The 230,686-nt window shown below is 47.9% G+C and carries 210 protein-coding genes, 9 tRNA genes and 1 other RNA gene (1 of these 220 only partly in view); 80 read left to right on the forward strand and 140 right to left on the reverse strand.

Going from position 1 to position 230,686, the window contains the following annotated elements; genetic code table 11:
• Positions 1–32: 32 nt before the first annotated feature.
• From ACR9Y8_RS11340 to ACR9Y8_RS11350, 3 genes are all read right to left on the reverse strand, one after another.
• Positions 33–449: a hypothetical protein gene (locus ACR9Y8_RS11340; protein ID WP_481213379.1), complete on the reverse strand. Its 417-nt coding sequence runs from the start codon at positions 447–449 to the stop codon at positions 33–35.
• Between the two features lie 116 nt (positions 450–565).
• A complete protein-coding gene (locus tag ACR9Y8_RS11345; protein ID WP_481213380.1) occupies positions 566–1,696 on the reverse strand; it encodes a FecR family protein in 1,131 nt (376 codons plus the stop codon).
• Between the two features lie 50 nt (positions 1,697–1,746).
• Complete coding sequence (locus ACR9Y8_RS11350) at positions 1,747–2,295, reverse strand: RNA polymerase sigma factor (protein ID WP_481213381.1); 549 nt, start codon at positions 2,293–2,295, stop codon at positions 1,747–1,749.
• A 579-nt stretch (positions 2,296–2,874) separates the two neighbouring features.
• Here ACR9Y8_RS11350 and ACR9Y8_RS11355 point away from each other — a divergent pair.
• The 8 genes from ACR9Y8_RS11355 (at position 2,875) to ACR9Y8_RS11390 (ending at position 12,426) form a co-directional block, all read left to right on the forward strand.
• Complete coding sequence (locus tag ACR9Y8_RS11355) at positions 2,875–6,189, forward strand: SusC/RagA family TonB-linked outer membrane protein (protein WP_481213382.1); 3,315 nt, start codon at positions 2,875–2,877, stop codon at positions 6,187–6,189.
• A gap of 24 nt (positions 6,190–6,213) precedes the next feature.
• Positions 6,214–7,584 carry a RagB/SusD family nutrient uptake outer membrane protein gene (locus tag ACR9Y8_RS11360; protein WP_481213383.1) on the forward strand — a complete coding sequence of 457 codons (1,371 nt, stop codon included), beginning with the start codon at positions 6,214–6,216 and terminating at the stop codon, positions 7,582–7,584.
• 89 nt (positions 7,585–7,673) lie between these two features.
• Positions 7,674–8,207: a hypothetical protein gene (locus tag ACR9Y8_RS11365; protein WP_481213384.1), complete on the forward strand. Its 534-nt coding sequence runs from the start codon at positions 7,674–7,676 to the stop codon at positions 8,205–8,207.
• A gap of 50 nt (positions 8,208–8,257) precedes the next feature.
• Complete coding sequence (locus ACR9Y8_RS11370) at positions 8,258–8,716, forward strand: thioredoxin family protein (RefSeq protein WP_481213385.1); 459 nt, start codon at positions 8,258–8,260, stop codon at positions 8,714–8,716.
• 91 nt (positions 8,717–8,807) lie between these two features.
• On the forward strand, positions 8,808–9,314 hold the full coding sequence (locus tag ACR9Y8_RS11375; protein WP_481213386.1) for a hypothetical protein: 507 nt from the start codon (positions 8,808–8,810) through the stop codon (positions 9,312–9,314).
• A gap of 339 nt (positions 9,315–9,653) precedes the next feature.
• A complete protein-coding gene (locus ACR9Y8_RS11380; RefSeq protein ID WP_481213387.1) occupies positions 9,654–10,658 on the forward strand; it encodes a TolB family protein in 1,005 nt (334 codons plus the stop codon).
• Between the two features lie 1,105 nt (positions 10,659–11,763).
• Positions 11,764–11,934, forward strand: a complete 171-nt coding sequence (locus ACR9Y8_RS11385; RefSeq protein ID WP_481213388.1) for an alpha/beta hydrolase family protein — start codon at positions 11,764–11,766, stop codon at positions 11,932–11,934.
• A gap of 69 nt (positions 11,935–12,003) precedes the next feature.
• The gene (locus ACR9Y8_RS11390) at positions 12,004–12,426 is read left to right on the forward strand and encodes an alpha/beta hydrolase family protein (RefSeq protein ID WP_481216223.1); all 423 of its coding nucleotides are present in this window, start codon (positions 12,004–12,006) and stop codon (positions 12,424–12,426) included.
• Positions 12,427–13,902: 1,476 nt separating this feature from the next.
• On the opposite strand, the gene ACR9Y8_RS11395 is transcribed toward ACR9Y8_RS11390, so the two are convergent.
• The 3 genes from ACR9Y8_RS11395 to ACR9Y8_RS11405 all read right to left on the reverse strand — a co-directional run bounded on the left by ACR9Y8_RS11395 (position 13,903) and on the right by ACR9Y8_RS11405 (position 15,380).
• Positions 13,903–14,262 (reverse strand): TlpA family protein disulfide reductase, encoded by a 360-nt coding sequence (locus tag ACR9Y8_RS11395; RefSeq protein ID WP_481213389.1) that lies wholly within the window; start codon positions 14,260–14,262, stop codon positions 13,903–13,905.
• Positions 14,263–14,447: 185 nt separating this feature from the next.
• Positions 14,448–14,888 (reverse strand): MauE/DoxX family redox-associated membrane protein, encoded by a 441-nt coding sequence (locus ACR9Y8_RS11400; RefSeq protein ID WP_481213390.1) that lies wholly within the window; start codon positions 14,886–14,888, stop codon positions 14,448–14,450.
• A 267-nt stretch (positions 14,889–15,155) separates the two neighbouring features.
• Positions 15,156–15,380, reverse strand: coding sequence for a hypothetical protein (locus ACR9Y8_RS11405; RefSeq protein WP_481213391.1), 225 nt, complete (start codon positions 15,378–15,380; stop codon positions 15,156–15,158).
• 682 nt (positions 15,381–16,062) lie between these two features.
• Between ACR9Y8_RS11405 and ACR9Y8_RS11410 the strand changes: the two genes are divergently transcribed.
• Positions 16,063–16,503 (forward strand): hypothetical protein, encoded by a 441-nt coding sequence (locus ACR9Y8_RS11410; protein ID WP_481213392.1) that lies wholly within the window; start codon positions 16,063–16,065, stop codon positions 16,501–16,503.
• Positions 16,504–16,619: 116 nt separating this feature from the next.
• Here ACR9Y8_RS11410 and ACR9Y8_RS11415 read toward each other — a convergent pair.
• Positions 16,620–16,690: transfer RNA gene (locus ACR9Y8_RS11415), tRNA-Gln, on the reverse strand.
• A 110-nt stretch (positions 16,691–16,800) separates the two neighbouring features.
• Between ACR9Y8_RS11415 and ACR9Y8_RS11420 the strand changes: the two genes are divergently transcribed.
• The 7 genes from ACR9Y8_RS11420 to ACR9Y8_RS11450 all read left to right on the forward strand — a co-directional run bounded on the left by ACR9Y8_RS11420 (position 16,801) and on the right by ACR9Y8_RS11450 (position 25,358).
• The gene (locus ACR9Y8_RS11420; RefSeq protein ID WP_481213393.1) at positions 16,801–17,976 is read left to right on the forward strand and encodes a sensor histidine kinase; all 1,176 of its coding nucleotides are present in this window, start codon (positions 16,801–16,803) and stop codon (positions 17,974–17,976) included.
• A gap of 14 nt (positions 17,977–17,990) precedes the next feature.
• On the forward strand, positions 17,991–18,389 hold the full coding sequence (locus ACR9Y8_RS11425; protein WP_481213394.1) for a response regulator: 399 nt from the start codon (positions 17,991–17,993) through the stop codon (positions 18,387–18,389).
• 12 nt (positions 18,390–18,401) lie between these two features.
• A complete protein-coding gene (locus ACR9Y8_RS11430; RefSeq protein WP_481213395.1) occupies positions 18,402–19,727 on the forward strand; it encodes a GntP family permease in 1,326 nt (441 codons plus the stop codon).
• A 170-nt stretch (positions 19,728–19,897) separates the two neighbouring features.
• A complete protein-coding gene (locus ACR9Y8_RS11435; protein ID WP_481213396.1) occupies positions 19,898–21,655 on the forward strand; it encodes an ABC transporter ATP-binding protein in 1,758 nt (585 codons plus the stop codon).
• Entirely contained in the window at positions 21,636–23,399 is a 1,764-nt protein-coding gene (locus ACR9Y8_RS11440; protein WP_481213397.1) for an ABC transporter ATP-binding protein, read from the forward strand. Before ACR9Y8_RS11435 ends, ACR9Y8_RS11440 begins: the two co-directional genes overlap by 20 nt.
• An 81-nt stretch (positions 23,400–23,480) precedes the next feature.
• On the forward strand, positions 23,481–25,064 hold the full coding sequence (locus ACR9Y8_RS11445) for a sensor histidine kinase (RefSeq protein ID WP_481213398.1): 1,584 nt from the start codon (positions 23,481–23,483) through the stop codon (positions 25,062–25,064).
• A 126-nt stretch (positions 25,065–25,190) separates the two neighbouring features.
• On the forward strand, positions 25,191–25,358 hold the full coding sequence (locus tag ACR9Y8_RS11450; RefSeq protein ID WP_481213399.1) for a hypothetical protein: 168 nt from the start codon (positions 25,191–25,193) through the stop codon (positions 25,356–25,358).
• Between the two features lie 6 nt (positions 25,359–25,364).
• On the opposite strand, the gene ACR9Y8_RS11455 is transcribed toward ACR9Y8_RS11450, so the two are convergent.
• The 4 genes from ACR9Y8_RS11455 to ACR9Y8_RS11470 form a co-directional block, all read right to left on the reverse strand.
• Entirely contained in the window at positions 25,365–26,219 is an 855-nt protein-coding gene (locus tag ACR9Y8_RS11455; RefSeq protein WP_481213400.1) for an AraC family transcriptional regulator, read from the reverse strand.
• 101 nt (positions 26,220–26,320) lie between these two features.
• Positions 26,321–27,313: an alpha/beta hydrolase gene (locus tag ACR9Y8_RS11460; protein ID WP_481213401.1), complete on the reverse strand. Its 993-nt coding sequence runs from the start codon at positions 27,311–27,313 to the stop codon at positions 26,321–26,323.
• Between the two features lie 227 nt (positions 27,314–27,540).
• On the reverse strand, positions 27,541–28,089 hold the full coding sequence (locus tag ACR9Y8_RS11465) for a carboxymuconolactone decarboxylase family protein (protein WP_481213402.1): 549 nt from the start codon (positions 28,087–28,089) through the stop codon (positions 27,541–27,543).
• 107 nt (positions 28,090–28,196) lie between these two features.
• Positions 28,197–29,045 (reverse strand): AraC family transcriptional regulator, encoded by an 849-nt coding sequence (locus tag ACR9Y8_RS11470; protein WP_481213403.1) that lies wholly within the window; start codon positions 29,043–29,045, stop codon positions 28,197–28,199.
• Positions 29,046–29,267: 222 nt separating this feature from the next.
• Between ACR9Y8_RS11470 and ACR9Y8_RS11475 the strand changes: the two genes are divergently transcribed.
• The 4 genes from ACR9Y8_RS11475 to ACR9Y8_RS11490 all read left to right on the forward strand — a co-directional run bounded on the left by ACR9Y8_RS11475 (position 29,268) and on the right by ACR9Y8_RS11490 (position 36,162).
• Positions 29,268–31,472, forward strand: coding sequence for an outer membrane protein assembly factor BamB family protein (locus ACR9Y8_RS11475; RefSeq protein WP_481213404.1), 2,205 nt, complete (start codon positions 29,268–29,270; stop codon positions 31,470–31,472).
• Between the two features lie 207 nt (positions 31,473–31,679).
• Positions 31,680–32,813, forward strand: coding sequence for an acetate/propionate family kinase (locus ACR9Y8_RS11480; protein ID WP_481213405.1), 1,134 nt, complete (start codon positions 31,680–31,682; stop codon positions 32,811–32,813).
• Between the two features lie 10 nt (positions 32,814–32,823).
• A complete protein-coding gene (locus ACR9Y8_RS11485; protein WP_481213406.1) occupies positions 32,824–35,184 on the forward strand; it encodes a phosphoketolase family protein in 2,361 nt (786 codons plus the stop codon).
• A 117-nt stretch (positions 35,185–35,301) separates the two neighbouring features.
• Complete coding sequence (locus ACR9Y8_RS11490; protein ID WP_481213407.1) at positions 35,302–36,162, forward strand: oxidoreductase; 861 nt, start codon at positions 35,302–35,304, stop codon at positions 36,160–36,162.
• Between the two features lie 59 nt (positions 36,163–36,221).
• Here ACR9Y8_RS11490 and ACR9Y8_RS11495 read toward each other — a convergent pair whose 3' ends face one another.
• The 3 genes from ACR9Y8_RS11495 to ACR9Y8_RS11505 all read right to left on the reverse strand — a co-directional run bounded on the left by ACR9Y8_RS11495 (position 36,222) and on the right by ACR9Y8_RS11505 (position 39,553).
• Positions 36,222–37,025 carry a helix-turn-helix domain-containing protein gene (locus ACR9Y8_RS11495; RefSeq protein ID WP_481213408.1) on the reverse strand — a complete coding sequence of 268 codons (804 nt, stop codon included), beginning with the start codon at positions 37,023–37,025 and terminating at the stop codon, positions 36,222–36,224.
• A gap of 23 nt (positions 37,026–37,048) precedes the next feature.
• Positions 37,049–38,959 carry a PAS domain-containing protein gene (locus tag ACR9Y8_RS11500; protein WP_481213409.1) on the reverse strand — a complete coding sequence of 637 codons (1,911 nt, stop codon included), beginning with the start codon at positions 38,957–38,959 and terminating at the stop codon, positions 37,049–37,051.
• Between the two features lie 93 nt (positions 38,960–39,052).
• Entirely contained in the window at positions 39,053–39,553 is a 501-nt protein-coding gene (locus ACR9Y8_RS11505; protein WP_481213410.1) for a hypothetical protein, read from the reverse strand.
• Between the two features lie 205 nt (positions 39,554–39,758).
• Here ACR9Y8_RS11505 and ACR9Y8_RS11510 point away from each other — a divergent pair, with 205 nt between their 5' ends.
• From ACR9Y8_RS11510 to ACR9Y8_RS11525, 4 genes are read left to right on the forward strand one after another with little or no spacing between them, the layout of a single operon-like run.
• A complete protein-coding gene (locus tag ACR9Y8_RS11510; protein ID WP_481213411.1) occupies positions 39,759–40,439 on the forward strand; it encodes an aspartyl/asparaginyl beta-hydroxylase domain-containing protein in 681 nt (226 codons plus the stop codon).
• Entirely contained in the window at positions 40,439–41,389 is a 951-nt protein-coding gene (locus tag ACR9Y8_RS11515) for a hypothetical protein (protein ID WP_481213412.1), read from the forward strand. Before ACR9Y8_RS11510 ends, ACR9Y8_RS11515 begins: the two co-directional genes overlap by 1 nt.
• A complete protein-coding gene (locus tag ACR9Y8_RS11520; RefSeq protein WP_481213413.1) occupies positions 41,389–41,829 on the forward strand; it encodes a DUF6000 family protein in 441 nt (146 codons plus the stop codon). Before ACR9Y8_RS11515 ends, ACR9Y8_RS11520 begins: the two co-directional genes overlap by 1 nt.
• A complete protein-coding gene (locus ACR9Y8_RS11525) occupies positions 41,738–42,082 on the forward strand; it encodes a DUF6000 family protein (RefSeq protein WP_481213414.1) in 345 nt (114 codons plus the stop codon). The genes ACR9Y8_RS11520 and ACR9Y8_RS11525 overlap by 92 nt, the downstream gene beginning before the upstream one ends.
• Here ACR9Y8_RS11525 and ACR9Y8_RS11530 read toward each other — a convergent pair.
• Both ACR9Y8_RS11530 and ACR9Y8_RS11535 read right to left on the reverse strand, forming a co-directional pair.
• Positions 42,031–42,306: a phosphodiester glycosidase family protein gene (locus ACR9Y8_RS11530; RefSeq protein ID WP_481213415.1), complete on the reverse strand. Its 276-nt coding sequence runs from the start codon at positions 42,304–42,306 to the stop codon at positions 42,031–42,033. The genes ACR9Y8_RS11525 and ACR9Y8_RS11530 overlap by 52 nt on opposite strands.
• A 34-nt stretch (positions 42,307–42,340) precedes the next feature.
• On the reverse strand, positions 42,341–42,760 hold the full coding sequence (locus tag ACR9Y8_RS11535) for a hypothetical protein (RefSeq protein ID WP_481213416.1): 420 nt from the start codon (positions 42,758–42,760) through the stop codon (positions 42,341–42,343).
• 161 nt (positions 42,761–42,921) lie between these two features.
• Between ACR9Y8_RS11535 and ACR9Y8_RS11540 the strand changes: the two genes are divergently transcribed.
• The 5 genes from ACR9Y8_RS11540 (at position 42,922) to ACR9Y8_RS11560 (ending at position 49,042) form a co-directional block, all read left to right on the forward strand.
• Positions 42,922–43,467, forward strand: coding sequence for a hypothetical protein (locus ACR9Y8_RS11540; RefSeq protein ID WP_481213417.1), 546 nt, complete (start codon positions 42,922–42,924; stop codon positions 43,465–43,467).
• A 195-nt stretch (positions 43,468–43,662) separates the two neighbouring features.
• On the forward strand, positions 43,663–45,783 hold the full coding sequence (locus tag ACR9Y8_RS11545; RefSeq protein WP_481213418.1) for a type IA DNA topoisomerase: 2,121 nt from the start codon (positions 43,663–43,665) through the stop codon (positions 45,781–45,783).
• Positions 45,784–46,088: 305 nt separating this feature from the next.
• A complete protein-coding gene (locus tag ACR9Y8_RS11550; protein ID WP_481213419.1) occupies positions 46,089–46,934 on the forward strand; it encodes a helix-turn-helix domain-containing protein in 846 nt (281 codons plus the stop codon).
• A 79-nt stretch (positions 46,935–47,013) separates the two neighbouring features.
• Positions 47,014–47,994 carry an aldo/keto reductase gene (locus ACR9Y8_RS11555; protein ID WP_481213420.1) on the forward strand — a complete coding sequence of 327 codons (981 nt, stop codon included), beginning with the start codon at positions 47,014–47,016 and terminating at the stop codon, positions 47,992–47,994.
• 142 nt (positions 47,995–48,136) lie between these two features.
• Positions 48,137–49,042, forward strand: a complete 906-nt coding sequence (locus tag ACR9Y8_RS11560; RefSeq protein ID WP_481213421.1) for a DMT family transporter — start codon at positions 48,137–48,139, stop codon at positions 49,040–49,042.
• Between the two features lie 31 nt (positions 49,043–49,073).
• Here the strand turns inward: ACR9Y8_RS11560 and ACR9Y8_RS11565 are convergent, their stop codons facing one another.
• The gene (locus ACR9Y8_RS11565; protein ID WP_481213422.1) at positions 49,074–49,523 is read right to left on the reverse strand and encodes a VOC family protein; all 450 of its coding nucleotides are present in this window, start codon (positions 49,521–49,523) and stop codon (positions 49,074–49,076) included.
• 637 nt (positions 49,524–50,160) lie between these two features.
• Between ACR9Y8_RS11565 and ACR9Y8_RS11570 the strand changes: the two genes are divergently transcribed.
• Complete coding sequence (locus tag ACR9Y8_RS11570) at positions 50,161–50,322, forward strand: histidine kinase (RefSeq protein WP_481213423.1); 162 nt, start codon at positions 50,161–50,163, stop codon at positions 50,320–50,322.
• Between the two features lie 178 nt (positions 50,323–50,500).
• Here ACR9Y8_RS11570 and ACR9Y8_RS11575 read toward each other — a convergent pair.
• The 3 genes from ACR9Y8_RS11575 to ACR9Y8_RS11585 all read right to left on the reverse strand — a co-directional run bounded on the left by ACR9Y8_RS11575 (position 50,501) and on the right by ACR9Y8_RS11585 (position 52,299).
• Positions 50,501–50,571: transfer RNA gene (locus ACR9Y8_RS11575), tRNA-Gln, on the reverse strand.
• A gap of 83 nt (positions 50,572–50,654) precedes the next feature.
• The gene (locus ACR9Y8_RS11580) at positions 50,655–51,686 is read right to left on the reverse strand and encodes a glycosyltransferase family 9 protein (RefSeq protein ID WP_481213424.1); all 1,032 of its coding nucleotides are present in this window, start codon (positions 51,684–51,686) and stop codon (positions 50,655–50,657) included.
• Between the two features lie 7 nt (positions 51,687–51,693).
• On the reverse strand, positions 51,694–52,299 hold the full coding sequence (locus ACR9Y8_RS11585; RefSeq protein WP_481213425.1) for a DUF4254 domain-containing protein: 606 nt from the start codon (positions 52,297–52,299) through the stop codon (positions 51,694–51,696).
• A gap of 125 nt (positions 52,300–52,424) precedes the next feature.
• On the opposite strand from ACR9Y8_RS11585, the gene ACR9Y8_RS11590 reads away from it, so the two are divergent.
• Both ACR9Y8_RS11590 and ACR9Y8_RS11595 read left to right on the forward strand, forming a co-directional pair.
• A complete protein-coding gene (locus ACR9Y8_RS11590) occupies positions 52,425–52,958 on the forward strand; it encodes an RNA polymerase sigma-70 factor (RefSeq protein WP_481213426.1) in 534 nt (177 codons plus the stop codon).
• 7 nt (positions 52,959–52,965) lie between these two features.
• Positions 52,966–54,369 carry a S41 family peptidase gene (locus ACR9Y8_RS11595; RefSeq protein ID WP_481213427.1) on the forward strand — a complete coding sequence of 468 codons (1,404 nt, stop codon included), beginning with the start codon at positions 52,966–52,968 and terminating at the stop codon, positions 54,367–54,369.
• A 157-nt stretch (positions 54,370–54,526) separates the two neighbouring features.
• Here ACR9Y8_RS11595 and ACR9Y8_RS11600 read toward each other — a convergent pair whose 3' ends face one another.
• The 16 genes from ACR9Y8_RS11600 to rplK all read right to left on the reverse strand — a co-directional run bounded on the left by ACR9Y8_RS11600 (position 54,527) and on the right by rplK (position 77,505).
• The gene (locus ACR9Y8_RS11600) at positions 54,527–55,126 is read right to left on the reverse strand and encodes a hypothetical protein (protein WP_481213428.1); all 600 of its coding nucleotides are present in this window, start codon (positions 55,124–55,126) and stop codon (positions 54,527–54,529) included.
• Positions 55,127–55,197: 71 nt separating this feature from the next.
• Positions 55,198–55,938 (reverse strand): hypothetical protein, encoded by a 741-nt coding sequence (locus tag ACR9Y8_RS11605; RefSeq protein ID WP_481213429.1) that lies wholly within the window; start codon positions 55,936–55,938, stop codon positions 55,198–55,200.
• An 89-nt stretch (positions 55,939–56,027) separates the two neighbouring features.
• Complete coding sequence (locus tag ACR9Y8_RS11610; protein WP_481213430.1) at positions 56,028–57,470, reverse strand: hypothetical protein; 1,443 nt, start codon at positions 57,468–57,470, stop codon at positions 56,028–56,030.
• A 64-nt stretch (positions 57,471–57,534) separates the two neighbouring features.
• Entirely contained in the window at positions 57,535–60,732 is a 3,198-nt protein-coding gene (locus ACR9Y8_RS11615) for a TonB-dependent receptor (protein ID WP_481213431.1), read from the reverse strand.
• A 147-nt stretch (positions 60,733–60,879) separates the two neighbouring features.
• Positions 60,880–61,836, reverse strand: a complete 957-nt coding sequence (locus ACR9Y8_RS11620) for a FecR family protein (RefSeq protein ID WP_481213432.1) — start codon at positions 61,834–61,836, stop codon at positions 60,880–60,882.
• Between the two features lie 685 nt (positions 61,837–62,521).
• Positions 62,522–63,448, reverse strand: coding sequence for a hypothetical protein (locus ACR9Y8_RS11625; protein ID WP_481213433.1), 927 nt, complete (start codon positions 63,446–63,448; stop codon positions 62,522–62,524).
• A 248-nt stretch (positions 63,449–63,696) separates the two neighbouring features.
• Positions 63,697–65,103, reverse strand: a complete 1,407-nt coding sequence (locus ACR9Y8_RS11630) for an APC family permease (RefSeq protein WP_481213434.1) — start codon at positions 65,101–65,103, stop codon at positions 63,697–63,699.
• A gap of 101 nt (positions 65,104–65,204) precedes the next feature.
• Positions 65,205–65,822 carry an OmpH/Skp family outer membrane protein gene (locus ACR9Y8_RS11635; protein WP_481213435.1) on the reverse strand — a complete coding sequence of 206 codons (618 nt, stop codon included), beginning with the start codon at positions 65,820–65,822 and terminating at the stop codon, positions 65,205–65,207.
• Positions 65,823–65,965: 143 nt separating this feature from the next.
• Positions 65,966–66,682: a DUF4397 domain-containing protein gene (locus ACR9Y8_RS11640; RefSeq protein WP_481213436.1), complete on the reverse strand. Its 717-nt coding sequence runs from the start codon at positions 66,680–66,682 to the stop codon at positions 65,966–65,968.
• Between the two features lie 127 nt (positions 66,683–66,809).
• Complete coding sequence (gene rpoC / locus ACR9Y8_RS11645; RefSeq protein ID WP_481213437.1) at positions 66,810–71,108, reverse strand: DNA-directed RNA polymerase subunit beta'; 4,299 nt, start codon at positions 71,106–71,108, stop codon at positions 66,810–66,812.
• Between the two features lie 115 nt (positions 71,109–71,223).
• Entirely contained in the window at positions 71,224–72,435 is a 1,212-nt protein-coding gene (locus ACR9Y8_RS11650; RefSeq protein ID WP_481216224.1) for a DNA-directed RNA polymerase subunit beta, read from the reverse strand.
• On the reverse strand, positions 72,381–75,032 hold the full coding sequence (gene rpoB / locus ACR9Y8_RS11655) for a DNA-directed RNA polymerase subunit beta (RefSeq protein ID WP_481213438.1): 2,652 nt from the start codon (positions 75,030–75,032) through the stop codon (positions 72,381–72,383). The genes ACR9Y8_RS11650 and rpoB overlap by 55 nt, the downstream gene beginning before the upstream one ends.
• Before the next feature lie 198 nt (positions 75,033–75,230).
• Complete coding sequence (gene rplL / locus ACR9Y8_RS11660) at positions 75,231–75,608, reverse strand: 50S ribosomal protein L7/L12 (RefSeq protein WP_481213439.1); 378 nt, start codon at positions 75,606–75,608, stop codon at positions 75,231–75,233.
• A 155-nt stretch (positions 75,609–75,763) separates the two neighbouring features.
• Entirely contained in the window at positions 75,764–76,279 is a 516-nt protein-coding gene (gene rplJ / locus ACR9Y8_RS11665) for a 50S ribosomal protein L10 (RefSeq protein ID WP_481213440.1), read from the reverse strand.
• A 42-nt stretch (positions 76,280–76,321) separates the two neighbouring features.
• Entirely contained in the window at positions 76,322–77,014 is a 693-nt protein-coding gene (gene rplA, locus ACR9Y8_RS11670; RefSeq protein ID WP_481213441.1) for a 50S ribosomal protein L1, read from the reverse strand.
• A 47-nt stretch (positions 77,015–77,061) separates the two neighbouring features.
• Positions 77,062–77,505, reverse strand: coding sequence for a 50S ribosomal protein L11 (rplK, locus tag ACR9Y8_RS11675; protein WP_481213442.1), 444 nt, complete (start codon positions 77,503–77,505; stop codon positions 77,062–77,064).
• Positions 77,506–77,879: 374 nt separating this feature from the next.
• Here rplK and ACR9Y8_RS11680 point away from each other — a divergent pair, with 374 nt between their 5' ends.
• Positions 77,880–78,455, forward strand: a complete 576-nt coding sequence (locus ACR9Y8_RS11680; protein WP_481213443.1) for a DUF1579 domain-containing protein — start codon at positions 77,880–77,882, stop codon at positions 78,453–78,455.
• Positions 78,456–78,556: 101 nt separating this feature from the next.
• On the opposite strand, the gene ACR9Y8_RS11685 is transcribed toward ACR9Y8_RS11680, so the two are convergent.
• From ACR9Y8_RS11685 to rpsU, 13 genes are all read right to left on the reverse strand, one after another.
• Complete coding sequence (locus ACR9Y8_RS11685; protein ID WP_481213444.1) at positions 78,557–82,051, reverse strand: hypothetical protein; 3,495 nt, start codon at positions 82,049–82,051, stop codon at positions 78,557–78,559.
• A gap of 200 nt (positions 82,052–82,251) precedes the next feature.
• On the reverse strand, positions 82,252–82,827 hold the full coding sequence (gene nusG, locus ACR9Y8_RS11690; RefSeq protein WP_481213445.1) for a transcription termination/antitermination protein NusG: 576 nt from the start codon (positions 82,825–82,827) through the stop codon (positions 82,252–82,254).
• 2 nt (positions 82,828–82,829) lie between these two features.
• A complete protein-coding gene (gene secE / locus ACR9Y8_RS11695; protein ID WP_481213446.1) occupies positions 82,830–83,021 on the reverse strand; it encodes a preprotein translocase subunit SecE in 192 nt (63 codons plus the stop codon).
• A gap of 77 nt (positions 83,022–83,098) precedes the next feature.
• Positions 83,099–83,169: transfer RNA gene (locus tag ACR9Y8_RS11700), tRNA-Trp, on the reverse strand.
• 112 nt (positions 83,170–83,281) lie between these two features.
• Complete coding sequence (gene tuf / locus ACR9Y8_RS11705) at positions 83,282–84,469, reverse strand: elongation factor Tu (RefSeq protein WP_481213447.1); 1,188 nt, start codon at positions 84,467–84,469, stop codon at positions 83,282–83,284.
• A 70-nt stretch (positions 84,470–84,539) separates the two neighbouring features.
• Positions 84,540–84,621: transfer RNA gene (locus tag ACR9Y8_RS11710), tRNA-OTHER, on the reverse strand.
• A 53-nt stretch (positions 84,622–84,674) separates the two neighbouring features.
• Positions 84,675–84,749 (reverse strand) — tRNA-Thr (locus ACR9Y8_RS11715).
• A gap of 97 nt (positions 84,750–84,846) precedes the next feature.
• Positions 84,847–84,919: transfer RNA gene (locus tag ACR9Y8_RS11720), tRNA-Gly, on the reverse strand.
• A 98-nt stretch (positions 84,920–85,017) separates the two neighbouring features.
• Positions 85,018–85,103 (reverse strand) — tRNA-Tyr (locus ACR9Y8_RS11725).
• Positions 85,104–85,177: 74 nt separating this feature from the next.
• Positions 85,178–85,251: transfer RNA gene (locus ACR9Y8_RS11730), tRNA-Thr, on the reverse strand.
• Between the two features lie 231 nt (positions 85,252–85,482).
• Positions 85,483–85,782: an HPF/RaiA family ribosome-associated protein gene (locus ACR9Y8_RS11735; protein ID WP_145713195.1), complete on the reverse strand. Its 300-nt coding sequence runs from the start codon at positions 85,780–85,782 to the stop codon at positions 85,483–85,485.
• A 337-nt stretch (positions 85,783–86,119) separates the two neighbouring features.
• Complete coding sequence (locus tag ACR9Y8_RS11740) at positions 86,120–87,064, reverse strand: tyrosine-type recombinase/integrase (protein ID WP_481213448.1); 945 nt, start codon at positions 87,062–87,064, stop codon at positions 86,120–86,122.
• A 78-nt stretch (positions 87,065–87,142) separates the two neighbouring features.
• Positions 87,143–87,340: a 30S ribosomal protein S21 gene (gene rpsU, locus ACR9Y8_RS11745; protein ID WP_481213449.1), complete on the reverse strand. Its 198-nt coding sequence runs from the start codon at positions 87,338–87,340 to the stop codon at positions 87,143–87,145.
• Positions 87,341–87,410: 70 nt separating this feature from the next.
• On the opposite strand from rpsU, the gene ACR9Y8_RS11750 reads away from it, so the two are divergent.
• From ACR9Y8_RS11750 to ACR9Y8_RS11760, 3 genes are all read left to right on the forward strand, one after another.
• Complete coding sequence (locus ACR9Y8_RS11750) at positions 87,411–88,091, forward strand: riboflavin synthase (protein WP_481213450.1); 681 nt, start codon at positions 87,411–87,413, stop codon at positions 88,089–88,091.
• A gap of 138 nt (positions 88,092–88,229) precedes the next feature.
• Positions 88,230–89,222 carry an NAD(P)H-dependent flavin oxidoreductase gene (locus tag ACR9Y8_RS11755; RefSeq protein ID WP_481213451.1) on the forward strand — a complete coding sequence of 331 codons (993 nt, stop codon included), beginning with the start codon at positions 88,230–88,232 and terminating at the stop codon, positions 89,220–89,222.
• 33 nt (positions 89,223–89,255) lie between these two features.
• Positions 89,256–89,969: a hypothetical protein gene (locus tag ACR9Y8_RS11760; RefSeq protein ID WP_481213452.1), complete on the forward strand. Its 714-nt coding sequence runs from the start codon at positions 89,256–89,258 to the stop codon at positions 89,967–89,969.
• Here the strand turns inward: ACR9Y8_RS11760 and ACR9Y8_RS11765 are convergent.
• From ACR9Y8_RS11765 to ACR9Y8_RS11785, 5 genes are read right to left on the reverse strand one after another with little or no spacing between them, the layout of a single operon-like run.
• On the reverse strand, positions 89,966–91,309 hold the full coding sequence (locus tag ACR9Y8_RS11765) for a DUF58 domain-containing protein (protein WP_481213453.1): 1,344 nt from the start codon (positions 91,307–91,309) through the stop codon (positions 89,966–89,968). The genes ACR9Y8_RS11760 and ACR9Y8_RS11765 overlap by 4 nt on opposite strands.
• Positions 91,309–92,235: an AAA family ATPase gene (locus ACR9Y8_RS11770; protein WP_481213454.1), complete on the reverse strand. Its 927-nt coding sequence runs from the start codon at positions 92,233–92,235 to the stop codon at positions 91,309–91,311. The genes ACR9Y8_RS11765 and ACR9Y8_RS11770 overlap by 1 nt, the downstream gene beginning before the upstream one ends.
• A gap of 53 nt (positions 92,236–92,288) precedes the next feature.
• A complete protein-coding gene (locus ACR9Y8_RS11775) occupies positions 92,289–93,509 on the reverse strand; it encodes a DUF4350 domain-containing protein (RefSeq protein WP_481213455.1) in 1,221 nt (406 codons plus the stop codon).
• Complete coding sequence (locus ACR9Y8_RS11780; protein WP_481213456.1) at positions 93,506–94,360, reverse strand: DUF4129 domain-containing protein; 855 nt, start codon at positions 94,358–94,360, stop codon at positions 93,506–93,508. The genes ACR9Y8_RS11775 and ACR9Y8_RS11780 overlap by 4 nt, the downstream gene beginning before the upstream one ends.
• A 4-nt stretch (positions 94,361–94,364) precedes the next feature.
• Positions 94,365–95,369, reverse strand: a complete 1,005-nt coding sequence (locus ACR9Y8_RS11785; RefSeq protein WP_481213457.1) for a stage II sporulation protein M — start codon at positions 95,367–95,369, stop codon at positions 94,365–94,367.
• Between the two features lie 37 nt (positions 95,370–95,406).
• Between ACR9Y8_RS11785 and ACR9Y8_RS11790 the strand changes: the two genes are divergently transcribed.
• Positions 95,407–96,129 carry an RDD family protein gene (locus ACR9Y8_RS11790; protein WP_481213458.1) on the forward strand — a complete coding sequence of 241 codons (723 nt, stop codon included), beginning with the start codon at positions 95,407–95,409 and terminating at the stop codon, positions 96,127–96,129.
• Between the two features lie 15 nt (positions 96,130–96,144).
• On the opposite strand, the gene ACR9Y8_RS11795 is transcribed toward ACR9Y8_RS11790, so the two are convergent.
• Positions 96,145–96,603: an RDD family protein gene (locus ACR9Y8_RS11795; protein ID WP_481213459.1), complete on the reverse strand. Its 459-nt coding sequence runs from the start codon at positions 96,601–96,603 to the stop codon at positions 96,145–96,147.
• A 115-nt stretch (positions 96,604–96,718) separates the two neighbouring features.
• The gene (locus ACR9Y8_RS11800; RefSeq protein ID WP_481213460.1) at positions 96,719–97,138 is read right to left on the reverse strand and encodes a DUF5684 domain-containing protein; all 420 of its coding nucleotides are present in this window, start codon (positions 97,136–97,138) and stop codon (positions 96,719–96,721) included.
• A gap of 201 nt (positions 97,139–97,339) precedes the next feature.
• On the opposite strand from ACR9Y8_RS11800, the gene ffs reads away from it, so the two are divergent.
• The 6 genes from ffs to ACR9Y8_RS11830 all read left to right on the forward strand — a co-directional run bounded on the left by ffs (position 97,340) and on the right by ACR9Y8_RS11830 (position 103,174).
• Positions 97,340–97,439: signal recognition particle sRNA small type (ffs, locus tag ACR9Y8_RS11805), an RNA gene on the forward strand.
• A 190-nt stretch (positions 97,440–97,629) separates the two neighbouring features.
• Positions 97,630–98,283 (forward strand): fructose-6-phosphate aldolase, encoded by a 654-nt coding sequence (gene fsa / locus ACR9Y8_RS11810; RefSeq protein WP_481213461.1) that lies wholly within the window; start codon positions 97,630–97,632, stop codon positions 98,281–98,283.
• Positions 98,284–98,397: 114 nt separating this feature from the next.
• The gene (glpK, locus tag ACR9Y8_RS11815) at positions 98,398–99,900 is read left to right on the forward strand and encodes a glycerol kinase GlpK (RefSeq protein ID WP_481213462.1); all 1,503 of its coding nucleotides are present in this window, start codon (positions 98,398–98,400) and stop codon (positions 99,898–99,900) included.
• 89 nt (positions 99,901–99,989) lie between these two features.
• Positions 99,990–100,697 carry an MIP/aquaporin family protein gene (locus ACR9Y8_RS11820; RefSeq protein ID WP_481213463.1) on the forward strand — a complete coding sequence of 236 codons (708 nt, stop codon included), beginning with the start codon at positions 99,990–99,992 and terminating at the stop codon, positions 100,695–100,697.
• An 84-nt stretch (positions 100,698–100,781) separates the two neighbouring features.
• Positions 100,782–101,675, forward strand: coding sequence for a class I SAM-dependent methyltransferase (locus ACR9Y8_RS11825; RefSeq protein WP_481213464.1), 894 nt, complete (start codon positions 100,782–100,784; stop codon positions 101,673–101,675).
• 161 nt (positions 101,676–101,836) lie between these two features.
• Complete coding sequence (locus ACR9Y8_RS11830) at positions 101,837–103,174, forward strand: NAD(P)/FAD-dependent oxidoreductase (protein WP_481213465.1); 1,338 nt, start codon at positions 101,837–101,839, stop codon at positions 103,172–103,174.
• Between the two features lie 90 nt (positions 103,175–103,264).
• On the opposite strand, the gene ACR9Y8_RS11835 is transcribed toward ACR9Y8_RS11830, so the two are convergent.
• Positions 103,265–104,557 carry a type IX secretion system plug protein gene (locus ACR9Y8_RS11835; protein WP_481213466.1) on the reverse strand — a complete coding sequence of 431 codons (1,293 nt, stop codon included), beginning with the start codon at positions 104,555–104,557 and terminating at the stop codon, positions 103,265–103,267.
• Positions 104,558–104,619: 62 nt separating this feature from the next.
• Here ACR9Y8_RS11835 and ACR9Y8_RS11840 point away from each other — a divergent pair, with 62 nt between their 5' ends.
• Positions 104,620–105,852, forward strand: a complete 1,233-nt coding sequence (locus ACR9Y8_RS11840; protein ID WP_481213467.1) for an ABC transporter permease — start codon at positions 104,620–104,622, stop codon at positions 105,850–105,852.
• A gap of 80 nt (positions 105,853–105,932) precedes the next feature.
• On the opposite strand, the gene ACR9Y8_RS11845 is transcribed toward ACR9Y8_RS11840, so the two are convergent.
• Positions 105,933–106,670, reverse strand: a complete 738-nt coding sequence (locus ACR9Y8_RS11845; protein WP_481213468.1) for a TrmH family RNA methyltransferase — start codon at positions 106,668–106,670, stop codon at positions 105,933–105,935.
• Between the two features lie 44 nt (positions 106,671–106,714).
• Between ACR9Y8_RS11845 and tamL the strand changes: the two genes are divergently transcribed.
• Positions 106,715–109,150: a translocation and assembly module lipoprotein TamL gene (gene tamL / locus ACR9Y8_RS11850; protein ID WP_481213469.1), complete on the forward strand. Its 2,436-nt coding sequence runs from the start codon at positions 106,715–106,717 to the stop codon at positions 109,148–109,150.
• Here the strand turns inward: tamL and truB are convergent.
• Positions 109,138–109,830, reverse strand: coding sequence for a tRNA pseudouridine(55) synthase TruB (gene truB, locus ACR9Y8_RS11855; protein ID WP_481213470.1), 693 nt, complete (start codon positions 109,828–109,830; stop codon positions 109,138–109,140). The two genes, tamL and truB, sit on opposite strands and share 13 nt — an antisense overlap.
• A gap of 119 nt (positions 109,831–109,949) precedes the next feature.
• Between truB and ACR9Y8_RS11860 the strand changes: the two genes are divergently transcribed.
• Complete coding sequence (locus tag ACR9Y8_RS11860) at positions 109,950–110,744, forward strand: class I SAM-dependent methyltransferase (RefSeq protein ID WP_481213471.1); 795 nt, start codon at positions 109,950–109,952, stop codon at positions 110,742–110,744.
• Here the strand turns inward: ACR9Y8_RS11860 and ACR9Y8_RS11865 are convergent, their stop codons facing one another.
• The 3 genes from ACR9Y8_RS11865 to ACR9Y8_RS11875 form a co-directional block, all read right to left on the reverse strand.
• Positions 110,745–111,482, reverse strand: a complete 738-nt coding sequence (locus ACR9Y8_RS11865) for a shikimate dehydrogenase family protein (RefSeq protein ID WP_481213472.1) — start codon at positions 111,480–111,482, stop codon at positions 110,745–110,747.
• Positions 111,483–111,542: 60 nt separating this feature from the next.
• The gene (locus ACR9Y8_RS11870; protein ID WP_481213473.1) at positions 111,543–112,307 is read right to left on the reverse strand and encodes a phosphosulfolactate synthase; all 765 of its coding nucleotides are present in this window, start codon (positions 112,305–112,307) and stop codon (positions 111,543–111,545) included.
• A 217-nt stretch (positions 112,308–112,524) separates the two neighbouring features.
• On the reverse strand, positions 112,525–113,946 hold the full coding sequence (locus ACR9Y8_RS11875) for a tetratricopeptide repeat protein (protein ID WP_481213474.1): 1,422 nt from the start codon (positions 113,944–113,946) through the stop codon (positions 112,525–112,527).
• 151 nt (positions 113,947–114,097) lie between these two features.
• On the opposite strand from ACR9Y8_RS11875, the gene ACR9Y8_RS11880 reads away from it, so the two are divergent.
• Positions 114,098–114,472: a hypothetical protein gene (locus tag ACR9Y8_RS11880; protein ID WP_481213475.1), complete on the forward strand. Its 375-nt coding sequence runs from the start codon at positions 114,098–114,100 to the stop codon at positions 114,470–114,472.
• Positions 114,473–114,598: 126 nt separating this feature from the next.
• Here ACR9Y8_RS11880 and ACR9Y8_RS11885 read toward each other — a convergent pair whose 3' ends face one another.
• From ACR9Y8_RS11885 to pafA, 3 genes are all read right to left on the reverse strand, one after another.
• Positions 114,599–115,264, reverse strand: a complete 666-nt coding sequence (locus ACR9Y8_RS11885; protein ID WP_481213476.1) for a hypothetical protein — start codon at positions 115,262–115,264, stop codon at positions 114,599–114,601.
• Between the two features lie 39 nt (positions 115,265–115,303).
• Complete coding sequence (locus ACR9Y8_RS11890; RefSeq protein ID WP_481213477.1) at positions 115,304–116,101, reverse strand: enoyl-CoA hydratase/isomerase family protein; 798 nt, start codon at positions 116,099–116,101, stop codon at positions 115,304–115,306.
• 258 nt (positions 116,102–116,359) lie between these two features.
• On the reverse strand, positions 116,360–118,030 hold the full coding sequence (gene pafA, locus ACR9Y8_RS11895; protein ID WP_481213478.1) for an alkaline phosphatase PafA: 1,671 nt from the start codon (positions 118,028–118,030) through the stop codon (positions 116,360–116,362).
• A 213-nt stretch (positions 118,031–118,243) separates the two neighbouring features.
• Between pafA and ACR9Y8_RS11900 the strand changes: the two genes are divergently transcribed.
• Positions 118,244–119,485 (forward strand): aminotransferase class I/II-fold pyridoxal phosphate-dependent enzyme, encoded by a 1,242-nt coding sequence (locus ACR9Y8_RS11900; protein WP_481213479.1) that lies wholly within the window; start codon positions 118,244–118,246, stop codon positions 119,483–119,485.
• A 698-nt stretch (positions 119,486–120,183) separates the two neighbouring features.
• On the opposite strand, the gene purL is transcribed toward ACR9Y8_RS11900, so the two are convergent.
• Positions 120,184–122,439 carry a phosphoribosylformylglycinamidine synthase subunit PurL gene (purL, locus tag ACR9Y8_RS11905; RefSeq protein WP_481213480.1) on the reverse strand — a complete coding sequence of 752 codons (2,256 nt, stop codon included), beginning with the start codon at positions 122,437–122,439 and terminating at the stop codon, positions 120,184–120,186.
• Between the two features lie 441 nt (positions 122,440–122,880).
• Here purL and ACR9Y8_RS11910 point away from each other — a divergent pair, with 441 nt between their 5' ends.
• From ACR9Y8_RS11910 to ACR9Y8_RS11920, 3 genes are all read left to right on the forward strand, one after another.
• Positions 122,881–125,076 carry a glutamine synthetase III family protein gene (locus ACR9Y8_RS11910; RefSeq protein WP_481213481.1) on the forward strand — a complete coding sequence of 732 codons (2,196 nt, stop codon included), beginning with the start codon at positions 122,881–122,883 and terminating at the stop codon, positions 125,074–125,076.
• A gap of 131 nt (positions 125,077–125,207) precedes the next feature.
• Positions 125,208–125,627 carry a hypothetical protein gene (locus ACR9Y8_RS11915; protein WP_481213482.1) on the forward strand — a complete coding sequence of 140 codons (420 nt, stop codon included), beginning with the start codon at positions 125,208–125,210 and terminating at the stop codon, positions 125,625–125,627.
• Positions 125,628–125,755: 128 nt separating this feature from the next.
• Entirely contained in the window at positions 125,756–127,498 is a 1,743-nt protein-coding gene (locus ACR9Y8_RS11920; RefSeq protein ID WP_481213483.1) for a family 43 glycosylhydrolase, read from the forward strand.
• A gap of 49 nt (positions 127,499–127,547) precedes the next feature.
• Here the strand turns inward: ACR9Y8_RS11920 and accC are convergent, their stop codons facing one another.
• From accC to efp, 3 genes are read right to left on the reverse strand one after another with little or no spacing between them, the layout of a single operon-like run.
• A complete protein-coding gene (gene accC / locus ACR9Y8_RS11925; protein ID WP_481213484.1) occupies positions 127,548–128,885 on the reverse strand; it encodes an acetyl-CoA carboxylase biotin carboxylase subunit in 1,338 nt (445 codons plus the stop codon).
• Positions 128,886–128,893: 8 nt separating this feature from the next.
• On the reverse strand, positions 128,894–129,370 hold the full coding sequence (gene accB, locus ACR9Y8_RS11930; protein ID WP_481213485.1) for an acetyl-CoA carboxylase biotin carboxyl carrier protein: 477 nt from the start codon (positions 129,368–129,370) through the stop codon (positions 128,894–128,896).
• Positions 129,371–129,422: 52 nt separating this feature from the next.
• Positions 129,423–129,989, reverse strand: coding sequence for an elongation factor P (gene efp / locus ACR9Y8_RS11935; RefSeq protein WP_481213486.1), 567 nt, complete (start codon positions 129,987–129,989; stop codon positions 129,423–129,425).
• A 277-nt stretch (positions 129,990–130,266) separates the two neighbouring features.
• On the opposite strand from efp, the gene ACR9Y8_RS11940 reads away from it, so the two are divergent.
• The 3 genes from ACR9Y8_RS11940 (at position 130,267) to ACR9Y8_RS11950 (ending at position 132,406) form a co-directional block, all read left to right on the forward strand.
• Positions 130,267–130,764 (forward strand): peroxiredoxin family protein, encoded by a 498-nt coding sequence (locus ACR9Y8_RS11940; protein ID WP_481213487.1) that lies wholly within the window; start codon positions 130,267–130,269, stop codon positions 130,762–130,764.
• A 64-nt stretch (positions 130,765–130,828) separates the two neighbouring features.
• Complete coding sequence (gene mdh, locus ACR9Y8_RS11945; RefSeq protein ID WP_481213488.1) at positions 130,829–131,767, forward strand: malate dehydrogenase; 939 nt, start codon at positions 130,829–130,831, stop codon at positions 131,765–131,767.
• A gap of 177 nt (positions 131,768–131,944) precedes the next feature.
• The gene (locus ACR9Y8_RS11950) at positions 131,945–132,406 is read left to right on the forward strand and encodes a MarR family winged helix-turn-helix transcriptional regulator (RefSeq protein WP_481213489.1); all 462 of its coding nucleotides are present in this window, start codon (positions 131,945–131,947) and stop codon (positions 132,404–132,406) included.
• Positions 132,407–132,411: 5 nt separating this feature from the next.
• On the opposite strand, the gene ACR9Y8_RS11955 is transcribed toward ACR9Y8_RS11950, so the two are convergent.
• The 3 genes from ACR9Y8_RS11955 to ACR9Y8_RS11965 form a co-directional block, all read right to left on the reverse strand.
• Complete coding sequence (locus ACR9Y8_RS11955) at positions 132,412–133,647, reverse strand: MFS transporter (protein WP_481213490.1); 1,236 nt, start codon at positions 133,645–133,647, stop codon at positions 132,412–132,414.
• A 26-nt stretch (positions 133,648–133,673) separates the two neighbouring features.
• The gene (locus tag ACR9Y8_RS11960) at positions 133,674–134,360 is read right to left on the reverse strand and encodes a DedA family protein (RefSeq protein ID WP_481213491.1); all 687 of its coding nucleotides are present in this window, start codon (positions 134,358–134,360) and stop codon (positions 133,674–133,676) included.
• A gap of 72 nt (positions 134,361–134,432) precedes the next feature.
• Complete coding sequence (locus ACR9Y8_RS11965) at positions 134,433–135,692, reverse strand: dicarboxylate/amino acid:cation symporter (protein ID WP_481213492.1); 1,260 nt, start codon at positions 135,690–135,692, stop codon at positions 134,433–134,435.
• 195 nt (positions 135,693–135,887) lie between these two features.
• Here ACR9Y8_RS11965 and ACR9Y8_RS11970 point away from each other — a divergent pair, with 195 nt between their 5' ends.
• Complete coding sequence (locus ACR9Y8_RS11970; RefSeq protein ID WP_481213493.1) at positions 135,888–137,405, forward strand: amino acid permease; 1,518 nt, start codon at positions 135,888–135,890, stop codon at positions 137,403–137,405.
• Positions 137,406–137,522: 117 nt separating this feature from the next.
• Positions 137,523–138,233: a YebC/PmpR family DNA-binding transcriptional regulator gene (locus tag ACR9Y8_RS11975; protein WP_481213494.1), complete on the forward strand. Its 711-nt coding sequence runs from the start codon at positions 137,523–137,525 to the stop codon at positions 138,231–138,233.
• A 103-nt stretch (positions 138,234–138,336) separates the two neighbouring features.
• Here ACR9Y8_RS11975 and ACR9Y8_RS11980 read toward each other — a convergent pair whose 3' ends face one another.
• From ACR9Y8_RS11980 to ACR9Y8_RS11990, 3 genes are all read right to left on the reverse strand, one after another.
• Positions 138,337–139,050 (reverse strand): response regulator transcription factor, encoded by a 714-nt coding sequence (locus ACR9Y8_RS11980; protein ID WP_481213495.1) that lies wholly within the window; start codon positions 139,048–139,050, stop codon positions 138,337–138,339.
• 302 nt (positions 139,051–139,352) lie between these two features.
• A complete protein-coding gene (locus tag ACR9Y8_RS11985) occupies positions 139,353–140,309 on the reverse strand; it encodes a D-2-hydroxyacid dehydrogenase (protein ID WP_481213496.1) in 957 nt (318 codons plus the stop codon).
• A gap of 243 nt (positions 140,310–140,552) precedes the next feature.
• Entirely contained in the window at positions 140,553–142,952 is a 2,400-nt protein-coding gene (locus tag ACR9Y8_RS11990; RefSeq protein WP_481213497.1) for an alpha-ketoacid dehydrogenase subunit alpha/beta, read from the reverse strand.
• A 210-nt stretch (positions 142,953–143,162) separates the two neighbouring features.
• Here ACR9Y8_RS11990 and ACR9Y8_RS11995 point away from each other — a divergent pair, with 210 nt between their 5' ends.
• The gene (locus ACR9Y8_RS11995) at positions 143,163–143,573 is read left to right on the forward strand and encodes a DUF1573 domain-containing protein (protein WP_481213498.1); all 411 of its coding nucleotides are present in this window, start codon (positions 143,163–143,165) and stop codon (positions 143,571–143,573) included.
• A 156-nt stretch (positions 143,574–143,729) separates the two neighbouring features.
• The gene (locus ACR9Y8_RS12000; protein WP_481213499.1) at positions 143,730–144,968 is read left to right on the forward strand and encodes a pyridoxal phosphate-dependent aminotransferase; all 1,239 of its coding nucleotides are present in this window, start codon (positions 143,730–143,732) and stop codon (positions 144,966–144,968) included.
• 727 nt (positions 144,969–145,695) lie between these two features.
• Here the strand turns inward: ACR9Y8_RS12000 and carA are convergent.
• The 33 genes from carA to ACR9Y8_RS12165 form a co-directional block, all read right to left on the reverse strand.
• A complete protein-coding gene (carA, locus tag ACR9Y8_RS12005) occupies positions 145,696–146,808 on the reverse strand; it encodes a glutamine-hydrolyzing carbamoyl-phosphate synthase small subunit (protein WP_481213500.1) in 1,113 nt (370 codons plus the stop codon).
• A gap of 138 nt (positions 146,809–146,946) precedes the next feature.
• Entirely contained in the window at positions 146,947–147,771 is an 825-nt protein-coding gene (locus tag ACR9Y8_RS12010; RefSeq protein ID WP_481213501.1) for a hypothetical protein, read from the reverse strand.
• 137 nt (positions 147,772–147,908) lie between these two features.
• Complete coding sequence (gene rplQ, locus ACR9Y8_RS12015; protein WP_481213502.1) at positions 147,909–148,403, reverse strand: 50S ribosomal protein L17; 495 nt, start codon at positions 148,401–148,403, stop codon at positions 147,909–147,911.
• 116 nt (positions 148,404–148,519) lie between these two features.
• Positions 148,520–149,515 (reverse strand): DNA-directed RNA polymerase subunit alpha, encoded by a 996-nt coding sequence (locus ACR9Y8_RS12020; protein ID WP_298741907.1) that lies wholly within the window; start codon positions 149,513–149,515, stop codon positions 148,520–148,522.
• Positions 149,516–149,538: 23 nt separating this feature from the next.
• On the reverse strand, positions 149,539–150,144 hold the full coding sequence (rpsD, locus tag ACR9Y8_RS12025) for a 30S ribosomal protein S4 (protein WP_481213503.1): 606 nt from the start codon (positions 150,142–150,144) through the stop codon (positions 149,539–149,541).
• Positions 150,145–150,297: 153 nt separating this feature from the next.
• A complete protein-coding gene (gene rpsK / locus ACR9Y8_RS12030; RefSeq protein WP_481213504.1) occupies positions 150,298–150,699 on the reverse strand; it encodes a 30S ribosomal protein S11 in 402 nt (133 codons plus the stop codon).
• Positions 150,700–150,791: 92 nt separating this feature from the next.
• Entirely contained in the window at positions 150,792–151,172 is a 381-nt protein-coding gene (gene rpsM, locus ACR9Y8_RS12035) for a 30S ribosomal protein S13 (RefSeq protein WP_481213505.1), read from the reverse strand.
• A gap of 40 nt (positions 151,173–151,212) precedes the next feature.
• The gene (gene rpmJ / locus ACR9Y8_RS12040; RefSeq protein ID WP_072360626.1) at positions 151,213–151,329 is read right to left on the reverse strand and encodes a 50S ribosomal protein L36; all 117 of its coding nucleotides are present in this window, start codon (positions 151,327–151,329) and stop codon (positions 151,213–151,215) included.
• 20 nt (positions 151,330–151,349) lie between these two features.
• Positions 151,350–151,568 carry a translation initiation factor IF-1 gene (gene infA, locus ACR9Y8_RS12045; RefSeq protein WP_012789309.1) on the reverse strand — a complete coding sequence of 73 codons (219 nt, stop codon included), beginning with the start codon at positions 151,566–151,568 and terminating at the stop codon, positions 151,350–151,352.
• A gap of 166 nt (positions 151,569–151,734) precedes the next feature.
• Positions 151,735–152,535, reverse strand: a complete 801-nt coding sequence (gene map / locus ACR9Y8_RS12050) for a type I methionyl aminopeptidase (protein ID WP_481213506.1) — start codon at positions 152,533–152,535, stop codon at positions 151,735–151,737.
• Positions 152,536–152,635: 100 nt separating this feature from the next.
• Positions 152,636–153,979: a preprotein translocase subunit SecY gene (secY, locus tag ACR9Y8_RS12055; RefSeq protein ID WP_481213507.1), complete on the reverse strand. Its 1,344-nt coding sequence runs from the start codon at positions 153,977–153,979 to the stop codon at positions 152,636–152,638.
• A 78-nt stretch (positions 153,980–154,057) separates the two neighbouring features.
• Positions 154,058–154,504, reverse strand: a complete 447-nt coding sequence (rplO, locus tag ACR9Y8_RS12060; RefSeq protein ID WP_481213508.1) for a 50S ribosomal protein L15 — start codon at positions 154,502–154,504, stop codon at positions 154,058–154,060.
• Positions 154,505–154,614: 110 nt separating this feature from the next.
• Positions 154,615–154,800, reverse strand: a complete 186-nt coding sequence (gene rpmD / locus ACR9Y8_RS12065) for a 50S ribosomal protein L30 (RefSeq protein ID WP_298741893.1) — start codon at positions 154,798–154,800, stop codon at positions 154,615–154,617.
• Positions 154,801–154,834: 34 nt separating this feature from the next.
• The gene (gene rpsE, locus ACR9Y8_RS12070) at positions 154,835–155,353 is read right to left on the reverse strand and encodes a 30S ribosomal protein S5 (RefSeq protein WP_298741890.1); all 519 of its coding nucleotides are present in this window, start codon (positions 155,351–155,353) and stop codon (positions 154,835–154,837) included.
• Between the two features lie 41 nt (positions 155,354–155,394).
• Positions 155,395–155,748: a 50S ribosomal protein L18 gene (rplR, locus tag ACR9Y8_RS12075; RefSeq protein ID WP_481213509.1), complete on the reverse strand. Its 354-nt coding sequence runs from the start codon at positions 155,746–155,748 to the stop codon at positions 155,395–155,397.
• A 103-nt stretch (positions 155,749–155,851) separates the two neighbouring features.
• Complete coding sequence (gene rplF / locus ACR9Y8_RS12080; RefSeq protein ID WP_298741886.1) at positions 155,852–156,406, reverse strand: 50S ribosomal protein L6; 555 nt, start codon at positions 156,404–156,406, stop codon at positions 155,852–155,854.
• Positions 156,407–156,496: 90 nt separating this feature from the next.
• Positions 156,497–156,895, reverse strand: a complete 399-nt coding sequence (rpsH, locus tag ACR9Y8_RS12085) for a 30S ribosomal protein S8 (RefSeq protein ID WP_298741884.1) — start codon at positions 156,893–156,895, stop codon at positions 156,497–156,499.
• A gap of 137 nt (positions 156,896–157,032) precedes the next feature.
• Complete coding sequence (gene rpsN / locus ACR9Y8_RS12090; RefSeq protein ID WP_298741882.1) at positions 157,033–157,302, reverse strand: 30S ribosomal protein S14; 270 nt, start codon at positions 157,300–157,302, stop codon at positions 157,033–157,035.
• Positions 157,303–157,324: 22 nt separating this feature from the next.
• Entirely contained in the window at positions 157,325–157,894 is a 570-nt protein-coding gene (gene rplE, locus ACR9Y8_RS12095) for a 50S ribosomal protein L5 (protein ID WP_481213510.1), read from the reverse strand.
• Positions 157,894–158,232, reverse strand: a complete 339-nt coding sequence (gene rplX / locus ACR9Y8_RS12100; RefSeq protein WP_029464389.1) for a 50S ribosomal protein L24 — start codon at positions 158,230–158,232, stop codon at positions 157,894–157,896. The genes rplE and rplX overlap by 1 nt, the downstream gene beginning before the upstream one ends.
• Positions 158,233–158,351: 119 nt before the next feature.
• Entirely contained in the window at positions 158,352–158,720 is a 369-nt protein-coding gene (gene rplN / locus ACR9Y8_RS12105; protein WP_089918397.1) for a 50S ribosomal protein L14, read from the reverse strand.
• A gap of 77 nt (positions 158,721–158,797) precedes the next feature.
• The gene (rpsQ, locus tag ACR9Y8_RS12110; RefSeq protein ID WP_029464391.1) at positions 158,798–159,058 is read right to left on the reverse strand and encodes a 30S ribosomal protein S17; all 261 of its coding nucleotides are present in this window, start codon (positions 159,056–159,058) and stop codon (positions 158,798–158,800) included.
• A gap of 106 nt (positions 159,059–159,164) precedes the next feature.
• A complete protein-coding gene (gene rpmC / locus ACR9Y8_RS12115; protein ID WP_029464392.1) occupies positions 159,165–159,365 on the reverse strand; it encodes a 50S ribosomal protein L29 in 201 nt (66 codons plus the stop codon).
• 51 nt (positions 159,366–159,416) lie between these two features.
• Positions 159,417–159,836 carry a 50S ribosomal protein L16 gene (gene rplP, locus ACR9Y8_RS12120; protein WP_298741870.1) on the reverse strand — a complete coding sequence of 140 codons (420 nt, stop codon included), beginning with the start codon at positions 159,834–159,836 and terminating at the stop codon, positions 159,417–159,419.
• 40 nt (positions 159,837–159,876) lie between these two features.
• Positions 159,877–160,674, reverse strand: a complete 798-nt coding sequence (rpsC, locus tag ACR9Y8_RS12125) for a 30S ribosomal protein S3 (protein WP_481213511.1) — start codon at positions 160,672–160,674, stop codon at positions 159,877–159,879.
• A 35-nt stretch (positions 160,675–160,709) separates the two neighbouring features.
• On the reverse strand, positions 160,710–161,069 hold the full coding sequence (gene rplV / locus ACR9Y8_RS12130; protein ID WP_481213512.1) for a 50S ribosomal protein L22: 360 nt from the start codon (positions 161,067–161,069) through the stop codon (positions 160,710–160,712).
• A gap of 75 nt (positions 161,070–161,144) precedes the next feature.
• On the reverse strand, positions 161,145–161,411 hold the full coding sequence (gene rpsS, locus ACR9Y8_RS12135) for a 30S ribosomal protein S19 (protein ID WP_481213513.1): 267 nt from the start codon (positions 161,409–161,411) through the stop codon (positions 161,145–161,147).
• A gap of 28 nt (positions 161,412–161,439) precedes the next feature.
• Positions 161,440–162,273: a 50S ribosomal protein L2 gene (gene rplB / locus ACR9Y8_RS12140; protein WP_481213514.1), complete on the reverse strand. Its 834-nt coding sequence runs from the start codon at positions 162,271–162,273 to the stop codon at positions 161,440–161,442.
• An 85-nt stretch (positions 162,274–162,358) separates the two neighbouring features.
• Positions 162,359–162,658 (reverse strand): 50S ribosomal protein L23, encoded by a 300-nt coding sequence (rplW, locus tag ACR9Y8_RS12145; RefSeq protein ID WP_481213515.1) that lies wholly within the window; start codon positions 162,656–162,658, stop codon positions 162,359–162,361.
• Positions 162,659–162,714: 56 nt separating this feature from the next.
• Positions 162,715–163,359 carry a 50S ribosomal protein L4 gene (rplD, locus tag ACR9Y8_RS12150; RefSeq protein WP_481213516.1) on the reverse strand — a complete coding sequence of 215 codons (645 nt, stop codon included), beginning with the start codon at positions 163,357–163,359 and terminating at the stop codon, positions 162,715–162,717.
• 1 nt (position 163,360) lies between these two features.
• The gene (gene rplC, locus ACR9Y8_RS12155) at positions 163,361–163,978 is read right to left on the reverse strand and encodes a 50S ribosomal protein L3 (protein ID WP_481213517.1); all 618 of its coding nucleotides are present in this window, start codon (positions 163,976–163,978) and stop codon (positions 163,361–163,363) included.
• A gap of 277 nt (positions 163,979–164,255) precedes the next feature.
• The gene (gene rpsJ, locus ACR9Y8_RS12160; RefSeq protein ID WP_012789286.1) at positions 164,256–164,561 is read right to left on the reverse strand and encodes a 30S ribosomal protein S10; all 306 of its coding nucleotides are present in this window, start codon (positions 164,559–164,561) and stop codon (positions 164,256–164,258) included.
• Between the two features lie 531 nt (positions 164,562–165,092).
• Positions 165,093–165,698, reverse strand: coding sequence for an outer membrane beta-barrel protein (locus ACR9Y8_RS12165; RefSeq protein WP_481213518.1), 606 nt, complete (start codon positions 165,696–165,698; stop codon positions 165,093–165,095).
• Between the two features lie 138 nt (positions 165,699–165,836).
• Here ACR9Y8_RS12165 and ACR9Y8_RS12170 point away from each other — a divergent pair, with 138 nt between their 5' ends.
• Entirely contained in the window at positions 165,837–166,949 is a 1,113-nt protein-coding gene (locus tag ACR9Y8_RS12170) for a PQQ-dependent sugar dehydrogenase (protein WP_481213519.1), read from the forward strand.
• A gap of 75 nt (positions 166,950–167,024) precedes the next feature.
• On the opposite strand, the gene fusA is transcribed toward ACR9Y8_RS12170, so the two are convergent.
• Positions 167,025–169,172 (reverse strand): elongation factor G, encoded by a 2,148-nt coding sequence (fusA, locus tag ACR9Y8_RS12175; protein WP_481213520.1) that lies wholly within the window; start codon positions 169,170–169,172, stop codon positions 167,025–167,027.
• Between the two features lie 505 nt (positions 169,173–169,677).
• Between fusA and ACR9Y8_RS12180 the strand changes: the two genes are divergently transcribed.
• Genes ACR9Y8_RS12180 through ACR9Y8_RS12195 form a run of 4 tightly spaced genes read left to right on the forward strand, consistent with a single transcriptional unit; the run spans position 169,678 to position 174,723 of the window.
• Positions 169,678–170,178: a T9SS type A sorting domain-containing protein gene (locus tag ACR9Y8_RS12180; RefSeq protein ID WP_481213521.1), complete on the forward strand. Its 501-nt coding sequence runs from the start codon at positions 169,678–169,680 to the stop codon at positions 170,176–170,178.
• 10 nt (positions 170,179–170,188) lie between these two features.
• Entirely contained in the window at positions 170,189–171,337 is a 1,149-nt protein-coding gene (porV, locus tag ACR9Y8_RS12185; RefSeq protein WP_481213522.1) for a type IX secretion system outer membrane channel protein PorV, read from the forward strand.
• A 23-nt stretch (positions 171,338–171,360) separates the two neighbouring features.
• Positions 171,361–171,720: a hypothetical protein gene (locus tag ACR9Y8_RS12190; protein ID WP_481213523.1), complete on the forward strand. Its 360-nt coding sequence runs from the start codon at positions 171,361–171,363 to the stop codon at positions 171,718–171,720.
• A 12-nt stretch (positions 171,721–171,732) separates the two neighbouring features.
• Positions 171,733–174,723, forward strand: a complete 2,991-nt coding sequence (locus ACR9Y8_RS12195; RefSeq protein WP_481213524.1) for a beta strand repeat-containing protein — start codon at positions 171,733–171,735, stop codon at positions 174,721–174,723.
• A 202-nt stretch (positions 174,724–174,925) separates the two neighbouring features.
• On the opposite strand, the gene rpsG is transcribed toward ACR9Y8_RS12195, so the two are convergent.
• The 3 genes from rpsG to ACR9Y8_RS12210 all read right to left on the reverse strand — a co-directional run bounded on the left by rpsG (position 174,926) and on the right by ACR9Y8_RS12210 (position 176,220).
• Positions 174,926–175,393, reverse strand: coding sequence for a 30S ribosomal protein S7 (rpsG, locus tag ACR9Y8_RS12200; protein WP_481213525.1), 468 nt, complete (start codon positions 175,391–175,393; stop codon positions 174,926–174,928).
• 31 nt (positions 175,394–175,424) lie between these two features.
• On the reverse strand, positions 175,425–175,805 hold the full coding sequence (rpsL, locus tag ACR9Y8_RS12205; RefSeq protein ID WP_089918361.1) for a 30S ribosomal protein S12: 381 nt from the start codon (positions 175,803–175,805) through the stop codon (positions 175,425–175,427).
• 130 nt (positions 175,806–175,935) lie between these two features.
• The gene (locus tag ACR9Y8_RS12210; protein WP_481213526.1) at positions 175,936–176,220 is read right to left on the reverse strand and encodes a hypothetical protein; all 285 of its coding nucleotides are present in this window, start codon (positions 176,218–176,220) and stop codon (positions 175,936–175,938) included.
• Between the two features lie 119 nt (positions 176,221–176,339).
• Here ACR9Y8_RS12210 and ACR9Y8_RS12215 point away from each other — a divergent pair, with 119 nt between their 5' ends.
• On the forward strand, positions 176,340–177,950 hold the full coding sequence (locus ACR9Y8_RS12215; protein ID WP_481213527.1) for an FAD-dependent oxidoreductase: 1,611 nt from the start codon (positions 176,340–176,342) through the stop codon (positions 177,948–177,950).
• A 176-nt stretch (positions 177,951–178,126) separates the two neighbouring features.
• Here the strand turns inward: ACR9Y8_RS12215 and ACR9Y8_RS12220 are convergent, their stop codons facing one another.
• Positions 178,127–179,236 carry a branched-chain amino acid aminotransferase gene (locus ACR9Y8_RS12220; protein ID WP_481213528.1) on the reverse strand — a complete coding sequence of 370 codons (1,110 nt, stop codon included), beginning with the start codon at positions 179,234–179,236 and terminating at the stop codon, positions 178,127–178,129.
• A gap of 90 nt (positions 179,237–179,326) precedes the next feature.
• Here ACR9Y8_RS12220 and ACR9Y8_RS12225 point away from each other — a divergent pair, with 90 nt between their 5' ends.
• Genes ACR9Y8_RS12225 through ACR9Y8_RS12240 form a run of 4 tightly spaced genes read left to right on the forward strand, consistent with a single transcriptional unit; the run spans position 179,327 to position 181,470 of the window.
• Positions 179,327–179,821, forward strand: a complete 495-nt coding sequence (locus ACR9Y8_RS12225) for a hypothetical protein (RefSeq protein ID WP_481213529.1) — start codon at positions 179,327–179,329, stop codon at positions 179,819–179,821.
• Between the two features lie 3 nt (positions 179,822–179,824).
• Positions 179,825–180,412 carry an RdgB/HAM1 family non-canonical purine NTP pyrophosphatase gene (gene rdgB, locus ACR9Y8_RS12230; protein ID WP_481213530.1) on the forward strand — a complete coding sequence of 196 codons (588 nt, stop codon included), beginning with the start codon at positions 179,825–179,827 and terminating at the stop codon, positions 180,410–180,412.
• 34 nt (positions 180,413–180,446) lie between these two features.
• The gene (locus tag ACR9Y8_RS12235) at positions 180,447–180,875 is read left to right on the forward strand and encodes an acyl-CoA thioesterase (RefSeq protein WP_481213531.1); all 429 of its coding nucleotides are present in this window, start codon (positions 180,447–180,449) and stop codon (positions 180,873–180,875) included.
• Between the two features lie 19 nt (positions 180,876–180,894).
• Positions 180,895–181,470 (forward strand): nitroreductase family protein, encoded by a 576-nt coding sequence (locus ACR9Y8_RS12240; RefSeq protein WP_481213532.1) that lies wholly within the window; start codon positions 180,895–180,897, stop codon positions 181,468–181,470.
• Here ACR9Y8_RS12240 and ACR9Y8_RS12245 read toward each other — a convergent pair whose 3' ends face one another.
• A complete protein-coding gene (locus ACR9Y8_RS12245; RefSeq protein WP_481213533.1) occupies positions 181,471–182,352 on the reverse strand; it encodes a glycerophosphodiester phosphodiesterase in 882 nt (293 codons plus the stop codon).
• A 372-nt stretch (positions 182,353–182,724) separates the two neighbouring features.
• On the opposite strand from ACR9Y8_RS12245, the gene ACR9Y8_RS12250 reads away from it, so the two are divergent.
• Complete coding sequence (locus ACR9Y8_RS12250) at positions 182,725–185,259, forward strand: mechanosensitive ion channel family protein (protein WP_481213534.1); 2,535 nt, start codon at positions 182,725–182,727, stop codon at positions 185,257–185,259.
• Between the two features lie 99 nt (positions 185,260–185,358).
• On the opposite strand, the gene ACR9Y8_RS12255 is transcribed toward ACR9Y8_RS12250, so the two are convergent.
• Positions 185,359–185,574, reverse strand: coding sequence for a dodecin family protein (locus tag ACR9Y8_RS12255; protein WP_481213535.1), 216 nt, complete (start codon positions 185,572–185,574; stop codon positions 185,359–185,361).
• Positions 185,575–185,748: 174 nt separating this feature from the next.
• Here ACR9Y8_RS12255 and ACR9Y8_RS12260 point away from each other — a divergent pair, with 174 nt between their 5' ends.
• Positions 185,749–186,702 (forward strand): bifunctional helix-turn-helix transcriptional regulator/GNAT family N-acetyltransferase, encoded by a 954-nt coding sequence (locus ACR9Y8_RS12260; protein WP_481213536.1) that lies wholly within the window; start codon positions 185,749–185,751, stop codon positions 186,700–186,702.
• A 78-nt stretch (positions 186,703–186,780) separates the two neighbouring features.
• A complete protein-coding gene (locus tag ACR9Y8_RS12265) occupies positions 186,781–187,557 on the forward strand; it encodes a MerR family transcriptional regulator (RefSeq protein WP_481213537.1) in 777 nt (258 codons plus the stop codon).
• A 48-nt stretch (positions 187,558–187,605) separates the two neighbouring features.
• Here ACR9Y8_RS12265 and ACR9Y8_RS12270 read toward each other — a convergent pair whose 3' ends face one another.
• On the reverse strand, positions 187,606–188,604 hold the full coding sequence (locus tag ACR9Y8_RS12270) for a terpene synthase family protein (RefSeq protein ID WP_481213538.1): 999 nt from the start codon (positions 188,602–188,604) through the stop codon (positions 187,606–187,608).
• A gap of 89 nt (positions 188,605–188,693) precedes the next feature.
• Here ACR9Y8_RS12270 and ACR9Y8_RS12275 point away from each other — a divergent pair, with 89 nt between their 5' ends.
• Together ACR9Y8_RS12275 and ACR9Y8_RS12280 are read left to right on the forward strand one after the other, a co-directional pair.
• The gene (locus tag ACR9Y8_RS12275) at positions 188,694–189,254 is read left to right on the forward strand and encodes a methyltransferase family protein (protein ID WP_481213539.1); all 561 of its coding nucleotides are present in this window, start codon (positions 188,694–188,696) and stop codon (positions 189,252–189,254) included.
• 99 nt (positions 189,255–189,353) lie between these two features.
• Positions 189,354–189,427, forward strand: a tRNA-Met gene (locus tag ACR9Y8_RS12280).
• A gap of 75 nt (positions 189,428–189,502) precedes the next feature.
• On the opposite strand, the gene ACR9Y8_RS12285 is transcribed toward ACR9Y8_RS12280, so the two are convergent.
• Positions 189,503–189,775 (reverse strand): hypothetical protein, encoded by a 273-nt coding sequence (locus ACR9Y8_RS12285; protein ID WP_481213540.1) that lies wholly within the window; start codon positions 189,773–189,775, stop codon positions 189,503–189,505.
• Positions 189,776–190,523: 748 nt separating this feature from the next.
• Between ACR9Y8_RS12285 and ACR9Y8_RS12290 the strand changes: the two genes are divergently transcribed.
• Positions 190,524–190,811 carry a S24 family peptidase gene (locus ACR9Y8_RS12290; RefSeq protein WP_481213541.1) on the forward strand — a complete coding sequence of 96 codons (288 nt, stop codon included), beginning with the start codon at positions 190,524–190,526 and terminating at the stop codon, positions 190,809–190,811.
• Here ACR9Y8_RS12290 and ACR9Y8_RS12295 read toward each other — a convergent pair.
• The 9 genes from ACR9Y8_RS12295 to ACR9Y8_RS12335 form a co-directional block, all read right to left on the reverse strand.
• The gene (locus tag ACR9Y8_RS12295) at positions 190,799–191,242 is read right to left on the reverse strand and encodes a hypothetical protein (RefSeq protein ID WP_481213542.1); all 444 of its coding nucleotides are present in this window, start codon (positions 191,240–191,242) and stop codon (positions 190,799–190,801) included. The genes ACR9Y8_RS12290 and ACR9Y8_RS12295 overlap by 13 nt on opposite strands.
• Positions 191,243–191,270: 28 nt before the next feature.
• Positions 191,271–192,251, reverse strand: coding sequence for a transglutaminase domain-containing protein (locus ACR9Y8_RS12300; RefSeq protein ID WP_481213543.1), 981 nt, complete (start codon positions 192,249–192,251; stop codon positions 191,271–191,273).
• A 38-nt stretch (positions 192,252–192,289) separates the two neighbouring features.
• Positions 192,290–194,890, reverse strand: coding sequence for a TonB-dependent receptor domain-containing protein (locus ACR9Y8_RS12305; RefSeq protein ID WP_481213544.1), 2,601 nt, complete (start codon positions 194,888–194,890; stop codon positions 192,290–192,292).
• Positions 194,890–196,305: a hypothetical protein gene (locus tag ACR9Y8_RS12310; RefSeq protein ID WP_481213545.1), complete on the reverse strand. Its 1,416-nt coding sequence runs from the start codon at positions 196,303–196,305 to the stop codon at positions 194,890–194,892. The genes ACR9Y8_RS12305 and ACR9Y8_RS12310 overlap by 1 nt, the downstream gene beginning before the upstream one ends.
• A 24-nt stretch (positions 196,306–196,329) precedes the next feature.
• Positions 196,330–198,771, reverse strand: a complete 2,442-nt coding sequence (locus ACR9Y8_RS12315; protein ID WP_481213546.1) for a bifunctional YncE family protein/alkaline phosphatase family protein — start codon at positions 198,769–198,771, stop codon at positions 196,330–196,332.
• A gap of 101 nt (positions 198,772–198,872) precedes the next feature.
• Positions 198,873–200,084: a CehA/McbA family metallohydrolase gene (locus tag ACR9Y8_RS12320; RefSeq protein WP_481213547.1), complete on the reverse strand. Its 1,212-nt coding sequence runs from the start codon at positions 200,082–200,084 to the stop codon at positions 198,873–198,875.
• 84 nt (positions 200,085–200,168) lie between these two features.
• Entirely contained in the window at positions 200,169–202,877 is a 2,709-nt protein-coding gene (locus ACR9Y8_RS12325) for a DUF5060 domain-containing protein (protein WP_481213548.1), read from the reverse strand.
• Positions 202,878–203,060: 183 nt separating this feature from the next.
• Positions 203,061–204,578: a hypothetical protein gene (locus ACR9Y8_RS12330; protein ID WP_481213549.1), complete on the reverse strand. Its 1,518-nt coding sequence runs from the start codon at positions 204,576–204,578 to the stop codon at positions 203,061–203,063.
• Between the two features lie 61 nt (positions 204,579–204,639).
• On the reverse strand, positions 204,640–206,766 hold the full coding sequence (locus ACR9Y8_RS12335) for a family 43 glycosylhydrolase (RefSeq protein WP_481213550.1): 2,127 nt from the start codon (positions 206,764–206,766) through the stop codon (positions 204,640–204,642).
• A 175-nt stretch (positions 206,767–206,941) separates the two neighbouring features.
• On the opposite strand from ACR9Y8_RS12335, the gene ACR9Y8_RS12340 reads away from it, so the two are divergent.
• A complete protein-coding gene (locus ACR9Y8_RS12340; RefSeq protein WP_481213551.1) occupies positions 206,942–207,466 on the forward strand; it encodes a GNAT family N-acetyltransferase in 525 nt (174 codons plus the stop codon).
• Between the two features lie 2 nt (positions 207,467–207,468).
• Here the strand turns inward: ACR9Y8_RS12340 and ACR9Y8_RS12345 are convergent, their stop codons facing one another.
• From ACR9Y8_RS12345 to ACR9Y8_RS12385, 9 genes are all read right to left on the reverse strand, one after another.
• On the reverse strand, positions 207,469–207,684 hold the full coding sequence (locus ACR9Y8_RS12345; protein WP_481213552.1) for a hypothetical protein: 216 nt from the start codon (positions 207,682–207,684) through the stop codon (positions 207,469–207,471).
• Positions 207,685–207,740: 56 nt separating this feature from the next.
• Positions 207,741–210,287: a sodium:solute symporter family protein gene (locus ACR9Y8_RS12350; protein WP_481213553.1), complete on the reverse strand. Its 2,547-nt coding sequence runs from the start codon at positions 210,285–210,287 to the stop codon at positions 207,741–207,743.
• Positions 210,288–210,298: 11 nt separating this feature from the next.
• A complete protein-coding gene (locus ACR9Y8_RS12355) occupies positions 210,299–211,225 on the reverse strand; it encodes a dihydrodipicolinate synthase family protein (RefSeq protein WP_481213554.1) in 927 nt (308 codons plus the stop codon).
• A gap of 31 nt (positions 211,226–211,256) precedes the next feature.
• Positions 211,257–212,381 (reverse strand): sialidase family protein, encoded by a 1,125-nt coding sequence (locus tag ACR9Y8_RS12360; RefSeq protein WP_481213555.1) that lies wholly within the window; start codon positions 212,379–212,381, stop codon positions 211,257–211,259.
• A gap of 9 nt (positions 212,382–212,390) precedes the next feature.
• Positions 212,391–212,756, reverse strand: a complete 366-nt coding sequence (locus tag ACR9Y8_RS12365) for a dihydrodipicolinate synthase family protein (RefSeq protein ID WP_481213556.1) — start codon at positions 212,754–212,756, stop codon at positions 212,391–212,393.
• 6 nt (positions 212,757–212,762) lie between these two features.
• Positions 212,763–213,941, reverse strand: coding sequence for a sialidase family protein (locus ACR9Y8_RS12370; RefSeq protein WP_481213557.1), 1,179 nt, complete (start codon positions 213,939–213,941; stop codon positions 212,763–212,765).
• Between the two features lie 17 nt (positions 213,942–213,958).
• Entirely contained in the window at positions 213,959–215,425 is a 1,467-nt protein-coding gene (locus tag ACR9Y8_RS12375) for a RagB/SusD family nutrient uptake outer membrane protein (protein ID WP_481213558.1), read from the reverse strand.
• 21 nt (positions 215,426–215,446) lie between these two features.
• Positions 215,447–218,719 carry a SusC/RagA family TonB-linked outer membrane protein gene (locus tag ACR9Y8_RS12380; RefSeq protein WP_481213559.1) on the reverse strand — a complete coding sequence of 1,091 codons (3,273 nt, stop codon included), beginning with the start codon at positions 218,717–218,719 and terminating at the stop codon, positions 215,447–215,449.
• Between the two features lie 188 nt (positions 218,720–218,907).
• A complete protein-coding gene (locus ACR9Y8_RS12385; protein WP_481213560.1) occupies positions 218,908–219,630 on the reverse strand; it encodes a FadR/GntR family transcriptional regulator in 723 nt (240 codons plus the stop codon).
• A 119-nt stretch (positions 219,631–219,749) separates the two neighbouring features.
• On the opposite strand from ACR9Y8_RS12385, the gene ACR9Y8_RS12390 reads away from it, so the two are divergent.
• Positions 219,750–220,952 carry an exo-beta-N-acetylmuramidase NamZ family protein gene (locus ACR9Y8_RS12390; protein ID WP_481213561.1) on the forward strand — a complete coding sequence of 401 codons (1,203 nt, stop codon included), beginning with the start codon at positions 219,750–219,752 and terminating at the stop codon, positions 220,950–220,952.
• A 523-nt stretch (positions 220,953–221,475) separates the two neighbouring features.
• Here the strand turns inward: ACR9Y8_RS12390 and ACR9Y8_RS12395 are convergent.
• Positions 221,476–222,951: a M28 family metallopeptidase gene (locus tag ACR9Y8_RS12395; RefSeq protein ID WP_481213562.1), complete on the reverse strand. Its 1,476-nt coding sequence runs from the start codon at positions 222,949–222,951 to the stop codon at positions 221,476–221,478.
• A gap of 163 nt (positions 222,952–223,114) precedes the next feature.
• Here ACR9Y8_RS12395 and ACR9Y8_RS12400 point away from each other — a divergent pair, with 163 nt between their 5' ends.
• Both ACR9Y8_RS12400 and ACR9Y8_RS12405 read left to right on the forward strand, forming a co-directional pair.
• The gene (locus ACR9Y8_RS12400) at positions 223,115–224,806 is read left to right on the forward strand and encodes a GH39 family glycosyl hydrolase (RefSeq protein ID WP_481213563.1); all 1,692 of its coding nucleotides are present in this window, start codon (positions 223,115–223,117) and stop codon (positions 224,804–224,806) included.
• Between the two features lie 29 nt (positions 224,807–224,835).
• A complete protein-coding gene (locus ACR9Y8_RS12405) occupies positions 224,836–225,693 on the forward strand; it encodes a DMT family transporter (RefSeq protein WP_481213564.1) in 858 nt (285 codons plus the stop codon).
• A 15-nt stretch (positions 225,694–225,708) separates the two neighbouring features.
• Here ACR9Y8_RS12405 and ACR9Y8_RS12410 read toward each other — a convergent pair whose 3' ends face one another.
• The 4 genes from ACR9Y8_RS12410 to ACR9Y8_RS12425 all read right to left on the reverse strand — a co-directional run bounded on the left by ACR9Y8_RS12410 (position 225,709) and on the right by ACR9Y8_RS12425 (position 229,495).
• Positions 225,709–227,055, reverse strand: coding sequence for a glycoside hydrolase family 88/105 protein (locus ACR9Y8_RS12410; RefSeq protein WP_481213565.1), 1,347 nt, complete (start codon positions 227,053–227,055; stop codon positions 225,709–225,711).
• 149 nt (positions 227,056–227,204) lie between these two features.
• On the reverse strand, positions 227,205–227,747 hold the full coding sequence (locus ACR9Y8_RS12415; RefSeq protein ID WP_481213566.1) for a YciE/YciF ferroxidase family protein: 543 nt from the start codon (positions 227,745–227,747) through the stop codon (positions 227,205–227,207).
• Between the two features lie 219 nt (positions 227,748–227,966).
• A complete protein-coding gene (locus ACR9Y8_RS12420; RefSeq protein ID WP_481213567.1) occupies positions 227,967–228,857 on the reverse strand; it encodes an alpha/beta fold hydrolase in 891 nt (296 codons plus the stop codon).
• A 53-nt stretch (positions 228,858–228,910) separates the two neighbouring features.
• Positions 228,911–229,495 (reverse strand): TetR/AcrR family transcriptional regulator, encoded by a 585-nt coding sequence (locus ACR9Y8_RS12425; RefSeq protein ID WP_481213568.1) that lies wholly within the window; start codon positions 229,493–229,495, stop codon positions 228,911–228,913.
• Positions 229,496–229,697: 202 nt separating this feature from the next.
• Between ACR9Y8_RS12425 and ACR9Y8_RS12430 the strand changes: the two genes are divergently transcribed.
• Both ACR9Y8_RS12430 and ACR9Y8_RS12435 read left to right on the forward strand, forming a co-directional pair.
• Positions 229,698–230,186: a YbhB/YbcL family Raf kinase inhibitor-like protein gene (locus tag ACR9Y8_RS12430; RefSeq protein ID WP_481213569.1), complete on the forward strand. Its 489-nt coding sequence runs from the start codon at positions 229,698–229,700 to the stop codon at positions 230,184–230,186.
• A gap of 77 nt (positions 230,187–230,263) precedes the next feature.
• Positions 230,264–230,686 carry the 5' end (the start) of a cytochrome c oxidase subunit I gene (locus ACR9Y8_RS12435; protein ID WP_481213570.1) on the forward strand. It continues 1,395 nt past the right edge of the window, so only the first 423 of its 1,818 coding nucleotides appear in the window; its start codon is at positions 230,264–230,266; its stop codon lies off the right edge, out of view.

The raw sequence follows: 230,686 nt of genomic DNA on the forward strand, positions 1-230,686 counted from the left end.
GGAAAGGGGGATTTTTAGTATCCCCGTTTCCCTTAGTTCTTTCTTATGTGGTATTCGTCCCATTCGGTACAGACGCGGAGGAAATCTGCTGTGGGGATCTTCATGTAGACGGAGCAGGCGTTTTCTATGCTTGTTTCGTCGCGCAGGGCGCTGCCTTCCCAGGAGAGCCCGTTGGAGATGTGGACCTGGCGTTTATCTTCTTTGTCAAAAAAGTACACATAGTCTTGCCGGGGAAGGACTTTCCCCCAGTGGTATGCCCAGTCATCCGGCAGTTCGGGATGTGGTTTACCATCTTTTAAAGCCAGGAGTTTGTCCAGTATCTCGCGGCCCATGTCGCCAGGGGCGCCATATTCTCTGAAGAAGTGGTATAAGAGGTGATCGGCCTGGGCGTTCCAGCCGCCCGGGCGTTTATGCGTGGCGAAGAAAATTTCGTAGTCGGTAAGCGTCATTCCACAATGATAAGAAGATGATACGGATGAAACAAAAAAAGCAGGTAACTGGAAAGAAACCTGCGAAAGGAGTTTTCAAACAAAATCTAAACCTATTATGGGTTGGTTGGCAATAATCAACGGAAGTGCAGCACACCGTCCTTGAAGTAATAATCAAGTTCGGTAGCGTTCTTAAAGAGCTCCAATTGTTTCTCCAGTGATTTGTTTCTGTCCAGCTCACCGGAAAAGCGTTTGCCAGCGGTTTGCCGGCTATCCATTACCACGGCTATACCAAACCACCTGGGGAGCACGCGGCAGATCTCATCCAGGGAGATATCCTGGAATTTGAAGATGCCTTTTCTCCAGGAGAGGATATCATCCTCGTCAAAGGGATGCGTTTTTATAGCTGCGCCTTCTGTATAGACAGCTTCGTAACCGGGTTTGATGACACGGGACTGTTCGGGCGCCTGCAGCTTAACGGAGCCTGCAACAAGGGCGATCTTCACGAGGCCGGAGTCGTAGGTATTCACGTTAAATTCTGTGCCGAGGACCTGGATGCGGGTATTCCCGAGATTGATCAGGAAAGGCTTGTCTGCATGGGCAGCGACTTTGACATACGCTTCGCCATTGATCGTTATTTCCCTGTTATCGCCGAAGGCAAACGGGAATTGAACGGTAGTGGCGGAGTTGAGCCATATTTCGGAGCCGTCGGCCAGCTGCAGCATATAATCTTTGCCGATGGGGACGGTGAGGGTAGCTAAGGCGCCGGTGCTTTTGCTTCCCTTGGGGGTATAGCGTAATACCTTATTGGCGTTTTGCAGCGTGGCGCCAGCAACGGCTACCTGGCCCTGTGTGGTGGAGAGGTCTATTGTGTTCCCTCCTGGCAGGGTGAGGCGGATACCGTTTGCGGGCGTATTTACGGCTGCTATCTGAGGTTTCATCCTGGCGGAAGGAACCAATAAATAGGTGAGCGTAGCCAGTGCCACGAGGCCGATGGCTGCGATGCTGAGTGTTCTGCGCAGGTTGCGGGTACGGCGTGTTCTTTCTATGCGATCCCAGACGTTTACCAGGGCGATGTGTTCATCGAAAGCCTGTTGTACATCGGGTGCGTTCATGGTTTCATAATGCTGCTGCCTTGCCTTCCAGTACTCAAAAGCTTCCTCGTCCCGGGAAAGGAGTTCATTCAGATAGTCCTCTTCTTCCCGGGTAATAATGCCAGCGACCTGCTGACTTGTTAACTGATCTATTATGGCTGGATCAAACTTCATTTAGCACGACTAATAATATAATACGGGCGAGCAGCTAAAACATACTGCTGTTAGTATTGATTTTTTACACTTTTTCTCAAAATGGCAAGACCTTCACTGACATAGTTGCGGACGGTCTGGAGTTTCATACCGGTAATCCGGATGATTTCTTTATAGCTGAGGCCGTCCATATAATACATTTTTATGACCTGGCGTGTTTTGGGGGCATTGATCTGATCGATGGCTTTGTGGATCTTTTCGGCGAGTTCGCTGTTTCCGTTATTGTCTGGTAAGGAAGTTTGTTCTTCTTTTTCCAGGTATTTTATGTTGAGTTTAAGGGAGGTTTGTCTTTTTTCGTTGCGGTCTTTACATGCGTTGCTCATCATGGTGAAGAGGAGGTAGCGGAGGGAGAGCTCTGGTTTGAGGGTAGCGCGTATTTTCCAGAGTTTGAAGAAGACTTCCTGGACAACGTCTTGTGCTTCCTGGGCGTTGCCGTTGCAGCGCGATATAGCGGCGAGGAATATCCAGCGGCTGTATTTATGAAACAGTTCGTTGAAGGCGGGCTCGTGGCCTTTTATCAGGTCCATTACCAGCAATATGTCATCCCGTACATTCTGCATGTGATTCTTAGACTACCTGTAAAAACTGTGTAGAGGGAAAAGCAACCGGTTGGTGGTTGTTTCAATGTCGTGGGCCGGTAATAGAATATGGTTACTTACTGAGCAAAATGCACAATAATTTATTACAAACGTTTTGCTTAGTAAATATAACTTATTTAGGTGGGAAATCAAAAAATATGGTGGCGGGGATTGCTGTGTAGTGGGCTGTCTCCGCTGGTTTAAAGTTAATCCATTGTTAACTAAATAGCATCCCTCTTTTGTGGCATTTTCTGTGCGCAAAAAATTTAAAAAAAACTTCATTTTGGACAGTATGAACGGAAAAGTTATCCGTATAATATATAAAGTATGCTTTATGGTGATATACCAGAAGCGAGGATAAAAATAATCATGGGAATGATAAATACATAATGAAGGGGGACTTCTTTTTTTAGTAATAAATGTGAATGTTAAAATAAATCAACCGAAATACGATCATTGTATGAGTTGCCTGTGATCCAGCCGGGTATTTCTGCCCGTGAGATCAGAAAAAACGACCATGCATAAACGAAAATTTATACGCTTACATTAAAATCAGCATCTATGGGACAGTCATGGACCAACAGGGTGCGCAGAGTGGGCATTCTGTGCGCCGTTAATTTATCCTTATATCTAAATTGTTTCGCGGGCGTGGATCAGGGAGAGAAGAAAGTTACGTTGAATGTGGTGGAAGAGAGTTGTGTGAAAGTGTTTAAGCAGATAGAGAAGCAGACGAAGATGAGTTTTTTCTATTCGACGAGTGATATCAGGTTGCCGGGGAAGGTGAGTATTAATGTGATGAATGCGGCATTGGATGAGGTGATGGGGAGGATTTTGGAGGGGACGGGATTGGAATGGGTGTATACGGATAATATAATAACGATTAGAAAAAAAAAGGGGGCGGAAGGAGGAGGAAATGGTATGGGAGCAGTGGCGGATTCGAATATTAATACGATAACGGTGACGGGGAAGGTGACGCAGGCGGATGGGACGGGGATACCGGGGGCGACGGTGAGGGTGAAGAGGACGGGGGATGGAGTGACGACGGATGGAGAGGGAAATTTTGTTCTAACCTCTGCAAGGGAGAATGACTTCCTCCTTATCAGCTCTATTGGATATGAAACGAGAGAAATTCCAGTTAAGAGAAAGACGATTCTTATACAACTGAACCTGGCGATACTGAGCATTGAAGAAACTGTTGTAAAAGGCTACTACACTACAACAAAGCAACTAAATACCGGCAATGTAACTACAATCACAAGCAAAGAAATAGAACTACAACCAATCTCAAATCCACTGGCCGCTTTACAAGGGCGTGTACCAGGCATGTTCATAACACAAAACACAGGAATTCCAGGTGGTAGCTATAACGTTCAAATACGTGGTCAGAACAGTGTTAACAATGGCAATGATCCCCTGTACATCATTGACGGTGTTCCATACACATCTCAACTCCTATCAAATCTCTCGGAAAATGTATTACAGACGGCCACAGGTAGTATTTCGGGCGGCAGTCCCCTCAGCTACATTAACCCAACGGATATTGAAAGCATTTCAGTACTGAAGGATGCTGATGCTACGTCAATTTATGGCTCCAGAGGGGCAAATGGTGTTGTCCTAATCAGTACCAAAAAAGGACATGAAGGAAAACCCAAGCTCTCAATCAATCTTGCTTCAGGTATAGCACGCGTGGGGCGAAAAATTCAACTCTTAAATACACCCGAATATCTATCTATGCGGAAAGAAGCCTTCAAAAATGATCAAGTTGCACCTTCCATTGAAAATGCCCCAGATCTCTTAGCTTGGGATACACTAAAGTACACTGATTGGCAGCGAGAATTAATAGGTAAGACAGCAAAAATCATGAATATGACAGCCACATTATCCGGCGGCAGCTCATCTATCCAATATCTATTAAGTGGCGACTTCCGTAGAGAAACTACTGTCTTTCCGAGTGATTTCTCAAACCAGAAAGGCTCAGGTCACTTTAGCTTTAATACGGGTTCCATAAACAAAAAACTAAAGTTGTCATTTACCGGAAACTATCTTTTGGATGACAATAACTTGCCAATAACAGATCCAACTGATCTTATATACACATCACCCAATGCTCCAAACCCATATAATGAAGACGGGACTTTAAATTGGGCAAACTCCACGTGGCCGTTCGCAACAAATCCAGTTTCGCTACTACTAAAGAAGTATAAATCCGAAACAACAAACTTTATTAGCAATATGAACCTTAGCTATGAAATATTAGATGGGTTGGAAATAAAAAGTAGTTTGGGATACACTGAGCTCCGAACGAAGGAGACAGCGACAACTCCCATTTCCTCAGGGGATCCTTTGTATACTATAAGCGGATATTCATCCTTCACCGACAACGATATACGTTCATGGATAATTGAACCACAAATTTCATATCAACGTGGCACAAAACTGGGCGTATTTGAACTGTTATTAGGAACGACCTTTCAACAAAACAGCTCCAAAGGCCAAATATTGAATGGTAGCGGGTACAGTAATGATCTCCTACTGGAAAATATTCAGGCAGCACCAACCATTTCTGTCAGTTCTTTAACATCCCGTATATACAAGTACAATGCAGTTTATGGGAGAGTAAGCTACAACTGGAATGGAAAGTATATTTTAAACCTAACTGGAAGAAGGGATGGTAGTAGCCGCTTCGGCAAAAACAACAGATTTGCAACATTTGCAAGTGCCGGGGCCGCATGGTTGTTTAGTGAAGAAAACTTTATAAAAAGAACTCTCCCATTCTTAAGTTATGGTAAAATAAGATCAAGTTATGGTACCACAGGCAACGATCAAATTGGCGACTATAGCTTTTACGATCTCTACACCCCTTATCAGTCCTCATATCAATCAGTTGTCGGATTATATCCATATCGGCTTAACAATCCTAACCTTGAATGGGAGGAGACCAGGAAATGGGAAATAGCATTAGAAATGGGCTTCCTTAAAAACAAATTAAACTTTAACCTCTCATACTATAAAAATCGCTCATCGAACCAGTTACTTTCAAGTCCGCTCCCAACACAGACGGGTTTTAGGTCAATTTCATCAAATTTACCGGCAGTGGTTCAAAACACTGGATGGGAAGCATATGCGACAACAAATGTAAATATCAACAATTTTACCTGGATTAGTTCGCTGAACTTAACTGTAGCAAAAAATGAACTCATATCCTTTCCGGGAATCGAAAATACCGCGTATCAAAATTCCCTTTCCATCGGCCACCCTTTGTCTTCAAGAAAAGTATTTATATTAAAAGGAGTCGACGAAAACACCGGCATATATCAATTCCTAGACAGTAAAGGCAATCTAACTACAACCCCCGCTTTTGTAACTGACCAAAATAGTATTATAAATGCGCGTCCCAAGTTCTACGGAGGACTACGAAACTCATTGACATATCAAAACTTCCAATTCGATTTCCTATTCCAATTCGTAAAACAGCTTGGATTGAACCCCGATTTCAATGGAGCACAACCGGGAACATTTGGTTTAAACAAAACAAAGGACGTGTTGGGCAGATGGCGTACACCCGGAGATAAATTCCCAACGCAAATGGTCACTCAAAGCTATGCGAGCCCGGCTGCAACCACCTATTTCTACGCGTTACAAAGTGACAAGATATACACAGACGCCTCGTACATTAGATTAAAAAATCTTTCTATTTCCTATACCCTTTCGTCCTCCTTTATAAAACAAATCGGATTACAATCTTTTAGAATTAGTGTACAGGGGCAAAACATACTAACATTAACGAAATACAAAGGCCTTGATCCCGAAAACTCAAACATCAGAAACATTCCACCACTACGAGTTATTATGTTTGGGGTTCAAGCTACTCTATAGTTAAATACTCTAAAAAAGGCTTTTATGAAATCAAGACACTTAATTGTAATAGCGCAAATTTTTATACTCACATATACGTCTTGCACTAGTTTTGTCGATGTAAAGCCACCTACGACAGAACTTGTTGGTACGACAGTATACAGTAATAACGCAAGCGCAGCGGCCGCAGTAACCGGAATATATCAATCGATGATTAACCTTGGACACCCAATTGGCGGCGGGATTAACGGTATTTCAGCTTTGCTGGGACTTGCCGCCGACGAATTCACGCTTTATCCCAATCAGTACCAAGCTCTATCACAAACCTATAGCAATGCAATCTTAAGTTCAACGGAAATCCCACTCTGGGAAAAACTATACAATACGATTTACCAATGCAATTCCGCGCTAGAAGGGCTACTAAAGAGTAACGGCATTTCGCCAAAGCTCAAGCAACAGCTTATAGGGGAAACAAAGTTTATCAGATCATACTGTTATTTTTATCTAGTGAACATCTTTGGTGATGTACCACTTGTCCTCATGTCAGACTACAATGTTAATAAAACACTGCCTAGAACGCCATCGAATGGTGTATTAAGTCAGGCAATAGTAGATCTGAAAGACGCTTATTCATTGTTAACGGATGAATATCTTAATGCTAATGGCACCATCACGGACTCAAGGACACGTCCAAATAAAGCGGCAGCAAACGCCCTATTGGCAAGAATATACTTAAATCAGATGAAATGGGACAGTGCTATAGTACAATCATCATTAGTCCTAAACAACAGTAAATACAGTTTACAAAGTAATCTTGCCAATGTGTTTATACACGACAACTCAGAAGCAATATGGTCGTTAGAACCTCCCAATACAGGTTTCAACACTCCCGATGCTGTATTCATCGAAGGATACATTTATGGTGGTGCACCCACGGGATATGCACCATTCTACCTTCGAGACAATTTCGTAAATTCCTTTGAAAAAGAGGATTCGCGGGTTAAATCGTGGACTATCAGCAGCATACAGGGCAATACAAAATACACGTTTCCTTATAAATACAAATTACAATATACTGGGCAACCTCCAGAAGAATACCCAGTTTTATTTCGCTTGGCAGAACAATATTTAATTAGAGCCGAAGCAAGAATCCATACTGGAGATATTACAGGTGCACAATTAGATCTAAATAAAGTCAAAGAAAGAGCAGGTGTAGAAGCCATTAACACATCTGATAGAAAATTACTGCTAGATGCATTGGGTGAAGAAATTAGACACGAACTATTTACGGAATATGGACAACGGTGGTTATACCTAAAAAGATCCGGTAAAATTGATTCGATAATGCAGACAGTTTCAAAGGAAAAAGGAGGAAGCTGGGAAAAACAGACATCCTGTTTCCCATACCTCTCTTAGAAATCCAATCTAATCCATCATTAAAACAGAATTTAGGCTACTGACAACAGTAGCTACTTACTCATAGCAGATAATTAAAAACTACCAAAATGACAAAGAAAAGTATATTTCGCGGTCAAAGCGCCACCAAAGTCTCAGGTATCATGAAATTATTATCTTTCTCGCTTTTTTTAATCTCCTCATCTATCTTTTGGAGTTCTAATACTAACACAAACTATACCGGTAGCTGGCTCTTAAATATAAATAAAAGCGAATTTGGCAATGTCCCTTACCATGCCGCTGTCAAAGCATTTGATATTCGGCAATCTGAAGATTCCATTTCAATAAAAAGAATAACTATTGATAATGAAGGGAAGGAAGCTGTCTCAGAGGAAACTATTAGTCTTGATGGAAAACCATGTACAAGCCAGTTAAAGGATGGAAGACGGAAAATATCAACAATCAACTGGGACAGCAACAATGAAGAGCTGACAACAATAAGTACCTATAGTACTTCTAGTGATCCAAACCAAATAGACTATAAACTGGTTCAACAATGGAGGTTAAAAAATAACAATAAAGAACTTATGGTTATACTAACATCACCCAGCTATACAATAGGTCTAATATATGACAAACAGTAAACTTACGACTTTACTTATGCCTATTTAATTAAAACCACTATTTATAAGTTATGCAAACAAGGATTACAATTATTTTAGTAACTACTCTATTAATCTTTGTAGAGATAAGCCAATCCAAAGCACAGGGTATCATTTTTAGTCATAAAAAGGACTGGGATGAAATAGTATCAAAAGCTCAAAAAGAGGATAAACTTATCTTTATAGATTGTTACGCAACATGGTGTGTCCCTTGCAAGAAAATGGAAAGCGAAGTCTTCTCCTCAGATTTAGTCGGCAAGAGTGTCAACAGCAAATTTGTCTCTATAAGGCTACAAATGGACACGTCGAAGGCAGATAATCACGAGATAGTTTCCCAATATGATTTAGCCAAGAACATTCTCAGTGTTTACAAAGTGAACTCGTATCCAACGTACTTATTCTTCAGTCCAAATGGTAATCTAGTACATAAAGGATTAGGTTATTTAAATCAAAATAGGTTTTTGGAAACTCGTAAACCAGGCTATCGATGAGAAAACACAGTACTACCCGCTTATAGAAGATTATGAAAAAGGGAACAAAGACTATACAACAATACCGTATCTATTGAAAATTGCCGAGACATTGAACGAACATGATATCTACCGAAGATTGTCCATTGACTATATAAATAATTACCTTTTAAAGGATACCAGCAACTTCATATACACCCCAAACAACATTGAACTAATAAAGAAAGGTACTATTGGGTCATTTGAAAAGGGATTCAGTTTTTTTCTCAACAAAGCAAAATTGCTAGATAGTGCCATGAGCAATCCAGATTATGCGGAAGAATGGGTAAGTTACATTATTACGAAGGAAGAAATAGACCCTCAAATTGCCGCAGCTTCACTGCTTATGAAAGCACCAGAGTGGGGGCTAATAAAAAATCAAATAGCGGATAAATATAATTACTACTATGGTGAAAGGACAACATTACTTGCCCAAATGAAATGGGAATTAGCACACAAGAAGTATAGGGACTACACCAACAATATCATAAATTTTGTTAATAAGTATGGCACAACAATGAGCAACCTGGGATTGAAATGGATATGCGTGGGAGATATATCAATACAGCAACAATCATGAAGAACTGAAATCGGCAATTAGCTGGCTGGGGGACAGTTTTATTAACTGAAAAAGATAGTACCGATTCGCTTCCTTCTTACCTAAGAACAACGTACTGGTTGTCTCCTGTATAGATTGGGTGATAGCGAAAAGGCAATTAAAGCTCATTGAGAGAATCAATTTCCCTTGCTGATAAATTTGATAACAAGTATTTCACCGAAAACGAAGTACATGTTCTTGAAAAAATGAGAAAAAGAGAGTCAATATGGCCCGCAGAGCAATAGCGATTTTTTGTAACTGCTATTATATTTCAGTACCTAATTTTAATTTGATATTTATTTGACAAACCTGTTAGATCGCATGCCTCCAAGTATTAATCAAGTGGCCAAATTAACGCTGACCTCTATTTTGTCTTTCATAACAACCTATACATACGCTCAAAAGCCACCAGTAGACAGTTCTCTTTGCAATAATTTTTCCGAAATTATTGCAAAGCAAATATCGAACGACGGCCAATATGTAGTATATGTCACAGACAAAAAGAATAAAGGAGCAGTACTTACAGTCAAATCGACCAATACCGAGTACTCAAATGACATTAGCCTTACATCGCCGTTTATCAACCCAATAATCTCTGAAGACAGCAAGTGGCTGGCATTTCAAAAATCAAAAGATAGTATATATGTACTTAACTTAAAAGACAAAAAGAAACAAATTATAGCAAACGGTAACTCTGCCAAACTGTTGCCGTCAAAAAGCGATACAAAAATAGTATATCTAACAAATACAAGCGATTTAGTAATCCATACTATATCAACACAATCAAAAAAAATATTTACAAATTCAAAACAATACGCGATAAATAGCACTGGCGATAAACTTCTTATATGCCAAAACGCCGTACCAGATGGATCCAAAATGGAGCAGCTTATCCTGGTAAATACCTTAACATATCAACAAACAATAATATGGAAAGGAAGCAGCAGTTCCGGATACTCATTCTCAGAACTCGGGGACAAAATTGCTTTTTTTGAAGAAGAAGGTAAGGACAGTGTCGCAATATGGTGTCTAGACAGTAACTCAAAAATGGCGACGAGGATTGTTGATAAGAATACTATTGGTTTCCTTTCAAATTTAATTATATCAAAATCAACTTTAAAGTTCAGTCCAAAAGGAAATAAAATCTTCTTTTGTCTAAAAAAACCCACAATCGATCTTCCAGTAAACAATAACTTCTCAAGTGTTGATATTTGGAACTTTAAGGACAAGACTTTACAAGAGGAACAAATTAATAGAAAATCATATGGCATAATTAAAGAAATGCTGTCAGTATACAACCTAAAAGAAAAAAAGCTACAGTTTTAAAAAAACAACTGATGATTACATATCATCATTCAACCATGGTGGTAATGACAATTTTATTTTAGTATCAGTAGAGGCTTGACTGTAATGAGGTAATTAATAGCTTAAGCAATCTCTGTATAGTAAACACAGATAATGGAAGCAGAGAATGCCAGGAATTGTTGTATTTTGCAAATAATACAAACTTTTCTCCCGATGGTAAATATCTACTTTGGTATGATCAAAGTAAGAAGGCTTTATCTTCACATTGAATCTTGAAAACAAATGAATAGTAGATATTACCAGGAAACTGCCATTCCCTGTGTTTGATGAACAATGGGACGCCCCAACAGCAGCTCAGCCATACCGATCAGTACCTGTGTGGCTGAAAAACGACGAAGCAGTTTTGATTTTCGATAGATATGATATTTGGCAAGTAGATCCGCAAGGATAGATGCCTCCGATAAATATAACGTAGCGGCTACGGTAGACGAAATAAAATAATTCTTCGATATTTATATTCAAACGAATATGGTATAAATGAGCCTCCGATTGACAAGAGCTCCACATTAATCTTGCCGGCTTTTAGCCGTACTGACAAGAGAAACGGGTTTTATAAAACAATAATTGGTACTCATTCAGATGCAAAACAATTAACGCTATCCCCTGATATTTACTATTTCCCAGAAAATTTCTCGGTATGCTCAGCTTTTCCAACGTTCTTTGTAAGAAAGTCAAAATTTGCCAATTACTATCTATTAACGAAAGAAAATGCTGAAGAATTTCCAAAATCTAGTCGTAACAAAGGATTTCAAAGAATTCACGCAAATTAGTAACATAGATGATCATAAAGAGTATAACTGGCTAACAAGTAGTCTCTTTAAGTGGAAAACATTGGGAGGGCAGTTCAGCTTCCGGTATCTTATACAGACCGTCTGACTTCGACCAACAGAAGAAATACCCGCTAATATTTAGTATATATGAACGACAGTCCGACGGTTCGAATAAATTGATACGTCCTGAGTTATTTACAGGTCCCATAAACGTACCCTTTCTTGTTAGCCAAGGTTATTTAGTTCTTTCTGCCCCGATATTTACTATGACCCTGGAAATACAGGCATGAGTATCTATGATTTTGCGACTCTCAGCTGCAGATTCACTCGGCAAAATTCCGTGGATTGATTCTGACAGAATGGGCATTCAAGGTCATAGCTTCGGCGGCTATGAAGTTAACTATCTTGTCACAAAAACTTCGATATTTGCAGCAGCGTGCTCTGCGGCGGGGGTACAGATCTTATAAGTCGTGCAGGATCCTTGAATGGACGAAGGGCTGGATGGGAGACAAGATGTTGAGTACGCTCAAACGAGAATGGCAGTTTCCCTATGGGACGATCTGAAAAGATATATTGATAATTCTCCACTTTTCGGAGGACCGTCTGTCACAACTCCGTTGCTAATTATGCATAACAAAAAAGACGGAAGAGTACCATGGACTCAAGGCGTAGAGTTCTTCACTGCACTCCGAAGCCTGGCAAAGCCGGTATGGATGTTACAATATGATAATGGAGACCATGGGTTGATTTATAGCGACATTGACAAATTCGATTACACTATTAGAGTAAATCAATTTTTTGACCATTATCTCAAAGGAAAAGTTGCACCAAAATGGATGACCAAAGGGCTGCCGGCTAATTTAAAGCAAGTAGAAAATGGGTTAGAACTCGACTCTAGTGACTTTTGTCATAAAAACTGTAAAATTTGCAATAAGACAACTGACACCTCAACATTGTAGCAATTCAACGTATATGTCTCATTATTACTATTACCAGATTACTATGATTGCCTTATACCGTAAAAACGGTTTCATATATATTCATAAATTACATGAATAAATATTGCGTAAGTCATCGTACCAAAATGGTCCGGTGATCTTACGTTGTCCTCTCAATCATTTCTGAAAACGGTAGTTATTATATACGGATGACACGGATCACTAGGTTGGGCACCGACACGGCGCTCCTTGATCGTTCCATCAAACAGACCACCTGGATTTATTGTCTGAATCCCACTGGATTTATTATACCTCAAAGGATGTCCAGGAGGGGGGATCTGGCAAGTCTGGGTTTGAGGTTGGCAGAAAAGGAGATTGGGATTGCTCCTAGTAACGGCCAATGCGCTACCAACAATTGCAAAAGCTGCGATTGCAGAAAATGTAAATCTCGAAGCTTTCATCTTATTAAATTTGATTTAACAATATAGCCTACTCGTTTGAAGGTTTTCGGCTTCCCCTTATTAATTATTGGGAGCATCAGCATAAGACGAAGCAGGTTGGTATACTCTGCGCCCTATCATAAAGCTGGGTTTATGAAGTTCTCTGTTGGTCTTTATGTGCCTTTAAGAGTAAACATTAAGAGCCACAAGATCCATTTGGACCCTGTGGCTCTTTAGCATTAACCCTCTCAGTCATTTCTGAAAACGGTAGTTGTTGTATACGGATGGCACGGATCAGTAGGTTGAGTACCGCAGGCTGCCGCTCCAATGGTTCCATCAAACAGACCACTGGATTTGTTGCCGAATCCCAGTTGTTTTATTATACCTCAACGGATGTCCAGGAGGCGGAATTTGACAGGTCTGGCTTTGAGGTTGACAGTAAAGGAGATTCGGATTGCTCCTAGTAACGGCCAATGCGCTACCAACAACTGCAAACACTGCAATTGCAGAAAATGCTAATCTTGAAGCTTTCATTTTACTAAAATTTGAATTAACAAATGCTGCCTACTCTTTTGAAGGTTTTCGGCTTGTCCTTATTAATAATTGTCAGGGTGATCAGATCTACAATCTAATACGATATATCAGTTAATCATATATATACACAATCGGAGCGGTATAAGGATGACACATGTCGGTTGGCAAAGAACCGCAAGGCGCATTTATAACTCCTTCGTATAAATTTCCGGGATCGCTTACTGGAACGCCAACACTTTTGTGATAACGTAATCCTGGAGGCGGCAACCTACATGTATTCGTAGAGACATTACAATACAATAGGTTGGGTGTACCTATTTTAAAAGCAAGTGAAGTAATAATGATAGCTACTACTGCCATAACAGAAACTATAAGCTTTTTCCTCTCATTTGATTAAATTTTACTATACATTATTCGCTCCAACATAGTCTTGTCATTCATTTGATGCGGCTGTTTTCTTGAGGCCTCTAATTCTATAGAAGTCGATGAATTCGAACAAAATGCAACGTCATTATTGTCTGATTCAGTTATCATTTATACAACTCTTAACAACCTGACTTAATTTTGTTGACGAAATTTTTCCAACATATGCAGATAAAAGCACTTTATTCCTATCAAATACCGCTGTGAATGGCACTCCGGGAATTTTAAAGCTGCTAACGACGACATATCCGGTATCAATACCTACTATCAGATTATTATAATTATTGAGTTTAAATTCATCTGAAAAATTTTTTACGGAGGGAACATCTGCCGAGGTTAACAAAAGAATTTGCTCATCTTTAAAATAATTAATATTGCTCAAAATATCACTTAATTGCAGCTCTACAATACGGGCAAGTGGGGCTATAGTAGAACAAAATTGTGTTTCTGTGAGGATCAAGATTCGACGAACTAATATGCGTCAAACCATTCTGCATTAAAATTTCGAATACCGGCAATGGCTTACCCTCCAATCCAGTTGCATACGGTCGATTCTCGGTATGCGCACAGGACATCATTATAACAGGAAACAGAATGATCAACATCAGCCTTTTAAGTTCATGTTGTTTTAACATATTGCCTTCCCTAGACATTAATCTTTTTGTATCTCTTTTCATCTCTAAGTTTATTATAATACCACAATGATAGAATACCTAATACAATAAAGACAGAATTAAAAATCAAATGTCCGCCCCACGATAGTTCTTGTAATATTCCACCACATGAGCATGGGAGATCATCATAATAAGTCATCATATATACGATATATAACGTGAACACAGACATCAATCCTGTTACAATCCTCAACCCAATAGTCCTATATTGCGGGATAAATATTAACAGGGCAATTACCGTTTCTACGAGAGGCAACAACCAGACAACAATACCCGAAAACGGCTTCAATAAAGGCATCATAGCCATTTGTTCTTTTGTGACATTATAATCGAGAAGTTTTGATATTGCTGTATATAACAGCATACAAACATACAGCAATGAAATAGCTTCTGAAATAAACTTACGGCTCATAAATTTTACTTGTTGAGATATAAACAAACCAGTTCTGGCCGCCCCCTCCCTTTCCGGAAGCAGGCCTATCCTAAAACAAATTGATATTGACTACGAAGCTGTCATTTGAGTTGTAATGCATAATGCCAAGTTATAGTAAACATTAGCATTGTTTTTTTTTGTCATTATAAGAAATAGAAGTCTACTAGGATCTCGCAGCTACAAATCGACAATTCTATCTATCCCGTAGGGTATGACAGAGCTCTATAAGTAGTAAAACACAGCGAATTATGTTACATCTCCTGCAGTTAAATCTGATAAAGCCTGCATAACCAACTCTTTTATCATATCACCTAAAACAAACCCAGTTTCCAGGCTACTTCCTTTAAACCTTCTCATTTCATTGATGGAATTATACATCTCAGGCGTAATCTCTCCTTTTGCCAGTGAGATTAAAGGAGACCTTTCCTCATCAGGCAATAGAAGTGGAACAGATGTTATTGGATCTGCCATGGTTATTTATTTAAATAGTTATTCTGAGTCGCCGGTACTCAACAAACTGAATGAACAGCATTGAAACCGGCAATGTCTTCAAAGCACTAAGCCGCTGCTGGCTTGTGTTATTTTTGAGGGTATTGATGTACCATAGTCAGTAAAGAGATTGTTTGTGGTTAAGGGTTATGTCAATACAAATGCTGCGATATGGATAGTATTGTAAATTCCGTTTTTCATATCTGAGTTGGTATTTACTTCCTTTAATTCGTTTCACTTCAACAAATGTCAGGTAAAGAATTCAAATGGTTGTTATCATTTGGGATAAATTTTATGGTCATTTCGGACCATCTTCCGCAAAATGGCCTCATATCATGTTTTATTTCCTGTATATCTTCTTATTGTACTGATCCAATACATCCCAAATCCAGGATTCGTTGTTAGCAAATGAACATTTTTTTACTATTCTGAATTGCGAAATAAAATCTTGTACAGGGCTGCACGATGATCTTCAATGATCTTGGCGGCGGAATTCAAAATGATTTACACAGATATTGTATCCTCCCCGTACAGCCATTGGCTGATCAATATGCCTAAGCTGCCTTCTTCTACCTGGAGATGAAAATTTTTATAATTTAGAGCCACACTATTCATCTATGACGAAAACCACACACCCCGTTTTTGTTAAAGGCATCATTCCTCGATGATCGGTGTTTTCATCCTGTCTGTCTTCCTTTACCTGAGAGCAGATAAAGACAAAACCTCCTTCGATAAAATAAGCGGACAGCTTATCTATCTTGAACACTCATATAAAGACTTTCCTAACCGGAATAAAAACAAGTACCGATACCTCGCCCTTAACAATTATCCAAAAGTCTTTGAGGTTTTCGTGGGCAAGGACGCAGGCGACTTTAAACCAAAATTTGAGCAAATAGACCTGCTTAAAAAGGGGGATGAGGTTACCATTTATTTTGATGACCGTGCGGACCATATCAACCGCTTAGCGTATTTTATCGACAGAGGTAACCAGCCCATATTTATAAAAGGCTCCTGGGAGAAAAATGCTGCCTATTTCCTGGCAGGGCTGGCCATTAGCGTGCTGGTATTACTGGTCGCACTAAAACGCCGGGGAAAAATAGCGTGATATAGACGTGGCCGTCCTGATACCGGTGGCATTCTTTACCTGCCATCAGCACAATGTGTTAACCTGAGGCTGAATAAAAAAACCGGAACCTGCTAAAGCAAATTCCGGTTTTCCTGTTGCCCGACCTGGATTCGAACCAAGACAAACAGAGTCAGAGTCTGTCGTACTACCGTTATACTATCGGGCATTTTCCCATTTCGGGACCGCAAATGTAGAATATTTTTCAAAAAAACCCAATAAATCTTTTTAATTTCCACTAAATGCGAGTGTGGTAGAATAATTGATATATGAACCTATATGAAACAGGAGAATCTACAGGACATCCAAAGCATCAGCACCTATGAGCGATACCGGCTACTGGTAGAACAGGTTAAAGACTACGCAATTTTCATGCTCGACGGAAAAGGTCACGTCATCAGCTGGAACGAAGGGGCAAAAAGAATTAAAGGATACACGGCAGACGAAATTATCGGCAAACACTTCTCCACCTTCTACCCACAGGAGGACAAAGACAATGGCAAACCCCAGATGGAGCTGCGGGTGGTAAGGGAAGTAGGAAAATTCGAAGACGAAGGCTGGAGGGTCAGAAAAGATGGTACCCAGTTCTGGGCCAACGTGGTGATCACCGCCGTTTATAACGACCAGCAACAGCTGATCGGGTTCTCCAAAGTGACGAGAGACCTTACCGAAAGAAAGCAAGCCGAACAGGCCCTGGCAGAAAGCGAAGAACGGTACAGGCTGCTGGCTGCCCAATTGAACAAAACCGTACAGGACCTGGCCGCTGCCAACGAAGAGCTGGAACAGTTCAATTCCATCGTTTCGCACGACCTGCAGGAGCCCCTGCGCACCACCTACAGCTACCTCCTGCTCATACAGCAACATATCCAGCGCACAGACACCCCTCCTGAAATAGCGCACTACATACAACGGGCTATATACTCCAGCATCCGGATGCGGGAGCTGATCATCAGCCTGTTAAATTACGCCATCCTGACCACAGAAGAACAGGCCTTCACCCTGGTGTCTACCAATGAGATCATAGGAGAAACCCTCCTGAACCTGAAACAAAGCATAGAGGAAACAGCTGCCGACATCAAGGTAACACTGGACGTTCCCTTTGTAAAAGGCAATAAACTACGGCTGGTACAGGTGCTGCAAAACCTGGTGGGCAACGCCCTGAAATTCAAAGGCGAGAGAAATCCCAAATTGGTGATCCAGTGCAAGGAAGAAGCCGGGTACTATAAATTCTCCGTAAGGGATAACGGTATCGGCATCTCCGCAGAGCATGCACCCAAAGTATTCGAAGTATTCAAACGTCTGCACACCGGTAACCAATACCCGGGCATGGGTATAGGATTATCCATATCCAAAAAGATCGTCGAAAACCATTCCGGTAAGATATGGCTGGAATCCGCTCCAGGAAGAGGCTCCATTTTTTACTTCACCATTGATAAAAACCTGCCCGTTAAATAGTTATTTTTGCATACATGGAGAAATTAAACATAATGCTGGTGGAAAATGACGAAGATGAGCAACTCTTCATGAAAGAAGGGTTCCTGTCAACTAACCTATTCAATATCATTGCTGTAGCCAGCAGCGGCGATGAAGCCTATGATGTCATCACCGGAGCACAACATCAATTACCCGACCTGATCATCAGCGATCTGAACATGCCCGGCAAAACCGGGCTGGATCTGCTGCAGGACATCAAAAAAGACCCAAAACTATTACACATTCCCGTTATCATCATTTCCACATCTTTTACCAGCACCATTATCAATAAATGCTTGTCATCCGGCGCACACGCTTTTCACACCAAACCACACAGCTTTGTGGAGTATGATAAGTTTGCAGAAAAAATATACCAGGATTGGCAGGCCATCTAGAAAACCTTGCTAATGACCATTGATCTCCTCCAGGTACTGATTGCCCTGCTGGCCGGCATCGCCGCCATCATCCTGCTAACGGCTAAATACCGTGTACACGCGTTCTTTGCACTCTTCCTGGCCTGCTTTATAACAGGCCTCATGGCGCAGCTTTCCATAGCAGATATCATTACTGCTATCAAAGAAGGTTTCGGCAATATCATGCGCTCACTGGGTTTTATCATCGTGCTGGGCACCACCCTGGGAGTATTATTGGAACACACGGGCAGCACCCGCGTAATGGCCTCCTCCATCCTCAAAGTGGTAGGCGAACGCTATGCAGCCATCGCCATGAGCATCACCGGTTTTATAGTGGGACTGCCCATTTTTTGCGATTCGGGCTACATTGTGCTGAGCGGGTTAAACCAGTCCCTCGCCAGGCGCACCGGCATTTCAGTAGTGATCATGTCTGTATCCCTGGCCACCGGCCTGTATTCCGTACACTGCCTGATCCCTCCGCATCCGGGCGCCACAGCCGCCGCAGGGGTCATTGGCGCGGATTTCGGGAAACTGATCCTGACAGGTATCCTGGTAGCGATACCCGCCGCCATCACCGGCAGCTGGTGGGCACACTATGCGGGTAAAAAGATACCCACAGTGGCCGCCGAACAAACCCACACCCTTGCAGAAGGCCCTACCCCACCCGTGTGGATGGCCTTTATGCCCGTAATAGTACCTATTATATTGATCGCCATCGGCGCTTTCACCAATATAGAAACGGCCGGTGGCAGCGCCATGGGCATTTTTCATATACTGGGAGATCCCATCGTGGCACTGTCTATCGGCGTCCTGTTAGCCTTCGCTGGCAGCCGGCAATGGAACCGGAAAACCACCAGCGCCCTCTTAACGGAATCAGCGGAGAAAGCAGGCGGGATCCTGGTGATCATCGGCGCAGGCGGCGCCTTCGGGGCAGTACTGGCCGCCACCAAAGTAGGACAACACGTAAGCGCTGCATTGCCCCTGGGCAGCTTCGGGATCGTATTTCCCTTTCTGCTCACCGCCCTGCTGAAAACAGCACAGGGCTCTTCTACCGTGGCTATTATTACGGCCGCCTCTATTATTCAACCGCTGCTGCCCGCCCTGGGGCTAGACAGCAGCACAGGCAGACTGTTATGTATATTAGCCCTGGGCGCCGGATCAATGACCATCTCGCACGCCAATGACGCCTACTTCTGGGTGATCAGCAAATTCTCCGGCCTGGAAATGCGGACCATGCTCAAAGTGTATTCTATGGCCACCCTTTGGATGGGATTGGTCAGCCTGGCTACCGTGTATATCTTATCCCTGTTCCTGCTGTAGATAAATAACACCATCTTTCAACACAAACTTTACCTGTTCCAGCTCCAGGTAATTTTTGCCGTGTGGAAAAGGCCTACATCTTTCTTATTAAAAAAATTTCTACCTTTTCAAAATATTGACCCGTTATATTCGTCTACTGTAGAAGTACCCTCATATTCTCACAAATCACTATGGAAAAGGCCAACAAATCAAACCATGCACCCGGCAATAAGCCTCCTAAACTGACCTCGCTGATAAAACCTTACCGCAGGCAGATACTGTTGCTTATACTGCTGGCCCTCGTCAGCAACGGGTTAAACCTGGTACTGCCCAAGATCATTGCGCACAGCATTGATGCCTATGGCCGGGGAGAATTACAGTTTCAACCGGTGATCCTTTATTTCTCCGGTGCAGCGCTGCTGATCTTTATCTTCACCTACCTGCAGAACATCGTGCAGGCCTTTGCATCTGAACGGGTAGCCAGGGACCTGCGCACACGGCTGGCCAATAAGATTTCCGAACAAAGTTATGCGGGTATCCAGGAGGCCAATCCCTCCAGGCTGCTCACCAACCTGACGGGTGATGTGGATACGATCAAGCTCTTTGTGGCACAGGCCATTTCCTCTATCGCCGCATCCATGATCCTGATCGTAGGCGCCAGTATATTGCTGTTCACTGTCAAATGGCAGCTGGCGCTGGCCGTGATGGCGATCATCCCCCTGATAGGCGGTACCTTCTTCCTGGTGCTCGGCAAAATGAAAATGTGGTTCGGAAAGATCCGTGAAGTGATAGACTGGCTTAATAAGGTGATCACAGAAAGCATCCTGGGCGCTGCCCTGATCCGCGTGCTGAACGCACAGCAGATGGAATACGAAAAATTTGTAACGGCTAATACCCAGGCCAGGGACATCGGCCTTACCATGATACGGCTTTACGCCATGCTGCTGCCCCTGATCATGCTGATCGCCAATATGGCCGTGGTGACCATCCTGGCGCTGGGCGGACATTATGTGATCAATGGCAGCATGACCCTGGGCGACCTCGCCGCTTTTAATGCGTACCTCACCATCCTGATCTTCCCGGTGATCCTGATAGGGGTGATGAGTAACGTGATCGCACAATCCAGCGCAGCGTATGCAAGAGTTGAGAAAGTATTATCCATGCCCGAACCCGCAGAGGAAGGCACCATAGAAGGCACGCTGCGTGGAGATATTGAAGTGCGGGATCTGAGCCTGCAATTTGATGGAAAGCCGGTGCTGAAAAATATATCCTTCTCCGTTAAAGCAGGATCGAAAACCGCCATCATCGGTCCCACTGCTGCAGGGAAAACACAATTGCTGAATTTACTCACGCACCTGGGAAAACCTAACAGCGGCAGCATTCTCTATGACAATCGCGATATAGCCGCCTATAAACGACATACCCTGCATAGCCAGGTAGGCATCGTTTTCCAGGACAGCATTATCTTCAATATGAGCCTTCGGGAGAATATTGCCTTTAATGACGAGGTAACGGAAGAAGCCATGAACCGCGCGATCACCACCGCTGCATTGTCTGATTTCGTGGCGTCTCTGCCAGAGGAGCTGGACACCGTTGTTTCTGAGCGGGGCACCAGCCTGTCCGGCGGACAAAAGCAGCGTATCATGCTGGCCCGCGCACTGGCCATAGAGCCGAAAGTATTATTGCTGGATGATTTCACCGCCCGTGTAGACAATCAGACAGAACAACAGATCCTGGACAACCTGGCCCGCTACTATCCTGAGCTGACATTGGTGTCCGTTACACAAAAGATAGCTTCCATTGAACAATACGACCAGATCATCCTCCTGATGGAAGGAGAGATCATTGCAACAGGCACCCACCAGGTGCTGATGCAAACCTGCCCTGAATATGTACAGATCTATCAATCACAACGCAGCACCAGTCACTATGAATTACAATCTAAATAATACCGCCAACCCGGCGCAGAAAACCAGCACCCTTGCTGCGCTGAAGAAACTGTTCCAGTTCCTGGCTGCAGAACAAAAAACCCTGGTGATGGCTTTCATCACCATCCTGATCAGCTCGGGGTTGAACCTGACAGGTCCGGTGATCACGGCTTATACCATAGACCACTTTATACAGGATCATCAATATAACAAGGTATTACTGGCCTGCGGTGCGCTGCTGACCATCTACCTCACTGCCTTCGGCGCCAATTACCTGCAGGCAAGGCTGATGGGCAACATCGGGCAGCGAATGCTGTTCAATCTCCGCAATGCGGTATTCAGCAAACTAACGGAATTGCCCGTGGCTTTCTTTAACCAGAACAAAGCAGGCGACCTTATCTCGCGTATCAATAATGATACGGAAAAAGTGAACCAGTTCTTTTCGCAATACCTGATGCAGTTTATCAGCAACATCTTTATGATGACAGGCGCGGGCATCTTTTTGCTGTCACTGCACCCCAGCCTGGGCGCAGCGGCCCTGACGCCTGCACTGGTGCTGTTCATCTTTACGCGAGCCGTTTCGCCCTGGGTACGCCGCAAGAACGCAGCCAACATGAAAAGCACGGGCAGCATGAGCGCAGAGATCCAGGAAAGCCTGAATAATTTTAAAGTGATCCTCGCCTTTAACCGCCGTGACTATTTCAGGAAACGTTTTGAGGAAGTGAACCGCCAGAACTACGCTACCGCTACTGCCGCAGGCATCGCCAACAGTACTTTTATGCCGGTGTTCGGCTTTTGCTCTCAACTGGCGCAGCTGATCGTGCTTACTTATGGCATCTACCTGATAGCCGGCGGTCATCTCACCATCGGTTTGCTGATCAGTTACCTGGCCTATGTGAACAGCTTCTATACGCCGATCCGCCAGCTCTCTGTCCTGTGGGCCAACTTCCAGGTGGCATTAGCGGGTTGGGACAGGATCTCGCAGATACTGACTCTGCAATCAGACCTGCCGGTGATACCCGCTACGGGCAATGGCAATGGTACAGATTCTGTGATGGAGTTCAAACAGGTGCAGTTCCGCTACCCGGACAGTAAACCTGTGCTGCATAATGTAAACTTCAACCTGGAACGCGGTAAAACCTATGCATTGGTGGGCCCTACCGGTGGCGGCAAAACGACGACAGCCTCGCTGATAGCACGGCTATACGATCCTACAGAAGGGCAAGTATTGCTGGAAGGCCGCGACATCCGCTCTTACGATGCGGCAGAACGCAGCAGCAAAATCGGTTTCATCCTGCAGGAACCGTTCCTGTTCACCGGTACAGTAAAAGATAATATCCTCTACGGTAACCCGCAGTATGCGGAATATAGCAATGAACAATTGCTGACAGTGATCCGCGAAGCCAGCCTGGAAAGTCTGCTCAGCAGGTTTGAACAGGGACTGGAAACAAAAGTGACAACCACCGGAGATGCTGTAAGCCTGGGACAAAAACAGCTGATTGCATTTATCAGGGCGGTGTTACGCCGTCCGAAGCTGCTGATCCTGGATGAGGCGACCGCTAATATAGATACCATTACAGAACAGCTGCTGGAAAAGATATTGCAACAGCTGCCTGCAGATACTACAAGAGTGATCATTGCCCACAGGCTCAATACTATTGAGAATGCGGATGAGATCTATTTTGTAAATGCAGGTGAAGTGACCAGGGCAGGATCATTGGATCATGCGGTGAATATGCTGCTGCATGAGAAGCGGGCGAGTTAAGACTTGCAGGAGGGCGTATTTCCAAATCCGGTAAAATACCTTTAAATTTGGTAAAACGCCCCTCATTAGCCGGCAATGGGAATGTCAAAAGAAAAAAAGGAACTGGACTTCCGTAGCGTATTCGAGGCCAGCCCCGCATTACACCTTCTACTGTCCTGCGACCTCATCATTGTGGCCGTCACAGAAGCATACCTTAACGCGACCATGACCAAACGGGAGCAGATCATCGGCAAACATATATTCAGCATCTTCCCCGATAACCCCGATGACGCCACGGCCACCGGCGTACGTAATCTCCATGCCTCCCTGAACAGGGTGCTGGCAGAAAAGCGGCCCGATACCATGCCCTTGCAGAAATACGATGTGCAACGTCCCGAGTCCAAAGGCGGAGGCTTCGAAGAAAAGTACTGGAGCCCCCTGAATACCCCCGTACTGAATGCGGCTGGAGAAGTGGAATACATCATTCACCAGGTGGAAGATGTAACAGCCATGGTGCAGCAGGAAAAGAAACGCGCCGCTCAATCGGAACTGTTTGACTCCCTGCAGGCTTCCGAAAGAAAGTACCTGAAGTATTTCCAGGAAAATGAAGAGCGGTTCCGGCTCCTGGTTGAAAATGTGAAAGATTACGCCATCTATATGTTGGACCCTAAAGGCCGCGTAATGACCTGGAACAAAGGAGCGGAGCGGCTAAAAGGCTACACCGCTGATGAAGTGCTGGGACGGTATAACAGCATCTTCTTTACAGAGGAAGATGTAGAGCGGGATATCCCGGATCATGACCTGCGCATGGTGCAGGAATTCGGCTACTATGAAAGCGAAGGATGGCGGGTGCGCAAAGACGGATCAAAACTCTGGGCAAATGTTATTTTAACGGCGGTACATGATAATGAAGGAAACCTGAGAGGATATGCCAAATTCTGCCAGGATGTGACCGACCGTAAAAAGGCGGAAGACGACATCCGCGCGGCACTCCGGAAAGAAATAGAGCTGGGAGAGATCAAATCGCGGTTTATTTCCCTGGCATCCCACGAGTTCCGCACTCCCCTCGGTGCTATCCTATCCTCAGCCTTCCTGCTGGAAAAGTACCAGGAAGAGCATCCCGACGAGCGTACCCTCAAACACCTGGACCGTATTAAATCCAATGTCAATAACCTGATCCAGATCCTGAACGACTTCCTCTCACTCAGCAAGCTGGAAGAAGGAAAGATAGATTGCGTGCATGAACAGCTGGACCTCCTCCGCTTCTCTGAAGAGATTATCCAGAACCTGCAGGAAAGCGCTAAAAAGGGACAGACCATCCAGCTGGAAGTAAACGGCAAACCCGAAACAGTGTATACAGACGGCAAAATATTGAAGAATGTGCTGAACAACCTGCTCTCCAATGCCATCAAATACTCCGGCGAGGATAGCAATATAGATTTCAGCATACATTACCTGAGAGACCGCATTACCCTGGTGATCCAGGATCATGGCATCGGCATACCGGAAAAAGACCAGGAACATCTCTTCGAAAGGTTCTACCGGGCCTCCAATACCGCCCATACCTCGGGCACCGGCCTTGGGCTTAGCATTGTCAAAAACTATCTCGCCCTGATGAATGGCCAGCTGGAATTCTACAGCAAGGTAAATGAAGGCACCACCTTTATGGTTCACCTTCCAAAATAGGGGCAATGCCTTAGCTTACTCATTCATTCTGAACACATTTCATATACACCATTATTTCTCTATCGCTACTGACATAAGGCTGTCACCAGCCCATTGTTATTTTGTATCAGCGAAAAGAAGTAATATATGACAACGGATAAGCAAACAAAAACACGGGAACTGGTACTGTGGTGCGGCGGCGATGAACCGGGCGTATGGACGGTAGAAAAATATGAGCCGGAGGATGAGATACCCGAAGAAGGCGGTCTTACCCAGGATGACCTGATAGACGTACTTTCATTGTACCTGTTTTAAAACCCGCTACAGATGCTGGCCTCTCCTGAATTCAGCCGGTGTAAAACCGGTGTTCTTCTTGAAGAACAGGTTGAAATTGGGCTGCTCGGAAAAACCGACGCTATAGGCCACGTCCTGCAGAGACCAATCCGTTTGGCGCAGCAGTATCTTACTGGCTTCCAGCAAACGGTTACGTATATGCGTGCTGACATTCTGCCCGGTATGCTTCTTCAGCAGGGCGTTCAGGTGATTGGGATGAAGGGAAAGACTGGCCGCAAACTCTTTGGCCGTTTTGATACGAATAGGAGAAGTATAGTTAATATGAGTAGTTTCTTCTTCGAGCAACTGGAAAAACTCATGCACATGCCTGAACTCCTCAGAAACACTGTCTGGCTCAGGAAAATGCGCCACCCTGGCGCTAGCCACCATCAGCAATTGCAGGTAAGCCTGCATGGCATCGTCCCGGAGCTGGTTGCCCGATAACTCCTCTTCCTGCATATGAGCAAAGAGATCCGTCATCTGCTGCACGGCTCCCACCCCTAAACGGATCACGCTTTTTTTCTTCTCTGTAAATAACCCGTACTTATCTATCGTAGCCTTTAACTGCGGGTGTTCGTTGATGAAAGTCTTTTTAAAGAGACAGTAATAACCGCCTGAAACATCCGCGAGATTCTTCCAGGAGATAATGTCATTAGGATGAATGAACAGGATGGTGGGCTCTTCGATGTAATAAGTGTTCAGGCCCATGGTGAACACCCCTACTCCCTTTGTTACCAGCAGCACCTTATAAAACTCCCGGCGGTTGGGGGATAAATAATTACGACACTCGTGATGTTCCCGGTTAAATACCCTGATGGTCCAGTCTTCTACGTTATCACGCAAAACAGGTATTAAATCGGGAAGATCACGAAGTGTATCAATGGTTTTAATGTCCAAAGTAGTAGCGCCCATGTTGCTGGAAATTGTGCAACAAAGATAAGTAATCAGGCCAGGTACTTCTTCAGTTCAGCTGCTGCATGCACAAATAGTGAACGGGTTGCAGGCAGTTCTGCCAGCGCATTGAGCAAACCGAAGTCGTGGATCATACCGTTGTAACGGATGCTGGTCACTTTCACACCGGCTTCATCCAGTTTGCGGCCGTATGCTTCACCTTCATCACGCAGGATATCGTTCTCTGCTACCTGGATCAAAGTGGGAGGTAAGCCTTTCAACTGCTCTGTAGTGGCTTGCAGCGGTGAATGGTAGATCTCTTTACGCTTAGCAGCATCTGTAGTGTACTGGTCAAACATCCATTTCATGAGCGAAGCGGTTAGGAAGCGGTCTTCTCCAAACTGTTTCCATGATTCACGTTCAGGGTTGTAGTCTGTCACCGGCCACATCATTATTTGCAGCTTGATATCCGGACCGCCTTTAGCTTTTGCCATCAGGGCAGTTACTGCCGTCATGTTACCGCCTACGCTGTTACCTACTACGGCCAGTTTTTTTCCGTCTACATTGATCTCGCTACCGTTCTCTGCCACCCATTTGGTAGCGGCATATATTTCATTGATGGCCTGGGGGTACTGTGCTTCGGGAGATGGCGTATAGTTTACGAACACGCCCGCTGCACCGGAAAGTACTACCAGGTCTCTTACCATGCGTTTGTGGGTGGGATAATCGCCCAGGATCCAGCCGCCACCGTGTATAAAGATGAAGACAGGCAGTGTACCGGTAGCACCTGCGGGGCGTACAATATTCAGCTTAACGGTGTAACCGTCTGCAGTGATGGTCTTTTCAGATTCTTCAATACCGGAGAGGTCAACTTTAACAGCAGCCTGCGCGCCTACGAGTACGTTGCGGGCGTCTTCTTTGGACAAACTTTCTACAGGTGCGCCGCCTGTATTCAACAGTTTGAGGAAAGCCTTGGTGCCGGAGTCAAGGTGGGGATCTTCTGACCAATTTACAACGGTGCTGGGTTTTAATGTGGCTGTACTCATGATTAAAAATTTTAAAGGGTGATGCTTAGTGCATATCGAGTTGCAAGATGCTTATGTAATCTACGCCGAACAATGTATATGTGAGGGAATTAATTGTATAAATTATCGGAGGCTAGTGGTCAGTCGTAAGTCGTCAGTCGTAAGTCGTCAGTCGTTAGTGATCTAAGCGAAGATATAAACAATTCGTGCAATCACTAACGACTTACGACTAATGACTTACGACTTTATTATGCTTTAACAGTTTCCAAAGCAGGAACAGCAGGAAAATCAACCGGTATCTTAGTGGCTCCGAACAGGTAGTTCGTAAAGGTCTTATCAGCAATGACCGTGATCACGTCTACCAGGTTCTCGTCGGTATAACCGGCGGCATAGAAGGCATCCAGCAATGCGGCATCGGGTTTACCTTTTGTTTCCACGAAATTGATGGACAATTTCGCCAGGATATCGTATTTGCTGTCGAAAGAAACGGCGCCGCTGCGGATCTCCAGGATCTGTTCGTCGTTAAATCCATTCAGTTTGGCGATGGCGGTGTGAGCAGCGGTACAGTATTCACAACCATTAGCCTGGCTTACTGCCAGATTGATCACTTCTTTTTCTTTTGCCTTCAGGGAAGTTTTTGCATTCGCGAGGGCGAGATAAGTAGCGAGGCCGTTTTCAGACAGCGCCATGGTGGCATAGAGGTTAGGCACTTTGCCGAGTTTCTTGCTCAGGGTGTCGAAGATCTGCTGGTTAGCGGCTGATACGGTTTCTCTGGTGGGTACTGTGATCGTTTTCATTTTATATCGTTTTTTATTTTTTCGCTGTCGTTATTGACGATGTAAAATTGCAACGATTTTAGTCCCCTGAGAATAGACAGATTTCCCGAAGAGTTGGCGTTTTTTCCCTAAGCCCTGGTTTGGAGTGTTTTTTTGAAGTCGGAAGGGCTCATCTCCGTCTGGTTCTTAAAGAAGCGGCTAAAGTGGGCGGCATCCTCAAAACCCAGGTCCAGCGCTATTTCTTTGGCTGATTTGTCTGTATAATGAAAGAGGCGCTTGGCTTCCAGGACCAGCCGGTCCTGGATCACCTGCAGGGGCGAACGCTCATTGTACAAGGCAAAGAGATTAGACAGCGTTTTGGGCGATTTATTCAGCTGGTTGGCATAGTACTGCACCTGGTGCTGTTGCTTATAGTGATCCTCTACCAGCAGGTTAAAATGACGGATAATATCCAGTTTTCCGTTATTCAGCTTTGTCTGGTCTACATGCTGTTTCTTGCCCAGGCGGGTGATCTTGATGATCAGCCTTACGAGGAGGGCCCGTAGCATAGTGGCCTGGATCTCGTCCGCATCCTGCAGCTCGTCTTTGAACATTTCCAGGAGCAGCTCCATTTTATGCTGGTCTTGCTCATCCAGGCCGATAAACAGCGCCCCGGAGGAGAAGATGAAGCCCACGCAGCTCACTTCCTTGTCGTGGTCTATAATGCAATAAAAATCCCGGTTAAATTGCCAGGCCACGATATCTTCCGGCTTTTCAAAGCGGAAGGACTGGTTGATCAGCAGGGGCAGGATACTGTTGGCCGGGAACTGATAGCTCACTTCATCGATCACTACCTGCTGTTCCGGCCCGGTATTCCAGGCAATGGTGAGGTATTTGTTGTGTTGGTCGCGGGTAAAGAACTGCCGGTCGAATGCCGCTTCCTTTTCTACCAGTAATAATTCGCCGCCGGTGGCCGGGTCTTTGAAAAATAATTTCATTTTCTAGTGCTTAATGCTGAAAGCTCAATGCCGAATGCCATTGCCGTAAGCCTGTAGCTTTCGGAGTCGAGCGCAATTTAGCTAATATTATTTTCCCTCTCTTCTCCTTGTGTTCTCCTTGTCTTCTCCTTGTGTTCTCCTTGCAATATCGTGGCCCCAGGCGATTTTGTTAAAATACTATCACAGGATCATTATATTTATCCTCTTGAAATGTCACCACGTATGAAGCTACTATTTGCCGGTTGCGCCTTGTTCTTATGCATGACAGCCTGCCGGAACCACGTTAAAGGGCCCGATTACAGCGGATGGAAAACCTATGCAGGATCAAAGGATGGTATCCGCTATTCTTCCAACGACCAGCTTAACACCGGCAATGTGGCCGGCTTACAGGTAGCCTGGACCTACAGCTCGCAGGACAAAGACACCGGCAATCATTCCCAGAACCAGTGTAACCCCATTATGGTAGACGGCGTTTTGTACGGCGTTACGCCCCGGGTGAAACTATTTGCCCTGGACGCCGCCACCGGCGCCCTGAAATGGCTGTTTGACCCTGCCACCCTTGAACCAGATACCGTGGAACAAGACCCTTTCGCCTTCTTTAAAGTAAGCAGGGGCGTGATGTACTGGCAGAATGAAGAGGGTACGGATAAAAGGATCCTGTACAGCGCAGGCGCGAAATTATACGCTATCAACGCTGCCAATGGACAAGCTATAAAAAGCTTTGGCGACAAGGGCGCTATTTTGCTGGATATGGATCTTGACCGGGATACTGCTACCTATAATAAATTTATCGCCGCTACCACCCCCGGCATCATCTATAAAGACCTTATTATCACTGGTATGCGGGTAGCTGAATCGGCCGACGCGGCGCCCGGCCATATCAGGGCTTTTGATGTACGAACCGGTAAACGGGCCTGGATCTTCCACACCATTCCACAGCCAGGAGAAATAGGCTATGATACCTGGGAGGATAAGGAGGCCTGGAAGAAATTTGGCGGCGCCAACAGCTGGGCAGGCATGTCGCTCGATGAGGAAAGAGGCATCCTGTATGTGCCCACCGGCTCTATCGGCGGTGATTTTTACGGCGGCATACGAAAAGGGCAGAACCTCTTCGGCAATTCACTGATTGCGCTGGATGCCGCCACGGGTAAATATCGCTGGCATTACCAGTTCATTCACCACGACCTCTGGGACCGCGACCTGGCTGCTAATCCCAACCTGGTGACCATAGAGCGGGACGGTAAAAAGATCGATGCAGTAGCACAGATCACCAAGCACGGGTACATTTTTGTATTTGACCGTACCAATGGCCAACCCGTGTTCCCGATCAGGGAAATGCCCGTACCCGCTTCTGACCTGCCGGGGGAGAAGCCCTGGCCTACACAGCCCATTCCCGAACTGCCGGAACCTTTTGCAAGGCAGCATTTTGATTCCAGCCAGGTATGGGGCCTCACGCCGGAAAAGCAAAGCGCGTTGATGGAGAAGTTCCGCCAGGTAAAATATAACCCCCCTTTCACTCCTCCCAGCAAATCGGGCGTATGGATCTTTCCCGGCTTTGATGGCGGCGGAGAATGGGGCGGTTCTGCAGTAGATCCTGAAACCGGGATCCTCTACGTGAACAGCTGTGAGCTGCCCTGGTCATTAACCATGATAGATGTACCTGCAAACAATGATCATGATCTTTCCATTAAAGGCGTGGGTAAGACAGTATACGGCAAATATTGCATGTCGTGCCATGGTACAGAACTAAAGGGCAATGGCAGCTCCTACCCTTCGCTGGTTGAATTGCATAAAAAATATACACCTGAACAGGTACAGGATATTATTGAGCATGGCAAGAATATGATGCCTGCCTTCACACAGTTAGAGCCGAACGAAAAACAGGCCCTGCTGGCCTTCCTGATGCACCTGGAAGATAAAGAGCCGGCTGCTAAGGCAGTGAGCAGTATGCAACGGGCAGCAGGCAGTAATGAAAAGAAGAGTATACTGGATGAAGTGCCTTATACCATGACAGGCTATAACCGTTTCCTGGACAGCGACGGCTACCCCGGCATCAAACCACCCTGGGGCACACTCAATGCTGTTGACCTTAACACCGGTAAACTGTTATGGAAAGTACCGCTGGGCGAGTACAGCGAATTGAGTAAAAAAGGCATTCCCCCTACCGGTACCGAAAATTATGGTGGTCCGCTGGTAACAAAAGGTGGACTGGTATTTATTGCCGCTACTAAAGACGAAAAGATCAGGGCCTTTGACAAAGCCAGCGGGAAAGTATTGTGGGAAGCGCCCTTGCCCGCTGCCGGATATGCCACCCCTGCCACTTATGTTGTAAACGGCCGGCAGTATGTAGTGATTGCATGCGGAGGTGGAAAGATCGGCAGTAAGTCTGGCGATAGCTACGTAGCATTTGCATTACCGGAGAAGTGATCATGCTTACTCCCATATTTTTACTGTTTACTATCACCAGGAACAAAATCGTTCCAGAAAACTTATTAACGGGTATCCACCTGTAGCTGCTGCATTTCATCATCAATATGTAGCCTTCGTTATACAATGCAGCTTTGAAAAGATCAGGCCGTTTTACTTTAGTGTCGTATAACTAACAGGCATATTTTTTGGCCTCTCCCAGTTGTCATGAAAGCAACTACACCTGTTATACTAACTGTCAACTGTGGGTCTTCCAGCCTGAAGTATGGTCTGTTCAGCCAGGCAGACATGCCAACACAACTACATAGCGGCCAGATCCGTGATATAGGAAAATTGCCTGTTAAAGACATGGAAGCAGCCGTGGATCAACTGATTGCCCTGCTGAATGAACGCTTTGGCGACTACGAGATCATCGCCATCGGTCATAGAATGGTGCAGGGAGGACTGGCGCATACTGCGCCGGAGAAAGTAACAGATCATTTGCTGTCCTCACTCAGCGAACTGATCTCACTGGCGCCGGATCACCTGCCCGCAGAACTGGCCGCCATCCGCGCTTTTGCACAGGTATTTCCACAAGCTACGCAGGTGGTTTGTTTTGATACCGCCTTTCATCAGCACATGCCATTTGTTGCACGGCATTATGCCCTGCCCCGCCGGTTGTGGGAACAAGGTCTCGTACGCTATGGATTTCATGGGCTGTCTTACGAGTATATCATGCAACAGCTGCAGCAAACAGCGCCGGAAACGGTTGACGGCAGGATCATCATCGCCCACCTGGGAAACGGGGCGAGCATGACGGCTGTTCATAAAGGCCGCAGTGTAGATACTACCATGGGATTAACGCCCGCCGGCGGGCTGGTAATGAGCACGCGACCCGGAGATATGGACCCTGGCGTGATATTATACCTGCTGAAAGAACAAAAGCTGAATACGGATGAATTGAGTGATCTGCTGAATAAACAGGCAGGATTAAAAGCACTATCCGGTAAAGAGTCCGATATCGAAAACCTGCTGGAAGCCGCAGCTGAGCATCCTCATGCGGCAGAAGCGATCGATCTTTTTTGTTACCAGGCAAGAAAATACATAGGGGCGTTGGCGGCAGCCATGGGCGGACTGGACACTTTCATCTTTACCGGCGGTATTGGAGAACATGCACCGGAGATCCGTCAACAGATCTGTGAAGGACTGGAATTCCTGGGTATGCATATTGATACAACACAGAATGAGCAAGCCGCAGCAGTTATATCTGCCAGCGGCAGCGCCGTTACTATACGGGTGATACCGACCAGTGAAGAGCAGATGATCGCGCAACATACCCGGCAATGCCTGCAAGGACACTAAACTAACAATTATGGCTATACTATCAGAAGAGAAGCTGCAATCAATAGACAGATACTGGCGGGCTGCCAATTACCTGGCGGCCGCGCAGCTCTATCTGCAGGATAATCCTTTGCTGAAAGAGCCTTTGCGGCCCGAGCATATCAAGCCACGCCTGCTGGGGCACTGGGGCACCTGTCCGGGACTGAACCTGATCTACGTGCATTTAAACCGGCTGATCACCGCGAAAGATGCCAATATCATGTTCATCTGCGGGCCGGGCCATGGCGCGCCTGCCATACTGGCCAACAGTTACCTGGAAGGTACTTTCTCGGAAGTATATCCTGATATTACGCCTGATGAAAAAGGTATGCGCTTATTCTTCCGGCAGTTCTCTTCTCCGGGTGGTATACCCAGCCACGTTAGTCCGCACACACCCGGCTCCATTCATGAAGGCGGTGAGCTGGGATATTCATTGGCACATGCCTTTGGCGCCGTATTCGATAACCCGGGCCTGATAGCCGCCTGTGTGGTGGGCGACGGCGAAGCGGAGACCGGCCCCTTATCAGGCAGCTGGAAATCCATCAAATTCCTGAATCCTTCCAGGGACGGTGCGGTATTACCTATCTTACATTTGAACGGTTATAAGATCTCGGGGCCTACGGTGATGGCGCGTATGACAGATGAAGCGCTGGCCTCGCTTTTCCGCGGACATGGGTACGAGCCCATATTTGTAGCGGGCGATGATCCCATGTTAGTGCATTTTCTCATGGCACACGCGCTGAATAAAGCATATACCGCTATCAGGGATATACAATCCCTTACCAGGAAGCAGAAGGATGCCATTCATACCTGGCTGCCATGGCCGGTGATCATCCTACGCACACCCAAAGGATGGACCTGCCCTAAAGAATGGCAGGGACAACCCCTGGAAGGCAGCTTCCGCGCTCACCAGGTGCCCATCATGCACGTAAAGGAAAACAAGGAGGCGCTGGCATTACTGGAACAATGGCTGCGCAGCTATCGTCCCGAAGAGCTGTTTGACAAACAGGGACGGTTGATACAGGAGCTAAGAGACCTTGCCCCTCATGGACGGCAGCGCATGAGCGCCAACCAGCACGCCAATGGCGGACTGCTGCTGCGGGACCTTCAGTTACCAGATTACAGGGACTATGCCGTACCCGTTGAATCGCCCGGTGTAAGCACGGCAGAAAGCACCGCACAGCTGGGAAAATTCCTGCGGGATATCTTTACGCTGAATGAGTCGGAAAAGAACTTCCGTTTGTTTTGCCCGGATGAAACACATTCCAACCGCCTGCAGGCGGTTTTTGAAGCTACCAGCCGCTGTTCCGTAGAACCTATACTGGGCACGGATGAACATTTGTCGCCTACCGGCCGGGTAATGGAAGTGCTCAGCGAACACCTCTGCCAAGGCTGGCTGGAAGGCTACCTGCTTACGGGCAGGCATGGCATCTTTCCCTGCTATGAAGCTTTCATTACGATCATCGACTCCATGTTCAACCAGCACGCCAAGTGGCTGAAGATCTGCCATGAACTGCCCTGGCGCGCGGAACTTGCATCGCTCAATTACCTCCTTACCTCGCACAGCTGGCGCCAGGACCATAATGGCTACAGCCACCAGGGGCCCGGCTTCATTGATACCGTAGCCAACAAAAAAAGCGCTGTGGTCCGCATTTACCTGCCGCCGGATGCCAATTGTCTTTTATCTGTGATGGATCACTGCTTTCGTACCCGCAACTATGTGAACGTAGTTGTTGCCGGTAAACAGCCCGAATTGCAGTGGCTCGATATTGCGAGTGCAGAAACGCATTGCGCACAGGGCGCTTCTGTATGGGAATGGGCGAGTAACGATAAAGGTTATACGACAGATGTAGTATTGGCATGTGCAGGCGATGTGCCCACGCTGGAAACAGTAGCCGCTGCCTGGCTTTTACGTAAACACCTGCCGGAATTGAAAGTAAGGGTAGTGAATATAGTCAGCCTCATGTCATTATCTCCCAAAGCGTATCACCCGCATGGTTTGGAAGATACCCTCTTTACACAGCTCTTTACAGATGAAGCGCCTGTTATCTTTGCCTTTCATGGCTATGTGCGCATTATCCACGACCTTGTACACGGGCGGCCGCAGCCTACCCGTTTTCATGTGCGGGGTTTTATGGAAGAAGGCACTACCACCACACCTTTCGATATGGTGGTGCTGAACAACATGAGCCGTTATCAGCTGGCGCTCGAAGCCATACGCCGCGTGGAGCGGATACACGAACAGGCTGGGCCTGCAGTACAGTACTTTGAATCACAGTTGAAAAAACATCCTGTTTATATTAAGGAGCATTTGGAAGATATGCCGGAAGTAAAGCACTGGAAGTGGGAATAAAAACTATGGGTGTAAGGCGTCCTGGCCATTGTTTGAATTATACAATTATACGTTTGAAAGCTGCAACAGCCGGACCCTTTTGCTGCTCTAATTTTGTTGCTACAAAACACAAAATTTATGAGCACCCAAAAAACATGGTTTATAACCGGCGCATCAAAAGGCTTAGGCCTTACTCTCGTAAAACAGTTACTGAGCCTGGGCCACCAGGTAGCCGCCACTTCCAGGAGCCTGGAAGATCTGAATAATGCAGTAGGAGAAGACAATACCAACTTCCTTGCACTGACTGCTGATCTGAAAACAGAAGCGAGTGTAAACAAAGCAGTGAATGCTGCTATTGCCCGCTTCGGCAAATTAGATGTAGTAGTGAACAACGCAGGCTACGGGTTGGCGGGCAGCCTGGAAGAGCTGAGTGACAAGGAATCCAGGGAAAACTTTGACATCAATGTATTCGGCGCACTAAATGTGATCCGCAGCGTAATGCCGCACTTAAGGAAACAGCGCTCCGGGCATATCCTCAACATCTCCTCTATTGCAGGTCTTACAGGCAGCTTTCCCGGCTTTGGTATTTACTGCGCAACCAAATTTGCCCTGAACGGACTTTCTGAGTCGCTGGCTGCAGAAGTAAAACCTTTCGGCGTGCATGTTACGTTGGTACAACCCGGTTATTTCAGAACGTCTTTCCTCACAACAGATTCCCTGCGGGTACCTGCCAACGAGATAGCCGAATATAAAGAAGTAAGGGACGTGCAGGCTTTTCATCAGAACGAGATGAACGGCAACCAGGCAGGCGATCCTGAAAAAGCTGCCGCTGTGATGATTAAGGTAGCGAATGATCAAAATCCTCCGCTGCATTTGTTCCTCGGAGAAGATGCCTACAACCTGGCCTACGGAAAAATCGAGGCACTGAAAAGCGACCTGGAAGCATGGAAGGAAGACACCGTCTCCACCGGATATGAGGGCGCAGTGGTGGTACACTAATACATTTTGATCGATATATATCAGAACAGTCCATCTTATGGTGGGCTGTTCTTTTATTGTTAATCCCTGCCAATACAGAAATTACCATCTTCATTAAGTCGTATGAATTGCTGGGGAGTGATACCGGTATAATGCTTAAAATCCTTGATAAGGTGACTTTGATCGTGATACCCGAATTGTACGATGAGGTCAAACCAATTCACTTTGGCATCGGGATGACTGAGCAGATAAGTCAGCACCTGCTTAAAGCGCAGAAAGCGGACCAGCTCTTTAGGAGAATAACCCACATATTTTTTAAAGCGTAGTTGTACGGCGCGTTCTGAAACGCCATACCTGCCTGCAATTACCTTTACGGGATTTACCAGCGGATTATGAATATCGTCCACATGATCCAGCACCTGTTTAGTAGGCGTTTCGCTTTGCGCAATGTTCACCAGCAGGTAATCTGTAACTGCAGCGATCCTTTTCTCCGGATCGGGAATAGCGGCCAGTAAATGCCAGATCTCTTCCAGCCGTTCTGCGGCTGCTGCTTCGTCTCCGGGGGAGATGGAGAGAAAACGGTAAAAGCCATCCAGTATAAATTGCAGCACCAGCAGATCGCTGCCTGCTGTCAGTTCATAATTCATCATGCGGCGCAGCGGCCCCAGGATGCCGATGCGGTCAATGGTATGTTCGCCTGGTGCTTCATCCGCGAAAGAGAAGGCCACCGGCGCGCCAAAGTTAAAGACCAGCATCATTTCCAGGCTGGGCGACAAATGGTGCAGCTGCGGCGGCATATCCGGCGGTGTAGCGAGCGCATAGAAATGGCTTAATACGCCTGCCAGGCGGGGATCAACCGGGTAACGTTTTCCAAGGTCCGCCATAGAGGATTGTTTGTGGCGCTAACTTAATGAATTTCGTTCTTATTGTAGATCTGGTTACACTTATCCGCCATTTCATGCAGCATTGCATCCATATCATTTACCAGCTTTTCTATATGCAGTAAGAAGGGCAGGTTATCCGGGTTGGCCAGGTTCTCTTTATCCAGCTGGGCGAACAATCCCAGTAAAGACGCCACGGGCATACGCAGGCGGTGAGAGCTGATAAAGGCCACGTCTGTCAGCAGGCGGTTCTTCTCTTCCAGCTGCTGTTCAAATCTTTTCCTTTCGGTGATATTGGTCTGGATGATAATATGCTTCTCTATTTCCCCTGCAGCATCTACAATAGGTGTGATATCCATCACCACCCAATAAGGCTCCCCGGTGCTGGTATAGTTCAGTAATTCTACCACGCAGGGCTCGCCGGCTGCCAGCTTTTCGCCGATCTCGTGAACAGTTTTCGGATCGGTACCTTCTCCGTGCAGGAAAGAATGGGGCTTCAGGCCTTTGATCTCTTCCAGTGCATAACCCGTAAGATCTTCGAAGCTTTTATTCACCCATTCAATACAGGCATGCTCGTCTGTAATAAGCACGGGGTTATGGGTCATGCTGGCCACCAGGGACAGCCGGCGGATCTCTTCATTTTTCACCATCATGTCCTCTATATCCTGCATGGCGCCGATCATGCGCACGGGCTCGTTCTTTTCGTTATACAGGATATACCCGCGGGAGATCACATGGCGGTAACTGCCTTTCAGATCGATGAGCCGGTATTCTTTCTGCCAGTGGTTTTGTCCTTCCTGTATGGCCAGGTATACACTGTCCATCACACGTTGCCTGTCTTCCGGGTGTATGCGGGAAGCCCAGTAATCCACATCTTCGTCCCGGTTGCAGAAGCCGAAAAAGTGCAGCGCATTATCGTTCCAGGTTACCTTTTTGCTGATGAGGTTAAAGTCCCAGATGGCATCGTTGGTGGCCATGGTAACAATATCATAGCGTTCCAGTGCTTTGCGGAGGGCCAGCTCGTGTTGTTTTTCTTCCGTTATATCCCAGGCCATGCAGGTTACGCCGGTGATGGCGCCATTATGGTAGATGGGATCGAAAGAGATCTCCATATATTTCCATGTTTCTTCTGCTGTTTCCGCTTCGAAAGGGATCAGCTGCTTTTCGCCCTGAAGACTTTTTTCGTAGCAGGCTTTCCAGAGGGAAGACGGTTCCTCAATGCCAATGAGCAGCGCAGACCTGGCCTTGAAGACCCTGTTGGCGGCAATCACTTCCAGCTGGGCGTTTACTGCCCAGATCATATTTTGTGAGCTGTTAATGATGGTTTTCAGCAGCTGCTCCTGTTTGTGCAAGGCTTCGCCCGCCAGGTGTGCGGCGGTCACGTCAAAGATGCTGATCACTTCTGCAGCTTCTCCGCCATAGGTGATCATAAAGGATTCGATCTTCACATACATCAGGCTGCCGTCTTTTTTATAGTGCCGCCAGATACCGGATGGATTATATCCTGGCGACGCGGGTTGATTACGATTTTCGTATACCCGGGTAATGTCTTCCTTAGGGCGTATATCCAGGATGGTCATTTGCAGGAATTCTTCGCGGGTATAACCATACAGCGCAACGGCTGCATCATTCACTTCGAGGAAGCGAAAATCCTCCTTACAATAGATCCACATAGGCTGGGGATTTTCACGGAACATGCGCATATACGCTTTTTCAGAGGTATTTAGTTTATCCCGGTAATTTTTGAGCAGGATATACAATAATACAGCCGACAATAGTGCAAACAGGATCCCTTTGTAGTGCAGGAGCCAGTTTAGCACCCCTGAATTAACGTGTCCGCTGAGCAACGTGATCAGCAGGTCGACAGATAGGGCCCAGATTACAGCACAGATCGCATAAATAATAACGGTTGTCAGAGGTGATGTCGGTTTAGACATAGCAAACATTCACGGTTTCCTATATAAGATATAAAAATTTGGGCAGTAATTAAAATAATGTTTATAAAGATATGACGGGTATACGTTTTTATCTTACTGGTTGGCAGGTATGATGGCGTTTAACAGCTGGCGTTTCTGCTGCCAGGCGTTCACATCTCCATTCACTTCTACCCGTTTTCTTTTTTTTGTTGCAGTGATGATGGAGCCTATTACGGCGCCGCCTGCAAGGCCCAGTGCAAATCCTCCCGCGGCGCCAACACTTTCATCGAATTGGGCAAACTGGTCTGAACCGCTGTCGCCACTTGCTATCAGACCGATAAATAAGCCTGCAAACGCCCCCACACCAGTGCCTACTGCAATAGGTTGCCCAATCGGCGTTCCTGTTTTAATTAGACCGATCTTCGCGACGGCGATCTCCACTTGTTCCTTATGGCGCTGAACGATTACCGAGGAATCCGTTGTAGCTACCAGGTGGCCTTTAGCGAGCAATTTGCCATGGAGATCGAATACCCGTATAAATGTAGACTTGGCCTGCAATGGTAATGTACAACAGCATAATAGCAGAACCAATAGTGTAATGGTGCTCTTATTCATAAGTAACTTTTTTAAGGTGGCATACAAAACTATTTGCTGAATATTGGGGAGAGAAAAAGCGCTTTTTGGGGAACATCCGTACATAAGTTACGAAATTTCCATCACTTCCCGGTAATAACTTTCTCTATTTCCAGCAGAGCGCATGGCAGGAAAGGTATTAAGGATCAAAACAAATCTATTATATTAGCCATGCATTTAAACCCGGATGAACTATATAAAATTTTCCTACACCTATAACGTAGCAAAGCTCTGCGCGGAACTGGATGCCGTACTGCGGGAGGAGTGGCCATTACACTTCAACACGCGGGACTTTAACGGCGACTGGCGAAGTATTTCTCTCCGGTCTGCCAGCGGAGAAAGCAAAGACATCTACGCACATTCCAACGGCACCTACAGCGATACGCCTGTGCTTGCACTGATGCCTTATGTAAAAGAGATCCTTGATTCCTGGCAATGTGAAAAGGAAGCCGTACGTTTGTTGTCGCTCGCGCCCGGAAGTGTTGTAAAGCCCCACCGCGACCCGGGCTGCGCCTATCATGACGGCAACTTCAGGATACATATTCCTATCATCACCAACCCACAGGTGCAGTTCATGCTTGAAGACGAACAGCTGCCCCTCAAAGCAGGAGAATGCTGGTACATGAATTTCAGCGCTATACACAGCATTGTCAACGGTGGCAGTACCGCCAGGATCCATTTGGTGATAGACGGCATCCGCAACAGCTGGACCGATGAGCTGTTCACCGCACATGGCTATCGTCTCCAGGATAAGCACTCCGTAGAAAGCCTTGATGCTGCTACCAGGGCAAGGATGATAGAAGAACTGGAAAAAATGGACACTGCGGCATCCAAAGATCTCATTGCCCGTTTAAAAGCAGTACAATAATGCAGCAAGCCCTGATCGCTAACTGGACCCCCTACCGGCTCACTTATAACAATAATGAATGGCAGCTTCAATGGCTGGACCTCGGAAAAGAACGGATGATACATCCCTTTTTTGACGAGACCATCTTTGTTTGCAGGTGCAGACAAAAAGAACGATCCTCCCTGGAGAGCAGGAGCGATGCAGATTTTCTGTCTGTTGCCTGCGAAGGTTTGTCTGCCCTTGCGCCTTCGGCGTTTATCTTTCATGTTTCCCGTTGCGGTTCTACCTTGTTATCGCAGGCCTTTTCAACGCCTGAAGAAAACATTGTTGTTGCAGAGGCGCCCTTGCTGGATGAGATATTGAGAGCAGGAGAAAAAGATGCAGCGCTTACAACGGCCACCCGGGAGCATTGGTTCAGGTCAGCTATTCAGTTAATGGGCCAGCGACGTAATTTCAAAGAGGCTAATTATATTATCAAATTAGATAGCTGGCATATTCATTTCTATGAGCTGCTACGGGAATGGTTTCCGCAAACGCCCTTCTTCTTTCTATACCGCAGACCTGATGAGGTAATTGCCTCCCATGAAAAAAAGCGGGGTATCCATGCGGTACCGGGAATGGTGAATGCCAGCCTGCTTAAAACAGCGCAGCCGGCCACTTACCAGGGCGATTTTAACCGCTATACAGCGGCCGTACTGGAGCAGTATTATATAAAGCTGCTGGATATTCACGGGCTACAGCATCCTGCTAATTGCTTTTTTGATTATGGTGATGGGGTGAGGGAAATGGTGGAGCGTTTCAGCAGCTTTAGCGGTATTCCGATAAATAACAGTGATGAAATGGATGCCCGGTTAAAGCATTACAGTAAGGCGCCGGGAGAGGTGTTTCAGCCGGTGGAAGTAGATAATAAGGGTAGATACTTTTTTGAAGATTGTCAGCGTGCGTATGAAAAGTTAAAGGTCTCCAGATAATGAAAAAGAAATCATTGAATCAAATAGAACTACATACTGCAGGCGCAACAGTCCACCATCGTTCTCCATTTAAAGATTTACCATCGCTGGAAAATCAAACAGAATTAACCAAGGAGTTTATTGACAAATGGGTAATCCCATATTACATGAAGTTAGGAGATACAGAGAAAGAATGGGTAGATCAACTGGCAGTCATTAAGCGCGAGATCACAGACGAAATCATTCAGCAAAATCTTGGTGACTTTAATTGGAGGACAAGACAAACCGGAGCTTTCTTTGCTGCAATAACCAATAAACCTCAATATATAGACGTTATCGGCACCCACCTCTTAAAAAGCGAAGTTTGTTATGCCGGAGCGATCTATTGCAACGTGCTGGCTTTTTTTAACACCGAGAAATGTGTTGAATTACCTAAACCGCTACCTCGGCTATTATCTTAACCAACCAGATCTATGGTTCGATCAGCAGTATGCAATGGAAGCAATTTTGTATCTGGATAAAATAAACGGAACTTGTCATTTCGATCTCCACCTGGAGAATTGGAAAAAATTTATTGAAAACAAACCATACTGGAAAGCAGCAATTAGGACCGATCAGTTGGAGAACAGTTGGCGGTTATCACCGCCATCCAGGGGGGATAACTATTCCGATATCCCGATGATCACACCAAAATCTCCATCTGTCTGCAGCTGACCTTTCTCAGGCAAATACATACGGGATACAAAGCCGTCAAGATATAAAGCATTCTTGCATCCCAGGTTTTTAAAAAATAATGCAAAGTCGTAGAAGTTGATCTCTTTTTTAGACATGGCAAACACGATCCTGTTATCAGGCAGGATGCCAACGCCATTCCGGATATTGAGATTTGTTGAACCCTGTTTAAATGCAGGATGAATCGCGCCATCGATGACCAGCATGGGCCCTGATTGCGTTGCCCATTTGATGTTATCGCTATTGGTAAATTCCGGGCTTGTACACAATTCCCGCTTGGCCGGTGTTCATAATAAAGAATACGCCATTAGGTTTCAGGTAAAAGTTGCCCTCGCCCGACGCTGTATTTAAAGCGGTAATAACCTTTTGCCGCTGGATGAACAGGCCTAATGGAACGTTATTGGTCATGAACATACCACCGTTCATCGCAAACAGTAGTTTCTTGTTTTGATGGTGCAGGTAATCTTTCAGGTTTTGAATGCTTCTAAATATCTGCCCATTATTATCCTTCCAATACAGTTGAAGATCCTGTTTTTTGGGGTCAGCGATGTAGCTAATTATAACATCGTCGTCAGCCGCAGGCTTGCCAGCTGTAAAAGAGAGGGCGGCAATCAGCAGAACAGCGCCTAAAGCGGCGATATAGATCAGTTTATGTTTCATATATATTACTGTTGGTATAGATTATAAAGGTTTGCAATTTATTCATAACGGGTTGACAAGGTTTATATAAGTGGATAATGCGAAGCCTTCCAAAGATAAGAATTTGGGAAATAACAATCTTAATGGTATCATTGTCGCAATATTAGCTTTTAAAAGGAAAAATGAACTACTTCTTTGACTTCCTAAGCTATCTGCTACAAGCATACGGCATCTCTACCATCTTATACCTGATCATTTCACTATTTTCTGATCCGCTTAAACGCCAAAGAAAGTATTATTTATCTATTGCCAACACAATTGCGGCTGTCGCTGGCATGTTAATGGCAGGTATACTAGGGGTCGACCTTATTATAAGCTACTATACCCCGGGAGATTCCGAACACCTTTTCTTTCATTACCGCTTATTCCCGTTGCTGGCCACTATCATACTAGTATGCGGCATTTCGTTACCAGCACTGTTCTGTAATCTGAAGCAGCATTTACTTTTCACGCTAGCGCTAATCTTAATTCTAAACATGGCCTACATGGCCGAAGCTCTTTACCTATTGATTGCAGATTATTTTTTCGACGGCCTGGTGGACACCGTCTGGAAAGTATCCAAAGATGACAACTCACCTTTGCGTTACATTGTCCCCCTTTCCCCGGTGTATTTAGCCGCTGTATATATAATAGCGAGGAAAAAACAGTCGAAAGAAACAGTTATTTAAAATAATAATACTCATCATGCTCTTTCAGCAATCTGAAAAAACCCTATCCATTCCAGCTGGGCATTAGATACGGATTCTAAATACAGCTTTTTTTTCCGCACGAACCGATTGGCATTTGTCAACCGGTTTTTTTGTTTATACTCCTCCTCTCCTCCAAAAAAAATTTACGACATTTGCCGTTCTTTTCAAGGGACTATGAAGGTTTGCATCGCAGAAAAGCCAAGTGTGGCCAGGGATATTGCTCATATCATCGGCGCTGCTCAGCGCCGTGACGGCTTCTATGAAGGTAACGGTTACCAGGTAACCTGGACCTTCGGGCATTTCTGTACCCTGAAGGAACCGCACGATTATTTTGAGCGCTGGAAGTACTGGCAGCTGGAAGACCTTCCTATTCTCCCGGCAAGCTTTGGCATCAAGCTGATCGACAATGCCGGGGTGCAAAAACAGTTCTCCGTAATAGAACAGCTGGTACAGCAATGTGAAGAAGTGATCAACTGCGGTGACGCCGGCCAGGAGGGCGAACTGATACAGCGCTGGGTACTGCTCAAAGCACGCTGCACTGCCCCGGTGAAAAGATTGTGGATCTCTTCACTCACTGATGAAGCCATCCGCAACGGCTTTGCCGCCCTGCGCGAAAGCGCCCAGTTCGACAACCTGTACGCTGCGGGCAGCGCACGTGCTATCGGCGACTGGCTGCTGGGCATGAATGCCACGAGACTCTTTACCAAGAAATTCGCTATCGGCAAAACCGTATTGTCTATCGGCCGTGTACAAACGCCTACCCTGGCTATGATCGTACAACGGCAAAAGGAGATCAATGCGTTTGTGCAGGAAGATTACTGGGAGCTCAAGACCATCTACCGCGAAACGGAGTTCACCGCTTCTATAGACCGGCTGAAGGACCTGGAAAAAGCAAACCGCGGACTGGCCTACCTGCAGCAGCACCCCTTCGAAGTGGTGTCCTTTGAAAGAAAAGAAGGCAAGGAAGGCAATCCCCGCCTGTTTGACCTGACCGCCCTGCAGGTGGAAGCCAACAAGCGCTACGCCTACAGTGCCGATGATACGCTGAAGTATATTCAAAGCCTGTATGAGAAAAAGATGGTGACCTACCCCCGCGTAGACACCACTTACCTGTCTGAAGACCTGCATCCAAAAATTGCCGGTATCCTGCAGGAAATGACGCCTTACAAGGCGTTGATCGCTCCGCTGCTGGAGAAACCGATCCCCAAGCTGAAAACGGTGTTCGACGACAAAAAGGTAACCGATCACCATGCCATCATCCCCACCGGGGTATACCCCTCAGGGCTGTCGCCGGAAGAGAAGCGGATCTACGACCTGGTAGCCCGGCGCTTCATTGCGGCCTTTTATCCCGAATGCCGTATTGCCAACACCACCGTGCTCGGGAAAGTAGGACAGGTGCCGTTTAAAGCCACCGGCAAGCAGATCATCGAGCCAGGCTGGAAAGAAGTATACGCCAATGACGCCAGCCAGAAAAAAGAAGACGAAGAAGAGGAAAAGATACTGCCGGTATTCGAGGTAGGCGAAAGCGGTCCGCATACCCCCAGGGTGCACCAGGGCCGAACATCGCCTCCCAAGCCTTTTACAGAGGCCACCCTGCTGCGGGCCATGGAAACCGCCGGTAAGCAGGTAGACAACGAAGAAATGCGCGAGCTGCTGAAAGATAACGGCATTGGCAGACCTTCCACCCGTGCGAATATCATCGAAACACTGTTCCGCCGTAAATACATCGAGAAACGTAAAAAGAATATCTACGCCACCCAAACAGGCATCGACCTGATAGACACCATACAGTCGGAACTGCTGAAAAGCCCCGAACTCACGGGTCAGTGGGAACGCAAGCTGCGGCTGATCGAAAAAGGGGAATACGCCATGGATACTTTTAAGGAGGAACTGGTTCAAATGGTGACTGAGCTGGTGAGTGAAGTAAAGACCGCCGGTTACAAGGTCATCTCCGTAGCGCCGCAAGCGCCTCCGGAGCCCGAAAAACCGGCTAAAGCATCCAAGCCGAAGACTCAGCCCACCCCTACAGAGATAACGGCACTTTCATGCCCCAAATGCAAAACCCAGCCCCTTAAAAAGGGAAATACGGCCTACGGCTGCGCCAATTACCAGGTGTGTGGCTTTAAGTTACCTTTCGAAGCCTTTGGCAAGAAACTGACAGACAAACAGCTAGCCGATCTGATCATAAAAGGCAAAACACCGAAGATCAAAGGTCTCCAACTCCCCGGCAGCGCCGAACCGGTGCAGGCCCGGCTGGTGCTCAACGCTCAGTTTGAGCTGATAGCAGCACCGTAATATCAACATGCTTACACTATTCTTAGCGGATGGCCAGGATGCTGGTCCTACTGTTGTATTCCCTAAGAAGCTTAGCGGGTACGTAGGAATCTTGCTATTATCCTACCAGATATAATGGAGATAACTACTCCTTATAAAGGTGGCTTATATCTCGCTTATAACTGGCTTATAACCCCCAGACATGGGGCAGATATCCTATGTCTAAGCCGTATCCATAGCGGGTTTGAGCCGAACAGACGTTAGGAGCGCCCGGGGACTTAGTCGAACCTGGGTAAATAAAAGTTTGATTTTCTTAATTTTGCGGAATGACTGGCGATTTAAAATTGAACGGTTTTAAGGTCTACCCTATTTCGGGGACTCCGCCCCCTTCGCTTCCGCATGGCAGACGGGATTATTATAAAATAGTGCTGGTAAGCGGCGATATGGTCCTTTATTATGGGGACAAAACTATCGAAATAAACGATACCTTTTTATTTTTCAGCAATCCCCGTGTACCCCATTCCGTTACTATTCGTTCTGGTGAAAGAAAAGGCTATGCCTGTGTTTTTACCGAAACTTTTATTACTGGCAGGGAACGCAGGGAAATTTTGCAGCATTCTTCATTATTTCATATAGAAGCCTCCCCTGTCATCCCTGTTAACAATGAACAGGCCGCCTTTTTGACCGGTCTGTACCAAAGGATGCTGGATGTATACAGCGGCGACTATGATCACAAGGATGAACTGCTCAAGAGCTGCGTAGAGCTGCTCCTGCATGAAGGACTCAGGATCCAGCCGCCACAAAATACGCCAAAAGAAAGAAATGCGGCCACCCGGATCACCGCTTTATTCATGGAATTACTGGAAAGACAATTTCCCATTGAAAGCAGCGGAGACCCACTCAGGTTAAGAACTCCCCAGGACTTTGCAGGAGCCCTGGCGGTGCACATTAATTACCTCAACCGCTCGGTGAAAGAAGTTACCGGTAAGCCCACCTCTGTGCACATCGCGGAACGCATCGCTGCAGAAGCCAAAGCCCTTTTACAGCACAGCAACTGGAGCGTGGCCGATATTGCCTATGGCCTGGGCTTTGAATATCCCACCTATTTTAACAATTACTTCAAAAGGGTCACCGGCGCCACGCCCCAATCCTTCCGCAAAGTAAAAGTTTGAAAGTCATACTTTTTGGTTTGATTCTCTTTTAAAATGAGCCCTGTTTAATGGGAGCTTTGTATCCGTAAATACAAGCATCATGGAAAAGAGAAAATTGAACAAACTGGAAGTATCTGCCATCGGTTTTGGCTGTATGGGACTTAGCCAGGGATATATTCCTACCCCGGATAAAGCCGAAGCGATCCGTATTATTCAGCAAACCTATGACCTGGGCTGCACTTTCTTTGATACCGCCGAAAGATATGCTATGGGCGCCAATGAGGAACTGGTAGGGGAAGCCTTAAAAGACGTTCGCAAGCAGGTGGTGATTGCAACAAAGTTCCTCATTGAGGAAAATAGCGGGCTTAATACCAGGGAACAATTGATGCAGGAGCTCAGGCGGCGGCTGGAGGGCTCTTTAAAGCGGCTGGGCACTGACCATGTGGAGCTATATTATCAGCATAGGGTGAATAAGGATATCCCGGTAGAAGATATAGCCTACTGCATGGGCGAGTTTATCAAGGAAGGCAAGATCCTCGGCTGGGGACAATCGCAGGCAAGCGCAGATGAAATAAGACGTGCGCATGCCGTAACGCCGTTAACGGCTATACAGAATGAATATTCCATCATGGCGCGCAGCTTTGAAAAGGATGTGATCCCGGTGTGTGAAGAACTGGGTATTGGTTTCGTGCCCTTCTCTCCGTTGGCCAACGGGTTCCTCTCCGGGAAGGTGAATGCAGCTACTGAATTTACCGGGCTGGATGCAAGAAGGGTCATCAGCAGGTTTAATAAGGAAAACATCGTTGCCAATCAACCGCTGCTAGAGTTGATCCATCAATTTGCAGCGTCTAAACATGCTACACCCGCGCAGATCTCACTGGCCTGGATGCTGCATAAAAAAGACTTCATTGTGCCGATCCCCGGATCGCGCAACCTGGAACGGATTGAAGAAAACCTGCGAGCAGCTGCAGTAGTGCTGACGGAGGCAGAATACCAGGAAATTGAGGCTGAACTTGGAAAGATTGCCATTCATGGCGACCGGAAGGATGAAGATATTGCAAAACTGCGATTCCTTAAATAAATCTAAAGGGAGCATCCTGTACATCGGATGCTCCTTTTAGTTTATAAAATTCCAGTCAATGGGCAGATCAACACAGTAGTGACCATATTCTTTCAGACAGTCTTTTTTTACCTTTGGTCCTGCCATTTAACCTAAAAACGTTATGCCAGGACCCTTATTCAACAAACACACCCAGGGGCTACTCAGTATCATCTTTGTGATGATGATATGGGGTAGCTCTTTCACTGTTACCAAGCTGGTAGTTACCGAGGTACCGCCTCATATTTTCGCGGGGATCCGTAACCTTATGGCTTGCGCCGCATTGCTGCCTTTCTATATTATCAGGCGACGGAAGGTGAAAGACCGGCTGCCCTACACGAAGCTCACGCTCATGGGCCTGACAGGAACGACGCTTTACTATTACGTATTTAATACAGGTATGAAGTACGTGGCTGCAAGCACAGGAGCGCTCATAGAAGGACTGTTACCCGTGGCCATTGCCATCTCTGCAGCCATCTTCCTCAAAGAGCACCTTACCCGTCGGGCCATTGCAGGGATCGTACTGTCTGTTGCGGGCGTGGTGCTCGTTGGTTTTGTGGGTAACCACGAAAAGTCTGGTAATTCAATAATGGGCAGCTTCCTGATCGTTGCTGCAGTGTTGTTGTGGAACGCCTATACGCTGCTGTCCAGGAGCCTGAAAGATTGCGATACAGTATTGGTGACAACAGTGAGCACGTTTATTGGTACTATACTGTCGCTGCCGCTACCCGCGTACGAGATCATTAGCCAAGGCATGCCTGCTATTTCGTGGGAAGCATGGGTGGGAATGGCTGGCCTGGCGATATTTGCTTCAGCAGTAGCTTACTCGCTGTATAATAAAGCATTGGAAAGCCTGCCCGCCGCCCAGGTAGGCAACTTTCTGAACCTTAATCCCGTGATCGGAGCACTGGTAGCTTTCGTGGTTTTGAAAGATAAGCTGACAGTGCTGCAAATAGCCGGCGGAGCCCTGGTGCTGGCGGGTATCTGGCTCAGCAGCCGGCCGGTCAATAAAAAACCGCCACAGCAATGAGCTGCAGCGGTTTTACAATAGGTTTGATCACTTATTGAGGTTTCACTCTTGATGGATCATCATAGCCTACCATCCAGTTGATGCCGAACTTGTCGGTGAACATCCCGAAGTAAGAGCCCCAGAAAGTATCGCCCATCGGCATGATCACCTGTCCGCCGGCGGAAAGACCTGCAAACATTTTATCGGCTTCAGCCTTGCCTTCTGTGCTTACAGAGATCGAGAAATTGTTACCTTCCTTGTAGTTGGCAGCCCATTCTCCGCCGGTATCGCTTCCCATCAACATGGTTTCTTTGCTAATGGGAAGAGAGACGTGCATGATCTTGTTGGCATCCTCGGGACTGGCTGTTTTGCCGTCGGGGCCTGGCGGCATTTCACCAAAGCGTCCGATATACGGAAAGTCACCGCCGAATACGGACTTGTAAAAATTAAATGCTTCCTCGCAATTACCATTAAAGGTTAAATAAACATTTACGGTTGCCATGGTTACTGTTTTAGGTTTGTTGATGACAATAACTTGAAGAATGCGATCGGACTAAGCTTGTTGTCTTTTGGGCCTCTTGCGACAATGTTTGTGGATACTGAAAGGTAAAGATTCTGTGCTAAAAATAAAAAAACAAAATTGCTGTCCTGCGACGGAAACAGGAGGGCTGATTTATTCATACTTCTACAAACAGCCCTCCTTCTTCTCTTATTTTTGGAGGAGAAAGAAGCATACTTTTGCTTTGGGTATTATTCCAGCGCATTTATCAAAATTAAACGTTTCACCATTGCCACTCATGCCTTAGTTTGGATATTGTAGCTGATTATTCCTTACATTTACACGGATCAGCTGATCAATGCGTTAGACCCTTGCTCTGACGAAACGTATCCTCTTCTCTGTCTTGCATTAGGTACCGTATTGATAATAATATTTTACTTCAACTACTTTTTTCTCATTCCCAGATTTCTGCTTACAAAACAATACTGGTTCTATTTTTCCTTCCTGTTGCTGGCAGTACTACAGTATTTGTACTCTTGGGCGTGACATTCTTATCTGCGGGGTTCAACCATGGAGTATTATCCAGGTCCAATCCTGCTATTGAAAAAATATTTCCCGTTATAATAATGAATGCTTTTTATTGTGGCTCTTATTCATTGGATCATCTATTTTATGGACAGCTTATAACCGGTTAAAGCAGACTGAAAGTGAAAGGCTTTCAGCACAAATCACTTCGCTTAAATCACACATCAATCCTCATTTCCTGTTTAATACCTTAAACAATATTTATGCTACCGCCTAAAGTAGAGACAGACCTTATTACAGGTGAAACAGAATACAGTTTCATCCGGGTTTATACAGAGCCGATAGCAAAAGGCAATCATTACCGGTTTGTGTTATGGTTAAATGAGTACCATAGTTCATAGGAGAACCAATAAAAAAACCGCTACAGTCATGAACTATAGCGGTTTTTATCTTTGTTGCCCGACCAGGATTCGAACCTAGACAAACAGAACCAAAATCTGTCGTACTACCATTATACTATCGGGCACCATTGATTTGGGATGGCAAAATTAGGCTTTTTTTTATTACTTCAAAAAAATATCGATACTTTTTTTGAACACAGAAAATCAATCACTTAGGCAGCAGCTCCAGCACCTTTTCTACCACTTTCTCTGGCCCCAGCCACTCCATACAGGCATGATCTCCGCGGAAACAGGGTTTATTGCCGAATACGGAACAGGGGCGGCAATACAGGTCTATTTGCACGGCTCTATCCATCGGCTGCCCGTAGCCCATAAAACCCGCAAAAGGGTGGGTAGCGCCCCAAACAGACACTACCGGGATACCAAACAGCGATGCCAGGTGCATATTGGCAGAGTCCATACTGATCATCAGGTCCAGCTGGCTGATAATGGCCAGCTCTTCTTCCAGGGAAAAGCGACCAGCTATTACCGTGGCCTGTGGATACCGTTGCGCCAGCTCCTGGAGCTGGGCCACTTCCTGCGCGCCGCCTCCAAAGAGCAGCAATTTATACTGCGGCTGTTGGCTGAGCGCTGCGAGCGCCTGTTCCATTTTTTCCAGGGGATAGGTCTTTTCGCGGTAGGTGGCAAAGGGGGCCACTCCTATCCAGGTATCAGCGCCTTTAACGCCGGTAACCTTGGTTATGCTGTCATTTAAGGGCAGGCGAATCACCGGCACCGGGGCTGTTGGCATATGGCAGGAAAAACCCAGCTGGCGGAAAACAGTGGCATAGCGTTCTATGGTGGTGGTCAGCGGCTGCAGCACCTTTTCTTCCTGGCGGGTGAGCGCTTTTTTACCGGCCCGTCCTTTGTCAATTACTGCGGTTGGCACCCCTTTCAGGCGGAAAAAAGTGCGTACTATTTTGGCGCGCAGCACCTCGTGCAGGTCGGCCACCGCCTCAATGCGATGCGCTTTGCTGATCTCGCGGAACAAGCGGTATAACCCGGGCAGGCCTTTATGCCGTCCTTTCAGGTCGGCGGGAAAAAAGGTGAGGCGGGGAATATCCTTACAAAGGGCGCCCCAGTTCTTGTTGGATACAAAAACGATTTGCATTCCGGGATTTCCTGCCAACACCTGTTTCATAACAGGTATAGTCATTGCAGCGTCTCCCATTGCTGAAAAGCGGATGGCAAGTACCGTCAAAAGCTCTCTATTTTACTGTTTTGTATAGTACCGGGTTCAGGGAAGGATCATTATACATTTTCATCTGCCTGTACACCTTCATGTATTTTTTTCCGGCGCTGATGTCTTCCAGCAGTTCTTCTATAGCGGTGCCCAGGTCTTTCTGTTGTATCAGCAGGATATCCAGTTTACGCTGGCAGGCGGCGCGGTGCTCTTCTGTGGCATCAGCGCGGTGCGCTTCTTCCTGCATGTGATAGATCTTGAGCGCGAGGATAGAAAGGCGGTCAACCGCCCAGGCCGGGCTTTCGGTATTGATCCGGGCATCCTGCTGTGCAGTCACGCTTTTGTATTTATCCAGAAAATAGCTGTCAATGTATTCCACCACATCAGTACGTTCCTGGTTGGAACGGTCGATCCAGCGCTTGATATCCAGTGCTTTTACCGGGTCGATGGCGGGATCGCGGACAATATCTTCCAGGTGCCATTGCACCGTGTCTATCCAGTTCTTCAGGTAGAGCAGGTGCTCTATGCTGTTCTTATCATAAGGATTAGCTATTGCCTGATGTACGCTATCCTGTACATGATAATCCTGTATGCTCTGGTTAAATACCTGGTTACATAATGCTGTGAACATGGGACAAATGTATATAAAAGAAGCTGTCATACAAAGACCGCACCATATAGAATACGGGCTTTCCTTAACATTGAAGTAACATTCACGTGTTACATTTAAAGTCGCAAATCGCTAATGCATAATCTATGTCTGATAACCCGTCAAAAGCGCTTTTCCAGCAGTTGTTTGAGGCGAACCGCGATAAGGTGTTCAGGTTTGCTTATAAACTCACGGAAGATGTTGCCCGTGCAGAGGAGATCACCCAGCAGTGCTTCATCAGACTTTGGGAAAACATACACAAGGTACAGGAGGGACAGGACGTTTTTCCACTGTTGTTTGTTCTCACCAAAAATATCGTGGTGGATCAAACCCGTAAACTATACCGGGAGAAACAAACGCTGGCACAGATTTCATCCCATCAGTCTTCTACTGTCAGCGAGAACAGGGAAGAACAACAGCTGATGCGCAAAGAATTCTGGCAACAGATCCAGAAGGTAGTGGATAAAATGCCGGAACAACGCCGGAACGTGTACCTGCTGAGCCGGGATAAAGGCTGTAGCCATAAAGAGATTGCGGAACAGCTGAGCCTCTCCCCCACTACTGTAAGAAATCACCTGAACCTTGCCCTGCAGTTCATTCGCCGGGAAATGATGATCTACTACGATATAGAAGTTAAATAAACCCGTTATGCCCTCAACCAGCTGCTTTCGTAAATTATTAGCCGCCCTTACCTGCCTGATGCTGATCGGCGCATGCAGTAAAAAAGATGATCCAGGTCCTACCGTTCCCACCGGCCCTGTTACCCAGCAGGAGATCAATAACTGGATACTGGATAGTATGCGTTATTTCTACCTGTGGAACGCCTCACTGCCTGCAAAGGCGGATACACAGCCCAGTGTTACCTTTTTTAACAGCCTGAAGCACTCAGCTGACCGTTTTTCTTTTCTGTACAACCCGAATGATCTGTCTACCTATCCAAAATACATGCTGTATAATTACGGTTTGGATTTTTCCATTATCTCCTGGCCACAGGCGTCCGGTGGAGCTATTGGTGTAGTGAAGTTCGTGCTGCCTGGATCAGACGCAGCCATGCAAGGACTAACCCGTGGCAGTTATTTTACCCGTATCAATGGTACAACGGTTACCACCGGCAATGCTGCCACGCTCAGCGAAAGCCTGCTGCAGCAATCCGAAGGAAGATTTACCACCGCTACAGTAAGCGGAACTACTGTTGTGGAAGGTAACATTGTTACCCTGCAGTCCAAAAGCTGGAGCGAGAACCCTGTCTACGATCAGCGTATGCTCACGGCAGGCGGCAGAAAGGTTGCCTATCTCTTCTATAATTATTTTAATGACAGCTACAACGAAACAGTAAAAGGCGTATTCCAGGATTTCAAAAATGCAGGCGCCAATGAGCTGATACTCGATCTGCGCTATAATCCCGGCGGCAGTGTAGCAGCGGCGGCGCAACTGGCTGCATTAATTTCGCCGGGCATTAATGAGCAAAGTGGCTTTGTAAAATACAGCGGAAACAGCCGCCTCGGAGAAAGGATGATCTCTTTCAAATCGGCATTGTCTGTACCGGAGAGTGGCGCACCCATTAATTTCAGTGCACTCTCGTCTGCCCGCCTTTCTTTATCCAGGGTGTTTATTCTCGCCGGAGCGCAAACTGCTTCTGCGGCAGAGCTACTGATCAATAATCTTAAACCCTATATGCAGGTGATACTGATCGGGCAAGCTACTTTCGGAAAAGATAAAGGCGCTATTATAATCTGGGACCAGCGCAGGCCTCAACGTATTCCCTGGATACTCATGCCTATAAGTTACAACCTTGCGAATTCCAAAGGAGAAGGCGGTTATACGCAAGGCATTGCGCCCCAGTACCCGGTAGATGAATTGGGCCGTCAGCCGCTTTTACCTGTAGGCGACCATGAAGATCCGCTCATTGCAAAGGCCATCGCTATTCTCAATGGCAATGGCAGACAGACAGCTCCGGCTGGTGAGCGCGCAGGCAGACAGGTATATTTTGATTCCAGGCAAAAAGCGGCAGCGGGGAATGTAGTGTATTTGCCAACCAGCTTATTCAGGTAAGAAAAGAGAGGAAAGAACAAACAATGGATATTTGTTAAAGCAGCGTACTGTAGATACAGCACGCTGCAAATAGCACTATTCGATGGAGGGGTCAACTGGTGATGATTGTTTCATAACAGGGTTCTCAATATTTTCAGTTGTTATTTGCTTGTTAATCTCAGTGTAATAACACCTCTTTCAGGTGATATATCTTATCTGCCGGAGAATATATCCTGACATCTTTGACAACGGTGTTCCTGCCTACTCCCCGCAGCAACAGGGGCATACCGGTTATCCTTACGTGCTTCAAAACGCCTGAGCTGTCATTCGGCAGACGGCCGCCATAGGTGAAGCTTTTACCATTCAGCTCCAGGCTTTTTTCCACCGTGCTAACAGCTCCTTTGTCTGGCGCTTTGCCAAGCAATACGATTCCACTAGTACCGGTCTGCCGGGTAACCGTATCTTTCCATATGAAATGCACAGGCTGATCAGGTATTCCACCGGCTATTATTTTTGTACCGCGGGTAACTACCAGACCTCCGCCACTGCCTTTCTGGCCGGGGCGTACTTCTACTATAGCGCCCGGTTCGATGCTCAATGTGGCCTCGTTGGCCAGGTATACCCAGCCATTGATATACCAGCGGTGGGTATTCGTCAATAAAGTATTCTCTGAAATAATATGCGGCAAAGTATCTGTTAAGGGTATGCTTGCCGTTTGTATTGACAATGGTTCCCGTACGTTTTCTTCCTTTTCACAGGCAACTGTGCCAATACACATTATACCCATCCATATAACAGGCCGCATAACATGATATGACAACTTGAACTTGCACATAAAATAATAATGAATTACAGGTCTATCTGGGTTATAACAACATCTCCCCCGGTATCATCCAACCTGAAAATATAACTGGCTCCGCCATACACCTGCGGAAAGATAAACCAGTCTGTTGCCGCGCCGGGTTGTATAATAAACTCACCGGTGGCTGTATTTTTTAATTTTCCAACGTAGATGTTTGGCGTGCCGTCGGCTGTAGCGTAAGGAAGCGTTACGCGCACCGGGGATAATTTTACCTTTGAAAAGTCTTTTATCACCTTACCTGTTTCCTCGATTTCACCAGTGGTAAAATTGAAGAAGCATACATGCAGATCCATTGACGGATAAGCGTCATAAAAGCCGCTTAAATTGTTCAGGAACTGTACGGCCAGTGAATCAGGAGCAACGCTTCCTCCAGCCACAAATCCTGCCAGGCCTAAATCTTCACTGTATGCAAAACGAAAGTCCAGCCCAGCATTGGCTGCTACATTGATCGATGTATCTGCCAGCAGCGAATCTGTACCCGCTTTAAATATCTGCAGCTTACCTCCCTGCGCCTGCAGCACAAATTGCTCCGTTGCGTTTGGCAGTATATGATTATTATTCAACTGCTTTCCCTGGAAACGCACATCTATCTCAGGCGTGTTCGGGAAAGACAGGAGTGTTACTGATACTTTTCCATAATAGTATTCTTCGGGCAGTTCACCTTTCTTGCAGGAGCTGATCGTCAAACCTGCAAGGATCAGTACAAAAACAAAAAGTAAAGCGCGCATGAAATGAGTGATGTTTTTTAAGTAATAACGTATAAGGACAAGCCTTATACGTTATTACGTTTAATTAAGCAATTTCAAATAAAGAACTCTTACTGAAGCCTTGTCCAGCCATTAGCCCAGGTAGTTTGGCCAGTCGGGAATGCACCGGCAGTTTTAGCCGGAGACAGCGCGGTAGGCACATAGTTAGCTATAGCAGAACGGTTGAACGGATTTGTCAGCAGGATGTTGCCATTCGGGTTAGTGCTGATATAAGCCTTGTTGGTAGTACCAAAGATGGCATAGTTATACACTGACCAGGGGTTGCTGATAGCAAAGTTTGCACCTGTTGCGGGGGTACCGTTGCTTTCAGAGATATACGGAGACAGTGAAGAACCGCCGGAGAAGAAAGCATGGCTGTAGGTGTTGGTGATTTTAGAAGTACCAGCCCTGAATTTAGCAGGAGTAGTACCAGCTGCGCTATCCAGAGAAACACCAAAATTGAAGCCCAGGAAGATAGAGTTAGAAATTTCGAACTCAGCGTTCCTTCTCAGGTGAGCTGCACGGCCACGTCTGCCAGCGCCAATGGTGCTGGTTGCTGAATCAACTGTACGTACACCAACAATAGTTACGAAATTGTACTTGGGGTGCGTAGTGATAGCAGTAGTAGTTCCACCAGAGTTGTTGTCGCTTTCAAAACCATTTGACTGGCTGATGTCGCAACGCAGCGTATCTGCCAGACCTAAAGCATAGGTGATAGAACCAGAATAACCGTTATCAGTATCGAAAATGTCATCCAGAGCGTCTACGGCAACCAGGTGAGAAGCATTTACTGTACCGCCAAAGAATTCAAAGGCGTCATCTTTAGATTTGAACACTTCTACGAAGTCGATAGTAGTACCGCTACCAACACCACCCAGTGTCAGGCCGTTGATCTCGTTGTTGGGAGACAGCTCAAAACCAGCCCACTCGATACGAACGTATCTCAGGATACCGGAGTTGTCAGCAGGGTTTGTCTGGGGGAAACCAGAACCGCCATAAGTAGCATCAGCAGGAGGATTGCTGGGAACGCCTTCGATCTGAACGCGGCTAGCGTGGTTAGAAGGAGCGTTACCCAGGAGGATCACACCAGACCAGTCACCGGATTTGGGGGAAGTAGCTGCTGAAGTGAAGATGATCGGGGCAATAGAACCGTCAGGCTTTAAACCATCAGCCAGGATCTTTGCTGCACGGGTAACAACCAGACCACCGCCAGGACCGCTGGTGCTCAGATCACCGCGGATAGTAGTACCCGGCTCTATGATCAGCACGTCAGCTGAGTCTACATAAACCAGGCCGTTCAGGTGCCAGGAGATACCACTGGTAAGACGGATGGTATCTTTAGTACCGTGGCCAGTTCCCAACACACCGCTCAAAGTGGGGTTTGAAGGAATGATCTGGGTAGCAGACACGGGGCGATCAGCAACAGGCTGACCTTCTTTTTTACAGGAGCTCACTAATACAGCTCCCAGTACAGTGGCAGACATGATAGTCAGCAGTAAGGGTTTTCTTTTCATGGCTTTTTGTCGCTTTTAAGGTTAAAAATGAATACCTGATCAGGATATATGTTGGATACGTATCTCAAAACCTGTAGCTCAATGTCGTACTGTATGTACGACCGGGCTTCGCCTCGTAGTTGATCACGTCTTCGCCCGCTTTATATGAGAGCTGGCTGGTAGATGGATCTTTCTTGCCGGAGTTAATCTCGCTGTCTTCATACCTGTTTGCATATACGACAGAGTAGCTGTTAAGTATGTTGCCAACATTCAGCTTAAGCTCGCCACGTTGTTTCAGGAACCGTACGGCTATTTGTGCATCCAGCGCTTTCAGCGGCCGTTCGAAAAGGGAGAAGGCGTAATTTTTGTCGGGACGGAACATCCGATTGGTTACGCTGTTGTACACTAAACTGAATGAAACGGGTTTGATATCGTAGTACAGCCCTGCATTCACCATATAGTTGCTGGCGCCTGTTTGCGGCCTTTTTTCCTCTTTCCGGATTGTTTCAACGGGGACCACCTTCAAAGGATTATTTGGGTCTATTCCATTGTAGTTAATATCCATTGACGTTACACGCGCATCCAGTGCAGTGAAGTTGCCATAAAGCGTTATATTCCTCAGTACGGGTACGTTGGTAAATGCAAGTGACTTACGCACCTCTACTTCCAATCCATAGTTTTTTGCATCCTTATTGTTCTGCAGTTTAAAGATCCCTCCGCTTTGCTCGTCATTGTATATCTCCATGGGATAATTGAACTTCTTATAGAACAATGAAAAAGACAGGATCTCTCCTGGGCCGGGATACCACTCATAGCGGAAATCCAGGTGATGGGCCGTGGTAGATTTCACCAGCTCGCTCACGTAGGCGCCGCCGAGTTCAAAATCATATTCACGGAAGAAGGATAGCTCCCTCAGGTCAGGACGTATAATACTTTTTGAATAGGCCAGGCGCAGGTTCATATCTGCGGTAAGGCTATAGGTCAGGTTGGCAGAAGGGAAGATGTTCCAGTTCGGCTCCCTGTTGCGCAATGCCGTAAAATCATAATTACTTCCGCCTCCCCTGCTCTGGTTGATCCAGCGTTCCAGCGAGTCAAGACCAGCATTGGCTTTATTAAGGTTATAGTATTCGGCTCTTACACCCCATATCAATCTCAGTTTGGTACCGATCTTACTGTCAAGCATGCCATACACTGCATGCAGAGCGGCTGTGCGGTGAAAGTCATCACTGAAGTCGCTGTAGGAAAAGCCCACATTATTCTGTGCGGAAAATGCCTGGGCAAGCGGCTGATAGTAGCCACCATGATTGCTAAAAGTAGTGCCGACATTTACTACATAAAATAAGCGGTCTTTGCCCCAGCCTCCATAGCCTGCTTTAACGGTATTGGCAACGGCGGTTTTCGCTACATTGAATTGAAAAGGCACAGATACTGCGGCGTCCCAGGTATAGTTATTTTCCATTGCACGGCTCCACCAGCGCAAAGCACCTGCCGAAATACCGCTGCTATAAGCGCTGAGGATACTATACTCATTTAGTACGCTTGAATCATTTCTGACGAACTCCGTGGTAAGCTGGTGATTATCCGGCTTCTGGCGATCCAGCCTGAGGTAGCTGCCGGACCATTTGAATTTGATCCCTTTGTCGCCAATAGCATGCTCTCCCTTTAACTGGTTCTGCCAGAAATTAGTGTAGGTGGCCAGGTCATAATAGCCCAGTGCATAACCCCTGGAATTATTTGTTCCGCTACCCACTATCAGCTGCTGGTCAAGCGTGCGCAGATAGATGCTTTGGAAGCCAATACGGTGCCGGCTGTTCCTGTAACCTACTCCCAGCAGGCCACCCAGGTTAGTGGTAAATCCATATCGTTGTCCTTTGTAAGCGGCGTAATCTGACGCGGGGGCGCCCACAGCGGCTTCAAAATCGTCCCGGCTCATTCTTACATCCTGCGTGGCCAGCGTATTGCGGTAGCTTAAAGAAGCTACTAAACCGAATTGATCATTACGCTTTCCCGGCAGTATCCTGCCAAGAGATACCTGGTAGTTCTGTGATGGCTGCGCTTTAAACTGGTGCAGCCCCCAGTTGTTACTGAATGCAGCCGCATCTTTACCGGCCATCTCATTGAACTTTGCGTGTATATCGGCTTCACTCTTCCAATCCAGGCGTCCCAGCAGCTGCCGATGATCAGACACGCTGCCAAAATATTCCTTGCCTTCCAGCTTTGTTGATAAAAAGTCCTTGCCGGTAGTTTTACTGTTAATGCTTCCGCCAACGCTGATATTCAGAAAATTGGCATTAGGGATATCCAGTGTATTTACCTCCACCAGTCCGCCGCCAAATTCTGCGCTGCGATCAGGTGTGAGTGTTTTTACCACCGTAACGTTATCTACTATGTTGGAAGGGATCACATCAAAGCTAAAATTCTTCCTGTTCAGCTCTGTGCTGGGCATGATCTGCCCATTCATTACAGCCTGGTTGTAGCGTTCACTGAGGCCGCGCACCACAACATATTTATTGTCCATGGTAGACAACCCGCTCACGCGCTTTAACACCTCACCGATATTTTTATCCGGTGTACGGCTGATCTGCTCTGAGCTGATGCCGTCGGTAATGGCTGCATTGTTCTTCTGGATGGCGTACAAACCTTCCACGGAAGTACGCTTGTAGCTGGCGGTCACTGTTACCTCTTTCAGGCGGGAACCGCTGCTTTTCATGGGAAGATCCAGTGAAGTGATGTTCTTTTCCGTTACTACTACATCTGTCACCTTACGGGTGTCATAAGAAATATAGCTGAATGTAAGTGTATAGGTACCTGGTGCCAGGGTCAGCTCATAAGTGCCGTCTACATTGGTAACGGTGCCGCCTTGTCCGCCCTCTACCTGTATAGTAACACCGGGCAGGGGCTCATTTTTGCTGTCGACTACTTTACCCTTTATACGGCCTTTCTCATCTCCTGCCACCCGCTCCTGTTTACCCTTGCGTAAAGCGACCGTTCTGTTGGTATATGCAATATCAACGGGGGTGTACTGATCCAGATAATGTAACACCTCTGCCAGGGTATTATCCTGGAACTTTACTGAGGCCAGTGCGCACTGGCCCAGATATTCCGGGTCATAGATAAAAGTATAACTTGTTTGTTGCTGTAAAGTCTTTACCACAGCGGCTGCAGTAGTATGCTGCATATTTACATGCACCTTGTCTGTCAACCCCTTATACGATTGCACCGCCAGTGCCACCTGGCCTCCCCCTCCTAAAAAACACAACAGGGAAATCGACCATCTTTGCATGATACCCCTGTTAAAAAATCTCTTTGTAGATTTTTGCATACTTTTGGCTTGCTTTTAAGTTAAAAATGAATACCTGGTCCGGGATACCCGGCCGAAGAAGCACTGCCTTTGCAGTGCTTTTTTATTGTCTTATTGTCTGAATGGTTATTACTTCTTAGTTACAATATAGGTGCTGTCTGATAGCTTGTATGAAAAGCCATATACATACTGTAAAGTGGCAAGTATCTGTTCCAGGGTTTCATTGGTGGCAAACGAGCCAGATACCTTTCTTTTTGCCAATTTTTTATCTTCCATTATTATGCGATACCCAAAATGACTTTGCAGTTTGGCAAAAGCATCTTCCAGGTTGGTATTTTCAAATATCAGCTTCCCGTTTTTCCAATCCAGTACTTCCCGCATATTAAAGCGGGCAACGGGCCCCAGCGGCGTTCCCTTCTTATATAACAACATCTGCCCCGGGGTAAGCACATAGTTAAAATGAGCTGCGCTTACTGCTACCTTACCGGTTACCAGGCTTACGGCAATACTGCCATCCGCCTTATTGCCGGTGGCAATATTAAATGAAGTACCAAGAGCGGTGGTTACCAGCTCACCGGTATATACCCGGAAAGGACGTGCATCATCGCGGGCTACTTCAAAATAAGCTTCTCCTTTCAACCACAGTTCCCGCGTGGTATCGTTATAGCTGCCGTTATAGGCCAGCTGCGCATTTGCATTTAACCATACTTTAGAGCCGTCCGGCATTGACACCAGGCGCATATTACCGGCAGCGTTATAAATAGTATCCCATTGCACAGCCGCAATCTTCGTCTCCCTGCCTTGCCGCGATTGCCACAGCCAGGTGCTTACACTCAGCATTACCAATGCTGCTGCAGCTATGCTATACCATTGTCTATATATTTTAACAACCTTTTTGGGAGCCGGTGCCGTTGTGGCTGTTTCAACCATTGCTGTCTCCTGCTCCACCTCCTTCCAGGTGTTCATGAAGAAAGCATCCAGTGCGGGCGTTGATTCCTGCAACAGGTACGTCTCTACCTGCGCTGCTTCTTCTGCCGTACAGGCGCCTTTAAAATATTTTTTCAGTAGTTGTTTATCCACATCCATGATTACTTATTGAAGCCCGGTATTATCCACATAGTTACAGAAAGAGTACGTTTGCCATAACAGGAGATACTAAGGGCCTGGGTGGAGTTTACAATTTGTTAATACAGCAGGGTCACAGGTGGGGCATATCAATAAAAAAGCGTAAGGTGGATACCTTACGCTTATTGTAAAAGATTGTCATGTGAATGTTCGAGAATGCAAATCGTGTAGGCTTTTAATGGTTATGTTGGGGCTAGTACCTTCATTTTTTAACCACCTAGTTTATAAGTTTTAATATGTTGGCAACATATGCAAATAGTAATACTACCAGGCATTAAATATTGGCATAGTTGAGTTTTATTACTTTTTTTAAGTTGATGAATGTATGATATGATCAGAGATACCCAGGAAGCACAAATCGTCATAACATAGCACTTCAAAGCTGGCAACGGGTTTTCTTTTCATACGTGTCTTTAATCTATCCAGGGTTACTCACGTCAACTTCTTACGGGTTCCTAACGCTGTTGTATGTGCAAATTACACCACACCACTGTAAAAAATACCGCAGTAAGTAGTTTTTTCCACGATTTTTGCTACAACTTTTGTGTTAAAACTGATAGGTTTTTGTCCATTTTAGCTGAAAAAATATGCCACCCTGAAAACGATCAGGATGGCATATGTTAATACTGCTTATCGATTAATCAGCTTAGAACTTAGCAGCAGTAGTATCGCCGCCATGGCCACATTTCCAAATGATCTCGCCTTTTACAGCTACAGTTGGATCGTTGTAGAGATTGGCCTTGTAGGAGATCAGGAATTTGTTTGAGTCAACCACCTGATCAAAGTAAGTCCAGCTTCCTTTAGGATCGTTGTAGTTGTTCGTCAGTGATTGCAGCAGATGATGAGGCTGGGTATTGATATAGCCGAGCATTTCCATCAATTGTGTACCGATACCGAAGTCAATTGCCTGCTCATAGATACCGCCTTTGATAGGCTTGCTGTAATCATACGTATACCTGATAGATCTGGCCGTGTCGCCCTGCAGGTAAATCCTGACTACGTTGTCATAACGGTCATACTGGTAAACATTCACGCTGGGAGCAACAACCTGGCTGGGCGCATAAGACAGTTTAGATAACCTTCCTTTGAAGTCATAAGAATATTTCTGGTACTCAGTAGCCCAGGGAGCTTCACCGGGGAAACGCTTGTAAATAACAGCGCTTACCGGTTGATCACAATTATTCAGCTTCGCTGCGATCAGCGTGTCTCCCACCTCGTTCAGCATGTACATGCGATGGCCAGCATAATAGATCCCACCTTTAAACTCATGGAAGGACCAATGCATACCCATATAGGCATCCAAATAATTTACACGACCGTCTGCTCCATAAGTTTTAGTGAACTTGAAAGGCTGCGGATAATGTACACTGTAGGAAACGTCATTTCCCGGAGAAACAAGCAGGGTACGGATGTCGCAGGCAGGTTTGGGACAAAAAACACATGCCGCAGCAACCTCTTCTTCCGCTTTCAGGTTGTTGTAGGCTTCTTGTTCGGGCTTTCTGCAGGCATAAAGTAACAATAAAGCCATACCGCCAATAATAACAGGGCGCAAGCTTCTAAACTTGTGTTGCATACAAGATGTTTTTTTAGGTGAATAAATGAATGAATATGAAAAAGAAATAGCTGTAGCTATAGGGCTATCGGGGTGCTTCTAATAAGAGGATCGTGGATGTGGATATGTGGAATGCCAGCGAAATTAATTAATAACAGATACAAAATATAACTGCCCTTGTTATATTAATATTAAGCTAATTATTAACCCCCTCTCCAACCAGAATGATCATTTGGCCGAAGAGGGGGAAATATTTTATTTACAATCGACTATTTGCGCTTTCCAATATAATAAAGGGGAATGCCCAACAAAATAATACCCAGGCCAGGCAAAGTATAGTTAGCTTCAAATATCAGCAGCAATAAAGCCAGGAACACCGCCACCACGATGTATAACATGGGCAGCACCGGGTAGCCGAAAGCTTTATACGGACGGGGCACATCAGGCTGTTTCTTCCTCAGTATAAAGATGCCCAGTATCGTGAGCACATAGAAGATCAATACGCCGAAGATCACCAGGGCCAACAGGTCGCCATAACGTCCGGAGAGGCATAACAGTGAAGCCCATACGCATTGTATCCAGAGACCTTTTGCAGGAACGCTGAAACGGTTCAGCTCAGCGGCCTGTTTAAAGAACAGCCCATCCTGTGCCATGGTATAATAAATCCTGGCGCCAGCCAGTGTAAGGCCGTTATTGCACCCGAAGGTGGATATCATGATCATCACTGCAATGATCAGTGAGCCGCTATTGCCGAAGATATGCTCTGCAGCAGCCACGCCTACACGATCGTTTGCCGCAAAGGCGATCTCATTCATCGGCAGCACGGCCAGGTACATGATATTGGCGCTTACATAGATAATGGTCACGATCAGGGTGCCCAGGAACAGGGAGCGGCCGATGTTCTTCTGCGGATTTTTGATCTCTGCTGCGATAAAGGTCACATTGTTCCAGGCATCGCTGGAGAACAGGGAACCTTTCATAGATACCGCTACAGCGCCTAAAAAGGCCATACCGGAAAGCAATGTGGTAATGGTTTGTCCGTTCACCTGCTGCAGCGACCGGGCAGTCCATGCATTTTGCCAGTTGGCGCTCCACACTTCGTGCTTAGCTCCTATCAGGAATCCGAAGATGATCAGACCGAATAAAGATAAGAGCTTGGCCAGGGTAAATACCGTCTGGATCACCTTACCATTGCGTATCCCCCTGGTGTTGATATAGGTAAGTAATACGATGGAGATAATCGCCACGATCTGTGCAGCAGATACCTTTATAAAGCCGGCATCCCAGAGGATATGCTGTTCGCTGAAAGCAGGTATGAGATAGGCGGTGAACTTGGCAAAGGCCACGGCTACCGCAGCGATGGTACCGGTCTGGATCACGCTGAACTGCGTCCATCCGAAAAGGAAGGCTACAAAGGGGTTATAGGCTTCCCGCAGGTATACATACTGGCCACCGGCCCTTGGAAACATACCTGACAGTTCTCCATAGCTAACGGCAGCAATCATGGTAACGATGCCAGCCAGTACCCACATAACGGTGAACCATCCGGCAGAGCCCACGCTGCGGGCGATTTCGGCTGATACTAAAAAAATGCCGGATCCAATCATGGAACCGGCAACTATCATAGTAGCATCCAATAAACTCAGGCTTGGTTTAAATGAAGCGTTTTGACTCATAAAACAGGTAGATAGAAGTATTAATAATTAATGATCCGCGAGCTGCATTGTTCTGACACCACAAACATCAAAAATATTAATAATTAATTCTTTACTATCACTTATTTTTTCTCTGCGTTCGCTTTATTCAGGCCGTCGATCACCGGAGCGGTAATATCCAGTGATTCATCCTTGTACAGGATATTGCTGGCGCCTGAACGGTAAGAGAAAATGAAGGCGTACTTCTTATCTGAGTTGAAGGTTTTGAGGAATTCATCCAGCCTTTTCTGCAGGTCTTCATTGAACTTGGCTTCCTGCTCCATGTATTGTTGGGAAAGGTTCTGCCTTTTCGCTTCCAACTGCTGCTGTTTTTCCATCAGGGTACGCTGTGCTGCTTCTCCTTCTGACTGTGTAAGCTGGTTGTTGTTAGCCCTGCGCTGGAAATCTGCCGCTTCGTTCTGCAAGGCACGTAAATTAGCTTTCAGCTCATTATCGATGGCCTGCTGTCTTTTCTCCAGCTCTGACTTCTTTTCCTTGAAATATTCATAGTGCGCTTCTACGGAATCAAGATCCACATAGGCTATCCGGGGACCAGCAGCAGTGGCAGGTGCACCTGTATTATTGCTGGATGGGGTGGCGGTATTATTTACATTCTTCCCTCCCTGCTGGCAGGCTACAAATAGTACGGCGGCTAAAAAAGTAAAGCATCCGTTTTTTACAGTTTGTTGAACATTATACATGTTGATAAATGGATTTTTGAACTCCGGTTGAAAACGTTTTAAAGATTTGAACGGCTAAAATAAGATTTTTGCCGGATTCACTTCCGACTTTTAACTTTTTCTAAAAGGATCGCCGGCTCATCGGCAGTAGTGAGATCTGTTCCTTAATGCACGTATTGGAACATTTTAAAAGCGGTGGTCTTTGGATCGCCAGTGGCTATGAAGGTATATACCTTGCCAGCTTCGGCGGTGAAAGGCACTTTTTGTAATGTTTTAGAGGAGTCTACCCAGTTGATGTCCAGGCTATGCTTAACCGCTGTTATTTCGGCAAAGGCGGTTACGCCGAAGTAGATAACACTTTTATAAACGGGTATTGAGGTCGAGTCTTTATAATCCAGGTAAATATCCAGTGGCAGTTGTTGCGTATTAGCGCCTGTACCTACCTGCCTGTAGGGATCACTGAGATCCACTATCCTCATTTTGGCATTGGCCGGAGTTGCCGGGGGTGTAATATCATCTTCGGTGAGCAGTACGCGCGGAACGTTCTTACTGTCTACGGTAAGGAAGGCAGAAAGGCGCTTTCCGTTCGTGAGGTTCAGCTCCCCTCCCATTACAGGCGTGGTATGATTACCGGACTCGTATACCATCAGGTCGTATTTCTGCGCCCGGAATGCTTTATAAGCGCCGGAATTATCTCCATAGGCCATATTACTGCCTACGGCAGCAGTATCCAGCGTGATATCAAACCTGGCGCTGCCGGGTATCATATTAAAGACGAGCAACTCTGCACGTGTATCAGGAATATCACCATCGGTTTTGCTACAGGCAACGGCTGCAGAGAGCAGGAAGAGCACAAATGCAGCACGGATCCAATTTTTCATTCGTTCGTTTTTAGTATAACGTTTTAAGCCTGTTAAGGCATACAAAATAAAGCGATTTACGGCAATCCTGCCAATAAAAAAGTCCCGCCGGTTAGAGCGGGACTTTACACTATCAAACATTGTACAATTACTCTTCTTCGTCGAACTGGAACACCTCTTTGGAAGATGAGAGGATGTCGTATTCTTCTTTGGAGCCTACGATCATATTCTCGAACTCGCGCAGACCTGTACCTGCAGGTATCAGGTGACCGGTGATCACGTTCTCTTTCAGGCCGAGCATATCATCTGTCTTACCGTTGATGGCTGCAGATGACAGTACTTTGGTGGTTTCCTGGAAGGATGCAGCAGAGATCCAGCTGTGTGTACCCAGTGATGCCTTGGTGATACCCAGCAACAGCGGACTGGAAGTAGCCGGATTCGCATCACGGTATTCCACCAGCTTTTTATCTGCGCGGCGCAGCAGGGAGTTTTCTTCCCTTACCTGGCGCAGTGTCACGATCTGACCGGCTTTCAGGTTGGCTGATTCACCGGCTTCTGTCACAACTTTCTTATCGAAAATGTTATCGTTCTCTTCAAAGAATTCGAACTTATCTGTGGTATCGCCTTCCAGGAAGCGGGTATCCCCCGGATCCTCGATGGTTACCTTACGCATCATCTGCCTTACGATCACCTCGATGTGCTTATCGTTGATCTTCACACCCTGCAAACGGTATACTTCCTGGATTTCATTCACCAGGTATTCCTGTACGGCGAACGGCCCTTTGATGGACAGGATGTCCGCCGGGGTGATAGAACCGTCTGACAGCGCGGTACCAGCCTTCACGAAGTCGCCGTCCTGTACCAGGATGTGGCGGGTCAAAGGCACCAGGTACTTTTTCACCTGGCTTTCGCGGCTTTCGATGATGATCTCGCGGTTACCACGTTTAATGTTACCGAAGGTCACCACACCGTCTATTTCAGATACGATAGCGGGGTTGCTCGGGTTACGGGCTTCAAACAGCTCCGTTACACGGGGCAGACCACCGGTGATATCGCGCAGCTTACCGATCACACGCGGGATCTTCACGATCACCTGTCCGGACCTTACAGTGTCTCCTTCATCAATCACGATGTGAGAGCCCACAGGCAGGTTGTAGGATTTAACCTCTTTATTGCCTTCGATGATAATAGACGGGATCTTGTTCTTATCCTTGGTTTCAATTACCACTTTCTCGCGGTGACCTGTCTGCTCGTCAGCCTCTTCACGGAAGGTGATACCTTCTATGATGCTGTCGAAACGGATGGAACCAGCGATCTCTGAAACGATCACGGCGTTGAACGGGTCCCAGGTACAGATCGTATCGCCTTTGGCTACTTTCTGTCCGTCTTTTACCAGCAGCGTAGAACCGTAAGGGATGTTGTTGGTAATCAGGAGACGATCGTTCTTCACGTCCATGATACGCAGCTCACCGGTACGGCCGATAACCACCTGTACTTTCTCACCTTCGTTGTTTTCGTAGGTGGTAGTACGTAAGCCGTCGAACTGTACGGTACCTTCGAACTTGGCGTTCAGTGCAGACTCTACGGAAGCAGAGCCGGCCACACCACCCACGTGGAAGGTACGCAGTGTCAGCTGTGTACCAGGCTCACCGATGGACTGGGCGGCGATGATACCTACGGCATCACCACGCTGGGCCAGGTAACCGGTAGCCAGGTTCTTACCGTAACATTTCACGCACACACCCCTGCGGCTTTCGCAGGTAAGCACGGAACGGATCTCTACGGTTTCTATGGAGCTTTCTTCTATGTGATGTGCAATTTCTTCAGTGATCTCTTCACCGGCAGCTACGATCAGCTCTTCGTTCAGCGGATCATAGATATCGTGCAGGGAAGTTCTGCCCAGGATACGGTCATACAGCGGCTCTACCACTTCTTCGTTGTCTTTCAGCGCTGTAGTAGCAATACCACGCAGGGTACCGCAATCCTCTTCGGTGATCACCACATCCTGTGCAACGTCTACCAGACGGCGGGTGAGGTAACCGGCATCCGCTGTTTTCAACGCGGTATCCGCCAGACCTTTACGCGCACCGTGCGTAGAGATGAAGTATTCCAATACGTTCAGACCATCTTTAAAGTTGGACAGGATCGGGTTTTCGATGATCTCAGACCCTGTAGAACCGCTCTTACGCGGCTTGGCCATCAATCCCCTCAGACCTGCCAGCTGTTTGATCTGCTGTTTGGAACCACGGGCGCCGGAATCCAGCATCATGTACACAGAGTTGAAGCCCTGTTTGTCTGTTGCCAGCTCGCGGATCAGCGTTTCCGTTACTTTGGTATCCACACGAGACCAGATGTCGATGATCTGGTTATAACGTTCGTTGTTGGTGATCAGACCCATGTTGTAGTTATCCCACACTTCATCCACCTCACCGGCAGCACCGTCGATCATGTGCTGTTTCACTTCGGGGATGATCAGGTCATTGATGTTGAATGACAGACCGCCGCGGAATGCCATGCGGAAACCGAGCTGTTTAATGTCATCCAGGAACTTGGCCGTTTTCGGGATGTCGGTGTATTTGATGATGTCACCGATGATCTCACGCAGTGATTTCTTGGTGAGCAGCGCATTCACATAACCGGCTTCCTTGGGTACGAACTGGTTAAAGATCACACGGCCTACAGTTGTTTCTATCAGCTTATTCTCCAGCTCATTTTTAGCCACATTGCGCACATTGGCTTTTACCCTGATGTTCGCATGCAGGTCAACACGGCCTTCGTTATAAGCGATGATCACTTCTTCTGCAGAATAGAAGGCTTTACCTTCACCCTGTACTTTTTCAGTTTCAGTAGATTTACGGCCTTTGGTGATGTAGTACAGACCCAACACCATGTCCTGTGAAGGCAGCGTGATCGGCGTACCGTTCTGCGGGTTCAGGATGTTGTGTGAAGACAGCATCAGCAGCTGGGCTTCCAGTATAGCGGCATTGCTCAAAGGCACGTGCACGGCCATCTGGTCACCGTCAAAGTCGGCGTTGAACGCGCTACATACCAGCGGGTGCAGCTGAATAGCCTTACCTTCCACCAGTTTAGGCTGGAAGGCCTGGATAGACAGACGGTGCAGCGTTGGCGCACGGTTCAACATTACCGGGTGTCCTTTCAGCACATTTTCCAGGATGTCCCATACCACGGCTTCTTTTCTATCTACCAGCTTTTTAGCGGATTTAACGGTCTTAACGATACCTCTTTCGATCAGCTTACGGATGATGAACGGTTTGAACAGTTCAGCCGCCATATCCTTCGGCAGACCGCATTCGTGCAGTTTCAGCTCAGGGCCTACCACGATTACGGAACGACCGGAGTAGTCCACGCGTTTACCGAGCAGGTTCTGACGGAAACGGCCTTGTTTACCTTTCAGTACATCAGACAGTGATTTCAGGGCGCGGCCGCCTTCTGCCTTCACTGCATTTGACTTACGGGAGTTATCGAACAGGGAGTCTACCGCTTCCTGTAACATACGTTTTTCGTTACGAAGGATCACCTCCGGCGCCTTGATCTCGATCAGGCGTTTCAAACGGTTGTTACGGATAATTACCCTGCGGTACAGGTCGTTCAGGTCTGAAGACGCGAAACGGCCGCCGTCCAGGGGCACCAGCGGGCGCAGCTCAGGCGGCACCACCGGTATATATTGCATTACCATCCATTCAGGGTGGTTCTCTACACGGGTATTGGCCTCACGGAAGGCTTCCACTACGCTCAGGCGTTTCAGGGCTTCTGCCTTACGTTGCTGTGAGGTTTCTGTAGCGGCCTGGTTACGCAGCTGGTAAGAAAGGCTGTCCAGGTCTATACGGGCCAGCATCATTTCCACCGCTTCAGCGCCCATTCTGGCAATGAACTTGTTGGGATCTTCATCCGGCAACAGCTGATTGTCTTTAGGCAGCGTATCCAGTATATCCAGGTATTCTTCTTCTGTGAGCAGATCGCCATAGTTCATGCCTTTTTCCTGCTTGGCGCCCGCCTGGATCACCACATACCTTTCATAGTATACGATGGTTTCCAGTTTCTTGGACGACATACCCAGCAGGTAGCCGATCTTGTTAGGCAGTGATTTGAAGTACCAGATGTGTACAACAGGCACCACCAGGCGGATGTGACCCATCCTTTCACGGCGCACTTTCTTTTCCGTTACTTCCACACCACAACGGTCGCACACAATGCCTTTATAACGGATACGTTTATATTTTCCGCAATAGCATTCATAGTCCTTTACAGGGCCAAATATCCTTTCACAGAATAAGCCATCACGCTCCGGTTTGTAAGTACGGTAGTTGATGGTTTCCGGTTTCAGCACCTCTCCATAAGAGCGCTCCAGGATTGCATCCGGAGAAGCCAGGCTGATGGTGATGCTGCTAAAATTTGATTTAGGACGATTTTCTTTTTTAATGGCCATCTTCTATAGCTTTTAGCTGTTAGCCGTTAGCTTTTGGCTATTGGCAAATATTTTTCCGAAATATCATAGAGCTATTAGCCATCAGCTAACTGCTAATGGCTAATAGCTAAAAGCTCTATTCAAACTTCAGGTCCAAGCCCAGACCACGTAATTCGTGGATCAATACGTTGAAGGATTCAGGCACACCAGCTTTAGGTATGTTGTCGCCCTTCACGATGGCTTCGTAAGCTTTTGCACGGCCTACAATGTCATCAGACTTGATGGTGAGCAGTTCCTGCAGGATGTTGGATGCACCGTATGCTTCCAGCGCCCACACTTCCATTTCACCGAAACGCTGACCACCGAACTGCGCCTTACCACCCAACGGCTGCTGGGTAATGAGGCTGTAGGGCCCGATAGAACGCGCGTGCATCTTGTCGTCCACCATGTGGCTCAGTTTGAGCATGTAGATAACGCCCACGGTTGCTTTCTGGTGGAAACGCTCGCCGGTTTCTCCATCCTGGAGGTAGGTGTGGCCGAAGCTCGGCAGCCCTGCCTTTCCGATGAAGTCCGCGATCTCTTCGGTGGTAGCACCGTCGAAGATCGGGGTAGCGAATCTTACGCCCAATTTCAGACCAGCCCAGCCCAGTACGGTTTCGTAGATCTGGCCAAGGTTCATACGGGAAGGTACGCCCAGTGGGTTCAGCACGATATCTACCGGAGTACCATCGCTCAGGAACGGCATGTCTTCGTCGCGTACGATCTTGGCCACAATACCCTTGTTACCGTGGCGGCCCGCCATCTTATCACCTACTTTCAGCTTACGTTTGCTGGCCAGGTATACTTTCGCCAGTTTCAGCACGCCTGCAGGCAGCTCATCACCAATGGAAATGTTGAACTTCTCGCGTTTGTAGCGGCCCAGTTCTTCATTGTATTTGATGTTGTAGTTATGCAGCAGCCAGTTGATCTGGTCGTTGGTAGTGTCATCAGTGGTCCAGCCCAGTGGGTTCACGTTCTGGAAATCAACATTGGCCAGGTTTTTCGGAGAGAACTTGGAGCCTTTGGAGATCAGCACCTCGCCGTAGGTATTGGTGATACCGGCAGATGTTTTGTCCTTCAGCAGTACCAGCAGTTTGCTCATCAGCACTTCCAGCAGGTCTTCTTCGTTCTTCTGGTGAACCTTTTCCAGTTTTTCCAGCGCCGCTTTCTCACGGGTTTTGGAGTTCTTATCTTTCTTGGCGCGGCTGAACAGTTTTTTGTCGATCACCACACCTTCTGTGCTCGGGGGCGCTTTCAGGGAAGCGTCTTTCGCATCAGAGGCCTTATCGCCGAATATGGCGCGGAGCAGTTTCTCTTCCGGAGAAGGATCGGATTCACCACGGGGGTGATCTTACCGATCAGGATATCGCCCTCTTTAATGTGGGCGCCTACGCGGATGATACCATTCTGATCCAGGTCTTTGGTCGCTTCTTCACTTACGTTCGGGATATCCGGCGTCAGTTCTTCCTCACCCAGTTTGGTATCGCGTACTTCCAGTTCATATTCGTCAATGTGGATGGAGGTGAAGAGGTCTTCACGTGCCACACGCTCAGAGATCACGATCGCATCCTCAAAGTTGTAACCTTTCCAGGGCATGAAGGCCACTTTCAGGTTACGGCCCAGGGCCAGCTCACCACCGCGGGTAGCATAGCCTTCTGTGAGGAAGTCGCCTTCTACCAGGTGCTGTCCTTTCTTCACGCAGGGGCGCAGGTTGATACAGGTGCTCTGGTTGGTCTTAACGAACTTGGTCAATCGGTAGATCTTCAGATCGTCTTCAAAGCTCACCAGCTTCTGCATCTCATCGCGCTCGTAGCGTACGTGTATTTCGTTGGCGTCAACGAATTCAACCACACCTTTACCTTCCGCGGTGATCTGCAGACGGGAATCACGCGCAGCTTTTGCTTCCAGACCGGTACCAACGATGGGTACTTCCGGTGCTATCAGCGGTACAGCCTGGCGTTGCATGTTTGATCCCATCAGCGCACGGTTGGCGTCATCATGCTCAAGGAAGGGGATCAGGGAGGCGCTCAAACCTACGATCTGGTTCGGAGCAACGTCCATGTATTCTACTTCTTCCCTGTCGAGGATCGGGAAATCACCGGTTTCGCGGGATTTCACCTTATCATTTACGAAGTTTCCTTTTTCATCCAGTTCGGCATTTGCCTGGGCGATCTTCACCAGATCTTCTTCTTCAGCGCTCAGGAACTGCACCTTTTCCATATCCACCTGGCCTTCCTTCACCTTGCGGTAAGGCGTTTCGATGAAGCCCATATCATTCACCTTGGCGTGTACGCACAGGGTGGAGATCAGACCGATGTTCGGGCCTTCCGGTGTTTCGATGGTACAAAGGCGGCCGTAGTGGCTATAGTGTACGTCACGCACCTCAAAGCCTGCCCTTTCACGGCTCAAACCGCCGGGGCCCAGCGCAGAGATACGGCGCTTGTGAGTAATTTCAGACAAGGGATTCGTCTGATCGAGGAACTGTGACAGCTGGGAGGTCCCGAAGAAGGAGTTGATCACGGAAGACAGTGTTCTTGCATTGATCAGGTCTACCGGGGTGAACACCTCGTTGTCACGTACGTTCATACGTTCGCGGATGGTACGGGCCATACGGGCCAGACCTACACCGAACTGGGCGTACAGCTGTTCGCCCACGGTACGTACACGGCGGTTGCTCAGGTGATCGATATCGTCTATTTCAGCTTTACCGTTGGTCAGTTGTACCAGGTATTTGATGATGGCGATGATATCTTCCTTGGTCAGTACCTTCATATCCAGGCTGGTATTGAGGCCCAGCTTACGGTTGATTTTGTACCGGCCTACGTCGCCGAGGTCGTAACGTTTATCGGAGAAGAATAATTTATCAATGATGCCCCTTGCTGTCTCATCATCCGGCGCATCGGCACCGCGCAGCTGGCGGTAGATGTGCTGAACGGCTTCCAGCTCGGAGTTAGATGTATCCTTATTTAAAGTATTGTAGATAATGGAAAAGTCGCCGCTCACCTCTTCTTTCTGTACGAACACGCTTTTCACTCCCATATCCACGATGGTTTCGATATTGGCTTCGTCGAGGATGCTATCGCGTTCCAGCATGATCTCGTTACGCTCAATACTTACCACCTCACCGGTATCTTCATCCACGAAGTCTTCCACCCAGCTTCTCAATACACGGGCGGCCAGCTTTTTGCCGGCGTATTTATCTAGACTTTTCTTGTCTGCTTTTACTTCGTCTGCCATGCCAAACAGCTGCAGGATGTCCTTATCTGTTTCATAGCCGATGGCACGCAACAGGGTGGTAACCGGGAATTTCTTCTTACGGTCGATGTAAGCGTACATCACGTTGTTGATATCCGTTGCAAACTCCATCCAGGCGCCCTTGAACGGGATCACCCTGGCAGAGTAGATCTTGGTACCGTTCGGATGTATGGATTGTCCAAAGAACACACCAGGAGAACGATGCAGCTGTGATACTACCACGCGCTCTGCACCATTGATAACGAAAGTACCTCTCGGGGTCATGTACGGGATGTTTCCGAGGAATACATCCTGAACAATGGTCTGGAAGTCTACGTGTTCCTCATCGTTACAGCTCAGGCGCAGTTTGGCCTTCAGCGGTACGGAGTAGGTAAGCCCTCTTTCAATACACTCTTCAATCGTATAGCGCGGCGGATCCACGAAATAATCAAGGAACTCCAGATTGAAGATATTGCGTGTATCCGTTATCGGGAAGTTTTCCTTGAATACTTTAAAAAGGCCTTCGTTGTTCCGCTTATCTGGTGTGGTTTCTAACTGGAAGAAATCCTTGAAAGATTGAATTTGGATGGCCAACAGATCCGGTGTCTCCGTCACTTGTTTGATCTTTCCAAAATTAACTCTTTCGTTTGCTTGGGCTTTTTTTAGAGACATATTCGAAGTTAGCAGTTATATGACTTGTATAAATTGTGAACAGAAATTCACAACGTAATCCGGGAAGTTAAGACTTCTTAGTCAATATACCATCAAATCTTACTTTAGCGGGCTGAGAAAAACAATCTTCCCAAAGGGATAAAGGCCAAAAGTGCAAATAGCACTTTTGACCTTAAATGAGGTATATTAAGCAAAGAATTACTGAATCTCAACTTCAGCACCTGCTTCAGTCAGCTTAGCTTTCAGGTCTTCTGCTTCGGCTTTGTTAACGCCTTCTTTAACTGGTTTCGGTGCACCGTCCACCAGTTCTTTAGCTTCTTTCAGACCCAGACCGGTCAGATCTTTCACGATCTTAACCACGTTCAGCTTGCTGGCACCAGCGCTCTTCAGGATAACGTTGAAGGAAGTTTTTTCTTCAGCAGCAGCTGCGCCACCGCCTTCGCCACCGCCGGCTACTACTACTGCAGCAGCAGCAGGTTCGATACCGTATTCGGTTTTCAGTACATCTGCGAGTTCCTGTACTTCCTTAACAGTTAAGCCTACCAATTGTTCGGCCAATGCTTTTACGTCTGCCATTGTATAATGTTTTTTAGATAGTTTGTTTTAAAATGTTGTTTACACCAGAGTGTTTATATAGTGACTTGGAAGCCAAATTGTTGAGCTGTTAGCTTTTGGCTGCTGGCTTTTAGCACGATCAACCGCTAATAGCTAAGCGCTAACGGCTAATAGCTTTACTCCGCAGGAGCGCCCGCTTCTTCTTTCTTTGCTTTTTCCAGCAAAGCGGAAATTACGCGGCTGGCAGGAGACTGCAACAGGCCGATAACTTCGCCGATAAGCTCGTTCTTGGTTTTGATACGCACCAGGGCAGCCAGCTGGTTATCACCGCTGTAGATTTCATCACCAACGAAGGCAGCCTTCAGTACGGGCTTGTCGCCGTTGCTTTCCTTACGGAAAGAAGAGATGATCACAGCAGGCTCTTTCGGGCTGTCAGAGAACAGCAGGGCGGTTACCCCGTTCAGGGCATCAAATACGCCGTTGTATTTCTCAGCATCCAGAGATTCCAGCGCCTTGCGGATCAGTGTGTTCTTCGCCACTTTCATTTCAACATTCTTGTCGAAACACACCTTTCTCAGCTTGTTCACCTGCGCTACGGTCAGAGATTCCGTGTTGGTGATGTAGAAGTTGCTATATTGAGAGAACTTGCCTTTCAGCAGTTCGATAACCTCATTCTTTTGATCTTTGTTCATTGCTTTTCTCGTTTGCAATCAGTCTGCCGGTGGCCTGCCTGATTAGATTTGAACAGATTTAGTGTCTATTATGATACCCGGGCTCATGGTGCTGGCCATAGATAAACCTTTCAGGTAAGTGCCCTTGGCAGTGGACGGCTTCAGCTTTACGATCGCATTGATCAGCTCCTGGGAGTTCTGCTCCAGTTTCTCAGGAGTAAAGGAAACACGGCCGATAGAAGCGTGGATGATACCAGCTTTATCTACCTTAAAGGTGATCTTACCGCCTTTTACCTCGTTCACAGCAGCTGCTACGTCATTGGTAACAGTACCTGTTTTCGGGTTCGGCATCAGGTTACGGGGGCCCAGGATCTTACCGAGCTTACCGATCTTAGGCATCACAGAAGGAGTAGCCACGATCACGTCTACATCGGTCCATCCGCCTTCGATCTTCTGGATAAACTCATCCAAACCTACAAAGTCAGCACCGGCGTTCTTTGCATCAGCCTCTTTTTCAGGCGTGCAGAGCACCAGTACCTTTTTGGTCTTACCAGTACCGTGGGGAAGCGTTACAGAACCACGGATAGCCTGGTCGGCTTTCTTAGGATCAACGCCTAAGCGGATATGCAGATCGACAGAGCTGTCGAACTTAGTACAGTTAATATCTTTTACAAGGGAGGATGCGTCTTTCAGGCTGTACGATTTGTTTTTGTCCACCTTTGCATCAGCCGCTTTTCTTTTTTTAGTAGTTGCCATTTGTCAATGTTTTTGAAGATTTCCCCGTGAGACGAGGGTTGACATAATTAGTTTTCCCAGGGAGCTTTACCGTCTACGGTGATACCCATACTGCGTGCAGTACCGGCTACCATGCTCATAGCGCTTTCCAGCTTAAAGCAGTTCAGGTCGGACATCTTATCTTTGGCGATAGCCTCGATCTGTGTCCAGTTCACCTTACCTACTTTATTACGGTTAGGCTCTTTGGAACCACCTTGCAACTTAGCAGCTTCCAGTAGTTGTACTGCTGCCGGCGGCGTCTTAATAACAAAATCAAATGATTTGTCGGTGTACACGGTCAGCAATACAGGCAGCACCTTACCCATCTTATCCTGGGTACGGGCATTGAACTGCTTGCAGAACTCCATGATATTCACACCTTTGGAACCTAATGCAGGTCCGATTGGAGGTGCAGGGTTGGCCTGGCCGCCCTTTACCTGCAATTTCACATACGTTGCAATCTCTTTTGCCATAATGTTTGTTTTAATTTGGTGAAAACGCCCCGCTCGCTGCGGAGCTCCCAAACTAAAAGGTGTTAAAATTTAACCTTTTAATTAAATTTTGCCTTTTAAAGGGGATGCAAAGGTAGATAATAATATTAAGTTGGCAAAAAGATTTTAAAGTTGGGCACTCTTTTTGCTTATAGGACAAATTTTTTACAATTCTATTGCAATTCTCCCTCATTTTTATGTTCCTTCCTCAACCAAGGAAACGTGGAAAAAAATTGACTATCCTGTCCCATCTACCGGTCCGCTCATGCTTTTGAAAGCGCAGAACCGCAAAGATACCAATAATTATCCACACCAAAAGTTATCAGTAACTTTAGGTTACACGTAAACACATCTTTATGAAATGTCTGTTGTTATCAGCCTCCCTGCTGCTCCTGTTGCTCCACCATCCGGCACAGGCGCAATCCACAGAGGATCAGGCTGCCCAAAAAGCATGGATGGAGTATATGACCCCAGGCCCCAACCACCAAATGCTGGCCAAAGGAGACGGCGAATGGACCTACGAGATGTCTGCCTGGATGAAACCCGGCACGGAGCCCATGAAAAGCACCGGCTCCTGCGTCAATAAAATGATCCTTGGCGGGCGCTACCAGGAATCCAGGGCCACGGGCACCTTTATGGATCAGCCTTTTGAAGGTTATGGCACCGTCGGCTACGACAACGCCAAGAAAAAGTTCGTGAGCACCTGGATGGACAACATGGGCACCGGGGTAATGTACATGGAAGGCGACTATGATGACGCCTCTAAAACCATCACCTTCACCGGCAATATGCTGGACCCCATGACGGGAAAAGATTGTCCTGTAAAAGAGACCGTTAAATGGGTGGATGACAACACCCAGGTAATGGAAATGTATTCCACAGTAGACGGAAAGGAATTTAAAAGCATGGAACTGACGTTTAAGCGCAAATAGCGCTTAAACAAATTCCAGATCCCAAATTCCAAATTCCAAACCGCGAAGAACGTCGCGAAGATCATTTGGAATTTGGAATTTGGGATCTGGAATTTAGATTTTTACCCTTCCACCTTAGGCGCCTGGGTTTTGAAATTACTTAGCAGCTTAGGCAACAACGGCAGCAGGCTACTCAGGGTGGTGAGTAACACCAGCGCCTTCTTTGAAATATCTTCCTGTGTCAAAAAAATAAAGGCGCTCACCGCTATTATCACCACCAGCAAAGGCGTACGCAGGGATTCCCACAGGCTCTGAGCCTGGTACTCCTTCCGCAGCAGCGCGGTTTCAGCAGTTTGCCGCTGTTCCAGCACGAACTGGCGGAAAACCGGGTCTTTCACGACGATCATCCCATCGCAAACACACAGCGGCTGCCCCTCCCCTGTCAAAGCACTAATCTCCGTCACATTACGGTAATTGGCCAGGCCATCGTTCACCAGGTCCAGCAAGATGATCCGCTGCCTGCCCGTTAAGCGGTTCCAGCAGCTGCGGAATGCTCCGCTTTTCTGTCGCTGCAGCAGGATCATTTTCCGGATTTCCTCATCGGTTTGTCGTACATCTTCGGGGCAGTCTTTAGCACGGGCGCCGAACAGGCGTACAAAATCCAGCAGGAACACCCGTGACGCCGTGCTCCTGATCAGGGCGTAAAGTGCACCTAATACCAGCAATACCGCTGATACCAGGATAATTATATTGTCCTTGTCGCTTAAGAAAAGGTAACGGCGGGGTAGCGACATCGACATCCGGAAGGCCTTTACGCCGTCAGGGAAGCTGCCCGGAGCAGGCACATAATGCAATATACGGGGATCACCTGTCCGCTCTACCGGCTCCCAGAACCAGCTATTGTCTGATGCCTGATTCAACAGCGGGTAGTGCGAAAGCTTTTCATCGCTCAGATCTATATAACCGGTGATATAACTGTAAAAACGCTCCGTAACCCGTGGCCGGTGCGATAGTATAGTATTACGGCGTTCTTCCTTCTCTATGCAGCAGGGCCGGATGCCATAAATACCCTGACGCCAGCAGCGGTCATAATAAAAATGTTGTACCAGGCTGTCCATGCCGTTGAAATTTTTCAGCAGGGTGAGAAAAACAGGCCTTCTCTTGTCCATCGCAGTTGCCATGGATAATTCCTGTGTCTTTACAGACTGCTCTATTTCCCGGTTATGGGCATACCAGGTAAACACCATCATGGGCAGCACACCCAGGCAAAGGGCCAGCAGCAGCACAAAAATGCTGTAATGCCAGAGTTTGACAGGAGGCTGCTCCGGCGTGGTTGCTGCGGGTTCCGGCGGTTGCGCCAACCCTTCTCTGCGAACCAGCCATAGCGCCACGATCAATCCTGTCAAAAAGCCCTGGAGCAGCCAGAACATATACCCGCAGGTTCCACTGCCCACTTCCAGCCTCCAGAAAATATACAGGCTGTATAACAGCATGAGCGACAGATAAAGCCCGATTTTCCCCCTCTTACGAACACTATCCGGATGTTCGAGATGAAGCTGGTAAGCATACAGTACGATCAATACATTCAGCGGAGACACCAGGCCCAATGCAAAGGTCACATAATCGCTAAATAGTCTTCCAAACACACCGAGCGACAATAAGATCGTTAAATAGGTCACCATAAACCATAGCCCGTTCCGGTAAACCGGCGTGTAAACTGCCCTGGGAACGATCCAGGTAAAGCGGGCTGCCAGCGGATCGCGGTACAACAGGGAGCGCCGCGAGAATCCATGGTTGATCAGCAGCCATAACACCATGACCAGGAAGGTGAACAGTGTAAATACCAGGGAGAATGTCAGTATCCGCAGATTCACAGGCCACATTAAGCTGTTGTCGTAATAGGTGACCAGGAAATAAGAGTGTCCGGGCAGCGGGTGCATCATCAGGGCTTGTGATAGCGGGCGGAGGTGTACCGTATACTCTTTTCCATAGCAGTAGGCTCTGCTCAGCGTGTTCTCCTGTCTGGCTTCGATGAGCTCCATAAGGTCATTTGCGTTGTCTGTTTCATCCAGGAAGTTTTCTTTCAGGCTCCTGGCTGCTTCAGCATGGATATATACCTTGCCCTCATTGTCAATGATACAGAAACTATAGCCCGGCGGCAATACGGGCTGCAGCACTGAGTACATTTTAGTGGAGAAGGCAAGCAGCAGCAGCGTATCGATCTGGCTCCTTTCTACAAAGTTGATAACAAAATCGCCGCCCGACCAGCTGTTCACCGGCGACATGAGCGTTATCGCCGTGTCTTCCTGCTGATCATGCCTGTACTGCTGGGAAAAAAATTTGAAATAGTCTCTGTCGCTTACATTGATCAGCATTGCTGCGGAAAAGGCAGATACCTGGAGCCGCCAGCTTTGCATCCCGTTGCCGCTAACCCAGTTTGCCCGCTCAAAATTGTAATAAGGTGTATCAGCGCTGGTGGAAAGCGGGAGGATACGTTTGGTATCTCTGCCAAACACGGTGATAAAAGGCCTGGTACTGTCTGTTTGTAGCGTGTCCTTCAATGCCTTGTCCACGAACCGCAGCTGCTTACGGATCTTGCCTACTTCCATATCTATGGACTGCTCTATTTGTGCCGACAGTCTTTCAACCCCGCTTTGTGCCTCCACGTATCCCCTTGCCAACAGTAGTATCTGCACAATGATCATAGTAATAATGGTGACCCCGCCAAAAACCGCCAGGCCTAGCATCATCAGGTCCGTAAACCGTATCTGTTCATAGGGGCCCATGAGGTAAATCTTCAGGAAAGGCAGGCTGATGAGGATCAGCAGGATAAGGATAATTAACGGATATACCAGGTATACAGGGATACTCTCCAGCCGCTTATGATAGTGGGAAGCTTTCATCAGGCCGCCGAGCACCAGGTGTTCATTATTGAGTGTAAACGGGAAACAGAACAGCTTATATTGGATGCCCTGGATGCTGACATCCGCAATTTGTGAAAAAGTGGTGCCCTTTCTCCGGGCCAGGATGCTATCAGGCTGTATACGGTTGTCAAGGCCAAGGCTGTCCTCCTGGTAAACAATGCTCCCCTGTGCGCTGTCATGCTTTAGTATCAGGTAGTTGTCAAAAAGCTCACGCCGATAGGAAAGGATGTTACCCAGCAGTTTGTCTACCGGGAGTTCCAACCGGGCATAAATGCCTTTCCCCGGTTTTATTTCATACTCCAGCGACTGATTTTTTACACGCGCGACGGTGGCAACGGATTCAGTATGAGTCAGTCCCTGCAGATCCACGTCTCCCTCAATGAAGTCAGGCCGTACCTCCTGGGGAAGCTTGTTCAGCGCTTCCTTAATACTATCTACATTTCTTAATGGCGTTTTCCTGAATTCTCCGCCGACATTGTTGGTATACAGCTTGAGCAGGTCGGTGTTACGTTCGGCTATATTCCTGGAGATAGCGCTTAATATGCGAAACCCGTACTGGTGCAATTGCTGCTTGTTCTCCGGGATGTAGTAGAGGTAGTAGAACCCCAGGATGGTACCAAGCACAAACACCAGCACGATCACAATATATGTATTGCGCCGTTGGGGTAACAACGTTTTTAACTGGGCCGACATCTTAGCTGATTTTGGGGTTGAATGATTGTCCGTTCGTTTTTGCTATGCCTGCTCTAAAGTTAAGCTACTACAAAGTTAAGTATTTGGGATAGTATGAGGATCAGGTATTTATACGGGATTCCGGGTGGTATTTTCCCGTAAAATAAAAGCGCCACAACCTGTATAGATTGTGGCGCTAATAATATAAGGTGCTAATCTGCTTAGCTGATCTTTTCTACCTGCATGAAGTTCAGCTCTACAGGGGTAGCGCGGCCGAAGATCTTTACGGTTACCTTCAGTTTTTTCTTGTCTTCAATTACTTCTTCGATAACGCCGTTGAAGTCGTTGAACGGACCATCAATGATCTTAATGGTTTCACCTACGATGAAAGGTTCGCTCATGGTGATACCCTGATCGCTCATTTCGTCCACCTTACCGAGCATTTTGTTTACTTCGGCTTTGCGGAGGGCGATGGGATGATCTTTACCCAGGAAGTGTATCACGCCGGAAACGTTGCGGATAGATTGGATCACTTCGTCGGTCATTTTACCGTCAATCGCTTCGATCATTACGTAGCCGGGGTAGAAGTTCTTTTCGCGCATCACTTTCTTACCGGCCTGCACTTTATAAACTTTTTCTACGGGCAGGAAAACCTGAGTGATAACATTACCCCAGTCTGAACGGCGCACCTCAATATCCAGGTACTCTTTCACCTTCTTTTCCTTCCCACTTACAACGCGGAGAACGTACCATTTTGTTTCCTTTGTTTCCTGAGCAGGGTTATTGGATGCATCCATTGTTAAAACAGTTTATAATATTGAGTAAGCACTACGTTGGAAAGTGCATCCATGCCCCATACGATGAGAGTGATGATAACGGTAGCTATCAGCACGATCATGGTAGAGGACTGCAGCTCTTGCCATGTAGGCCAGGATACCTTATGTACCAGCTCGTGGTAAGACTCCTGAAAATAACTTCTGATCTTGTTCATAGTATAAAGTTAACCTTTTAAGGTTACTGTAAATGGTGAAAAGTGAATAGTCAGACTATTCACCTTCACCTTATCAGCACGGGCAACAGGATTCGAACCCGTATCAACGGTTTTGGAGACCGCTATTCTACCATTGAACTATGCCCGTATAAAAAGCCATTAGCGGTGTGCGTCTTAGCTGTTAGCAAATCTACGACAAAACCCGCTAATCACTAATTGCTAAATGCTAATGGCTTTTTTATTGATTATGAGATACTTACTTATTTGATGATCTCAGTTACCTGACCTGCACCTACTGTACGGCCACCTTCGCGGATAGCGAATTTCAGACCTTTATCCATGGCGATAGGCTGGATCAGTTTTACAGTCAGAGACACGTTATCACCAGGCATTACCATTTCAACACCTGCAGCCAGTTCAACTTCACCGGTTACGTCAGTTGTACGGAAGTAGAACTGAGGACGGTATTTGTTGAAGAACGGAGTGTGACGGCCACCTTCATCTTTGCTCAGTACGTAAACTTCGCATTTAAATTCAGTGTGCGGAGTGATAGAACCGGGTTTGCAGATAACCATACCGCGACGGATCTGAGCTTTTTCAATACCGCGCAGCAGCAGACCGGCGTTGTCACCAGCTTCACCTTCGTCCAGCAGTTTTTTGAACATTTCCACACCTGTACAGGTAGAGTTCAGTTTCTCAGGCTGCAGACCTACGATCTCAACAGCTTCACCCACCTTGATACGGCCACGCTCGATACGACCGGTAGCAACGGTACCACGACCAGTGATAGAGAATACGTCTTCTACAGACATCAGGAACGGCTGATCAACCGGGCGGGGAGGCAGCGGAATGTAGCTGTCTACAGCGTCCATCAGTTCGTCGATAGCACCTACCCATTTAGCATCGCCAGCCAGCGCACCGGTAGCAGAACCTTTAATGATAGGAGCGTTGTCACCGTCGAAACCGTTTTTAGACAGCAGATCGCGGATCTCGATCTCAACCAGTTCCAGCAGTTCAGGATCATCAACCAGGTCAACCTTGTTCATGAACACTACTATACGAGGTACACCTACCTGCTTAGCCAGCAGGATGTGCTCTCTTGTTTGAGGCATAGGACCATCTGTAGCGGCAACCACCAGGATAGCACCGTCCATCTGAGCTGCACCAGTGATCATGTTCTTCACATAGTCAGCGTGGCCCGGACAGTCTACGTGAGCGTAGTGACGGTTAGCAGTCTGATACTCTACGTGTGCTGTATTGATAGTGATACCTCTTTCTTTTTCTTCAGGAGCCGCATCGATCTCATCGTAACCTTTCTTCTCTGCCAGACCCTTGTTAGCCAAAATGGTTGTAATGGCAGCAGTCAAGGTAGTTTTACCGTGGTCCACGTGGCCGATGGTACCAATGTTTACGTGGGGTTTATCCCGCTTAAAGGTTTCTTTTGCCATTGTATTTTCTTTTTAGATGGTTTGTAAAGATTGTATTAATAGTTGTTTTTAAAACTGTTTTACAAACTTGCGCAGTTGATGAGAATTGAACTCATGTCTTACCCGGTTACGAAAGCGAAATCCGGGGCTGCTCTGCCACTGAGCTACAACGCTTAGTTATGCTAAACTTGATCAGCAGGTCCTACGGGAATTACTGAAACAATGTTGGAGCTGTTGATGAGAATTGAACTCACGACCTCTTCCTTACCAAGGAAGTGCTCTACCCCTGAGCTACAACAGCTGGTGAAAATCTTGAAAAATACAGCTATCGTATCACAACAGCTTATTCTACGAGCGGGAGACGATCCGCCAACCGGCGGACGCGACCTGCTTTACAGAGCGGGAGACGAGGTTCGAACCCGCGACCTACAGCTTGGAAGGCTGTCGCTCTACCAACTGAGCTACTCCCGCATTTGTATTATTTCCAAAAAATCAATTCCAAAGAACAAACGTTATTCAACAACTAAGTTCCGCCTCTGCTTGTGGGCAAAAGCGGAACTCACCCTTGTTGGTGGGCAGGAGAGGATTCGAACCTCTGAAGTCGAAAGACAGCGGATTTACAGTCCGCCCCATTTGGCCGCTCTGGAACCTGCCCCAGTAATTTCTCAAATCTCAAATACAATATTCAAAACCGGAACGAAATTTGTCCTCCTTTTGAACTTGCCTCTGAGCCAGCAGAGGGATTCGAACCCCCGACCCACTGATTACAAATCAGTAGCTCTGGCCAACTGAGCTATGCTGGCATACCAAGTATCTTATCACAAGGTATCCGTAAAAGGAAGCGCAAAAATAACAGCTTTGTTGAAATCTCAAAATTGTTTTTTCAGCCCCGGGACACTCTTCATTTTTTACCTGATCTGTTTTGGCTAAAATGCCCTACAGTAAAGAACTTTACTACCTTCACCGATCCCTTTTTTGATCGGGATGGCAAAGGTAGTAAAGAGGTTAATAACTTCAAAATTATTTTTCAGGATTTATTGAAATTTCTTTTCTTTTTGCCGCTTGATCTGATTTACAGCGGCATTGAAGGCGAGGTCGAAGGATTCTTCAAAGGACTTAGACTCATGTTTTACAAAAAGGTCGTGGCGAGGGATACGGATCTTTATCTCAGCTATCTTATCCTTAATCTGGTGGGCTACGTTGTCTAACTTAAGAAATACATCCACACTGACAATGCGATCATAGAAGTTCGAAAGTTTCTGGATTTTTTTGTTCACATGATCAATTAGCTTGGAATCTGCATCAAAGTGCACCGTTTGAATTTGAACGTTCATGACACTAAATTTTTTAATATTTAACAATCTCAATTCACGTGGGTAATCATACTTTCATAGGCTCTCTGTTTTAAAATGATTATGTGAAGAACTGCATTACTAATTTATAAATTTTTGCCGTCATTAGCACAATTAAAACCTAATAATTTGTTAACATTAGAAAAACAGTGGTCAGTCGTTAGTCGTCAGTCATCAGTCGTTAGTTGTCAGTTGTTAGTTGTCAGTTGTCAGTGACCAGAGCGAAGTTGTTCTCGGGGACAGCACGTAAAACGTCTCTCCACGCTATTCTACTGACAACTGACAACTAACAACTAACGACTAACGACTAACGACTGAATTACGCCTTCGGATGCGCCTGTTTAAACACATCCTTCAGCTTCTCGATCGTATTATGGGTATACACCTGGGTGGCGGCCAGGCTGGAATGGCCCAGCAGTTCCTTGATAGCGTTGATGTCCGCCCCGTTATTGGTGAGATGGGTAGCAAAGGTATGCCGCAGCACGTGCGGACTTTTACGGGTGATAGTAGTGATCTGGTGGCGGGTAAGATAATCCCGCACAACACTGTATACATATTTGGGGTACAGCTTCTTGCCGCTTTTGGGATGGGCCAGCAACACCTGGGGCGCCGGATCTTCCAGCTCACGGCGCTTACGGGCCATATAGTCCTTTAGCTGCTGCAGCAGCTCCCGGCTGATGGGGATGATCCGCTCCTTGTTGCCTTTTCCCAGCACTTTGATCGTCAGGTTGCCGCTGTCAATATTCCGTTCTTCCAGGTTAATCAGTTCAGACAAACGGATACCTGTATGGTACAGCAGGTCAAACACCAGCCGGTGGGTAACCCCTTCCAGGTCGTCTGAAAAGATGGGCGTGCCCTCCTCCCCGCGGCGCATACTGCGGTTATCTTCCATGGCCTGCATTCCCTTTTCGTCTATAAACCCGGGCAAACGGCGGCTTACCTTAGGGGCCGACACCTTTACCATAGGCGTCTGCAGTATCAGGCCCTGCCTGACACTATACTTGAAAAAAGATTTGAGTGCGGATATCTTGCGGTTAACGGTCCTGGGCTGCTGTTGCTCCTGTATCAGCACAGCCAGCCAGCTGCGGATATGCAAATGACCAATAGCAGGCAGCTCCAGCTGTCCGTATTGTTTCTCCAGGAACTGAAAGAATTGATGAAGATCCTGCCTGTAAGCGGCAAATGTGTGCGGAGAATAGCGCTTTTCAAGCTGAATGTAGGATAAGAACCGGTCTACTACCGGATGTAGGATATCTTCGCTCAACGCAAAAAAATTGATGATTGTAAAGTTATTAAAAACCTTACAATCATCAAGTATTTTTGATGCGTAAGCTACGCCTGATTAATCTTCAAACTTGCCACTGGCCAGCTGCTGCTTGTAAACAGCTTTCAGCACCTCGTTACGGCGCTTAACAGAAGGCTTGGTGAAAGACTGACGAGAGCGCAGTTGCAGCAGTATACGCGCTTTTTCAAACTTCTTCTTGTACTTTTTCAGCGCTTTGTCAATGTTTTCGCAATCTTTAGAATCGATGATCAACATAATAAATGCTCCTTTAATAATTTTTAGGGAAGGCAAAGATAAAACAATGTTTTAGAAATTCAAAATAGATATGCAGATATGTAAGCCGGCTGCGCATGCGAATATACAAATGTCTAAAATCCCTACCTTCGTCTCTATGTTTACCGGTATCATCGAATCATTAGGAGAAGTAATATCCACCAAAAAAGAAGGCGGCAACCTGCTTATCACCATCGGTTCCGGCCTGACACCCGAGCTGAAAATAGACCAGAGCATCGCCCACAACGGGGTTTGCCTCACCGTGACCCGCCTGCTGGACAATGCATATGAAACCGTCGCCGTTGCAGAAACCCTCCAGAAAACCAACCTGGGCCAGCTTACTCCCGGCCAGAAAGTGAACCTGGAAAGGGCCATGCTCTTCAACGGCCGTATAGATGGGCACCTGGTACAGGGCCATGTAGACAGCGTAGGCGAATGCCTGTTCGTCACCCCGCAGGATGGCAGCTGGGAATACCGCTTCCGCTATCCCGAAGCATTTGCAGCCCTGCTGGTGGAAAAAGGCTCCATCTGCCTGAACGGCATCAGCCTCACCATATTTAATGTGACCAACCAGGAGTTTTCCGTCGCCGTTATTCCCTACACCTACCAGTATACCAATATATCTGCCGTTCAGGCGGGCCATACCGTTAACCTGGAATTTGATATATTAGGGAAATATGTGGCCAGGCAACTGCAGGTAAGTAGTTTACAGGCTGCCACCGCCGCAAGATGATACTATTTTACCCAAAAGCCTCCGCTGCAAGGAAACAGCAAGGATACAGCAAGGATACTGCAAGGATAAAGCAAGGAGAAGAGGGGGAAAATAGTATCTGTTCGACGGTTTTCCAGAAAAGCACAACCCGTTTAAATAATGAACCTCCTCAACACCATTCACCCCATCATCCAGGCGCCCATGTTCCTGGTCAGCAACGAGGCCATGGTGAAAGCCGCCATGGACAGCGGCATCGCCGGCACTTTTCCCTCCCTCAATTTCCGCAAAGAGGGAGAGCTAAAAGCGGTGCTGGAACGCCTTAATGAACACCACAGCCGGTTATCCACCCCGGGCACCTATGGCGTTAACCTGATCGTTCAAAAGACCAACCCGCTATATGTTAAACACCTGCAGGACTGTGTGCAGGCCCGTGTGCCCTTTTATATCACCTCCCTGGGCAACCCCAGGCAGGTGGTAGAAGCCGCCCACAGTTATGGCGGGAAAGTACTCTGCGACGTTACCAACCTGCAGCATGCCGAAAAAGCAGCCCAGGCAGGATGTGACGGCTTCATTGCCGTTTGCGCGGGAGCAGGCGGACATGCAGGCCCCTACCCTATGCATGTACTGGTACCCGCCCTGCAAAAGGCCTTCCCAGATAAATACCTGGTAGCCGCCGGTGGCATTGCCAGCGGCCGCCAAATGGCAAGCGCCCTGGTGCTGGGCGCACAGGCCGTGTCTATCGGCACCCGCTTCATCGCCAGCGTGGAAGCTTCCGTAAGCGATGCCTACAAACAGGCCATCCTGGAATATGGTATGGAAGACATCGTACTAACGGAACGCCTTTCCGGTACTCCCTGTAATATTATTAATACGCCGGCCGCAAAAAAAGTAGGCTATAAACAGAACTGGTTCGAAAAAATGCTGAGCCGCAACCCGCGTACCCGTAAGTATTTTAAAATGCTGGTACAGCTGCGGGGCATGAAAAAACTGGAACAGGCCGTTCGCCCCGGCTCTTACCAACACCTGTGGAGCGCCGGGCAAAGCGTGGAAATGGTGAAGGATATCATCAGCACCCGTGAGATAGTAGACCGCCTGATGCAGGAGCTTCAGGGCTCGTTCGACGAAGTAAGCGCGCTGCGCCAGAAAGTATAAACGCCGGATTCTGGAATGATTTTTTCTTCTGTTATGGCTATGAGAGTGCACCTGCTTGCCGCCTTTTTACTGCTTCCCCTGTTATCCGCTGCACAGAAAGCAGTAGTGACAGGCGTTACCGCTTTTTATGACACCACCGCCGTGGTAGAGCTGTATAACCAGGCCCCCCTCGGACTGGAGATCAGCTACAACAACGGGAACATCCGCCAGACGGAAGGTTTCCTGGAAGGCGATTATCGCTGGAGAGCGATTAAAGTGTCCAGCCCCGACGGCGATTTCCGCAACGGCTACCTGTACTTTGACCGCCAGAAGCTTGCGCAGCAACATTACCGCATCAAACTGCTGGTGACCCTTCCGGATGCAGGCGGCCACCCTCCTTTTGAAACCACCCTGCAGCTGCCCTATATCACAGGCATCCGGTTTAACCACTATGCCGACAGCCTGAAAAGAGGCATCCATTTTTACCTGAACGTAGAGGCAAAATTCAGCTCAGGCAAGATCTACCCCCTGGATACTTCCAGCATCCAGCTGCAGACCTCCGCCGGGAAACTCCTGGGACAGGACCTCATGCTGAACACCGGTGATACCACCCGCTTCATTAACGTCACGGCCACCTACAAGGCCAAACCGGGGCTGATAGCACGCTCCGTGATACCCGTAAAACAAATGCCGGATGACGACTCCCAGGTGATAGAAGACGAAAGGGATATCTACAATACCAATAAAAAGAAGAAGAAAAGGAATTAGATCAGCATACGCGCCTTCAGCTCCAGGTATTTATTGATCACCTGGATGGTGAGCTGTTGCGGCGTAACCAGCAGCGACATGATGCCGTACTGCGACAGTTCCCGCGCGATCAGTTTTTTCTCATAGGCAAATTGCTGGGCAATCACCTGCTTATAGATCTCTTCCACACCGGATGCCTGCTGCTCTGTTACTTTCTTCAGTGCGGTATTCTCAAAGAACACCACCAATAGCAAATGATAGCGGGCCAGTTTACGCAGGTAAGGCAGCTGCCGCTGCAAGCCCGGCATAGATTCAAAATTGGTAAAAAGGATCAGCAGTGAACGCTGGTTAAATGCCCTCCTTAATGAAATACTCAGCTTTTCATAGTCGCTTTCCTCCCATTGGGTTTCCTGTGCGTAGAGCATTTCCAGGACTTTGTTCAGCTGCGTTTTCTTATTGCTGGCTGGCAGGATATCTACCTGCTGCGCAGCAATGGTGGCCAGCCCGGCTTTGTCTCCTTTTTGCAGGGCCACATTGCTGAATATCAGGGTGGAGTTAATCGCATAGTCCAGCAGTGTAAGGCCTTCAAAAGGCATTTTCATATTTCGTCCCTTATCTATCACACAATAAACCTGCTGCGAGCGCTCTTCCACATAAGTGTTCACCATCAAATTGTCTCTGCGGGCGGTAGCCTTCCAGTTCAGCATACGCACATCATCACCACGGGTGTATTCTTTAATGTGGTCAAACTCCATGCTGTGACCGATGGTGCGCTTTTTATGCACGCCCAGCTGGTCCAGCCGGTTCATATAAGACAGCAGCTCAAAATTGCGCAGCTGCAAAAAGGAAGGATAAGTTTTTACCAGCGCTTCGTTCCCGTAGATGAAGCGCCGCTTCACCAGTCCAAAAGGGCTGGATACAAAGGCATTGGTATTGCCAAACTCGTAAGCGCCCCTTTCAACCGGCCGTAAGGAAAAGTTGAATACCTGCTCCGCACCGGGCCTGATCCAGCTTTTCAGCAGGTGGTCCCTTAGCTGGAACTGGAAAGGCAGCTCATCTACGATCGCTACTGATATGGGGAACCGGAAATTGCTGCGCACATGAATACGCACCTCGTTCTCATCGCCATTGCTGAAACGCAGCGGTGTAATGCGTTCCAACGCCAACGCGGTGCCGGAGGTAAAGAACAGCAAGACCAAATCCAGCAACAGCAGCGCCATCAGCGCTGCGAACACCAGCAAGGCAATGGTATACAGCGCCGGGAAGAAAAAGGATGCGATGAACAGCAGCACATTCACTGCCAGGCCCAGGTAAAACCGGTTGCCGAAGAACAAGGAACGGTATAGCGCTTTCAGGAACATTATCTGGGTACCTCCACTGCTTTGATGATCTGGGCAATCACTTCATCTGCAGCAATGCCTTCCATTTCACGCTCCGGAGTGAGCATAATACGATGGCGCAGCACATGCGGCAGCATCTCTACAATATCATCCGGTGTTACAAAATCACGGTCGCGCATGGCGGCAACAGCCTTGGCGCAGTTCATTACCGCCAGTGATGCGCGCGGTGAAGCGCCCAGGTACAGCGAGGGATTCACGCGCGTTTCCTGTATCAGCGCAGCGATATAATGCAGCAGCTTTTCTTCGATGTGGATCCTGCGTACCTGTGCCTGGAACTCGAGCACCTGGCTGGCGGTCACCACGCGGTTCACCATCAGCGTGATATCCTGGATGCCGTTATGCTGGTGCATGGCCTGCAGCATCGCTACTTCTTCCGCTATCTCCGGGTACTTTACCTCTATCTTGAACAGGAAGCGGTCCAGCTGCGCTTCTGGCAGGCGATAGGTACCTTCCTGCTCGATCGGGTTCTGGGTGGCGATCACCATAAAAGGTAAAGGCAGCGGATGTGTGATGCCGTCGTTGGTCACCTGCCGTTCTTCCATTACCTCAAACAGAGCGGCCTGTGTTTTGGCAGGGGCGCGGTTGATCTCATCTATCAGCACCAGGTTGCTGAAAACAGGCCCGCGCTTATATTCAAACTCCCGGCTCTGCGGGTTAAATACGGAAGTGCCCAGCACATCGGCCGGCATGATATCAGGTGTGAACTGTATACGTGAGAAATCGGCATCCACACAACGGGCCAGCAGTTTGGCAGTGAGCGTTTTAGCTACTCCCGGCACGCCTTCTATCAGCACATGGCCCTGGGTAAGCAGCCCGGTGATCAGCAGGTCTATCATCTGATGCTGACCGGCAATCACTTTGCCGATCTCCGCACGGATGGCCTCCACTGACTGGTGAAGGGTAGAAGATCTGATCTCGGCTCAAATGTATTAACGTCCATTTATTTCGTATTTAGGTAAAACTGATGAATGCTTTTATAGAATTTTTCCAGGTCGGCATCGCTGACCTGGTCGGATAGCTGTATATGATGAATGCTTTCCACGATCCCGCGCACGATAGCATACGGCTGTCCGGATTTGCGGGTCAGCGTATCTACAAAGGCGGCGTTCAGATGCTGTGTGCCCAGGTAGAAGCGTGTGCGCACGTATTCTGTCCAGTGCAGGGTCATTTTCTGCGCCAGGTTCCTGTTATTGCCCTGCTGGTAATACAACTGGCCCAGCGTTTCCACAAACTCCAGTGAATTATTGGCCAGTATCGGCTTATCAGGAATGATGCGCTGCCGTCTTTTGCTTTCAAAAATAACATATACCAAAAGCAGCGCTACAAACAGCCACAGCGCCCAGCGCATAGCCGGGTAGCGCATCAGCACCTGCCATTCGCTGAAATCGCCCTGGGGGCCGTTAAGATATTTGTAATACTCATCCCAATACACACCGGAGGGTGTGTCGTAGGTATAAGCCATCTGGTTTTCCAGGGAGACAACATTATTGCCATGCATGAGGAAATAGTTCGTAAAGGAGGATGGGTTCAGCAATACGAATATATCTCCCTTGCCATAGTTTACGCGGATGAAATTGGGCTGCTGATGCTCGTTGGTAGCCAGTATGGTGGTATTGGAGGTATCCATGCCAGTAAAGAACCGGCCCTCGTATATACCTTTACGTGAGAATACCGTATCCGATCCTATATAGGGATTTACATAATGCTCTGCGCTCGGCGCAGCTGTAAATAGCATACGTTCGTTGTTCACGCGCATGCCCAGCCGCGCTTCCAGCAAGCTGTCCGGCCGGTTCACAGCCAGGAATAACTGATTGCCTGTTCTTACAAACTGCAGCATATCTTCTATATCCTGCTGGCTGGTGTACAGTTTATCAGCCACCAGTATATACAGGCTGCCTTCTCCTTTATTGAGATAATCATTCTTCCTGTAAGTACGTGTAAAAGGCTTGGTCATCACCTTCATTGGCTCTCCATTATAGAGATGCTGCAGGCAGTTATAAGCCACATAGCAGCCGCCGGGCAGCTTGTCTTTATGAGAAAAGCTTTGCTTGCTGAGGTCCTGCCGGGTATCGAAATTACGCGACTGGTTGCCTGCTATCATCAGCAGCAGGAAGCACAGCACTACAAAGACAGTTATTATAATGAAAATCTTTGATCTCACCGGGTAAATCCTAATTCGTTTATAAATTGGCGGAACTGCCCGTGAATGCGGCTAAACTGATCTGCATTCACATTCACCTCTCCGTACCATATGTATTCATAATCTCTTGTAAGACGGGCAAAAGGCTGATACCATTGGGTCTTCAGCAATACGCGCAGGTAATCTGCATTGGTTTTATCCTTGCTCAATACGATCAGTTCCCGGTCGGCCATCAGCCGCAGCGTTTGCAGGTGCAAAAAGCGTACGGCCTGCCTGAAATTACCCCGCGCAATGGCCTCCTGTAAATGTTTCTCATATCCCGCTATACCGGGTTCCGCCTCTTCTGTATCCGGCATCTCGTCGGCCACTTTTCCACGGAAGCGGAATCCCTGCTGACGCATAAAGTAAAAGACCAGCATCAGCAAACCGCCTACCAGCAACACAATGATCAGCAGGCGAATGCCATACAGGAATCGCACCAGCGCCATCAAGAACCGGATCAGCCAATCATTCCGGACAGGCGCTTTTTTCTCTTTATCATATTGCAGGGCCTTATCAGCTTTCAGTTTAGATAATACATCATCGGGCACTTTGCGTTGTACCAGCCCGCCGTTCACCCACCATTCTTCCGTGCTGTCAACATTCACGGGCACCGCCTGATCCCAGAAGGAATGCGCTTTCACCTCCTGTTCTGCAGCAGGCGCTTCAAGCCCACCCCCTTCGCTTTCTTCCAATGCAGTTGTATCGGCATACGTGTCAACATCGGCCAACGATAATGTATCCAGCTCCTGGGCAGCTAAAAAAAAGGGAAGCATGATGCAGACCAGCAACAGTAAATAACTTTTATACCTATTCGTTATGCACTTCATCATGGTTTCAGTTTGTTGCCGGTATGGCTTTATCTGGCTTCACAAGGGCGCCGGTAGAAACATCCAGGCGGTATCCCTTCCGCTGCACATATATAGGATATACGATAAAGTAACCGATAATGAAAGACAGTGATAACAGTAGTATCAGGAGGCTGAGCCACAGGGGCATGGAAGTATGACGGGTTACAAATCCTTCCAGGAAAGCAGCCACTACAAATATGGGGATGAGACTGATGATCACTTTGATACCGTCTTTCGCCGAGCGTTTCAGGGAATCCACTCTTTTGCGTGTGCCGGGGAACAGCAGACCGCTCCCCATGATGATGCCTGCAGCACCGGCGATTACAATGGCCGAGATCTCCAGCGTGCCATGGATCCAGATCACTAATACAGATTGCCAGCCCAGCCCCTTTGCAAAGAAATAATACTGGAAAGAGCCCAGCATAACAGCATTCTTAAATAGCATCCAGAGCGTGCCCACGGTAAAGATGATGCCGCCCACAAAGCACATCAGCGCCACGTTAATATTGTTATAGGCAATATAGAAGAACATCACCCACTCATTGCCGCTTTTATATACGCCGAAAGGATCGCCGCTGGAGATATTCTGCTCCGTCATGTTCACATACTCATCGCCCAGGATGCCGCGTACGAAAGTCTCATCATGTGAGGCAGAAAAAGCGCCCATGATACTGAACAACAGGAAATACGCGAAGGTGAAGAGCAGCAGGCGGTGATGCCGGCGGATCAGCAAAGGCAGCTCGTAAGCTAAAAAAGTGCGTACGCGTCCTGCTTCTTCGCGGCGGTTGCGGTAAATATGCTGGTAAATGGCAGCTGCCATCCCGTTGATATACTGGGTTACCTTGCTAAAGCTGTAGAAAGTTTTAGCGTATGCGAGATCGTCCAGCAAACTGGTGAACCGTTCTGCCATTACATCCGGATCATCACTTGGCTCCTCCTGGTAACGCTTCCAGCGGGCCAGGTTTTTTTTAATGAAAGTGGATTCCCTCATACCTGACAAACATATACATTAATTAGTAAATTTGTGCATGGCTGCTATAAAAATACCAACTGCTTTCAATATAGACCTTGAATTTGAGGCCGCTGATATCAGTCAGCGTTTCGTGGCCTGGCTGATAGACCTCGCCGTGCGGGTTGCCTGGCTGATACTGGTATGGGTGGTAGCAGCAAATTCCTTTTCCGGGCCCGCCGGCAATATTTTCGCTTTCTGGGCCATTGGCCTGCCTTTAAGCCTCTATTTCCTGATCTTTGAGGTGTTCATGCGCGGACAAACACCGGGAAAAATGGCCATGAGCCTGAAGGTGGTAAGTATGCTGGGCAATCCGCCCAGCTACAGCCAGCACATGATCCGCTGGGTATTCCGTATCCTGGAGTCTCCCGTCGTTTTCTGGGGCGTTGTCCCTATTATTGCCATTGCCCGCTCCAAATACAACCAGCGGCTGGGCGATGTGGTGGCCGGTACCATTGTAGTGAATACCAAAACAAAAAGCAGCCTGAACGATACCATCTTCCGCGAAGTCTCGCAAACGGACTATCAGCCGCATTTCCCGCAGATCCTGCGCTTATCCGACAAAGACCTGAACAAGGTCAAGGAACTGATGGACCGCGCGCTGAAATCAGGCAACCTCGAGCTGGCGGCGAAAGTATCCTATCGCGTCAGGGATGTACTGAAGATCGAAACGGAGATGGATCACATGCAATTCCTCGAAACCTTGTTGAACGATTATAACTATTACGTTACGAAGGACTGAACCTCCTCACTTCTATTACTTTTTCACCACAGTAGTATCCGTCCATTTGTCGTGCCAGGCTGTGCCGAAAGCTGAAAATGGTTCAAACGGCACAATACGGCAAAGGCTCCTGTAAAAGGCCTGGCGCATTGTCAGCGGCTTACCATTTATGCCTATTGCATAGGTACCGGTGATGAGCTTTCCGAGGGTGCGGCCCTTGTTCAATCCTTCCATGAGTGTATAGTACACGGTAAAAAACGAATAGGTCAGTACGTAACCAAATAAGCCGTCAAATAATATATCGGAATTTCCCCCGCTGCTCTCCATTAGTACAGCCACACCGCCAACCACCAGGAAGTAGAAAACACAAGCTGCGATAACGTCAATGATATAATTGGCAAATCGTTGTCCCTGTGATGCATAATTCAGGGGTATCATTTCGTCCAGATCCCCCAGCAGATCCTGGCCGATTGAAGATGGATTAACAGTTTCCATTGGTATAGTATGTTTTATTGTAAGCTAAAATAATTAATAATTTGTCGGAAATGATAAGTGCCCCGGTAACAACCCCGGGGCACTCCTTTAAGCAATAACTTTTTCCCCCGTACCATTATCTTACGTCTGCGCCAATGCTCTGGATCTGATTACCCAGCGGAGCGGCATTAGGATCGCCGGCCGGACCCTGGTATTGGATCGATTTGTCAAAGGCCAGGATCGGATAGAAAACAAAACCAAGAAAGATCAGACCCACTGTAAAGCCCTCGCTCTTACCGAAGCTCTTGCTGAGCAAATTAGTGGCCCAAATTGCAAACACCAGGTTGACAATAGGGATGAACATCATCAGCAGCCACCACCAGGGTTTGCCAATGATCTTCATGTGCACCAGGAAGCCATAAATGGGGACGATAACAGCCCATCCGGGCTGACCGGCCTTCTCATTGATCTTCCAGCCACAATAAATGTAAAATACGATGATGGCAAGCCAGATAATAATAGCGACACCACCAATAGCCGAGGATGAAGATTCCATAATGTTGAGGTTTTTTTTGTTTTTTAGGTAAAAAAATTAAGGTTGAAAGGATTTTATATTACAAATAAACCATCTTTCTTTCAGATTGTTCACATTCGAACATTATTTTTTTTCCACATATAATATAGGAATATGAAAACCAGCTACTAACATCTTTGCATTAAAATTTGCATTTTAGTTGAATTCTATTACCTTTGCAACCGGCAAGTCTTATACGACCAGCTCCTGCTGAACTCCCCCAGGACAGGAATGTAGCAAGGGTAGGCGGTTGTAGCGGTGCGATGTAAGTAACTTGCCGTTTTTTTTTCCTTATTCCAGGTCATTAGTTCATATGTCAATAGTCATTCGGGTGGCTATTTTCTCCACCTCCTCTCTAATGACCGATGTTCAGATGAACCTGCCTGTAACCGTTACCGCTAAACATGATATTGTCATAACAGCTATTCCTTATAGCGGGTAATAACCACAAAAAAAGACTAAATACTTTCAATATGAAATTCTTCATAGATACAGCAAATCTCGCACAGATTCAGGAAGCACACGATCTTGGCATTTTAGACGGCGTTACCACCAATCCTTCGCTCATGGCTAAAGAAGGCATCAAAGGTGAAGAAGCTATTTTGAAACACTATGAGACCATCTGCGAGATGGTAAAAGGCGACGTAAGCGCGGAAGTAATTGCTACCGACTTCGACGGCATCATAGAAGAAGGTAAAAAGCTGGCAGCACTGCACCCCCGCATCGTGGTAAAAGTGCCGATGATCAAAGACGGCGTAAAAGCCATCAAATGGTTCACTGAGAACAAGATCAAAACCAACTGCACCCTGGTATTCTCTGCCGGACAAGCCATCCTGGCTGCTAAAGCAGGCGCTACCTACGTTTCACCCTTCATCGGCCGTATCGACGACGGCGGTTGGGACGGCGTAGAACTGATCGCACAGATAGCCAACATCTACAACATCCAGGGCTTTAAAACGGAGATCCTGGCAGCTTCCATACGCAGCCCGCTGCACATCATCAAATGTGCTGAAGTAGGCGCAGACGTATGTACCTGCCCGTTAGAATCCATCCTTGGCCTGCTGAAACATCCGCTGACGGATATCGGCCTGGCTAAATTCCTGGAAGACGCCAAAAAAACAAGGTAATACCTGATCATATTGCATTTTTAGATGGTGTTCCCCGGTGCCTGTGGTACCGGGGATTTTTTTTAGAAAAAATGCCTACCTTAAGCCATAAACCATTAGACCACGTTATACACCATGCAGGGAAAATATATACTATCATTAGACCAGGGCACTACCAGCTCCCGCGCTATCCTCTTTGATAACCAGGGCGCCATTGCAGCCGTAGCACAAAAAGAATTTCACCAGATCTATCCCCAGCCCGGCTGGGTGGAGCACGACCCGATGGAGATCTGGTCTACCCAGGCCAGCGTAGCGGCAGAGGTGATCATCAAAGCTGGACTGGACGGCGGCCGTATAGCCGCCATCGGTATCACTAACCAGCGGGAGACTACCATCGTGTGGGACCGGGAAAGCGGTAAGCCTGTACATAACGCTATCGTATGGCAGGACCGCCGCACTTCTGCCACCTGCGACCAGCTCAAACAGCAGGGATACGGCCCCCTGGTACAGGAAAAGACCGGGCTCGTGATAGACGCTTATTTCTCCGGCACCAAAATAAAATGGATCCTGGATAACGTACCCGGCGCCAGGGAAAAAGCCAACAAAGGCCAGCTGGCCTTCGGCACCGTAGATACCTGGCTGATATGGAACTTCAGCAAAGGCAAGCTGCATGTGACCGATGTGACCAATGCTTCCCGTACCATGCTGTACAACATCCACAGCCTGCAATGGGACACTGAACTGTTACAGCTGCTGGATATACCCGCTTCCATGCTGCCCGAAGTGAAAAGCTCCAGCGAAGTATACGGCCATTCAGAAGCTACCCTCACTCCTTTCCGTATACCCATCGCCGGTATAGCGGGCGATCAGCAGGCGGCTTTATTCGGACAAATGTGCATCTCCCCCGGCATGGTGAAGAACACCTACGGCACCGGCTGTTTCATGGTGCTGAACACAGGTACAAAAGCCATTCCCTCCCGGAACAACCTGCTCACCACCATTGCCTGGCAAATAAACGGTGAAACGACTTATGCCCTGGAAGGCGGCATCTTTATCGGCGGCGCCGTGGTACAATGGCTGCGCGATGGCCTCGGCATCATCCGCCACTCTGCCGACGTAGAAAAGCTGGCCACTTCTGTAGATAGCAGCGACGGCGTTTACCTGGTACCTGCCTTCGCAGGATTGGGTGCTCCCTACTGGAACCAATATGCCCGCGGCACCATGGTGGGCATCACCCGCGGCACTACTGCCGCTCACATTGCCCGCGCCGCACTGGAAAGCATTGCCCTCCAAACCCTGGATGTGCTCCAGGCGATGGAAGCTGACGCTGGCATGAACATTAAGGAGCTCCGTGTAGACGGCGGCGCCACCGCCAATAACCACCTCATGCAGTTCCAGGCAGACATCCTGGGCGCTAAAGTGGTACGCCCCCATATTACAGAAACCACCGCCCTCGGCGCCGCTTATCTTGCCGGACTGGCAGTAGGTTTCTGGGATAGCGTTGGCACCATCAGCAGCCAGTGGCAGGTAGACAAAACCTTCTCTCCCGCTATGGATGCCGACAAGCGCAGCCATCTCACCAAAGGATGGAAACGCGCCATCAAGGCCACCCAGGCCTGGACCGAAAACAATGAATAATTAATAATGAATAATTCCAACACCCATCTTTCAGCCTGACACTTATGCCATCCGCATTATTAATTATGAATTCTTAATTATTAATTTTTATGTCTCCCTTTATCGCAGAAGCATTCGGTACCGCATTGATCATATTACTCGGCGACGGCGTTGTAGCCAACGTTGTGCTCGAAAAAACAAAAGGCGGCCAGTCCGGCTGGATCGTGATCACCCTGGGTTGGGCCATGGCGGTGTTCACCGCTGTATTCTGCACCGCTAAATTCAGCGGCGCGCACCTGAACCCTGCTGTTACAATCGCCCTGGCGGCTGCAGGTAAATTTGACTGGGCCCTGGTACCCTCCTACATTTTCGCACAATTGGCAGGCGCTATGCTGGGTGCTTTGCTGGTATGGCTTTCCTACAAAAAGCATTTTGATAAGACTGCTGATGCAGATCTGAAGCTGGCGGTGTTTTGTACTGCGCCCGCCATCCGGAGCACAGTCTATAACCTGATAACAGAGATCATCGGCACCGCGGTGCTGATCCTGGGCGTTTTATATATGGCGGCCCCCGGCATTGGGCTGGGCGCACTCGATGCCTTGCCGGTAGCGTTGCTGGTATTGGGCATTGGCCTTTCACTGGGCGGCCCTACCGGTTATGCCATTAATCCTGCCCGCGACCTGGGCCCGCGCATCATGCACTTCATATTGCCTATTCCTGGTAAACGTGACAGCGATTGGAGCTATGCCTGGATACCTATTGCAGGTCCGGTACTGGGCGCTTTACTGGCCGCCGGACTGTTTCAGCTCTTACTATAATATTCATATTACCCTTAGTAAAATGAACGACATGTTTGCATACTGAACATGGCGGTACGGAAATAAATTTTTAAATTTCCGGCTATGCGCTATGCTAGCAGATCAGCTGTCATTTACGCCTTTTTCCGTGCCGTAGAATCAAGTCGCCCATCAAACGACCGGCTGTTCTATGACCCGCACGCAAAGCGCTTCCTCACCCCAATATTGAAAATGTGGGTATGGCTGGCTGCTTTCCCTTTCTTCAGATGGTTTGTGCCCTGGTATATAAACCTGCGCTGGCCCGGTTCCATCACCTCCGTAGTAGCGCGTACCCGCATGATAGATCTCATGGCGCTGGAAGCGATCCAAAAATATAAGGTATACCAGGTGATCATCTTAGGCGCAGGCTATGAAACCCGTGCATACCGCCTTACACAAATGGGCGTTAAAGACGTACAGTTTGTGGAAGTGGACCGCCGCATGACCCAGGATAGAAAGAAAAAGCTGCTGTTAAATATCCCTGCATCAGAGAAGCCAGACATTCCCATCGATTATCTTGCCCTGAACTTCAGGGAAGAAAGCCCCGAAGAGGTCATTCCCCGCCTCCTGCAACAAAAGCATTACAAAACACTGATCATCTGGGAAGGCGCCGTTAATAACCTCACCGCCTCCATTGGCAATACCATGTTCCGGTATTTTCAGAACTACCCCTCCGGTACCCGCATCATCTTCAACTTTGTAGACGCCCGGATGAAGCAAAACCCGCGCAGCTTCTACGGGGCTACCAGCGTGATACGTATGCTGAAACAGATGAAAGAGGAATGGGATACCGGCCTCGCTCCTGAGTCGCTGGCGGAGTTCCTGGCTGGGTATAATATGCGGCTGCTGTACAATGAAAACGCTACTGTTTACAGGCGCCTTTACACAGGCAAGCGCGACGGCGGAAAGAAAATGAAAGGATATGAGTTTCTCCGCCTGGCAATGGCGGAGTTGAAGTAAGGACCTGCAGCCCTTACTTCAGTCCATGGTCAATAATACATGGCATATACTATATTTCATTTTTTTCTGAAAGTTTAATAACTTTGATATATAATTAGTATTTACAAAACACAGAGCTGGTACAGCATTTGTCGCCGGTTCTGATAATTAAATCATTATTTATGATGCAGCCCAATATTCCGGAAACCAGTCTTCCCCGGGTGATTATTGTAGGAGGTGGGTTTGGAGGCATTAACCTGGCTAAACAACTGAAACATGCACCTGTACAGGTCGTGCTGCTAGACAGGAACAACTATCACCTTTTTCAACCGCTCTTATACCAGGTGTCTACAGCAGGGCTGGAACCCGATAGCATCGCCTTTCCCCTGCGCGGCATCTTCGGCAAACAAAAGAACTTTCACTTCCGCATGGCAGAGGTAAAAGGCGTAAGGACCGCAGAACAGGTACTGGAAACAGGTATCGGCGATCTTCACTACGATTATTTAGTGATCGCTACCGGTAGTAATACCAATTTCTTCGGCAACAAGATCCTCGAAGAAAACGCCATCGGCATGAAATCACTGATCGAAGCCGTACAGATCAGGAACTACGTGATCAAACAATTCGAAGAAAGCCTGCTGATAGCTAACAGATCAGAAATAAAGGCCAAGCTCACCTTTGCTGTTGTAGGTGGAGGCCCTACCGGTGTTGAAATGGCGGGCGCTATCTCAGAGCTGCGCAAACATATCTTACCGCATGACTACCCCGAGCTGCCGGCGGATTGTATGGATATTTACCTAATAGAAGCCGGTCCCCGCATCCTGCCAGCCCTGAGCGAGCACTCCTCTCAGAAAGCGATAGACGGGCTCCAAAAGCTGGGCATTAAAGTGCTGCTCAATACTGCGGTAAAAGATTATAACGGGCAAACCCTGCTACTGGCCAATGGAGATCAGATCGCTACCCACTCACTGATCTGGGCAGCGGGTGTAAAAGGCGTGCCGATCAATGGTTTCCCGAAAGAAGCGGTATTACCCAACGGCCGGATCATAGTAAATGAATTTTCCCAGGTACAGGGCTTTACCAACGTCTTCGCCATCGGCGACATCGGATACATGACCAATGATCAGCGCTTCCCGAAAGGCTACCCCATGGTGGCGCAGGTAGCTATCCAGCAAGGCAAGCTGTTGGCAGCTAACCTGAAAAAATTATTGCAGCAGCAGCCTTTGCAGGCCTTCCATTACAAAGACCTGGGCAACCTGGCCACTATCGGCCGTAACAAAGCGGTAGCAGAGATCGGAAAAATGAAATGGAGCGGGCGTTTTGCCTGGTTCATCTGGATGGTGGTGCACCTCATGAGCCTGTTGGGCTTCCGTAATAAAATGGTGGTATTTATTAACTGGTTCTACCGCTACTTTACCTTTGACAGAGGTACCCGTATCATCATTAAACGTGGAGCAGCTAACATTGTGAAGCTACGGCAAAGCATATTGGAAGAACCGGTAATTAGTGGTCAGTCGTAAGTCGTAAGTCGTCAGTGATTAATGCGAAGACCATACTCGCTTCGATCACTAACGACTAACGACTAAAGACTGACGACTGTCAACTGACAACTATTTACTCCTATTCAGCATACTATTCAGCGTAGCCATTCCTACCAGCTCGTCAGAACGGCCGCCTAAGGGCCTGTAGTAGATCAATATGGTATAGTTATTCTCGGCTTCCCAATAGTTGCCTTCTGTATATTCTGTATTGAACTTACTGTTGGGAACCGTTTTGTCTATCAGTCCGTAGATGTAATTGTAAAAGCCCTGTTTCAGGAACAAGGTTCCTTCGTAAGCCCCTGTAGAAGGGTTATACACCATCTTATTGCTTTCATTGCACTCATAGCTGGTAAGCTCTCCGAATATATACATATCATAACCAGCATAGGGCTCCCTTGAAGGATACGAAAAATGAACGGCTGCATAATCACCTTCAAAATTGGGATCGTAATCATCCAGCGTAGCCAGCTGGTAACGGCCGTTGATATCCTTGATATATTGGTAGATGCTGCTGCCGCGCTCGGGATCCGGCTTTACATAAATATCTGTACCATTGCGCCGGTAATCAGAGCGGTCTACGCGTTCGGTCTGCAGGCGAAAGCTGCGCAGATCTACCCAGCGCCATTCTTTCATAGCCGGGAACACGCAATCTACTTCTGTGTTATACACGATCTCGTTGCCCCGCAGGAACATCGGCTTGATACTATGAATAGCATTGTCCCAGCGATAGTTCTGGAGAATATACACCTTCACCTGGTCAAAAGGATTGTTGATATTCAGTCCACCGGTGTTGATAGAGAAATTCACCTTCTGGCTGGTACGGAACAGCTTGGGGCTCACCGGTTGCTGGATGAACCCTGACACGCCCGCTTTGTTATCTACTACCAGCATACGGCGGGTAAAGGCCAGCTGGGTAGTGTCACTATCCAGGTACACCATGAGCAGATAGTTGCCCGCTTTCTTGGGTATGCTGTTGGCGGCGGGCACGGCCACACTGTAATGGGTATATTTTTGCAAAGCGATGCTGGAAAAGCGGTAGTTCTGGATCCTGTTCTCAGAGAATCCCTGCAGGTAATCCAGGGTGTTCACCTGTGCGCGCGACCAGTCGGCATTGCACAACACGAAAGCGAAATAATAGTTTTTAGTATCATTGTCCATATCGTCAAAGCTCAGCTCCAGCTGATCGCTCCCGCCCCGTGTTATAACGGGAAGGCTCAGCGGGTCGCCAGGAGGATGGAACTTAACGGACTTGATATTGTTAAAATAGATATGGTCCGGTGATACCGCGTTCTCCTGTGCAGCGGCATAGTAAGTGATGAACAGTTGCCCTGCCAGCAGCAGGAGTAAACAGCGTATCTTCATAAAACTCAAATAGCAGGTTTAAGTTACGATTATTTTACTTTTTTCCGTTTCTTCGTATTATCATGCGCTTATCTTTCTTTATTGCCAGGCGGATCGCATTTAACAAAGGTTCCTCCTTTTCAAGGTTCATCATCAACATAGCCATTATTGCTACGGCTATCAGCGTAGCGGTAATGATCCTGGCTACAGCGCTGGTGAACGGCTTTCAGCAGGTGATACAGGAAAAGATCTTCAGCTTCTGGGGACATATCCACGTTACACAATACCAGCCCAATGCCGGGCCGCTTACCGAACAGATCCCCTTTGCAAATGACACGGCCCTGGTTCGCCAGCTGCATGCCACTCCGGGTATCAGCGCAGTGAATGCATACGCCACCAAATCAGCCATCCTGAAAGCGGAGAAAGATATTGAAGGGGTTATTTTCAAAGGAGTGGATGCACAATATGACTGGCAGCGCCTGCAGCGTTTCCTGGTGCAGGGCAGGCCCGTAAAATATACTGACAGCAGCTATTCCCCCGAAATAGTGCTCTCCGAAAGCATGGCCAGGGAGCTGCGCCTGCAGCTGAACGATAAGGTGATCGTATACTTCATACAGGGCGGCGGCCTGCCGCCACGGGCACGCAAATTAACGGTAACGGGTATATACAAAACAGGCATCGAGGAATATGATAAGACCTATGTGATCGGCGATCTTGACCTGATCCGTAAACTGAATAACTGGGGCGCTACCGATATTGGCGGCTATGAAGTATTTACCGCCAACTACAAACAGATGGATGATATAGGCGTCCATCTCGATAATATAGTGCCGGAGAAACTGTTCGTACGCACCATCCGCGACATCTATCCGAATATCTTCGACTGGCTTAAACTGCAGAACAAAAATGAGCTGATTATCCTTGTTATCATGACTATTGTAGCTGTGATCAACATGATCACCGCCATTCTCATACTCATACTGGAACGTACCAACATGGTGGGCATATTAAAAGCCCTGGGCATGCCGAATGCAGGCATCCAGGAAATGTTCCTGTTCCAGGCAGCTTATATTGTGCTGATCGGTCTTGCCATCGGCAACACGCTGGGGCTCGGCCTGGCTGTGCTGCAGCAACAAACAGGCTTCTTCAAGCTCCCGGAAGAGTCGTATTATATGTCGGTAGCTGCAATAGATCTGCGCTGGCACGAAATAGTGCTCATCAACGTGTGTACCTTCCTCATCTGTGTGTTCGTATTATTGCTGCCCTCTCTGATCATCCGCAGGATCACACCTGTGAAAGCAATCCAGTTTAAATAGTTGTCAGTTATCAGTTGTCAGTTGTCAGTTATTGAGTTAATTGTTATCTCCGCTTTAACTGACAACTGACAACTGATAACTCATATTAAAAGTCTTCCGCAAATAATACCGGTAGCTATCGCAGCATTCAGCGATTCTGCGCCGCCCAGGCGCGGGATAGTGATGCGGTGGGTACTGTGATCTATCACCGGCTGGCTCAGCCCCCGTGATTCGTTACCGATCAGCAGGATGCCTTCCTTAACCCGCTCAAATTCAGTGATATTACGGCCATGGAGCGTGGCGGCATAACCGGGCACATTCGTTGATGTCAGCAGTTGGATAATATCGTGCACTATTACCTGTACACGGGCAAAGCTGCCCATGGTAGCCTGTATGGTCTTGGGGTTATAGGTATCTACACAGTCCGGCGAACAGTACACCCTGCTGATACCAAACCAGTCGGCTATACGAATGATAGTGCCCAGGTTACCGGGATCCTGTATGGCCTCCAGCGCCAGCGATACGGTGCCAGTCAGGGGAGATAGATCTGCCGCGGGCGGTATATCGAGCAGCGCGATGGCCCTGTTGGGCGTGGTGAGGGCCGACAGCTGTTTCAGCACATGCGGTTCCACCACTGTTACCGTTACCTGCGAAAGCTTTGCCAGCAGCGCTTCCTGTTCGTGTACCCAATCATCGGTAGCATAAACCTCCCGTGCAAGCCCGCCTGTCAGCAGTTCCAGCACGATCTTATCTCCTTCCGCCGTGAACTGACCGGATTTTTGACGGTTTTTTTTATGCTGTAATGATTGAATATACTTAATTTGCGCCTTTGATAACATAAAGTCAAAACTATTCAAAAAATATCATAATTGTTTTCATCGAAATGCAGCCGCCACATAGTTCCTCCTTTCTTAACCTGAACTATACAGTATTACTGATTGCCCTGTTAATGCTGACGGCCTGTTCCAACACCAAATACCTTCAGAAAAATCAAAACCTTTATACCAGTGCTTCCGTGAAAGTGAAAGGCGAAGGACTGGTAGCTGCCGAAAGGCAGGACATCCGCAGCTCCTTAAGCTCCAAATCGCTGATGCTGCAGCAGCCCAATACAAAATTTATGGGCACCCGGATCAAAACCTTCCTCTATAATCAGAAATACAACGAGAAAAAATCCAACTGGTTCTGGAACCTCATGCTGGCGCCGCGTAACCTGGAAGCCCCGGTGATATACGATTCTCTCAAAACGAAGGAGTCTGTAAAACGAATGGTGAGTTACCTGAACAACCAGGGCTATTTCTACGCCACTGCCTCCTATACGGAAAAGATCAAACGTCAGAAAGCCAGCGTTACTTACCAGATCAACACTGGCAGGAATTTTATCATTAATAACATATACTACGACGTACAGGACTCTGCCATCCTGAAGCTGGTAAAGGCTTCCGAGCAGTTCTCCCTCATTAAAAAGAACACGCCGTACAAGCAGGAGTCGCTCATCAGCGAAAGGGAACGCCTGATGCGCCTGGCCAAAGACGCGGGCTATTATAAGTTCTCCCGCGACGCCATCGAATTTGAGATAGACACCCTGCATAAGGCGCTGTTCCGTAACCCGCTGAATCCCTTTGAGGGCATCTCCAACATATTCAGCGAAAGAAAAGGACTGGAAAAGCCAACCATGGACATTACCGTGCGGATCAAGAACCCGGAGGATACCCTTACTGCCTGGGAATTGTACAGGATAGACTCTATCTACGTGTACCCGGATTTCCCGCTCAGCGCCAACCCTGCGGATCCCTCCTTTAAAACCGATACCAGGAAGTACATTACCATCCGGTCCAGGGCTGAATACCTCCGCCCGAGAGTACTTTCCAGGTCAGTACTGCTGCGCAAGGACGACCTGTTCTCACAACAGCAGCAAACCAATACCATTAATCGCCTGTACGACCTGGGCGTATGGAACTCCATCAGCCTGCAATACAGGGAAAAGAAAGACACCACCAACAAGCTGGATGCCTACCTGTTCCTGACGCCCAAACGTAAACAGGAGCTGGGCGTCAATTTTGAGGTAAGCACCAGTAGCGATTACCTGGTAGGTAGCGGCATTAGCTTCAACTACCGGCATCTGAACCTGAACAGGTCTGCCAACCAGCTGAGCGTGAGCCTGAATGCAGGCGTAGAGACGATCCGTGATCAGCTGGACAATTTTGTGGTACAGGCCAAACAGTTCGGCGCACAGGTGGATCTTACCTTTCCGCGCTTCATTGCGCCTTTCCAGATCAGGCAGAACAACCGTTCTTCCATGCGTACCCGCCTTTCAGCCGGTTTTGATTACCTCTCGAGGATAGACCGCTTCAAGATCAGTAATATCAACGCCTCCTTTGGATATGAATGGAACGAGACCGCCTACAAACGCTGGATCGTAAAACCCATCTCCCTGAACTACGTAGGCGTAAGCCTCAACCCCGATTTCCGCGACACTGTTGTGAATAAGAACCCTTACCTGAAAAGAAGCTTTGAACCGGCTTTTATAGGAGGAGAAAATATTACATTCATCTTCAGCAATAACGACATTTTCCATAAACGCCACAATTCCTACTTCCGCGCCAACCTGGAAGAATCAGGTCTGTGGCTCAAGGGCATCAACAGTCTTGCGGGCACTATCTCCGGTCACAGAAGCGACCTGGAATCCGTAACAGGGCTTACCATCTCCAACTATATCAAGCTGGAAGCAGACTACCGCCATTACTGGAACTTTAACCTGCATGCTTCACTGGCTACCCGCATATATGCAGGAGTGGGAGTGCCTTACAGCAAATCACAGGTACTGCCCTACATCCGCCAGTTCACGGCCGGCGGTCCGATGAGCATCCGCGCCTGGCGCCTGCGTACATTGGGCCCGGGCTCCTATAAAGACAGTTCGGAGATTGCGCAGATCTTCCCCGACCAGACCGGCGATATGAAGCTCGAAGGCAATATAGAATTGCGTTTCGACCTGATCCGCATGTTCAAAGGCACCATCAACCTGAAAGGCGCCACCTTCCTGGATATTGGTAATATCTGGATGATGAGTAAAGACCCTGCCCGTCCCGGTAGCGAATTTCACCTCAGCACCCTGTATAATGACCTGGCAGTGGGCACAGGCGCAGGCCTCCGGCTGGACTTCAGCTACTTCCTGGTAAGGCTTGACTGGGGCATTCCGCTGAAAGTGCCTTATTATACGGGACAACGTCACGGCTGGTATATCAGCGAATGGGACCTGGCCGATAAACAGTGGAGAAGGGATAATATCATCTGGAATATAGCGATCGGCTATCCGTTCTGATCCTGCCTGAATTGCTCAATAAACGCACTCACCTCTACCGCATCCGTTAATTTAAATTCCCCGATACGCGTTCTGCATAAGCTGCTGAGATAAGCGCCGCATCCCAGGGCTTCGCCGAAATCATTGGCAAGAGAACGGATGTAGGTGCCTGTACTGCATACCACCCGGAAAAACACCAGCGGCAGCTCTATCCGGGTCAATTCAAATTCTTTGATGAAAATACGGCGGGGCTCCACTTTCACTTCCACCCCTTTACGGGCCAGGTGATAAATGGGTTTGCCATTCTGTTTAATAGCGGAGTGTATAGGCGGCATTTGCTGCTGCTCTCCCATGAAGCGGGCAGTAGTGGCATGTAGCAGCGCTTCGTCAATACCTGCGAGATCCTTATGCTGTTCTGGTTCAGATTCAAGGTCGAAAGTAGGGGTAACGGCGCCCAGTGTGAAAGTACCGGTGTATTCTTTTTCCTGCGCCTGGTATTCATTGATCTTCTTGGTCATCTTCCCGGTACAGCAGATCAGCAGCCCGGTAGCCAGCGGGTCCAGTGTGCCTGCATGGCCTATTTTTGCTTTGGTGGTATTCCTGATCTTGCGCACCACATCGAAAGAGGTCCAATGCAATGGTTTATTGACCAACAGCACCTGTCCTTCCTGGTAGATATTCTTTTCCTGGTTTTGATTCATGGCGCAAAGATAAAAGTTAGTTGTCAGTTGTCAGTTGCCAGTTGTCAGAGATTAAATTCGCTCCAGTCCCTGACAACTGGCCACTAACAACTAACAACTTTTTGTTATTTTAGCGCCTTATGGCTTTACAACAACATAAAGACGCCAACATAAGATACCAGCAGCAGGTGGACAATTCCCGCACTTATGTGATCCCTTTCATTGAACAGGTCATGCCTGTCACAACGGGCTTGCGGGTAATGGAGATAGGCTGCGGCGAAGGCGGCGTGCTCACACCCTTCCTGGAAAAAGGATGTGAGTGCGTAGGCGTGGACCTTGACCCGGTGAGGATCGTACTGGCCAACGAATTCTTAGGCTCTTATGTGAACAGCGGCCAGCTCCGCCTGATCACTAAAAATATTTATGACGTTGATTTCCTGGGAGAGTTCCGGAACTATTTTGACCTGATCATTCTGAAAGATGCCATAGAGCACATTCCTGACCAGTCCAGGATCATCGGCTACCTGAAAAACCTCTTAACACCCAGCGGACAGGTATATTTCGGTTTTCCACCCTGGTACATGCCCCACGGCGGCCACCAGCAGATCTGCAATGGCAAGATGCTCAGCATGATGCCGTATATACATTTGCTGCCAAGGCCTTTATACCGCTCTTTACTAAAAGCGGGCGGTGAGCATCCCAGCACCATACAGGAGCTGATGGAAATAAAAGACACTGGTATCTCTATAGAGCGCTTTGAAAGAATTGTGCGGCAGCAAGGGTTTACGGTATCACGTAAACAGCATTATCTTATTAATCCGATCTATAAATATAAATTCGGCTTGCAGCCACGCAAGCAATGGGGGCCTGTTACGTATATCCCGTTTTTCAGGAATTTTGTGACGACTTGTGTGTATTATCTGGTGAAGCCTTAACTACCCCCTCTCATTCCATATATCCCAGCTTGCCTCCGCCTGCAGCACGAGCATCTCATGCCCGTTCTTGACAGCTGCGCCTTTGGCCGCGCCCTGCCGCAAAAACAGGGTCTCAGCGGGATTATAGATCAGGTCATACAGCAAATGATGCTTTGTAATAAGTTCATAAGGAATGGGCGGCGCCGCATCTACCTCCGGATACATGCCCAGGGGAGAAGTATTGATAATAATAGTATGCGCCGTCATGATATCCTTGTCCAGCGTATCATAGGTAATAACCCCATGCTGCGCCCTGCGGCTCACCACTATGTAAGGGATATTCAGCTCCTGCAGCACAAACATCACCGCTTTGGCGGCCCCGCCGGTACCCAGCACCAGGGCATTGGTATGATGAGGTTTTAAAAGCGGCTGCAGGGATTTTTTGAATCCCATTACATCGGTATTAAAACCTATGCGCAGGCCTTCATGGAACTGGATACAGTTCACTGCTTTAATCTGCTCGGCTGCGGGGCTCAATTCATCCAGCCAGGGCAGCACGGCTTCTTTATAGGGGATGGTGACATTCAGCCCCCGCAGGTTAGGCTGCTGTTCCAGCAAAGCAGGGAACTGGCTGATATCTTCCAGGGGAAAATTCTCATATATGCAGTCATTAACGCCTTCCTTTTGGAATTTCTCCGCAAAGAACCCTTTGGAAAAGGAATGACTTAAGGGGTAGCCAATCAGGCCGAATATTTTCATGATCAATTACAGATTATTAGGTTCCATATACCCTCCACATACCTTCCATATACCCTCCACCTATTCTTTATCCAAAAATAGGTGGAAAGTATCACCCCGCAGTCCAATACGCATAGCTTCCAGGGAAATTACCTCATGGGGGGCCAGGTTGCCCAGGTTGGCATTACAGCCGATCAGTTCCAGGAAATACAGCTGCTGCGCCTTTTGAGGGGCTTCCCAGATGATCTTTTCTGCCGGGATCTGGGTCAGGATCTCCTGTACCAGGCCTTCCCTTACCTCGCCGGAGCCGCGGTAGATACCCACGTTGCCGCTTTCGCGGGCTTCAGCGATCACGTAAGTGGCGCCGGCGCCCAGTTCTGCGCGCATCAGTTCAATCCATTTATACGGGGGGATGATGTGTTCTGCGTCTTTAGAGCCTACCTCGCTTAATACCAGGCCCAATTTAGCCAGTTTCTCGATATACCCGCATTTTTCGGCATGCGGGATGGTGATAGAACCGTCAGATACTTCCATATAGGTAATACCGTAGTCCTTTACCACCCTGATGTATTCGTCCAGCTGGTTACGCACCAAGAAGGCTTCGAAGAGAGTGCCGCCAAAGTATACAGGGATATTATGGGACTGGTACAGCTCGATCTTTTCACGCAGCCGCGGAGTAACGAAGGAGGTGCCGAAGCCCAGCTTCAGTACATCTACATGCGGCGCTGCCACTGACAAAAAATTCCTTGCTTCTTCCAAACTCAGGCCTTTATCCATTACCATGGTTAAACCATGGTTGCGAGGCTTTTTTGTCCGGTCAGGGATCTGTGTAAGATTAAAATTCATCGCTCAGTTATTTGTCTTTATGCCAAATCGGGTACCAAAATATAAAACAGGCGCAAAAATAAGAACTATCTTTAATTTATAATGAGCAAAACGCTGAACGCCATATAAGTAAAAAGTTAAAAAGCAAAAAGAAAAAACTACGCGAAATAGCAACAAAAAAGCTGATCACAGAGGAGTATATCCCTACGATCAGCTTCTATTTTTACTTTTTTACTTTTTACTTTTTCTTTCGATAGCGGGCGATCAACTCTACCACGCTGTTGTGTTGCAGCAGGGTAGGATCCAGCTCCACCATCTTCTTAAGCTGGCGCGGCGCCAGCTGCAGGGCTGTTTCCAGCTGGATAAGGCCCTCTTTTGTACGGCCCTGTGCAATCAGCACGGCGGCACGATAGTACTGGAATACCGGTTTACGGCCCACTTTCTGCTCTGCCTCATCCAGCTGCACCAACGCTTCGTCAAAGAAATCAGAGATATAAAGGCCGCGTACAAGCTCCTGCCAGGAGCTTACACTGGAAGGTTTCAGGCGCAGGGCGTGCATGAACTGGATCAGCGCGTCCTTGTTCTTGTCCAGCTCCAGGTAGCATTGCCCCAGGGCGATATAGTATTCTGCACTGTTCTTATTGATCTTTAATGCGCTGGCGATGGATTTAACGGCGTTCTCCCAGTTAGCCTCCATCATGTAAGCTACAGCTATTTTGTAGTGCAGCTTATCATCCTGTGGGCTCAGGTGCGAAGCTTTACGATAATAATAGCGGGCCTGGGTGAATTTGCGCATTTTCTCATAGCAATGGCCGATGGCCTCATAAATCACATCTTCCGGCTTGGCTATCTCCAGGTGTTTCTGCAGTACTTCGATGGCATCCTGGAATTTGCGTAAACGGATATACGCGTCGCCCATATTGCGGTAGGCATAGTCAAATTTCTCGTCTATGGCTACGGCATACAGGTAAGCGTCTATCGCCTTTTCATAGAGCTTCAGGCCCTGGTAGGCCGTACCCAGGTTAAACCAGGCCAGCTGGTTGTAGGGATGCTCGTTAATGATATTGGTATGCAGGCGGATGCTTTCTTCATTGCGCCCGGTATACTCGGTCCAGAAGCAGATCTTGTGGAGCGCTTCTTCATTGTTAGGATCGTGCTCCAGCGCTATTTTCAGGCAGTCGAACACTCGGTCAAACTCCTCCCAGTCGTCATATACGTCTGCCAGCTCCAGTAGCAGCTCCGTGCGGTCTTCGCCGTCAAACTGCTGGATCTGTTCTTCCAGCAGGGCGGCCGCCTTCTCATGCTGATTAAGGGCCAGGTATATATCTGTTTGCAGGATATACAGGTTGATATCGGTGCTGTCTAATATAGACGCCTTCTCCAGGAGCTCCAGCGCGTCGTTGTACTTCTTGGTCTCTATCAGGAGATTGGCTTTTTTCAGCAAAAGGGCGGAAGAATAGGGGAACTGTTCTATGGCTATTTCTGCTGCCTGTATGGCGTTAGGCAGCTCATCATGCTCATCGTAATAATCGATAATCTGCTCGAAAGAGTCTTCGTCGAGGAAGGAATGAGACCGGCCAGCTCTGAGGTTTTCAAACTGCTGCAACAAGTCTCTTAGCTCCTCAAAATCCTCGTTAAATAATGGAAAGTCTTGATTCATCAGTGTAAATATAATAATTTTATCCAACCAGACAAATGTCCCCGAAAAGGAGCCGTTCATGGAATATTTAACACTTTCTTAGGAAAAATCACTAAATTGCGTTAAGAATTTGTTATATGATATATTGAAAAGTTTGTACATTTGTGACACAATGAAAACGAGAACCTTCATATTGCAGTCTTTTTCATTGTCCTGCTTACTGGCAGGGATCCTGGTTTTGTGCAGTATTTCCAGCAGGGCCAACGATCTTTCGCCCAACAGTGATAGTGATAAAGACAAAAAGAAAGCGGGTACCAGCCTTTTTACGGGTGCGTTACCTAAGACCAACCTGAGCCTGGATGGCTTCCGGTACAATGGTATGCTCAATTCTGAGTTCAAGCTGACAGCTAATAATACATGGAACTTCAAATCAGTGATGACCTACAAGAAGGGTAACGTCACTTACGTGTTGCCGTATAATTTCCAGATACAGCAGCCGGCTAATATGCAGTTCCACAAATTGCAGTTAGTACTTCCATTGAAATAAAGTATTTAAGGTAGTTAAAAAGCCTGCAGCAAATGCTATGCATTCCGCTGCAGGCTTTTTTCTTTTATCCTGTTCAAGCCCTCCAAGGGTTTGGAACCCTTGGAGGGTTAAGATTATTCGAATCAATTAATTCCCCATCCGCTGCAATTCCTCTTTACTGATCACTTTATAACCGGAAACCGGCACTTCAAACATAGAAGACGGCACCGGTTGCAGGTCCAGCGAAGTGGCCGTTACCATCATTTTGGCGCCCGTACGGGTAATGATCTCAAATTGCAGGGGTATTCCCTTCAGGTTGACAAAACGGCGATTATAATGCTTGTTTTCCGGTATAAGGTCAGGGGCATAATATACCTCGAAGGTCTTTCCGTCGGGCGTGGTGCCGATGGCTCTTTTACAGGTATATCCTACCAACTCCTTGGTGCCCGCTTCGTCTTTGAAATGTGTGCCGGAATATTGTTTCAGTTCTTTCTCGTATTCTTCCTTTCCTGAGCGGATCAGGTATTTATCCACGTGATTGTCTATCAGCGTAACAAGGCTCTGTTCCTTGCTGTTGATCAGGTACGTATAGTGCACTACGTTCAGGTTCATATCTATACGGCTCAGGTGCCCCCGTATATATTGGGTCAGCGTGCTGCCTTCCAGCATGGCATCCATCTGCAGCTGTTCAGGCGGCAGCTCCAGCTTGTATACGATCCGGGCGTCAGACACGTAATGCTGGGCGTACAAGCGTCCCGCCGCCGATAAGACGGTCAGCAGGAATACCAGCAGCCATTTGTTCAATAGGTTCATTTGTCTTGTATTGCTATGTTTCATAGGTGTATCGGTTCTTTACCAGGCCAGCTTTTCCTTATTCAGAAAAGCCTGGATCCCTCTTTTGCACTCCGCATGTTCGCGGGTGGCTGCATTCAGCCGGGCGGCCTGTTCCAGCGCTTCTTTCAGGGGCATGTCCAGTACCCCTCCAATCAGTTGTTTGGTCACTTTCAGCGAGTTGGCGGCAGCTTCATTGCATAGGGCGGTGGCCACCTGGTTAACATGGCCGGCTATCCCGGCTTTGGGCACCACCTCGTTAATGAGGCCGTACTCCCGCGCTTTTTCTGCGTTGATCAGCTTACCGGTCAATAACAGTTCCCGGGCCCTTCCCTCCCCTATCTTTCTTACCAGGAAAACAGATACCAGGGCAGGGATGAACCCTATCTTTACTTCCGTATATCCCAGCTGGGCCTCCGGCGCTACATAACTCAGATCGCACAGTGTCACCAGCCCGCAACCACCTGCAATGGCATGCCCTTCCACCTGGGCTATCACAATCTTTTCATGATAATAGATCTGTTGCATCAGCTGCATCAGCGAACGGGAGTCCGCCAGGTTCTCTTCATAGGTATTACGTTGCAGCTGTTGTAGATATTCCAGGTCAGCCCCGGCGCAAAAAGTATCCCCCGCTCCTTTCAATACGATCACCTTTACCGCCTCATCTTCCTCCGCCTGCCGAAACGCCTGCTGTAGCTCCGTTACCATCGCCCCGTTCAAAGCATTCCGCTTTTCGGGCCGGTTAAGGGTAATGACAGCAATACGCTGATCCACCTGGTAGCTAATGAAAGAAAAAGTGTCCTGCGGGTTGTGTGACAAGGTAACAGTTTTAGTTTGATGGCGCCGTTCACGGCTGAGCCGGATAGCAATTTATTAAATTTGAGCGCAAATCCAAATTAATAAACGTGTTATTACTACCCCTTATGATGCGGACTTATATTATTTTCCCCCTCTTCTCCTTGTCTTCTCCTTGTGTTCTCCTTGTGTTCTCCTTGCAATATCGTTGCTCCGAACGTTTTTGAGAAAATAGTACCAGTGTGAAATTAAAAGGCTGACCTCTTGGCCAGCCTCCTATGTTTACTTTGTTATTTCCTCTATTACCTTTCCTACACTTCCGTTCGGCATCTGGATATGCAACAGGGCCGCCAAAGTGGGCGAAATATCCGTCATCCCAATGGTACGGTTGCTTTTGCCCGGTTTGATACCCCAACCCATCCAAACCAGGGGAATATGGGCGTCGTAAGGATACCACAGCCCGTGGGTAGTACCGGTCTTACTGCCCTCGATCCAGCCCGGGTTCAGTACGATCTGGATGTCGCCACCGCGCTTTACATTAAAGCCGTTGGCGATCATGGTACGCATCGGCTCAGGCAGGGTGGTCTGGTTCAGCTCCCGCAGGGGAAAAGCATTGGCAACAGCCTTAAGCGGCAACAGCTGGGCTATTACAAAGTCAGTGATCTCTTTCTCTGATTTTCCAGCACTGGCAATGGCAGCATGATCCAGGTAGAACTGGTAATTGCTGAAGGCCAGCAGGGCCTTGTTAACGCCGAAACGGGTTTTGATCTGCTCATTGAGGCTTGCCAGGGAAGTAGCATCTTCCCATACCCCGCCGGGTAGCTTGTTTTCCTCCATAAAACCCGGAACATGCGCTACGCCATGGTCTGCAGTAATAAAGAAGGTCCATTGTCCCTTTCCGATCTTTTTATCCAGGTAATCAAAAAAGGCCGCGAGGTCTTTGTCCAGGCGCAAGTAGGTATCCTCAACTTCTATGGAGTTAGGCCCGAACTGGTGGCCTACATAATCTGGGGTGGAAAGGCTGATGGCCAGCAGGTCTGTCACGTCGCCACCACCAAGGTCGTAAGCCTCCAGGGCTTTTTTCGCAAACTCCAGGGTCATGGTGTTACCCCAGGGGGTGGAGGCAATGCTGCCGGGCTGATCGCTCAGGTCATGCGGGAAAGCGCTGTTATTAGCGCCTTTAAACCTGCCTTCGTAACTTTTATCATCTGCTGTGCTAAGCTTGTAAGTTTCGATAGGATATAGGGTGGCCCAGGGTGTTTTCAGGTACTGGATGGGCCATTTCTGGTCGTTATATTCCTTTGCCCAAGACGGCAGCTCGTTCATATAATAGGTGCTGGTGATCCAGTTACCTGCGCTGGCGTCAAACCAGAAAGCGGCGGTGGCGCTATGGCCCGCAGGCAGAATAGCGCCGCGGTCTTTAATGGCAACGCCTACCACCTTACTCTTGAAATTGTTAGACAGGCGCAGCTCATCCCCAATAGTGGAAACCAGCATGTTACGGGGGCTCATCTTACCGGCTGCGGAGTAGCTGCCTACCGTATTTACGCTGGTATCCTCCGCACAATACATCGTCCGGCCCACTTCCCGGCTGTACCATCCGTTGCCTACAATACCATGGATAGCCGGTACGGAGCCCGTATATACACAGGTATGACCGCAGGCAGTAATGGTGGGCGTATAGTTAATTAACGTATTTTCGCAGGAGAAACCATCGTGTAGCAGTCTCTTAAACCCGTTGGCCGTGTAACGGTTAGCATAACGGTACAGGTAATCCCACCGCATTTGGTCCACCACCATACCCACCACCAGTTTTGGGCGGGCCGCCGAATGAGCTGCACGATCCGCAGAAGATGCAGTATAAAAGGGCTTGGGAGATGTTGCTTTTTGTGAAGTAGCGCCGTAAGAAACAAACATTAAGGCCGAAACCAACAGACTGATCCATTTTTTCATGGTGTAATGATTGAATTTAACAAGTCCTGAGCTATGGGTATTATCCCCGAAAGCCCGATTGCATGGTAGTATAATATTGAGTTTATTTGCCCCGGATTTTTTCGGTATGCTTTTGGCAAGATGGCTGCAAAAGTAATGTAAGATCGTAAAAAGTAATATTTTAATACATTTGTGCACGACTTTTAATGATCACAATTAATCATTAATTAACATATGGATATTTTTGAGAAACTGCTGAAACACCAGGGCCCTATCGGGGAACATTCAGAGAGAGCCCACGGCTACTTTGCCTTTCCAAAACTGGAGGGCGAAATAGGCCCCCGTATGAAATTCAGGGGCAAGGAAAAGATCGTTTGGAGTCTGAATAACTACCTGGGCCTGGCCAACCATCCGGACGTTCGCGCTACGGATGCAAAGGCGGCAGCAGATTTTGGTTTAGCCTCACCTATGGGTGCCCGCATGATGAGCGGAAATACCAATTACCATGAGCAGCTGGAAAAAACGCTGTCTGAATACATGGGTAAAGAAGATACCACCCTGCTGAACTACGGTTACCAGGGCATTATGAGCGCCATAGATGCCGTTTGTAACCGCAGGGACGTGATTGTATACGATGCAGAGTGCCACGCCAGTATCATAGACGGCCTGCGTCTCCACCAGGGACACCGTTACGTTTTCAAGCACAATGATATAGCCGATTGCGAAAAACAGCTGAACCGCGCAGTGGAAATGACCAAAACCACCGGTGGCGGTATCCTGGTAGTAACAGAAGGCGTGTTCGGTATGGCCGGCGACCAGGGTAAGCTGAAAGAGATCGCTGCCCTGAAAGATAAATATGAATTCCGCCTGATGGTAGACGATGCCCACGGCTTCGGTACCATGGGCAAGACGGGTGCTGGCACCGGGGAAGAGCAGGGCGTACAGGATAAGATCGACCTGCTGTTCAATACTTTCGCCAAATCCGGGGCTTCTATCGGCGCTTTCATGAGCGGCGATAAAGCCATCATCAACTACCTGCGCTATAACATGCGCTCACAGATCTTCGCTAAATCCATCCCCCTGCCTATCGTGATCGGCCACCTGAAAAGGGTAGAGCTGATGCGCAGCCAGCCGGCCCTCAAAGCTAAACTGTGGGATAATGTGAACAAGCTGCAGCAGGGCCTGAAAGAAAGGGGCTTCAACATCGGGCACACCAATTCGCCCGTAACGCCTATCTACCTGCAGGGCGATATCCCCGAGGCTACTGCCATGTGCCTGGATCTCCGTGAGAATTATAACATCTTCTGCTCTATCGTGGTGTACCCGGTGATCCCGAAAGGACAGATCATCTATCGCCTGATACCCACTGCTGCCCATAACGATGAAGACATCGCCCTTACCCTGAAGGCTTTCAGCGAAACAAAGCAAAAGCTGGACAGGAAAGAATATAAAGTGGCAGAGATTCCCGTGGTGTAGTAGTATACCATAGTATAAAAGATAAAAGGCGATGAACATTCATCGCCTTTTATCTTTTACATTAGCTTGCATTGGATACTCCAGCGGAAAAACAAGGGGCCGGTGGTTAAGCGGCCCCTGAACATAACGTTCTTTCACTAGGTGTAAAGTATCACTTAGCTTTCATTAGGACATGGTAGAAGCAATGGCGTCTTCATAGAATAGGAACAACCATTTGATTCTAACGAAGTTTATAATAAGTTTATAATAAGAATTTGAATTAGCTCTTGCGAAATATTGTTGCGGTATTACTCTCTCTATGTATCCAAAATTATGTCACTATATTGTAGAAAACATCACACAAAGGTGCCATTTTGTTAATAACTCGTTAAGTAACTCCCTGGTACATAAGAAAATGTGCATAACTCCGTTGCCACAAATTTTTACCGGGCACGTATACACTTAATCGCCTGTTTTATGCCACTGCTATAAGTTCCACCGGAATAACGGTAACACTTACGCTTAACAGGAATACTTAGGTATTCCCAACAGGAATAGCGGGCGCTACAGAAGGCGGCCTGTACAGCATCTGGACATGCCAACGGATGTGTTATTAACTCCGAAGTGAATTATTCTGATCAGGTAAAAAAAGCAAAAGGAGCAGGTGATTTACACACTTGCTCCTTTTTTATTTTTAGTTTTTTCTTTTTTACTTATCCCTATGCCAGGTGGCTTTCTATAGCAGTATCGTATGACTGCTTCCAGTCCTGTATCACGCCCCAGTCTTCGCCATCGATCACGATACGCTCGCCTTTTACTACGCCTATCTTCTCATGACGTACAGAATGATCACTGGGATGTACCAGGCTATGTAATACCGCCTCAAATTTCTCCTGGTCTTCCGGTCTTACCGTTACTACTACACGGCTCTGGCTTTCGCCGAACAGGTAGGCATCCTTACGGAAATTATGGTTGGTATGCACATCGAAACCAAGGCCGCTTACCATCGCGCTTTCCAGCAGGGTGATAAAGAGACCGCCTTCGCTTACATCGTGTGCAGACTGGATCAGTCCTGCTTTATTCAGGCGGGTGATAGCAGCCTGCAGCTGGTGCTCTTCTTCCAGGTTGAAATGCGGCGCAGGGCTGTGCTCTATGCCGATGAGCTTATGCAGGTATTCAGAGCTGTTAATATCGTTACGGCTGCGGCCTACAATGTATACCAGGTGGCCGGCTGCTTTAAAGTCCAGTGTGATACGCTGCTCCAGGTTATCCAGTATACCCAGCATACCAATGGTAGGGGTAGGATATACCGGCCCGTCGGGCGACTGGTTATAGAAGCTTACGTTACCGCCGGTAACCGGGGTATCGAACTTGCGGCAGGCTTCGCCCATACCTTTGATAGCATGTACGAACTGGTAGTAAACTTCCGGATCGTAGGGATTACCGAAGTTGAGACAGTTGGTGATGGCCACCGGTTCGCCGCCGCTGCATACGATGTTACGTGCAGCTTCTGCAACGGCTATCTGCCCGCCGATGTGCGGGTTGGCAAACACATAGCGGCTGTTACAATCGGTGGTAACGGCCAGTGCTTTCTTCGTGCCTTTTACCAATACGATCGCCGCATCGCTGGGCGCATTAGTGGTGGCGTTGGCGGTACCTACCATGCTGTCATATTGCGTATAGATCCAGCGTTTAGAGGCGATATTAGGCAGTTTTGCCAGCCTTTCCGCTACAAAGCGGGGATGGATGGTATCCGGTATGTTCTGGATATCAAAAGCCTTGATCTTCTCAAAGTAAGCGGGCTCTGTGTAGGCCCGGTGGTATTGAGGTGCGCCTCCGCCCAGTACCAGGCTCTCTGCAGGTACGTCGGCTTCCAGCACGCCGTTCATATAGAATTTAAGACGGGGATCTTTGGTCACGTCACCGATCTGTACGCAGTGCAGGTCCCATTTTTCGAATACCTTCAGCACTTCTGCTTCGCGGCCTTTATGCACTACGATCAGCATTCTTTCCTGGCTTTCGCTGAGCAGCATCTCCCAGGCTTTCATGTTCTCCTGGCGGGTAGGCACTTTATCCAGGTAGATGTTCATGCCGTGCTCGCCTTTGGCGCTCATCTCTGCAGTAGAACAGGTGATACCGGCGGCGCCCATATCCTGCATACCTACCAGTGCGCCTGTTTTGATCACTTCCAGGCAGGCTTCCAGCAATTTCTTTTCCTGGAAAGGATCGCCCACCTGTACGGCCGGCAGATCTTCCGCGCTTTCTTCGGTAATATCGGCACTGGCAAAGGAAGCGCCGCCTATACCGTCTTTACCGGTGGCAGAGCCTACAATGAATACCGGGTTGCCTTCTCCATAGGAGATAGCGGAAACGGTCTGACCTACCTTTACGATACCAACGCTCATGGCGTTCACCAGCGGGTTGGTGCCGTAGCAGTCCTCAAAATAGGTTTCCCCGCCAACGGTGGGTACGCCAAAGCAGTTGCCATAGTGGCCTATACCATGCACGATGCCTTTCAACAGGTGCTGTGTTTTTTTATCGTTCAGGTTACCGAAACGCAGGGAATCCAGCGCGGCGATAGGGCGTGCGCCCATGGTAAAGATATCGCGGTGAATGCCGCCTACCCCGGTAGCAGCGCCCTGGAAGGGCTCAATAGCGCTGGGGTGGTTATGAGATTCGATTTTGAATACACAGGCGTAGCCATCGCCGATATCTACGAGGCCTGCATTCTCCTCTCCCGCCTTTACCAGCAGGCGGGCGCCATCACGGGGCAGGGATTTCAGCCATACGATCGAGTTCTTGTAGCTGCAATGTTCGCTCCACATTACGGAGTACATGCTGAGCTCCGTGAAGTTAGGGATACGGCCCAGGATGGTTTTTATACGTTCAAATTCGTCTGCGGTAAGTCCAAGCTGTTCTGCCGTTTCTACGGTAGTATGCATTAATTTATCTGTGGTTTCTACAGTGCTTTGCATGTATGTAAAGTATATGTATACAAAAGAGTAAGAAAGAAGTGCAAACCTACCTAATTTTCCGTCAAATGACAAGTGGGAGTGAGCGAATGGTCCATGGCCGATAGCCCATAGACCTTGGTTTATAGCCTGCTACATAAAGATCTATAATAAAAATTAGGTGTATTCCGGGAATCCCACTACGTACGTGGTCAGGCCCCGCTGCAGGTACCCTGCAGCCCTATTTTACAGAAAGTAACATCTCCTTCTATATTATTATTTTTTTAATATATCAGTTTCAAAACGCCCTCATCCGTTTTTTTTGGTCAAAAATCAAAAAATCGTTAATTTTTGATGCTAAAATGTAATTTTTTAGCAAAAACCAATAAACTTCTTGTTTATCTTACGTAATGAACGTTTTTTTGTGTTAAAATTACTTTACTTAGTATAAAAATCAATTACAGCATGCAATCTTTACGTTTCACGGCGCTGGAAGGTCTAGCCGGCGTTGATCTAAAAATCAAGCCCGAGCAGCTTAACGGCAAAATCACTGAGGTGTTCGGCAGCAATGTTTTCACGGGCAAAGTTCTACGCGAAAATCTGAGTGACGAAGCTTATAAAAGCTTAATGAATTCCATCAAAACCGGATCTAAGATCGAACGTAAGATGGCAGAGCAGATCGCTGCAGGTATGAAACAATGGGCGATGAAAAAAGGTGTAACCCACTTTACGCACTGGTTCCAACCCCTGACCGGCACTACGGCTGAAAAACACGATTCTTTCTTTACTATTAAGAGCGATGGTTCTGCTATCGAGACTTTTGACGGTGATGCACTGGTACAGCAGGAGCCTGATGCTTCCAGCTTCCCCAGCGGCGGTCTGCGCGCTACTTTCGAAGCACGCGGTTATACTGCCTGGGATCCCTCTTCTCCCGCATTTATTATGGAGCAGGGTTTTGGTAAAACACTCTGTATCCCTACTATATTCGTAGCCTACACCGGCGAATCACTGGATTATAAAGCGCCGCTGCTGAAAGCGACCTCTATATTGGATAAAGCCGCTGTAGACGTATGTAACTACTTCGACAAGAACGTAGCTAAAGTAACGGTTACCCTGGGCTGGGAGCAGGAATACTTCATCGTGGATGAAAGCCTGGCTAACGCCCGTCCTGACCTGGTAATGTGCGGCCGTACCGTAGTTGGTCACGCACCTTCCAAAGGCCAGCAGCTGGAAGACCACTACTTTGGTTCCATACCTGAACGCGCCTACGCTTTCATGCGCGATTTCGAAGAAGAATCTTACAAACTGGGCATTCCTTTAAGGACTCGTCACAACGAGGTGGCTCCTTCCCAGTTCGAGTGCGCTCCCATCTTTGAAGAAGTGAACATCGCAGTTGACCACAACTCCCTGCTGATGGACGTAATGACCAAAGTGGCCAAGCGTCATAAACTGAGAGTGCTGCTGCATGAGAAACCTTTTGCAGGCATCAACGGTTCCGGTAAGCACAACAACTGGAGCATGGCTACCGATACTGGTGTGAACCTGCTGGCTCCCGGCAAAACGCCGAAGACCAACCTCATGTTCCTCACTTTCTTTGTGAACACTATCAAGGCGGTGCATGATTATGCTGATCTGCTGAGAGCTTCTATCGCCTCTGCCAGCAACGATTTCCGCCTGGGCGCCAACGAAGCTCCCCCGGCTATCATCTCCGTTTTCGTAGGTAAATACCTGTTTGAGGTATTACAGGAAGTGAAAACCCGCGTAAGCAACAAATTCGACGAGCAGGACGAAGCGATCCTGAAACTGGATCTGCACCGTCATATTCCTGAGCTGCTGCTGGACAACACCGACCGTAACCGTACTTCTCCCTTCGCCTTCACCGGCAACAAGTTCGAGTTCCGCGCTGTAGGTTCTTCTGCTAACTGTGCTTCTGCCATGACCACACTGAACACCATCATGGCTCAGACACTGGTTACGTTCAAGAAAGACGTTGATTCCCTGATCGAAAAGGGCGAGAAAAAAGAGATTGCCATAATGCAAACTCTTCGGAAATATATTGTAGATTCGGAAAAAGTTTTATTCGAAGGCGACGGCTATAGCGAAGAATGGGAAAAAGAAGCAGCGAAAAGAGGTCTGCCCAACGTTAAAACTACCCCGCATGCACTGGATGCCCTGGTTACGCCCAAAGCTGCCAAGCTGTTTGCTGAAACCGGTGTATACAACGAAAAAGAACTGCATGCACGTCACGAGATCCTGCTGGAAGATTATGTAAAAAGAGTACAGATCGAAGCACGTGTGATCGGTGACCTGGCTACTAACACTATTCTGCCGTCTGCGATCAGCTATCAGAACACCCTGATCGAAAACATCCGTGGTCTGAAAGAGATCGGTTTAGGCGAAGAGTCAGTTAAAGCGCAAAAACAAATAGCTGGTAAAATAGCTGAACATATTAATGTCATCAGTGAGAATGTACAGGCTATGATTGAAGCACGTAAAGTGATAAACAAGCTGACTGACAGCCGTCAGAAAGCTATAGAATATTGTGAAAAAATTAAGCCGTACTTTGAAGTGATCCGTTACCACTCCGACAAACTGGAGTTCCTGGTGGATGACAAAAAATGGGGTCTCCCCAAGTACAGAGAGCTGCTTTTCTTGCGATAAAACCGTAAGATTGTTTTGGTGTATGATTAGCCCGCGGTTTTCACCGTGGGCTTTTTCATTTTTATAAAGTATAGCTGTCCCCGTTAAACCTTTACCTCCCCGCCCCGTCTATAGTTACCGCTGTTCTACCAATGCGACTGATAACCATCATATTCACCCTGCTGGTCCTGGGCACCGGCACCGCTCTCCGCGCACAGGAGATGCCCGGCCCGGATACTTACTTTTCCGCTAATCAAAATAAGCGCGGGAAAATAATCAAAGAGGAACTCGCGTTAACTGATAAACAAAGCCAGCGATGGCAAACCCTGAATACAGCCTTTGAAGCGCAGATCAAGGAAATTCTACAGAATAACGCGCTGAATCCTGCCCAAAAACAGGAACTATATACCAAAGCGCAACAGGATCATGAGCAGCATATTAAAGCGTTACTCACTGAGGATCAATATCAGAAATACCTTCAATGGAACGCCAAACGCCTGGAACGGCTGAGAGCACTGAAGAGAATGGAAGACCGTCAGTTACCTGGCAGAACAGCGCCGGGTAAGAACTGATTCAAGATATGTCATGGCTATTTCAAATAAGAACAATTAGGTTAAAGTAAAGCAAGTTCCCGCTCATCTTCCGGTGAGCGGGATTTTTTTTATTTTTATCCCCTCACACTGGTACAAAACAACACGTCATGCGAAAAAGATTCGTGCTGCTGCTCCTGCTTTGCTGTTACTGCTACGCCGCTGGCGCCCAGCAAAGAACTTACTGCAATCCGATTAATGTGGACTACGGCTTCTGCCCTATTCCCAACTTTACTACCCAGGGAAAGCACCGGGCCACCGCAGATCCGGTGATCACGCTGTTCAAAGGCGACTATTACCTCTTTTCCACTAATCAGTGGGGTTATTGGTGGAGTAGTGATATGCTGCAGTGGAAATTCGTGCCACGCAAGTTCCTTAAACCCTGGCACCATGTATATGACGAGCTCTGTGCCCCTGCAACGGTAGTGCTGGGAGATACCCTGCTGGTCATAGGCTCTACCTACACTACCAACTTTCCGCTCTGGATGAGCAAGCAACCGCATACCGACACCTGGAAAGAAGCAGTGGACTCCTTTCAGGCAGGCGCCTGGGACCCCGCCTTCTTTGCAGACGACGACGGACGGCTCTACCTCTATCATGGCTCCAGCAATACCTATCCCATTTACGGCCGTGAAGTAGACCGTAAAACATTACAACCCATCGGCGAAAGAAAAGACCTGATCCGCCTGCATGATGATATACATGGCTGGGAACGTTTCGGCGAAGCGAACGACAATACCTTCCTGAAACCCTTTATGGAAGGGGCCTGGGTAAATAAGCACCATGGCAAATATTACCTCCAGTATGGCGCGCCCGGCACGGAGTTCAGCGGCTATGGAGACGGCGTATACGTAAGTGATCAGCCCCTGGGGCCTTTTACTTACCAGGCCCATAACCCTTTCTCTTACAAGCCCGGCGGCTTTGCCAAAGGAGCTGGCCATGGGGCTACCTACCAGGATAAATACGGTAACTGGTGGCATGTATCCACCGTGGCCATCTGCATGAAGAACAACTTTGAACGCCGTATAGGCATCTGGCCCGCCGGCTTTGATAAGGACGATATTCTTTTCTGTAATACTGCCTACGGCGATTATCCGCACTATATGCCCGACGCCGCTACAGACGCATCTAAAAGCCTGTTCACCGGTTGGATGGTGCTCAATTATAACAAACCGGTTCAGGTATCCTCTACCTATGGCGGCTATACGTCCAATAAGGCCGTAGATGAGGATATCAAGACCTACTGGTGTGCCGCAACCGCCAATAAGGGCGAATGGCTACAGTCAGACCTCGGCGCTGTAAGCACCGTGCATGCCATCCAGGTCAATTATGCAGACCAGGACGCCACCATTATGGGTAAACAGCCCGGGCTATACCACCAGTATAAGCTTTACAGCTCTACTGACGGAAAAACCTGGCAGGTACTGACAGATAAAAGCCGCAACCAGACAGATGTGCCGCATGATTATATCGCCCTGTCCCAACCTGTACAGGCCCGTTATATCAAACTGGAGAACATCCACATGCCTACAGGGAAATTTGCCATCAGTGGCTTACGGGTATTTGGTTATGGTAAAGGACAAACGCCTGACACGGTACAGGAGTTTATAGCCCTGCGCGGAGACAGTGAGCGCCGTAACGCCTGGCTGAAATGGAAGACGGTTGATAATGCCACAGGCTACACTATTTACAGCGGAATAGCGCCTGATAAGCTGTACACCAGTGTAATGGTATACGGCGCCAATGAGTATTACTTCAGGGCAATGGACAAGGACAAGCCTTACTATTTCTGCATAGAAGCATTTAATGAGAACGGTATCAGCAAACGTACCAGCGTCATTAAAGTGGAATAAATAAAAAACTCCGGGCAGCAATACCGCCCGGAGCTAAATTTCTATTTGCTTACACCAGCTTAAAGCTTTCTGTAAACTTGGTAGTGAAGTTTCCTTTACGGAAATCCTCATTACGCATCAGCTGCTGATGGAAAGGAATGGTCGTTTTAACGCCTTCGATCACGAACTCGCTTAAAGCACGTTCCATGGTGTTGATGGCTTCTTCCCTTGTCTGCGCGATGGTGATGATTTTGGCCACCATACTATCGTAGTACGGCGGGATCACATAACCTGCATAGATATGGGAATCTACACGCACACCGTGACCACCGGGAATATGCAATACCGTTATTTTACCAGGAGAAGGACGGAAGTCGTTATAAGGATCTTCCGCATTGATACGGCACTCGATGGCGTGCATCTGCGGCGTATAATTCTTTCCTGAGATAGGGATACCGGCTGCTATCTTGATCTGTTCCTTGATAAGGTCAAAGTTGATCACCTCTTCCGTTACACCGTGCTCTACCTGGATACGGGTATTCATCTCCATGAAGTAGAAATTGCGGTGTTTATCCACCAGGAACTCGATGGTGCCCACGCTTTCGTAGTTGATAGCGGAAGCAGCTTTAATGGCGGCCTCCCCCATTTTCTCACGCAGCTCAGGCGTCATGAAGGGAGAAGGAGATTCTTCCACCAGCTTCTGGTGACGGCGTTGAATGGAGCAGTCTCTTTCGCTCAGGTGACATACTTTACCGTATTGGTCGCCTGCTACCTGGATTTCGATGTGACGGGGCTCTTCCACGAATTTCTCCATGTAGATGCCATCGTTACTGAAAGCAGCGCGGGCCTCTGTTTTAGCCATGTTATAGGCATTCTCCAGTTCACTTTCCTCCCACACTACGCGCATACCTTTACCACCGCCACCGGCAGTAGCTTTAAGGATCACAGGCAGGCCCATTTCCTTGGCCAACTTCCTGGCCTGGTCCAGGCTTTCCAGCAAACCTTCGGAGCCCGGTATAACCGGTACACCGGCGGCGATCATAGTTTCTTTGGCCGTCATTTTATCGCCCATTTTCCGGATCATTTCCGGGGTGGGACCAATAAATTTAATGCCGTGCTCACCGCATATTTCAGCGAAGCGGGCATTCTCTGCCAGGAAGCCATAACCGGGATGTATAGCGTCTGCATTGGTGATCTCTGCAGCGGCCATCAGGTGAGGAATATTCAGATAGGATTCAGAGCTTTGCGGTTTGCCGATGCAAACTGCCTCATCGGCAAATTTTACATGCAGGCTGTCTTTATCCGCAGTAGAATAAACAGCCACCGTTTTGATGCCCATCTCTTTACAGGTACGTATGATACGCAGGGCTATCTCTCCACGATTGGCGATCAGTATTTTTTTAAACATTGTTTCTTTTATGGTTCTACTAAAAACAAAGGCTGATCATATTCAACCGGGGAGGCGTCATCAACCAGCACTTTCACGATCTTACCGCTAACTTCGCTTTCGATCTCGTTGAACAGTTTCATAGCTTCGATGATGCATACCACCTTGCCGGGAGCTACATCATCTCCTACACCCACAAATGCAGGCTTGTCAGGGCCTGGGCTGCGGTAGAAGGTACCGATCATAGGAGATTTGATAGTAACAAGGTTTTCTGCTTTGGCTGCGGCGGGGGCGGCTGCAGGTGTAGCAGGCGCTGCTGCTGCAACAGGTACTGCTGCCGGCGCAACTGCCTGTACAGGAGTGGCTGCGGGCACCGCGATCACTTGTTGTACCTCGTTATCCTTTTGCTTTATAGTAATCTTAAACTTGTCTTCCTCTATGCTCAGTTCACTGATATTGGACTTGTTGACCATCTTTACCAGCTCCTGAATCTGTTTAAAATCCATGTAGACAGTTTTTGGTTTTTGAAATGTTCGTTAGTGTTTAGTATGGATTATGCTATTCTTTTACTCTTTCGATGTACTCACCGGTCTTTGTGTTCACTCTGATAGACTCCCCTTCATTTACGAACAAAGGCACCATTACTGTAGCGCCGGTTTCAATGGTGGCAGGTTTCAAGGTACGGGTTGCAGTATCGCCTTTCATGCCAGGCTCGGAATAGGTGATCTTTACTACGATCTTGTCAGGCAGTTCCACGCTCATGGGCTGTTCTGTTTCTGTATTGATCGATACGAACACCTCCTCTCCTTCTTTCAGGAACTGCGGAGCATCCACCATATTCTCAGGCAATGCAATCTGCTCAAAGGTCTCCTTATCCATGAAGTTAAAACCACTGTCGTCCTGGTACAGGTACTGAAACGCTTTCTTTTCAACTCGAACAGGGAAGATAGTATCGCCGGAGTTCCAGGTATGTTCTATAGAACGTGCATTGTCCACACCTTTCAATTTAGCCCAAACTTTGGCGGCAGCACGGGCAGTTTTGTTCTGACCAAACTCTACAACAGAATACAAGCTGCCTTCCAGCTTTATGATCAATCCTGTTCTGATATCTGCAGTGGTAGCCATAAAATAGGATACTTGATTTTAAGTTTTAAAAATGAGATTAGGACTGCAAAAGTAAATCATTTGCTGAAATCATTGCGAAATCCTTAATAGTACTGCTTCCTATGAATTAATTAAAATCTAATATATCCCGGACGCACTACCCATTATTTTTTTTAGGAATGCAAACATAATGTAAGGACAGGTAATCTAGTAATTTTTTTGGAAAAAAATCAATTTGCCGGTGTCATTCAAGCCGTTCTGTACTAAATTTAGTCCTTATTGACCAAACAGACGAATCATGCGATACCTGATGTTGTTATGCTTATGTGCCTTCCCTTTTCTTTTACAGGCTCAAAAGACCAACACGCCAACCGAAGCTCCTTACCTGCAGTACAAGGTAATACCTGCATTTCCACTGATCCTGCCCGACGGGCATACCATCACGAAAAATGATCTCAGGAAAAACACTACCACCCTCGTCTTTATTTTCAGCGTGGAATGCGATCACTGCAAACACCTCACAGAGGAAATGCTGAAAAACATAGACAAGTTCAAAAAAACGCAGATCCTGATGGTCACCCCTTTCAAACCCGATCAGATGAAAGAGTATTATGACCATTACAAGATCAAAAACTACCCGAATATTATAATGGCCAGCGAACCAACCCGGCAGATCATGTACTTCTATAACATGCATTATTTCCCCGGTCTCTATGTATATAATAAGAAGCAAGCGCTGGTGAAGGGATTTGAAGGCACCACAAAACTGGAGCAGTTACTGTCATATATTAATTAATCGGAACTCCTTTTTACTTATTTTTACTTTAATCAATATTCTTCACCCTAAATATTTGGATAAAATGAAAGTTACTGTTGTAGGAGCTGGCAATGTAGGTGCAACCTGTGCTAATGTGTTGGCCCACAGAGATTTTTTACAAGAGGTCGTATTACTGGATATCAAGGAGGGAACTGCAGAAGGAAAGGCGCTGGACACCTGGCAACAAGCTCCAATTGATTATTACAGCACCAAAGTGACTGGCGTTACAAATGATTACACCAAAACAGCCAACAGCGACGTGGTGGTGATCACGTCTGGCTTACCCCGCAAACCCGGTATGAGCCGTGATGACTTAATCTCGACTAATGCCAATATTGTAAAATCTGTTACCGAAAATATTTCCAAACATTCTCCCAATGCCATCATCATTGTAGTGAGCAACCCGCTCGACGTAATGACCTACTGCGCATTCCTGACCGCCAGGAAAGACAGCAGCAAGGTATTCGGTATGGCCGGTATCCTGGATACTGCCCGCTACCGCGCATTCCTGGCAGATGAAATAGGCTGTTCTCCCAAAGACATCCAGGCGATACTGATGGGTGGCCACGGCGATACCATGGTGCCCCTGCCCCGTTATACAACAGTAAGCGGTATCCCGGTTACAGAACTGGTAGCCGCCGATAAGCTGGAGGCTATTATCCAGCGGACCAAAGTAGGTGGCGGCGAGATCGTAAACCTGCTCGGCACCTCTGCCTGGTATGCTCCCGGCGCTGCAGCTGCACAGATGGTAGAAGCCATCCTGAAAGATGAAAAACGCATTTTCCCATGCTGCGCATGGCTTACCGGCGAATACGGCCTGAAAGATATCTACCTGGGCGTGCCCGTGGTATTAGGCAAGAACGGTATTGAAAAGATCATTGAACTGCAACTGAACGCAGAAGAAACAGAATTACTGAAAACTTCTGCCCAGCACGTAAAAGAAGTAATGGATGTGCTGGACAACATGAAAGTGACCGCGTAAATAACTGATTGACATTATTAAAACGGGGACTGTATCATTATCAGTCCCCGTATTTTTTTATAGCGTATCGTGTATCAGAAACACATAACATTTTATCAATCAAACACTTGAGTGCGGCGTTAATATTGTCAATTTTATTATCTTCACTTCATTAAAACCAGGTCACACACTGTTACTATGTCGAACATCGAAAAATTACTTGCGCAAAAGGCGTTTTCCAGCGAATACACTAAAGGATTGGTAAGCCTCATATTTGTAGGGAACTGGATCGTTGGCAGGCATCAGCAATTCTTCAAAAAGTTTGACATTACCATGCAGCAGTTTAACATACTGCGCATTTTACGAGGACAGCATCCCAAGGCAGCTAATATCAATATGCTGAAAGAAAGGATGCTGGATAGGATGAGCGATGTTTCGCGCCTGGTAGAACGCCTGCGTAAAGCCGAGTTGGTAGAACGCAAAAGCTGTGAGGCAGACAGAAGAGCGGTAGACGTAAAGATCACCGCTAAAGGCCTTCAGTTGCTGAAAGTGATCGATGAAGAGATCGAGCAGCTGGAAGACTGCCTGAAAGATACCCTTTCTCCTAAAGACGTAGCACAGTTGAACAAGCTGCTTGACAAAGTGCTGGCGCACTACTGAGCAGATCAGATCTCCTCCAGGTAGTTCAGTTCCTTTCCGAATGTTTCTTCTACCGTGTAAGCAGTGATCAATGCAACGCCAATGCAGATAACAGCTACTATCGCACCGCTGTGCACATAACTGAACCATGCCTGTAATGCAGTGAACAATGCAGAGATCAGGGGAAGCATGCCCCTGGCAAAATTAGGAACAGTGGTAGCCACCGTTGCACGCAGGTTGGTGCCAAAGCTTTCCGCAGCGATGGTTACAAAGATCGTCCAGAAGCCGACACTGAAACCCAGTCCGAAGCATACGGCATAGAATGTCCATTTGGTAGCGCCATGCATCTGGAAGTACATGAATACAAAAGCAGCTGTAAATAACAGGAACAACAGCATTACTTTGCGGCGGCTTTTCCATAACTGGCTGATAAGGCCTGTAGAAAAATCACCCAGCGTAAGGCCGGTATAGGTAAACGCAATAGCGTCGCCGGGGCTGATAGCATCCCGCACACCCATTTCTATTGCAAATTTGTTGGAGAAAGCGATCAGTATCCCTACTACAAACCAGGTAGGGGTACCAAGTAACAAACATTTGAGGTATTTGAGAAAACGCTGCCGTTCTGTGAACAACGACAGGAAATTGCCACGGCTGGTCTTCGTTTCTTTAATGGCGTTGAACATATGGGATTCCATCACACTGATACGAAGGATCAATAATGCCAGGCCCAATCCTCCTCCTATAAAATAACAGATCCGCCAGTCCTGCACTATTTTAGCAATGAAGTTCGCGGCCACTGCGCCGGAAACCCCAACAGTAGCCACGATCATGGTACCGTAACCACGTTTTTCCTTGGGCAGTATTTCTGATACCAGGGTGATGCCCGCGCCCAGTTCTCCGGCTAGTCCCAGCCCCGCAACAAAGCGCCATATGAGGTAACCGGTGGTGCCGTGCACAAAGCCATTGGCAATATTGGCAACAGAATATAATAATATGGAACCGAATAATACGCTGAGCCGTCCTTTCTTATCGCCCACGATGCCCCAGAGCACCCCGCCTATCAGCATGCCTATCATCTGTATATTGATGAGCAGCAAACCTACACCGGTATCAATCTCGTTCTGCGGAACGCCCAGCTCTTTAAGGCTGGGCACGCGTACAATTGTAAAGAGCAACAGGTCGTAAATGTCTACAAAATAGCCTAGTGACGCCACTATAACGGCTATGTTAAAGATAGAAGCGGAGCGGTTTTCAGCGTGCATAAAGCGGATAAATAGTTGTATAGTTCTTACGATAACGTGTCGGTAGGCGCCTTGCTGTCCTCATGGTGTAAATGAGGCTGATGCTTGGTCTTTCCGAAGAAGATCTTTATCAGTACCGGTAAGGTGGTGATAAGGATGATGATCAGCACGATCAGCTCAAGGTGCTCTTTCAGACCAGGGAAGGCTTTGTCCAGGTAGTGCCCGGCCAGCATCATGGAAAATACCCAGGCAAAAGAGCCTACTATATTATATAGCATGAATTTCTTGCTTTCCATTTGTACGATGCCTGCCACAATGGGAGCAAAAGTACGTACGATAGGCAGGAAACGCGCCAGGAAGATAGCGCCGCCTCCATGTTTGTCATAAAATTCCTTTGCCTGGTAGAGGTACTTCTTTTTGAAGAGGAAAGTATCCTTCCGGCTAAACAGCAGGGGGCCGGATTTGCGGCCAAACCAAAAGCCCACCAGGTTGCCCAGCACGCCCGCTACGGCGATGATGAACATGATCACAAAAAAGGGCATATCGAAAAAGCTCTTGCTGAGCAGGTCTCCATAGATGCCTGCCACAAACAGGAGGGAATCTCCGGGGAGGAAAAATCCCACGAACAACCCTGTCTCCGCAAAAACGATCAACAATAGCAGATAGATCCCTCCATGTTCGATGATCCACTGGGGGTTAATAAGATGCTTAAAAAACTCTGTGATCTGATCCATGCTACATTTTATGAATAAAAATTCAAAATTTCTTGAATTGCCAAAATAGCAATTAAAGTTGTTATAATCCTGTTATATCTCTTGCAAGGTATCCCGGCCGGGCTCAAAAGCTCCTTCCCATTTGGATACCACTGCAGTGGCCATAGCGTTGCCGATCACGTTGGTAGCGGAGCGGCCCATATCCAGCAGGTGGTCTACCCCCAGTAACAACAGCAGTCCTGCTTCAGGAATGTTGAACATGGAAAGCGTACCTGCAATTACCACCAGTGAAGCCCGGGGCACACCGGCAATACCTTTGCTGGTGATCATTAATACCAGGAGCATTGAGATCTGCTGTTCAATTCCCAGGTGCATATTGTATGCCTGGGCAATGAACAGGCTGGCAAAGGTCATATACATCATAGAACCATCCAGGTTAAAAGAATAACCAAGTGGTAATACGAAACTTACGATTTTATTATCACAACCATATTTTTCCAGTTCCTCCATCATCCGCGGGTAGGCCGCCTCGCTGGACGCGGTGCTGAAAGCCAGGAGCAAGGGAGCTTTCAGGCGGCCCAGTAAAGGGAATACCAAACGCCCCAGCACAATGAATCCCGCCAGGCACAGTACCAGCCATAAAACAACCAAACCTAAATAAAACTGGCCGATAAATTTACCATAGGTCAACAAAATTCCCATTCCTTTCTGCGATATGATAGCAGCCATAGCCCCAAACACCGCGAAAGGTGCAAAATTCATCACATAGCCCGTCACTTTCAGCATGATATAAGCCACAGCATCCAGCGCTTTGATCACCGGCGCTGCCTTTTCTCCTACGGCAGCTGTTGCCACTCCAAAGAATAACGCAAATACCACTATCTGTAATATCTCATTATGCGCCATGGCCAGGATCACGCTGTCCGGAAACACATGACGGAAAAATCCCCGGAGGCTCATATCCGCCCCAGACACACCGCTGCTGGCGTGGGTATCGGGCAGGGGCAGGTTCAGCGCATGACCGGGTTGCAGCAGGTTCACCAGGATTAACCCGAGGAAGAGGGAAACAAAGGTGGCAGTAATAAACCAGAGCATTGTTTTACCGCCTATCCGGCCCACAGCTTTTATATCTCCGAGTTTGGCCACACCGGTTACCAGCGTGGAAAATACCAGGGGAGCAATGATCATTTTTACCAGGCGAAGGAAAATGTCGGTAGGGATAGATATGTTGTCTGCAAATTTCTTGACAGCTGTTTCATTACCCGAGTATAGGACAAAAACAAGGAACCCTGTTAATATGCCCAGCACCATTCCCAGGAATATAAACAGGGTAAGCCGGTTAGATTTCTTCATGCAATTACTGGTTTAGCTTATATATAGCCTTCTTTAATACTTAAAATTCCTCAAAAATAAGGTACAGGATTAATATTCAGCCCATACATGTTAAAATAAAACGGGCTTATTTGGTTTTAGATAGTTATATTTGGCGGTCTTAAAACAACAATCACAACAAATCAAACCACTTAATCAACCAACAATACTTCTATCATGAGTAGACTCTTTGTAAGAAAGCCACTGGGTCAATTATTATCTGAAGCTACGGAATCGGAAAAGGGATTAAAAAGAACGCTGAGCGCTGGATCACTGGTAGCATTGGGTATTGGCGCCATTATCGGGGCTGGCCTTTTTGTACGTACTGCTGCTGCAGCAGGTGCTCATGCCGGGCCTGCAGTAACCCTTTCATTTATCATTGCAGCTATAGGCTGTGCGCTGGCTGGTTTATGCTATGCGGAGTTTGCTTCCATGATCCCTATTGCCGGTAGTGCCTATACGTATTCATATGCCACCCTTGGCGAATTGGTTGCCTGGATCATCGGCTGGGACCTGGTGCTGGAATATGCGCTGGGCGCTGCCACTGTTTCCATAGGCTGGTCCCAATACCTGAATAACTTATTGAACACCCTTTTTCACGTCACGATCCCATTCGAATGGTCGCACTCTCCTTTCCAGGCATCTGATACAGGCGTTCATGGTATTATCAACCTGCCCGCTATTTTCATACTGCTGCTGCTCACCCTTTTGCTAATCAAGGGTACGCAGGAATCTGCTTTGGTAAATACGATCATCGTAATTGTAAAAGTAGCTATCGTACTGTTATTCATTGCTTTAGGCTGGCAATTCATGAATCCTGCCAACCATACTCCGTATATGATCCCCGCCGATGCAGGCGTTGTTCATCTGAATGACGGCACGAACGTGGATTATTCGCTAACGCGAAATCACGGATGGATCGGGGTATTGGCAGGCGCTGGTGTGGTATTCTTTGCTTTCATCGGGTTTGATGCCGTATCTACCGCCGCCCAGGAAACCAAGAACCCTAAAAAGGCAATGCCTATCGGTATATTGGTATCCCTGGCTATCTGTACAGTGCTGTACATCCTGTTTTCTCACGTGCTGACAGGTGTGGCGCCATACAAAGACTTCCTGAAAGCTGGCAGCGAAGCATCTGTAGCTTATGCTATCAATACTTATATGCCTGGTTATGGATGGTTGTCCTTATTCATTACCATCGCTATCCTGGCAGGTTTCTCTTCCGTGATCCTGGTGATGCTGCTGGGACAAACCCGTGTATTCTACTCCATGTCTAATGACGGACTGGTACCGCCGGTGTTTTCCAAACTGCATCCCAAACACCGTACACCGTATAAATCACAATGGATGTTCTTTGTTTTTACGGCTTTATTTGCCGGTTTTGTGCCGGATCACATCGTAGGTGATATGACCAGTATCGGAACCCTGTTCGCCTTTGTACTGGTATGTATTGGTGTGCTGGTAATGCGTAAAACCAATCCGGAGGTGCCCCGGCCGTTCAAAACGCCCCTGGTGCCCATCGTGCCTATTGCAGGCGCCATCGTATGTCTGGCCATGATTGCAGGCCTGGGCCTTGGTAACTGGACCCGGCTGATCATCTGGTTAGCTATTGGTTTTGTGATCTACTTTGGGTATAGCGTTAAACATAGTAAAGCCCGCAAGCTTCAGGCAAAAGGCGAACTGCAGGAACAATAAAAAGATTATACTTTATAAGGATATTTCGGACCGTCCCGGCTAAACCGGGACGGTTCCATTTTACTGGTAGGACATTACTATAAACACTGTATTTTTGCGTCTCGATAATAAACCAACATGGGAAGAATTTTTGAAGTAAGAAAGGCCACTATGTTTGCCCGTTGGGACCGGATGGCCAAACAATTCACCAGGATAGGTAAGGAAATTGCCATTGCTGTGAAACAGGGTGGCCCTGATCCCGACAACAACCCCGCTCTGCGCCGCTGCTTTGCCAACGCCAAGGGTGTGAACATGCCGAAAGACCGGGTAGAAGCCGCGATCAAACGCGCTATGGGTAAGGATAAAACGGATTATGAGGAGGTTGTATATGAAGGTTATGCCCCCCATGGTGTAGCGGTAATGGTGGAAACCGCTACCGATAACCCCACCCGTACGGTGGCCAATGTGCGCATGCATTTCAATAAAGAAGGCGGTAGCCTTGGCACCAGCGGTTCAGTGGGTTTCCTCTTTAACCGGATGGGGGTATTCAAGATTAAAAACGAAGGCCAGAACCTGGAAGAGCTGGAGCTGGAACTGATTGATGCCGGACTGGAAGAGATAGGGGAAGACAGCGAGAACAATATCATTATCCGTACTCCTTTCACTGAGTTCGGTAATATGGCCAAAGCCCTGGAAGAAAAGGGAATTAACACTATCAGCGCCGAATTGCAGCGTATCCCAACTACCAGCGTGGAGCTGAACGAAGAGCAGGCCAAAGAAGTACTGCAGCTGATTGACCGCCTGGAGCAGGATGACGATGTGCAGCAGGTGTTCCACAACCTGAGATAAGCGGAAGCGGCACAAGATATTAAAAACAAGAACCGTCCTGCAAATGCGGGACGGTTCGTCTTAGTGTGTGGTGTGTGGTGTTTGTGATTAGTCGATAATATTTTCAGGCATCTACCATACATGCTTTAGGATCTGTAACAAGCCGGAGCCCTTTACCGTGGAAGGTTTCCAGTTTTACAGCCGGATCAAGGCGGAAGTGCTTTCTCAGTCGTGTAAGATAAACATCCATCGTACGCCCTGCAAAAAAGTCGTCGCTTCCCCATACGCTCAGCAGGATATTTTCCCGTCTTAAACGTCGGTTAGGGTTCTCGCAAAGGAACTTTAGTAATTCAGCTTCTTTGGGAGGTAAATTTATGGTGCTACCGGTAGCTTCATGATAGATTTTCAGTTCTGTATAATTAAATTCCAGGGCCCCCAACTGGTAGATCATCACTTTTCTGCTTTGCAGCAGGCGGCTTCTTTTCAGGAAAACATCTATCCTGAACTGCAATTCCTCGATGTTAAAAGGCTTTACCAGGTAATCATCTCCCCCTGCTTCGAAGCCGCTGAGACGGTCCTGTTCCATGTAGCGTGAAGAAGTGAAGATAATTGGGATGTTGGTATCCCTGCTGCGGATGTCCTTCGCCAGTGCGAAACCATCTCTTCCGGGCATGATAATATCCAGGAGGCAGATGTCGAAAGCGCGCTCCTGGAATGTGCGCCAGGCTTCTTCTCCATCCTGGCAGTGCACAACACTGTAGCCTTCTTTTTCCAGGTGTCTCTTAATTACTTTTGCGAAAAAGTGATCGTCTTCTACCAGTAGAATTCCTGCTTTCATACAGGGTAGTTTTTTGATAAGAGTCTAAGGGTACCTTGATTAATGAATTTTCTTCAGTCTTTAATAGTAACCGCGGGGGGTTATAATCTTTTCCAATTTAGCTAATTCTGGCTAATTCCTGAAAAATCAAGGGAAGTTTTTTAGAGACATCCGCTATTCATTTTGTTCATTGATGACATTGTAAATAATTACCATTTAATTTCAAATATCAGACAATCAATAACAAATAGATATAACCACTCATATCAGCAGCCTTGAAGTGCCGTTTTTATAAGGAGCGATGGGCGCTGCTAAAGGATAGCTTAATTTAGCAGGTTCCTGGCCTGGCCTGATAAGAAGCCCCGTACATTTTCAATCACTGTATTCAGCAACCGGGCCCTTGCTTCCCGGGCTGCCCAGGCAATATGAGGCGTTATCAGGCAATTTTTGGCTTGCACCAGCGGATGACCAGGAACAGGCGGCTCGACCGCCAGCACATCGAGTCCTGCGCCGGCTATACGTTCGCTGTTCAAGGCGTCAGCCAGGTCTTGCTCATTGATCAGTGGACCACGGCTGGTATTGATCAGAAAAGCATCCGGTTTCATGGTATGCAGCACAGCCTTGTTCACAAATCCCCGGTTCTGCTCATTCAGCGGACAGTGTAAGCTTACGATGTCTGCCTGGGCAAAACACTCTTCGAGGCTTACAAAGCTAACACCCTCCATTTTGTCCCGCCCGGGATGTTTATGATGCGCAATCACACGCATACCAAAAGCCAGGGCTATACGCGCGACAGCCTTCCCTATCTGGCCTAGTCCTACAATGCCCAATACCTTGCCATCCAGTTCATGCAAAGGCGTTTTCCAGTAACTGAAATCATCACTGCGGCTCCAATCGCCCGCCCGCACACTGTCCGCATGCAGCCCCACATGATTGCTGAGCTCAAGTATCAACGCAAACGTAAGTTGCGCCACTGCTGCAGTACCATATGCAGGTACGTTGGTTACTTTTATTTGCCGCGCGGTAGCCGCTTTTACGTCCACTATATTATAACCGGTAGCCATTACACCGATGTATTGAAGTTTAGGCAGCTGCGCTATAGAGGCAGCACTCACAATGGCTTTATTGGTCAGTATGATGTCGGCATCTTTTGCGCGGGCGGCAACTTCACTTTCCTTTGTCCTCTCATAGATGGTGACATTACCCAGCGCATGTAAGGGGCCCCAGTCAAGATCACCTGGATTCAAAGCATAGCCGTCTAACACAACAATATTTTTCATCTACAATTCTTTTTGCCGCGTTAATATAGGGAGTTTTGGCACGATTATGTACTAAGTAGCGATAATGATCCGTTGAAATAATCGTTAAATCACACGGCCATGGCATATTAGTATGGATATAATTTCTAATATTTGTAATACTACTGCTTGCCAGCTGCCTAAACCTACAACTGTTACACTGAAAAGAAAACGTCCCGTGTGAGCATCGCTACACGGGACGTAGTGTTTTATCTTGTATTGTTATTATTCCGCCATCATTGACATCACCGTCTTGATCACATCTTCCGTGTTCGGCTTGGAGAAATAATCCCCATCGGAACCATAAGCTGGACGATGAGCCTGAGCGCTGAGAGTACGCGGTGCTACATCCAGCCAGCGATATCCGCCCTGTTCTTCCATTACCTGCTGGAACATATAAGCTGTGCCGCCGCCGGGTACGTCCTCGTCAATAAATAAGATACGATTGGTCTTCTTCAGCGATTCTACAATACTGTGGTGTATATCGAAAGGCAATAAGGTCTGAACATCTATCAACTCGCAGGAGATGCCCATCTGCGTCAGCGTCTGCATCGCTTCTTCAACAATACGCAGTGTTGAACCGTAAGACACTAAAGTAATATCAGTTCCTTCGTGTAATACTTCAGGTATACCTAAGGGTACGGTAAATTCTGTAAGATTGGCTGGTAATTTCTCCTTCAGGCGATAACCGTTCAGCGACTCAATCACAATAGCCGGCTCATTAGCGCTGAGCAAAGTATTGTACATACCTGCTGCCTGTACCATATTCCGTGGTACACAAACATGCATACCGCGCAAACTGTGAATGATCATACCCATCGGAGAACCGGAATGCCATATACCTTCCAGCCGGTGGCCGCGGGTACGAACGATCAGCGGACATGCCTGTATACCCTTGGTGCGGTATTGCAGGCTGGCTACATCATCACTGAGCGGCTGCAAACCATATAAGAGGTAATCCAGGTACTGGATCTCGGCAATAGGGCGCAGGCCTCGTAATGCCATGCCTATTGCCTGTCCCATGATAGTGAGCTCACGTATACCGGTATCGAATATACGTTGTTTACCATGCTTTTGCTGTAAGCCTGCAAATCCCTGGTTTACGTCGCCTATTTTTCCTACATCTTCACCAAATGCAAAAACCTTTGGATTCTCAGCAAACAGCTGATCAAAATACTTATTCAGCACTTCATAGCCATTCACTACATGCGTATCATCTGTAAAGGAAGGGGATACGGTTGGTACATTCAACGCAGAATTAGCACCGATAGCGTAAAGATTAGTATTATAATTTTCCCTTTCCTGAACAAGCAGTTGATCGTAATATTGTTGCAGGGCCTGTAATGCAGGGCTGTGCACTTTCTTGTGCTGGAACAGTATGCCTGCGGCAGCCTTCAATACATCACGGCGCAAGGGCTCGCGGTTAGCCTGGAGTTCCTGCATAACACGGTTTACCATGTCAGCATCCGCGGTGCCTTCAGCCACCAAAGCTTCTCCATGCGACAGCATCGTTTTTACATGCTGTTTGATGGGAGTAATATATTTTTCCCAGGCGCTTTTTCTACCCGTTTGTGCTGTGATCTTAGCCTGGTTCTCTACTTCACGCAGCGTAGCGTCATCAGCCAAGGCATTCTCCAGGATCCACTGGCGCATCTTCACATTACAATCGAAGTCCTTTTCCCAGGCCAGGCGCTCCTTACTCTTATAACGCTCATGAGATCCGCTGGTAGAATGTCCCTGCGGTTGCGTGATTTCTTCAACATGGAACAAAGCAGGAATATGTGTTTCCCGTACTTTGCGCAGGCCATTTTCGAATACCTCGCACATGCCCGCGTAGTCCCAGCCCTTTACATTATAGATATCAAAACCGTTGGAATCTTCTGTTTTGCGGAAGCCTTCCATAGCAGCACTGATAGATCCTTTCGTAGTTTGATACTTACGCGGCACGGAAATACCATATCCATCATCCCATACAAACACTGCCAGTGGTACTTGTAAAACGCCTGCTGCATTCATGGTCTCCCAGAAATGTCCTTCAGACGTAGAGGCGTCGCCGATAGTAGCGAAACATATTTCGTTACCATTATGGGATAAATTGGTGAATGGTTTTAAGAGATCGACCTCGCGGAACAGTTTGGAGGCAAAGGCAAGCCCCAGGGCGCGTGGCATCTGGGCCGCCGTAGGCGCCATATCTGTGGCCGTATTCTTTATTTGGGTCAGATCACGAAAATTTCCATCCTCGGTTATATTAGGCGTCGCAAAATGCGAGTTCATTTGCCGACCGGCTGAAAAAGGTTCATTTGCCGGATCGGGATCGGCATAGAGTTGAGAAAAGAATTGCTCTATAGTGGCAATTCCACTGGCAAATGCGAAAGTCTGGTCGCGGTAATACCCTGAACGGAAGTCGCCCGGCAGGAAGTATTTAGCCATTGCTATCTGAGCCACCTCTTTGCCGTCGCCGAATATACCGAACTTGGCTTTACCCGTAAGCACCTCCTTACGGGCCAGCAGACTAACTTCCCTGCTTTCGCAAGCCAGCCGGTAGTCATTTAATACTTCCTTGCGGAACTCTTCAAAAGATAACCGGCTGCCCATGTTCATAGTCAGTTCATTATTTTCTATCATGCCCTGTTGGTTAAAGTGCAAAAGTAAGGTTAATTATACAAGTGAAAAATAGTTGCTAATCGCCTGAAAATGCCGTCCTTAAATTAAAATGATTTTTTTAAGAAGATTTTAATAATTTGCCGGCAATAGAAGGATTTTTGGCTGTAAATTTGTTACTATTCCAGGGCAAAAACCAGTTTTTTAACCAAACCGTTTAAAAACCAAACTATAATGATGAAAAAGTTTATCTTATCCCTATTTGCGAGCATGCTGTTCACCACAGCGATTTGGGCCCAGGCTCAAAACGGGGCTGGTACAGGGAACCCGGCAGATGCAAAGGTGAAATTTGTGAAAGAAACAATTGACTTCGGTAAAACCCAACTCAACAAGCCTGTAAGTGTTGATTTTGAATTTACTAACATTTCAAAAGAGCCCGTACTGATCGAAGCTGCACGCGCCAGCTGCGGATGTACTACTCCTAACTGGACAAAAGAGCCGATCTTACCTGGTAAAAAAGGTAAAGTAACTGCTACTTACAGCGCAAATGGTCCTGGCCAGCAGAACAAAACTATCTGGGTGAAGCTGAAAGGCGTAGATCAGGATAAAGAACTGCACCTGACAGGCACCGTAGAAGGAAACTAAAAATCAATATGCCTGCTGCCTTTCGGCAGTATAAAGCATATCAGCATAAGACCTTACAGTATTTACCTACTGTAAGGTTTTTTTGTTTAAACACATGACAGCACATTTCCATATTGGCACATTAGCCTACCTTTGCAGTCGCAAATGCAATAGAAAATGCCTGAAATTAGCAACAGGGGACAGCAAATGCCCCCCTCCCCGATCAGAAAACTGGTGCCTTATGCAGAAGCTGCCAAAAAAAGAGGCATTAAAGTATACCACCTGAATATTGGCCAACCTGATATTGAAACGCCCCAACCAGTGCTGGATGCGGTTCGGCATTCCACCTTCAAAATTTTGGAATACAGCCACAGCGCCGGTAATGAAAGTTACCGACGTAAGCTGGTAGAATACTATGCAAGGTTTGATATCCAGGTAAATCATCAACAGATCATTGTAACAACCGGCGGCTCAGAAGCCATCCTGTTTGCATTTATGACCTGCCTGGATGCTGGCGACGAGGTAATTGTGCCCGAACCGTTTTATGCCAACTACAATGGTTTTGCAGTAGAGGCAGGGGTGAAGATCCGCACTATTACTTCAGGTATTGAAAGCGGCTTTGCCCTTCCCGCCATGGAAGCTTTCGAAAAAGCGATCACGCCACGTACCCGGGCCATCATGATCTGTAATCCAAACAACCCTACCGGCTACTTGTATAGTAGAGAAGAGCTGGAAGTGCTGAAACAGCTGTGCCTGAAGCACAACCTCTATCTTTTTTCTGATGAGGCCTATAGGGAGTTTTGTTATACAGGGCAGCATTTTTCAGCTATGAACCTGCAGGGGCTGGAAAACCATGCAATTATCATGGATACTATCTCTAAACGCTATAGCGCTTGTGGCGGCCGCATAGGTGCCCTGGTCACCAAAAATCAGCAGGTACTGGATGCAGCAATGAAATTTGCACAGGCCCGTCTGAGCCCTCCCTCCTTCGCCCAGATAGCCGGAGAGGCAGCGGTGGATCTGCCCCTTGATTACTTCGATGGGATTAAAGCCGAATATATGTCACGCCGCGATACACTGGTACAAGGGCTAAATAACATACCCGGCGTCTTCTGTCCTAACCCTGGCGGCGCGTTTTATGCCATGGCAAGTTTACCAATCGATGATGCAGATAAATTTTGCCAATGGTTATTGGAATCCTTCTCTTATGAGCAACAAACAGTGATGATGGCGCCTGGAACAGGCTTTTATGCCAGCCTGGGGCTTGGAAAACAAGAGGTACGCCTGGCTTATGTGCTTAATCAAGAAGACATTAAAAAATCTATCATATGTCTAGAGAAAGCTTTGGAGATTTATCCTGGTCGGACTGCCGACAACGCCGTTTATGCTAAAAAGACGTCTGGAGTAAACAATTAATTAACATAACAGGCTCATTTTTAATAATATAGTAACATGAACGAATCGGTAAAAGTGCGATCTTTACATCCTGTAAAGTTCTCTGTAAAAGGATAACAATTATATTATAATTAATTCTATACTTGTATTTCTCCATTACAGACCAAAAATTTTTGCCAAAACTATTTTTTAAATCAATTTTCATCGTATATTTGTTATCGAAATGATTAGGGACGAGGTCGGACGATAGATTAAAGAAATAGAAATGCGAGAGTCCGGAGTTCTAAATTGTTTAAGAAAAATTTAACCAATAGAATTTTTACAAACGTTTTTTTGGTCCGAACTTTGACCCATAAATAGTAGATGTGAAAGCGAATTATCAGAGGTATGTAAAAAGTCGAAAATCTACTAAAACGTTTTAGCTAAATATCGTATTTTTGTATCAGTTTTTCATAACGTGGAATTTATAAAGGCAAACGGCTCTGTTCACAGAGCCGTATTTTTTTGCTCTTATCCCTGATTATGCCCCATTTATCGTGAAGATTAGGTGTTTCATCACTTGTAGTAATTCCCGGCTAATTTTTTTCCTCATTTTTGTTCCCATAATGAAACGGCGATGATGCCTGTTCTGCTTATGCAGGGCTAGCGCCCCATCCGCTTGTTTTCATAACGTGGAATTAAAAAACGGTCCCGACTCATCGGGACCGTCTTCATTTATACTGTTTATAGTATTTATATGTTTTGCGCTTTATGACATATACTGCTTGATCATGGTAAAGAAGTCGTCAAACAGATATCTGGAGTCATAAGGACCAGGAGTGGACTCCGGATGGTATTGCACAGAAAAAGCCGGCTTATCCTTTATACGGATACCTTCCACGGAGCCATCGTTCAGGTTTATGTGCGTTACCTCCACAGCTTCACTGGCGGCAATCGCCTTAGGATCCACTGCGAAACCGTGGTTCTGTGTAGTGATTTCACAACGGCCGGTAGCAAGATTCTTTACCGGATGATTCAAACCGCGGTGACCATGGTGCATTTTATAAGTCGGAATATCATTGGCTAAAGCCAGTAATTGATGCCCAAGGCAAATACCAAAGAGCGGCCGTTCAGCATTCAATACTTTTTTCACCGTTTCTACAGCATAGGTCAACGGGGCCGGATCACCAGGACCATTGGATATGAAGTAAGCATGCGGCTTAAACTGCTCACACTCTTCAAAAGAAGTATTGGTAGGAAACACCTGCAGATAGGCGCCTTTCTCAGACAGGCATTTCAGCATGTTGCGTTTTACGCCATTGTCCAATACCGCGATGCGGATCGGAGCTGCAGGATCCCCAATGTTATATGCTTCCTTAGTAGACACTTCCGCACACAATGCCAGGCCTTCCATGGAAGGTACCTTGGTGAGTTGCTCTTTCAGTTTATCTACGTCCAGCGTTTCAGAGGAAATAATGCAGTTCATAGCTCCCTTACTGCGGATATGCGATACCAGCGCACGGGTATCCACATCATAGATCGCCACCAGGTTATTCTCCAACAGAAATTGCTCCAGGGAGTTGTCTGCCATCTTGCGGGAATAATGCTGAGCGATGTTCTTACAGATAAGGCCACTGATCTTTACACTGCTGCTCTCAACGTCATCTTTCTTGGTTCCGTAGTTACCCACATAACAGTTGTTCATGATCAGGACCTGACCCTTATAGGAAGGATCTGTAAACACTTCCTGGTAACCAGTCATACCGGTATTAAAGCAGAGCTCACCGGCAGCGGTACCAATCTTACCAAAAGCTTTTCCTTGATAAACCGTGCCATCATCCAGTAATAAGATGGCCGGTTGGCTGGGTCTTGTGTGAGGCATTGTATTATTCAGACTCTTTTAAAAAATCGTGCAAAGTTAGGTATTAATAATGAATAATGGTACATTAATCGCAAAGCGGTATCAATACCACTATTTTCTCGTGATATAAACATTATTCACTATATCAATTACCTGCTTTTACTTCACCTTAACAGAGTTGAATATCCGCTTAGCCACCTCCTGGCCATTTGGGTCGTCTGAACGATAGCGGATGTTAACCAGCCAGCGATGCTGCCCGCGTACCATGACCAGGTTATAGAAAGACAGCTTAACGGCGCCCTTGTAAAGCATGCTTCCCTCCTGCAATACGCCCTGTATATTTGTCTGAGGTAAGGGATTCGAGGTATATTGGAGGTCTGTAATGCCTTCTTCTGCCTGTATTTCTTTAGCGGCCCCTGTAGTGGCTTCCTCAAGGCTGTTGGATACGCTTTCCCGGTAGCTGTACATATCCACGGTGATTTGCATTCCCTTGTCTTCCCTGTTCCTGTAATTCTTCGCATAATCAAGCATACTCCTCAGCTCCTGTGGCAGCGCCTTGTCATTTACGCTTAAATGAACAGGGGTGCTGATTTCTATGGCCTGGCGACCGATAGTAACGGTTTGCCAGGTGGTATACCGCCAGGATTTTTCCATTTTAGGATAAGCCCAGGTAACCATTGCCTGTTTGCCAAAATAGGTGCCTGCTACCGCTACAAATGCGAAAACCAGTACCACACCAAGTATCAATCCCCTCCTGCCGGCCGGCCACAGGTATTGCTGCATCCATCCGGGTTTCGAGGGAGCCTCTTCTTCTACGTATATCGCAACCTCGCGTTGAAAGGCCTCAAAGCTGCCCTCCGGATTTTTCTGTTTCCACTCAGAAAATGTATTAGGCAATTTCTTACCGCAGCTTTCACAAAAGGTAAGGAATTCGGATCTCAATGCATTGTAGTGCCCGCAGTGCTGGCAACTCAGGTAATTCATAGGAACGGATATTAGGGATTTTGAAGCTGCTATATTACAAAAAAATAGAATCTATGTCAACCCAATGAAAGTATCATTCTAAAAAAAACGGACAAGGCATACGCCTTGTCCGCTGTATAATATTGAGCAACTGTATTTTACTCAGCTGCTTTTTCTTCTGTTTTGCCTTCAGCAGCGGGAGCTTGCTCACCAGCTTCTGCAGCTTTCTTCTTAGCACCACCGGCACGACGGGTCTTCTTGGCAGGCGCTTTTTCTGTTGTCTTGCCATAGATCTCGTTAAAGTCAACCAGTTCGATCAGGGCTGTTTCGGCATTATCACCCATACGTTTACCCAGCTTAATAATGCGGGTATAACCTCCGGGACGGCTGGCGATCTTCTCGCTGATAGCACCAAACAGTTCCTTAATAGCCTCTTTATCCTGCAGATAACTGAATACGATCCTGCGGTTATGGGTATTATCATCTTTTGCCCTGGTCAGCAGCGGCTCAACGTATACACGCAGAGATTTAGCTTTAGCCAGGGTAGTAGTGATACGTTTGTGGCTGATCAGTTCACAAGCCAGGTTAGATAACAGGCTTTTACGGTGAGCAGCAGTTCTGCTCAGTTTATTCAATTTTACTCCGTGACGCATGACATTTGTTTTTATTCCCCTGTACCGTGTCAGGAATTACAGGGTACTTATGTTTTTTATTAAACTTTTAGCGGTTAGCTATAGGCTGATACCTAATGCTAACCGCTAATATTGAATTACTCTTCTTCGAGTTTCAGTTTGGACAGATCCATACCAAAATGCAGGCCCCTTTCATTCAGCACTTGTTCGATCTCGCTCAGTGATTTCTGACCAAAGTTCCTGAATTTCATCAGCTCTTCCTGCTCATATTGCACCAGTTCACTCAGAGAGTTAATCTTGGCAGCTTTTAAGCAGTTAAAGGCGCGAACGCTCAGGTCCAGGTCTTCCAGCGGCGTTTTCAGTATTTTACGCAGCTGCAGCGTTTGTTCGTCTACCACGTCTTCTTTCTCGGTGTCCTTGGTATCAAAGCTGATGTTTTCATCAGTAATGATCATCAGGTGCTGGATCAGAATACGGGAGGCTTGTTTTACAGCCTCTTCCGGGTGGATAGTACCGTCGGTAACCACTTCCATGATCAACTTCTCATAGTCGGTCTTCTGCTCCACACGGGTATTTTCAATGCTGTACTTTACGTTTTTGATAGGGGTAAAAACAGAATCGATGGCGATATAGCCAAACACAGCATCCTTCGGTTTGTTCTCCTCAGCTGGCACATAACCACGGCCTTTACCGATGGTCAGTTCTATATCCAGTTTGGCAGAAGGATCCAGTGTGCAGATCAGCAGCTCAGGGTTCATGATCTGGAAAGCGCTGGTGGCTTTCTCGATCATATCCGCCTTAAACTCGGTTTTACCTTTGATGGAGATCTGGATCTTTTCGTTATTCACTTCATTTTCCACGATCTTCTTGAAACGCACCTGTTTCAGGTTCAGGATGATTTCAGTAACATCTTCGGTAACACCTTTCAGCGTAGCGAACTCGTGATCGGCGCCCTCTATTTTTATTCCTACAATGGCATAGCCCTCCAATGACGACAGCAGTACGCGACGGAGCGCATTACCGATGGTCACACCATAACCTGGTTCTAATGGCCGGAATTCGAATTGTGCTTCAAAGTCGGTTGACTTCTGCAAAACGATCTTATCAGGCTTTTGGAAATTAAGAATTGCCATTGCTATTTGTAGTTTATAAGTTATTATTTAGAGTACAATTCCACTATCAGTTGTTCCTTGATGTTTTCAGGAACGCTCTCTCTTTCAGGATAGGCGATGAAAGTACCTTTCATATCCTTCTCATTCCAGTCCAGCCAGCTGAATTTGGGGTTCTTACCACGAATAACGCTGGTCAGGGCAGTGTTAGCGGCAGTTTTACCTTTCAGTCCGATGATATCACCTGGTTTCAGCTGATAAGAAGGGATGTTCACTACATGTCCGTTAACAGTGATGTGTTTATGAGAAACCAGCTGACGGGCAGCGGGGCGGGAAGGCGCAATGCCTAAACGGAATACGGTGTTGTCCAGACGTGCCTCCAGCAATTTTATCAATACCTCACCGGTAACACCTTTACGGCGGTTAGCCTCTTCAAACAGGTTAGCAAACTGGCGCTCCAGTACACCGTAAGTGTACTTTGCCTTTTGCTTTTCGCGCAGCTGCAGTGCGTACTCACCCAGCTGTTTACGCTTACGGGTGGCGCCATGCTGACCCGGAGGGTTGCTGTTCTTACCTAAATACTTGCCATTGCCTAAAATCGGCTCTCCGAAAATCCTGGAGATCTTGGTCTTTGGTCCTGTGTACCTTGCCATGTTGTTTTCGTTAGATTTTTTAGTTACGATGTATGATCCTTAAAAAATCTTAAACCCGATCATACACCCATTGTTAATTAAATATAAATCCCAAATTCCAAATACCAAACTCCGGATTGGAATTTGGTATTTGGAATTTGGATATTGTGATTCCTACACTCTTCTTTTCTTGGGAGGACGGCAACCGTTATGCGGTAAGGGCGTTACGTCCTTGATCATGCTCACTTCGATACCAGAGTTAGCGATAGCACGGATAGCGCTCTCACGTCCGGCGCCGGGGCCTTTTACAAACACGTCTGCTCTTTTCAGACCGGCATCAAAGGCAGTCTTAGCAGCATCGGAAGCAGCCAGCTGGGCAGCATAAGGAGTGTTCTTTTTAGAACCCTTGAAGCCCATCTTACCTGCAGAAGACCAGGAGATCACCTGACCCTGCTTATTGGTAATGCTTACAATGATATTGTTAAAACTGGCGGAAATGTGCACATCTCCGTAGTTATCTACTTTTACTACCCTCTTTTTATTAGCAGCAGTTTTTGTATTGGTTGCTTTTGCCATAATAATTTAAAGTTCCGAATTCCAATTTCCCTGTTCCACTTACCATGCTTATAATCCTGGGAAACTGGAACTGGTTATTTATAATGTCAAGATTATTTCTTAGGTGCCTTTTTCTTACCAGCAACTGTCTTACGTTTACCTTTACGGGTACGGCTGTTGGTACGGGTACGCTGGCCTCTAACCGGTAAGCCTTTTCTATGGCGCAGACCGCGGTAGCAGGCAATATCCAGCAAACGCTTGATATTCATCTGTACCTCAGAACGCAGCTGGCCTTCTACCTTAAACTCACCGTTGATGACGTTACGGATGGCCGCCTGCTCATCATCATTCCAATCTTTTACCTTCTTGTTAAAGTCAATACCTGATTTGGTCAGGATGTATTGAGCGGTAGAACGGCCTATACCATAGATATAGGTGAGGCCTATTTCTCCTCTTTTATTCTTAGGAAGATCTATACCGGCTATACGTGCCATATTGCTATTTTAAAATTTACGTTGTTTTGATTTAATCTGATTACCCCTGGCGTTGTTTGAAGCGAGGATTCTTTTTGTTGATCACCAACAATTTGCCCTTTCTACGCACTATTTTGCAATCTGCACTTCTCTTCTTGATGGAAGCTCTTACCTTCATATGATAAAAATTATGTTGTGTTATTTATAACGGAATATTATCCTTCCTCTCGACAGATCATACGGGCTCATCTCAACTCCTACCTTATCTCCAGGCAAAATACGTATGTAGTGCATTCTCATTTTTCCGGAAATGGTAGCCAATATCTCATGCCCATTCTCCAATTTTACACGGAACATAGCGTTAGACAAGGCTTCCAGTATAATTCCATCCTGTTTAATGAGTGCCTGTTTTGCCATAAAAATTTTTAGGACTGCAAAGATAGCTAAAATCTTTTGAAATCGAAAAATTTCCCAAAATTAATTAAAATAGTGATGGATAATCGATATTTTCCGCGGAAAAAATGCTCTTTTCACTCTTCTTCCAGTCTCCAGCCGCTATTAATTATCAATAATCTCCTATTCGTTAATAACTAGAATTCAATGCTGTATTCTCCTTCTCAGCTTTCTCGATACCGGCAAAGCTGGAAAGTACATCCGCCTTCCCCTTCATCACCGCTACCGTATGCTCATAGTGTACAGAAGGCTGCTCATCACGAGTAGCCACAGTCCAACCATCATCCATATACGCTACCTCCTTGGTACCAAGATTGACCATTGGCTCAATGGCAATCACCAGGCCTTCTTTCATAATAGGCCCGCTGCCTCTTTTACCGTAATTAGGCACCTGGGGATCCTCATGCAGATGCTTTCCTACCCCATGCCCTACCAGCTCGCGTACAATGCCATATCCGCGCTCTTTTTCAGCATATTCCTGGATGGCAAAGGCAATATCCCCTACCCTGTTGCCGGCTACGGCTTTTTCAATGCCGCGGTATAAGGCTGCTTTGGTGGCAGCCATCAGCTGCAGCACCTCGGCCTTCACGTTTCCTATAGCAAAAGTATAAGCGCTGTCTCCATGAAAACCATTCAGGTATACGCCTACGTCCACCGATACGATATCTCCATCCTGCAACACATAAGCATTGGGAATGCCATGCACCACCTCATCATTTACAGAAATACAGGTGCTCTTTGGATAACCGCGATAATCCTTGAAGGATGGAACCGCCCCGTTATCACGGATGAACTGATCCGCCAGTCTGTCCACATCCAGGGTGGTCATACCAGGTTTGAGCGTCCTTGCCACCTCTTCCAGTGTGGCGCTCACCAGCAATGCGCTTTTGCGCATCAACTCAATTTCCTCTCTGTTCTTGTAATGGATCATGATATCTTCTCCAAAAGGTCACAATGTCACAAGGTCAAAAGGCCTCTGTAAATTCTTAAGACCTTCTGACCTTGTGCCTTTATGTAATTAAATGATTAGCCTACACATTAGCCGGAGCTGTTCTGCCCTTGATACGACCGGAGCTCATCAGACCGTCGTAGTGGCGCATCAGCAGCTGGCTCTCGATTTGCTGCAGAGTATCCAGTATTACCCCTACCATGATCAGGAGGGAGGTGCCGCCGAAGAAAGAGGCGAAATTACTGTTGATACGCAGCGCAGCTGCTACACCCGGTAATATACCTACCAGCGCCAGGAAAAAAGCACCGGGGAGGGTAATACGGTCCATTACAGCGCCGATATAATCAGCGGTAGCTTTACCGGGTTTTACACCCGGGATAAACCCGTTGTTCCGCTTCATTTCCTCCGCCATCTGGTTGGGGTTGAAGATCAAAGCAGTATAAAAATAAGTGAATACTATTACCAGCACAGCATAGATCAGGTTATAATAACCATTGGTATGGTCACTGAATATGCGGATAAATCCTGAAGCGCTCTCAGAAGAAGTGGCAAAGCCGATAGCAGTTGCAGGGATAAACATGATAGCCTGCGCAAAGATGATCGGCATTACACCTGCAGCGTTCACCTTTAAGGGGATGAACTGACGCACACCACCATACTGCTTGTTACCCACTATGCGCTTGGCATAGTTGACAGGAATCTTTCGGGTACCCTGTACCAGTAGTATCAATCCGATAGTGATCAGGATGAATACAGCCAGCTCGATCAGGAATACCAGCAGGCCACCACCGCCACCGGTTGTTTTGGACGTGAACTCCTGTATCAGCGCCTGGGGCAGACGGGCAAGGATACCCACCATGATGATCAGGGATGTACCGTTACCAATACCTTTATCTGTCACTTTCTCACCCAGCCACATTACGAACAGGGTACCTGCCGTAAGCACAACTGTAGTAGAGAGCCAAAACAGGAAAGCACTGTATTGGGGAATGATAGCGCCGGCAGACTGGTTCTTCAGATAAGCCACATATGCACTTGCCTGGAAACCGGTTACGAACACGGTTAATATACGGGTATACTGGTTGATCTTCTTCCTGCCGCTCTCCCCTTCTTTCTGCAGTTTCTGGAAATAAGGCACCGCTATGGTCAGCAGCTGGATCGCGATAGATGCAGAGATATAGGGCATGATCCCTAACGCGAAAATGGAAGCCCTTGAGAAAGAGCCCCCCGCAAACATATTGAACAGACCCAGGATACCCTGATTGGATTTCTCCGAAAACTGGTGCAGGGCGTTGGCGTCAATACCGGGTAACACGATGTAGGATCCTACGCGGTAAACGAGGACAAGGAGCAACGTGGTAAGAATGCGGTTACGCAGATCTTCTATACTCCAGATGTTCTTTATTGTTTCAATAAACTTCTTCACAGGAAGATAAAGGTTTAATAGCGCTATTAAATACGAAAAGACGCACTACTCCGTAGGCGTCTCCTCAGTCGTAAAGTCTTATACCAGTTCTACTGACCCACCTGCTTTTTCAACAAGCTGCTTGGCTTTTTCACTGATGGCGTTCACCTTTACGGCTACTTTAGCTTTCAGTTCTCCCTGTCCTAACAGTTTAACTTTAGCAGTTCTGTTGATCAGACCATTGGCATACAGGTTGTCAAGAGAAAACTCCTGCAGACCGTATTTCTCTACCAGGTGATCTAACTGGCCTACGTTGAATACTGTAACTTCTTCCGGGTTAATGGCCTTAAAACCACGCTTGGGCAAACGACGCTGGATCGGCATCTGGCCACCTTCGTGACCTATCTTCTGGGAGTAGCCGTTACGGGACTGATGACCCTTATTACCTTTGGTAGAAGTACCACCTTTACCGGAAGCTTCCCCACGACCCAGGCGTTTCTCTTTATGTACAGAACCTTTTGCAGGTTTCAGTGAATGCAGATTCATGATTAATTCTTTTTACTTACGCGGAAATTAGCCGCTCGCTTAAATATAATATGTATTTCTATAATACCAGTGTAAAAGTACGATTATTTAGTGAAGGCTGAACACAGCGATCAACCTTTCACGTCTTCTACTTTTACCAGGTGGTTCACCTTACGCACCATCCCTACGATCTGGGGAGTTGCCTCTACTTCAACAGTAGCGTGCATTTTGGTAAGGCCCAGTGCCTTTAAGGTCAGTTTCTGCCTTTCAGGACGGTCTATACCACTTTTTACCTGAGTGATCTTGATCTTTGCCATAATATTAAGAATTTCTAAATTCTAACTTACCTTATTATCCGTTGAACACCTTTTTCAGGGACACGCTTCTGCTCTTAGCTACCTGTACCGGCTCGCGGAGCAGGCCCAGTGCCTTAAAAGTAGCTTTTACCACGTTATGCGGATTAGCAGATCCCAGGGATTTTGCCAATACGTCCGTAATTCCGGCACTTTCCAACACAGCGCGCATAGAACCACCGGCGATCACACCGGTACCATGAGCAGCAGGCTTGATCAGCACCTTGGCAGCTCCTTCTTTGGCAAACTGGTCGTGAGGAATAGTGCCTTTCATTACAGGTATCTTGATCAGATTCTTCTTGGCATCGTCAATACCTTTAGTGATAGCTTCCTGCACTTCCTTGGCTTTACCCAAACCATGGCCAACAACACCGTTCTCGTTACCTACAACCACCAGGGCGGAAAAGCTGAATGTGCGGCCGCCTTTAGTAGTTTTGGTAACACGGTTAATGGCCACCACCTTCTCCTTCAACTCCAGGTCACCGGCCTTTACTTTATTGAATGAATTCTTTGCCATTTTATTAATTGCGAATTACGATTTCAGATTTACGATTATTTTTAGAACTGCAGGCCACCTTCTCTTGCGCCATCAGCTGCACTTTTAACACGGCCATGATACAGGTAACCGCCACGGTCAAACACACAGGTAGTAATACCTAATGCTTTGGCTTTGGCAGCCAGGGCAGCACCTACCAGCTTGGATTTCTCGCTTTTGGTACCCTTCTGCGCCACAACGTCCTTATCGCGTGAAGAGGCAGCAGCCAGGGTAGTACCATTGGTATCATCGATCAACTGTACGTAGATATCGCTGTTGCTGCGAAATACAGACAACCTCGGCTTCTGTGCCGTACCAGTCACCTTTTTACGGATGCGGTAACGGATCTTCTGTCTCTTGATTTCTTTCGTGTTCATTTATTTCAAGTTTTAATGCCCGATACTGCCGGGTCATTCTAAAATTTGCAATTTGCAATGACAGTTGGCAGTCGTTATCAACTGCCAACTGCTAGCAAACTAATTATTTACCTGCAGACTTACCTGCTTTCTTACGTACCACTTCATCGCTGTAGCGAACACCTTTACCTTTGTAAGGCTCAGGCTTACGAAGGCTGCGCAGTTTAGCGGCAACCTGGCCTAACAGCTGATTGTCAATACCTTCCAGCATGATCTTCGGGTTAGCGCCCTTTTCAGTTAAAGTGCTTACCTTCAGTTCTTTAGGTACTTCGAAGATAATATTGTGAGAATAACCTAAGGACAGATCCAGCAGTTGACCCTGGTTGGCGGCTTTGTAACCCACACCTACCAGCTCCAGCTGTTTCTTGAAACCATCAGTTACACCTTTTACCATGTTGGCAAGCAGTGCACGGTACAAACCATGCAGTGCACGGTGGCGGATCTGGTCAGTAGGACGGGTAACTGTTACCACACCGTCTTTTACTTCCACCTTAATATCCCTGTCTATGCTTTTTTTCAGTTCGCCTTTAGGGCCTTTCACTGTAATTTCATTAGCCGGAGAAACAGTAACTGTTACACCGCTGGCCAATTTTATGGGACTTTTCCCTATACGTGACATGTGCTGATATTTTATGTTGTTAAAAGTACCGGCTGCCCGTGTTCAGCTCCGTATAGAAAGCTTAATTGTCAGGCGCGCCGCATGTATATATTAGTAAACGTAGCAAACTACTTCGCCGCCAACGTTCTGAGCTTTAGCTTCTTTATCGGTCATTACACCTTTAGAGGTAGAAATGATAGCTACGCCCAAACCGTTCTTGATACGGCGGAAATCGTCGGGTTTAGAATATTGACGTAAACCCGGACGGCTGATACGCTGTAATTCCTTGATAGCGGGTTCTTTTGTCTGAGGATCATACTTCAGCGCTATTTTGATAACGCCCTGCTTGGTGTCTTCCTCAAATTTGTACTTCAGGATATAACCTTTGTCGTACAGTATCTCAGTGATACGTTTTTTCAGCTTGGAGGCCGGAATTTCCACGATCCTGTGGTTAGCCATTTGAGCGTTCCGGATTCTGGTCAGGAAGTCTGCTATTGGATCAGTAACCATTGTTTGTAAAAAAGTTAATAATGTTTACAATGCGATATCCAATCAGTAATAGATAGGAAAATCAAAAATCAATTCAAATACGATCAGCTACGGCAATAGGCCCGTTGCCATACAGCAGGGCCTCCGTAAACCGGATCTTACCAGCTAGCTTTTCTAACGCCGGGGATTTTACCAGCCAGTGCCAGATCGCGGAACATGTTACGGCAGATGCCGAAGTGACGCATGTAACCCCTGGGACGACCTGTTAACTGGCACCTGTTCTTTAAGCGAACGGGGGAAGCATTTTTAGGCAGCTTGTCCAGTTCAGCGTAGTTGCCTTCTGCTTTCAGGGCAGCACGCTTTTCTGCAAACTTGGCTACCAGTGCTTCTCTTTTTCTTTCCCTGGCTTTTACGGATTCTTTTGCCATAGTAGTGTTATAATATAATTAATTAGTCCTTTTTTATGTTCTTGAACGGCATGCCCAGCTCTTTCAGCAGTTCGTATGCTTCTTCGTTGGTAGTAGCCGTTGTAACAAAAGTGATATCCATACCGGCGATTTTGGTCACCTTGTCGATATCGATCTCAGGGAAGATGATCTGCTCAGTGATACCCAGGGTATAGTTACCGCGGCCATCAAAAGCTTTTTCATTGATCCCTTTGAAGTCACGTACGCGGGGCAGGGACACTGCCACCAGACGATCCAGGAAATCATACATATTGGTGCCACGCAGTGTAACACGGGCGCCGATCGGCATGTTCTTCCTGAGTTTGAAGTTGGATATATCTTTTTTAGACATAGTCGGTATTGCTTTCTGACCGGCGATACGAGTCATTTCGTCAACAGCAATATCAACCAGCTTCTTGTCGCTTACTGCACCGTTGATACCTTGGTTCAGGCAGATCTTCACCAGGCGGGGTACCTGCATTACACTCTTATAGTTGAATTTCTTCATAAGTGCAGCTACCACTTCTTCGCGGTACTTCTTCTGCAGCCTCGGGATATATGTAGTGTTTGCCATTATTTAATTACCTCCCCTGATTTTTTAGCTATACGAACTAATTTACCGTTTTCACGCTGCCTGTTCACCCTGGTAGGTTTACCAGCCTTAGCATCCCACAACATTACGTTGGAAATGGCGATAGGTGCCTCCTGCTTTACGATACCACCTTTGGTATTCTGAGCAGTGGGCTTGGTGTGCTTGGTGATGATATTTACGCCTTCAACCAATACACGGGCTTTGTCGATGAGCACTTCCAGCACCTTGCGGGGCTTAGTCCTGTCCTTGTCGTCGCCGGCAATCACCACTACCATGTCGCCCTTCTTAATGTTGAACTTAGGCTTGAATCTAGTTTTCATTTTTGTTTATTTATAAACGCCAAGCGAAACCCTCGTTTCGCTTGATAAATATTGACTCGTTTTTGTAAACGGGCTGCAAAGATAAGTAAAAAAGAAAAAACTTTCTATTTTTTCCTGTTTTACAGTACTTCAGGCGCCAGGGAGATGATTTTCATGTATCCCTTATCACGCAGCTCACGGGCAACCGGACCGAAAATACGGGTACCGCGCGGCTCGTCAGAGTTGTTCAGCAATACAACGGCGTTATCGTCAAAACGGATGTAAGATCCGTCTTTACGGCGCAGCTTGTTCTTTGTTCTTACGATAACAGCTTTGGTCACCATACCTTTCTTCACACCACCGGCAGGGATCGCATCCTTCACGGTTACTACGATCTTATCGCCCACTTTCGCATAGTCCTGGCCGGAGTTGCCCAATACCCTTATACACAGCACCTCTTTGGCACCGCTGTTATCAGCTACGTTCAGCCTTGATTCTTGTTGTATCATCTTAGTAAGTTTTGCTATTTGTTTAGTCAGCGGCTACACCCGGGAACGCCGGCGTGCAGCTTGAAACAATCATTAAATTATTTTACCTTTTCGATAATCTCTACCAATCTCCAGCACTTGTTCTTGCTCAGCGGACGGGATTCCATGATCCTGACAGTGTCGCCGATGCTGCACTCGTTCTTCTCGTCGTGCGCCATGAACTTGGTAGTTTTCTTAACGAATTTACCATAGATCGGGTGCTTCACTTTACGCTCCACGCTTACAGTGATGGTTTTATCCATTTTATTGCTGGATACCACACCAGTCCTGGTCTTTCTTAAATTTCTTACTTCGGTCATTGTTGAAAGTATTTTTCCCTTCAAACTCCTCCATTGCTGCGGAAGAGTTAATTAATATTTATGATCTGACGGGCGCTGGATTGACTTTACCGGTGCCCGTTTGGATTTAAAAGCCCAACTCTCTTTTGTGCAGTTCAGTTTTCATCCTTGCGATCTCCCTTCTCAGTGAGCGGATACTCATTGGATTCTCGATCGGCGTGATGGCATGACTAAACGTGATCTTCTTCAAGCGCAGTTGCTCTTCAGAGATCTTGTCTTTCAGATCCTGCTCGCTCAGGCCCTTCAGATCCAGCTTTACTTTTGCCATTGGTTTAAGTTTTATTTTATTTTTTACTTGTAACTAGAAGGCAATTCACTCTTACGCAACATAATCGTGGCGTACTACAAATTTCACTTTGATAGGCAGTTTCTGCGCAGCCAGTTCCATGGCCTCTTTAGCTACCTGCAAAGGAACTCCGTCTGCTTCGAACAGGATACGGCCGGGTTTTACCACAGCTGCCCAGTGATCGGGAGCACCTTTACCCTTACCCATCCTCACTTCCAGTGGTTTGGCGGTGATAGGCTTGTCAGGGAAAATACGGATCCACACGTTACCTTCACGTTTCATATGCCTTGTCAGGGCCACACGGGCAGCTTCAATCTGCCTGTCGGTGATCCATTTCGGCTCTAATGCTTTAAGTCCGAACGTACCAAAGGAAAGGGCAGCACCACGCTTAGCGTTACCTTTGATGCGGCCTTTATGCATTTTCCTGTGTTTCGTTCTCTTGGGCTGTAACATTGTTATATGTTATTAATTGTTAATCGATATTGTTAATTGCCTATCTGCGACCACCCCTGTCGCCGCCGCCTCTTCTGTCTCCACCACCGCGGTTATCTCTTCTCTCACCGCCGCGATGATCGCCACCGCCTCTTTCAGGACGGCCACCACCGCCGGTACGGCCTTCATTCTCCTTACCGCTCAGCGCGTTCGGGTTCAGATCGCGTTTGCCCAGCACTTCACCTTTACAGATCCATACCTTGATACCAATTTTACCGTATACGGTCATGGCGAACAAGGATGCATAATCGATATCCATACGGAAAGTATGCAGGGGAGTACGGCCTTGCTTCATCTCTTCTGAACGGGCAATTTCAGCACCGCCCAAACGACCGCTCAGTTTCACCTTGATACCTTCTGCACCCATTCTTAATGCGGTAGCAATAGCCATCTTGGTAGCACGCTTGTAGTTAATGCGGCTTTCAATCTGTTTGGCAATTGTTTCAGCAACGATATTTGCATCCACTTCCGGGCGGCGAATCTCCAGAATGTTGATCTGTACATCCTCCTTACCGGTCAGTTTCTTCAGCTCTTCTTTAATGCGGTCTACCTCGTTACCACCTTTACCTATAATGATACCAGGTTTGGAAGTATGGATGGTAATGATCAGCTTACCCAGTGTTCTTTCGATCACTACGCGTGAAATGCCGCCTTTATTGATACGGGCATTCAGGTAAGTCCTGATCTTGTTATCTTCGATCAGTTTGGTAGCATAATCTTTTTTGCTACCATACCAATTAGAGTCCCATCCTCTGATGATACCTAACCTGTTACCAATAGGATTTGTTTTCTGACCCATGTTCCTGGTTTATTTATCTATTAGTTGAATAGTTTTTAGTTCTTTGCTACCTCGTTACGGCTGTCCACAACAATAGTAACGTGGTTACTTCTTTTGCGTACGCGGTAACCCCTGCCTTGCGGAGCAGGACGCATTCTTTTCAGGATGCGACCACCATCTACGAAAATAGTCTTCACAAACAGGTTAGCATCTTCTACCCGTTGGCCCTCGTTCTTCACTTTCCAGTTGGCGATAGCAGATACCAACAGCTTTTCCAGTGGAACGCTGGGATGTTTGGGATGGAATTTCAAAATATTCAAAGCCTTCTCCGCATCCAGACCACGGATCAGGTCTGCCAGCAACCGCATTTTGCGGGTAGATGTCGGATTATTACTCAGCTTAGCTACTGCTTCCATTTTTAAAAATTTGATATTTGATGTTTGATGCCTGAAGTAAGAAGTATCCCTACTTCAGACATCAAGCTATATTAGTTACATTTTCTTGTTAGCGTGTCCTTTAAAGTTGCGGGTAGGAGCAAATTCACCCAGCTTATGGCCTACCATAAACTCTGTAACATATACAGGGATGAACTTGTTACCGTTGTGCACCGCAAATGTATGGCCCACAAAGTCAGGAGTGATGGTAGAACGGCGGCTCCATGTTTTGATCACGGAACGCTTGGCGCCTTCATTCATCTTCTCAACTTTCTGCTCTAATTTGAAGTCCACATAAGGACCTTTTTTAATGGAACGACCCATGTTTGTTTATTTAAAATCCTGATTCCGATTATAATTTCTTGCCGTTTTTCCTGGTAACGATCAGCTTATCAGAGCTCTTATGCGGCTTCCTGGTTTTCAGACCTTTCGCATATTTGCCTGTTCTGGACCTCGGGTGACCACCTGAAGCTTTACCTTCACCACCACCCATCGGGTGATCTACAGGGTTCATGGCCACACCACGGTTGCGGGGGCGAATGCCTCTCCAGCGGTTAGCACCTGCTTTACCGATAGACTGCAGCGCGTGATCGGAGTTGGAAACAGTACCTACAGTAGCCATGCAAGTGATCAACACTTTACGCAGCTCTCCGGAAGGCATTTTCAGAGAAGCATATTTCTCTTCTTTAGCGTTCAGCTGGGCATAAGTACCTGCGCTGCGGGCGATAGCGCCACCTTTACCAGGCTGCAGCTCAATGTTATGCACAACAGTACCCAGCGGCATATTTTTCAGCAGCAGGGCGTTACCTACTTCAGGAGCTACTTCAGCGCCGCTTATTACGGTAGCGCCTACCTGCAGTCCCTGGGGAGCCAGGATGTAACGTTTTTCACCGTCTGCATAATTCAGCAATGCGATGAATGCGCTACGGTTAGGATCGTATTCGATAGTTTTAACGGTAGCGGGTATATTCTGTTTATCGCGTTTGAAATCTATGATACGGTAGTGCTTTTTGTGGCCGCCACCAATGTACCTCATAGATCTTCTACCCTGCGCATTACGGCCGCCGGTTTTCTTGGCAGGCGCCAGCAGGCTCTTTTCAGGGGTATCCGAAGTCAGTTCGGCAAATGCATTGCCTATTTTCCAACGGGTACCGGCTGTGATCGGTTTGTACTTCTTCAGTGCCATTGTCTAGTTTCTTATTGCTAGTTATTATTATAATGTTATCTGTATATACAACCATTGTCCCGGGTGTTATGCCGGGAACAGGGCACTATATGTTAGCATACAGATCTATAGATTCTCCGTCTGCCAGTGTAACGATCGCCTTTTTGAAGGAAGGCTTCTTGCCGGCGATGAAACCTGCTTTAGTAAAGCGGAATTTGCTCTTACCGGGCATTACCGCAGTATTTACTCCTGCTACGGACACACCGTAAAAATCTTCCACTGCTTTTTTGATCTCCAGCTTGTTGGCCTTTTTGTCAACAATGAAGTAGTAGCGGTTGAATTTATCAGTGGCCTTGTTCACCTTTTCTGTTACCACCGGTTTGATCAAAACATCTGAAAGTTTCATTTTATATCGCTTTTAGCTGCGCAGCGTTAGCTGCTAGCTGTTGTTATTTATTTGGTTTACGCTTCTACTTCAGCCGGTTCTTCGGTGAAGATCTTTGCTGCGCTCTCAGTGAACACCAGGTAGTTGCTGTTCATGATATCATAGGTGTTGATATCAGCCAGTACTACACCGTCCACACTGGGGATGTTCCTTAAAGACAGGTACACATTATCATTGTACTCAGGCAGCACCACCAGGGTTTTCTTGCCATCAACGTTAATGCTCAGCTTATTCAGGATACCTACCAGCTGTTTGGTCTTGGGAGCTTCGATGTTAATATCTTCCAGCACGATGATGCTGTTCTCTTTAGCTTTAACAGACAGTGCAGAGATCTTTGCCAGATCTTTCACTTTCCTGTTCAGCTTGAAGTCATAACCATGAGGCTTGGGACCGAAGATGGTACCACCACCTTTATATAACGGGTTACGGATGTTACCTTTACGGGAACCACCGGTACCTTTCTGTTTGTGCAGTTTACGGGAAGCACCTTTCACTTCTGCTCTGGTCTTTACCTTGTGTGTACCCTGACGTTGAGCAGCCAGGTATTGTTTTACAGCCAGGTAAATAACATGGTTGTTAGGTTCCACGCCAAAGATCTCTTCAGGAAGCTCAATAGTTCTTCCGGTTTTCTTACCTTCTATATTTAAAATATCGAGTTGCATATTACTTCTGGATTAAAACGATTGAACCAATGTGGCCGGGAACGGAACCACTTACCAGGATATAATTCTTATCAGGGAATATCTTCAGAATTTTCAGGCCTTTCACTTTCACTTTTTCATTGCCGGTTTGGCCCGCCATACGCATACCTTTGAAAACACGGGAAGGATAAGATGATCCGCCTACAGAACCAGGAGCCCTGCTTCTGTCGTGCTGGCCGTGGGTAGCTTCACCCACACCGCTGAAACCGTGGCGTTTAACAACACCCTGGAAGCCTTTACCTTTGGAAGTGCCTACAACGTCAACCTTTTCACCTTCTGCAAAGATCTCGCAGGTGATGGTTTCACCGAGGGCTTTCTGTACATCAGGGTTACGGAATTCTTTTACAAAACGTTTGGGAGAGGTGCTTGCTTTCGCGAAGTGATTTGTTGCTGCTTTGGTAGCGCGCTTTTCTTTTCTGTCGCCATATGCTACCTGGATGGCGGTATACCCGTCTGTGTCCTGTGACTTAACCTGGGTAACCACGCAGGGACCGGCTTCGATAATGGTGCAGGCTGTCTGCTTACCATTGGACTCGAAGATGCTGGTCATGCCAATCTTTTTACCAATAATACCTTTCATGTTATATAGTTTTACCCAGCGCCTGGGGGTGTTCGTGCTCTCCCCAGGATGGGCGGTTTAAATACTTTATTGGGCGGCCACCCGGAAGGCGTGACCTGATATTTTTTATTAATATTATTGCATTGTCAACTAGCTGGCTATCAGCGCCTAGGCACTGTAACCACCGCAATACAACTGTATGTCTTTTCAAAACCAGACGGGCCTTTTGCCTTGCTGGTTTATATCTCTTCAAAGGCCGAGCGTAGATACTCGCCATCTGACCCTATCTGTGAATGTCCTACGCCTTGATTTCCACTTCAACACCGGAAGGCAGATCCAGCTTACTCAGGGCATCTACTGTCCTGGAGGAAGATGTGTAAATATCCAGCAAACGCTTGTGCGTGCACAGCTGGAATTGCTCTCTAGCCTTCTTGTTAACGTGCGGAGAACGCAGTACCGTAAAGATTTTCTTTTCAGTAGGCAACGGAATAGGACCAGTTACCACGGCACCCGTATTACGCACGGTTTTTACGATCTTCTCAGCAGATTTATCTACCAGGTTATGATCGTAGGACTTCAGCTTGATTCTAATTCTCTGAGACATATGCAATGAACTTCTTCTTTTTTACCCTTTACAATTTGGGAGGGCAAAGGTAACCCGTTTTTTGACAAATGACAAATTATTTTGGAAAAATCAGTGATAAAAATAAGGCCTCATCCTAATACCGGCCTGGCCGGACTAAAATGAGACCCTGCAAAAATACTGTAATTGCTTCGAAATGAAGGAGACGGATCAGAACTAAGCCCCGCCCATCAATGATTTGATCAAATCTAAAATAAACTTAATTAGTGCATTGAGTAAGTCCATAAAAAGGGCTTTCATTCCTAATGCCTACTCTCTTAGCTGGTTTTCGGCAATCCCAAGTACAGTTTCCGTTAACTGCCTGGGTCTAAATTAAACACTATTCCCTGGCAGTTTTCGTTCATTTCCGTTCATTTCCAGGCAGTTTGGTCATCCTGTTCAATAGTACTGGTTCCAGCAATACCGCCGGAGGCATATAAAAAGTATAAGCCCCTGCCCGTCTTGCACGAAGACGAAACAGCGGCTTATACCCATTGTATATGATCCACTTAACTATTTACGCTCTTCCCGGATGATCTCCCTGGCCCTTGCCGTTGGCAGGTAAACCTGGAAGCCAACCCCAAGGTTCAGGCGGTTGGAAGTGGTAGCGCTACCAAAGCCTACCGTCAGTTCGTATTTCAGCAAAGCTTCCAGCGCCACATTAGGCGTGATAAAGTAGGATAAACCAGGCCCAAAGCCGATGTCCAGGCCATTGTTATTCGCGCCCGTTTTGGAATAGTTATTCCCTCCAAAACCGGCTGTAGCCTCCAGGAAGAAGCGGCTCCGCTGGGAGAACTCCATCTGCCGCACCCGCTTATCCTCGATGAAATACCTGGCCAGTGCACCAATGCCATAGGTAGTATTGGTACCCTGATCCTTGGCGGTAGCCAGGCTAAAGCGCCCGTAGCCCCCCAATGCCAGGTTATCCCTGAAAAAATAGGCTATTTTGGGGGTCAGATCCATGGTGAAGGCGGTACCACCACCTCCTCCCAGGAAATTCAGGTTAAAATTCGAAATGTCGCCGCCCACCATCAGGTTTCCTTTTTGGGTCTGGGCCAGGGCCGTAGTACTGAATAATAGCGCCACAAGGGCCAGGGTTACGTGTTTCATTCTGTTCATGTCCGGAGTTTTGGTTAAAAAATACTTGCCATCAAAAAATAGGTGTTAACACGGTAAGAGAATCGCAACAAATTATACGCCAACACTTTCCCGGTATTTTATTTCGTTATATAACAGCCGACACTTAAAACTTGTTTTATGCAAAGACCTTTATTCTTGCTGGCATGCCTGCTCGCCCTCTACACCACTGGCATGTCCTGCAAAAAAGACTCCAAGCCCTCCAATGGTAATGAAGACTGGCCTGCAGACAGTGTGAGAGTAGTGGCAGACCAATTAAGCTTTCCCTGGGAGATCATCTGGGGCCCTGACAATTACATCTGGATGACCGAACGCGGAGGGCGCATCAGTCGTATCGAGCCTAAAAGTGGGCATGTAGAGGAGCTGCTGACCATCAGCGAAGTACAAAGCAACGGTGAAGGAGGCCTCCTGGGCATGGCCCTGCATCCCGCTTTTTCACAACAGCCCTACGTTTACGTTGTGTACAATTATGACCGGAACGGGGATTACCGGGAAAAGGTGGTCCGCTACACTTATGGGAACAATACCCTTTCCAGTCCGCAGGTATTGCTGGATAACATCAACGCATCCAGCATTCACAACGGCTCCAGGCTGCTGATCAGTCCAGACAATAAACTATGGGTCACCACCGGCGATGCGTCCAATTCCCAGAACGCCCAGAATACCAGCATTCCCAATGGAAAAGTGCTGCGCATTAACCTGGATGGCAGTATCCCTTCGGACAATCCCTTTCCCAACAACCCGGTGTGGAGCTACGGTCACCGCAACCCCCAGGGGCTGATATTGGTGAATGATAAAATATATGCGTCGGAGCACGGGCCCAATATTGAAGACGAGGTGAACATCATAGAAAAACGGCGCAACTACGGATGGCCTGAAGTGAACGGCCCCTGCGACGAAGGAGCAGAAAACACCTTTTGCTCCCAGCACAATGTGAAGCCGCCGATCTGGTCTTCGGGGAACAGCACCGTGGCCACCTCCGGTATGGATTACTACAATAACGACCGTATCCCGCAATGGTCCAATTCCCTGCTGCTGACTACCCTCAAGTCACAACGCCTGTACCAGCTGCAGCTATCGTCCGACGGGCAACGTGTTGCCAGCACCCGGACCTGGTTCAACAATGCCTTTGGCCGCTTACGCGATGTGTGCGTATCTCCGGCAGGCCGGGTATACCTCTGCACCAGCAACGGGAATAACGACAAGGTGATCGAGATCAGCGCTTTGGAATAAACGAATGGGAATAAAAAGAAAAGGGCGCGGATGATCTCCACGCCCTTTTTATTTTTCTTTCTTACTGTTTACTTATCAGTCAGCATTCACTTTACCCTTTACCTTCGCCATTACTTCAGCAGCAATGTTGTTGGGTGCAGGTGAATAGTGAGAGAACTCCATGATGGAAGTTGCACGGCCGGAAGACAGTGAACGCAGCTGGGTTACATAACCGAACATTTCGCTCAGGGGCACTTTGGCTTTAATAACCTGTGCACCAGCCCTTGACTCCATACCTTCCAGCATACCACGACGACGGTTCAGGTCACCGGTAACATCACCCATGTACTGATCAGGAGTAGTTACTTCCACCTTCATGATGGGCTCCAGCAGTACGGGTTTACATTTACGGCCAGCTTCACGGAAAGCAGACTTGGCGCAAAGCTCGAATGACATAGCGTCGGAGTCCACTGCGTGGAAAGAACCGTCAAACAGGCGAACCTTCAGGTTATCCAGCGGGTAGTTGGCCAGTACGCCACTGCCCATAGATGCTTCAAAACCTTTCAGTACCGCAGGGATGAACTCCTTCGGAATAGCACCACCAAAGATATCGTTCACGAACTGGAAGCTCTTGCCTTCGTTCTCTTTCAGCCATTCTGCATCAGCAGGGCCGATCTCTACCTGGATATCAGCGAATTTACCACGACCACCGGTCTGTTTCTTGTACACTTCGCGGTGCTCAACCGTAGCAGTGAATGCTTCTTTGTAAGCCACCTGAGGTGCACCCTGGTTAACTTCTACCTTGAACTCACGTTTCATACGGTCAACGATGATCTCCAGGTGAAGCTCACCCATACCGCTGAGGATGGTCTGACCGGTATCTTCGTCAGTTTTTGCCTTCAGGGTAGGATCTTCTTCTACCAGCTTGGCAATCGCCATACCCATTTTGTCCACGTCTGCCTGGGTTTTAGGCTCGATGGCAATGTGGATCACCGGCTCAGGGAAGGTCATAGATTCCAATACGATCGGATGATCTTCAGAGCAGAGGGTATCTCCTGTTTTGATATCTTTAAAACCAACAGCAGCACCGATATCACCAGCTTCGATGAAATCGATAGGGTTCTGCTTGTTAGCGTGCATTTGCATGATACGGCTGATACGCTCGTTCTTGCCTGTACGGGTGTTCAGTACATAAGAACCGGCATCCAGACGGCCGGAATAAGCCCGGAAGAACGCCAGACGGCCTACGAAAGGATCGGTTGCGATCTTGAACGCCAGGGCTGCAAAAGGCTCTTTCGCATCCGGTTTACGCTCAATCTCCTCACCACTGTCAGGATCGGTACCTTTTACTGCTTCGATATCTACCGGAGAAGGCAGGTAACGGCAAACAGCATCCAGCATTTTCTGTACGCCTTTGTTTTTGAATGAAGAACCGCACAGCATCGGGATGATAGCGATATCGATAGTAGCCTTGCGGATAGCTTCGTGGATCTCAGCCTCAGAGATAGAGTTCGGATCTTCGAAGAATTTCTCCATCAGGGTGTCATCGTACTCAGCAACGGCCTCCACCAGTTTAGCCCTCCACTCTTCTGCCTCGTCCTTCATGTCTGCAGGGATCTCGATCTCCTGGTAAGTAGCACCTTTACCTTCTTCGTCCCAGATGATACCTTTCATGGTGATCAGGTCAACTACACCCTTGAAAGTGTCTTCAGCGCCGATAGGCAGCATCAGGGGCACCGGGTTAGCGCCCAGCATTTCCTTCACCTGTTTTACCACGTTCAGGAAGTCAGCACCGGAACGGTCCATCTTGTTAACGAAACCGATACGGGGTACGCGGTAGCGGTTAGCCTGACGCCAAACGGTCTCAGACTGGGGTTCTACACCGGATACAGCGCAGAACAGGGCTACCAGGCCGTCCAGTACGCGCAGCGAGCGCTCTACTTCCACGGTAAAGTCCACGTGGCCCGGAGTATCGATGATGTTGAATTTATATTGCTTGGAATCAGCCGTATTTTTACCCTGGTTGGTAGGGAAGTTCCAGAAACAGGTGGTAGCAGCAGATGTGATGGTAATACCTCTCTCCTGCTCCTGTGCCATCCAGTCCATGGTGGCAGCGCCTTCATGCACCTCCCCTATCTTGTGGGTTTTACCTGTATAGTACAGGATACGCTCTGTGGTAGTGGTCTTACCGGCATCGATGTGCGCCGCGATACCAAAGTTCCTTTGAAATCTTAAGTCTGCCATAAAATATAAATGACTGTATAATTAAATGCAATTTGGGGGGCAAAGGTAATCCTTTTTTGGTAATAAATAAAACTACTCCATATTGCCAAAATGTTATTTCCCTTTAAACAAATATGAGGCCTTTATGGATTAATAAATTGAACCATAAGTAATGATGTCAAAACCAAATATGGCATTCATACGACCGGCTACAGCCCTATTTTAGCCAAACAGGAAGTACCGGTTGACCGCCTCCTCTAATTGAACAATTTTTGTTCCGTGTTTCCCCAGGTTCTGTAGAGTACGATATGAATACCTATTTAGTTTATAACCTCCAAACCGCTACTGAATGATAAAACTGAACACACCGCCTATGTAATGCTATTTGTTGAACGGCAGCCGTCCGGCTACCGGTAGCATCCGCTGCATTTTTTTATGGTACACCTAATGCCCGGCGCCGTAAGACGCTTTGAGGGGCATAGCCTTGTTTTTGTCCATTACCAAAAGCTTCATAAAACATAACTCCATGAAATTGATCTACTTATTATGCACTATCACCTTCATGAGCCTGTTATGGTCACTCCCGGCCAACGCCCAGCTTACCCTGAAAAGACAGGTGACGGCCAGCACCGGGGGCAGCGGCCTGATAGGCAACATCCTGATCCAGTATACTGTAGGCGAGCCCGCCGTCGGTACCCTGTTAACAGGCAATCTTATGTTGACCGAAGGTTTCCAGCAGCCCGAATTGCCTGCATTACCACCAGGCGAAGACGCCATCAAGAACTATATACTGTACCCCAACCCCGCCTCTACTACGGTGAAGGTACAGTTTGACCTGCTGACGGAAACAGCCGTGCTCTTCAGGCTGATCAATCCCGCCGGTCAGCAGATGTACCAGCAGTTCCAGCACTACGGGCCGGGACAGGTAATCATCCCCATTCCGGTGAATCGTTTCCCCGCAGGTATCTATACCGTCATGCTGAACATCAACGGAAAAGTGTACTTCGAAAAACTGATCATACAATAAACAGCTCACTATGCAGTACCGATTTACTTTACTACCTGCCTGCCTGCTCCTAGCGGCATTACCGCTGGCCGCCCAGAAAACGCAGGAAAAGCCGGTGAACGCAGGGGCTTCTTTCCTGCTTATTAACCCCGACGCACGCAGCGGCGCCCTGGGCGATGCAGTCACAGGACTGGAACCGGACGCCAATGACCTCTTCGGCAACGCGGCCAAGATCGTATTTGCCGGAGACTGGGGCCTCAGCGCATCTTATTCGCCCTGGATGTGGGAGGTGAACAATCATAAGACCCATATGGGCCACATGGCCGCCTTCAAGAACTTCAACGAAAATGAAGGCATGGGCGCCTCGCTTAAGTACTTCAACCATGGCAATATCACCTTCCGGGATGAAAATGGCATGATGCTGCAGCAGTACCACGCCATCGAATACGCCATCGATGCAGCTTACGCCCGTAAATTAGGACAGCACTTCTCGGTAGCGGTATCGGCCCGTTACATCCGCAGCCAGCTGGGACAAGGCACCTATAACGGCCTTCAGCAGAAACCCGCCTCCGCCTTCGCCGGCGATGTCAGCCTGTATTACCAGAACAAGGCAGACAACCTGGATTTTGGCAACCGTTATTGCTGGGGCATCAGCTTTACCAACATTGGATCAAAGCTGCAGTATACAGACGATAACACCCGCAAAACCTTCCTGCCCATGAATCTGCGCATAGGTGGCGGTTATTCCTTTGTTAACACCGACTACCACCAGTTCACGATACTGGCAGACGTCAACAAACTGCTGGTGCCCACGCCACCCATCTACCAGCTGGACGCAAACGGACAGCCTACCGATGTGATCGAAAAAGGAAAAGATCCCAACCGGGGCGTGGCTTCCGCCCTCTTCAGCTCCTTTACAGATGCTCCCGGCGGCTTTGGCGAGGAGCTACGGGAATTTACCATCGCAGCGGGCCTGGAATACACCTACCAGCACCAGTTCTTTGTGCGCGCCGGTTATTTTCACGAGAACCCCAACAAAGGTTATCGTCAGCATTTCAGCACCGGCCTGGGAGTACGGATCAATTTCCTGGAACTGGATGCCGCCTACCTGATGCCTACATCGGGTATCTGGCAGCGCAACACCTTCAAGTTTTCACTGGTATATACACGTCCTAAATAGTTAATCATCTCAAATCAAACTATATGAAAAGGTGCTTCACCAATGCTACCCTTACCCTGATCCTCATCATGGCATGCTGTATAGGCGCCAGCGCCCAAAGCCAGCGGACCAGGGATCAGCTGTTCCCCAATTTTCAGCAGGATCTTTCTTCACAGAAAAAAGATGTGAAAGCAGATCCGCGTACAACGGCTACCTCTACCAGGAGCCTCATTTTTACCAGTTACCAGCCGGGCGCTAACAACACCGGCAGCCTTCGCAGGGTGGCGCCCCGCCCCACAACAACAGCCGGCAGACAATCATTGCCTTCCGAGATCTCCGCCACTGAGGCAGCCACCAAAGCGCCGCCAGCAAAGATCCTGAAGGCCCCAGTTCCCCAACAATAAAATCCGATACACATGCAAAAGCTATTTATACTTACTATTCTGTTATTTATCTGCCTGGCGGACAGCGTTCAGGCCCAAAGCGGGTTGAACGGCATTAATTACCAGGCGGTAGCCCGCAATATCAATGGTACCCTGTTGTCAAACCAGTCCCTGAACGTGCGCATCACTATCCTGGGCGGCGCAGCAAACGGACCGGTGCAATACCAGGAAACACACAGCGTTACCACCAACCAGTTAGGACTGTTCACTTTACAGATCGGTAACGGCACGCCGGTAAGCGGCACCTTTGCTGCCGTTCCCTGGGCCAGTGCCAACCAATATCTGAAAGTAGAGGCAGCATCCGGCGGCGGCAGTTTTGAAACCCTGGGCACTACTCCGCTGAAAAGCGTTCCCTTTGCATTATATGCAGCCAACGGCGCTCCGGGCCCACAGGGACCTGCCGGACCTGCAGGATCAGCTGGGCCAGCGGGAGCAGTGGGACCGGTTGGTCCCGCAGGACCCGCGGGGCCTGAAGGCCCGGAAGGCGATCCCGGTCTACCCGGCCCTCAAGGTATACCTGGCCCTGCCGGTGCTACTGGTGCTACCGGCGCCCAGGGACCGGCGGGACCCGTTGGTCCTGCAGGACCAGCAGGCGCCACGGGTGCAGCAGGACCAGCCGGGCCTGCGGGACCCATTGGACCAGCGGGACCTGTTGGGCCTGCCGGACCGCAAGGGCCTGCCGGCAGTATCAACAGCGCGCCCGCAGGCGGAGACCTGGACGGTACTTATCCAAACCCTACCGTAGCCAAGATCCAAACGGTGCCGGTATCTGGAACGGCGCCTGTAGCCGGACAGATACTAAAATTTGATGGTGTCAACTGGGCCCCGGGCGCTGATAATACCGGTGGCGGCGGCAGCTTCACCCTGCCTTACAGCGCCGTTGAAAATAATGCGGCTACACTCTTCAGCATCACTAACAACGGGGATGGTACCTCTCTGGAAGGCGTGAACAATACGGCTACCTCCAACATTGCCGCTATCCGCGGTATTGTTTCCTCCACTGCTCCCGGCGGCTTCTCTGCCGGTTTAAGAGGGATCAATAACGGTACCGGCGGCCTGGGCGTTGGCGTATATGGCTCACAGAACGGCAGCGGCTGGGGCGTGTACGGTGTAACACCTAACGGCCTGGGTGTATATGGAAATGCCAGTGCAAACGGTTATGGCGTTTATGCCAACAGTAATACCGGTACCGGCTTAAATGCCACCTCCAACAACGGTATTCCCGCCAATTTCTCCATTTATAACAATGCAAACAACAATAACGTGGTGGTAGCCAACACCGTAGGTAATGGCACCGTGGTGAATGTTACCACCACCGGTAATGGCGCCGGCGTACGAAGCAGCACAGCCGCTGGTTTCGGCGTGCACGGCATCACCAGCGCACAAACCTCCGCCGGTGTGGTAGGCGATAATAATGGCAACGGCGAAGCAGTGGTAGGACGCACTACCAGCGATATTGCCGGCGCCGTAGTAGGCCGCAATGATGGAGGCGGTTATGGCGTACGTGGCTTTATTGCCACCAGCACCAGTGGCACCGGTATCGGCGTATATGGTCAGGTAGGTGTAAACAACAGTACCGGCCGGGCCGGCCGCTTTGAGAACTTTAATAACACCAACATAACCGGTAATACCCTGGAAGTAGAGACCAATGGTAACGGCAACATCCCTGACAATAGCCTGGGCAATGCCGCCTCCTTCCTGGTAAATAATACCAATAGTGTGGCCGCCGCAGTAAGAGGCGAGGTGAAAACCATCTTCGGTAACTACGGCGCCGCTGGTATTTTTGGCGTCTCATCCGGTACAGGCGGCTTTGCAGGCCTGTTCCATTCCTCCAACCCCAGCGGTAATGGCCCTGCCGTGGTAGCCATTCAGGATGGAAATGGCAATGCCATTACTGCCAATGCAAGTAAAGATGGCAATGCAGTAGAAGCAAACATAGACGGAGGCGGTAACGCCCTCTACGCCTGGGTGCCCTCTTTTGCAACAGGCCGTGCCGGACGCTTCAATATCTTCAATGAGTCCAATACCAGCGATGTGATCACTGTTACCACCGTTGGTAACGGTATTGCCGGCAATTTTAAGGTAGACAAGGTAACAGGCACCTCCGCAGCCGTAAGGGGCGAGGTAAATTCCCAGTTTGCCAACTTCGGTACTGCCGGTATTTACGGAATCTCCTCCGGTACGGGCGGCTATGCAGGCCTATTTCATGCTTCCAACCCGGCAGGTAACGGTCCTGCGCTGATTGCCATCGCAGATGGTAACGGCAACGGTATCACCGCCAATGCCAGCAATACCGGAGACGGGGTGGAAACTACCGCAGACGGTACTGGTAGCGCTATCTTTGCCTGGGTGCCTAACTTCGGTCAGGGAAGAGCAGCCCGTTTTGTGAACTATAATACCGCCAATACCAACCCTACCCTGACAGTGGAGCAACACAGCAACGGCAGTATTGCAGTATTCAGGTCCGGCAATCCCGGCGCCGTGAATGTAGCCAGGATCAACTCTGCAGGCAGGGGCTTCTTTAACGGCGGCACCCAGAACAGTGGCGCCGACGTGGCAGAAGCCTTTGATGTAAGCGGTTCCATCCGGCAATACGAACCAGGCGATGTACTTGTGATATCTGTTGATGCAGACCGTACCGTGGAAAGATCTGCCGAAGCTTATTCTACCCTGGTAGCCGGGGTATATGCTACTAAGCCGGGGGTACTGCTGACCGAAGAGCACATCGATGCAGACCTTTCAGATAAGGTGCCTATGGGCGTAATCGGTGTAATACCCACTAAAGTATGCAGCGAGAACGGTCCTATCCGCAGGGGCGACCTGCTGGTCACCTCCAGCCTGCCCGGCCATGCCATGAAAGCTGATCCGGACAAAGTGAAACCGGGCCAGATCATTGGTAAGGCACTGGAAGGCTTTGACGGACAAGGCAACGGAAAGATAAAAGTATTGGTAAGCGTGAAATAAGCACCGGGCCAGGCGCCCCGGACTGAAGAATGCAGGGCCGGGATGTGATACACATCCCGGCCCTGCTGTTTATGTTCAAGCCTGTTTCCGTAGTAGATTAAGCCGGAATGCCGCTTATACAAAAAAGCAGAAAGCACGCGGTATGATCCTGCATGCTTTCTGCCTTATATATCTTAAATATGCCCGAGAGCGTATTACTTTACTATACCCTGAAGTGGGAGAATGCCTTGTTGGCTTCAGCCATACGGTGCGTATCTTCTTTTTTCTTGAATGCAGCACCTTCACCTTTGCTGGCAGCTACGATCTCGTTAGCCAGTTTCTCAGCCATGCTCTTACCATTCCTTTCGCTCGCATAACGTACCAGCCATTTGATGCTCAGAGATACTTTCCTGTCAGCACGTACCTCAGCAGGGATCTGGAAGGTAGCACCACCGATACGGCGGCTTCTAACTTCTACAGCAGGGGTAACGTTGTTCAGCGCTTTCCTCCACACCTCGTAACCGTTCTCACCGGTTATCTGGCTTACCTTATCTACGGCGTCATAGAATATTTTGTACGCAATGCTCTTCTTGCCTTGCTCCATTACGTTATTCACGAAACGGGTCACCAGCTTGTCGTTGAACCGGGGATCCGGAGCCAATGGTAGTTTTTTAGCAGCTTGCTTTCTCATTTATCTGAAAAATTTCACTTGAAGATTAAAATTATTTCTTAGCCTTTTCCTTTTTGGTACCATACTTGGAACGGCTCTGTTTCCTGTCCTTCACACCGGCAGTATCCAGGGAACCGCGCACGATATGATAACGTACACCCGGCAGATCCTTTACCCTACCACCACGGATCAATACGATAGAGTGCTCCTGCAGGTTATGACCCTCACCGGGTATATATGCGATCACCTCTATTTTATTGGTCAGCTTCACTTTAGCCACCTTACGGAGGGCAGAGTTAGGTTTTTTAGGCGTGGTAGTGTACACACGGGTACATACGCCACGGCGCTGGGGGCAGCTATCTAATGCCCTGGACTTTGATTTAGCCCGGATAATTTCTCTTCCTTTTCTTACTAATTGCTGTATAGTAGGCATTCTTAACCTAATTTTTTATGCTGTCGGTTTATAATGACATTCCAAAGTCCAAAACAGGAATTTGGGAGGGCAAAGGTAAAACGAACTCAATTAAATTCCAAATTCCAGGTCCCTAAATACCAAAATAAAATTACAGCAAGGATGATGTAATGTGTTCCCATTCCTCTTCCAGGGTGCTGAAAGGCATGCTTTTCCCTGCCCGGGAGTACCAGTAGGCGGCATTGGAACGGTCGCCTTCCTTGCGGTGCAGGTAGGCGTGGATCCAGGAGCCGGTACCGTTTTCAATATCCTGCGCTATGTCGTGTGCCCGGTCCCAGTTCCCTTTGCCGTCCCACCACATGGCCTGCAGGGGAGCGGAAAGTCCCTGCGGTGGCGCAGGCAGTTCCAGGGTAGCTATAAAGGCAGATAAAGTCATCCCATTTACCGATTAAAGTCATACCAATCACCGATTCAAATGGCAAAAACACCGAATTTCTGAAAAGGCGGGAGGCGAAATTACGAATTTCGGATGAGAGTCTTAACCATGCTTTAAAAATGAAATACCCTTTCTTATTGGGGGCACTGCTGGTATTTATATTTACAGGATGCAAAAAAGCAGACCCGAAGCCAGCGCTATATAGCCCCGCCGCTCAGTACGACATCATCGTTTATGGGGGCAATGCCTCCGGCGTAATGGCAGCAGTAGCCGCCAGCCGAATGGGTAAACAGGTATTGCTGATAGAACCGGCCCTTCACCTGGGTGGTATGACCGCCAGCGGGCTGGGTAACACCGATGTGGGGAACCCGGCTGCCATTACAGGCCTGGCCCGGGATTTTTACCAGCGCAACGGGCAGCGTTACGGCATTGCCGTTCAATGGCTGGTAGAGCCGCACGTGGCCGAACAGCTGTTCAATGATTATATTAAGCAGGCAGGCGTAAAAGTCATGACCGGCTACCGGCTGGCCGCCACGCAGAAAAACGGCGCCCAGATCAGCGCCATCAGCATTACACCAGCCGTACCAGGGCCAAACAACCCCGTACAGTACACCCTCAGCGCTAAGGTGTTCATTGACTGCTCCTATGAAGGCGACCTGATGGCCCAGGCCGGGGTATCCTATACCACCGGCAGAGAGGACAACGGCCAATACGGGGAAACCCTCAACGGAGTACAGGCGGCTGACGGACACCAGTTTGAAGATGGCATTGACCCTTACATTGTGCCCGGCAAACCGGCCAGCGGATTAGTATATGGAATGAGCAGCGGACAGTTGGCCCCGACAGGAAGCGGCGATAAAAAGATCCAGGCCTATAATTTCCGCCTTTGCCTTACCCGCAATACCAGCCAGCAGCTGCCCATTACCCGCCCCGACGCTTATGACTCCTCCCACTACGAGCTGCTGAGAAGGATCATTGCACGGAGCGACCAGCTCGGCGAAAAAAAGCACCTGGACCAATACCTTGAGCTGAGTGAATTACCCGACGGAGAAATAGACGCCAACAATAAAGGCCCCTTCTCCACCGACTTTATCGGCGGCAGCTGGAACTACCCTGAAGCGGATAATGCTACCCGGGCCACGATCGTCCAGGCGCATATCAACTACACCAAAGGCCTGCTGTATTTTCTGGGGCATGATCCCGCGGTACCTGACTGGCTGCGGGCTGAAATGCTGCAATTAGGATGGGCGAAGAACGAGTTCAGGGATAACGGCGGCTTTCCCTGGCAACTGTACGTACGGGAATCACGGCGCATGATCGGGGAATATGTAATGACCGAACACAATTGCAGGGGCCAGGTGACTGTAGCAGATGGCGTTACCCAGGCATCCTACCCCATAGATTCACATAACTGCGAGCGCGTGGTAGAAAACGGTATGGCAAAAAATGAAGGAGATGTGCAGGTGAAAGGCCTTCCCCCCTACTCCATTGCCTATCACGCGCTTACACCTAAAAGGGCGGAATGCACGAACCTGTTGGTACCTGTCTGCTTGTCTGCCTCCCATATCGGCTATGCCTCCATCCGTACAGAGCCCGTATTCATGGGCACCGGGGAAGTATGCGGAGCAGCTGCCGCCATGGCCATTGACGCCAACACCACTGTACAATCGCTGAATGTAAGCGACCTGCAGCATAAACTGAGCAGCGATCCGCTCTTAGAAAACCATTGACAGCTCATCATCAAAATAAAACAGGCCGTTTCGCGAGGAGACAGCCTGTTATTATATTATAAACACAACTAAAACGTAACGTAATTAATAATTAATAGTGAATAATTAATAATAGCATAAAGCAAGTATCGTGACGATTACTTGTACTGCTATTATTCATTATTAATTATTCATTCTTAATTGATTTTAAAGTTCCATCCACGTGTATCTTCCGCCTTACCTGTACGGATAGCGTCCAGGCGCCTGATCACTTCGGCTCCCACGTTGTATCTGGCAGTATCCAGCTGGATGGAATGCTCTTTATAATCCAGCTGCTCTACATAGGCCACGCTGGCGGCAGTGCCCGTACCGAACACTTCGCGCAGGGTGCCCTCTTTCCAGGCAGCCACGATCTCGTCAATAGATACCGGGCGCTCTTCTACCGTAAAGCCCATATCTTCCAGCAGCGACATTACGCTGGCGCGGGTAACACCGGCCAGGATAGTGCCCTGGGTCAGGTCAGGTGTAAGCGCTTTATTGCCGATGATAGCAAATACGTTCATGGTACCGCACTCCTGCAGGTATTTATGTTCCATACCGTCTACCCACAATATCTGGTCAAAACCCTGTTTGCGGGCCTGCATGGTGGGGTACATAGCGCCGCCGTAATTGCCCGCGGCCTTGGCATATCCCACACCACCGGGGAAAGCGCGTATATATTTATCCTGCACCAGCAGTTTGATAGGCTTATTAAAATAAGCGCCGGATGGAGAGTTGATGATCACGAACTTATAGGTATCGGAAGGACGTACCCCGATAAATTCATCTGCTGCGATCATGAACGGGCGAAGGTACAGGGAGCATCCCTCACCGGTAGGCACCCAGTCGCGGTCCAGGCTGATCAGCTGCGCCATACCACCAATGAACAGCCATTCCGGTACGGAGGGCATTCCCATCCTTTCTGCAGAAAGATTAAAACGGTCATAATTATCATAAGGGCGGAAGATCATCGGATGCCCTTCCTGGTCCTTATAGGCCTTGATTCCCTCAAAAATGGCCTGCCCGTAATGCCAGGCAGCATTGGAAGGGCTTACAGAAAGATTTTGAAAAGGCAGTATCTGGGCGTCATGCCAATCCTTACCATCAAAATCAGCCACCAGCATATGGTCTGCATACTTTTTTCCGAACACCAGGTTATTGAAATCCACCTCGCCGATACGGCTCTGCGTGGTTTTGCTAACCTTGATCCGTTTTGCAGCTTCTTCCATTGCCGGAGCATTTACGCCTTTATAATCTACTACCATCATGGTTTATCAATTTTATCTCGATATTTTTACGCAAATAAACTGATTTTTCCCCAAGCGGGAATTATCACATCGATACTAAAACCAATATTTATGTCTTTTGATGAACTGCAGCTCGATCCGTACCTACTGGCCAGGATCTACAACCAGCCTATCATTCCAGGAAAAAGTACACCCGTTGTAAAGGAGCAGAAGCCGCTGCCGAAAATCAAATATTTAGGAGAAAATCAAAAAAACATCGCACTCTTCATACAAAATGAAAACGGTGCTTACTTAAATGATGAATTATTCAACCTGCTTACAAATATTTTAAACGCCTGTAAACTGGGCATGCAGGATGTGGCGCTCGTAAATACGGCTCAGGCTCCCAATACTGCGCTCGCAATGTGGCAGCAAGCCGTCAATATGCGGCAATGTGTTGTGTTCGGGATGACACCCGCCAGCCTTGGCCTGGAGCCTTTGCCCAATTACCAGATCCATAGCGCAGGCGGCATACAGCTGCTGTTCTCCGACCCGCTGGAAATGATCGCTGCAGACAAACTGCTGAAAGGAAAACTCTGGAACGGATTAAAACAACTATTCTTATAACACATGCAACTGGTATTTGCCACTAACAACGAGAACAAGGTAAAAGAAATACGATCTATGCTGGGCAATCTCTTCGAGATCATTACCCTGCAAGAGGCCGGGATCGACATAGATATTCCTGAACCGCATGATACACTGGAAGAAAATGCCAGGGAAAAATCATCCGTTATTTATAAGATGACGGGCCAATCCTGCTTTTCTGAAGACACCGGGCTGGAAGTGATCGCTTTAAACGGCGCTCCCGGCGTGCTCTCCGCCAGGTATGCAGGGGAGCAGAAATCAGCTGCAGATAATATCGCCAAACTGCTGCAGGAGCTGAAAGGTAAACCAGACCGTACAGCCCGTTTCCGCACGGTGATCTCCCTGATCATTGACGGACAAGAGCACCAATTTGAAGGCGTATGCCTGGGCCGCATCCTGGAACAGCCGCAGGGCAGCGAAGGGTTCGGCTATGATCCCATCTTTGTGCCGGAGGGAGAAGACCGCAGCTTTGCAACAATGGGCCTGGCTGAAAAAAATAAACACAGCCACCGCGCCAGGGCTTTTGCCGGACTGATCGCCTACCTGAAAGAACTGGAAGGCCAACACTAATCACTCACTTATCACGTGTAACTCAACGAAAATAATGGCAAGAATAAAACTAACATTACCGGCAGCATTCGGATTTAAGACACAGATACCCGTACGCATACAGGATCTTAACTATGGCAACCATGTGGGCAACGATGCCATTCTTTCCATTATGCACGAAGCACGCATGCAATACCTGAACGCTGCAGGACTCAAAGAACTGCCGGAGCAGGGCCCGGGCCTTATTATGTCGGACGTTGCTGTTGTATATAAAGGAGAAGGCTTTCACGGCGATATATTTGAAGTGGAGATCAGCGCCGATGAATACACCTCATCCGGCTTTGACCTCTATTACCGCATCAGCGCCCGCCGTGGAGATGCCACCCTGCCTATCGCAGAAGCAAAGACAGGCATGGTGTGTTTCGATTACCAACAACATAAAGTAAGCCGTTTGCCAGAGGCCTGGAAAACACAACTGGCATAAGGAATAAAAACAGTAAGCAATGGATCAACATTTAACAGAGATCATCAGGAACAGGCGCACGGTAAAGCCAACTGGCATGAACGGCCAAAAGATACCGGACGATATTATCAGGCAATTATTGTCGCTGGCCGACTGGGCGCCTACGCATGGATATACTGAACCCTGGTACTTTGTGGTATACAGCGGCGATGCAGTAAAGCAATTCTGCGTAGATCACGCCGAACTGTATAAGCACAATACACCCCTGGCACAGTACATTCCCGGCAACTACGAAAAACTGCAGCACCAGGGAGACCTCGCTTCTCACATTATTGCCATCTGTATGAAGCGGGGCGATAATCCCAAAATACCGGAGATAGAGGAGATAGCCGCTGTTTCCTGCGCCGTACAGAATATGTGGCTGGGCGCCACTTCATTGGGCCTGGCCGCCTACTGGGGCTCTGGCGGTATGACCTATACCTCTGCCATGCAGGATTATTTAGGCCTGCGCGACCAGGATAAGGTGCTGGGTTTCTTCTACCTGGGATACGCCGATGGCGGCATTCCCGAAGGCAGAAGGATCAAGCCATTAACAGAAAAAGTAAAATGGATCTGATCAGAACAGGTCAGGATAATCTGTAATGATGCCGTCTACTCCCAATGCTTTCAACTGTGCTATTTCATCGGAAGTGTTGGGAGTCCACGGGATCAGTTTAACTCCCTTCTCCTTGCAGCTTTGCACCAGCTGCGCATTCACCAGTTTATAGTAGGGGCTGTATATAAAAGGCGTAAAGCCCAGGGCGGTCAGGTTGCTGTCCAGGCCGAGCTTATCCTCTCCTATCAGGTAAGCGGTTTTAATATCAGGGTATTTTCTGTGCAGCACCTGCAGGGTTCTTTTATCAAAAGACTGTATCACTACCCTTTCTGTGATCTGCTTCTCTTTGAGCACCGCTACCAGCAGGTCTACAAATTCTTCAGGCGCCGGCTGCCATTCGCCATCATGTCCTTCTACTGATTTTGTTTCAATATTGTACCTGGGAGCCTGCGCTTTTTTCTCGCTGGCATATTGTTCTACCGCATCGATCAGCTCTCCCAGCAGTGGCTTGTAGGTTTTAATGCGCTGCTGCCGCGGAAAACCAGGATTGCCTTTGGAGCCTACATCAAATTTGCGGATCTGCGCATAATCCATCTGGTAAAGGATATAGTGCTGCTCATCTTCTTTGGTAAATTCCTTTCCTTCCGGTGTTAAGGAGAACAGGTGATTCAGGTAGGCATCATGAGACAACACTACCTGTTTATCTTTTGTGATGACCACGTCCATTTCCAGGGTAGTAACGCCCAGGTCTATCGCCTTCTTCATGGCAGGAATCGTGTTCTCCGGCATGAGACCTCTGCAGCCGCGATGTCCTTCTTTGTCAAAGATCGGGAATGAATCCTGCGCTTTCATATCCAGCATAAATAATAGTAACAGACCTAAGAGTACAGATAATTTTGTCATAGCCATTAAAAATAGTTGTTAGTCGTTAGTCATTAATAGTTAGTAATGGAAGCTAACGTAATCTTAATATAGCATGGTTCAAACTCAAATGAATATACTCAATATACACAGGAATTCCCAATGATGCTATTTTACCAAAAGCGTTGCGAGTATACCAAGAGCAAGGATAGAGCAAGGATACTGCAAGGATAAAGCAAGGAGAAGGCAGTTAAAATCGTACTAGAAAAAATGGATGTAATACTATTTTAACAAAATGCTTCGGGGCAACGATATTGCAAGGAGAACACAAGGAGAACACAAGGTGAAGACAAGGAGAAGACTGTTAAAATCGTATTAATACACTAAATTGCTGTGGTAATCATTCAGTTAGCCATGCAGAAACCTGTCTTTAGAAACCTCCGGCGCTTGCTGCCACGGCTTTTTTTGTTATTGCTGCTTACTGGCAGTACCTATGCCCAATCTAAAAAAGACCCGCAACAGCTCCCGGCAGAAAAAGACAGTGCCGCCACCAGCCGTGATATCACCCGCTTTGCCAAAGACACCAGCAAATCAAAAGCTTCAGACACCGCCACGGCAGTGATCATCAACCGTATTGAAGGTTATACCCTGATGCTGAATGAGCTGGGCAGCACCTTGAAACGGGGTTACGATACGTCAGGCATTGCGGAAAGGCTGCCGCTGATAGACTCCTCCCTGCACGTGATCAAAGGAAATATTGCCGCCCTCGGCGCCACGCCTAATATTCATGACCTGTACACCAACAAGGTAATGCTGGTGCAGCTGCGCCGGATCCTGGAAACGTGGCAGAATGATTTGTTCCGTCATTACGATGAGCTGGTGAGCATTAACGACACTTTACAACAGGTAAGAAAAGATACATCCATGCGAATGGTGCCTGCAGAAGATGAGTTGCGGGAGTTTTATGTCAGCCAGCTCACCAGCCTGATCCTGAAGTTCAGGCAAACCGACAAAGCCAATAAACAGGCTTTGCTGCAAATGGGATTGTTGCAGAACGAGGTGGCCATGCGTTACATCGCCGTTACCAACCTGCTGGGAGATATGGAATTTGCGTTGGATAACTACAACCGGCGCATGTTCAGTAAAGACTATACCTATTTATGGCAGCCGAAGAAACAGGTGACCGAGCCTGGCTTTTTCAAAGTGCTGAAAAACTCGCTGTCCAAGAATATGCGGGTGCTAATCATCTTTTTTGCCTTGCAGTGGCCGATACTGATCGTGTGGGCATTACTGGGCGCGCTCTTTGCATTCTGGGTGCATAACAACATCCGTCGGGTGCGTAATAATCATCCCGCCACAGAGGCGGAAGCTATCCTGCAGCATTCCCGCCTGCTGTACCGTTTCCCGGTGGCCGGTATGCTGGTGTTCATCTTTACGGTGTCGGGACTGGTATCTGTACAATATCCTGTGCTGTACCTGCAATTAAACTGGGTGATCACCGTCGCTGCGCTCAGTTATATTCTACAGCATTTTATACCGCGACATATATTCCGTCACTGGCTGCTCCTGGTGGCCATCCTGTTCCTTTACTTCATCAACAACCTGACTATACAGGCTACCAATGCAGAGCAGTGGGGTCTTTTCTTTGTGACCATTGCCTCCATTGTGCTGGGCATCCGGCTGAGGAGGATCACAGAACAAAGCACGCTGGCCTTGCCTAAACATTCGCGCCGGGTGCTGATGATCTTCATCCTGATGAGCGCATTCTCCATGCTGCTGGTGATCAGCGGGCGCATCACGGCGGCCAAGATCATTGGGTCTACCGCGGCAACAGCCGTGACCATGGCAGTGAATCTCCTGTTCTTTGCAGATCTGCTGATGGAATCTGTTTACCTGCAGGTGGAGGCGAATAAAAGTTCCAGCACATTCATCTCTTTCATCGATTTCCAGAATATACAGGCGCGGTTGAAAGTACTGCTCTACCTGTTTGCCACCCTGGCCTGGCTGATGCTGATCGCGCGTAACCTGTATGTATATGATATTATCTATGATAACATTGCCAGCTTCCTGGGAACAGAACGCAAGATCGGCAATACCGCCTTCACCTTTGGCAGCGTCATTATATTTCTGCTGGTGATCTGGGTGTCTACCGTGATCTCGCAGATGATTGCCTACATGTTTGGTGATCCGCAAAATGCCGCACCTGGTAAAAAGAACCGGCTGGGCTCCGCTATGTTGCTGGTAAGGCTCGCCGTACTGGCAGTGGGCATCCTGTTGGCCTTTGCAGCATCAGGCATCCCGATGGACAAGCTGGCGATCGTGATCGGCGCTTTGGGCGTAGGCATTGGTTTTGGCTTACAGAATATCGTGAACAACCTGGTGTCCGGCGTGATCCTTGCGTTTGAGAAACCAATTGAAGTAGGCGATGTGATAGAGATGGGCACCCGCTCCGGCGTGGTGAAGGAGATAGGCATCCGCTCCAGTAAGATCTCCGCTTACGACGGATCGGAAGTGATCGTGCCCAATGGCGACCTGATATCACAGCAACTGATCAATTGGACCTTAAGCAACCGCACCCGCCGCGTAGAGCTGGTCATCGGCGTAGATTACGGCGCCGATATCAAAACGGTGACCGGGATCCTGAAACAGGCTGTAGTAGGCCGCGAAGGCGTCATGGAAACCCCCGAGCCGGTGGTCTTCCTTTTCCAGTTCGGCGACAATTCTATCAACTTCCGCGTATTCTTCTGGTTGACGGATCTGAGCCTGGCAGGACAATTGCAGCATGACGTGCTGGCGGCTATTTATGAGAACCTGCAAAAAGCAGGTATTGGTTTTCCCTATCCGCAGCGCGATCTGCATATCCGTTCGGTAGACCCCGAAATACTACAACAGTGGAAACCCGGGACACCACCTGAAGACAGTACGCCTGCATCCGAAACGAAAATTTAATATTGTCGTTTACGTTACCATGCCTACTAAGCGCACAAATCCCCACCCTGCTGCCGGAAGCCGGGCATATATATTTATTTATATAGAAAAAAACAACCCTTAGCGCTCAGATTTTTCATCCAACCTGAAAGAAACCTTACAGATCACGCCGAAGGTGGTAATGTTCCCATCCTTTACATGGGCCTTGATGTCTTTTACAAAAACGGAATCGATGTTGTGGATCGTTTTGGATGCTTCTGCCACAGCATTACGGATAGCGTCATCTATGCTTTTTTCAGAGGAGGAAATGAGCTCAATTACTTTTACTACTGACATGGGGAAAAGGTTTTTCAGGTGAATAAATCGGATTATCCTGCTGGTACAACAATTACCATGCAAAAAGGTTGGTAGTGTCCCGAACGCTTGCGCAGTATCCTGCACATTTTTTTGGTAAAAATGTATACTATGTATAAATTTACGTAAGTGATTACGTAATTAACCGTCTATTATATGGAATTTTATGACCAGGTAGGGAAAATGGCACTTGGCAGCAGGCTGCGCCGGCTAAGTGACCTGCTTACCGAAGAGGCGTCCCAGATCTATGCCCTGTATGGCATAGACATGCAGCCCAAATGGTTCCCCGTGTTCTATGTGCTGTCCCGCGGGGAGGAAAAGGCCATTACGGAGATCGCCCAGGAGATCGGGCATACCCATCCTTCTGTCAGCCAGATTGTGCGGGAAATGGCTAAAAAGGGATACGTAAAAGAAAAGAAAGGAAAGAAGGACGGCCGCAAGAACTTCGTGACCTTATCACCCGCCGGGGAAGCTGTGCGCGAAAAAATGCAGGACCAGTTTGCCGATGTGGGCGCTGCTGTGGAGAACGCCATGAAAGAAACACAGTACGACCTCTGGAAAGCTATTGCAGAATGGGAGTTCCTGCTGGAGCAGAAAAGCCTGCTGCGCCGTGTACAGGAGGAAAAGAAGGAGCGCGAAGGCAGCACGGTACAGATCGTGGACTATACCGCAGCGCATGCAGAAGCTTTTAAATCGCTGAATGTGCAGTGGATCTCCACCTATTTCAAAATAGAGCCGGAAGACCTGAAAGCGTTGGATCATCCCAAAGATTATATCCTGAAAAAGGGCGGACACATCCTCATGGCCATCTACGAAGACCAGCCAGTGGGTACCTGTGCGCTGATCAAAATGAAGGATGGCAGCGGCTATGAGCTCGCTAAGATGGCCGTGGCACCGGAAGTGCGGGGCAAGAGCATTGGCTTTTTGCTGGGGAAGGCAGCTATAGAAAGGGCCAGGGACAATGGCGCTAAGCGCGTTTACCTGGAGAGCAATACTATTCTGAAGCCGGCCATTAGCCTGTACCATAAGTTGGGATTCAGGAAGATCACCGGTCCCCCCTCCCCTTACGAAAGGGCGAACATACAAATGGAGCTGCAATTGGAGGATTGAAAAAAAAGTTGCGCTCAGGTCTTGACTCTTACCTTACGTCATAGTTTACCTTTGTGAAGACATCAGATCAATGGCAGCATGAAAGGGCATTATTCCGTTAAACAACTGGCCAGGTTAGCAGGTGTGAGTGTGCGCACACTTCATCACTATGACCACCTGGGGCTGCTCACGCCGTCTGTCCGTACCGCGGCCGGGTACCGCTTATATGGCGCGCATGAGCTGTACCGCCTGCAGCAGATCCTGTTTTATAAAGAACTGGATCTTTCGCTGCAGGAGATAGCCGACATACTGGATGATCCCGGCTTTGACGTGCTGCAGGCACTGGAAGCCCACCGAACAGCGCTGCTGAACAAGCGCGGGCGGCTGGACAACCTCCTCACCACCATTGATAAGACCATTGCTTCACTAAAAGAAGGTAACACCATGTTAACAGTTGAAGAATTATATGAAGGCTTTCCGAAAGACAATGCCGACGCCATTCGCCGGGAGGCGATGGAAAAATACGGCGCCGAAAAGGTGCAGGCATCTGAACAGCAGTTGCTGCAGCTTAGCAAACCGGAGCTAGAACAGCTGAAATCCAAAGGCGAGGACATTACGCGACGATTGACAGCGCTGATGGATCTTGATCCAACTACAGCCGCTGTGCAGGAAGTAATAGCCGAACACCATGCGTATATCCGCGTATGGTGGGGCGCTGGTGGCCCCTCCTGTGCTCCTGCCGAAGCTTATCGTGGTTTGGCGCAGCTGTACCTTAGCGATGAGCGCTTTACGATGCAGGACGGAAGGCCTAACCCAGTCTATGCTAATTTCATCAGCAAGGCGATGACATATTATGCAGACACACAGTTGAAATAGTTTTTCGCCGAAGGGGCTGCCAGCGGGTGGTCCCTTCTTTTTTATGCATTATTCCTCCAGGAAGATCTTACTGAATAAAAGGCTTCCTTCTTCATTTTTTACCAGTTTTACACCGTAGCGTTCTGTATCAAACAGGCACCAGTCCAGGTTACCTCTTATCCAGGAGCGCAATCCCTGCGTAAAATGATACAGGTTTTCATCCGGCTCCATGGAGGCCAGCACTTTTCTTTCCAGGAAGATAAAATGGCGGATAGTTTCATTGCATACTTCGGTTACTTCGCGGATGGCGTCGTAAGGGCTGAAGCCCTGTTCTACCTGAAGCAGGAGCACAAGGTTATGCGGTTCATTGATGCATTGTTCCTTATTAAAGGAGACGAGGTCGTTTACCCAGCAAACCGCTTCTATACAGGTGAGGACAAGTTTGTGTAAAAGGTCGTGCCTGCGAACATATTCAGGCAACCAGGACTGACCAATGATCTCTACCAGGTCGATACAGGGGAACATCGCGCTGGTGTACGGACGCATTTTGATATAATCAGCAATGCCGAGCTGGTATTCTGAGGCCCGGTTATTCACTTCCCATTCTGTAGCTTCAAAAAGGTCTTCCATGTTGGCGGAGAAGCGACGCTGCCAGGAAGGGAGGGACAGCTCCTGCAGGCGGTCCCATATGTCTTTAAATGCGGCGGCAAGCTTTACATAATTGCCGGATACCGGTGGCTCCTGGCCGTCCAATACGCACATAAGGTCTTTCATGACCCGGGTATGTTCTTTTCTATCGCCGGCTATTTTTTCCAGGAGATCATCTACGATGAAGAGCCAGGTGCAGAAGTCGCAGATCAGGCAGAGCTCTATAAAGTCTGCTCTGTAGTAGATCCTGGATACGAAACGTGGGAATGCTGCTTTACGGTAGGCGTCGAATAATGCCGGGGATGGGGCTAGGTTGAATTTCTGTACCCAGTATACATTATGCGTGCTCACCTCATCAACAAAGCGGCTGATGCCCGCGGGGAATGGGCAGAGTATTTGCGGCAGGTGTAACTGTTCCATATGGTTAATTTCAAGGGGCCGGTGTATTAAAGATAAGGCCGTTCACTGCGGTGGGAATTCCTCCTATCTTTGATGATAACAGCTGTCTTATGAAACTCTCCTTCTATATTATTTATGCTTGCTGGCTGCTTTCAGAGATCATACTGAACAGGGTATTGCGGTCGCGCAGGGGCGACCAGCCCTTAAAGGGTAAACAGTCGCTGACTATCATCTGGATAGTGGCGATAGCCGCAACAGCTGCCGCGGGAAATATTGCGGAATATACCTGGTGGCCGGTAGCGGACTGGATAGGTATCGGGTGGCTGGGCGTAGGGCTAATCCTGTTGGGGATGACGATCAGGTTCATCGCGATCATTTCACTGGGAAGGTTTTTTACGGTGGATGTGGCGATACGGCAGGGGCATACGCTGAAAAAGGATGGGATGTATAAATATGTAAGGCATCCGGCTTATACGGGTTCTTTGCTGTCTTTCCTGGGCTTTGGCGTGTCGCTGAATAACTGGGTAAGTCTAGCGGTGGTGACAATACCGGTGACAGCGGCATTTCTGTACAGGATCAGGTTAGAGGAAGAGATGCTGGAGGCGTCTTTCGGGGAGGAATATGAGCGGTATAGGAAGGCAACATATCGCTTGTTACCGGGTTTGTATTAGGCGGGTTATATATTATTTGGGAAATAATATTTAGATTAGTTTTTGATATTTCGGGGACGACCATTATCTTTGCACTCCCCTGATCAAAATAGGAAACATGGCGAGGTAGCTCAGGCGGTTAGAGCGCAGGATTCATAACCCTGAGGTCAAGGGTTCAACTCCCTTTCTCGCTACAGAACGGGAATTTTCAAGAAAGTCTTGGAAGTTCCCGTTTTCTTTTCCGGTGAAACCCACGCTAGAAAGGCCACTCAAGGCCCTTTACCGCGTAGCTGTTTGAGCAGGTTAAACACCTTTCTTCCGATGGTCATCGCACCTCCTGCTCCTGCGGCTCCAACTAATGCAGAAATCACAGGCGTGGCGAAAGATTTCAAAAGAATACACGCAGTGACGGTCCCGCCCACTAACAGCAGACCGAAGGCCATTGCGAAACATAAAACAATAATAAGGGCAGTCTGCGATGCCTTACCCGGTTCGCTCGCTTTAAACAACATTTTTCTTAAATTATATTCATAGCGTTCCATTTCTGTACGTTTTATTATTTTAAATATGGCAGTTGCGAAAAAATACAGAGCCGCCCACATCTGTTTTTAGTGGTATCCCCGGTTAAAGGGCATAAGTCTCTTGCTTATAGTCATATATTTGCAAAGCCTTTTTTCGCCATTTTGGAGACTTCATTATTAGCACTTATCAGTATGGAATAACAATTAGTTAACATTATCGGGCTAAGTCCATTTTCTTTTCGATGAGATGATACTGAAATTTAGGCGGGTTGTTTCACGGAGACAAACTGCATCAATCTGCGTTAAATCGCTTATTTATAGCGCTTTATATAATATACATGTGACAAACAGGATCAATCATAGCTGTGATATGAATTTCACATCCTTTGTCTGCGGCCTTTCTTACAAACTATACCAATGGTTAAGCATACGAAGCGCAGGATGTTGTGCAAGAGGTCTTTGTTGACTTCTGGTGATATCATACTTAGCATTGCTCTTCCATTTCACTTTTTCAGCTTTATTTTTTCCAGCCATTCGAATTTATGAGCAAGAGTAGCCCTTGAACAATAAGCCGCGCGGCCGAACTTGTGACCTATCAAATCCGCTTGCACACTGCCAGGACAGTTCACGCTTGGAATTCGATCCTGGAACCTAACCAACCTACAGAATGCCTTTATGAAAAAAATATTTCCATCTACGCAGGTGTGCTGCGCAGTTGTGAGCGCATCTTAAGCTTAAGCTCGGGCTTGAAACAAGTGGAACGGGAAAAATGAAAGCCTTCGGCAGCTCCATGCTGCCCATTCTAAAAAGTGGTACGTTGCTCACTTTTGAACGGGTACCGGAATATGAGATCGTTTTTTGCAAAGTAAAAGGCAGGTATATTGATGCGCATAAGATCATTAAGAAAGACAGCAATAAAGGTTTCCTCATTGCCAATAACCATGGTCATGAGAACGGATGGACCCGGATCGTATACGGCCGTGTGGTTAGCGGTGAATACCAGCATAAAATCATCTTTGAACGCGAAGGAAAAAGCAAATGCAATCAGCAATCATGATAAAGATGATCCGTCTCATCAAACTTCTCCCTGTATATTTCAATCGCTTCCGGGGAAAGCTGTTGCTGTGTAAGCACCACTTTCAGCTGCGTAGCTCCATTCGGATGTATCCAAACACCTGAGAAACCATTAACCTCTTTCCGGAGAATCATAGCACCAGAGAATCGCTCCTCTACCATTATAAATTGCCTAGCCTCATTATAGTCAACATTCAGCCAAAGCCATTTATCATTTGCCTTGCTTTTGTCGTACTTATAAATACCCTTGTATACCATTTTCTGCTCACATGGATGTTCTTCTGCATGCAGAAACATAGTGATCGCTATTTTTCCGTCAATGGTGCCCGTAAATAGCTGGGCCTCGGTTTTCTGAGCGACCGCGGCTAAGGTTAACAAAACCAGATTACAGAGAATGAGTAGACAATTTTTCATCTTTACAATGATTATACAGGGATATATTTTATAGAATTGAGACCCGCTTCTCCAGCATTACTCTGCCCTGCCGACAAGCAGGCAGCAATTCCCGGATGTCGGGTTTTGAAGAACGTTTTATCAGATCCATTGCCGTATCCAGGAACTGCCTTGCCCTTTTTAATTCTGGCAGGGATGCTTTTTTATTGTTGACGACAGCAACGGCGTAGTTATAGTATGCAGCGACCTTGGCATTAGGGTTATCCTTATTGAACAGATAACTGTTTTCTGCCACTTTAATCTTTTGCTCCTGTTCATTTAATTTAAGATAAGCATTAAGCGAATCACGATAATTGATATAACCCATTCCGGTGCTGCTATCAGCACGCTCAGCAGCAGTATAAAATGATTGCATGCTGAAGGGATAGTTCCTAAACTGGAATACCGGGTCTAAAGGCAAATGCGTAGAAATGAGCTGAGCCGGTGGTACTAAATAATATTCGGTGTTAATCTTTTTAACAAAACGGGTACCATCATGCTTGTTCACCAGTTCACAGGTAGACCAAAACAGATCACACAGCAACCACGAAGAATCAATATATACCGCATTCCAGGCATGGTTGGCGTCATCCAGCACATCTGTAGATTTGAAACCTGCATATTTAACATACCCTTCAATGCGTATACAGGGGATATTATTCAGCTTACAAAACTCAGCCACTATGTTAGCATACTCATCACATAATCCTGTTTTCTTTTGAATACTCTCTTCGGTTGTAAGAGGATAGCCTCCTGAAAAAAAACGGCTGGTATCCACCTGCAAAAATTTATCTGCCCATAGTAACAGCATCTGCAGCTGTTCTTTCGGGTCTTTTGTTGTAGCAGCTATAGCCCCGGATAGATCTTTACTATTCCGGATAGTTGAGAAGTCAGTTGCAGAGAACTTTTGAATCGCAGACAGGGTTACACCTTGCTGTGCATAGGCAGGCACATGTACAATCAACAGAAGAACGACGATTAATTTATTCATACCAGGTAAAGAGAGGACAAAAATACCTTTTTCCTGGTTTATCTTATGCGGTATTGCGCTCCTAACAGGAATCCACGCCCATGCACTTCTTTTTCAATGATGGTACGCCCAAAACCTGTTTGCCCGGGACCGCCGGGCACGGTACCCTTCATATATATCTCCGTTCCTGCACTCAACAGGTTCGTGGCCTTTGTAAAGAAACGCCAGTGGGTGTTCAGTGTCTTCTCAATAGTAAAATCCAACGCGGTATAGGCACGCTGCCAATTATCCAGGTCATACCAGCCTGAAACCTGGTCAATACGTTGCCCGGTATACACGCCCTGTACCTGTGCAAACCATCCGTAATGAGGTACTCGGTAGCTGAGGCCCAGGCTAGCCATGTGTTTGGACTGCCCCTGCAAAGGACGATCCTGTATACGCGTCACCGTTACTATCTCTGAGGCGGCGTCTTCCGGATGCTCCCGCTGCTTATACTTCTTTGCTTGCCTGATATGTGAGGATGTGAAAGTATAGTTAGCGTGGATGCCGATATTCCCGCACTCCTTTACCAATGACAATTCAAGACCATAATTACTGGCGGCATCATAGTTACGAAGCTGTTCTGTAAGACGGGCAGCAGGGATATAGGACAGACCATTGGCCGGAATAGGGTATAGTGTATCTGCTGCCCCTAATAAGGTTTTTTCATAAGGATCTTCAATGCGCTTGTAGAAGGCTGTTAATTGCAACACTTCCAGCACACCGGGCTGGTAAAGCTCGTAACGCAGGTCAAAGCTATTGGCAGTACTTCTTTTCAGGAAGGGATTACCTGCTACATTATAATCATCATAGTTCATATTGAAGAACGTGATGTCGTAAAGGGATGGCCTGCTCAGGGCCTGGTACCAGGTCAGTTTCAGGTCCTGCCGTGCATCCAGTGCATAGCGTAGATGAAGGGACGGCAGCCAGTCTTTGTAGGTGATAGCGATCGCTTTACCAAGGGGAGCGCCTGGATCTGCAGCAGAGCGAACATGCTGTTCGGTACGCTCCTGCCGGATACCCGCCGTTATATGCAATGGTCCTGTTTGCCAGGCAGCCTGCACATAAAAGGCAGAGATATGCTCTTTGGCCATATAGGTACCTGCCGTACTCACAGTGCCTTGCGGGTTCTGCGGACCATTATTATTCAGCCACACCGCATCGTAAATGCTGGTGAAAGGCTGTCCATTACCGCTGGTGATGGCAGGATTAAATACATAATTATTAAAGAAATTATCCCGGCGCCGGTATTGTAATAAGGTGCCGCCGCTTAGCTCCAGCTTTTGTTGCAGGAAGTCGGGCTTGTAATGCAGGTTCGCATAGATATCGACCTCGGTTTCTTTATTATGCATCCATAGCCGCTCCAAAGGCGCCAGCAATACGGGGGTTTGCTGTACTACGCCATTAGCGCCCAATATACGGCCGGTATTGACGCTAAGTTCCGCGCGGTCGGGATAGTTACCGAAGGCCATGGAATATACGCCAGACCAGTCCGCGGATAGTGTTTTGCCCAGTTGATGGTCTCCCTGCAAATGCAAATGCTCCACAGACTGACGGGCTACTCGCGCCCGTTGCATAAGGGCAATGCGGCCTGTTCCGGGACCAGTACGGCCTTCAGCCAGGCTGGTATCCACCGCACTGCGTGTTTCAATATCCTGTTTATTGATATATAGCTGGTAAAACCGCAGCCGGTGATGCGGATTGAATTGATAATCCAACGCAGCATAGATATGCTTACGATCACTGGTCTGATAATAAGTACGTTTGATAAAGTCTGTGATGCCCGGCACATTATTTACCTGCGGTTCATTATTCTGCAAAACCAGGAAACCATCGGAGCCGGTATGGATGGTTTGTGCACCTGCTGTCACCAGTAGGCCCAGCTTTTGCGAGAAGAACCGTTTGGCCAGGCTTACATTGCCCTGTATATCCGGGGCGGCATGCTTTGCGGTAAAATACAGATTGTCTTTAGTAAAGTCCTTACCGCTTGCATTATAACTTGCTCCATAACGTTCATAAGGAGATTTCGTTTGTACCACACTGTTATTGAAATGCAGGTAGCGCCTATCCAGGTAGAACTGGTTGTAGCCTGTGCTTAGCTGCAGGGAGAGCTCCGGCTGTTCAGGTACCTGTCGGGTAACGATATTGATACGGCCCCCGATGGCATCGCCTGCCATAGCAGGCATAAGGGTTTTGTATACTTCCAGGTGGTCAATGATGTTAGCAGGGAACAGGTCCAGCGAGAGATAGCGGTGGCGCTCGTCCGGGCTGGGAACGGCCATACCGTTTACCGCCGTATAACTGTACCTCGGGTCCATACCACGGATGATGACCCGACCGGGTATGCCTGTTTCATTGCGTAATACGGATACGCCGCTTACCCGCTGCATAATATCGGCTACAGTAACATCGGCCGATTGCTCAATAGATTGCCGGGAGATCACATGCACTAAGGGGACAGCGGCCTTCTCCAGTTTACGTGCATGTATTTCCGAAACAGGGTCCATACGTACGCTCACATTCACCGTATCGAGCACTACCTTTTGCGCAAAGGCAGCATGAGGAAATCCCCATACTGCCGATGCAAAAAGTATTATATGCAATAAATGCTTTTGCTTCATCAATGCTGGTTGCCTGTATTATCCTGCTGAAACGCGCCGATGTCCTTACCAGGGGGCGTGATCTCTGTGACGCCGTATACCGGATCAACCTTTACCACGCTCCTGGCGCTAAAGCCGGTGTAGCCCTTAGCTACTGCCGGTGAATGGGCCTGCAGACGGAAATTGTAATTACCCGCGAAATCGTTGTTGATGAAATTAAACCCGGCTACTACTGGTAAAGGATAATTCACAAACAGCGGGTTATTGGCTCCCGGTGTAGTGGTGTTGCCTCCATTGATGTCCGTAGGTTGTTGCCGGGTAATGTATCCGGCAGGCAGGAATTGGGAAGTAATACCAGTATTATCCCCATAATTATACGTGTTGCCGTAACGGATATTCGCCGTATCTGCAATGGGCACACTGCTGCCGCCACCCATAATGGCCAGGCCAAAAGCACAGTTCACCAGCAGGTTATTGTAGCAGAGGCCACGGCCACCGTTCTCAAAATCCAGGGAACCGCCCTCCCCTACTTTTGCCTGGCGATAGCCTGTATTGATGATGGTATTGTTGTAGATGTAGGCATTTGCCTGGGGCGACAATCCGCCTGCGTTGGCAGATTTAAAGGCATTGCCCGTGCCACCTACCACCAGGTTGTAGGCAATATCGCCTTCACTGCCGCTTTTTACATTCACACACTCACCAGCCTGAAAACCGACCTTCTCAAAAGTATTGCGGAAGATCTCAAACTTACCACCTGCAATCCGCACCATATCGTCAAAAGAGCCGTACAGCCAGCAATCTTCCAGCACCAGGCTGGCTTTCGGGTTTTGGGTAAAGATACCGTAACGTGCTTTATTAGGCCTTGCCGGATCTGTAGCGGGCGCCAGGCCGCCAAAGTATTCCATCCTCGCCCATTTGATAATGATATCGCCGGAGGTAACGCCACCCTGTATGCCGCCCCAGTAGCCTTTAAAGGCAGGGTCAGTATTCGGACTTTGCGGATCTTTGGCAGGATCAGAGCGCAATGCTTCATCCTTTACGGTAAATAGTACCGGACTGTTTTTTGTGCCCAGCACCAGCAGGGTACCGTTCACTACCAGTCCGGGCGCATGGCCTTGTGTGCCAATAGCAGCTGGCCCGCTGGAAGGACCGGCAAATAAGATCTTCACCCCACTTTGTATGAGCAGCGTATCGCCGGTATTGATCACTGCATCTCCGTAATCGCTGTACAGGTAATAGGTGCCGTTTGCTTTTAATGTGCCTTTGATGCTACGGCCATTGGAACCATTTTTAGTATTCAATGTATCACCATCTGCAATAAAGCTGCCCTGCCCCGGATCTTCTGGGGTGATATCTACCTCCGTATCAGATTTGCTGCAGGATGCCATCAGCATAGCTGCCAGGCAACAAACAGGCATGAATATTTTATTCTTCATAGTAGCTGTCAGTAGTAATTGATATTATTTATCATCGTCATCATCATCTGCCGGTTTCACGGCCTTCACAAATGCAGCACGCACGATGGCCGGTGCTTCTGCATCTTCGCCCTTCACGGCTTTCCAGGTGATCATGTTCATCAGCTGGTCGGGGATTACGCTTTCCTTAGAAAAATCCAGTCCTTTGGAAAGTGCCGCCAGCTTAGTACCTGAAGGGTTCACATCATCCAGGTTCACGTTGGAAGGCAGGTGTTTGAAAGGCGTTACATCCTGCCGATCATTGAAGCTGCGCCACATCGGCATAGCTGCTGCATCATACTGGGTCATGGGTGGCATACCCAGGATCAGCTCTATGGTGCGGATAATAGAGGTCGTAGTGTACATGGTGTGATCCACGAAATGCCTTTTCACATAGCCGCCGGCGATATAAGCCGGAGAACGGTGGGCATCCACGTGATCCGGACCATTCTGGGCATCATCTTCCAGGATGAATACAACAGACTCTTTCCATACGGGGCTGTGGCTTAGATGCTCCAGGAACATGCCTACCGCCAGGTCATTGTCCGCCACGTGCGCAAAAGGCGTAGGACGTCCGGCCGCCATCCCTTCTGTGTGGTCATTGCCAAAGCGGATGGTCATCAGCTGAGGTAATGCATTAGCTGCCATCAGGGAATCAAAATCAGCTTCCCAGGCGCGATAGCGGGAAGTATCCTTCACACGCATGTTAAAGCCGTCATAAGTCTTTACAAAATGGCCTTTTAATACGGGGATAGTGGCTTCTTTACGATTGGCAAACTCTCCATAGGTACGGAAGCTTACACCTGAATTTGCGGCCCTGTCCCAGATGTATTGTTTATTCAGCGCGGTACGGCCTTTAGCACCAACTCCGCGGCTACCGTAACTGGTAGGCCAGTTCTTTTCCATATAGTCGGTAGCATAGGCGCCCATGCTCCAGTTATGGCCGTCTGCGCTCACCTCTCCATCTACATAGAAGTTATCGAGCAGTACAAACTCACGGGCGATGGCATGCTGGTTGGGGGTGATCTTTTCACCAAATAACAGCAGGCTGGTATCGCCATTGCCTTCTTTGATATCGCTCAGTACCTGGTCGTAAGTGCGGTTTTCCTTGATGATGTAGAACACATGTTTAATAGGAGAAGGATCGCCCACCTTCACGGGTACCGGGTTACCGGCCATACCGCTGCCAGCCGCCTGCTCCTGGTCTTTATTATAAGGTGTGTTATGATACACCGCCTGGGAATATGCAGCAAGCTGCTTTTCATCCGGTACGGAGATAATGCTCATAGTGCCCATCAGCAAGCCACCGCCGATGTACTGTACCCGTTTCGGCGCGCTGCTATCACCGGTGTGGATCCCCACATGTTCTTTCTTGTTATAAGGATTCGGCCCCTTTGGATTAGGAAAAGAAGAAAACCCTTTACCATTGGCTACATACAGCTTCCTGCCTAATACCTTCACCGTGGTGGGATACCAGCCGGTAGGAATGAATCCTTTAGACACACTGGAACCGGCTTTGCTCACATCGAATACCGCAAGACAGTTATTATCTGCATTGGCGATATATAAGGTACGGCCGTCATCGCTCAGCGCAAGGCCATTGCTGGTGGAGCCGCTCAGCTGAGTTGGATACAACGCGGCATTCAGCGTTTCTTTTACTTTCCTTTCCCTGACGTCTATAACAGATACACTGTTATCATTGGCATTGGCCACGTACAGGTAACGCCCGTTCTTAGAGATGCAGAGGTCATTGGGATTGTCTCCTACCGCAATGCTGTCGCTAAGCGTTTTGCCGGCGATATTATATACGGCTACTTTATCAGCACCCCAAAGACTGATGTACAGTTCCTTCTTATCAGGAGACAGCAAACAAGTATATGCTTCGGCGCTCAGGGGCAGCTGATGTATGATCTGTTTTGTGGCCAGGTCTATTACATAGAGCCTGTTGTTCTCTTTGGTCACCACATACATCGTATGCTGCTTATCATCCAGCGTGATACCGGTGGGAGATATAGCTGCTGCAGGCCAGGCCTGACCCAGCCTGAAGGTATCCTTTATCACCAGCTTATTGTTATCAATGGCATACTGCAGTATGCAGTTGTCATTACCGCCGGAGGCATAGAGATACTTCTCATCTGCGCTAAAGGCAATACCGCCCCAGGAGCGATGGATCTCCACCTGGTCCAGCGCCTTATCATTTTTGGCGTCTATTAGCTGGATGGTTTGCGTGCTTTGGCCGTTGTTGGTAATAGCGGCATACCGACGGGAGCTGCTTATGGCAATATTCAGCGGCAGATCACCGAGTGGCAGACTGCTGCCTGCTGGTGTGAGTGACCAGCCATTAGGTAGGTGCACCCTTTTGCTTTCCAGGGTGGAAAGATCCTGCGCCTGTATGCTGATGGACAGTACCAACAGGCATGCAGACATGAGCAATGATTTCCTTATCATATTATATTTAAGTTTAGTCAGATTCTCATGGTTTCCGTTAGTGCTACAAGCTGACGTGAGGGCTTGAAACTATAAAAAATGTGAGGAGGGAAGCTTTATAATCAGAAGTTCGGATCAAAATTAAAGAAAACCGGGTTTGACAATGCAACCATCTTACCGCTTAACGACATTGCTGCAGGCACCTGCGGATAAGGCGTTTGAGCGCCTTCTACCTCCACCCGGTAATACGTGCGGCCAATTGCTAGAGGCGTGTCCGTAAACTCCGCAACAGGTTTCTTACCACTTATCTGCAGGGAATCAAACCTGTTACCATTCTTCACAATGCTAACAGTATAAGCTGCATCCGGCGCCATATTTCCCGTTAATTGCACACGGAACTTAACCGGCTTTCCGCTTGCCTTCACATTGTCTCCCATCATCATATCCATCTTGCCGTCCTGGTCAAGATCCGCATAAAATTCAACGCGGGGACCAAAGGGATTAGAGCTGATAGACACACGTCCGTTTGTAAGTGCATCAACAACAGCTTGTGATGTACGTGCGGTAGCAAATACCCAGGTGGTAGGTGTACCAACATAATTGGCCTTCACCTGTTCGCTGTTCTTAGTAGCCTTATCAGGACTGTCGGGCACACCATGATGCGCATCGCTGCCACCTCTGCCCGTTAGCTTACGACCGGATGAAAGCATATCATCCCAGATCATCATGGCATTGGCATTCTTAGACCAGATCACAGAGTTCCATACTTCTATAGATTCGACCATGTCGTAAGAGTAGCCGAAATGGTCTTTCCCGCTGGGATGATTAGCCGACAGGTGAACGCCCAGCTGTTTCTTTACAGCGCCTACCACTACGTCGCGCTGATCGCGCACATCATAGAGGCGCTGGTGATCGTAGGGTTTGGCGGAGAATACATTGCCGTGCCCGCGGGTGGTGGTCCACTCTGCCCCGTAAAGCAGTAATATGGAATCAGACTTAAACTCAGGATCTGCCCAGGTATGGTGTGCTACATCACCGTCTACATGATTATCATGATCGGTAATGCAGATATAATCAATACCAACAGACCTTGAAAAGGCAAGGATCTTAGCAATAGGATTGTTGGACGATTCCTTGCTGTGCCGTGAGTGCATATGCAACTCCCCTTTCAGCCATACACCATTGGTAAGGCTGGCAACAGGCGGGATGGTATTGATTTCCCCGGGCAGCCAGGGATTAATGTGATTAGACTGGCCCGATACAGTATGGCCAATACAAGTTGTTATGCCCGCCAGTAATACGGTGAGCAATGGTTTCCGGTGATTGCTGAACATAATCGCAGTGATGTTGTGGACTGCGAAGTTATAAGATCAGGAGAGCTGATGCATATTAAATTTATGTCAACATTACACTCTTACTCACCGTATCACCAAACCATGCCAGGGCTTATGCGTTTCCAACTTCGCAGTTGAAGGCAGCGGAGCAAGCGTTGGAAAGAAAGAATAGTGATCAACCAATGTCCAGTCGCCACCGCTATTATCTACCATAATACTATGCAGGCCGGGCGGTATGGTAACAAGATAGGATGTACTGACCGCAGTGGCCTGATCCAGCATCTTCACTCCATCTACATAAACAGTGACCCTGGGAAATCCCTGAGACATGGTGGTTCCGGTGTACACCTCGAAATAGCCGGTCTGCGAATAGTTCACAACAAAGGTAGGCGGATTGCGATATTGGGTGTTGGCCTGGCTTCCGTACACAAACATGCCCAGGCTGGAAGCATCCGGTATCATTCCTGAATTATTTATAATGAAGCTGCGGGATGTTGCGCCGCCCCATCCTGACGCCGGCGACACCGATACAGGCGAGGTGAGTGCACTGGGAGCGCCACCTCCGGCATTGGCAGTAAAGGCAAGATCCCATGCTACTTCAGGGAGACTGAAAGTCAAGGTATCATTGACAGCAGTTGCGGTCCGTGTACCGGTAGGCTGCGCCGGAGCAGTAACAGCTGTGGGTGCACAACTATAGAAGTTAACATCATAGACACCATTTCCCATACCTGGAATTCTTACAATAGCCCCTGCAGGCACCACCGGCGGCGCAGTTTGATTGTTGTCCTTGAAATACTGGTAGTTGTACAACCTGTATGAAACATATCCTGCCGACTGGTTATTGCCAGCGCTTTTCAATACATAATTATTGAAAGGCCCTACAGCGTTCACGAACTGAAACCGGGTCACCCAGGCCCAGTCACCTCCCAGGTTATCTACTTTTATGGTATGCGGGCCTGCGGTAATGGGTACTGAATAAGCAGTAGTTAGCTGTGCCACCTGATCCAGTTCCAGTACGCCATCAACATAAATGCTGATCCTGGCGTCAGTGCCAAGCTGCGAACCTGTGAGCAACCCAAAGCTTCCGTCTTTCAGATAATTGACATGAAAAGTAGGCGGCCTGCGAAAACGGGTATTACCCCCCGTTCCGTAAATAAACTGGCACAGATCACTTACACCTGGCGTTAGCTGGCCTTCATTGTCCAGCGTAAAATCTAATACAGGCGGCGGCTTCAGGGAATCTTCCGGCCAGCGGCCTTCGGGTACGATGATAGCATCTGCGGCATTCGTATTCAGATACATGGTGGTGGCTTTCTTATAATTGCCACTCTCAAAAGGCACTACATCCTTAAAGGCTGCCAGGGGCGAAAAATGACCATAAAGATGCTGGGCATCTATCCAATAATCCCACCACCAGGGAGCGGCACTACCCATGGCACCACTGAACATGGTAGCCCAGATAACATTATGAAAGGTGATGCCGTTGGGATCATCCGGTACTTCTACGGTATGGTCGTAGGAAAGACCAAACTCGCCATTGATGGTGGGTTTCTGGTAAGTGGCCACCCTTTGCTGGTTCAGGTCGGACAACAGCCGCGGCATGTTAGGGTCAGGCTTATATTTATGAGATTGCGTAAAATCGATGCTGCTGCTAACCCAGGTACCGTCTCCCTCCCGTTCGTCACCAAAAGAGCTGGTAACAAGGTGATTAGGATCAATAGACTTCAGGTAGGCAGCCATCTCATTGTGCCATTGATTAATGTTGACGGAGTCAGCGGCGTAACCGCCATGCACGTTGTTTACTTCGTTAAATAGTTCCCAGCTTTGCAGGGCACCGGCATATCCCCATCTTGCCACCATGTAACGCAGGCGGTTCTTGAAGATCTCTTTTGCCACCGGGCTGGTAAAAAAAACCTGCGGACTATCGCAGGGACCATTCAGCGCGGTATTATATGGATTTTCATTCCACTGGCCATTTTCATTGCTCAACCGAAACTGATCATGATAGTTGAGGCAGAGCATAATCGCAAAACCATCCGTTTTACCGCGTTCCAGCCAATAGTCCAATACCTTTGCCGCTGTTTGCTTGTATTGTTTTAATCCATTGAAACCATACAGGCCTGGTCCGTTAGTCCACTCCAAACCAATACTCCATGTCGCCATCCAGATACGGAGAAAGTTGACGCCGACAGGCTTCAGCCTGTTGAAATAGTATTCATAATTGGGCACCATGTTATAGGAGGGGAAAGCAATGTTCTCGCCCAGGGGGATGTATTGCGAACCGTTGTCCCATCTCAGGTAGTTGGTATTGGTTCTCCGTATGTAGCCCTTACCTGTTGGAGATGTGCCCGAACAGGTAAATGTATAGGTGGGGCTGGTGCTGACTGCGCCTCCCTGCAGGCGGCCGGAAAGCACGTAGGTCCATTGTCCCGGTTCATTGGGCGTAAACCGTACCCGGAAGCCTGAGGTGTCTGTAGGGGTCACGTCGCCTGAGGAGGTGTCAATGGTATAATCATCCATCCAGAAGGCATCCACGGTACGTTGTACGCCAGTTGGAGAAGTAAAGGTGGCCTGAATGGCAATATCACTGTAATCATACTGGTTATTATACGTAGCGGTGAGGCTGATGAGCGCTTCGTACATATCCCATTTGGCCACTGTGGTCTGCTTAGGTGTAACCCCGTTAAAAACGATGCCCTGGGCCTGTGCTGGCAAGGTGGTTAAGGGGATAAGGCGTAATACCGCGAGCAGCACGGTAGTCCGCATGATAACGGTAAAGGATAGTTGGGTCATAAGATCAGTTAATAAAATGAGAGGATGTTTGGGCGCTTATCCATCTTCAAAGATTGTACCCCGGGATTCCCTATAAAGCTGGTTAAGCAAACAGGCATCATGAACCATATTAAGTACGTACCTGAATGTGGATTATGAGGATTTGGGGGTTACAATTTGGGGTTAATTATACCCATTGACTGCTTAGTTATGTAGTGGTCTTACCCTGTACAGGTATAAATTGCTCGACTCCTCTATTGCGTGATCCCTTTTATCAATCAGTTCGAGTTGAAATGCCCCCAGCAGGGAGCTGCCTCTCCTGCTTATGTAATCCGCGGACCGTGCGGTGATGAAATAAACTTCCTTCAAATGCTCCCTTTCAAATAATTCCTTCATACCGTTGTAATAAGCGTCAGGTGACTCTAACAGCGTTTTATATTCTACTTTCCACTGAAGGAAAGAAAACTCTTTCTGCATATCTACGCAATAGAAAGCCTTGCCTGTATAGGTAGAAAGCATATCAGCACACCAGAAATCGGTTACGATCTCTTCGCCGGCCGGCACCTTTTTTAATACTTCGCGGGCATGGTATGCATTCGAAAACGGATAGCGTATATCCTTGTACACGGCGATTGTACATGCCAGCACCTGGATAGCCAGCAATATATTAACAAGATAACTGGTCTTCCTGCCCGGAATATTCTCAGCGGTATAGCACCAATAGGCAACTATGAAGGCGATAAAGATAAAGCCGGTATACCTCATAGATGTTAAAGGAAAAACAGTGGCCATTACCAGTGTTACTGCCAGGTTACCAAAGAAAAGGATCAGGCTTTTCCTGTTGCCTTTCAGGATATAAAACATCATCAAGGGCAGGCTCAATGACACCAGTGCAATCACACCTTTCAACAGCCGATACTGTTGCCCGGCCTCCAGTAGGAACTGCGTGTTCCAAAAATTATACTTCCACCACGCGGGCACCGGAATAAAAGATTTGAACGGCGCCAGTAATATGATGGCCAATTGATCCTTGATATGCACCCTGCCCCAAAAGGCACTAAACCCAAGTGCACTGTCTGTAGGCGGAAAAATGAAATACAATGTTGGTAATAAGACGATCAGTCCGAATAAACCGTGCAGCAGCAATCCCCCCATCCTCCCTCCCTTCTCATGATTCAACAGCAAAAAATACAAATGCAGGCTTCCTGCCAGTATTAACGCCAGCAGATGTGTATTGGCCAAAACCAAAAGCAACACATAATACAGGGGAACTTTGTACCTGAGCTTACTTCGTATAACAAGGCAGAGGCAAAATGCCAGTAAGAGGGCTATTGCATAGTTCCTGCTGAAGACCGCATATTCAAACAGAAAGAAGTAGCCGAAGGGGATCAATATTCGTGTTAAAAAAGGTAATGACGAGAAAAAGAGCAGAATACCAACAGCCGATGTGATGATCAGCCATTGCGCTAACTGCATCCAGGCAATGTCAGTAGTAAATCTGGAAACAAACCAGAGTATGATATACCACACCGGCGGATGTCCCTCGTACCTTGAATTGGAGATCACATCTGCCAGCGTTGTGCTTGATCTTGCGATATTCCAGCTATGCAGCTCATCGCCCCATATCTCATGATGTAAGATCGCAAAAGAAGACAAGGCGATATATAAAAGGAATACCGCCCATTTCTGTATTAATACGACATTAACTGTTCGAGAAGACATCTGCGGGATGTGGCCCATTACCGAGCCATGATCCATCAAATATAGGGAAAAAGCGGGTTTACTACTCGGCCAGCTCCCATGCAAAACAGGCCCCGTCTTTGCGGTCTGGTCTGGTACCCCTTGCATTGGCGGCACAGAGGCTTTTCGCATACGGGTCTGCAAACACGTACCGGTGTGTAGCCAGCGACATTAGCATCAGATCACCACGGAGCATATCCTGCCATTGAAATACAGATGCTTCTCCTCTTTCTGTTTGCTCAATACGTACTTCCGCCATGCCGCCCAATCCCTTTACTGTTACCCAGCCGTTATCAACAACAGATTGTAAAGCGATCCTGCCATTTCCTTTATCCACTACCCTGAACTTACGGTTATTGCCCTGCGCCAGTCTGTCGTTAGCGGCTACCGGTCTTAAAAACCCTTTCCAGTTCACCAGTACCGTACTATCAGCAAGGCTGGTAAGCGTAATGATCTTGCCGTAGGGGATCGGCTTTGTTAAACCACGCGACCTTGGTTCATCTACTATGAAAGAATCAAAATCAGCATAGCCTCCCTCTTTTCCCTGGGTGTTATAGTTAAAGAGGCAATACCGTACGCCCTGGAAGGTCCTAAGCTGGAATACCATAGTATACTCTCCACCCAGGGTGGTAAAATTGGTCCCATCTGTACTATAGCTGAACAAGGCCTTTTCGGTCTCGAAATTGCAATCTGCCCGCAACCAGATCTGTGTACCTTTTAACGGTGCCGTGGCCAGCTTTCCCGTTTGCTGATCAAATTGCTGGATTTCGTAGCCGTCTGCTTTCCTCGCGATGCCTATCCAGGCGTAAGGCAGGTTTAACAAACCAAGACCTGCCACATCTCCGGGCTTCATGGCATCCAGGTCAATGGCGGCAGACACCTTCGACTCCGGACCAATTGCCCGTTGGGTAAGGGTGTTTTTTGCCTGCCAGAAGTCGGTTGCAGGAAGCGCATGTAAGCGAAGAAATCCCTTCCTGGCTTTCAGTGACCATTTTTTGTCGACCGCCACATGATTCCATTGCCATACCGGTTGCAGCGCGGCGGCAGAAAAGTCGTCGCTCCTGCGGTAAGTGGCATGAGGCGCTGAGCTGAACCCGGTGTTGGGTTTTACCCAGGTCAGTGGACTACGGGTAAGGTTACCCGGTAAACCGAAATAAGGCCAGCCATCCTGCCAGGTAACCGGTGAAAGACACGTGAGCCTCCCAACGGAGTTATGATCCATCATTGACCATCCCCACCATTCACCGGATTGGATCTGAACAATACCGCCCTGATGCAGGGGAATGCGCCCCACAAAGTTTTCCACCGGGGGAACGAGCTCAAAAGGAGGGCCTTTACGGTTATTTACCATGCCCCACCCGGTTCCAATGCCCAGGCTTTCTTCGGCACTCATCACGTTTACTTCATATGGCCCACGGGGATGCTCAGCTCGAAGACATACCTGGTAGCAAACGGGATCATAGTTGGTGCTGGTGATGTAATATTTTCCATTGATCTTATAAAAGTGTGCCCCTTCACCGGCGCCGCTTCCGCGTTGAACGATCACCTGTTCGCTACCAGGCTTAATATCAGTAAGCGAATCGTTCAGCTCTGCAAGGCGTAGCTCGTCATATCCCCATACTACGTAAACCTTACCATCATCGTCAAACAGTACAGAAAGATCGTGGAAGCTTCTGTTCATTTTAGTGTGCTTCCAGGGCCCTTTCGGATCGGTAGCAGTGAACAAATGTGTATTGAAGCGGTTCACATTGCTAAAAATATAGTAGGTACCGTTGTGATAGCGGAAGCTGGGCGCCCAGATACCCTGGCCATAAATATCACCACCGTTCTCAAGACGGAACTCCGGTCCAAAGTTCAGGCGGTCAACTGCATAGGTCAGGAATTCCCAGTTCACCAGATCGCGCGAGTGCAGCACCGGTAAGCCCGGCATTGTATGCATAGTGGTTCCGGTAAGGTAATAATCATCTCCTACCCTGACCAGGTCCGGGTCAGAGAACTCGTCGAAGAAAAGCGGGTTGGTAAATGTACCATTGCCGTTATCGGAAGTCCACGTAGGATTATTAAGAAACCCAGGCTGCGCCGGAGAGGTTTGTTGCGCAACAACAAGCAGCGGCTGTAACAATAGGGCACATAAAAGGAAGTCAGGCAATTGCCTTAAAAAACGGAGCATAAGTTAAATAAATTTTCATAACGTAATTTCTACCATCCGCAGCTGTAGTTCCTCTACTCAGTATTAATTGTCAATTTAACAAATATATTTATCAAAGTATACTCCTTGCCGGAATTATTTAGGGTACAATGGATTTCAGCCTTTTTTACAGTAGCTTACATATAATTTGTATCTGATGACTAAACATGAATATACGGTGCGGAATGCCCGCCCCGAAGAATTTGAGCAGATCGGTGCGCTCATGGTACAGGTTTATTCACAACTGGAAGGATTTCCAAAGATTTCCGAACAACCGGACTACTATAAGATGCTGGCCAATGTGGGCGCTCTTACCAATAATCCGGGTACAGCCCTTCTGGTAGCTGTAAATGAAGACGACAAGATAGGGGGCGCCGTTGTTTATTTTAACGAGATGAAATACTACGGTTCAGGCGGAACCGCTACCAGTGAAAAGAATGCCGCCGGGTTCAGGTTATTGGCGGTAGATCCGGCAATAAGAGGGAAAGGCATTGGCAAGCTGCTCGTAAATGAGTGTATCGAAAAAGCCAGGGAAAATAAGCTCAACCAGGTGATCATTCATACCACCATGGCGATGCAGACGGCCTGGAAAATGTATGAGCAAATGGGATTCAAGCGGTCTGAAGACCTTGATTTCTCCCAACAGGGCTTCCCTGTTTTTGGTTTCAGGCTCTTACTTTGACCCTATGCGTTCCTTTTATTGCCACTCAGCACCAGCACTACACCTACCACAGCTACTATACCTCCTGCATAAGTGGGCCAGCCCACCCATTTATTTTCCTTTTTGTTCACTTCTACCGGACCAACGTCCAGCACTTTTTTCTCCGTTTGAACAGAAAAGCCACGAATGAGGATCATGGCGATACCGGCAACGATCAGAATGATCCCTAGTACTTTCATATTTGTGGATTTTATGTAACTACTACAAGTGCTGTGCCACAATAGGTCACTCTACTTTACCTTTCTCTCGCCGGTACCGCGGCCCTCTTTACACTTTCCCTGAAAAAACCACTGCTTGCATATCCCACCATTACGCAGATCAATATCGCTATTGCAGGATAAAGGAAAAAGTTCACCTTTCCGGCCGCTTGTACAAAATACAATGCTACCGCACTCACGACGAAACCAGTGATCACCCCGCCTGCATTGATACGCGGGAAAAAGATACCCGCCAGGAACATACCCGCCAGGCAGCCTCCAAAAAGCCCGATCACCTTCAGATACTGATCCCAGATGGATGTGTTATGCAGTGATACAAGGTACAGCCCAATAATGCAGCCCAACACTCCCAATACGAGCGTGGCCCGCCGGGCAAATACGAAACGCTGCCTGTCTGAAGTGCCTGGTTTAAAGCGCTGATAAAAATCAGTAGTGATCACCGTGGCGATAGAATTCATGCTGGAGCTGATAGTAGACATGGTGGCGGCAAATAAACCGGCGATCACCAGGCCTGATAAACCAGCAGGTAATTGCTGTGAGATGTACCAGGGAAAAACATCATCCGTATTACCATGAGGGTTCAGTAAAGCGGGATGATGCCGGAAGTATACCCAAAGCGCCGTGCCCACTGCAAAGAAGATCAAAGAAGCAGGGATCACCAGCAAGGCGTTGGTGTATATAGAGCGACGCGCCTCTTTCTCTGTAGCGGTAGTAAGATAACGTTGTACCACTACCTGGTCTGAAGAATAGGTAACCAGCTGTGTAAGGAAACCACCTACAAATACCACCCAAAGTACTGGCTCCGTGATATCCCATCGCAGAATGGCCAGCCTGAATTTGTCATGCTGTGCAGCTTCTGTAATTACCTGGCCCATACCACCATCTACTGATTGAGCAATAAAAACGAGGCTCAGCAAGGCGCCGCCCAGCAATACAGCTACCTGCATTACCTCTGTCCAGATCACTGCCTCTATACCGCCGGATACACTATAGGCAGTAGTGATCACAGTAATGGCAAGAATACATACCAGTATATTGATTCCCGTTACGGCACTCAGCACCAGTGCGGGAAGATAAATAACAATCCCAAGGCGGCTTACCTGGAAGACTACAAATGTGAGACTGCCTAACAATTTTACGTTGGGGCTGAAGCGTATTTCCAGGTACTGGTATACGCTGGTTAGTTTCATCTTCCTGAAATAGGGAAGATAGAAATAGACAATGATAGGCGCCACTGCTACTATCATCATGTTGTTCAGGAAGTATACCCAATCTGTAGCGTACGCCTTAGCCGGGATAGCGATAAATGTGAGGGCGCTCAGCTTTGATCCGAAAATACTGAGACCTGCCGCCCACCAGGGAATTTTACCGCCTCCAAGAAAGAAATCACTGGTAGTGCTTTGCATTTTACGGGATACAATCACACTGATACCTACTACCAGCAGGAAATATAATCCTACCACCATCCAGTCTATCAGTCTGAATGCACCGGATGGCTGTGTAGGTGTTGCTTCCAGCACACGGGCTGTTCTTACAGCAGGCCGTGCCTCCCCGCCAGGGAAGATCAGCTTTCCCTGCCATAGTACTGCGGGCGTAGTAACGGGAGGCCAGGCCGGTAGCTTTCCAAATGAAGCCCAGCTATTCGTAATAACATTATATCCTATAATACCACTGGTAAAACCAGGATGCCGGTGTTGCAGCTCCGTGTTACGCGCAAAGTACCGGCCATCATCCCCACCAAATACCAGGAGATGAGATTGCCCCGCGCTGAAAGCAGGACCTGGCGCGGCCGCTGTTGCGTGCGGCATATCCGCCAGCCTTACCCAGCCGGAACCAGGTGTATAACGATAAGCATCTTTCAGATACTGCCGCTGATTGCCAGAACCTTCTACGTGTACGCCACTGAACAAATAGAAAGCGCCATTCAATGTGCCTGCCACACCCAGCATACGTGATGGTCCGGGCCAGGGAGCTAAAGCTTTCCAGGCTCTTTTATCTGCAGCTTGTGACAGGTCTAAAGACCAGAAGCATTTTTCTGATTGCCCGGAGGAATCATTAACACCGCCAGCTATATAAACCACATCATCTATCAACACGCCGCTGGCGTTGGCATTAGGCCGGGGCATATCGGGCAGTTTTTCGGTACGAAGGCTGCCATTTATGTAACGCAACAGGAATGCATCCGCATAACATCCTTTGGCATCGTTACCACCTAAACAGAGCAATGCATCTTTCCAGGTGATGGAAACACCGTAGGCCAGCGGATGCGGCAACTTGCCCGCTTCTTTCCATTGCCCACCCGGCTGCTCCAGCACGTATATATTGTCATACCAGGCCTTCGTACCGCCCGACCAGGGCGCGCCACCGGGAAAATTACTTCCGCCCGCTACGATCAATGCACCGTTGGCCACACCTGCAAAGGAACCTGCCAGGCCTATAGCATTCGGAACAGGCGGCAGCTCTGTCCAGTGAAAGTAGGCTTGCAGACCATTGTCTGCAACAGCAGCACTGGAAATTATAGACAGTACTGTACTTAACAGCCAGTAAAGGAGGCGTTTTTTCATGCAAAGCAAGTTTATTTTGATCCAATCACGGGTTCATCCAGCAGTCTGAAAAAGCCCAATGCTTCGAGTGCAGATTGTAAATTGGCGGTATCCTGCGCACTCAGGCTGCTAAGCGGAAGCCTGCAAGGGCCTAAGTCCCAGCCAAGCATTTTCATAATTGCCCGTTGTGCAGGGATAGGAGGATATTTTACAAAACAGCGCACCATCTGCACCAGCGCCAGCTGCATTTGCCTGGCTTCTTTTAGCTGCCCGGCCTTGAACAGTTCCATTACCTGTATATATAGCGGCGCGGCAAAAGAATAGGTACTGCCGATAGCCCCTTTGGCGCCAACAGCCAACGCGCTTAACAACATTTCATCGGTACCATAGAGAATATCGTAACGGCCACCTTCAAAATTCAGACAGGCCTGGTATTCATGTAAAGTGGGAGCCGTATATTTAATACCAGCCAGGTTGGGAATGGCGGTATTACTTAATCGCAGGAATTCTTCCATATCCATACCTACACCGGTAAGCACGGGAATGTGGTAATAATAGAACGGCATTGCAGGAGCGGCAGACGCAATTGCTGCCATACAATTCACCAGGTTCTGTACAGACAGGGGCTTAAAATAAAATGCCGCCACAGAAGAAATAGCATCAGCGCCTATATGCGCTGCATGCGCTGCCAGCCTGCGGGATTCAGCAATAGAACTATGCCCCACATGCACGATAACCAATATCCGTTTGTTGGCAGCTTTTACAAATGCTTCTGCCATCGCCATCCTTTCTTCAATAGTTAAATTAGGGCCCTCTCCGTTGGTACCACAAACAAACACACCGGCCAAGCCATCTTCGATCAGTTTATCCACCAATCCGGGAACCAGGGATAAATTCAGTGAACCATCTTCTTTGAACGGAGCGAACATTGCAGCAACCAATCCTTTAATTCTCATCATTAGTGTACTTTATTAAATGGTAAATATTATTTTACTGGTTAACAGTGAGCCAGCGCAGGTGAAAGCGTTTCAGCAGCAGGCGATAATGCTTTCCCGGTTCGTTTGATTCATACAGGCAGTACACAGTTCCATCCGGCCCGATAGCCAGATCTGAATAACCGGATCCGCCCGCATCCAGTACTTTTTGCACCGTCCAATGCTGCCCTTCATCATTGCTCAGCTTTACTGTCAGGTTACGACGTAAGGGCTTTTGCATATCCCTGGAGTCAGGGTTTACAAACAGCAAATGTCCTTTGCCAGCGCTGATAATGCTGGCCATACAAATAGGCTCGAATAATGCCGTATCAAATACAGGTTTGGACCACCCCCCTGCCCCATCGGCGCTATAACTTACCGCCCTGCGGCGCACCGGCGTTTCATTCCGGATATTCAGCATAACCCTTCCGTCCTGCAATTCAACGGCCATCGTTTCACTTGGGTCTTTGAACTCCGGTGAAGCATTCGCAACGATCTCTCCCGCTTTCCATGTTTTACCAAGATCATCGCTATAGATGGTGGCGATACAGGAAGGATGATGGCTTTTGTTGAGCGACAACCAAACCGGCACCACTAAACGTTTATTCTTTAATTGAATAGCGTGACCAGGACCAGGAGCCAGCACCTTCCAGTCATATACAGGCCTGAAAGCCTCAAAAGCATCAGTAATATTCACGGGCGCAGACCATGTTTTTCCATCATCTGTTGACCGGGTGTAGTAGGCTGTCGCATAGTTGCGCTGATATAACAGATGGATAGTTCCGTCCTGGTCTACTATTGGAGTAGGATTGCTGGTAGGTTGCCCTGCCTGTCTTGCGGCGATCACCGTCTGTGGTTCCCAGCTGGCACCTCCATCTGTGCTGCGGCGCATCAGGAGGTCTATATCTGCCCAGTCGCTGGCGCTGTTCACCCTGCCTTCACAAAAGGCCAGCAGGGTGCCTTTCTTTGTTAATACCAAAGCAGGTATCCGCATGGAAGTATAGGCGCCGCTAACAGGTTCAAATACTGAAAAAGTTTCCGGGCCCTGTTGATTAGATGTGATCCTGGCCGATCTGCAAGCTGTCAGTCCAGGTAAAACGCTTATCAGTAACAGTAGTGAATATGCCAATCTTCTCTTCATAAGGATCGCTTAGTCTTTAATATCGATACAAAATTCAGGCAGGATTACCTGTACAGCGCTGGGCTGCAAGGTAAGTGCAAACTGCAGCCTTTCCAGCGATAGCTGGGGGCTCATGTGACTACATCCTACCTGGAAGGGCAGCTGTGCCGCATTGCATTTATCTGCGAGCAAAGCATTGATCCGCCGGAATTCTGTTTCTGTTTGGTTATAGAACTCACCGGCAGTACCGTTGGAATAGATACCGTTCACGCGCATGGCGATCAGTATATCAATTTCTTCTGCCAGCAGCGTATAGCTGATACTGTTATCCTCATTAACAGGCACTAACAGTGTAGCCCAGTTTCCGTAGATCTCACTATGCGTTAACGGTGTCAATCGTTGTTATTTAAAATCGTCCAGTGAAATGATCTTATAGGCAATACCTTCATAAGGCCTTGATACGCCTGCCTCATACAGGATGGCCACTTTATTTTCGGTGATCATCACCATATCAGAATAAGCGGATGGGCCTGCGTATACTGCATACGCTTTTGACCAGGCAGCACCTTCATCTGTGCTCATCTTAATGGTCAGATGATCGCGGGAACCGCTGGCTGCATTAGAGAATAGCAGCAGATGCTGGCCGCTCCGGCGGGTGTCCAGCAGGCTTCCCTGACATTGCGGATCCAGCAGGGTGTAATCTGAACGTACATCTCCCCAGGTAGCACCGCCGTCATTACTGGTGGCTACTCCTCTTGCGGGCGTGCCCCTTCTCATGTTGAGCATGAGCTTTCCTCCAGTCAGCTCAGCTACCGTGCTTTCTCCTACGTTATCCTGGCGGGTGGTATCACCGGGCGTCCATGTGCTGCCGCCATCATCAGAGTAAAGCACATGAGCATAGTCTTTTCTGCTGCCATTCTTAATTAGGCTATAGTAGCAGGGAACCACCAAACGGTTCTTGTGGGCGCCTTCCTTTACCTGCAGTCCATGACAGGGACCGGTGCCGTACCACCTCCAATACGGTCGCTTTGCTACGGCAGTGATTTCGACGGGTGCAGCCCATGTTTTTCCGTCATCAGAAGAGTGGGTGACATATACCCTCCGGGTATCATGCCCCGTAGCGTTATTGATATCGGAATAGTTATCCTCCCCATGGTTCCAGGTCATGAGCACATGAATATCGCCGGTCTGCTGATCTACTACAGGCACCGGGTTGCCACAGGTATTGGCGTTATTATCCCATACGGTGATCATGTTCTCCCAGGTCTTTCCGCTATCCACTGATCTTTTCAGTACAAGGTCTATATCGCCTGCATCACCTGCGCTGCGTTTTTTGCGGGCTTCTGCAAATGCTAACAGTGTCCCTATCTTTGTTTTTATAATAGCCGGTATCCGGTAAGCCTCATATCCATAAGTGTTCTGCGAATAGATAAATGGAATGGCTGGTTCCTGGCTCATAGTATCCGGGCCATCAGGCCTCGGTGTTACTGTATTGTCACTGCTTTTGCAGGATGTTGAGTAGCTGATAATAATTACGCAACAGATCAATAATCGCCGGCTTTTAGCATATATCCAGTTCATAAGCTTCGCTGTTTTGATTAATACCCTTCTGTTTGTTCCAGCTTAGGATTAAGATCGATCTGTGGGCGCGGGATCGGGAAATACAACGGCGTTTGTTTTCCTGCCAGGTTAGGCACCTCCTGGTATACGTTAATGCTGCCACCGGCGTGGAAGCGGAACAGGTCGGGCCAGCGTTTCAGCTCCAGGTAAAGCTCACGGAAACGTTCGTCCAGTATTTCTTTTTCCACCGCTATTTTGTCCTGAGCACCTGCGTAAGCCGCGATACCTGCTCTTGCACGCACCTTATTGAGCTCAGCCATTGCTTCAGGAACACGGTTCAATGCAGCCAGCGCCTCTGCCTTAAAGAGGATCATTTCTGCAAGGCGGTAGATAATAATATCGCTATCGTAGTAACGGTCGTCATTAGCATAATTGGTGCCTCTCATCTTATTATCAAACCTTCCCATTACCGTACCATCGGGCGCCAGGGCTTTGATGATCGCTTCGTTCAATCGCTTATCGTCCGGGTTCTTCAGGTAAAGATTTTCCAGTTTAAGGCTGGGCGAGTAAGAGCTTCTTGCATATTTCTTGGAAAAGGCGATGCTGTTCTTGTTGGTGGCATTCTGCACAAACAGATCGCGGGGTTTTAGCTGACTGCTATAATGGCTTCTCACGGAATTGTCGCTACCAACTTTTTCATCCTTGTTGAAGTGAATGGCAAATATTACTTCCTTACCTTTCCTGTTGTCAGTAGCGTATATTTTCCAGAAGGTTTCTTCTAATGCGAGTCCGGCGCTTGCATTATCAGCCGCATCCAGTGCTGCTTCCAGGTCTGCATTACCGCCTTTCAGCACTTTTGCTTTCCACAGCAGCACATCTGCTTTCAATGCAAGTGTAGCTGGTTTGGAGGCCCTGCCTTTGTTCTTGTATCCTTCTTCCGGGAAGAGCGTCATAGCAGCGTCTATATCAGCGAGTATTTGGGCCATTACATCATTCAGCGGAGCGCGGGCTGGCATCGCTACATTATCATTCTCTGTTGGTGTTGTTATCAGCGGCACTTTCCCCCAGATCCTGATCAGGAAGAAGTATGCGCTGGCTCGCAGGAAACGCGTTTCTGCCATTGTGCGGTTCTTATTCGCCTGTTCTGAAAAAGAGATGCCTTCACCATATTTCAGCAACAGGTTACAGCTGTGGATCACTTTGTACATCTTATCCCAGTTGGGCGCGCCACTCTCTGTTAAGTTCTGCGTCCAGGGGGTGGATAGTCCTGCTTCCAGTCCGGGCTCAAAAGCATCTCCACGGTCTTCCATGTAGTAAGTGGTGTTGATAGCATCCCGGTAAGATTCGTAGGTACCGGTCAGATAACCGGCCACATCGCCTTCTGTTTTCCAGTAGTTGGCGCTGGTGATGGAGGATACCGGATCAACGTCCAGCAGGCTGTTACATCCCGTATAAAGGGCCATGCTGCTGATACAGGTAAATATGATGATAATACGTTTTTTCATGTGGATCATTTTGTGTGTTCACTAAAAAGTGCCTTTGATGCTGAAATTAAACTGGCGGGGACGCGGGTAGGATCCCCTGTCAAAACCCTCGTATATTTCCGGCATCAGTCCATCATACCCGGTGATATAACCAATGTTATACATACCGGCAAACAGCTCTACACCACGTATAAAAGTATTTTTCAGGAAACCGGCGTTGAGCTGATAGCTGAGCGATACTTCCCTGAAGGCCAGGAAATCTCCCTTTGAAAAATACAGGCTGTTGTTGCTGGCATATCCGGTGCTGCCTATCTGGTTATCCCACCGGAGGTGATTGCGGAAATCATAGTCAACATCGCTTTGCACCGTATACTTGGGAATGGTGGCGATATCGCCCTGCTTCTTCCATGTTTTGTCACTCAGCTGGTCGGTAATGGTCATGTTGTTATTACGGCCGCTGGCATTGGAGCGGGCGCGGAAACCGTTATCGATTATGTGTCCTACGGCATAGTCTACCACCGCACGCAGGGCGAATCCTTTATAACGGAAGGTGTTGGCCATGCCACCGGTTTTGTCGGGGCGTATGTATCCCATAAAGATCATGTCTTTGTTGGTGATACGGCCATCCTTATCCAGGTCAGCCCAGATAGCGTCGCCGCCTTTCTTCTGGCGTCCTTTGGCGTTCTCGTCAAAGGGCGCATTCTTGGCATCTTCATCCGTTGCGTATACGCCGATCATAGCATAGGCCCAACGCTGCCCAAAGCGCTCGCCTTCTGCAAATCCGCCTACCTTCCTGGTTTGGCCGGTGGCGGGGTCGCATATATAGTTGCCGCCGATACGATTCTTGTCTTCACCATTAGCCGGGAGCTTTACCACTGTCGACCTGTTGAAGGCAAAAGTGAAATTCACATCCCAGGAGAAATTCTTCGTTCTCACTGGCGTGGCCGCCAGCTCTACTTCAAAGCCCCTGTTGCGGATCGTACCATAGTTGCTCTTGATAGAACCAAAACCGGAGTAAGAAGGAATCGGTTTATCAAAAAGGCGGTTACTGGTTTCTTTGTTGTAAAAGTCCAGCAGCAGTGTAATGCGGTCTTTAAACAAACCTATATCCAGGCCAACATCGGAAGAAGTGGTGGTTTCCCACAAAAGGTCCTGGTTGGGAAGGGTGGTATTCTGCAGGCCTACTTCGCCCATGTAGTTATAACCGGTGCTGTAGGAACCCTGCGAATCAGAGAAGCTAAGGTCGTTATTACCTGCTTTACCCCAGCTGGCGCGCAGCTTCAGGTTGGATACCGTGCGGCTCAGCGGCTGCCAAAAATCTTCCCGGTGAATGTTCCATCCGGCAGATACGCCAGGGAACAAGGCCCAGCGGTTATTTTCTGCAAAACGGGAAGAGCCGTCGCGGCGCAGGCTGGCGGAGAACAGGTATTTTGCATCAAAATCATAGTTCACACGCCCAAAGAAGCTTAGCACCACATCTTCAGATATGGTAGTAGATGTTCTTTGTGTTTCCGGCTTTGTAGCGTTCAGCGTTTTGATGTTATCAGTAGCTGCGCCGTACCCTTCGCCATGAAATTCGTTGCTGTAATGATTGATATAGCTGGTGCCCAGTACGGCGTTGATGTGATGTTTACCTGCCAGCTGTTTATCGTAGGTGAGCAAGCCATCCACCTGCGCTTCTCTCAGCTGGTCATGATCTGCAGAAGCATCACGGCGGGCATTGATCTCGTTGGCTGCTTCAAAGCGGTTCTCCACGCCTTCCGTTGTGAACCAGTAGAAAGCCGGTGAAAATGTAAGCCCAGGTAGTATGTTCCAGTCGGCGCCCAGCCTGAATGTGGTGCGGTATACTTTAATATCTGTATACTGCTCCTTATAATATACTTCATGATTCCTGTTGCGGTAATCAGCCTTCCCTTCTCCCGGCGCAGGTTTACCGTCCTCGTAGTTCAAGCGGTAAGTAAAGGGCATGGTCACCGAGCGGGCCAGCACGTTCTGATAGTTATTGGGCGCGTTGGCATTACGGACCTGGTAACCGATGTTGGTATTGATGCTTAGCCGGTCGCTGAGCTTATAAGTGCCGTTAAAAAGCCCGGTATAGTTCTTATAGAAGGTACCGGATACAATACCGTCCTGGTTAAGGTATCCCAGACCCAGATAATACGTGGCCTTGTCTGTTCCGCCGCCTACGTTAAAATCGTATTCATGTTTATAAGCTGTCTGGAAAGTTACATCCTGGTAGTCCGTCTCTTTAAAGATCAGTTGCTTACCGGTAACAGGGTCTTCCATTGTTTGCCATCCTTCTTTGTGCAGCAGCTGGTCTACATATCCCTGCCCGTAATTCTGCACGTAGGTATCGAGGAATTCCAGGGTATTTTTGCTGTTACGCGGGTTACCGGTAGACATGCCATAACGCCCGCCGGTAAGGAAAAAGTCAGGATTAGTGGTATTGTAGTCATGGATGTTCTTACGGCTGATATAAATATAATCCCTTGCACTGGTAAAGGGATGTTTCTTGCCCTGCTCTTCAATGCCGTGTGTATACCTGAAGTTAACGACAGGCTTTCCGGCGCGGCCTGATTTTGTTTTAACGATGATGATGCCGTTGGCAGCTCTTGCCCCGTATATGGCCGTGGATGCTGCATCTTTCAATACCTGCAGGGATTCGATATCATCCGGGTTGAGGTCGCTGATATTTCTCATCACACCAACAATACCGTCCACAATGATCAGCGGTGCATCGTCCTGCGGAGAAGTAGAGCTACCGCCCCTGATGAATATTTGGGGATTAGCACCGGGCTGACCGTCAGAGATCTGCAGGGAAACGCCTGCCACTTTGCCCTGCAGCTGATTCAGCGGATTAGCTGCCGGTGCATGTGCAAACTCTGCCTGGCCTACTTTGGAAATGGAACTGGTTACAGTTGCCCTGGATTGGTTACCATAACCGATGGCTACTACTTCGCTGAGGCGTACAGCGCCTTCCGTTAAACGAATATTGATCACGCTGTTGCCCGCTACAGGTACTTCCTGTTTTTCCATCCCGATCAGGCTGAATACCAAGGTGGCGTTATCTGCCGCATCCAGCAGGTAATTACCGCGTTCATTGGTAATAGTACCTTTGCTGGTGCCTTTCTCTGCCACTGTTACGCCTGGCAGCGGGGTGTTATTGGCATCTGTTACCGTTCCTTTTATAGTGATTTTCCCAGCGGCCCCGGTGGGTGGGGAAGTCCTTTCCTGGGCAGTGGCCACAGTGGAGAGGAACAGTATAAGGACCGGCAATAGTCCTTTGAACAGAATAATAGGTAAATACTGTTTCATAACGAGAATTTTGTACAGAATAAATCTTGGTTGCTAGGGACTGATATGTTAATATGTATTACATAATGTAAATGTATACATTTATATTTGTTAGTTCCAAGCTTTAGGCTTATTTTTTTTGAAACAGGAATTTCCCGCCGGGGAATGCACCGGCTGCTTAAACAGTATAAAAAGGAAAACGGGGGGACTTACAGTATCTTGTAGTAGGGTTCCAGGTGTTTGCGCATGGCTTTGCGGAATGATTCAGGGGTTCCCTTACGAAGGATTTGAACCAGGTCGCGGTGGGATACTGATCCCACGCGGGCGTCTCCTTCCAGTGCTTCTGTTAATTCGCGGGCGTATTCAAATACAAATCCCAGCATACCCTGAAACCGGTAGAGGGTGTGGTTACCGGCCATATGATAAAGGGTGCTGTGAAATTCGATATCATATTTAGCATGATCGGCCAGGGTTACCGCATGTTTTTCTTCCTCCTCCACTATCTTATCCAGCTTAGCAAGGTCTGTTTTGTTGCGGCGCATGAACAGCAGATCGCTCACCCCCATCTCAACGATCAATCGCAGTTCAAACAGCTCTTTCATTGATTCGGCGCCCAGTAAGCGGGGGTCCATCATCCTGTCCATACCGCTTAATATATCAGGCTCTGTGAGCACCATTCCACGGCGTTTACGGGAGTCTACCATTCCCAGCATCCGCAGGCGGCTAAGCGCCTCTCTTACCACCGCACGGCTTACATTGAGGGCAAGGGCAAGATCTTGTTCCTTGGGCAAGGCGTCTCCGGGTTTATATCCCTGCTGGAGGAAATAGTTCCGCAGCCGTTCTTCCACCTGGTCTGCCATGTTCATACTTACAATAGGCGCAATATTCAGCACTCCCGCCTCTTTAGCCTTTCCTTGCCCGGTTGTTGACATGGGGAATAGAATTTAATGATATATATGTTGATATGTATTACCAATCTGAAGTAAAAATAGTCAATTCTTTCGCTAAATAAATATTTACCTTTAAGAGATCACCTGTACAATAGCATCGTATGTGGAAACTTCTGACCTTGGTTTTTATACCACTCATTCTTCTTTCTTCTTCGCGTCTGGCAGACGATACAGATAAAAAAACACTGATCACCGGTGCAGACCAGGTAGCACGCTATCTGCCTTATTTGAAGGGAAAAAGAGTGGGCCTGCTGGCAAACAATACTTCTATCATTGGTAATAAATCCATTGCCGACAGTTTAAAAGCACTAGGCGTAGACATCAGGATGATCTTTGGCCCTGAGCATGGCTTTCGCGGCAACGCCAGTAATGGCGCGCATGTAGGCGATGAAATTGATCCCGCTACAGGTATCCCTGTTGTTTCCCTGTATGGCAATAAAAGGAAACCTACGCCGGAAGAAATGAAGGCGATCGACATCATGATCTTTGATATACAGGATGTAGGCTGCAGATTCTATACCTACATTAATAAGCTGGCAGATATCATGGAGGCCTGTGCCGAATCCGGTAAAGAGCTGCTGATCCTTGACCGTCCCAATCCGAACGGATATGTTGATGGTCCTGTACTGGATATGAAACTGAAATCCGGGATAGGCAAATTTCCGATCCCCATCACCCATGGCCTGACCATCGGTGAATTTGCCAGGATGATAAACGGTGAAGGATGGCTGCCCGGCAAACAACAGTGCAAGATCAAAATAATTACGGTGCAACATTATGCGCATAATATGGACTATACCTTACCGGTTGCTCCCTCTCCTAACCTCAATACGCAGCAGTCCATCCTGCTATACCCTTCCCTGTGCCTGTTTGAAGGCACCATCATCAGCCAGGGACGGGGCACTCACATGCCATTCACGGTATTGGGCAGTCCTGCACTGAAAGGTATTTACCAGTTCTCCTTTACCCCGGTAAGCATACCAGGTATGTCTGAAACGCCTTTACACCAGGACCAGGCCTGCTACGGACTGGACCTCCGGCAATATGATATGACGGCGCTTCGCCACGATGGCCGCATTAATATTAAATGGATGATAGAGATGTACAAAGCCTATCCTGTGAAGGACAAGTTTTTTGACAGGTCACAGAGTAAGCAGATGGGAGATATAGATAAGCTGTCGGGCACCACCCTCTTCAAACAACAGATCATAGCCGGCAAGCCGGAAGCGGAGATCCGTAAAAGCTGGGAACCTAAACTGTCTGCTTATAAGGCTATGCGTAAGCAATATCTTTTATATCCCTGACCAGGAGTCATCACTTCGTCCATCTCTGCGCAATCTTTACAGCTGTTTCTGTCATATGGGGCTCCCATTGTTCTATCCGCCAGTCGGACCGGGGAGGAACATTCCAGTAAATGCATCGCCTCCTCATAAGAGGCGGATGATTCAAGGATGGCGGAAAGCTCCAGCTGTTGTTGGTAAAGTGTCGCATCTTCTGCTGCTGTTCCGGTCGATAAGGGGCCCTATCATCATGTGTATCTATTCTTACGCTGCGGGAAGATTTGCAGCAGATACCTCCCTGTATAGTGATTTCAGGACTAGACAAACGCCTTACTATAGCGGTCTACACCCAGGATGTCCGGTATATGTCCGGTATATGTCCGGTATATGTCGGGTAATTGACGGGTAGATGTTCGGTATCTTTAAAGATACGGGACATCTACCTCTAAACTAGTTAAATAATACAGCGTAACCAGTACGAACTCGTATATAATAGACGAGGCCGTCCCCTTTCAGAGACGGCCTCGTCACAGCTTTTATCAGTATATTAACGTTCCAGCCTGAAACCAGGCTCCAGCCGTGGGCGTTGCCCGCTATTGGCCACAGCAAAGCCGGTAGCATACATCCAGCGTGCAAATTTAGTGATCTTCTCTATGTTCATAGCCGCAGGCTCATCTCCCGGCGTATGATAGAGGGAATGGGGAAGAGAGCTGAAAAACAAGGCAGGAATATTCTTCTTGGCATAAGGGAAATGATCGCTTCGGAAATACCAGCCTTCAGGGTGGGTAGCTTTATCCCAGGCAGTATCCAGCTTGAATGCGGGCCCTCTTTCGTTCTCCTGCAGGGCGATATTTACCAGGTCGGATGAGCTGCGGTGAGGAGGGATCACTCCCAGCAGCGCAGCGCTGTCTGGTGCATTGGCGCCGATCATATCTCCATTCAGCACGGCCACCAGTGATTCCCGCGGAACGGTAGGATGATCTGCAAACCAGGTAGAGCCGAACAAGCCACGCTCTTCTGACCCGTGCCATACAAACAGCGCAGAACGCCGGCCCGGCTGCCGGTGAAAAGCCCTTCCTATTGCCAGCAGTGCCACACTTACCGTTGCGTTATCGTCTGCACCGTTGAATATCGAATCTTTACCGGGTTCAATATTGCGAACGCCATCATGGTCCTGGTGCCCGCTGAACAGTACGTATTCATTAGCCAGCCTGGGATCGCTGCCTTTTACCCGCGCTACTACGTTCACGGAAGGGTAAGTAAACTTCTCACTGTAGATCTGTGCTGCGATCTCCTGTCCCGGCTTGCGTACCAGTTCCAGCGCTTCTTTTTTCAGCCAGATAATGGGAATACCGTTCAACAGCTGCCGCTGGAACAAGCTGCCTTCTATCTGGTAAGAGCCGCGGTTGGCATATTGCGCTGCCCGCGCCCAGCCTTTTTCTGCCAGCTCATCTGAAACAAAGATAATAGCTTTTGCGCCCAGCGCAGCCAGTTTCCTGGCCCAGGCAGCGATCACAATGCCGCCATAACGGGTGGGCACATGCACGCGCGGATCTTTAATCCCCTTGTCTGAAAACTGCAGGGCCACCGCCTTGCCTGCAATATCTGCAGCAGCTGCCGTTTCCGGGTCATTCAGAAATACAAGTGGCGCCTGTACACTTGCAAAAGAAGGCTCGTATATGATCGCATCCTTCCAAAGAACAAAGGACCGCTCACCAATGGAGAATGTGCTGTTAGCGCTAACGCGTTCGCGTATAAGCGGAAAGAACTGGAAATAGGTACCGTCATCCCCCGCCGGTTCCAGGCCTGCTTTCCTTGCCTCTTCGGCCAGCCATACGGATGCTTTCAGCTCATCCAGCGTACCAGCCTCCCTGCCGCGAAAATGATCATCCGCCATCGTGTAAAGGTCCCTTTTGATATCCTCCTGGCGGATGGCGCCGATTGCACCTTTTCCCTTCTGCGCATGGGCCGTGGCGAGGGTAAAAAATAAACTTATAACTAAAAAAGCACTGCGGTATAACATGATGAGTTATTTATAGGATAATGATCGTATAGTCTACCGGTTTAGTGGATAAAAATAAACCCTTATAAATTCTCTTCCAAAACCTATATCTTTATTTAGTAACAAACACCACGCTTAACGAGGGCATGTGTATTATACCACCACGTTAAAAACCCTGCAACATATGAACTGGAAACATGCGGTTTGCTTTATTGCGTTAATGGCAGTATTGCTGCTCCCTTTTGGCAGCGCCGGCCAGGATACGGTAGCGATACAAATTAACCTGGACAAAAGTAAAGGACCGATGCAGCCCATCTGGGCCTGGTTTGGCTATGATGAGCCGAACTATACCTACATGAAAGATGGGAAAAAGCTGCTCACCGAAATTTCACAACTCAGTAATGTACCGGTGTATGTACGCGTACATAGCCTGCTGGTAACCGGCGATGGCAAGGCCGCCCTGAAATGGGGATCTACCAATGCCTATACGGAAGATGCCAAGGGAAAGCCTGTATACGACTGGACCATCATCGATAAGATATTTGATACCTATATAGAACGTGGCATGAAACCAATAGCACAGATAGGCTTCATGCCCCAGGCGCTTTCTGTAAAACCGGAGCCCTACCGACATCACTGGCGGCCCGACCAGGCGTATGACGACATCTTTACCGGCTGGGCCTACCCACCCAAAGACTATACGAAATTTGCAACACTGGTATATGAATGGGTGAAACACTCCGTGGCCCGCTATGGCAAAGCCGAAGTGGAAAGCTGGTATTGGGAGCTCTGGAACGAACCTAATATCAGTTACTGGAAAGGCACAACTGAAGAATATATAAAGCTATACGATTACGTGGCAGATGCTGTTAAGCGCGCCTTACCCACCGCACATATCGGCGGCCCCGAAGTAACAGGTCCCAACTGGACCGATGCAGCCGACTTTCTCAAAGCTTTTCTTGATCACGTAGTAAGCGGTACTAACTATGTAACCGGTAAAAAGGGCAGCCCGCTGGATGTGATCACTTTTCACGCAAAAGGAGCCCCTAAACTGGTGAACGGCGTTGTGCAAATGAACATGGGCACACAGCTACGGGATATCGATAAAGGTTTTGAGATAGTAGCGTCTTATCCTACGCTGAAGCATCTGCCAATTATCATCGGTGAGTCTGACCCTGAAGGATGCGCTGCCTGCTCTGAGAATTTCCATCCACAGAATGCCTACCGTAACGGTACCATGTATTCCAGTTATACGGCCGCATCTTTTGCCCGGAAGTATGAACTGGCGGCAGCCCGCGGCGTTAACCTGGCAGGCGCTGTTACCTGGGCCTTTGAATTTGAAGACCAGCCCTGGTTTGCAGGTTTCCGCGATCTGGCCACTAATGGAGTAGATAAGCCTGTGCTGAACGTGTTCCGGATGTTTGGGATGATGCAGGGAAACCGGGTAGCAGTAAGCGGCGATCTGGCATACGACTTTCTGAAAATACGCGATTCCAGCGTTAGGGGCGCCCGGGCGGATATCAGTGCACTGGCCACGCTGGATACCCGCAGTGCCGCTATCATGGTATGGAACTATCATGACGATAACAAGCTTTCAGATGGGAAACCTGTCACTATTACCATCCGGGGTATCCCTGCAGCGAAAGCTTTATTGCAGCATTTCCGTATTGACCAGGAGCACAGTAATGCCTATACCGCATGGAAAAAAATGGGATCTCCCCAGCAGCCAACACCTGATCAGGTCAACGAACTTGAAAAAGCAGGGCAACTGCAGTCGCTCTCATCGCCGGAATGGGTACACACGGAGAACGGAACCGCTGTTATCCGTATGCAGTTACCCCGGCAAGCCGTTTCATTGCTGAAATTTTACTGGTAAATAAGTATTATTGCAGCATTCCTCTTGCTATGAGCATCTATGCCTTATTGCTGGTAGTAGCGGCAGCTGTGCTGCATGCTGCCTGGAACCTGATCACAAAACAGGTGAACGGCAAACTGCCTTTTTTCTGGCTGGTTTCGCTGGCCTCTTCCGTTATATGCCTTCCTTTCCTGTACCTGCAGGCCAGCAGGGAACACCTTACTTTGAACCTGATGGTAAGCGGCTTTGCCGTGGTTAGCGCTATCCTGCATCTGCTTTATTTTGTGCTGTTGCAAACAGGGTATCGCAAGGCCGACCTGTCCATTGTTTACCCGGTAGCACGTGGCGCAGGGCCGTTGTTCTCTGTGGCTGGCGCTGTACTGCTTTTCAGGGAAAAGCCAGGATGGCTGGCCGTCACAGGCATATGTTTTATCATAGCAGGAGTGATCGTTATGACTGGCTTCAGGGTTAGTAAAGACGCCCGTCTGGCCAGGGGCCTTGAATACGGAATCCTTACAGGACTGTTTATTGCAGCATATACACTTTGGGATAAAGCAGCAGTGGTAGACCATCACGTTTCCGCGCTGCTCATCACATTTGCCTCTATGCTGTTTCCCCTCCTGCTCCTCGCGCCGGTAATGCTAAAAAGGCAGGATGAAGTAAAGCAGGAGATCCGCACACACTGGAAACAGGTGATAGCAGTAGCAATATTTCAGCCGCTATCCTACCTGCTGGTGCTCATCGCACTCAAAGGCACACCCGTTACCTATGTAGCGCCGGCCAGGGAGCTAAGCATTGTGGTAGGCGTTTTCTTTGGCGCTAATCTGCTGAAAGAGGCAGATGCAAGAAAACGCATCATCGCAGCCATTGTAATACTTGCAGGCATTGTGCTGCTGGCGCTGGGATAAAAATATACCGGGCGCTTATTCACTGAGCTGCAGCGAGCTGTCGTTGATACCAAATGCATGTTGCTTAAGCAGGTTGATCACTTCTGCCCCTGCCAGTAATACTGGTCCATAACCATGCGCAGCATATACATTTACCGGCCGGTAGTAATAGAATGCCGGATCAAAAGCCATACCTGTACCTACACAGGTGCCCTCTACCTGTCCGCCTGCATTCACTTTTGCTGCCACTGCGTTCCAGGCGAGCAATGCAGCAGGCGCATAGGCCATCGCATTTAACCAGCCCCTGTTCACACCCCTCGCAAAACAATAAGTATAAATGGCCGTAGCAGAAGTTTCGAGATAAGAATCATTACGGTCCAGCAGCTGGTGCCACAGCCCCTGGCCTGACTGGTAAGCAGCCAGTCCTTTTGCCAGCGCCTGGAATTGTGTCAATACCGCTTTTCTGCCGGGATGGCTATCCGGCAATACGTCCAGCAACTCTGTCATTGCCAGCAATGCCCAGCCGTTAGCCCGTCCCCAGTGGAACTGCGGATGTACATCCATTCCCTGTACCCAGCCGTGCATATAAAGGCCCTTCTCCTTATTGAACATTCGCCTGGAGAACTGCAATACCTGCTTTACCGCATCATCAAAGTACTGACGATTGCCGGTCAGCTTTCCCATTTGGGCAAGCGCCGGCACGCTCATATAAAGATCATCCAGCCAAAGGGTATTTTTCTGGGGCCGGTTTCTGGCCAGGGTACCATCTGGCAAACGGAACTCTTTGGAGGAAATGTAGGTGATATAATTATCTGCCAGGGGCCGCAGGTTAGACTGCCCGCCGGCGCGTAATGTTTTAACCACAGCAGCGCACATGGCGCCCGCATCATCCAGTGCATGCGGGAACATCACCGGCCGCAGTGGATTATTGCCATTGCCAGCCTGCTTATAGAGTTGTTTAAAAACAGGCAGCGCGTCGGCAATAAACTGCAGGCGGCGCCTGGTGTAATTGGTAAACTTGGCATCGCCGGTAGCCTCGCCTGCCAGCAACATCCCACAATAGGTAACACCCCATTCATAGCTGGTAAGGCGAAAATCACCCTGTTGCCAGGCGGTTTGCTCATTGATGGCCGCCATATTATCAACACCCTTACCGGTGCTACGATCAATAAAGCGAGCGGGTGTTACGGTATCCAGGTATTGATAGATCCTGTCCAGCACTGCCTTCACACCTTCGGTGGAAGGCGCGCCGTATTTAACAGGATAATCGGGCTGTAGCGCATGCAGCGGCGCTGTTACGTCGTTGGCTTTGGGTTGTGCAAATAACAGTGCGGGCAACAGCAATAAACAAAGGAAAAGAATGTGTTGAGGAATTCGCTTCATAACATGGACAAATGTGTATACTAAAAATAAACAAGCAACATCATTCAGCTGTCCTATACTATCCTGTGCGCATAAAAAAGCAGAACGCCTGACACATCTACTGTCAGGCGTTCTGCATCTCTGCATTCTACACTCAGCATGCTCCCTGATTATGCCGATTGCGGTTCCCTCCTCGCCTCTTTGTTCACATTATTCTCGGCAATTTGCGTAAGCAGGGCATCAGCTTCTTTTTCTTCACCCAGTGTTTGTCCTAATATATTTGCCACCTGTTCATACCCTAATGTAAGGGCCAGCTGGCGTAATCCGCCATAAGTGGCGATCTCATAATGTTCCGCTTTCTGTGCTGCAAAGATCAGTCCAACGTCCCGCTGGGCGGATGCATCATCGGTTTCATCTATTATGTCTTCTCCTTCATCAACAATACCCGCCATGGCCTGACATTTTTTCGACTTCGCTTCCTTTCCGATTATTCCAAATATATCTTCCAGTCTTGTTACATGCGTCCTTGTCTGTTCCAGGTGATTACTAATGGCATTTTTCAGCTCATTGCCGGTAGCAGCTTCCTGCATTTTCGGCAAGGTTTTCACCAACTTTTTCTCTGCCCAGTAAATATCCTGTAGCTGATCCTCAAAAAATTCCTGTAGCTTGGAATCCGCAGCAGTAGCGGCCTGGTTAGCATTTGTATTTGCCATAAAAATAGTTTTTATCTTTCAATAATATCCTTTCTAACGCTGCTTAAACACAATACATAACCATGCCATGCTACTGAAGGGATCTTTAACAACAGGCTATTATACTCACAAAATCAATCAATAATATCGGTCCTGCTCCTTAATATCATTGCCGGGATGCAGGCGCAGCTGCAGCAATGAGTGTTGCATTTCATGTAATAATGTGGAGATACCTGCACATTATTTTAACTGTCGTTGTAAAAAATCTTTTATTAATTCAGCCACTGCTGTATGATGCTCTTCCAGCACAAAGTGGCCTCCATCCAGCAGGTGCAGTTCCGTATTCTTCAGATCACGTGTATAGGCTTCTGCTCCGGGCGCAGTGAAGATCTGATCCCTTTTGCCCCATACGATGAGGGCTGGTGGCTGATGTGTTTTCAAATACTGCTGCCACTCCGGGTACAAGGGAAAGTTAGTACCGTAGTTTTTAAAAAGTGTATACTGTATTGCTTTAACACCCGGCCTTTCCATGAAATAATGATCAGACAGGTAGGCATCCGGGCTTACTCTTTCGGGATAGGCTACGGCATGCAGGTGCTCTTCCTTAATACCTTCCAGGGAAAGCTTATGATAAATAGCCTCATCTATTGCCTTTTCATCTCCTGCTTCGTATAAGCGACCCAGTTCCTGCACGTAAGGCCCAATACCCTCTGCATAGGCATTAGCGTTCTGTATGATCAGCGCCTGTACCAGCTCCGGTCTTTTACTGATGATCCTGAAACCTATAGGGCCGCCGTAATCCTGCATATATAAGGTAAAAGCCTGCAGGCCGAGCTTGTCTATAAATTGTTCCATCACTGCTGCAATGTTCTCAAAGGAATATTGGAAGGACGCCGGAGATGGACGGCTGCTTAAGCCAAAGCCCGGATAGTCCGGCGCTATTACATGATGGGAGGATGAAAGCTCCTGAAGAATATCCCGGTACATATGGGAGGAAGAGGGAAATCCATGCAGGAACAGGATTACCGGGGCATTGGCCGGTCCTGCTTCACGGTAGAAGATATCCAGCCCCTGCACATTCACCGTTTTAAATGTTACGCCATACGTGTGATCAGGAATAATGTTTTTCATGTTACATCAGTTTGTTATTATGTACCATATAGTACAAAATAAGTTAAAAAAAATTATTGCAGTATTTTCAGTTGAAATTCGATCAGTCCACTTAATACTTTAGGGTCTGCATACATTCTGCGGGTAATATTCAATCCATTCCACATTGTGAGCAGGTATCGGGCAATGACGGCAGGATCCTCTTTTGTCTTCAGTTCCCCACTTCCCTGGGCGGTTTTAACAGCATCATAGAAGAGCTGCTCCAGCTGCTTTAAGCGCTTTACTGCTTTCAGCTTAAGCTGGTTGTCCACATTAGACAACTCTGCTACTGTATTGCCCATAAAACAGCCTTTTCCATGCTCCTCTTTCGGGGCCATTGCAATTTCCCGGAAAAACTTTCTTACCTGCTCGGCGGGCCTGTCTGTCTTTGCCAGCGCGGCCTGTAAACGTGCCAGTGAACCGTTGTTGAACTGTTCAAGGGCATTTTCAAACAGCTCTCTTTTCCCTTCGGGAAATGCCAGGTAAAAACTGCCTTTACCAATCCCCATAGCAGCCAGCAGCTCGTCGGTAGAAGCTGCTTCATAGCCCTTGCTCCAGAAAAGATCTGCCGCTTTATCTACCACTTCTTTTTTATCAAATATTTTGGGCCTGCCTGCCATGATTAAAGGTTTACCCGACAAAGATATATACTGTACTCAATAGTACAAAATCATTTTTGACTGTGGGCAGCACCTTCTTTTACCCATGCTATGTGGATAACTATACACGCTCATCCGGACTGTGCTGGGCATTGTCGAGTGGGAATCTAATATGGGCGTAGTTTTTGCGGCAATTCCTACGTTCTGATTCAATGCGCTTATTATGAGTTACTTAATAATGACCGTCATGGCCATAGCAGCCCATATTGCCAGCCTGAATGTTTCGAGTCCTGCGTTTAAGGATAAAGAGGCTATCCCGGCAAGGTATACCTGCCAGGGACAGAATATAAACCCACCGCTTGCGATCAGGGATATACCGGAAGGCGCCAAATCGCTGGTACTGATCGTTGAAGATCCGGATGCACCGGGGGCCACCTTTGATCATTGGGTGGTATGGAACATACGCCCGGTAGGACTGATAGAAGAAAATACCGCCCCTGGTGTTCAGGGCAGCAACAGCGCCGGAAAAAACAGCTATATGGGGCCCTGTCCGCCCTCCGGCTCTCATCGTTATTTATTTAATATCTATGCATTGGATAGCATGTTGGACCTGCCTCCCGGTTCAGACAAAAAAGCCGTAGAAAAGGCAATGAAAGATCATGTGCTGGGAGAAGGCACCTTGTTAGGAGTATATGAAAAAAAAACCAGCTGAACCATAAATAGTGAGCGGTGAAGACGAAGTGCTTCACCGTTCACTCTCATTGTTTCCATCGTTAAACGGAACCTGCTATGACTGAGCCCACCCCTAAGCAAACGCTGGACCAAGCCGCGCACACCACCACCACAAACGGGCACGGCAACGGACACGACCATCACCCAAAGGAAAACTTCTTTTCGAAGTATGTTTTCAGTATGGATCATAAAATGATCGCCAAACAATTCCTGATCACCGGTATGATATGGGCGATCATCGGCGCCGCTTTTTCTGTTATTTTCCGGTTACAGCTCGGTTATGGCGAACAAACTTTTCCCTGGCTGGAAACCGTACTGGGTCATTGGGCAAAGGGTGGGCGTATTACACCGGAAGCTTATTATGCGATGGTAACCATGCACGGTACCATCCTGATATTCTTTGTGCTCACCGCCGGTCTGAGCGGTACCTTCTCTAATTTACTCATTCCTTTGCAGGTGGGCGCGCGTGATATGGCCTCG

Source organism: Chitinophaga sp. SVR4-12A, from assembly GCF_056754765.1.

What these genes read in the sequence shown, in the direction of transcription:
- ACR9Y8_RS11340 (WP_481213379.1), bottom strand. Translation starts at nt 449, where the DNA reads ATGACGCTTACCGACTACGAAATTTTCTTCGCCACGCATAAACGCCCG.
- ACR9Y8_RS11345 (WP_481213380.1), bottom strand. Translation starts at nt 1,696, where the DNA reads ATGAAGTTTGATCCAGCCATAATAGATCAGTTAACAAGTCAGCAGGTC.
- ACR9Y8_RS11350 (WP_481213381.1), bottom strand. Translation starts at nt 2,295, where the DNA reads ATGCAGAATGTACGGGATGACATATTGCTGGTAATGGACCTGATAAAA.
- ACR9Y8_RS11355 (WP_481213382.1), top strand. Translation starts at nt 2,875, where the DNA reads ATGGGACAGTCATGGACCAACAGGGTGCGCAGAGTGGGCATTCTGTGC.
- ACR9Y8_RS11360 (WP_481213383.1), top strand. Translation starts at nt 6,214, where the DNA reads ATGAAATCAAGACACTTAATTGTAATAGCGCAAATTTTTATACTCACA.
- ACR9Y8_RS11365 (WP_481213384.1), top strand. Translation starts at nt 7,674, where the DNA reads ATGACAAAGAAAAGTATATTTCGCGGTCAAAGCGCCACCAAAGTCTCA.
- ACR9Y8_RS11370 (WP_481213385.1), top strand. Translation starts at nt 8,258, where the DNA reads ATGCAAACAAGGATTACAATTATTTTAGTAACTACTCTATTAATCTTT.
- ACR9Y8_RS11380 (WP_481213387.1), top strand. Translation starts at nt 9,654, where the DNA reads ATGCCTCCAAGTATTAATCAAGTGGCCAAATTAACGCTGACCTCTATT.
- ACR9Y8_RS11385 (WP_481213388.1), top strand. Translation starts at nt 11,764, where the DNA reads ATGATTTTGCGACTCTCAGCTGCAGATTCACTCGGCAAAATTCCGTGG.
- ACR9Y8_RS11390 (WP_481216223.1), top strand. Translation starts at nt 12,004, where the DNA reads ATGGCAGTTTCCCTATGGGACGATCTGAAAAGATATATTGATAATTCT.
- ACR9Y8_RS11400 (WP_481213390.1), bottom strand. Translation starts at nt 14,888, where the DNA reads ATGAGCCGTAAGTTTATTTCAGAAGCTATTTCATTGCTGTATGTTTGT.
- ACR9Y8_RS11405 (WP_481213391.1), bottom strand. Translation starts at nt 15,380, where the DNA reads ATGGCAGATCCAATAACATCTGTTCCACTTCTATTGCCTGATGAGGAA.
- ACR9Y8_RS11410 (WP_481213392.1), top strand. Translation starts at nt 16,063, where the DNA reads ATGATCGGTGTTTTCATCCTGTCTGTCTTCCTTTACCTGAGAGCAGAT.
- ACR9Y8_RS11420 (WP_481213393.1), top strand. Translation starts at nt 16,801, where the DNA reads ATGAAACAGGAGAATCTACAGGACATCCAAAGCATCAGCACCTATGAG.
- ACR9Y8_RS11425 (WP_481213394.1), top strand. Translation starts at nt 17,991, where the DNA reads ATGGAGAAATTAAACATAATGCTGGTGGAAAATGACGAAGATGAGCAA.
- ACR9Y8_RS11430 (WP_481213395.1), top strand. Translation starts at nt 18,402, where the DNA reads ATGACCATTGATCTCCTCCAGGTACTGATTGCCCTGCTGGCCGGCATC.
- ACR9Y8_RS11435 (WP_481213396.1), top strand. Translation starts at nt 19,898, where the DNA reads ATGGAAAAGGCCAACAAATCAAACCATGCACCCGGCAATAAGCCTCCT.
- ACR9Y8_RS11440 (WP_481213397.1), top strand. Translation starts at nt 21,636, where the DNA reads ATGAATTACAATCTAAATAATACCGCCAACCCGGCGCAGAAAACCAGC.
- ACR9Y8_RS11445 (WP_481213398.1), top strand. Translation starts at nt 23,481, where the DNA reads ATGTCAAAAGAAAAAAAGGAACTGGACTTCCGTAGCGTATTCGAGGCC.
- ACR9Y8_RS11450 (WP_481213399.1), top strand. Translation starts at nt 25,191, where the DNA reads ATGACAACGGATAAGCAAACAAAAACACGGGAACTGGTACTGTGGTGC.
- ACR9Y8_RS11460 (WP_481213401.1), bottom strand. Translation starts at nt 27,313, where the DNA reads ATGAGTACAGCCACATTAAAACCCAGCACCGTTGTAAATTGGTCAGAA.
- ACR9Y8_RS11465 (WP_481213402.1), bottom strand. Translation starts at nt 28,089, where the DNA reads ATGAAAACGATCACAGTACCCACCAGAGAAACCGTATCAGCCGCTAAC.
- ACR9Y8_RS11470 (WP_481213403.1), bottom strand. Translation starts at nt 29,045, where the DNA reads ATGAAATTATTTTTCAAAGACCCGGCCACCGGCGGCGAATTATTACTG.
- ACR9Y8_RS11475 (WP_481213404.1), top strand. Translation starts at nt 29,268, where the DNA reads ATGAAGCTACTATTTGCCGGTTGCGCCTTGTTCTTATGCATGACAGCC.
- ACR9Y8_RS11480 (WP_481213405.1), top strand. Translation starts at nt 31,680, where the DNA reads ATGAAAGCAACTACACCTGTTATACTAACTGTCAACTGTGGGTCTTCC.
- ACR9Y8_RS11485 (WP_481213406.1), top strand. Translation starts at nt 32,824, where the DNA reads ATGGCTATACTATCAGAAGAGAAGCTGCAATCAATAGACAGATACTGG.
- ACR9Y8_RS11490 (WP_481213407.1), top strand. Translation starts at nt 35,302, where the DNA reads ATGAGCACCCAAAAAACATGGTTTATAACCGGCGCATCAAAAGGCTTA.
- ACR9Y8_RS11495 (WP_481213408.1), bottom strand. Translation starts at nt 37,025, where the DNA reads ATGGCGGACCTTGGAAAACGTTACCCGGTTGATCCCCGCCTGGCAGGC.
- ACR9Y8_RS11500 (WP_481213409.1), bottom strand. Translation starts at nt 38,959, where the DNA reads ATGTCTAAACCGACATCACCTCTGACAACCGTTATTATTTATGCGATC.
- ACR9Y8_RS11505 (WP_481213410.1), bottom strand. Translation starts at nt 39,553, where the DNA reads ATGAATAAGAGCACCATTACACTATTGGTTCTGCTATTATGCTGTTGT.
- ACR9Y8_RS11510 (WP_481213411.1), top strand. Translation starts at nt 39,759, where the DNA reads ATGAACTATATAAAATTTTCCTACACCTATAACGTAGCAAAGCTCTGC.
- ACR9Y8_RS11515 (WP_481213412.1), top strand. Translation starts at nt 40,439, where the DNA reads ATGCAGCAAGCCCTGATCGCTAACTGGACCCCCTACCGGCTCACTTAT.
- ACR9Y8_RS11520 (WP_481213413.1), top strand. Translation starts at nt 41,389, where the DNA reads ATGAAAAAGAAATCATTGAATCAAATAGAACTACATACTGCAGGCGCA.
- ACR9Y8_RS11525 (WP_481213414.1), top strand. Translation starts at nt 41,738, where the DNA reads ATGCCGGAGCGATCTATTGCAACGTGCTGGCTTTTTTTAACACCGAGA.
- ACR9Y8_RS11530 (WP_481213415.1), bottom strand. Translation starts at nt 42,306, where the DNA reads ATGCTGGTCATCGATGGCGCGATTCATCCTGCATTTAAACAGGGTTCA.
- ACR9Y8_RS11535 (WP_481213416.1), bottom strand. Translation starts at nt 42,760, where the DNA reads ATGAAACATAAACTGATCTATATCGCCGCTTTAGGCGCTGTTCTGCTG.
- ACR9Y8_RS11540 (WP_481213417.1), top strand. Translation starts at nt 42,922, where the DNA reads ATGAACTACTTCTTTGACTTCCTAAGCTATCTGCTACAAGCATACGGC.
- ACR9Y8_RS11545 (WP_481213418.1), top strand. Translation starts at nt 43,663, where the DNA reads ATGAAGGTTTGCATCGCAGAAAAGCCAAGTGTGGCCAGGGATATTGCT.
- ACR9Y8_RS11550 (WP_481213419.1), top strand. Translation starts at nt 46,089, where the DNA reads ATGACTGGCGATTTAAAATTGAACGGTTTTAAGGTCTACCCTATTTCG.
- ACR9Y8_RS11555 (WP_481213420.1), top strand. Translation starts at nt 47,014, where the DNA reads ATGGAAAAGAGAAAATTGAACAAACTGGAAGTATCTGCCATCGGTTTT.
- ACR9Y8_RS11560 (WP_481213421.1), top strand. Translation starts at nt 48,137, where the DNA reads ATGCCAGGACCCTTATTCAACAAACACACCCAGGGGCTACTCAGTATC.
- ACR9Y8_RS11565 (WP_481213422.1), bottom strand. Translation starts at nt 49,523, where the DNA reads ATGGCAACCGTAAATGTTTATTTAACCTTTAATGGTAATTGCGAGGAA.
- ACR9Y8_RS11585 (WP_481213425.1), bottom strand. Translation starts at nt 52,299, where the DNA reads ATGTTCACAGCATTATGTAACCAGGTATTTAACCAGAGCATACAGGAT.
- ACR9Y8_RS11590 (WP_481213426.1), top strand. Translation starts at nt 52,425, where the DNA reads ATGTCTGATAACCCGTCAAAAGCGCTTTTCCAGCAGTTGTTTGAGGCG.
- ACR9Y8_RS11595 (WP_481213427.1), top strand. Translation starts at nt 52,966, where the DNA reads ATGCCCTCAACCAGCTGCTTTCGTAAATTATTAGCCGCCCTTACCTGC.
- ACR9Y8_RS11600 (WP_481213428.1), bottom strand. Translation starts at nt 55,126, where the DNA reads ATGTGTATTGGCACAGTTGCCTGTGAAAAGGAAGAAAACGTACGGGAA.
- ACR9Y8_RS11605 (WP_481213429.1), bottom strand. Translation starts at nt 55,938, where the DNA reads ATGCGCGCTTTACTTTTTGTTTTTGTACTGATCCTTGCAGGTTTGACG.
- ACR9Y8_RS11610 (WP_481213430.1), bottom strand. Translation starts at nt 57,470, where the DNA reads ATGAAAAGAAAACCCTTACTGCTGACTATCATGTCTGCCACTGTACTG.
- ACR9Y8_RS11615 (WP_481213431.1), bottom strand. Translation starts at nt 60,732, where the DNA reads ATGCAAAGATGGTCGATTTCCCTGTTGTGTTTTTTAGGAGGGGGAGGC.
- ACR9Y8_RS11620 (WP_481213432.1), bottom strand. Translation starts at nt 61,836, where the DNA reads ATGGATGTGGATAAACAACTACTGAAAAAATATTTTAAAGGCGCCTGT.
- ACR9Y8_RS11625 (WP_481213433.1), bottom strand. Translation starts at nt 63,448, where the DNA reads ATGCAACACAAGTTTAGAAGCTTGCGCCCTGTTATTATTGGCGGTATG.
- ACR9Y8_RS11630 (WP_481213434.1), bottom strand. Translation starts at nt 65,103, where the DNA reads ATGAGTCAAAACGCTTCATTTAAACCAAGCCTGAGTTTATTGGATGCT.
- ACR9Y8_RS11635 (WP_481213435.1), bottom strand. Translation starts at nt 65,822, where the DNA reads ATGTATAATGTTCAACAAACTGTAAAAAACGGATGCTTTACTTTTTTA.
- ACR9Y8_RS11640 (WP_481213436.1), bottom strand. Translation starts at nt 66,682, where the DNA reads ATGAAAAATTGGATCCGTGCTGCATTTGTGCTCTTCCTGCTCTCTGCA.
- rpoC (WP_481213437.1), bottom strand. Translation starts at nt 71,108, where the DNA reads ATGGCCATTAAAAAAGAAAATCGTCCTAAATCAAATTTTAGCAGCATC.
- rpoB (WP_481213438.1), bottom strand. Translation starts at nt 75,032, where the DNA reads ATGTCTCTAAAAAAAGCCCAAGCAAACGAAAGAGTTAATTTTGGAAAG.
- rplL (WP_481213439.1), bottom strand. Translation starts at nt 75,608, where the DNA reads ATGGCAGACGTAAAAGCATTGGCCGAACAATTGGTAGGCTTAACTGTT.
- rplJ (WP_481213440.1), bottom strand. Translation starts at nt 76,279, where the DNA reads ATGAACAAAGATCAAAAGAATGAGGTTATCGAACTGCTGAAAGGCAAG.
- rplA (WP_481213441.1), bottom strand. Translation starts at nt 77,014, where the DNA reads ATGGCAACTACTAAAAAAAGAAAAGCGGCTGATGCAAAGGTGGACAAA.
- rplK (WP_481213442.1), bottom strand. Translation starts at nt 77,505, where the DNA reads ATGGCAAAAGAGATTGCAACGTATGTGAAATTGCAGGTAAAGGGCGGC.
- ACR9Y8_RS11680 (WP_481213443.1), top strand. Translation starts at nt 77,880, where the DNA reads ATGAAATGTCTGTTGTTATCAGCCTCCCTGCTGCTCCTGTTGCTCCAC.
- ACR9Y8_RS11685 (WP_481213444.1), bottom strand. Translation starts at nt 82,051, where the DNA reads ATGTCGGCCCAGTTAAAAACGTTGTTACCCCAACGGCGCAATACATAT.
- nusG (WP_481213445.1), bottom strand. Translation starts at nt 82,827, where the DNA reads ATGGATGCATCCAATAACCCTGCTCAGGAAACAAAGGAAACAAAATGG.
- secE (WP_481213446.1), bottom strand. Translation starts at nt 83,021, where the DNA reads ATGAACAAGATCAGAAGTTATTTTCAGGAGTCTTACCACGAGCTGGTA.
- tuf (WP_481213447.1), bottom strand. Translation starts at nt 84,469, where the DNA reads ATGGCAAAAGAAACCTTTAAGCGGGATAAACCCCACGTAAACATTGGT.
- ACR9Y8_RS11735 (WP_145713195.1), bottom strand. Translation starts at nt 85,782, where the DNA reads ATGAACGTTCAAATTCAAACGGTGCACTTTGATGCAGATTCCAAGCTA.
- rpsU (WP_481213449.1), bottom strand. Translation starts at nt 87,340, where the DNA reads ATGTTGATCATCGATTCTAAAGATTGCGAAAACATTGACAAAGCGCTG.
- ACR9Y8_RS11750 (WP_481213450.1), top strand. Translation starts at nt 87,411, where the DNA reads ATGCAGATATGTAAGCCGGCTGCGCATGCGAATATACAAATGTCTAAA.
- ACR9Y8_RS11755 (WP_481213451.1), top strand. Translation starts at nt 88,230, where the DNA reads ATGAACCTCCTCAACACCATTCACCCCATCATCCAGGCGCCCATGTTC.
- ACR9Y8_RS11760 (WP_481213452.1), top strand. Translation starts at nt 89,256, where the DNA reads ATGGCTATGAGAGTGCACCTGCTTGCCGCCTTTTTACTGCTTCCCCTG.
- ACR9Y8_RS11765 (WP_481213453.1), bottom strand. Translation starts at nt 91,309, where the DNA reads ATGTTCCTGAAAGCGCTATACCGTTCCTTGTTCTTCGGCAACCGGTTT.
- ACR9Y8_RS11780 (WP_481213456.1), bottom strand. Translation starts at nt 94,360, where the DNA reads ATGATGAAGTGCATAACGAATAGGTATAAAAGTTATTTACTGTTGCTG.
- ACR9Y8_RS11785 (WP_481213457.1), bottom strand. Translation starts at nt 95,369, where the DNA reads ATGAGGGAATCCACTTTCATTAAAAAAAACCTGGCCCGCTGGAAGCGT.
- ACR9Y8_RS11790 (WP_481213458.1), top strand. Translation starts at nt 95,407, where the DNA reads ATGGCTGCTATAAAAATACCAACTGCTTTCAATATAGACCTTGAATTT.
- ACR9Y8_RS11795 (WP_481213459.1), bottom strand. Translation starts at nt 96,603, where the DNA reads ATGGAAACTGTTAATCCATCTTCAATCGGCCAGGATCTGCTGGGGGAT.
- ACR9Y8_RS11800 (WP_481213460.1), bottom strand. Translation starts at nt 97,138, where the DNA reads ATGGAATCTTCATCCTCGGCTATTGGTGGTGTCGCTATTATTATCTGG.
- fsa (WP_481213461.1), top strand. Translation starts at nt 97,630, where the DNA reads ATGAAATTCTTCATAGATACAGCAAATCTCGCACAGATTCAGGAAGCA.
- glpK (WP_481213462.1), top strand. Translation starts at nt 98,398, where the DNA reads ATGCAGGGAAAATATATACTATCATTAGACCAGGGCACTACCAGCTCC.
- ACR9Y8_RS11820 (WP_481213463.1), top strand. Translation starts at nt 99,990, where the DNA reads ATGTCTCCCTTTATCGCAGAAGCATTCGGTACCGCATTGATCATATTA.
- ACR9Y8_RS11825 (WP_481213464.1), top strand. Translation starts at nt 100,782, where the DNA reads ATGCGCTATGCTAGCAGATCAGCTGTCATTTACGCCTTTTTCCGTGCC.
- ACR9Y8_RS11830 (WP_481213465.1), top strand. Translation starts at nt 101,837, where the DNA reads ATGATGCAGCCCAATATTCCGGAAACCAGTCTTCCCCGGGTGATTATT.
- ACR9Y8_RS11835 (WP_481213466.1), bottom strand. Translation starts at nt 104,557, where the DNA reads ATGAAGATACGCTGTTTACTCCTGCTGCTGGCAGGGCAACTGTTCATC.
- ACR9Y8_RS11840 (WP_481213467.1), top strand. Translation starts at nt 104,620, where the DNA reads ATGCGCTTATCTTTCTTTATTGCCAGGCGGATCGCATTTAACAAAGGT.
- ACR9Y8_RS11845 (WP_481213468.1), bottom strand. Translation starts at nt 106,670, where the DNA reads ATGTTATCAAAGGCGCAAATTAAGTATATTCAATCATTACAGCATAAA.
- tamL (WP_481213469.1), top strand. Translation starts at nt 106,715, where the DNA reads ATGCAGCCGCCACATAGTTCCTCCTTTCTTAACCTGAACTATACAGTA.
- truB (WP_481213470.1), bottom strand. Translation starts at nt 109,830, where the DNA reads ATGAATCAAAACCAGGAAAAGAATATCTACCAGGAAGGACAGGTGCTG.
- ACR9Y8_RS11860 (WP_481213471.1), top strand. Translation starts at nt 109,950, where the DNA reads ATGGCTTTACAACAACATAAAGACGCCAACATAAGATACCAGCAGCAG.
- ACR9Y8_RS11865 (WP_481213472.1), bottom strand. Translation starts at nt 111,482, where the DNA reads ATGAAAATATTCGGCCTGATTGGCTACCCCTTAAGTCATTCCTTTTCC.
- ACR9Y8_RS11870 (WP_481213473.1), bottom strand. Translation starts at nt 112,307, where the DNA reads ATGAATTTTAATCTTACACAGATCCCTGACCGGACAAAAAAGCCTCGC.
- ACR9Y8_RS11875 (WP_481213474.1), bottom strand. Translation starts at nt 113,946, where the DNA reads ATGAATCAAGACTTTCCATTATTTAACGAGGATTTTGAGGAGCTAAGA.
- ACR9Y8_RS11880 (WP_481213475.1), top strand. Translation starts at nt 114,098, where the DNA reads ATGAAAACGAGAACCTTCATATTGCAGTCTTTTTCATTGTCCTGCTTA.
- ACR9Y8_RS11885 (WP_481213476.1), bottom strand. Translation starts at nt 115,264, where the DNA reads ATGAACCTATTGAACAAATGGCTGCTGGTATTCCTGCTGACCGTCTTA.
- pafA (WP_481213478.1), bottom strand. Translation starts at nt 118,030, where the DNA reads ATGAAAAAATGGATCAGTCTGTTGGTTTCGGCCTTAATGTTTGTTTCT.
- ACR9Y8_RS11900 (WP_481213479.1), top strand. Translation starts at nt 118,244, where the DNA reads ATGGATATTTTTGAGAAACTGCTGAAACACCAGGGCCCTATCGGGGAA.
- purL (WP_481213480.1), bottom strand. Translation starts at nt 122,439, where the DNA reads ATGCAAAGCACTGTAGAAACCACAGATAAATTAATGCATACTACCGTA.
- ACR9Y8_RS11910 (WP_481213481.1), top strand. Translation starts at nt 122,881, where the DNA reads ATGCAATCTTTACGTTTCACGGCGCTGGAAGGTCTAGCCGGCGTTGAT.
- ACR9Y8_RS11915 (WP_481213482.1), top strand. Translation starts at nt 125,208, where the DNA reads ATGCGACTGATAACCATCATATTCACCCTGCTGGTCCTGGGCACCGGC.
- ACR9Y8_RS11920 (WP_481213483.1), top strand. Translation starts at nt 125,756, where the DNA reads ATGCGAAAAAGATTCGTGCTGCTGCTCCTGCTTTGCTGTTACTGCTAC.
- accC (WP_481213484.1), bottom strand. Translation starts at nt 128,885, where the DNA reads ATGTTTAAAAAAATACTGATCGCCAATCGTGGAGAGATAGCCCTGCGT.
- accB (WP_481213485.1), bottom strand. Translation starts at nt 129,370, where the DNA reads ATGGATTTTAAACAGATTCAGGAGCTGGTAAAGATGGTCAACAAGTCC.
- efp (WP_481213486.1), bottom strand. Translation starts at nt 129,989, where the DNA reads ATGGCTACCACTGCAGATATCAGAACAGGATTGATCATAAAGCTGGAA.
- ACR9Y8_RS11940 (WP_481213487.1), top strand. Translation starts at nt 130,267, where the DNA reads ATGCGATACCTGATGTTGTTATGCTTATGTGCCTTCCCTTTTCTTTTA.
- mdh (WP_481213488.1), top strand. Translation starts at nt 130,829, where the DNA reads ATGAAAGTTACTGTTGTAGGAGCTGGCAATGTAGGTGCAACCTGTGCT.
- ACR9Y8_RS11950 (WP_481213489.1), top strand. Translation starts at nt 131,945, where the DNA reads ATGTCGAACATCGAAAAATTACTTGCGCAAAAGGCGTTTTCCAGCGAA.
- ACR9Y8_RS11955 (WP_481213490.1), bottom strand. Translation starts at nt 133,647, where the DNA reads ATGCACGCTGAAAACCGCTCCGCTTCTATCTTTAACATAGCCGTTATA.
- ACR9Y8_RS11960 (WP_481213491.1), bottom strand. Translation starts at nt 134,360, where the DNA reads ATGGATCAGATCACAGAGTTTTTTAAGCATCTTATTAACCCCCAGTGG.
- ACR9Y8_RS11965 (WP_481213492.1), bottom strand. Translation starts at nt 135,692, where the DNA reads ATGAAGAAATCTAACCGGCTTACCCTGTTTATATTCCTGGGAATGGTG.
- ACR9Y8_RS11970 (WP_481213493.1), top strand. Translation starts at nt 135,888, where the DNA reads ATGAGTAGACTCTTTGTAAGAAAGCCACTGGGTCAATTATTATCTGAA.
- ACR9Y8_RS11975 (WP_481213494.1), top strand. Translation starts at nt 137,523, where the DNA reads ATGGGAAGAATTTTTGAAGTAAGAAAGGCCACTATGTTTGCCCGTTGG.
- ACR9Y8_RS11980 (WP_481213495.1), bottom strand. Translation starts at nt 139,050, where the DNA reads ATGAAAGCAGGAATTCTACTGGTAGAAGACGATCACTTTTTCGCAAAA.
- ACR9Y8_RS11985 (WP_481213496.1), bottom strand. Translation starts at nt 140,309, where the DNA reads ATGAAAAATATTGTTGTGTTAGACGGCTATGCTTTGAATCCAGGTGAT.
- ACR9Y8_RS11990 (WP_481213497.1), bottom strand. Translation starts at nt 142,952, where the DNA reads ATGATAGAAAATAATGAACTGACTATGAACATGGGCAGCCGGTTATCT.
- ACR9Y8_RS11995 (WP_481213498.1), top strand. Translation starts at nt 143,163, where the DNA reads ATGATGAAAAAGTTTATCTTATCCCTATTTGCGAGCATGCTGTTCACC.
- ACR9Y8_RS12000 (WP_481213499.1), top strand. Translation starts at nt 143,730, where the DNA reads ATGCCTGAAATTAGCAACAGGGGACAGCAAATGCCCCCCTCCCCGATC.
- carA (WP_481213500.1), bottom strand. Translation starts at nt 146,808, where the DNA reads ATGCCTCACACAAGACCCAGCCAACCGGCCATCTTATTACTGGATGAT.
- ACR9Y8_RS12010 (WP_481213501.1), bottom strand. Translation starts at nt 147,771, where the DNA reads ATGAATTACCTGAGTTGCCAGCACTGCGGGCACTACAATGCATTGAGA.
- rplQ (WP_481213502.1), bottom strand. Translation starts at nt 148,403, where the DNA reads ATGCGTCACGGAGTAAAATTGAATAAACTGAGCAGAACTGCTGCTCAC.
- ACR9Y8_RS12020 (WP_298741907.1), bottom strand. Translation starts at nt 149,515, where the DNA reads ATGGCAATTCTTAATTTCCAAAAGCCTGATAAGATCGTTTTGCAGAAG.
- rpsD (WP_481213503.1), bottom strand. Translation starts at nt 150,144, where the DNA reads ATGGCAAGGTACACAGGACCAAAGACCAAGATCTCCAGGATTTTCGGA.
- rpsK (WP_481213504.1), bottom strand. Translation starts at nt 150,699, where the DNA reads ATGGCAAAAGCAACCAATACAAAAACTGCTGCTAATAAAAAGAGGGTA.
- rpsM (WP_481213505.1), bottom strand. Translation starts at nt 151,172, where the DNA reads ATGGCACGTATAGCCGGTATAGATCTTCCTAAGAATAAAAGAGGAGAA.
- rpmJ (WP_072360626.1), bottom strand. Translation starts at nt 151,329, where the DNA reads ATGAAGGTAAGAGCTTCCATCAAGAAGAGAAGTGCAGATTGCAAAATA.
- infA (WP_012789309.1), bottom strand. Translation starts at nt 151,568, where the DNA reads ATGGCAAAACAGGCACTCATTAAACAGGATGGAATTATACTGGAAGCC.
- map (WP_481213506.1), bottom strand. Translation starts at nt 152,535, where the DNA reads ATGATCCATTACAAGAACAGAGAGGAAATTGAGTTGATGCGCAAAAGC.
- rplO (WP_481213508.1), bottom strand. Translation starts at nt 154,504, where the DNA reads ATGAATCTGCATTCACTGAAACCTGCAAAAGGTTCTGTACATAAAGAG.
- rpmD (WP_298741893.1), bottom strand. Translation starts at nt 154,800, where the DNA reads ATGGCAAAGATCAAGATCACTCAGGTAAAAAGTGGTATAGACCGTCCT.
- rpsE (WP_298741890.1), bottom strand. Translation starts at nt 155,353, where the DNA reads ATGGCAAAGAATTCATTCAATAAAGTAAAGGCCGGTGACCTGGAGTTG.
- rplR (WP_481213509.1), bottom strand. Translation starts at nt 155,748, where the DNA reads ATGAACACGAAAGAAATCAAGAGACAGAAGATCCGTTACCGCATCCGT.
- rplF (WP_298741886.1), bottom strand. Translation starts at nt 156,406, where the DNA reads ATGTCACGTATAGGGAAAAGTCCCATAAAATTGGCCAGCGGTGTAACA.
- rpsH (WP_298741884.1), bottom strand. Translation starts at nt 156,895, where the DNA reads ATGGTTACTGATCCAATAGCAGACTTCCTGACCAGAATCCGGAACGCT.
- rpsN (WP_298741882.1), bottom strand. Translation starts at nt 157,302, where the DNA reads ATGGCAAAAGAATCCGTAAAAGCCAGGGAAAGAAAAAGAGAAGCACTG.
- rplE (WP_481213510.1), bottom strand. Translation starts at nt 157,894, where the DNA reads ATGGCAAACACTACATATATCCCGAGGCTGCAGAAGAAGTACCGCGAA.
- rplX (WP_029464389.1), bottom strand. Translation starts at nt 158,232, where the DNA reads ATGAAAACTAGATTCAAGCCTAAGTTCAACATTAAGAAGGGCGACATG.
- rplN (WP_089918397.1), bottom strand. Translation starts at nt 158,720, where the DNA reads ATGATACAACAAGAATCAAGGCTGAACGTAGCTGATAACAGCGGTGCC.
- rpsQ (WP_029464391.1), bottom strand. Translation starts at nt 159,058, where the DNA reads ATGACCGAAGTAAGAAATTTAAGAAAGACCAGGACTGGTGTGGTATCC.
- rpmC (WP_029464392.1), bottom strand. Translation starts at nt 159,365, where the DNA reads ATGGCAAAAGTAAAGCTGGATCTGAAGGGCCTGAGCGAGCAGGATCTG.
- rplP (WP_298741870.1), bottom strand. Translation starts at nt 159,836, where the DNA reads ATGTTACAGCCCAAGAGAACGAAACACAGGAAAATGCATAAAGGCCGC.
- rpsC (WP_481213511.1), bottom strand. Translation starts at nt 160,674, where the DNA reads ATGGGTCAGAAAACAAATCCTATTGGTAACAGGTTAGGTATCATCAGA.
- rplV (WP_481213512.1), bottom strand. Translation starts at nt 161,069, where the DNA reads ATGGAAGCAGTAGCTAAGCTGAGTAATAATCCGACATCTACCCGCAAA.
- rpsS (WP_481213513.1), bottom strand. Translation starts at nt 161,411, where the DNA reads ATGGGTCGTTCCATTAAAAAAGGTCCTTATGTGGACTTCAAATTAGAG.
- rplB (WP_481213514.1), bottom strand. Translation starts at nt 162,273, where the DNA reads ATGGCACTGAAGAAGTACAAACCGATCACAGCCGGTACCCGTTGGAAA.
- rplW (WP_481213515.1), bottom strand. Translation starts at nt 162,658, where the DNA reads ATGAAACTTTCAGATGTTTTGATCAAACCGGTGGTAACAGAAAAGGTG.
- rplD (WP_481213516.1), bottom strand. Translation starts at nt 163,359, where the DNA reads ATGCAACTCGATATTTTAAATATAGAAGGTAAGAAAACCGGAAGAACT.
- rplC (WP_481213517.1), bottom strand. Translation starts at nt 163,978, where the DNA reads ATGAAAGGTATTATTGGTAAAAAGATTGGCATGACCAGCATCTTCGAG.
- rpsJ (WP_012789286.1), bottom strand. Translation starts at nt 164,561, where the DNA reads ATGTCTCAGAGAATTAGAATCAAGCTGAAGTCCTACGATCATAACCTG.
- ACR9Y8_RS12165 (WP_481213518.1), bottom strand. Translation starts at nt 165,698, where the DNA reads ATGAACAGAATGAAACACGTAACCCTGGCCCTTGTGGCGCTATTATTC.
- ACR9Y8_RS12170 (WP_481213519.1), top strand. Translation starts at nt 165,837, where the DNA reads ATGCAAAGACCTTTATTCTTGCTGGCATGCCTGCTCGCCCTCTACACC.
- fusA (WP_481213520.1), bottom strand. Translation starts at nt 169,172, where the DNA reads ATGGCAGACTTAAGATTTCAAAGGAACTTTGGTATCGCGGCGCACATC.
- ACR9Y8_RS12180 (WP_481213521.1), top strand. Translation starts at nt 169,678, where the DNA reads ATGAAATTGATCTACTTATTATGCACTATCACCTTCATGAGCCTGTTA.
- porV (WP_481213522.1), top strand. Translation starts at nt 170,189, where the DNA reads ATGCAGTACCGATTTACTTTACTACCTGCCTGCCTGCTCCTAGCGGCA.
- ACR9Y8_RS12190 (WP_481213523.1), top strand. Translation starts at nt 171,361, where the DNA reads ATGAAAAGGTGCTTCACCAATGCTACCCTTACCCTGATCCTCATCATG.
- ACR9Y8_RS12195 (WP_481213524.1), top strand. Translation starts at nt 171,733, where the DNA reads ATGCAAAAGCTATTTATACTTACTATTCTGTTATTTATCTGCCTGGCG.
- rpsG (WP_481213525.1), bottom strand. Translation starts at nt 175,393, where the DNA reads ATGAGAAAGCAAGCTGCTAAAAAACTACCATTGGCTCCGGATCCCCGG.
- rpsL (WP_089918361.1), bottom strand. Translation starts at nt 175,805, where the DNA reads ATGCCTACTATACAGCAATTAGTAAGAAAAGGAAGAGAAATTATCCGG.
- ACR9Y8_RS12210 (WP_481213526.1), bottom strand. Translation starts at nt 176,220, where the DNA reads ATGACTTTATCTGCCTTTATAGCTACCCTGGAACTGCCTGCGCCACCG.
- ACR9Y8_RS12215 (WP_481213527.1), top strand. Translation starts at nt 176,340, where the DNA reads ATGAAATACCCTTTCTTATTGGGGGCACTGCTGGTATTTATATTTACA.
- ACR9Y8_RS12220 (WP_481213528.1), bottom strand. Translation starts at nt 179,236, where the DNA reads ATGATGGTAGTAGATTATAAAGGCGTAAATGCTCCGGCAATGGAAGAA.
- ACR9Y8_RS12225 (WP_481213529.1), top strand. Translation starts at nt 179,327, where the DNA reads ATGTCTTTTGATGAACTGCAGCTCGATCCGTACCTACTGGCCAGGATC.
- rdgB (WP_481213530.1), top strand. Translation starts at nt 179,825, where the DNA reads ATGCAACTGGTATTTGCCACTAACAACGAGAACAAGGTAAAAGAAATA.
- ACR9Y8_RS12235 (WP_481213531.1), top strand. Translation starts at nt 180,447, where the DNA reads ATGGCAAGAATAAAACTAACATTACCGGCAGCATTCGGATTTAAGACA.
- ACR9Y8_RS12240 (WP_481213532.1), top strand. Translation starts at nt 180,895, where the DNA reads ATGGATCAACATTTAACAGAGATCATCAGGAACAGGCGCACGGTAAAG.
- ACR9Y8_RS12245 (WP_481213533.1), bottom strand. Translation starts at nt 182,352, where the DNA reads ATGACAAAATTATCTGTACTCTTAGGTCTGTTACTATTATTTATGCTG.
- ACR9Y8_RS12250 (WP_481213534.1), top strand. Translation starts at nt 182,725, where the DNA reads ATGCAGAAACCTGTCTTTAGAAACCTCCGGCGCTTGCTGCCACGGCTT.
- ACR9Y8_RS12255 (WP_481213535.1), bottom strand. Translation starts at nt 185,574, where the DNA reads ATGTCAGTAGTAAAAGTAATTGAGCTCATTTCCTCCTCTGAAAAAAGC.
- ACR9Y8_RS12260 (WP_481213536.1), top strand. Translation starts at nt 185,749, where the DNA reads ATGGAATTTTATGACCAGGTAGGGAAAATGGCACTTGGCAGCAGGCTG.
- ACR9Y8_RS12265 (WP_481213537.1), top strand. Translation starts at nt 186,781, where the DNA reads ATGAAAGGGCATTATTCCGTTAAACAACTGGCCAGGTTAGCAGGTGTG.
- ACR9Y8_RS12270 (WP_481213538.1), bottom strand. Translation starts at nt 188,604, where the DNA reads ATGGAACAGTTACACCTGCCGCAAATACTCTGCCCATTCCCCGCGGGC.
- ACR9Y8_RS12275 (WP_481213539.1), top strand. Translation starts at nt 188,694, where the DNA reads ATGAAACTCTCCTTCTATATTATTTATGCTTGCTGGCTGCTTTCAGAG.
- ACR9Y8_RS12285 (WP_481213540.1), bottom strand. Translation starts at nt 189,775, where the DNA reads ATGGAACGCTATGAATATAATTTAAGAAAAATGTTGTTTAAAGCGAGC.
- ACR9Y8_RS12290 (WP_481213541.1), top strand. Translation starts at nt 190,524, where the DNA reads ATGAAAGCCTTCGGCAGCTCCATGCTGCCCATTCTAAAAAGTGGTACG.
- ACR9Y8_RS12295 (WP_481213542.1), bottom strand. Translation starts at nt 191,242, where the DNA reads ATGAAAAATTGTCTACTCATTCTCTGTAATCTGGTTTTGTTAACCTTA.
- ACR9Y8_RS12300 (WP_481213543.1), bottom strand. Translation starts at nt 192,251, where the DNA reads ATGAATAAATTAATCGTCGTTCTTCTGTTGATTGTACATGTGCCTGCC.
- ACR9Y8_RS12305 (WP_481213544.1), bottom strand. Translation starts at nt 194,890, where the DNA reads ATGAAGCAAAAGCATTTATTGCATATAATACTTTTTGCATCGGCAGTA.
- ACR9Y8_RS12310 (WP_481213545.1), bottom strand. Translation starts at nt 196,305, where the DNA reads ATGAAGAATAAAATATTCATGCCTGTTTGTTGCCTGGCAGCTATGCTG.
- ACR9Y8_RS12315 (WP_481213546.1), bottom strand. Translation starts at nt 198,771, where the DNA reads ATGATAAGGAAATCATTGCTCATGTCTGCATGCCTGTTGGTACTGTCC.
- ACR9Y8_RS12320 (WP_481213547.1), bottom strand. Translation starts at nt 200,084, where the DNA reads ATGTTCAGCAATCACCGGAAACCATTGCTCACCGTATTACTGGCGGGC.
- ACR9Y8_RS12325 (WP_481213548.1), bottom strand. Translation starts at nt 202,877, where the DNA reads ATGACCCAACTATCCTTTACCGTTATCATGCGGACTACCGTGCTGCTC.
- ACR9Y8_RS12330 (WP_481213549.1), bottom strand. Translation starts at nt 204,578, where the DNA reads ATGTCTTCTCGAACAGTTAATGTCGTATTAATACAGAAATGGGCGGTA.
- ACR9Y8_RS12335 (WP_481213550.1), bottom strand. Translation starts at nt 206,766, where the DNA reads ATGCTCCGTTTTTTAAGGCAATTGCCTGACTTCCTTTTATGTGCCCTA.
- ACR9Y8_RS12340 (WP_481213551.1), top strand. Translation starts at nt 206,942, where the DNA reads ATGACTAAACATGAATATACGGTGCGGAATGCCCGCCCCGAAGAATTT.
- ACR9Y8_RS12345 (WP_481213552.1), bottom strand. Translation starts at nt 207,684, where the DNA reads ATGAAAGTACTAGGGATCATTCTGATCGTTGCCGGTATCGCCATGATC.
- ACR9Y8_RS12350 (WP_481213553.1), bottom strand. Translation starts at nt 210,287, where the DNA reads ATGAAAAAACGCCTCCTTTACTGGCTGTTAAGTACAGTACTGTCTATA.
- ACR9Y8_RS12355 (WP_481213554.1), bottom strand. Translation starts at nt 211,225, where the DNA reads ATGATGAGAATTAAAGGATTGGTTGCTGCAATGTTCGCTCCGTTCAAA.
- ACR9Y8_RS12360 (WP_481213555.1), bottom strand. Translation starts at nt 212,381, where the DNA reads ATGAAGAGAAGATTGGCATATTCACTACTGTTACTGATAAGCGTTTTA.
- ACR9Y8_RS12370 (WP_481213557.1), bottom strand. Translation starts at nt 213,941, where the DNA reads ATGAACTGGATATATGCTAAAAGCCGGCGATTATTGATCTGTTGCGTA.
- ACR9Y8_RS12375 (WP_481213558.1), bottom strand. Translation starts at nt 215,425, where the DNA reads ATGAAAAAACGTATTATCATCATATTTACCTGTATCAGCAGCATGGCC.
- ACR9Y8_RS12380 (WP_481213559.1), bottom strand. Translation starts at nt 218,719, where the DNA reads ATGAAACAGTATTTACCTATTATTCTGTTCAAAGGACTATTGCCGGTC.
- ACR9Y8_RS12385 (WP_481213560.1), bottom strand. Translation starts at nt 219,630, where the DNA reads ATGTCAACAACCGGGCAAGGAAAGGCTAAAGAGGCGGGAGTGCTGAAT.
- ACR9Y8_RS12390 (WP_481213561.1), top strand. Translation starts at nt 219,750, where the DNA reads ATGTGGAAACTTCTGACCTTGGTTTTTATACCACTCATTCTTCTTTCT.
- ACR9Y8_RS12395 (WP_481213562.1), bottom strand. Translation starts at nt 222,951, where the DNA reads ATGTTATACCGCAGTGCTTTTTTAGTTATAAGTTTATTTTTTACCCTC.
- ACR9Y8_RS12400 (WP_481213563.1), top strand. Translation starts at nt 223,115, where the DNA reads ATGAACTGGAAACATGCGGTTTGCTTTATTGCGTTAATGGCAGTATTG.
- ACR9Y8_RS12405 (WP_481213564.1), top strand. Translation starts at nt 224,836, where the DNA reads ATGAGCATCTATGCCTTATTGCTGGTAGTAGCGGCAGCTGTGCTGCAT.
- ACR9Y8_RS12410 (WP_481213565.1), bottom strand. Translation starts at nt 227,055, where the DNA reads ATGAAGCGAATTCCTCAACACATTCTTTTCCTTTGTTTATTGCTGTTG.
- ACR9Y8_RS12415 (WP_481213566.1), bottom strand. Translation starts at nt 227,747, where the DNA reads ATGGCAAATACAAATGCTAACCAGGCCGCTACTGCTGCGGATTCCAAG.
- ACR9Y8_RS12420 (WP_481213567.1), bottom strand. Translation starts at nt 228,857, where the DNA reads ATGAAAAACATTATTCCTGATCACACGTATGGCGTAACATTTAAAACG.
- ACR9Y8_RS12425 (WP_481213568.1), bottom strand. Translation starts at nt 229,495, where the DNA reads ATGGCAGGCAGGCCCAAAATATTTGATAAAAAAGAAGTGGTAGATAAA.
- ACR9Y8_RS12430 (WP_481213569.1), top strand. Translation starts at nt 229,698, where the DNA reads ATGAGTTACTTAATAATGACCGTCATGGCCATAGCAGCCCATATTGCC.